This window comes from Streptomyces sp. BB1-1-1, from assembly GCF_031597775.1.
GTDB classification, from domain to species: Bacteria; Actinomycetota; Actinomycetes; order Streptomycetales; family Streptomycetaceae; genus Streptomyces; species Streptomyces thinghirensis.
The window spans coordinates 171,609-402,294 of sequence record NZ_CP134203.1 but is presented as its reverse complement, the minus strand read 5'-3'; the positions used below and the strand labels follow the sequence as shown (position 1 = coordinate 402,294).

Annotated in this window: 171 protein-coding genes and 29 pseudogenes (1 of these 200 running past the window's edge); 100 read left to right on the top strand and 100 right to left on the bottom strand. The window is 70.1% G+C overall.

Annotation, left to right across the window (positions count from 1 at the left end; all coding sequences use genetic code 11):
- Nucleotides 1–1,244: the 5' portion of a peptide MFS transporter gene (locus RI578_RS01755; RefSeq protein ID WP_310869343.1), read on the bottom strand. Its footprint begins 262 nt before the window's first position; the window shows 1,244 of its 1,506 coding nt (coding positions 1–1,244); the start codon lies at nt 1,242–1,244; its stop codon lies beyond the left edge, outside the window.
- A 473-nt stretch (nt 1,245–1,717) separates the two neighbouring features.
- Here RI578_RS01755 and RI578_RS01750 point away from each other — a divergent pair, with 473 nt between their 5' ends.
- The 10 genes from RI578_RS01750 to RI578_RS01705 all read left to right on the top strand — a co-directional run bounded on the left by RI578_RS01750 (nt 1,718) and on the right by RI578_RS01705 (nt 15,665).
- On the top strand, nt 1,718–3,721 hold the full coding sequence (locus RI578_RS01750) for a regulator (protein WP_310869342.1): 2,004 nt from the start codon (nt 1,718–1,720) through the stop codon (nt 3,719–3,721).
- A gap of 173 nt (nt 3,722–3,894) precedes the next feature.
- Complete coding sequence (locus tag RI578_RS01745; RefSeq protein ID WP_310869341.1) at nt 3,895–4,869, top strand: alpha/beta hydrolase; 975 nt, start codon at nt 3,895–3,897, stop codon at nt 4,867–4,869.
- A complete protein-coding gene (locus tag RI578_RS01740; protein WP_310869340.1) occupies nt 4,869–6,080 on the top strand; it encodes an acyltransferase in 1,212 nt (403 codons plus the stop codon). The genes RI578_RS01745 and RI578_RS01740 overlap by 1 nt, the downstream gene beginning before the upstream one ends.
- A gap of 149 nt (nt 6,081–6,229) precedes the next feature.
- Nucleotides 6,230–7,297, top strand: coding sequence for an acyl-CoA desaturase (locus RI578_RS01735; RefSeq protein ID WP_310869339.1), 1,068 nt, complete (start codon nt 6,230–6,232; stop codon nt 7,295–7,297).
- A 69-nt stretch (nt 7,298–7,366) separates the two neighbouring features.
- The gene (locus RI578_RS01730; RefSeq protein WP_310869338.1) at nt 7,367–8,605 is read left to right on the top strand and encodes a histidine kinase; all 1,239 of its coding nucleotides are present in this window, start codon (nt 7,367–7,369) and stop codon (nt 8,603–8,605) included.
- On the top strand, nt 8,602–9,276 hold the full coding sequence (locus RI578_RS01725; RefSeq protein WP_310869337.1) for a response regulator transcription factor: 675 nt from the start codon (nt 8,602–8,604) through the stop codon (nt 9,274–9,276). The genes RI578_RS01730 and RI578_RS01725 overlap by 4 nt, the downstream gene beginning before the upstream one ends.
- A 245-nt stretch (nt 9,277–9,521) precedes the next feature.
- Complete coding sequence (locus tag RI578_RS01720) at nt 9,522–10,340, top strand: ABC transporter ATP-binding protein (protein WP_310869336.1); 819 nt, start codon at nt 9,522–9,524, stop codon at nt 10,338–10,340.
- Nucleotides 10,337–12,853, top strand: a complete 2,517-nt coding sequence (locus RI578_RS01715) for an FtsX-like permease family protein (protein ID WP_310869335.1) — start codon at nt 10,337–10,339, stop codon at nt 12,851–12,853. Before RI578_RS01720 ends, RI578_RS01715 begins: the two co-directional genes overlap by 4 nt.
- A 64-nt stretch (nt 12,854–12,917) precedes the next feature.
- A complete protein-coding gene (locus RI578_RS01710) occupies nt 12,918–14,384 on the top strand; it encodes an MFS transporter (protein ID WP_310869334.1) in 1,467 nt (488 codons plus the stop codon).
- 54 nt (nt 14,385–14,438) lie between these two features.
- Nucleotides 14,439–15,665, top strand: coding sequence for an FAD-dependent monooxygenase (locus tag RI578_RS01705; RefSeq protein ID WP_399059262.1), 1,227 nt, complete (start codon nt 14,439–14,441; stop codon nt 15,663–15,665).
- Here the strand turns inward: RI578_RS01705 and RI578_RS01700 are convergent.
- Nucleotides 15,644–16,219: a dihydrofolate reductase family protein gene (locus RI578_RS01700; RefSeq protein ID WP_310869332.1), complete on the bottom strand. Its 576-nt coding sequence runs from the start codon at nt 16,217–16,219 to the stop codon at nt 15,644–15,646. The genes RI578_RS01705 and RI578_RS01700 overlap by 22 nt on opposite strands.
- A gap of 619 nt (nt 16,220–16,838) precedes the next feature.
- On the opposite strand from RI578_RS01700, the gene RI578_RS01695 reads away from it, so the two are divergent.
- Genes RI578_RS01695 through RI578_RS01685 form a run of 3 tightly spaced genes read left to right on the top strand, consistent with a single transcriptional unit; the run spans nt 16,839 to nt 20,220 of the window.
- A complete protein-coding gene (locus RI578_RS01695) occupies nt 16,839–18,098 on the top strand; it encodes a uracil-xanthine permease family protein (protein WP_399063000.1) in 1,260 nt (419 codons plus the stop codon).
- The gene (locus RI578_RS01690; RefSeq protein ID WP_310869330.1) at nt 18,095–19,513 is read left to right on the top strand and encodes an amidohydrolase family protein; all 1,419 of its coding nucleotides are present in this window, start codon (nt 18,095–18,097) and stop codon (nt 19,511–19,513) included. The genes RI578_RS01695 and RI578_RS01690 overlap by 4 nt, the downstream gene beginning before the upstream one ends.
- Nucleotides 19,510–20,220, top strand: coding sequence for a sulfite exporter TauE/SafE family protein (locus RI578_RS01685; protein ID WP_310869329.1), 711 nt, complete (start codon nt 19,510–19,512; stop codon nt 20,218–20,220). Before RI578_RS01690 ends, RI578_RS01685 begins: the two co-directional genes overlap by 4 nt.
- Nucleotides 20,221–20,237: 17 nt before the next feature.
- Here the strand turns inward: RI578_RS01685 and RI578_RS01680 are convergent, their stop codons facing one another.
- Nucleotides 20,238–21,278, bottom strand: a complete 1,041-nt coding sequence (locus RI578_RS01680) for a substrate-binding domain-containing protein (RefSeq protein WP_310869328.1) — start codon at nt 21,276–21,278, stop codon at nt 20,238–20,240.
- 494 nt (nt 21,279–21,772) lie between these two features.
- Here RI578_RS01680 and RI578_RS01675 point away from each other — a divergent pair, with 494 nt between their 5' ends.
- Complete coding sequence (locus RI578_RS01675; RefSeq protein ID WP_310869327.1) at nt 21,773–22,300, top strand: hypothetical protein; 528 nt, start codon at nt 21,773–21,775, stop codon at nt 22,298–22,300.
- Between the two features lie 163 nt (nt 22,301–22,463).
- Here RI578_RS01675 and RI578_RS01670 read toward each other — a convergent pair whose 3' ends face one another.
- Nucleotides 22,464–24,158, bottom strand: coding sequence for an RICIN domain-containing protein (locus tag RI578_RS01670; RefSeq protein WP_310869326.1), 1,695 nt, complete (start codon nt 24,156–24,158; stop codon nt 22,464–22,466).
- Nucleotides 24,159–24,485: 327 nt separating this feature from the next.
- Between RI578_RS01670 and RI578_RS01665 the strand changes: the two genes are divergently transcribed.
- Together RI578_RS01665 and RI578_RS01660 are read left to right on the top strand one after the other, a co-directional pair.
- Entirely contained in the window at nt 24,486–24,833 is a 348-nt protein-coding gene (locus tag RI578_RS01665; protein ID WP_310869325.1) for a VOC family protein, read from the top strand.
- 125 nt (nt 24,834–24,958) lie between these two features.
- A complete protein-coding gene (locus tag RI578_RS01660; protein WP_310869324.1) occupies nt 24,959–25,525 on the top strand; it encodes a pyridoxamine 5'-phosphate oxidase family protein in 567 nt (188 codons plus the stop codon).
- On the opposite strand, the gene RI578_RS42665 is transcribed toward RI578_RS01660, so the two are convergent.
- Nucleotides 25,500–25,631, bottom strand: a complete 132-nt coding sequence (locus RI578_RS42665; RefSeq protein WP_399059258.1) for a hypothetical protein — start codon at nt 25,629–25,631, stop codon at nt 25,500–25,502. The two genes, RI578_RS01660 and RI578_RS42665, sit on opposite strands and share 26 nt — an antisense overlap.
- A gap of 393 nt (nt 25,632–26,024) precedes the next feature.
- Here RI578_RS42665 and RI578_RS01650 point away from each other — a divergent pair, with 393 nt between their 5' ends.
- The 8 genes and pseudogenes from RI578_RS01650 to RI578_RS01615 all read left to right on the top strand — a co-directional run.
- Nucleotides 26,025–26,936 (top strand): XRE family transcriptional regulator, encoded by a 912-nt coding sequence (locus RI578_RS01650; protein WP_310869323.1) that lies wholly within the window; start codon nt 26,025–26,027, stop codon nt 26,934–26,936.
- Nucleotides 26,937–27,129: 193 nt separating this feature from the next.
- Nucleotides 27,130–28,008: a hypothetical protein gene (locus tag RI578_RS01645; RefSeq protein WP_310869322.1), complete on the top strand. Its 879-nt coding sequence runs from the start codon at nt 27,130–27,132 to the stop codon at nt 28,006–28,008.
- Nucleotides 28,009–28,258: 250 nt separating this feature from the next.
- Complete coding sequence (locus tag RI578_RS01640) at nt 28,259–29,062, top strand: alpha/beta hydrolase (protein WP_310869321.1); 804 nt, start codon at nt 28,259–28,261, stop codon at nt 29,060–29,062.
- A complete protein-coding gene (locus tag RI578_RS01635) occupies nt 29,062–30,381 on the top strand; it encodes a SpoIIE family protein phosphatase (RefSeq protein WP_310869320.1) in 1,320 nt (439 codons plus the stop codon). The genes RI578_RS01640 and RI578_RS01635 overlap by 1 nt, the downstream gene beginning before the upstream one ends.
- Entirely contained in the window at nt 30,378–30,719 is a 342-nt protein-coding gene (locus tag RI578_RS01630; protein ID WP_310869319.1) for an STAS domain-containing protein, read from the top strand. Before RI578_RS01635 ends, RI578_RS01630 begins: the two co-directional genes overlap by 4 nt.
- A gap of 60 nt (nt 30,720–30,779) precedes the next feature.
- Nucleotides 30,780–30,938 (top strand): annotated as a pseudogene (locus tag RI578_RS42660) (RNA polymerase sigma factor SigF); the annotation flags it as partial.
- Between the two features lie 255 nt (nt 30,939–31,193).
- Complete coding sequence (locus RI578_RS01620) at nt 31,194–31,568, top strand: ATP-binding protein (protein ID WP_310869318.1); 375 nt, start codon at nt 31,194–31,196, stop codon at nt 31,566–31,568.
- Between the two features lie 75 nt (nt 31,569–31,643).
- Nucleotides 31,644–31,736 (top strand): annotated as a pseudogene (locus RI578_RS01615) (hemerythrin domain-containing protein); the annotation flags it as partial.
- A gap of 175 nt (nt 31,737–31,911) precedes the next feature.
- Here RI578_RS01615 and RI578_RS01610 read toward each other — a convergent pair.
- A complete protein-coding gene (locus tag RI578_RS01610) occupies nt 31,912–32,316 on the bottom strand; it encodes an STAS domain-containing protein (protein ID WP_310869317.1) in 405 nt (134 codons plus the stop codon).
- 84 nt (nt 32,317–32,400) lie between these two features.
- Entirely contained in the window at nt 32,401–33,159 is a 759-nt protein-coding gene (locus tag RI578_RS01605) for an IclR family transcriptional regulator (RefSeq protein WP_310869316.1), read from the bottom strand.
- 694 nt (nt 33,160–33,853) lie between these two features.
- Between RI578_RS01605 and RI578_RS01600 the strand changes: the two genes are divergently transcribed.
- The 5 genes from RI578_RS01600 to tpg all read left to right on the top strand — a co-directional run bounded on the left by RI578_RS01600 (nt 33,854) and on the right by tpg (nt 38,852).
- Nucleotides 33,854–34,633 carry a GNAT family N-acetyltransferase gene (locus tag RI578_RS01600; RefSeq protein ID WP_310869315.1) on the top strand — a complete coding sequence of 260 codons (780 nt, stop codon included), beginning with the start codon at nt 33,854–33,856 and terminating at the stop codon, nt 34,631–34,633.
- Nucleotides 34,634–34,800: 167 nt separating this feature from the next.
- Nucleotides 34,801–35,334 (top strand): GNAT family N-acetyltransferase, encoded by a 534-nt coding sequence (locus RI578_RS01595; RefSeq protein ID WP_310869314.1) that lies wholly within the window; start codon nt 34,801–34,803, stop codon nt 35,332–35,334.
- A 146-nt stretch (nt 35,335–35,480) separates the two neighbouring features.
- Nucleotides 35,481–35,894 carry a DUF4190 domain-containing protein gene (locus RI578_RS01590; RefSeq protein WP_310869313.1) on the top strand — a complete coding sequence of 138 codons (414 nt, stop codon included), beginning with the start codon at nt 35,481–35,483 and terminating at the stop codon, nt 35,892–35,894.
- A 147-nt stretch (nt 35,895–36,041) separates the two neighbouring features.
- A complete protein-coding gene (gene tap / locus RI578_RS01585; RefSeq protein WP_310869312.1) occupies nt 36,042–38,282 on the top strand; it encodes a telomere-associated protein Tap in 2,241 nt (746 codons plus the stop codon).
- Between the two features lie 12 nt (nt 38,283–38,294).
- On the top strand, nt 38,295–38,852 hold the full coding sequence (gene tpg, locus RI578_RS01580; protein ID WP_310869311.1) for a telomere-protecting terminal protein Tpg: 558 nt from the start codon (nt 38,295–38,297) through the stop codon (nt 38,850–38,852).
- 166 nt (nt 38,853–39,018) lie between these two features.
- Here tpg and RI578_RS01575 read toward each other — a convergent pair whose 3' ends face one another.
- Both RI578_RS01575 and RI578_RS42655 read right to left on the bottom strand, forming a co-directional pair.
- Nucleotides 39,019–39,486, bottom strand: a complete 468-nt coding sequence (locus tag RI578_RS01575; protein WP_310869310.1) for a hypothetical protein — start codon at nt 39,484–39,486, stop codon at nt 39,019–39,021.
- Between the two features lie 485 nt (nt 39,487–39,971).
- Complete coding sequence (locus RI578_RS42655) at nt 39,972–40,154, bottom strand: hypothetical protein (RefSeq protein ID WP_399059251.1); 183 nt, start codon at nt 40,152–40,154, stop codon at nt 39,972–39,974.
- A 264-nt stretch (nt 40,155–40,418) separates the two neighbouring features.
- On the opposite strand from RI578_RS42655, the gene RI578_RS01565 reads away from it, so the two are divergent.
- Genes RI578_RS01565 through RI578_RS01555 form a run of 3 tightly spaced genes read left to right on the top strand, consistent with a single transcriptional unit; the run spans nt 40,419 to nt 42,432 of the window.
- Nucleotides 40,419–40,898: a hypothetical protein gene (locus RI578_RS01565; protein WP_310869309.1), complete on the top strand. Its 480-nt coding sequence runs from the start codon at nt 40,419–40,421 to the stop codon at nt 40,896–40,898.
- A gap of 59 nt (nt 40,899–40,957) precedes the next feature.
- On the top strand, nt 40,958–41,611 hold the full coding sequence (locus tag RI578_RS01560; protein WP_310869308.1) for a ScbR family autoregulator-binding transcription factor: 654 nt from the start codon (nt 40,958–40,960) through the stop codon (nt 41,609–41,611).
- Nucleotides 41,612–41,667: 56 nt separating this feature from the next.
- A complete protein-coding gene (locus RI578_RS01555; RefSeq protein ID WP_310869307.1) occupies nt 41,668–42,432 on the top strand; it encodes an SDR family oxidoreductase in 765 nt (254 codons plus the stop codon).
- A gap of 63 nt (nt 42,433–42,495) precedes the next feature.
- On the opposite strand, the gene RI578_RS01550 is transcribed toward RI578_RS01555, so the two are convergent.
- Nucleotides 42,496–43,170: a ScbR family autoregulator-binding transcription factor gene (locus RI578_RS01550; RefSeq protein WP_310869306.1), complete on the bottom strand. Its 675-nt coding sequence runs from the start codon at nt 43,168–43,170 to the stop codon at nt 42,496–42,498.
- A 217-nt stretch (nt 43,171–43,387) separates the two neighbouring features.
- Between RI578_RS01550 and RI578_RS01545 the strand changes: the two genes are divergently transcribed.
- Both RI578_RS01545 and RI578_RS01540 read left to right on the top strand, forming a co-directional pair.
- Entirely contained in the window at nt 43,388–44,350 is a 963-nt protein-coding gene (locus RI578_RS01545; protein ID WP_310869305.1) for a ScbA/BarX family gamma-butyrolactone biosynthesis protein, read from the top strand.
- A complete protein-coding gene (locus tag RI578_RS01540) occupies nt 44,347–45,321 on the top strand; it encodes an NAD-dependent epimerase/dehydratase family protein (RefSeq protein WP_310869304.1) in 975 nt (324 codons plus the stop codon). The genes RI578_RS01545 and RI578_RS01540 overlap by 4 nt, the downstream gene beginning before the upstream one ends.
- Nucleotides 45,322–45,362: 41 nt before the next feature.
- Here RI578_RS01540 and RI578_RS01535 read toward each other — a convergent pair whose 3' ends face one another.
- From RI578_RS01535 to metK, 8 genes are read right to left on the bottom strand one after another with little or no spacing between them, the layout of a single operon-like run.
- On the bottom strand, nt 45,363–45,488 hold the full coding sequence (locus RI578_RS01535; RefSeq protein WP_310869303.1) for a hypothetical protein: 126 nt from the start codon (nt 45,486–45,488) through the stop codon (nt 45,363–45,365).
- Nucleotides 45,489–45,505: 17 nt separating this feature from the next.
- Nucleotides 45,506–46,903: an adenosylhomocysteinase gene (gene ahcY / locus RI578_RS01530; protein ID WP_310869302.1), complete on the bottom strand. Its 1,398-nt coding sequence runs from the start codon at nt 46,901–46,903 to the stop codon at nt 45,506–45,508.
- Nucleotides 46,893–47,750 (bottom strand): methylenetetrahydrofolate reductase [NAD(P)H], encoded by an 858-nt coding sequence (gene metF / locus RI578_RS01525; protein WP_310869301.1) that lies wholly within the window; start codon nt 47,748–47,750, stop codon nt 46,893–46,895. Before metF ends, ahcY begins: the two co-directional genes overlap by 11 nt.
- Nucleotides 47,747–51,247 (bottom strand): methionine synthase, encoded by a 3,501-nt coding sequence (gene metH, locus RI578_RS01520; RefSeq protein WP_310869300.1) that lies wholly within the window; start codon nt 51,245–51,247, stop codon nt 47,747–47,749. Before metH ends, metF begins: the two co-directional genes overlap by 4 nt.
- A complete protein-coding gene (locus RI578_RS01515; protein WP_310869299.1) occupies nt 51,244–52,227 on the bottom strand; it encodes a carbohydrate kinase family protein in 984 nt (327 codons plus the stop codon). The genes metH and RI578_RS01515 overlap by 4 nt, the downstream gene beginning before the upstream one ends.
- Before the next feature lie 53 nt (nt 52,228–52,280).
- Nucleotides 52,281–52,496 carry an acyl-CoA carboxylase subunit epsilon gene (locus RI578_RS01510; protein ID WP_310869298.1) on the bottom strand — a complete coding sequence of 72 codons (216 nt, stop codon included), beginning with the start codon at nt 52,494–52,496 and terminating at the stop codon, nt 52,281–52,283.
- Complete coding sequence (locus RI578_RS01505; RefSeq protein ID WP_310869297.1) at nt 52,493–54,160, bottom strand: acyl-CoA carboxylase subunit beta; 1,668 nt, start codon at nt 54,158–54,160, stop codon at nt 52,493–52,495. Before RI578_RS01505 ends, RI578_RS01510 begins: the two co-directional genes overlap by 4 nt.
- A gap of 45 nt (nt 54,161–54,205) precedes the next feature.
- A complete protein-coding gene (gene metK, locus RI578_RS01500) occupies nt 54,206–55,429 on the bottom strand; it encodes a methionine adenosyltransferase (protein ID WP_310875636.1) in 1,224 nt (407 codons plus the stop codon).
- 286 nt (nt 55,430–55,715) lie between these two features.
- Here metK and RI578_RS01495 point away from each other — a divergent pair, with 286 nt between their 5' ends.
- The 4 genes from RI578_RS01495 to RI578_RS01480 all read left to right on the top strand — a co-directional run bounded on the left by RI578_RS01495 (nt 55,716) and on the right by RI578_RS01480 (nt 59,246).
- A complete protein-coding gene (locus RI578_RS01495; RefSeq protein ID WP_310869296.1) occupies nt 55,716–56,231 on the top strand; it encodes a hypothetical protein in 516 nt (171 codons plus the stop codon).
- Complete coding sequence (locus RI578_RS01490; RefSeq protein WP_310869295.1) at nt 56,197–57,111, top strand: ABC transporter ATP-binding protein; 915 nt, start codon at nt 56,197–56,199, stop codon at nt 57,109–57,111. The genes RI578_RS01495 and RI578_RS01490 overlap by 35 nt, the downstream gene beginning before the upstream one ends.
- A complete protein-coding gene (locus RI578_RS01485) occupies nt 57,101–57,877 on the top strand; it encodes an ABC transporter permease subunit (RefSeq protein WP_310869294.1) in 777 nt (258 codons plus the stop codon). Before RI578_RS01490 ends, RI578_RS01485 begins: the two co-directional genes overlap by 11 nt.
- A gap of 85 nt (nt 57,878–57,962) precedes the next feature.
- Entirely contained in the window at nt 57,963–59,246 is a 1,284-nt protein-coding gene (locus tag RI578_RS01480) for an acyltransferase (RefSeq protein ID WP_310869293.1), read from the top strand.
- Nucleotides 59,247–59,291: 45 nt separating this feature from the next.
- Here RI578_RS01480 and RI578_RS01475 read toward each other — a convergent pair whose 3' ends face one another.
- Together RI578_RS01475 and RI578_RS01470 are read right to left on the bottom strand one after the other, a co-directional pair.
- Nucleotides 59,292–59,948 (bottom strand): HAMP domain-containing sensor histidine kinase, encoded by a 657-nt coding sequence (locus RI578_RS01475; protein ID WP_310869292.1) that lies wholly within the window; start codon nt 59,946–59,948, stop codon nt 59,292–59,294.
- Between the two features lie 85 nt (nt 59,949–60,033).
- On the bottom strand, nt 60,034–60,915 hold the full coding sequence (locus RI578_RS01470; protein ID WP_310869291.1) for a winged helix-turn-helix domain-containing protein: 882 nt from the start codon (nt 60,913–60,915) through the stop codon (nt 60,034–60,036).
- A 303-nt stretch (nt 60,916–61,218) separates the two neighbouring features.
- On the opposite strand from RI578_RS01470, the gene RI578_RS01465 reads away from it, so the two are divergent.
- On the top strand, nt 61,219–62,304 hold the full coding sequence (locus RI578_RS01465; protein ID WP_310869290.1) for a sensor histidine kinase: 1,086 nt from the start codon (nt 61,219–61,221) through the stop codon (nt 62,302–62,304).
- Nucleotides 62,288–62,953, top strand: coding sequence for a response regulator transcription factor (locus RI578_RS01460; RefSeq protein ID WP_234956689.1), 666 nt, complete (start codon nt 62,288–62,290; stop codon nt 62,951–62,953). The genes RI578_RS01465 and RI578_RS01460 overlap by 17 nt, the downstream gene beginning before the upstream one ends.
- A 31-nt stretch (nt 62,954–62,984) precedes the next feature.
- On the opposite strand, the gene RI578_RS01455 is transcribed toward RI578_RS01460, so the two are convergent.
- The 10 genes from RI578_RS01455 to RI578_RS01410 form a co-directional block, all read right to left on the bottom strand.
- Nucleotides 62,985–63,755: a thioesterase domain-containing protein gene (locus tag RI578_RS01455; protein ID WP_310869289.1), complete on the bottom strand. Its 771-nt coding sequence runs from the start codon at nt 63,753–63,755 to the stop codon at nt 62,985–62,987.
- Between the two features lie 72 nt (nt 63,756–63,827).
- The gene (locus RI578_RS01450; RefSeq protein ID WP_310869288.1) at nt 63,828–64,922 is read right to left on the bottom strand and encodes a MupA/Atu3671 family FMN-dependent luciferase-like monooxygenase; all 1,095 of its coding nucleotides are present in this window, start codon (nt 64,920–64,922) and stop codon (nt 63,828–63,830) included.
- Nucleotides 64,919–79,441 carry an SDR family NAD(P)-dependent oxidoreductase gene (locus RI578_RS01445; RefSeq protein ID WP_310869287.1) on the bottom strand — a complete coding sequence of 4,841 codons (14,523 nt, stop codon included), beginning with the start codon at nt 79,439–79,441 and terminating at the stop codon, nt 64,919–64,921. The genes RI578_RS01450 and RI578_RS01445 overlap by 4 nt, the downstream gene beginning before the upstream one ends.
- Nucleotides 79,438–90,144 (bottom strand): SDR family NAD(P)-dependent oxidoreductase, encoded by a 10,707-nt coding sequence (locus RI578_RS01440; protein ID WP_310869286.1) that lies wholly within the window; start codon nt 90,142–90,144, stop codon nt 79,438–79,440. Before RI578_RS01440 ends, RI578_RS01445 begins: the two co-directional genes overlap by 4 nt.
- A 2-nt stretch (nt 90,145–90,146) precedes the next feature.
- Entirely contained in the window at nt 90,147–103,007 is a 12,861-nt protein-coding gene (locus RI578_RS01435) for an SDR family NAD(P)-dependent oxidoreductase (protein WP_310869285.1), read from the bottom strand.
- 31 nt (nt 103,008–103,038) lie between these two features.
- A complete protein-coding gene (gene fabD, locus RI578_RS01430) occupies nt 103,039–103,905 on the bottom strand; it encodes an ACP S-malonyltransferase (RefSeq protein ID WP_310869284.1) in 867 nt (288 codons plus the stop codon).
- Between the two features lie 27 nt (nt 103,906–103,932).
- On the bottom strand, nt 103,933–105,348 hold the full coding sequence (locus tag RI578_RS01425; protein WP_310869283.1) for a PfaD family polyunsaturated fatty acid/polyketide biosynthesis protein: 1,416 nt from the start codon (nt 105,346–105,348) through the stop codon (nt 103,933–103,935).
- An 85-nt stretch (nt 105,349–105,433) separates the two neighbouring features.
- A complete protein-coding gene (locus RI578_RS01420; protein ID WP_310869282.1) occupies nt 105,434–106,177 on the bottom strand; it encodes a 4'-phosphopantetheinyl transferase superfamily protein in 744 nt (247 codons plus the stop codon).
- Nucleotides 106,178–106,299: 122 nt separating this feature from the next.
- On the bottom strand, nt 106,300–106,812 hold the full coding sequence (locus tag RI578_RS01415) for a hypothetical protein (RefSeq protein ID WP_310869281.1): 513 nt from the start codon (nt 106,810–106,812) through the stop codon (nt 106,300–106,302).
- A gap of 678 nt (nt 106,813–107,490) precedes the next feature.
- Nucleotides 107,491–108,168 (bottom strand): hypothetical protein, encoded by a 678-nt coding sequence (locus RI578_RS01410; RefSeq protein ID WP_310869280.1) that lies wholly within the window; start codon nt 108,166–108,168, stop codon nt 107,491–107,493.
- Nucleotides 108,169–108,378: 210 nt separating this feature from the next.
- Here RI578_RS01410 and RI578_RS01405 point away from each other — a divergent pair, with 210 nt between their 5' ends.
- Nucleotides 108,379–108,888: a GbsR/MarR family transcriptional regulator gene (locus RI578_RS01405; protein WP_234956700.1), complete on the top strand. Its 510-nt coding sequence runs from the start codon at nt 108,379–108,381 to the stop codon at nt 108,886–108,888.
- Between the two features lie 84 nt (nt 108,889–108,972).
- Here the strand turns inward: RI578_RS01405 and RI578_RS01400 are convergent, their stop codons facing one another.
- Genes RI578_RS01400 through RI578_RS01390 form a run of 3 tightly spaced genes read right to left on the bottom strand, consistent with a single transcriptional unit; the run spans nt 108,973 to nt 112,793 of the window.
- Nucleotides 108,973–110,328 carry a TfuA-like protein gene (locus RI578_RS01400; protein WP_310869279.1) on the bottom strand — a complete coding sequence of 452 codons (1,356 nt, stop codon included), beginning with the start codon at nt 110,326–110,328 and terminating at the stop codon, nt 108,973–108,975.
- The gene (locus RI578_RS01395) at nt 110,325–111,470 is read right to left on the bottom strand and encodes a YcaO-like family protein (protein WP_310869278.1); all 1,146 of its coding nucleotides are present in this window, start codon (nt 111,468–111,470) and stop codon (nt 110,325–110,327) included. The genes RI578_RS01400 and RI578_RS01395 overlap by 4 nt, the downstream gene beginning before the upstream one ends.
- Nucleotides 111,471–111,500: 30 nt before the next feature.
- A complete protein-coding gene (locus tag RI578_RS01390) occupies nt 111,501–112,793 on the bottom strand; it encodes a hypothetical protein (RefSeq protein ID WP_310869277.1) in 1,293 nt (430 codons plus the stop codon).
- A 270-nt stretch (nt 112,794–113,063) separates the two neighbouring features.
- Between RI578_RS01390 and RI578_RS01385 the strand changes: the two are divergent.
- The 4 genes and pseudogenes from RI578_RS01385 to RI578_RS01370 all read left to right on the top strand — a co-directional run.
- Nucleotides 113,064–113,261 (top strand): annotated as a pseudogene (locus RI578_RS01385) (IS5/IS1182 family transposase); the annotation flags it as partial.
- A gap of 191 nt (nt 113,262–113,452) precedes the next feature.
- Complete coding sequence (locus RI578_RS01380) at nt 113,453–113,626, top strand: hypothetical protein (RefSeq protein ID WP_310869276.1); 174 nt, start codon at nt 113,453–113,455, stop codon at nt 113,624–113,626.
- 381 nt (nt 113,627–114,007) lie between these two features.
- Nucleotides 114,008–115,381: a potassium transporter TrkG gene (locus RI578_RS01375; RefSeq protein WP_310869275.1), complete on the top strand. Its 1,374-nt coding sequence runs from the start codon at nt 114,008–114,010 to the stop codon at nt 115,379–115,381.
- Nucleotides 115,374–116,093: a TrkA family potassium uptake protein gene (locus RI578_RS01370; RefSeq protein WP_310869274.1), complete on the top strand. Its 720-nt coding sequence runs from the start codon at nt 115,374–115,376 to the stop codon at nt 116,091–116,093. The genes RI578_RS01375 and RI578_RS01370 overlap by 8 nt, the downstream gene beginning before the upstream one ends.
- Before the next feature lie 329 nt (nt 116,094–116,422).
- On the opposite strand, the gene RI578_RS01365 is transcribed toward RI578_RS01370, so the two are convergent.
- Nucleotides 116,423–116,749, bottom strand: coding sequence for a DUF1048 domain-containing protein (locus tag RI578_RS01365; protein ID WP_310869273.1), 327 nt, complete (start codon nt 116,747–116,749; stop codon nt 116,423–116,425).
- 1 nt (nt 116,750) lies between these two features.
- Complete coding sequence (locus RI578_RS01360; protein WP_310869272.1) at nt 116,751–117,107, bottom strand: DUF1048 domain-containing protein; 357 nt, start codon at nt 117,105–117,107, stop codon at nt 116,751–116,753.
- Nucleotides 117,108–117,131: 24 nt separating this feature from the next.
- Here RI578_RS01360 and RI578_RS01355 point away from each other — a divergent pair, with 24 nt between their 5' ends.
- Together RI578_RS01355 and RI578_RS01350 are read left to right on the top strand one after the other, a co-directional pair.
- Complete coding sequence (locus RI578_RS01355) at nt 117,132–117,500, top strand: hypothetical protein (RefSeq protein ID WP_310869271.1); 369 nt, start codon at nt 117,132–117,134, stop codon at nt 117,498–117,500.
- 50 nt (nt 117,501–117,550) lie between these two features.
- Complete coding sequence (locus RI578_RS01350) at nt 117,551–118,060, top strand: SRPBCC family protein (protein WP_310869270.1); 510 nt, start codon at nt 117,551–117,553, stop codon at nt 118,058–118,060.
- A gap of 10 nt (nt 118,061–118,070) precedes the next feature.
- On the opposite strand, the pseudogene RI578_RS01345 reads toward RI578_RS01350, so the two are convergent.
- A pseudogene (locus tag RI578_RS01345) lies at nt 118,071–118,193 on the bottom strand (DUF6003 family protein); the annotation flags it as partial.
- A 243-nt stretch (nt 118,194–118,436) separates the two neighbouring features.
- Here RI578_RS01345 and RI578_RS01340 point away from each other — a divergent pair.
- The 3 genes from RI578_RS01340 (at nt 118,437) to RI578_RS01330 (ending at nt 120,905) form a co-directional block, all read left to right on the top strand.
- Nucleotides 118,437–118,679 carry a DUF6411 family protein gene (locus tag RI578_RS01340; protein ID WP_210958462.1) on the top strand — a complete coding sequence of 81 codons (243 nt, stop codon included), beginning with the start codon at nt 118,437–118,439 and terminating at the stop codon, nt 118,677–118,679.
- A 502-nt stretch (nt 118,680–119,181) separates the two neighbouring features.
- Nucleotides 119,182–119,754 (top strand): GNAT family protein, encoded by a 573-nt coding sequence (locus RI578_RS01335; protein ID WP_310875635.1) that lies wholly within the window; start codon nt 119,182–119,184, stop codon nt 119,752–119,754.
- 161 nt (nt 119,755–119,915) lie between these two features.
- On the top strand, nt 119,916–120,905 hold the full coding sequence (locus RI578_RS01330) for an LD-carboxypeptidase (protein WP_310869269.1): 990 nt from the start codon (nt 119,916–119,918) through the stop codon (nt 120,903–120,905).
- Between the two features lie 74 nt (nt 120,906–120,979).
- On the opposite strand, the gene RI578_RS01325 is transcribed toward RI578_RS01330, so the two are convergent.
- A complete protein-coding gene (locus tag RI578_RS01325; protein WP_310869268.1) occupies nt 120,980–122,206 on the bottom strand; it encodes an MFS transporter in 1,227 nt (408 codons plus the stop codon).
- A gap of 120 nt (nt 122,207–122,326) precedes the next feature.
- Here RI578_RS01325 and RI578_RS01320 point away from each other — a divergent pair, with 120 nt between their 5' ends.
- Nucleotides 122,327–122,884, top strand: a complete 558-nt coding sequence (locus RI578_RS01320; protein ID WP_310869267.1) for a TetR family transcriptional regulator — start codon at nt 122,327–122,329, stop codon at nt 122,882–122,884.
- Between the two features lie 93 nt (nt 122,885–122,977).
- Here RI578_RS01320 and RI578_RS01315 read toward each other — a convergent pair whose 3' ends face one another.
- Nucleotides 122,978–125,377, bottom strand: coding sequence for an RICIN domain-containing protein (locus RI578_RS01315; protein ID WP_310869266.1), 2,400 nt, complete (start codon nt 125,375–125,377; stop codon nt 122,978–122,980).
- Between the two features lie 637 nt (nt 125,378–126,014).
- Between RI578_RS01315 and RI578_RS01310 the strand changes: the two genes are divergently transcribed.
- The 6 genes from RI578_RS01310 (at nt 126,015) to RI578_RS01285 (ending at nt 133,975) form a co-directional block, all read left to right on the top strand.
- On the top strand, nt 126,015–127,046 hold the full coding sequence (locus RI578_RS01310) for a LacI family DNA-binding transcriptional regulator (RefSeq protein ID WP_310869265.1): 1,032 nt from the start codon (nt 126,015–126,017) through the stop codon (nt 127,044–127,046).
- Between the two features lie 632 nt (nt 127,047–127,678).
- On the top strand, nt 127,679–128,773 hold the full coding sequence (locus RI578_RS01305) for an ABC transporter substrate-binding protein (RefSeq protein ID WP_310869264.1): 1,095 nt from the start codon (nt 127,679–127,681) through the stop codon (nt 128,771–128,773).
- Nucleotides 128,774–128,839: 66 nt separating this feature from the next.
- Nucleotides 128,840–130,399, top strand: a complete 1,560-nt coding sequence (locus tag RI578_RS01300; protein WP_310869263.1) for a sugar ABC transporter ATP-binding protein — start codon at nt 128,840–128,842, stop codon at nt 130,397–130,399.
- Nucleotides 130,392–131,354, top strand: coding sequence for an ABC transporter permease (locus RI578_RS01295; protein ID WP_310869262.1), 963 nt, complete (start codon nt 130,392–130,394; stop codon nt 131,352–131,354). Before RI578_RS01300 ends, RI578_RS01295 begins: the two co-directional genes overlap by 8 nt.
- Entirely contained in the window at nt 131,351–132,385 is a 1,035-nt protein-coding gene (locus tag RI578_RS01290; protein WP_310869261.1) for an ABC transporter permease, read from the top strand. Before RI578_RS01295 ends, RI578_RS01290 begins: the two co-directional genes overlap by 4 nt.
- Nucleotides 132,386–132,472: 87 nt before the next feature.
- On the top strand, nt 132,473–133,975 hold the full coding sequence (locus RI578_RS01285; protein ID WP_310869260.1) for a glycoside hydrolase family 43 protein: 1,503 nt from the start codon (nt 132,473–132,475) through the stop codon (nt 133,973–133,975).
- Between the two features lie 55 nt (nt 133,976–134,030).
- Here the strand turns inward: RI578_RS01285 and RI578_RS01280 are convergent, their stop codons facing one another.
- Nucleotides 134,031–137,306 carry a LamG-like jellyroll fold domain-containing protein gene (locus RI578_RS01280; protein ID WP_310869259.1) on the bottom strand — a complete coding sequence of 1,092 codons (3,276 nt, stop codon included), beginning with the start codon at nt 137,304–137,306 and terminating at the stop codon, nt 134,031–134,033.
- Between the two features lie 269 nt (nt 137,307–137,575).
- Complete coding sequence (locus RI578_RS01275) at nt 137,576–137,980, bottom strand: helix-turn-helix domain-containing protein (RefSeq protein WP_310869258.1); 405 nt, start codon at nt 137,978–137,980, stop codon at nt 137,576–137,578.
- A gap of 227 nt (nt 137,981–138,207) precedes the next feature.
- Between RI578_RS01275 and RI578_RS01270 the strand changes: the two genes are divergently transcribed.
- Complete coding sequence (locus RI578_RS01270) at nt 138,208–139,113, top strand: NADP-dependent oxidoreductase (RefSeq protein WP_310869257.1); 906 nt, start codon at nt 138,208–138,210, stop codon at nt 139,111–139,113.
- 304 nt (nt 139,114–139,417) lie between these two features.
- Here RI578_RS01270 and RI578_RS01265 read toward each other — a convergent pair whose 3' ends face one another.
- The 4 genes from RI578_RS01265 to RI578_RS01250 form a co-directional block, all read right to left on the bottom strand.
- The gene (locus RI578_RS01265; protein ID WP_310869256.1) at nt 139,418–139,960 is read right to left on the bottom strand and encodes a hypothetical protein; all 543 of its coding nucleotides are present in this window, start codon (nt 139,958–139,960) and stop codon (nt 139,418–139,420) included.
- Between the two features lie 142 nt (nt 139,961–140,102).
- A complete protein-coding gene (locus tag RI578_RS01260) occupies nt 140,103–140,606 on the bottom strand; it encodes a hypothetical protein (RefSeq protein ID WP_310869255.1) in 504 nt (167 codons plus the stop codon).
- Between the two features lie 138 nt (nt 140,607–140,744).
- Nucleotides 140,745–141,497, bottom strand: a complete 753-nt coding sequence (locus tag RI578_RS01255) for a DUF899 family protein (RefSeq protein WP_399059226.1) — start codon at nt 141,495–141,497, stop codon at nt 140,745–140,747.
- A 265-nt stretch (nt 141,498–141,762) separates the two neighbouring features.
- Nucleotides 141,763–141,954 carry a hypothetical protein gene (locus RI578_RS01250; RefSeq protein WP_310875634.1) on the bottom strand — a complete coding sequence of 64 codons (192 nt, stop codon included), beginning with the start codon at nt 141,952–141,954 and terminating at the stop codon, nt 141,763–141,765.
- Between RI578_RS01250 and RI578_RS01245 the strand changes: the two genes are divergently transcribed.
- Together RI578_RS01245 and RI578_RS01240 are read left to right on the top strand one after the other, a co-directional pair.
- Nucleotides 141,901–142,038 (top strand): hypothetical protein, encoded by a 138-nt coding sequence (locus RI578_RS01245; protein WP_310875992.1) that lies wholly within the window; start codon nt 141,901–141,903, stop codon nt 142,036–142,038. The two genes, RI578_RS01250 and RI578_RS01245, sit on opposite strands and share 54 nt — an antisense overlap.
- A 162-nt stretch (nt 142,039–142,200) precedes the next feature.
- Complete coding sequence (locus RI578_RS01240; RefSeq protein WP_199809586.1) at nt 142,201–142,566, top strand: glyoxalase; 366 nt, start codon at nt 142,201–142,203, stop codon at nt 142,564–142,566.
- Between the two features lie 10 nt (nt 142,567–142,576).
- On the opposite strand, the gene RI578_RS01235 is transcribed toward RI578_RS01240, so the two are convergent.
- From RI578_RS01235 to RI578_RS01225, 3 genes and pseudogenes are all read right to left on the bottom strand, one after another.
- Nucleotides 142,577–143,428: an IS5 family transposase gene (locus tag RI578_RS01235; RefSeq protein WP_310869253.1), complete on the bottom strand. Its 852-nt coding sequence runs from the start codon at nt 143,426–143,428 to the stop codon at nt 142,577–142,579.
- Nucleotides 143,429–143,880: 452 nt separating this feature from the next.
- Entirely contained in the window at nt 143,881–144,891 is a 1,011-nt protein-coding gene (locus tag RI578_RS01230; RefSeq protein WP_310869252.1) for a DUF6192 family protein, read from the bottom strand.
- A 562-nt stretch (nt 144,892–145,453) separates the two neighbouring features.
- Nucleotides 145,454–145,864: pseudogene (locus RI578_RS01225) on the bottom strand (PP2C family protein-serine/threonine phosphatase); the annotation flags it as partial.
- A 92-nt stretch (nt 145,865–145,956) separates the two neighbouring features.
- Between RI578_RS01225 and RI578_RS01220 the strand changes: the two are divergent.
- On the top strand, nt 145,957–146,565 hold the full coding sequence (locus RI578_RS01220; RefSeq protein WP_310869250.1) for a hypothetical protein: 609 nt from the start codon (nt 145,957–145,959) through the stop codon (nt 146,563–146,565).
- Between the two features lie 203 nt (nt 146,566–146,768).
- Here the strand turns inward: RI578_RS01220 and RI578_RS01215 are convergent, their stop codons facing one another.
- Nucleotides 146,769–147,944, bottom strand: coding sequence for a glutamate--cysteine ligase (locus RI578_RS01215; protein ID WP_310869249.1), 1,176 nt, complete (start codon nt 147,942–147,944; stop codon nt 146,769–146,771).
- 74 nt (nt 147,945–148,018) lie between these two features.
- Here RI578_RS01215 and RI578_RS01210 point away from each other — a divergent pair, with 74 nt between their 5' ends.
- Entirely contained in the window at nt 148,019–149,437 is a 1,419-nt protein-coding gene (locus RI578_RS01210) for an FAD-dependent oxidoreductase (RefSeq protein ID WP_310869248.1), read from the top strand.
- Nucleotides 149,438–149,802: 365 nt separating this feature from the next.
- Here RI578_RS01210 and RI578_RS01205 read toward each other — a convergent pair whose 3' ends face one another.
- The 3 genes from RI578_RS01205 to RI578_RS01195 all read right to left on the bottom strand — a co-directional run bounded on the left by RI578_RS01205 (nt 149,803) and on the right by RI578_RS01195 (nt 151,606).
- Nucleotides 149,803–149,967, bottom strand: coding sequence for a hypothetical protein (locus RI578_RS01205; RefSeq protein ID WP_310869247.1), 165 nt, complete (start codon nt 149,965–149,967; stop codon nt 149,803–149,805).
- 185 nt (nt 149,968–150,152) lie between these two features.
- Nucleotides 150,153–150,989, bottom strand: a complete 837-nt coding sequence (locus RI578_RS01200) for a hypothetical protein (protein ID WP_310869246.1) — start codon at nt 150,987–150,989, stop codon at nt 150,153–150,155.
- The gene (locus tag RI578_RS01195; RefSeq protein WP_310869245.1) at nt 150,986–151,606 is read right to left on the bottom strand and encodes an ABC transporter ATP-binding protein; all 621 of its coding nucleotides are present in this window, start codon (nt 151,604–151,606) and stop codon (nt 150,986–150,988) included. The genes RI578_RS01200 and RI578_RS01195 overlap by 4 nt, the downstream gene beginning before the upstream one ends.
- A gap of 113 nt (nt 151,607–151,719) precedes the next feature.
- Between RI578_RS01195 and RI578_RS01190 the strand changes: the two genes are divergently transcribed.
- The 3 genes from RI578_RS01190 to RI578_RS01180 all read left to right on the top strand — a co-directional run bounded on the left by RI578_RS01190 (nt 151,720) and on the right by RI578_RS01180 (nt 154,010).
- Nucleotides 151,720–152,316 (top strand): phosphatase PAP2 family protein, encoded by a 597-nt coding sequence (locus RI578_RS01190; protein ID WP_310869244.1) that lies wholly within the window; start codon nt 151,720–151,722, stop codon nt 152,314–152,316.
- Between the two features lie 171 nt (nt 152,317–152,487).
- The gene (locus RI578_RS01185; protein ID WP_310869243.1) at nt 152,488–153,492 is read left to right on the top strand and encodes an SDR family NAD(P)-dependent oxidoreductase; all 1,005 of its coding nucleotides are present in this window, start codon (nt 152,488–152,490) and stop codon (nt 153,490–153,492) included.
- On the top strand, nt 153,489–154,010 hold the full coding sequence (locus RI578_RS01180; protein ID WP_310869242.1) for a nitroreductase/quinone reductase family protein: 522 nt from the start codon (nt 153,489–153,491) through the stop codon (nt 154,008–154,010). Before RI578_RS01185 ends, RI578_RS01180 begins: the two co-directional genes overlap by 4 nt.
- A gap of 97 nt (nt 154,011–154,107) precedes the next feature.
- On the opposite strand, the gene RI578_RS01175 is transcribed toward RI578_RS01180, so the two are convergent.
- Together RI578_RS01175 and RI578_RS01170 are read right to left on the bottom strand one after the other, a co-directional pair.
- Nucleotides 154,108–154,548, bottom strand: a complete 441-nt coding sequence (locus RI578_RS01175; RefSeq protein WP_310869241.1) for a VOC family protein — start codon at nt 154,546–154,548, stop codon at nt 154,108–154,110.
- A 398-nt stretch (nt 154,549–154,946) separates the two neighbouring features.
- Nucleotides 154,947–155,285 (bottom strand): multicopper oxidase domain-containing protein, encoded by a 339-nt coding sequence (locus RI578_RS01170; RefSeq protein ID WP_310869240.1) that lies wholly within the window; start codon nt 155,283–155,285, stop codon nt 154,947–154,949.
- A gap of 191 nt (nt 155,286–155,476) precedes the next feature.
- Between RI578_RS01170 and RI578_RS01165 the strand changes: the two genes are divergently transcribed.
- Together RI578_RS01165 and RI578_RS01160 are read left to right on the top strand one after the other, a co-directional pair.
- Nucleotides 155,477–155,899, top strand: a complete 423-nt coding sequence (locus RI578_RS01165) for a VOC family protein (protein ID WP_310869239.1) — start codon at nt 155,477–155,479, stop codon at nt 155,897–155,899.
- 184 nt (nt 155,900–156,083) lie between these two features.
- The gene (locus RI578_RS01160; protein WP_310869238.1) at nt 156,084–156,587 is read left to right on the top strand and encodes an N-acetyltransferase; all 504 of its coding nucleotides are present in this window, start codon (nt 156,084–156,086) and stop codon (nt 156,585–156,587) included.
- A gap of 86 nt (nt 156,588–156,673) precedes the next feature.
- On the opposite strand, the gene RI578_RS01155 is transcribed toward RI578_RS01160, so the two are convergent.
- Nucleotides 156,674–157,858 carry a hypothetical protein gene (locus RI578_RS01155; RefSeq protein ID WP_310869237.1) on the bottom strand — a complete coding sequence of 395 codons (1,185 nt, stop codon included), beginning with the start codon at nt 157,856–157,858 and terminating at the stop codon, nt 156,674–156,676.
- Nucleotides 157,859–157,977: 119 nt separating this feature from the next.
- On the opposite strand from RI578_RS01155, the pseudogene RI578_RS01150 reads away from it, so the two are divergent.
- The 7 genes and pseudogenes from RI578_RS01150 to RI578_RS01120 all read left to right on the top strand — a co-directional run.
- Nucleotides 157,978–158,538, top strand: a pseudogene (locus RI578_RS01150) (alpha/beta fold hydrolase); the annotation flags it as partial.
- A gap of 110 nt (nt 158,539–158,648) precedes the next feature.
- Entirely contained in the window at nt 158,649–159,419 is a 771-nt protein-coding gene (locus RI578_RS01145; RefSeq protein WP_399062994.1) for a helix-turn-helix domain-containing protein, read from the top strand.
- Between the two features lie 67 nt (nt 159,420–159,486).
- Nucleotides 159,487–159,747: pseudogene (locus tag RI578_RS01140) on the top strand (DUF4246 family protein); the annotation flags it as partial.
- Between the two features lie 310 nt (nt 159,748–160,057).
- Nucleotides 160,058–160,630, top strand: a complete 573-nt coding sequence (locus RI578_RS01135) for a dihydrofolate reductase family protein (protein WP_310869235.1) — start codon at nt 160,058–160,060, stop codon at nt 160,628–160,630.
- A gap of 252 nt (nt 160,631–160,882) precedes the next feature.
- Nucleotides 160,883–161,302, top strand: coding sequence for a DUF393 domain-containing protein (locus tag RI578_RS01130; protein ID WP_310869234.1), 420 nt, complete (start codon nt 160,883–160,885; stop codon nt 161,300–161,302).
- A 575-nt stretch (nt 161,303–161,877) separates the two neighbouring features.
- Nucleotides 161,878–162,618 carry an alpha/beta hydrolase gene (locus RI578_RS01125; RefSeq protein ID WP_310869233.1) on the top strand — a complete coding sequence of 247 codons (741 nt, stop codon included), beginning with the start codon at nt 161,878–161,880 and terminating at the stop codon, nt 162,616–162,618.
- Nucleotides 162,619–162,668: 50 nt separating this feature from the next.
- Nucleotides 162,669–162,746 (top strand): annotated as a pseudogene (locus tag RI578_RS01120) (polysaccharide deacetylase family protein); the annotation flags it as partial.
- A gap of 67 nt (nt 162,747–162,813) precedes the next feature.
- On the opposite strand, the gene RI578_RS01115 reads toward RI578_RS01120, so the two are convergent.
- The 4 genes from RI578_RS01115 to RI578_RS01100 all read right to left on the bottom strand — a co-directional run bounded on the left by RI578_RS01115 (nt 162,814) and on the right by RI578_RS01100 (nt 165,835).
- The gene (locus RI578_RS01115) at nt 162,814–164,415 is read right to left on the bottom strand and encodes a polyamine aminopropyltransferase (RefSeq protein WP_310869232.1); all 1,602 of its coding nucleotides are present in this window, start codon (nt 164,413–164,415) and stop codon (nt 162,814–162,816) included.
- Between the two features lie 10 nt (nt 164,416–164,425).
- Nucleotides 164,426–164,863 carry a DUF350 domain-containing protein gene (locus RI578_RS01110; protein ID WP_121745227.1) on the bottom strand — a complete coding sequence of 146 codons (438 nt, stop codon included), beginning with the start codon at nt 164,861–164,863 and terminating at the stop codon, nt 164,426–164,428.
- 64 nt (nt 164,864–164,927) lie between these two features.
- Entirely contained in the window at nt 164,928–165,332 is a 405-nt protein-coding gene (locus RI578_RS01105) for a DUF4247 domain-containing protein (protein ID WP_310869231.1), read from the bottom strand.
- Nucleotides 165,329–165,835, bottom strand: coding sequence for a DUF2617 family protein (locus RI578_RS01100; RefSeq protein ID WP_310875633.1), 507 nt, complete (start codon nt 165,833–165,835; stop codon nt 165,329–165,331). The genes RI578_RS01105 and RI578_RS01100 overlap by 4 nt, the downstream gene beginning before the upstream one ends.
- Before the next feature lie 67 nt (nt 165,836–165,902).
- On the opposite strand from RI578_RS01100, the gene RI578_RS01095 reads away from it, so the two are divergent.
- Nucleotides 165,903–166,481, top strand: a complete 579-nt coding sequence (locus RI578_RS01095) for an Imm49 family immunity protein (RefSeq protein WP_399059217.1) — start codon at nt 165,903–165,905, stop codon at nt 166,479–166,481.
- Here RI578_RS01095 and RI578_RS01090 read toward each other — a convergent pair.
- The 3 genes and pseudogenes from RI578_RS01090 to RI578_RS01080 form a co-directional block, all read right to left on the bottom strand.
- Nucleotides 166,474–167,019: pseudogene (locus tag RI578_RS01090) on the bottom strand (NAD(P)-dependent oxidoreductase); the annotation flags it as partial. The gene RI578_RS01095 and the pseudogene RI578_RS01090 sit on opposite strands and share 8 nt — an antisense overlap.
- 422 nt (nt 167,020–167,441) lie before the next feature.
- Nucleotides 167,442–168,284, bottom strand: a complete 843-nt coding sequence (locus RI578_RS01085) for a phosphotransferase (protein WP_310869230.1) — start codon at nt 168,282–168,284, stop codon at nt 167,442–167,444.
- Nucleotides 168,285–168,541: 257 nt separating this feature from the next.
- Nucleotides 168,542–168,757: pseudogene (locus RI578_RS01080) on the bottom strand (transposase); the annotation flags it as partial.
- A gap of 134 nt (nt 168,758–168,891) precedes the next feature.
- On the opposite strand from RI578_RS01080, the gene RI578_RS01075 reads away from it, so the two are divergent.
- Complete coding sequence (locus RI578_RS01075; protein WP_310869229.1) at nt 168,892–169,131, top strand: hypothetical protein; 240 nt, start codon at nt 168,892–168,894, stop codon at nt 169,129–169,131.
- Between the two features lie 397 nt (nt 169,132–169,528).
- Here the strand turns inward: RI578_RS01075 and RI578_RS01070 are convergent.
- Together RI578_RS01070 and RI578_RS01065 are read right to left on the bottom strand one after the other, a co-directional pair.
- Nucleotides 169,529–170,462: pseudogene (locus RI578_RS01070) on the bottom strand (IS5 family transposase).
- Between the two features lie 36 nt (nt 170,463–170,498).
- Nucleotides 170,499–171,203 (bottom strand): annotated as a pseudogene (locus RI578_RS01065) (NAD(P)-dependent oxidoreductase); the annotation flags it as partial.
- Between the two features lie 411 nt (nt 171,204–171,614).
- Here RI578_RS01065 and RI578_RS42650 point away from each other — a divergent pair.
- Genes RI578_RS42650 through RI578_RS01055 form a run of 3 tightly spaced genes read left to right on the top strand, consistent with a single transcriptional unit; the run spans nt 171,615 to nt 172,652 of the window.
- A complete protein-coding gene (locus RI578_RS42650) occupies nt 171,615–171,962 on the top strand; it encodes an alcohol dehydrogenase catalytic domain-containing protein (RefSeq protein ID WP_399062991.1) in 348 nt (115 codons plus the stop codon).
- Nucleotides 171,899–172,147: a TetR-like C-terminal domain-containing protein gene (locus RI578_RS01060; protein WP_310875632.1), complete on the top strand. Its 249-nt coding sequence runs from the start codon at nt 171,899–171,901 to the stop codon at nt 172,145–172,147. The genes RI578_RS42650 and RI578_RS01060 overlap by 64 nt, the downstream gene beginning before the upstream one ends.
- Before the next feature lie 25 nt (nt 172,148–172,172).
- Nucleotides 172,173–172,652 (top strand): hypothetical protein, encoded by a 480-nt coding sequence (locus tag RI578_RS01055; RefSeq protein ID WP_310869227.1) that lies wholly within the window; start codon nt 172,173–172,175, stop codon nt 172,650–172,652.
- Nucleotides 172,653–173,358: 706 nt separating this feature from the next.
- Here the strand turns inward: RI578_RS01055 and RI578_RS01050 are convergent.
- Nucleotides 173,359–173,970, bottom strand: a complete 612-nt coding sequence (locus tag RI578_RS01050; RefSeq protein ID WP_310869226.1) for a dihydrofolate reductase family protein — start codon at nt 173,968–173,970, stop codon at nt 173,359–173,361.
- Nucleotides 173,971–174,211: 241 nt separating this feature from the next.
- Here RI578_RS01050 and RI578_RS01045 point away from each other — a divergent pair.
- The 3 pseudogenes from RI578_RS01045 to RI578_RS01030 form a co-directional block, all read left to right on the top strand.
- A pseudogene (locus RI578_RS01045) lies at nt 174,212–174,352 on the top strand (NAD(P)/FAD-dependent oxidoreductase); the annotation flags it as partial.
- An 80-nt stretch (nt 174,353–174,432) separates the two neighbouring features.
- Nucleotides 174,433–175,271 (top strand): annotated as a pseudogene (locus RI578_RS01040) (Tn3 family transposase); the annotation flags it as partial.
- Nucleotides 175,171–175,557 (top strand): annotated as a pseudogene (locus RI578_RS01030) (Tn3 family transposase); the annotation flags it as partial. The pseudogenes RI578_RS01040 and RI578_RS01030, both read left to right, overlap by 101 nt.
- A gap of 353 nt (nt 175,558–175,910) precedes the next feature.
- On the opposite strand, the gene RI578_RS01025 reads toward RI578_RS01030, so the two are convergent.
- The 3 genes from RI578_RS01025 to RI578_RS01015 form a co-directional block, all read right to left on the bottom strand.
- Nucleotides 175,911–176,657 (bottom strand): SDR family oxidoreductase, encoded by a 747-nt coding sequence (locus RI578_RS01025; RefSeq protein WP_310869225.1) that lies wholly within the window; start codon nt 176,655–176,657, stop codon nt 175,911–175,913.
- Nucleotides 176,658–176,726: 69 nt separating this feature from the next.
- Nucleotides 176,727–177,797 (bottom strand): aldo/keto reductase, encoded by a 1,071-nt coding sequence (locus tag RI578_RS01020; RefSeq protein WP_310869224.1) that lies wholly within the window; start codon nt 177,795–177,797, stop codon nt 176,727–176,729.
- Nucleotides 177,798–177,866: 69 nt separating this feature from the next.
- Nucleotides 177,867–178,592 carry an SDR family oxidoreductase gene (locus RI578_RS01015; RefSeq protein ID WP_310869223.1) on the bottom strand — a complete coding sequence of 242 codons (726 nt, stop codon included), beginning with the start codon at nt 178,590–178,592 and terminating at the stop codon, nt 177,867–177,869.
- A gap of 137 nt (nt 178,593–178,729) precedes the next feature.
- On the opposite strand from RI578_RS01015, the gene RI578_RS01010 reads away from it, so the two are divergent.
- Complete coding sequence (locus tag RI578_RS01010; RefSeq protein WP_310869222.1) at nt 178,730–179,293, top strand: TetR/AcrR family transcriptional regulator; 564 nt, start codon at nt 178,730–178,732, stop codon at nt 179,291–179,293.
- 330 nt (nt 179,294–179,623) lie between these two features.
- Here the strand turns inward: RI578_RS01010 and RI578_RS01000 are convergent, their stop codons facing one another.
- Nucleotides 179,624–180,427, bottom strand: coding sequence for a site-specific recombinase (locus RI578_RS01000; RefSeq protein ID WP_310869221.1), 804 nt, complete (start codon nt 180,425–180,427; stop codon nt 179,624–179,626).
- 288 nt (nt 180,428–180,715) lie between these two features.
- Here RI578_RS01000 and RI578_RS00995 point away from each other — a divergent pair, with 288 nt between their 5' ends.
- From RI578_RS00995 to RI578_RS00985, 3 genes and pseudogenes are all read left to right on the top strand, one after another.
- Nucleotides 180,716–181,096 (top strand): hypothetical protein, encoded by a 381-nt coding sequence (locus RI578_RS00995; protein ID WP_310869220.1) that lies wholly within the window; start codon nt 180,716–180,718, stop codon nt 181,094–181,096.
- Between the two features lie 95 nt (nt 181,097–181,191).
- Nucleotides 181,192–181,530: a MarR family winged helix-turn-helix transcriptional regulator gene (locus RI578_RS00990; RefSeq protein ID WP_233221761.1), complete on the top strand. Its 339-nt coding sequence runs from the start codon at nt 181,192–181,194 to the stop codon at nt 181,528–181,530.
- A pseudogene (locus tag RI578_RS00985) lies at nt 181,527–182,364 on the top strand (integrase core domain-containing protein). Before RI578_RS00990 ends, RI578_RS00985 begins: the two are co-directional and overlap by 4 nt.
- 39 nt (nt 182,365–182,403) lie before the next feature.
- Here RI578_RS00985 and RI578_RS00980 read toward each other — a convergent pair.
- Both RI578_RS00980 and RI578_RS00975 read right to left on the bottom strand, forming a co-directional pair.
- Nucleotides 182,404–182,652, bottom strand: coding sequence for a hypothetical protein (locus RI578_RS00980; RefSeq protein WP_310869219.1), 249 nt, complete (start codon nt 182,650–182,652; stop codon nt 182,404–182,406).
- 43 nt (nt 182,653–182,695) lie between these two features.
- A pseudogene (locus RI578_RS00975) lies at nt 182,696–183,276 on the bottom strand (transposase); the annotation flags it as partial.
- A 63-nt stretch (nt 183,277–183,339) separates the two neighbouring features.
- Between RI578_RS00975 and RI578_RS00970 the strand changes: the two are divergent.
- Together RI578_RS00970 and RI578_RS00965 are read left to right on the top strand one after the other, a co-directional pair.
- Entirely contained in the window at nt 183,340–184,620 is a 1,281-nt protein-coding gene (locus RI578_RS00970; RefSeq protein ID WP_310869218.1) for a tyrosine-type recombinase/integrase, read from the top strand.
- Between the two features lie 461 nt (nt 184,621–185,081).
- Nucleotides 185,082–187,109, top strand: a complete 2,028-nt coding sequence (locus RI578_RS00965; protein ID WP_310869217.1) for a site-specific integrase — start codon at nt 185,082–185,084, stop codon at nt 187,107–187,109.
- A gap of 58 nt (nt 187,110–187,167) precedes the next feature.
- Here RI578_RS00965 and RI578_RS00960 read toward each other — a convergent pair whose 3' ends face one another.
- From RI578_RS00960 to RI578_RS00950, 3 genes are all read right to left on the bottom strand, one after another.
- A complete protein-coding gene (locus RI578_RS00960) occupies nt 187,168–187,797 on the bottom strand; it encodes a class I SAM-dependent methyltransferase (RefSeq protein ID WP_310869216.1) in 630 nt (209 codons plus the stop codon).
- 10 nt (nt 187,798–187,807) lie between these two features.
- Nucleotides 187,808–188,671: a transposase gene (locus RI578_RS00955; RefSeq protein ID WP_399059211.1), complete on the bottom strand. Its 864-nt coding sequence runs from the start codon at nt 188,669–188,671 to the stop codon at nt 187,808–187,810.
- Nucleotides 188,672–188,976: 305 nt separating this feature from the next.
- The gene (locus tag RI578_RS00950) at nt 188,977–189,534 is read right to left on the bottom strand and encodes a dihydrofolate reductase family protein (RefSeq protein WP_310869215.1); all 558 of its coding nucleotides are present in this window, start codon (nt 189,532–189,534) and stop codon (nt 188,977–188,979) included.
- 521 nt (nt 189,535–190,055) lie between these two features.
- On the opposite strand from RI578_RS00950, the gene RI578_RS00945 reads away from it, so the two are divergent.
- Nucleotides 190,056–190,556, top strand: a complete 501-nt coding sequence (locus tag RI578_RS00945) for a DUF6328 family protein (protein WP_310869214.1) — start codon at nt 190,056–190,058, stop codon at nt 190,554–190,556.
- A gap of 251 nt (nt 190,557–190,807) precedes the next feature.
- On the opposite strand, the gene RI578_RS00940 is transcribed toward RI578_RS00945, so the two are convergent.
- The 3 genes and pseudogenes from RI578_RS00940 to RI578_RS42645 all read right to left on the bottom strand — a co-directional run.
- Complete coding sequence (locus tag RI578_RS00940; protein WP_310869213.1) at nt 190,808–191,266, bottom strand: MarR family transcriptional regulator; 459 nt, start codon at nt 191,264–191,266, stop codon at nt 190,808–190,810.
- Nucleotides 191,263–191,757, bottom strand: coding sequence for a MarR family transcriptional regulator (locus tag RI578_RS00935; RefSeq protein WP_310869212.1), 495 nt, complete (start codon nt 191,755–191,757; stop codon nt 191,263–191,265). The genes RI578_RS00940 and RI578_RS00935 overlap by 4 nt, the downstream gene beginning before the upstream one ends.
- 179 nt (nt 191,758–191,936) lie before the next feature.
- Nucleotides 191,937–192,237, bottom strand: a pseudogene (locus RI578_RS42645) (acyl-CoA dehydrogenase family protein); the annotation flags it as partial.
- Nucleotides 192,238–192,921: 684 nt separating this feature from the next.
- Here RI578_RS42645 and RI578_RS00920 point away from each other — a divergent pair.
- Nucleotides 192,922–195,711: a SpoIIE family protein phosphatase gene (locus RI578_RS00920; protein ID WP_310869209.1), complete on the top strand. Its 2,790-nt coding sequence runs from the start codon at nt 192,922–192,924 to the stop codon at nt 195,709–195,711.
- Nucleotides 195,712–197,134: 1,423 nt separating this feature from the next.
- Here the strand turns inward: RI578_RS00920 and RI578_RS00915 are convergent.
- Nucleotides 197,135–198,013, bottom strand: a complete 879-nt coding sequence (locus RI578_RS00915; protein WP_310869208.1) for a DUF4394 domain-containing protein — start codon at nt 198,011–198,013, stop codon at nt 197,135–197,137.
- Between the two features lie 295 nt (nt 198,014–198,308).
- Here RI578_RS00915 and RI578_RS00910 point away from each other — a divergent pair.
- The 4 genes and pseudogenes from RI578_RS00910 to RI578_RS00895 form a co-directional block, all read left to right on the top strand.
- A pseudogene (locus RI578_RS00910) lies at nt 198,309–199,166 on the top strand (DUF4394 domain-containing protein); the annotation flags it as partial.
- Nucleotides 199,167–200,489: 1,323 nt separating this feature from the next.
- The gene (locus RI578_RS00905) at nt 200,490–202,004 is read left to right on the top strand and encodes a SpoIIE family protein phosphatase (RefSeq protein WP_310869207.1); all 1,515 of its coding nucleotides are present in this window, start codon (nt 200,490–200,492) and stop codon (nt 202,002–202,004) included.
- Nucleotides 202,005–202,938: 934 nt separating this feature from the next.
- Entirely contained in the window at nt 202,939–203,571 is a 633-nt protein-coding gene (locus RI578_RS00900; protein ID WP_310869206.1) for a hypothetical protein, read from the top strand.
- A 39-nt stretch (nt 203,572–203,610) separates the two neighbouring features.
- Nucleotides 203,611–204,285: pseudogene (locus RI578_RS00895) on the top strand (transposase family protein); the annotation flags it as partial.
- 186 nt (nt 204,286–204,471) lie between these two features.
- On the opposite strand, the gene RI578_RS00890 reads toward RI578_RS00895, so the two are convergent.
- The 3 genes and pseudogenes from RI578_RS00890 to RI578_RS00880 form a co-directional block, all read right to left on the bottom strand.
- Nucleotides 204,472–204,930, bottom strand: a complete 459-nt coding sequence (locus RI578_RS00890; protein WP_310869205.1) for an AMP-binding protein — start codon at nt 204,928–204,930, stop codon at nt 204,472–204,474.
- A 209-nt stretch (nt 204,931–205,139) separates the two neighbouring features.
- Nucleotides 205,140–205,547 carry an AMP-binding protein gene (locus RI578_RS00885; protein ID WP_310875629.1) on the bottom strand — a complete coding sequence of 136 codons (408 nt, stop codon included), beginning with the start codon at nt 205,545–205,547 and terminating at the stop codon, nt 205,140–205,142.
- Between the two features lie 123 nt (nt 205,548–205,670).
- Nucleotides 205,671–205,834, bottom strand: a pseudogene (locus RI578_RS00880) (transposase); the annotation flags it as partial.
- 93 nt (nt 205,835–205,927) lie between these two features.
- On the opposite strand from RI578_RS00880, the gene RI578_RS00875 reads away from it, so the two are divergent.
- On the top strand, nt 205,928–206,353 hold the full coding sequence (locus RI578_RS00875; RefSeq protein ID WP_310869204.1) for a DUF6003 family protein: 426 nt from the start codon (nt 205,928–205,930) through the stop codon (nt 206,351–206,353).
- Nucleotides 206,354–206,399: 46 nt separating this feature from the next.
- Here the strand turns inward: RI578_RS00875 and RI578_RS00870 are convergent.
- From RI578_RS00870 to RI578_RS00845, 6 genes and pseudogenes are all read right to left on the bottom strand, one after another.
- Nucleotides 206,400–206,709: pseudogene (locus RI578_RS00870) on the bottom strand (SpoIIE family protein phosphatase); the annotation flags it as partial.
- A gap of 129 nt (nt 206,710–206,838) precedes the next feature.
- A complete protein-coding gene (locus tag RI578_RS00865; protein WP_310869203.1) occupies nt 206,839–207,315 on the bottom strand; it encodes a hypothetical protein in 477 nt (158 codons plus the stop codon).
- Nucleotides 207,316–207,941: 626 nt separating this feature from the next.
- Nucleotides 207,942–208,379: a hypothetical protein gene (locus tag RI578_RS00860; protein ID WP_310869202.1), complete on the bottom strand. Its 438-nt coding sequence runs from the start codon at nt 208,377–208,379 to the stop codon at nt 207,942–207,944.
- A 162-nt stretch (nt 208,380–208,541) separates the two neighbouring features.
- On the bottom strand, nt 208,542–208,781 hold the full coding sequence (locus tag RI578_RS00855; protein WP_310869201.1) for a hypothetical protein: 240 nt from the start codon (nt 208,779–208,781) through the stop codon (nt 208,542–208,544).
- A gap of 95 nt (nt 208,782–208,876) precedes the next feature.
- Nucleotides 208,877–209,549, bottom strand: a pseudogene (locus RI578_RS00850) (enoyl-CoA hydratase-related protein).
- Nucleotides 209,550–209,596: 47 nt separating this feature from the next.
- On the bottom strand, nt 209,597–210,136 hold the full coding sequence (locus tag RI578_RS00845; RefSeq protein WP_310869200.1) for a TetR family transcriptional regulator C-terminal domain-containing protein: 540 nt from the start codon (nt 210,134–210,136) through the stop codon (nt 209,597–209,599).
- 59 nt (nt 210,137–210,195) lie between these two features.
- Between RI578_RS00845 and RI578_RS00840 the strand changes: the two genes are divergently transcribed.
- The 3 genes and pseudogenes from RI578_RS00840 (at nt 210,196) to RI578_RS00830 (ending at nt 213,253) form a co-directional block, all read left to right on the top strand.
- Nucleotides 210,196–211,038: a MerR family transcriptional regulator gene (locus RI578_RS00840; RefSeq protein ID WP_310869199.1), complete on the top strand. Its 843-nt coding sequence runs from the start codon at nt 210,196–210,198 to the stop codon at nt 211,036–211,038.
- A gap of 428 nt (nt 211,039–211,466) precedes the next feature.
- Nucleotides 211,467–211,853 carry a hypothetical protein gene (locus tag RI578_RS00835; protein ID WP_310869198.1) on the top strand — a complete coding sequence of 129 codons (387 nt, stop codon included), beginning with the start codon at nt 211,467–211,469 and terminating at the stop codon, nt 211,851–211,853.
- A 663-nt stretch (nt 211,854–212,516) separates the two neighbouring features.
- A pseudogene (locus RI578_RS00830) lies at nt 212,517–213,253 on the top strand (dienelactone hydrolase family protein).
- Between the two features lie 93 nt (nt 213,254–213,346).
- Here RI578_RS00830 and RI578_RS00825 read toward each other — a convergent pair.
- The 8 genes and pseudogenes from RI578_RS00825 to RI578_RS00790 form a co-directional block, all read right to left on the bottom strand.
- Nucleotides 213,347–214,088: pseudogene (locus tag RI578_RS00825) on the bottom strand (IS5 family transposase).
- A gap of 512 nt (nt 214,089–214,600) precedes the next feature.
- Nucleotides 214,601–215,130, bottom strand: a pseudogene (locus tag RI578_RS00820) (transposase family protein); the annotation flags it as partial.
- A gap of 384 nt (nt 215,131–215,514) precedes the next feature.
- Complete coding sequence (locus tag RI578_RS00815; RefSeq protein WP_310869196.1) at nt 215,515–218,130, bottom strand: FtsX-like permease family protein; 2,616 nt, start codon at nt 218,128–218,130, stop codon at nt 215,515–215,517.
- Nucleotides 218,127–218,957, bottom strand: a complete 831-nt coding sequence (locus tag RI578_RS00810; protein WP_399059202.1) for an ABC transporter ATP-binding protein — start codon at nt 218,955–218,957, stop codon at nt 218,127–218,129. Before RI578_RS00810 ends, RI578_RS00815 begins: the two co-directional genes overlap by 4 nt.
- 164 nt (nt 218,958–219,121) lie before the next feature.
- On the bottom strand, nt 219,122–219,799 hold the full coding sequence (locus tag RI578_RS00805; protein WP_310869194.1) for a response regulator transcription factor: 678 nt from the start codon (nt 219,797–219,799) through the stop codon (nt 219,122–219,124).
- Nucleotides 219,800–219,802: 3 nt separating this feature from the next.
- Complete coding sequence (locus tag RI578_RS00800; protein ID WP_310869193.1) at nt 219,803–221,116, bottom strand: sensor histidine kinase; 1,314 nt, start codon at nt 221,114–221,116, stop codon at nt 219,803–219,805.
- A 9-nt stretch (nt 221,117–221,125) separates the two neighbouring features.
- Nucleotides 221,126–221,617 (bottom strand): nitroreductase/quinone reductase family protein, encoded by a 492-nt coding sequence (locus RI578_RS00795; protein ID WP_310869192.1) that lies wholly within the window; start codon nt 221,615–221,617, stop codon nt 221,126–221,128.
- Nucleotides 221,568–223,077: pseudogene (locus tag RI578_RS00790) on the bottom strand (ISL3 family transposase). The gene RI578_RS00795 and the pseudogene RI578_RS00790 overlap by 50 nt, the downstream one beginning before the upstream one ends.
- 444 nt (nt 223,078–223,521) lie before the next feature.
- On the opposite strand from RI578_RS00790, the gene RI578_RS42640 reads away from it, so the two are divergent.
- Entirely contained in the window at nt 223,522–223,617 is a 96-nt protein-coding gene (locus RI578_RS42640; protein ID WP_399059199.1) for a transposase, read from the top strand.
- 94 nt (nt 223,618–223,711) lie between these two features.
- On the opposite strand, the gene RI578_RS00780 is transcribed toward RI578_RS42640, so the two are convergent.
- Nucleotides 223,712–224,281, bottom strand: coding sequence for a dienelactone hydrolase family protein (locus tag RI578_RS00780; protein ID WP_310869190.1), 570 nt, complete (start codon nt 224,279–224,281; stop codon nt 223,712–223,714).
- A 457-nt stretch (nt 224,282–224,738) separates the two neighbouring features.
- On the opposite strand from RI578_RS00780, the pseudogene RI578_RS00775 reads away from it, so the two are divergent.
- Nucleotides 224,739–225,503, top strand: a pseudogene (locus RI578_RS00775) (IS5 family transposase).
- Nucleotides 225,504–226,554: 1,051 nt separating this feature from the next.
- On the opposite strand, the gene RI578_RS00770 reads toward RI578_RS00775, so the two are convergent.
- The 5 genes and pseudogenes from RI578_RS00770 to RI578_RS00750 form a co-directional block, all read right to left on the bottom strand.
- On the bottom strand, nt 226,555–226,989 hold the full coding sequence (locus tag RI578_RS00770; protein ID WP_310869189.1) for a VOC family protein: 435 nt from the start codon (nt 226,987–226,989) through the stop codon (nt 226,555–226,557).
- Nucleotides 226,990–227,086: 97 nt separating this feature from the next.
- Nucleotides 227,087–228,220, bottom strand: a pseudogene (locus RI578_RS00765) (IS630 family transposase).
- 176 nt (nt 228,221–228,396) lie between these two features.
- On the bottom strand, nt 228,397–229,428 hold the full coding sequence (locus tag RI578_RS00760) for a protein kinase family protein (protein ID WP_310869188.1): 1,032 nt from the start codon (nt 229,426–229,428) through the stop codon (nt 228,397–228,399).
- A gap of 230 nt (nt 229,429–229,658) precedes the next feature.
- Entirely contained in the window at nt 229,659–230,045 is a 387-nt protein-coding gene (locus RI578_RS00755; RefSeq protein WP_310869187.1) for an FhaA domain-containing protein, read from the bottom strand.
- 102 nt (nt 230,046–230,147) lie between these two features.
- Nucleotides 230,148–230,564 (bottom strand): ATP-binding protein, encoded by a 417-nt coding sequence (locus tag RI578_RS00750; protein ID WP_310869186.1) that lies wholly within the window; start codon nt 230,562–230,564, stop codon nt 230,148–230,150.
- Between the last annotated feature and the right edge of the window lie 122 nt (nt 230,565–230,686).

The window sequence follows — 230,686 nt, the reverse complement described above, 5'->3', positions numbered from 1 at the left end:
CCGAGCAGCAGGTAGGAGCCGACGATCCACCAGGCGGCCATCCGGTAGTCGGTGCCGTCGTGCCCGGAGGTGGGCACCACCATGAGCAGGAACGACAGGCCGCCGAGGATGACTCCGAGCGCGATCTTGTTCGAGGCGTGCGGCTGGCGGCGGCCCATCCGTACCCAGACGGCCGCGACCACGGGGGCCAGCGCCACCTCGAAGGCGCCGAGCGCGGAGGCGTACCAGCTGGACGGGAAATCGAAGCCGAGGATCGTGGTGTCGGCGTTCGTCGACGCGAGCAGCATCATCGTCGAGTAGGCCTGGAAGAGGATGAAGTTGAAGACCACCGAGGCGAGGAAGAGGACGATGTAGGGACGCAGCCGCCCGCGTTCCTCCGCGGTGACCCGGGGACTGGTGAACATGATCCAGAAGTAGACGACCGGTGCGATCACCGAGATGACCGTGAGGACGTCGACGAACCGGTCCATGGTGAGCCAGCCGGCGCCCGCGAGCACGCCGCACAGCACGGCGAAGGCCAGGCCCCCGGCGACCATCAGCCACACGGCACGGCGCATGGCGGCCGGGGCCAGTGCGAACTCGGCGGCGTGCTTGCGGCCGGCGAGGTGGCGGCGCCCGGCGATGTACTGGATCAGCCCCAGTGTCATCCCGAACGCGGCGGCCGAGAAGCCCCAGTGCCAGCCCTGGTGTTCGCCGAGCCAGCCGGTGATCAGCGGACCGGCGAAGGCGCCGATGTTGATGCCCATGTAGTACAGGGCGAAGCCGGCGTCACGGCGGTCGTCGTCGGTGCGGTAGAGCTTGCCGACCATGGCGGCCACGTTCGGTTTGAGCAGGCCGGTACCGGCGCTGATCAGGCCCAGGCCGACCCAGGTCATGGCGGCGGTGGGCACGGCCATGGAGTAGTGGCCCAGGGCGATGAGGACGCCTCCCCACAGGACCGCCCGGTAGGAGCCGAGGATGCGGTCGGCGAGCCAGCCGCCTCCGACGGAGACCAGGTAGACGAGGGTGCCGTAGGCGGCCGACACGGACGCGGCGGTGCCGGCGTCCATGCCCAGGCCCTCGTTCGCCACCGAGTCGGCGAAGTACAGGACCAGGATCGCCTGCATGCCCAGGAACGAGAAGCGCTCCCAGACCTCCAGGGCGGACAGGGTGAGCAGGCCCTTCGGCTGCCCGAAGAAGGCGCGGTCGTCCTGCGCCGGAGGCTGCTCGTCGTCGGCTGCCTCGGTATGAGCACGGTCTGTCATGGGTCCTGTCGCCGGTCGGGGGGTGCTGGACTGCTGTACAGCAGAACTGGCGTATACGGAACATACCGGCACCTGTTCGCGACGCGCACAGCGACATGACAGTCAGTCCCACGTCGCCGCTCAGGAGATCAGGGATCACCCCCACTTCGCAAATGCGTACGTCCGTTCCCGCTGGAGGCGGGAGTGCCGGTGCTGGTGGATGACGCCTCGGTCCACCGATGACGTCGCCTTGGTCCGTACCTCTGTCGGGTGATGTCCCGCGGCCCGTCGTTGTCGGGCGTGCTCGACGGCCGGCGCCCCGCGGACGCGTGTATCCCACCGCTCCCTCGGCCGTATGCGCCGTACGCCCCGCGCGGAGGGGCCCGTGGCCGGACCGGACCCGCCGCGGGAGCGCGGGGGCGGGGGTCCCAGAGGGTGCGTCCCTACCGGACGAAGGACTCACACGGTAGGTGCCGACGCGTGAGACTGGGCGAGTGCTGAGCAACCTCCCCGAGACACCGACCGGCTTCGTCGGCCGCGCGAGCGAGCTGGCCCGCCTGGACGAGGCCCTGCGTGAGTGTCGCCTCGTGACCCTGACGGGAGTGGGCGGGGTCGGCAAGAGCAGGCTCGCCCTGCACGCCGCGGACCGGGTGGGCGGCGGCGGGCGAGCGGTCGCGTGGGCCGACCTCTGGCCCCTGCCCGACGACCGGCTCCTCACCGCCACGGTCGCCGACGCGCTCGACTTCTCCGACCACACGGCGATCGACCCGGTCGACGCGCTGGGGGCCTGGCTCACGGACCAGGCCCCGCTGCTCGTCCTGGACTCCTGCGAGCACGTCACGAGCAGCTGCCGCGACCTGGTCCGCCGCCTGCTCGACGCGAGCCCCGGGCTGACGGTGCTGGCGACCAGCCGGGAGCCGCTCGGTCTCGGCGGTGAACGGGTCGTCGAGGTCGAACCGTTGCCGGCCGACACGGACGCGGTGCGACTGCTGCGCCACCGAGCGGCCGCTCTCGACGTGCCCCTGGACGGCGCCGAGGACCTGGTCGCCGCCGCCCGCCTGTGCCGGTGGCTGCAAGGCATTCCGCTGGCGGTCGAGCTGGTGGCGGGCCAACTCGTCGACCGCGGCATCGGCGCGGTCGAGGAGGCGCTCCTCTCGCACCTGGACATCGCCGCGGACAGAAGCACCGGTCCGCCCCGTCACCGTGCGGTGCGGACCACCGTCGGCTGGAGCCACGAGCTGTGCACTCCGCCGGAGCGCCTTCTCTGGGCACGGCTGTCGGTCTTCCGAGGCCCCGTCGACGCGGACACCGTGCTCGCCGTCTGCGGCGGCGGCCCGCTCACCCCGCCGCTCCTGACGTCGGCCCTCCGTGGCCTGGAGCGCAAGTCCGTCCTGACCCGTCGGGGCGAGCGCTGCCGCATGCTCGACACCGTCCGCGAGTACGGCCGGATGTGGCTCGACGAGCTGAACGAGACGCACGTGGTCTCGGAGCGGCACGCCCGGTTCTTCCTGGACCGGGCGCGCGAGGCCGACGCCGGTTGGCTGGGGCCCGACCAGATGCGCTGGTACCGGTGGACGGAAGCCACCCATGCCGATCTGTGCGCCGCGCTCGACCACTTCCTGACCACCCGCTCCGGCGCCGCGGTCGAACTGAGCGGGCTCCTCGGCTTCCTCTGGAGTTGCTGCGGACACCTGCCGGAGGCCGCCGACTACCTGGAGGACGCCCTCTCCCTGCCCGGTGCGCCGAATCCGGCGCGGGTCAGGGCTCTGTGGGCACTCGGCGTCACCCATGTCCTGCGAGGTGACGTCCAAAGCGCGCGCCACCTGGCCGACGCGTGCGGCCGAGCGGCGGAGGACGCGGACGGCCGGCTTCGGTCGGCGTACCTGATGGGCCTGGCACACCTCCTCACCGGGCGCCCCATGGCCGCCGGCCACGCGGCCGACCTGGCACTGGCGCAGGCGGCGGGAGTCACGGCGCCGGGAACGGTGATGTGCCGCCTCGTCCGCGTCTTCGCACTCACCGGCCAGGGCTTCCTGGACCGGGCGCGAGAGGAGGCCGAGTCCCTGCGCGCGGAGTGCGCCGCGCTCGGGGAGTGGTGGACCCGCTCCTACACCGACTACCAGCTGGCCCTCATCGCACTGTTCGAGGACCGTGCCACGCACGCGGTCACGCACGCCCGGTCGATGCTGGAGGGCAAGCGCCATATCGGTGACGGCTTCGGCCTGGCGCTCGGCCTGGACGTGCTGGCGGCGGCACTCGCCGCCGAGGGCGCCGCCGAGCCCGCAGCGGCGGCCTACGCGATCGGCGAGACCCTGTGGAGTTCGGTCGGCCACCCCCAACGCGGAACACCGGAGCTGGGCCCTGTGCGCGTCCACTACGAGAGCACCGTCCGCTCGCTGCTCGGCGACGAGCGGTACGAGACCGTGCTGCTGCAGAGCGCGGGCCGCGGACCGGACGCGGTACTGGCCGAACTTCTGGGGCCCGCCGCCCAGGAGTGACCGTCCGAGCCCTCTGACGCCGACCCGACGGGAACGGATGGGGGGGGCGGCAGGTAGCCCACCCCCTACCGAGGTATCACTCCCCACTTGGCTCCCCAGCGTGACGCCCGGCCTCCAACCGCCTTCCTACCTTCCTCCCCGTCACCACGGACGAGACAGAGGGAGACGGACGGATGTGCCGCTTCAGGAAGACCCTGACCACTGCCGTACTGACCGCACTGCTGGTCGGCAGCACGGCGGGCTGGGCCTCGGCGGGCAGCGTGAGCGCGCCCAGCGGGCCGCTCCCCGGCACCGCCGCCTGGCTGGCGGACGACTCCCTGGGACAGGAGCTACCGGACCCCACCACGGCCACCCCCGCCGAGGTGGCGGCCTTCTTCGGCGACCTGACCGACGCTCAACAGCAGCGACTCGTCCAGGACCACCCCACCGTCGTGGGCAACCTCGACGGCGCCCCCGTGAACCTCCGCTACGAGGCCAACGCCCCCGCGGGCGACCAGGTCCTCGCGTACGACCCACGCGGCCGCGGCCTGATCGCGCAGGTCGTGGGCGACCTGGAGAACGCCACCCACGTCTCGGTGATCGTCCCCGGCTCGGACATCGACATCTCGACGTTCGACCGTACGGCACAGTGGGCCGCCGACCTCCGGGCGGAGGCGAGCGACGACACGGCCGTCATCGCCTGGGCCGGCTACACCACCCCCTCCGGCATCGGCCCCGACCTGGCGACGGGCCGGCTCGCCGAGACCGGCGCCGAGCGCCTCACCCGTTTCACCGACGGCCTGGACGCGGCCGGCCTCCCCGACCCCGCCCTCTTCTGCCACAGCTACGGCTCGGTGGTCTGCGGCCTCGCCGCCCCCTACACCGACGCGAGCGACATCGTCGTCATGGGCTCGCCCGGCATGCGCGCCGACGACGTCACCGCCCTCGACACCGACGCCCACGTCTGGGCCGCCAAGTCCCCGGACGACTGGATCGACCGCGTCCCCAACGTCGAGGTCCTGGGCCTGGGCCACGGCGCGGACCCCACCTCGCCCGGCTTCGGCGCGACCGTCCTGCCCGCCGACGACGTCCCCGCGCACGACGAGTACTTCACCACCGGCACCTCCACCCTGACCGCGTTCGCGGCGATCGCCGGGGGAGACCTGTGATGAAGACCCGCACGAGGCTCGCGAAGCTCACTGCCGGGATCGACGGCCGGACCCCCGCCCACCGCGACCGCGCCATCGACGGCCTGCGCGCACTGGCGCTGCTGGCCGTCCCGACCGGCCACTGGCTGCTCGGCGGCTTCACCCTCGACGCCGGCGGCGGCCTGCACAACGCCAGCCCGCTGACCACCTTCGGCGCGCTGGCCCCGGCCGGCTGGATCCTCCAGATGCTGGGCATCTTCTTCCTGGTCGGCGGCTACTCCTCGTACCTCTCCTACCGGCGCCGCAAGGGCTCGGCCCGCGAGTGGATCACCGGCCGGCTCATTCGGCTGGGGCGCCCGGTCCTCGGTGTCACCGCCGTATGGGCGCTGCTGCTCCCCACCCTCCATTACGGCCTCGGCGTTCCGACCGCCACCCTGCACACCGCGTCGACACTGGTCGTCCAGCCCCTGTGGTTCGTCGGCGTCTACGCCGTGATCACGGCCCTCACGCCGTACTGCCTCCGCGCCTCGCGGCGCCTCGGCTTCTGGTCCGCGGCCCCACTGCTCGGCTCGGTCGCGGTGGTCGACTTCCTGCGTTACGGGCCGTACGCGGACGCGATGCCGACCTGGCTGAGTCTGCTCAATCTCCTTCCGGGCTGGATGTTCGCCTACCAGTTGGGCGTGTCCTGGGCGGACAAGCGGCTGGGCCGCCGCGAGGCGTGGCTGCTGTTCGCGGGCGGCGCGGCCCTGTTCGCCACCCTGCTGCTCGCCTTCCACTACCCGGCGTCGATGGTGGGCGTGCCCGGCGCGTCCCGCACCAACTCCCACCCGCCGTCCCTGCTGGTCCTCGCGCTCGCCGCCGCCCAGTCCGGTGCGGCGATCCTGCTGCGCGACCGGCTGGCCCGGCTGCTCCGGCGCCCCGCCCTGTGGGCCCCGGTCGTGATCATCAACCTGTCCGCGATGACGATCCTGTGCTGGCACCAGACGGCCATGCTCGCCGCCGCGGTCCCCGCCGCGCACTTCGGCGAGATCCCCGGCCTGACCACCGCGCCGGACACGGCCGGATGGATCCTCGCGCGGGCGGCCTGGATGCCGCTCTTCGCGGGACTGCTCGTGGCGATCGCGAAGTTCGCCCGGCCCCTGGAGACCCCGTGGGACCGCACCGGCAGGCCCCGCCGCGCGGCCGCGGGCGTGCTCGCGGCGGGCTTCGCCTACTTCGCGCTCGCCGCGTGAGTGACGTACGGGCACCGCCGTACCACCGTGGCCGGTGACGGCTCCATGACCCGCCGACATGCCGGACCCGTACGTCCTTCCCGGCCGGGCCGACGAACCACCCGCCCCATTCGCACCACCCACCACCCACCGAACACCGGAGTACACCCATGTCCTTGGCCGGCGAAACCGCTCCGCCGCACCCCGAGAAGGCCACCGCGAGTCAGTCCCCGCCGGACCCGGGCAGCGAGTTCACACCCCTGCTGCGCGCTGTCAAGGGACAGCAGCTGCTCGAACGGCGCCCCGGCTGGTACGCACGCACCATAGTGACCAACGCGCTCGGCCTGGCCGCCGTCGTCACCGGCATGGCACTCATCGGCGCTTCGTGGTGGGTACTCGCTCTCGCTCCCGTCCTCGCCGTCCTGAGCGCCCGCACGGCGTTCATCGGCCACGACGCGGGCCATGCGCAGATCAGCGGCAACCGCACCACGAACCGCCGCATCGGACTCATCCACGGCAACCTGCTGCTCGGCATGAGCTACGCGTGGTGGAACGACAAGCACAACCGCCATCACGCCAACCCCAACCACATCGACAAGGACCCCGACGTCGCCGCCGACGTCCTCGTCTTCACCAGCGAGCAGGCCGCCGCGCGCACCGGCTTCCGCGGCCGGCTCACCCGCCACCAGGCATGGCTCTTCTTCCCCCTCACCCTCCTCGAAGGCCTGGCCCTCAAGGTCTACGGATTCCAGGACCTGCGCCGCCAGACCGGCCGCGAGCGCCTGGTCGAGGGCGCGCTCCTCGTCGCCCACATCGCCGGATACGTCACCCTGCTCCTGACGACCATGCCGCTCGCGCACGCCCTCGTCTTCGCCGCGCTCCACCAAGCCCTGTTCGGGCTGCACCTGGGCATGGCCTTCGCGCCCAACCACAAGGGGATGGACATGCCCGACCCCGACGGCGAAAAGTGGGGACACCTGCGACGCCAGGTCCTCACGTCCCGCAACATCAGGGGCACCGTCCTCACCGACTGGTTCCTCGGCGGCCTCAACCACCAGATCGAGCACCACCTGTTCCCCAGCATGCCCCGCCCCCACTTGAGGCTCGCCCAGTCCATGGTGAAGGCCCACTGCCGCGACCTCGGCATCCCCTACGCGGAGACCGGTCTCATCGACTCCTACCGTCAGGCCCTGCGGCACATGCACGAAGTGGGGGAACCGCTGCGTGCCGACATCTGAGGATCCGCCGAGCCCGCCCGACAGCTGTGTGTCTCCTGACGCCGTCCCGCCGCACCTAAGCTGGGGCCCATGACCTCAGTGGAGGAGGAACGCCCCCGCGCACTGCTCGCGGGGGCTTCGCGGCGGTGGGTGCGGCTGCTGCCGTGGGGCGTGGCGTTCGTGCTGTGCGTCGCCCTGCTGCCCACCACCATCCAAGTGCTCAGCGTCGACTACGGGTTGCACGGCGGCATCGCGAGCGGGCTGGCCATCGCGCAGTCGGCACCGCTGCTGCTCGCGGTCGTCCGCCCGCTGCAGGCCTGGTACGTGATCTTCGTCGCGGACGTGGCCGGGGCCCTCGCCCTGCTCACCGTCGACCTCGGAGAGCGGCAGGTGTGGCCGTTCCCGCCCATGGAGATCGTCGGGTACATCGGCCTCTGCCTCGCCCTCGGGCTGCGCGAGCGGCGCCGGACGCTGCTGCTGGTGTGGCTGGCGACGGCGGCCGCGAACGTCGGCCTGGGATTCGCCGCGCCCCACGACACGACGGCCGGGAGCGCACTGCTCACCATCCTCAGCGGCGTCGCACTCGTCCTCGCCGGCGCGCTCCGCGAGCGGTACGAGGTGCAGCGCAGGCTGGCCGAGCAGGAGACGATCAGCGAGGCCGAGCGCGGCCGGCGGACGCTGCTGGAGGAACGCGCCCGCATCGCGCGCGAGCTGCACGACGTGGTGGCCCACCACATGTCCGTCATCACGGTGCAGGCGGACACCGCGGCGTACCGCATCGACGGGCTGCCACCGGACGTACAGGAGGAGTTCACGTCCATCGCGGCGACCGCGCGCGAGTCGCTCGGCGAGATGCGACGGCTCCTCGGCGTACTGCGGAACGAGGAGGCGCACGGCGAGCTCGCTCCCCAGCCGGGCCTGACGCGGATCGGGCAGATGGTGGAGGCGACGGTGAGAGCGGGCGTACCGGTGGAGTTCACCCCTTGCGACGCCGACGTGCCCGAGGCGGTGGGCCTCTCCGCGTACCGCATCGTCCAGGAAGCCCTCGCCAACGTTGTCCGGCACGCGCCGGGCGCTCCGACGCGGGTGTCGGTGTCGGTGTCGGAGCCCGGTTCGCAGGACGGCGCGCGACTCACCGTCCTCGTCGTCAACGGGCCGCCGCCCGAACCGCCCGCCGCGCCGCTCGAAGAGGGCGGCACCGGGCACGGACTCGTCGGCATGCGCGAACGGGTGCGGATCGCCGGCGGCACCCTCGACGCGGGACCACTGCCGGACGGCGGCTTCCGGGTCGCCGCCCAACTACCCCTGATCGAAAAGGACATCACGTGACAACGCGCGTCATCGTCGTCGACGACCAGGCCATGGTGCGGGCCGGTTTCGCCGCGCTGCTGGCCGCCCAGAGCGACATCGACGTGGTGGGCGAGGCACCCGACGGTGCGCAGGGCGTCGAGCTGAGCCGGCGCACCCACCCCGACGTCGTGCTGATGGACGTCCGCATGCCCGAGATGGACGGCCTCGAGGCCGCGCGCCGCCTCCTCACGCCCCCGCCCGGCGTCACCCACCGGCCGCGCGTCCTGATGCTCACCACGTTCGACGTCGACGACTACGTCTACGAGGCGCTGCGGGCGGGCGCGAGCGGCTTCCTGCTGAAGGACGCGCCGCCGGCCGACCTCATCGCGGCGGTACGCGTCGTGGCCTCGGGCGACGCGCTGCTCGCCCCCTCCGTGACGCGCCGCCTCATCGCGGACTTCGCCCGGCAACGTCCCGCCGCCCGGGGCAAGCCCGCGCTGCGGCTCAAGGCCCTGACAGAACGCGAGACCGAGGTCCTCACGCTGGTGGCCCGCGGCCGGTCCAACACGGAGATCGCGCAGGATCTGGTGCTGGCCGAGCAGACCGTGAAGACGCACGTGAGCCGCGTCCTCACCAAGCTCGACCTGCGCGACCGCGCCCAGGCGGTGGTCTTCGCGTACGAATCGGGGCTGGTGGCCCCGGGCGAGTAGGACGGCCCCGCGGCCGAGGCCGCGCGCCGCCTCCTCACGCCCCCGCCCGGCGTGACCCACCGGCCAGGCGAAGCCCCGCGCACGCCGGACCGGCGGCAGCCCCCGGGCGGAAGGCAGGTCCCTGCCCTCCTCCACCCCCTACCGCGGTATCACCTCCGCTTTGGCTCCCGAGTATGACGCCCGGCGCACAGCCGTCCTCGCACACTTCCCGTCGTCGGAACGAGAAGATCGCGAGAGGGCGGAACATGAGGCTACGCAGCAACAGGCGGCAGCAGACGGACGACCGACCGGAGGCCCCGGCCGCGACACCCGGCCTCGCCGTCGAACTGCGCGGTGTGCGACGGCGGTACGGCCGCGGCGCGGGCGCCGTGCACGCCCTCGCGGGCGTCGACCTCGCCCTCCCGCGCGGCACGTTCACCGCGGTCATGGGCCCGTCCGGGTCCGGCAAGTCCACGTTCCTGCAGTGCGCCGCCGGCCTCGACCGGCCGTCGGAGGGATCCGTGCGCCTCGGCGGTACGGAGATCACCGGTATGAGCGAGGACAAGCTCACCGAGCTCCGCCGCAGCCGACTCGGCTTCGTCTTCCAGGCGTTCAACCTGCTGCCGTCACTGACCGTGGAGCAGAACGTGCTGCTGCCCATGCGTCTCGCCGGGCAGCGCCAGGACCGCCGCCGTGCGGCCGCGATGCTCGCGCGGGTCGGGCTCGCCGACAAGGCGCGGCGCCGGCCCGGCGAGCTGTCCGGCGGCCAGCAGCAGCGCGTGGCCGTCGCCCGCGCCCTGGTCACCAGCCCCGACGTGGTCTTCGCGGACGAGCCCACCGGCGCCCTCGACACCGGCACCGCCACCGAGGTCCTCGGCCTGCTCCGGCACGCGGTGGACACCCTCGGCGCCACCGTCGTCATGGTCACCCACGACCCGGCCGCGGCCGCCTGGGCCGACCGTGTGCTGTTCCTCGCCGACGGCACCTTCGCCGGCGGCCTGGAGCGCGGATCGGCGGAGCAGATCGCGGCGCGGATGACGATGCTGGCCGGCCGTACGGGCGCGATGGCAGGGGCCGCGGCATGAGGAGCTTCGCCCCGAACGGCCTCGCCCGCGCGGCCGTACGCTTCAAACCCGCCTCGTTCGCGGGCACGTTCGTCGCGCTGATGATGTCCGCGCTGATCGTCGCGGCCTGCGGCATCCTGCTGGAGTCAGGCATCCGCGCCTCGGTGCCGGCGGAGCGGTACGCGAAGGCGCCGGTCGTCGCGGCGGCCGACCAGTCCGCACGACTCGTCTCCGACACCATCGACGGTCCCGAGGAAACCGCGTATCCGCTGCCGGACACCGCCCGCGTGGACGCGGGGCTCGCGGCGAAGGCCGCCCGGGCGCCGGGCGTCGCGGCCGCGGTGCCGGACTTCACGTTCCCGGTGCGGCAGGGAGACGGAGCGCTCACCGGCCACGGCTGGGGCTCGCACGCCTTCACCGGCACCGCACTGTCCGCCGGTGCCGCGCCGCGTGCGGGCGAGGTCGTGCTCGACGCCGCCGCGGCCCGTGCGGCGAAGGCCGGCGTCGGCGACACCGTCACGCTCGAAACGGCCGCCGGCCGCACGGACTTCCGCGTGTCCGGACTGGCCAGGGCCGGGACCGGTGACATCCCGGCGGCGGACGCGGCGGCCGGCGGCAAGGCCACGGCATGGTTCTCCGACGCCGAGGCGGCCACACTGGCCGGGCACCCCGGCAAGGCCGACGCCATCGCCGTACTGGCCGCGGACGGCACCGACACCGACGCCCTCGCCGCCGCGGTCGAGAAGTCCCTCGCCGGCTCCGGCGCGCAGGTGCTCACCGGCGACGACCGCGGCGAAGTCGAGGAGCGGGGCCTGGCGTACGCCAAGGAGACACTCACCGCACTCGGCGGCTCCTTCGGCGGGATCGCCACCCTGGTCGCCGTCTTCACCGCGGCCGGCACGGTGGCCCTGTCCGTCGGCCAGCGCATGCGCGAGTTCGCGCTGCTGCGCGCCGTCGGCGCCACCCCGCGGCAGATCCGCCGCGCGGTCGCCGCGGAAGCGCTGCTCGTCGCGCCCGTCGCCGGGCTGATCGGCTGCCTGCCGGGGATCGCGCTGGCGAGCTGGTGGTTCGGGCAGTTGAAGGACCGCGGCGCCGTCCCGGAGGCGGTCGAGCTGCACGTCTCGTGGATCCCGCCGCTCATCGCCGTCGGGACCGGACTCCTCACGGCGCTCGGCGCCGGCTGGATGGCCGGCCGCAGGCCCGCGAAGATCAAGCCGGGGCAGGCGCTGGCCGAGGCCTCGGTGGAGCGGCTGCGGCCGGGCATCGTCCGTACCGTCCTCGGGGTGGGCGCCCTCGTCGGCGGCACGGTCCTCGCCGGCGTCGCCGCCTCCGCCGCCGGTGCCGACGCGGCCAACGCCTCCCTCGGCGTCGTCATGCTCTTCATGCTCGCCGTCGGCCTGCTCGGCCCGCTGGTGGCCCGGCTGTGCGCGGCGCTCTTCGGCCTGCTGCTGCGCGGCGGCGGCGCCTCGGCGTCGCTGGCCGCCGCCAATTCCCGGACCAACGCACGCCGGTTGGCCTCCGCGATCACCCCCATCGTGCTGGCGATGGCCTTCGCCTCGACGCTCGTCTTCATGCACACGAGCGAGAGCCATGTCGCCTCGCAACAGCTCCGCGACGGCATCACGGCGGACCACGTCGTGACCAACCCGGCGGGCCTGCCCTCCGGCGCCGCCGACCGGGCCGCCCGCGTTCCCGGCGTCGACGCGGCCGTGAGCCTGCTCGACACGCAGGTCCTGGTGCCCGTCGACTCCGGCGGCGAGACGTCGCTGCAGGGGTGGGCGGCCCAGGGCATCTCGGGCTCCGGCGCCCAGCTCGCCGAGGTGCAGGACCTGGACGTACGCGGCGGCAGCCTGGACCGCGTGGGTGAGGGGCGTATCGCCATCGACAAGACCCTCGCCACCGCTGCGAAGGTCAAGGTCGGTGACGAGCTGCCGCTCCGCCTCCCGGACGGCGTCGAGGCCCGCCCGGAGGTCGTCGCGGTCTACGGCCGCGGACTGGGCTTGGCGGCGGTGACCATGGACCGCGCCTCCCTGGCCGGCCACGTCACGTCGGGCTTCGACAGCACCCTGCTGGTACGCGGCGGCGACGCGAAGCCGCTCGCCGCACTCGGCGACGTCACCGACGCCTCGGGCTACGCCGTCGAGCGGAACGTGGACCGCGAACTCGGCGCCTGGGCCAACTACGTGATGGCCGCCGTCCTGGGCGGCTTCGCCGCCGTCGCCGCGGTCAACACCCTGGTGATGACGGTCCTGGACCGCCGCCGCGAACTGGCCACGCTCCGCCTCGTCGGCTCCACGCGCCGCCAGGTGCTGCGGATGCTCCGCTGGGAGAGCCTGCTGGTATCGGCGGCGGGCGTGGCCCTGGGCACAGCCATCGCCCTGATCACACTGACCCCGATGATGCGCGGCCTGACGGGCGAGCTCCCGCACGTACCCCCACTGCTGTACGCCGCGTTCGCCGCGACCGCGGTGGCCCTCGGTCTCGTCGCCGTGACCCTCCCGGCCCGCGCGGCGCTGCGCGACCGGGAGACCTGAGACCGCGTCAGACCCTGCCGGCACCGTCGCGCGCCCGTAGTACCCCGTAGTGAAGGAGACCTCAATGCAGCAGAGCAGGACCGGAAGCACAGACGCCGGACCGCACACGAGATGGAACGGGCGGCTCATCGGCCTGGTGGCCGTCCTGGCCTTGGTGAACTTCGTGGTCGACTCGGCCATCACCGCGCCGCTGCTCGTCCTCCCGGAGATGCTCGACCACTTCGGCACCGATCAGGCGGCGTGGCTCAACGCCACCGCGATGCTGGCGGGAGTGATGTGGGCACCCCTGCTCGGCAAGAGTGCCGACATCTACGGCAAGCGCAGGGTGCTCGTGGTGACGTTGCTACTCAGCTGCGCGGGCGCCCTGTTGTGTGCCGTGGCCCCCAGCATCTGGGTGTTCGTGCCAGGTCGCATGCTTCAGGGCGCGTCTCTGGCCGCCGTGTTCCTCTCCGTCGCGATCGTTCGAGGTGTCTGCGCACCCCGCATCGCGATGATCACCGTGGGCATCGTCACCTCCAGCTCCGCGGTGCTCAACATCGCGTCCCGCTTCCTCATCGAGAAACTGGCCGTGGAGTTCGGCTTCCAGATCCTGTTCGTCCTGTCGGCCTTCGTCGCGGCCGCGATGGCGATCTGCGTGCACAAGGTCATCCCCGAATCCCTGGTCAAGGCACCGGGCAGGATCGACGTCGGCGGCGCCCTCCTCCTCGGCGGAGGTCTCGCCGGAGTGCTCAGCTACGTCAGTCTGGGCGCGGACCTCGGCTGGCTCACCGCCGGCCCGCTGGCTCTCCTCGTCGGGGGCGTCGTGGCACTGGCCAGGTGGTTCCTGGTATCGAGTCGAAAGCCCGACCCGCTGATCGACGTCAGAAACCTCGACGGGCCCTTGGTACTCATGCTCCTCGTCGTCTTCCTCGGAGCCGGGTCGTACCAGAGCATGCTCCAGCTCATCCCTCTCATCGGTGACGTCTCGGCGGATCAGCAACTCGGGTACGGACTGGCAGACCAGGGGTCGGTGGCACTGCTGCTCGCGGCGCCGGGACTCGGAGTCATGCTCGGCGGTCCGGTGGCCGGATGGTTCGCCGCACGATTCGGACCGGCCTCGACGTTGGCCGGGGCGGTCATGCTCGGAACGGTGGTGACCATCGGGATGTTCCTGGGCGCTTCCCAGCTTCCCGCCGCCCTCTGCTTCGCCTTCCTGCTGGGTGTCACGGTAGGAGCGCTCGGGACGTCCGGCTTCAACATGGCGGGCGCCTTGGCGTCCGCCGAACGGCAGGGCATCGTGTCCAGCCTGGTCATGGTCATGGTCTCGATCGGTTCGGTGGTGCTGAACTTCGTGGGCGCGGCCGTGCTCAAGTCGACCGCCGTGGTCGTCGACGGCGAGACGACGAATTCGGCCACGGGCGTGTTCAGCTACATCGCCATTGCTTCCGGCGCGTTCGCGATAGCCGCCGTACTGGTCGTCATGCTCGTGCGAAGTACCCGCCCCAGCCGCACATCGCCGTCGCCCGACCTCGAGCGGGACCCGGTGCGATGAACCTCTGACGATTTCCGAATTCCGAACAAAAGAATGGGGAGTTGGCGAATGGGCATGAGAAGTGCATCGAAGGGCACGGTCCTGATTTCCGGCGCGAGCATCGCGGGTCCCGCCGTGGCGTTCTGGCTGCACCGGTACGGATTCGCGGTGACGGTGGTGGAGAAGTCCACCGGACTACGAGGCGGTGGGTACCCGATCGACGTGCGTGGCACCGCGGTGGAGGTGGCGCGCCGGATGGGAATCCTGCCGCAGCTCCAGCAAGCGCATATCGATTCGCGCCGGGTGACCTTCCTCAATGCCGATGGCAGTGAGGCGGCGGTGGTTCATCCGCAGGCGGTGGTCGGCGGCGTCGAGGGGCGGGACGTCGAGGTGCCGCGAGGTGATCTGGCGGAAGTCCTTTACGGAGCCGTCCGTGACGAGGTGGAGTTCGTGTTCGACGACTCCATGGACGCGCTCACGGAACACGAGCACGGAGTCGACGTCACCTTCCGCAGCGGTGGCCGGCGCACCTTCGACCTGGTCCTGGGTGCGGACGGGCTGCATTCGCGTACCCGGGAGCTCGTGTTCGGCCCCGAGCGGCAGTTCCACCGCTATCTGGGGTACTGCTTCTCCATCTTCACCATGCCCAACACCTTCGAACTCTCCCACGAAGTGCTCATCTGGAACACTCCCGGGCGGGCCGCGGCGCTCTACGCGGTCGGAGACAGCGACGAACTGCACGCGTTCCTCAACTTCGCTCACCCCGAACCACCGGGCGAGGTCCTCCGCGGCCCCGAGGCACAACGCGAACTCGTCGCCACCACCTTCGCGGACGACGGCTGGGAAATCCCGGCCATGGTCGCCGCCATGCGCCACGCGAACGATCCGTTCTTCGACACCGTGAGCCAAGTCCACCTGCCGCGCTGGTCCAGCGGCCGGGTCGCGCTCCTCGGCGACGCCGCCTACGCCCCGTCGTTCCTGACCGGGCAAGGGTCCAGCCTCGCCCTCGTCGGCGCCTACATGCTCGCCGGCTCGCTGGCCGCCCATCGCGACCACACCGCGGCCTTCGCCGCCTACGAGCGCGACACCCGCGGATTCGTCGAACTGAACCAGGCACAGGTCGGTGCAGGCGACGCGGCACTCTTCCCCACCACCGCCGAAGCCCTGGAGAAGCGCAACAGCAGACTTCGCGGTCTCACCGCCCTGCCACCGAAAACAGGCCGCCCGGCCCACACGGCTCTCACACTGCCCGAACACACCGGGGACCGACCCAGGAACGGTCAATGGAGGGTGGGTCGATAGACGAGCTCCTGAATGTGACCGTCGAGCGTCCGACTCTCGACCAGTTCCAGGTCGAAGTCGGCCGCACCCCGGAAGACCGGGTCCAGCCCGGTCCGGCCGGTGATGACCGGGAAGAGCGTCACCTGCAAACGGTCGACCAGGCCGGCGGCCATCAGCGCCCGGTTCAACGACAGGCTTCCGTGCGAGCGCAACGGCACCTCGGACTCCTCCTTGAGCCGGGCGACGACGTCGACGGCGTTTCCGCTCACGACGGTCGCGTTCGGCCAGTCGAGAGGGCCTTCCAGGGTCGTCGACACCACCGTCGCCGGCAGGCTCCTCATCCGAGTCACCCATGGGTCACGCACTTCGGACTCCTCGGTGCTCGAGGCCATCATCCGCGCGAACGCCCGGTACGTGTTGGCCCCGAACACCATCCGCTGCTCCGCGCCGTACAGGGCAAGGCGGTGGTCGAGCAACTCGGGGCCTTGCTTGCCCCAGTAGCCGGTCCAGTCGGCGCCGGCGGCTCCGTAGCCGTCGAGGCTGGAAAAGATGTCGAAGGTGTAGGTAGCGGTCATGTCGTGTTCCTCGAGTCCGGTTGATCGCTGTGCGGGTACAGACCGGCGGTCCTCTCCGGGTGCGCTTCGGCGACCGTCACATCCATAGACCCGGCACGCTTCCGAAACTCATCGTTGTGCCGACCACAGGCGGCCCCGACCACTCGAATGGCAGGTGATCAACGAGCGATGGCGCGAGGCGGAGCCCGCTGCCGCCCGCGCCTCGCCGGAGAGCTCCGCTCTTGACGCCCGCGCCGGTGGCCTCACATACTGACGGCCAAATCGATTTGGCCAAATCGATTTGGCTCTCCGTCCAGGGCCTGATCGCTGCTTCACCCCGAGCGTGCTGTATGCCCGAACGGAGTCCATCGTGTCCAGTGCCCACCAGAGCCGGCCGCCGCAGGCCGGCGGTACCGACCAACCCGCGTCGCCCGGTCACGCCGAGCCCGCGCGCCCGGCCCACGGGTCCGCCGACCCTCCCACCGTGCCCCACCCCGGCGAGCCTCACCACCCCGCGGAGACAAACACCGGCAGCACCGGCTCCACAGCCGGAGACGGCGAACGGCCGCGCGTCCACCCCGTGGACGAGACGCGTCCTCTCCTGCGGATCCTGCTCTTCGGTGTCCAGCACGTCCTCGTGATGGCCGCCACGCCGATATCCGCGATCTTCCTGATGAGCGCCACCCTCGGGCTCGACCCCGGCCTCACCGTCGACCTGCTGTCGGCGGCCTTCGTCCTCTCCGGCATCGGCTCGCTCATCCAGTCGCTCGGCCCCTGGAAGTTCGGGCCGCGACTGCCGTTCATGATGCTGCCGGGCGGGGCCCCGCTGATCCTCTTCCTCGCGATCGCCGAACAGCACGGCCTGCGCACGGCCGGCGGTGCCGTGATCCTGACGGCGGCGTTCTGCTTCGTCGTGCTACCGGTGTTCTCCCGGCTGCTCAGGTTCTTCCCCGCCCTCGTCATCGGCACGATGATCGTCATCGTGGGCGTCAACCTGGTGAAAGTCGGCGCGGTCCTCGTCACCGGGCCCCCCGGCTCGCCGGGCTTCGCGGATCCGGGCAACCTCGGTCTCGGCATGGCGACGATCGGATTCACCGTCGCCTTCTACCTGCTCTTCACCGGCGTTCTGCGCCAACTGGCCGTGATGCTCGGCCTGCTGGCCGGCACCGCGCTCGCCGCGGTGACCGGCGCGATCGACCCCGGCCGTCTCGCCGACGGACAGTTGGTGAACCTTCCGCAGCTGATGCCCTTCGGCACGCCGCAGTTCAACCTCGTCGCCGCGCTGCCCCTGATGCTCTACAGCCTGGCCTCGATGGCCGAAGCCACGGGCCAGACCGTCATCAACGCCGAGGCCGTCGGCAAGAAGATCGACAAGCGCACCGACGTGCCGAAGACCGTCCGGGGCGACGCTCTCACCTCGCTCATGGGCGGCTTCGTCGGCCTGCCGCTCATGGTCACCAGCGGCGAGAACATCGGCATCGTGCGCGTCACCGGCGTCCGCAGCCGATTCGTCACCGCGGTGGCCGGGATCGTACTCGTCGTCATCGGACTCCTGGCGCCCGTCACCCGTGCGATCAGTGTGATTCCCTCCGCGGTCGTCGGCGGCACCGCCATGGTCGTCTTCGCCGTCATCACCGTGCTCGGCATTCAGATGCTCGGCCGCTCGGACCTCGACCGGCACACCAGCACCTTCGTCGTCGCCGTAGCGCTCGCCCTTGGGCTGCTGCCCATCCTGGTGCCCGGCGTCTACGGCGGGTTCCCGCCCAACGTCCGCATCCTCCTCGAAAGCGGCGTCGCCGTCGGCGCCTGCGTCGCGGCCGTCCTCAACGTCCTCTTCCACCACGTCAGGCCGGGCATCGCCACGCGGCTGACCTCCACTCGTACAGAAAGCGACCGATGAACCGAATCGACCGCGCCGCACTCGCCGCCCCCGGGCCGCTCCTGCTCGCGCCCGACACCGTCCTGCTGCCCGAAGGCCCGGTCGGCGGGTGGGCCGTACTGGTGGACGGCGGACTCTTCGAGGCCCTCGGACCGGTGGACGAACTCGAGGCCCGATACCCGGAGTCGCGGACCGTGCGGCTGCCCGGTCATGTGCTGATGCCGGGATTCGTCGACGCCCACCACCACCTCACCCAGAGCTTCGGCGCCGCGCTCGCCTTCGGTGAACCCTCGGAGATCTTCCGCCGGGTCTGGGTGCCGCTGGAAGGGGCGCTGGACGAGGAATCGGCCTACACGGCGGCCAAACTGGCGGCGCTCGAAGCCCTGCGCGGAGGGTTCACCACCGTCACCGACGCCGGAACGCGCGCCGACGTCGACGTGGACGTGGTCGCGTCGGCCGCGCGGGACGCGGGAATCCGCTGCGTACTCGGTCTCGTCTGCAACGACGCCGACGGGGGAGACGAAGCGGATCACCGGACCGTACTCGAGAACGCCGAGAAACACCTCGCCCGCTACGACGGCGATCCGCTCGTCCACCCCTCCCTCGCCGTCTCCATCCCCGAGGCGGCCACCGAGCGAACCCTGCACGACACCGCCCGCCTGGCCGCCGAGGCCGGGGCGGTCGTGCAGATCCACGTCAACGAACACCTGGCCGGCGTGGAGCGTTCCCTGGTACGCCACGGGCTGCGGCCCCTCGAACACCTGCACCGCGTCGGCGCCCTCGGCCCTCAGCTGCTCGCCGCGCACGCCACGCTCCTCACCCCACGCGAGCTGTCCCTCCTCGCCGACACCGGGGCCGCCGTCAGCTACAACCCGGTCGCCAGCGCGTGGAAGGGCAACGCGGTCGCGCCCGCGACCGACATGACCGAGCGCGGCATCCGCGTCGGGCTCGGTACCGACGGCACCCGGGGCGACGGTTTCCGTCTCACGGAGGCCGCCGAGTTCGCCCAGCGGCTGGCGTACGGCCTGGTCACCGGCGACTCGTCGTGCGGCGCCGGCTGGACCTGGCTGGAACACGCCACAGGCGGGGGAGCGGACGCCGTCGGGCTCGGCACCCGCACCGGTACCGTCGCACCGGGCAGGGCCGCCGACTTCCTCCTCGTCGACGTCGACACGCCCGAGCTCGCGCTCTCCTGGGACCTGCCGTGGGAACTCGTCCGGCGCGGCAACCGCGACCAGATCACCGCCGTCTTCGTCGCCGGCCGCCTACGCATGTGGCACGGCCGGCCCACCGACTGGGACGGTGAGGCGCTGGTGCGGCGCGCGACGGAACTGGCCCGCACCGCCGTCGCCGAGGCGGGCATCGTCCGGGTGCATCCCACCTCCACAGCGACACGGGCGCTACGCCGGCCACACGAGCGGAACGTGATCCGGTGAGCTGGCAGCCATTGATCGTCCTGGCCCTGACGGTGGCCGTCGCCGCGTTCGTCCAGGGCAGCAGCGGGCTCGGTTTCGCACTGATCGTCGCGCCCGTGGCCGGCATCCTCGCCCCGGGCCTGGTCCCGGTCTTCGTCCTGGCGTCGATGATCCCGCTCAACCTGTACGTCGCCTGGCGCGAACGGACCTCGCTCGACCTGCGCGGTGCGGGCTGGATCATCGGAGCCCGGCTCGCCGCCACCCCGGCCGGGCTGGCACTGCTCTGGCTGATCCCGGAGCGCAGCCTCGGCGTGTTCGTGGGCGTCGCGACCGTGCTCGCGGCCGTCGTGAGCCTGGCCGCGCCCGTGTTCACACCGGGCCGGGCCGCCTACGTCGGCGCGGGCGCGGTGACCGGGCTGACGGAGACGGCGACCGGCGTCGGCGGGCCACCGCTCGCCCTGGTGTACCAGCACCGGACGCCCGCCGAACTGCGCTCCACCGTCGCCGCCTGCTTCCTCGTCGGCGAGGTCGCCTCCCTGGCGCTGCTGTTCGCGGCCGGGAAGGCAGAGGTCTCGGAGCTCGGCTGGGCGGTCGCACTGCTGCCGGCGGTCGCGGTGGGCGCGTGGCTCAGCCGTCTGGTGCACCACCGTCTGGACGCCCGCAGGATGCGCCTGTGCGTGCTGGTGTTCGCCCTGGTCTCCGGGATCGTCCTGATGCTCGGATTCTGAACGGCGCCGGGCAGGCGTCAGGCCCGCGGAGCTCGTACCGACGAGGCCCGGGCGACCACCCGCGGCTCCGGGGACACCGCCACCGACGGCGTGGCGGTGTCCCCGCGCAGCCGCCCCAGCAGCAACTCCACCGCGTCGGACGCCGCCCGCTCCAGATGCAGGTCGACCGCGGTCAGGGGCGGTTCGCAGGTGCGGGCGCGCAGGCCGTCGTAGCGGGTGACGACCATGACGTCGTCCGGTACGGAACGCCCGCTGTCGCGGATCGCCCGGACCGCGCCCACGGCGAAGGCGTCGACCAGCGCGCACACCGCGTCGATGCCCGGATGCCCGGCGAGCAGCGCGGCGCAGGCCTCGTAACCCGCCTGCTCACCACCCGACTCGGCGACCCGTGCCACGACCGGCGTCCAGCCGTGCTCCCGCGCCATGCGCTCATAGGCGGCGAGCGCGTCGACGGACGAGTGCCGCGAACCGGAGCCCACGATCAGCGCCGGTCGAGTCGCGCCCTGCTCGTGCAGGTGCCGCAGCAGCAGCTCCGCCACCCGCCCGCCGCGCAGGTCCACGTACGGGACGTCCTCGTCGGGCGACATCGGCCTGCCGAGCGCCACGTACGGCAGGCCGCGCTCGCGCAACTGCGCCGCCGCCGCGTCCGCCGCGTCCGGTTCGACCACGATGGCCCCGTCGATGTCCACGGAGTACAGCGCCGACCCCGACTGCACGGGCGGAACGAGCACGAGGGCGAAGCCGTGCGACAGGGCACTCTCCGCGGCCGCGGCCGCCACCTCCATGTAGAACCCGAGCCGGGACGGTCCGCCCGCCACGGCGAACGGCATCGAGGACGCGAGCGCGATCGCCTTCGCCTGTCCGCGGCGCAGTCGCTGCGCCCGGAGATTGGGCCGGTACCCGAGCTCTGTCGCGGCCTGCCTGACGCGTTCCCGGGTCCGGGGGTCGACCTTGCCGAGTCCGTTGAGGGCGTGGGACACGGTCGTTCGTGACACCCCGGCGACGCGAGCTACGTCGGCGATCGTCGGCTGTTTCGGACCGGGAGCGGAAGCGGCCATCCGCGCGGACTCTCCTCGCTGGCGGGAAAGAGTGGACTCGACCATCTTCCCCGACCGGACCCCACAGGCGCGCACCGGCCGGGGACAGGACTCCCGAGCCGCCCGACGCCGCAGTCCTCCGCCGCTGACCGGGCAGCCCGGACCGGGAGCGTGCGGAGCCTCCCAGACGGCTGCTTTCGAGGACGCGGACGGCCTGCCGGGGAGTCCTGATCGAGGTGGACTGCGGCCGACATGGCCAAGGCCCCTGTCATCCAGTCGCCCGCGAAGCGGCCGGCCGATGGCGCCACCCCGTACGCTTTCACCGCGCGCACTCGCGCACCCCGGCCTGCCACCGGAAGTCGTGACGCGGTTCGCGATTGACGAGGCCTCACGCCGAAAGAGCGGCGCCGGCGGGGCGGGTGGCTCATGTCGTCGGAGAGCTGCGGAAAGGGCAGACAATGTTCAGAATACGACCGGCAGTTCTCGCCCCCTTGATCATTGTCCCTGCCCTGACCATGGTCGTTCTGATCGTGGACGGTACGGCGTTCGAGCCCACCTCTCCCGTCCACCCCTCCAACCCATGCCCTGCGTCCGCCGCATCCAAGAAGGGCGTGTACCCCACGGTCTACACCGAGGACGCGAAGCCCTACGCCGGGACGGGTCCGCACACAGTGGAACTCCGCTTTCACCTGGACCACAAGAGCCTCCCCGCTCGCTGGTCCCCGCCCGACAACAAGCCGCACACCGCTCAGTTGATCCTTTGCGAGTACGTGGAAGAAACCGGTCTCACGGACACTCAATGCGACTACCGCGGCCATGACCAGGTATGGCTGATGCAAGCCCGCGCCACCTACCTGCTGCTCGAAGCGAAGACCTCCGAACTGATCACCAGCTTCAAGGTCGACGGGGCCACCACCTGCCCAGCCGTGCTCTCCTACGACCCCGACGGGCCCCGCCCGACCCACGTCCGCGCGGCCATGGACGAGGCCGAGATCATCCGGAATCTGCGCCCCTACGTCGAAGGAGAACGGAAGCGGGAGTGAAGGGCCGATCATGCTGTGGGCCCGAGCCAGGAGGGCATCGGGTCGGTGGCGGCACCGAGCGCCGCGGCGGCGGGGTACAGGAGCGCGGACAGGGAAGCGCCTCCCCGGCTCTGACCGGGGAGGCGCTCCTCGGGCTCGGCCACATGCGGCCGGACGGCTCGGGTCAGGCCCGTTGCAGTCTCCAGATCTGAGGCTGCAGACCATTGCACGTCCACTGCTGGACGTTGCCGCCAGGTTCCCGCGAGCCCTCCGCCACGTCCAGGCACTGGCCGCTGGAGCGGGCGATCAGCCGGTAGTAACCCCGGCCCACGTTCTCCAGCCTCCAGTCCTGCGCGGAGGAGCCGTTGCAGTACCACTGCCGGACGTTCGTACCCGGCACCGCTGAGCCGTTCTCCACGTCCAGGCAGTGACCGCTGTTGCGGCCGGTCAGCGTGAAGTGGCCGCCGTCACGGGCGCGCAGTCTCCAGTCCTGCGGGCTCATGCCGTTGCAGGTCCACTGCTGGACGTTCCCGCCGGCGGAGCGGGAGTCGCCGGCAACGTCGAGGCAGTGCCCGCTGTTGGCGTTCACCAGTCGGTAGAGCGCGCCGTCGACGATTCCGGCCGCGTCTTTGCTGCCGGTGAGGCCGCCGGTCCCGTAGTAGGCCCGGCACGTCGTGCCGTCGAAGTCGGTGGCGATCTGGAGGACCCGGCGGCCGTCGGCCGACGGAAGCAGCGGCGAGCTGTAGTTCTGGCAGTAGTTCACTTCCGGGTTCGGCACCGCCACCGGTGACTCGATCTCGTACCACGGGCCGCTGCCGTTCTCCGTGTTGACGAGGATCGTCCGGCCGCTGTCCGCCGCCGGAGTGCCGTCGCGGTTGAGTAGCCGTTGCCCGATCAGCAGCAGCCGTCCGTTCGGAGCGCCGTCCGGGGCCGGCGCCCAGGCGATGGTCGGTGCGGCGCGGAAGTACTTGCCGTCGACGGTCTCCGGGCGGAACCCGAGCGACGCGGGATCCCCCCAGTCCCAGCCGTCGGCGGAGGTCCGGAAGTGCACCACGCATTGGTACTGGCCGCCGGGGTTGCAGATCTCGTAGCTCATGAAGTACGTGCCGTTCGGCAGCTTCCGCACCACCGGCATACCGGGACGGTCGGCCGACCAGCCACTCGCCACGGTGTTGCGGTGTCCCTCCCAGTGCACTCCGTCGTAGCTGCGCGCCGCGACGAGTTTCTGGCTGTGTCCGGGGTCCGTCTCATCGGCGTAGTGGCAGACCAGCGCGCCGTCCTCGGCCACCGAGAACTCCGGTTCCCACAGGCCGCCCGTGCCGTTCGCGACGGCGCACGAGGACAGGTAGGACCAGGTGCGTCCCACGTCGTCGCTGCGCCAGACCCGCAGCGCCATCCGCCGGTCCTGTTCGTCCTGGCCGGCGGAGGAGGCCCAGAGCAGGGTGCCGGCCGGCATCGAACCCACTTGCCGCGGCAGCTCGAACAGCGTGGCGCAGCAGAGCCCTTGGCCCGCGGCGGACTCGGGATCGGACACCCTGCCCACCTCGCGGAAGGACGCCCCGGAATCGGTGCTCTCGTGAATGGCGCCGACGCCGTTGTCGCCGTCGAAGGTGACGACACTGGCAAGGACGCGTCCGTTCGCCGTACCGCTGTGTGCGAGCCGGATGGCACGCGGGTACAGCCCCGTACCGTCGCGCAACGGTGTGCCCGTGGCCGCGGGGGAGAGGTTGTCGGAGTTCGCGGCGGTGGCCGGTGGAGCGCTCGCAGCTGCCGGCACGGTGAGCCCCAGGGTCAACAGGCCGGTCAGGGCCAGAAGAAGTACGACTCGTGCGCGTGAGCCCCCTCGACGTCTGAGGGAGTGTGACAGGCGGAGGAACATCACGGTCTTCCTTCCTGCGGGAACGAATCCGCGCCAGGCTAGAGCGGCAGTACATCGATGTAAATGGGGTGGGAGTACATCGATGTAAACCGCTCGTCGAGCACGACACGATGACCGGCGGCGACTGGAGGGAGGCCGGGTCCCGCTGGAGCACCGGACGGTGGTCGAGCGCGCCTGGGGCGCAGCGGCTGTCGGGTCATGAGGAATGTGAGGACGTGTGCGATGAGTTTCGGTGTCTTCGGCTGTCTGTAAGGAGAAAGCCGAAAACAGAAAGCAGAAACTGAAAGCGTCTCGATCCATGACGGGAGTAGGAAGCGGGTGGATTCCATGGACGTCGCGCGCGTGCTGATGGTCGCGCCGGTCGGGGACGTCGACGAAGCGGTGGCTTGGTACGAACGGCTGCTGAGCCGTCCGGCGGACACTCGTCCCATGCCGTCGTTGGCCGATTGGCACCTCACCTCGGGCGGCTGGCTTCAGGTCTTCGAGGCCCCCGAGCGGGCCGGCTCGAGCCTGCTGAACCTGGAGGTGCCCGATCTGGACGCGGCTCTGGCCGGACTCGTGGAGCGCGGTCTGACAGCGGGGCCGGTACAGACCGGCGGGGAGCGAACCCGCTTCGCTGCGCTCGACGACCCCGACGGCAATCGGATCACCTTGTTGGAGAACCCGGTGGTCTGACCGGGCAGGCCCCCCCCGCCCTGTTCCACCGCCAGGCGCTGCCACCGCCGGCGCCTGTCCGCCCTGAGCGCCGCCGGGCCGGGCTACGTAGCCTTGAACACAGGAAGAGGAAAAGGAGCTCTGGCATGACGCCGAAGCAGCCCACGACCGAACTCGACGCCCGCTACAGCGCCGCGCTCAACCCGCGCCCCGGCGCGGAAAGCGTCACCGCCACCGACTGGGCCGAGGCCCAGCGCCGGCTGCGGGCCGCCGAGGTCTTCTGGATCACCACCGTCCGGCCGGACGGCCGACTGCACGTCACGCCACTGATCGCCGCCTGGCACGACGGGGCGCTGCACTTCAGCACCGGGCCGGGGGAGCAGAAGGCGAAGAACCTGGCAGGCAACGCCAACTGCGTCCTCACCACAGGGCACAATTCACTCACCGAAGGCCTCGACATCGTGGTCGAGGGCACGGCGGAGCGGGTGACGGACCCGGCACGGCAGGACGAGGTCATTGCCGCGTTCGAGGCGCAGTACGGGGATCACATCGTCTCGCCGGAGGGTACCTTCTACGGCTTCGGCGACAGCATCCGCAAGGGCAACGACCTGCTGTTCGCGGTGGCACCCGGCACGGCGTACGGCTTCGGGCACGACGGCCAGGTGTTCAGCCACACCCGCTACACCTTCACTGACCTCGACAGCAGTCGTTGATCATGCGTACCTCGATGGCGTAGACGGCGCCGCGGGCGGCGTGCAGTCGTTCCTGTCCGGCCGGGGTGAGGTGCACGGGCAGGACGCGGCCGTGTTCGGCGGACACGGCCGGGTAATCAGGTCGGCCTCCTTGAGGCCGCGCAGGACGACGTTGGCGGACTGCCGGGGCACGACGAGTCCGGTCGGAGGAGTGGGCGGCCGCCCCCCTCGTTGTCCCGGACACGGGCACGGTGGTGCTCTGACCTGCCCGGACAGCCCAGCGCTGTCCGGGACAACCCGTAGTTGTTGCTCGTGTTCTCCGATGACGCCAGCCTCGGTGACGGTCGCGGGGCGAAAGGACGTGGTGAGGGGGAGATCGCGCCCCGGAGCCCCGCGGCTCAAGGACTGTGGACGCTCGGCGCGTTCGCACGCCGCCCACGGGTACCGACGGCGTCGCGGCCCGCGCCTGGGTGAGCTGTCTCCGCACGCGGCACGGGATGCCGCCGGTTTCGTCGAGTCGATGAAGCAGCTCAAGCAGCTGTCGGGGCTGACGTACCGCGAACTGGAGGAGCAGGCAGCCCGCAACGGCGAGGTGCTCGCGCGCAGCACGCTGGCCGACGTTCTCAGGCGCCCCGGCCTGCCGCGGCCGGACGTCCTGGCCGTGTTCGTACGGGCCTGCGGGGACGGGCATCGGGTCGGCGACTGGCTGGACGCCAGGGAGCGAATCGCCGAAGCGAAGCCAGAGCCGCGCCCACCCGCCGCCACCTCCACCTCCGCATCCCCATCCGCGACCGCGCGGGCGGCTGCGGCGGACGGGGAATCCGCGCCCCCGCGACGGCGACAGGACCGCAGGCCCCTGATCGCGCTCGCGTCCGTGCTCGTGGCTGTCCTGCTCGCCGTGGGACTCTGGACCCTCCTGCCCGCCGGTTCCGGTGACTCCGGCGGGCGGGGCGAGCCGGCGGTGGCGGCCAACGACCTGCCTGCCCCCATCGACGGGTGGGTCACCATCCGCCCCGCCCACGAGACCGACCTGTGCCTCACGGACGGACGGGACCGCGACGGCGCCTACGACAGCGCGGTGGCTGTGCAAGTCCCCTGCGCCCTGGCTCCCGTACCGCGCACCTACCTCGAACCGGCCGGTGAGGGCCTGTACCGCATCCAGTGGCACCACCCCCAGGAGGGCAAGGGCTGCCTGACCGTCATGGGTGGTGGACCCGTCAAGGGCATGATCGAGCCGCGCGACGACTGCACCCGGGCGACCCTGTTCCGTCTGGAACCCGCCCCAGCCGGCTCCACCGGCTTCCGGTTCCGGCAACCGCAGAGCGGCCAGTGCGTCGGCACCGCCGACCGCACCACCGCAGAGGGAGCCGAGGCCCTTCAGGAACCCTGCGCGGACACTCCCGACCAGTACTTCGTCGTTCGGGCGGGCTGAGCGGTCGGTTGTGCAGCGAGCGGTAGGCGGCGACCGCCCGGAGCTCGACACCGCCCTCCCATGTTGTCTGCTTGGCTCAAGGTCTCAAATCCTCGCCGCAATAGGCGTGTTCGTGTCCAGTGAGGGCAGCCGAGTCTGCAGGCCGGCCTCACTGAATGACGGGCCGGTAGTCGTTGAGGAGATGGGGATCTGTATGCGCAGCAGGGGGATGAAGGTCGGCGCGATCGCGGTCGCCGCGGTCATGGGGAGCGTTGTTCTTGCGGGGTGCGGGGACGACAGTGAGCCGAAGACCCAAGGGGGCGGTGCGTCGGCGAGCGCGAGCAACAGCGGCGGCGGCAGCGGTCAGGAGCAGGGCACGTCGGCGGTGCGTGCGGCCTATGACAAGACGGCTGAAGCAGAGTCGGCACGGATGACGATCAAGATGAAGCTTGCCGCGGAGGGCAAGACGATCACTTCCGACGGCAAGGGTGTCATCGACCTGGCCGAGGGCGACAGCGTCATGACCATCACGGCGCAGGACAAGAGCATCGAGCAGCGGGTGGTCGACCAGGTCCTGTACCAGAAGGTTCCCGGCCAGAAGGCTCCGGGCGGCAAGCCCTGGATCAAGATCGACCTGAAGAAGGTCGCCGCGCAGCAGGGCATGAGCAACCAGCAGATCGGCGACCCGGCCCAGACCGCCGCCTACGCCAAGGCGATCACCGACAAGGACGTCACCAAGGTCGGCACCGAGAAGATCGACGGAGCCAGCACCACGCACTACAAGGTCTCCGTGGACGTCTCGAAGCTGCCGGGCGGCGAGCAGATGAGCAAGCAGCTCGGCCCGACGCTGCCGATGCAGGTCTGGCTCGACGACGAGGGCCGACTGCGCCGCCAGCAGATCGACATGACCGTCAAGGCCCCGGCCTCCGCCTCCGCCAAGCCGGACAACAGCGCGTCCCCCCGGCAGCTCAAGATGAGCACGGTGATGGACTTCTCGGACTTCGGCACCGAGGTCAACGCCGAGGCCCCGCCGGCCGACCAGGTTGCCGACATGACCGACGAGGCGCTTCAGGGCGGCCAGCAGCAGAGCTGACTGGCACTACTTGGCGAGTGGCGCAGGATCCTCTCGCCGCGATCCTGGTTGCTCGGGACGGGAGTCGCTTGAACGCTGGTCATGCCCGTCGCGGGGGGAGGGAGCAGACCGGGGCGATGCACGCGTGCAGCCGGCGTCGGCTCTGTAATGCCGACGCCGGCGTTTCTCTTCTGCGTGGCTGCGAGTTCTTGTGTGATGTGATCGTGACGAGGCTGTCGGTGCCGTTGGCGGTGGTGGCAGGATGGGCGGTATGGATGTACGCCACAGGAACAATGTCGTAGTGACCGGCCGTGCGGATGGCCCGGTGGTGGTGCTGGCGCACGGATTCGGATGCGACCAGAACATGTGGCGTCTGACCGTGCCGGCCCTGGCCGATCGCTACCGGGTCGTGCTGTTCGACTACGTCGGTTCGGGCAAGTCCGACCTGTCGGCGTGGAGCGAGGAGCGGTATTCGACTCTCGCGGGCTATGCCCAGGACGTGGTCGACATCTGCGAGGAGCTGGACCTGCGGCAGGTGACGTTCGTGGGGCATTCGGTCAGTGCGATGATCGGCATGCTGGCTGCGCGGGCGGCGCCGGAGCGGATCGGGTCGTTGGTGATGGTGGCGCCCTCTCCCTGCTACATCGATTCCGACGGCTACCGGGGCGGTTTCAGCGCGGAGGACATCGACGAGCTGTTGGCGTCGCTGGAGTCCAACTACCTGGGCTGGTCCGCGGCGATGGCTCCGGTGATCATGGGGAATCCGGAGCGGCCGGAACTGGGGGAGGAGCTGGCGAACAGTTTCTGCGCCACCGACCCCGACATCGCCCGCGTCTTCGCCCGCACCACGTTCCTCACGGACTCCCGAGACGATCTGGCGTCCGTGTCCGTTCGGACCCTGATCCTCGAGTGCTCCAACGACGCCATCGCGCCCCGCGAGGTCGGTGCCTACGTGCATGCCCGGATCGCGGGTTCCACGTTGGTGACGCTGCCGGCCACGGGGCACTGCCCGCAGCTGTCCGCGCCGCAGGCCACCAGTGCCGCGATCCTGCACTTTCTGGAGCCCTCGCAGTGATGTGCCGCACCGGCGAGGACCCGGAACCTGCCGAGGCGGGAGACGAGGCATCCACGGATGCGGCGTTTTCCGCGCTGCTGGAGGACAGCGCCGAGGAGCTCTACGAGTCGGCGCCCTGCGGGTACCTGTCGTCGCTGATGGACGGCACCATCGCCAAGATCAACGCCACGTTGCTGGGCTGGCTCGGTCTGGAACGCGAGGCCGTGGTGGGCCGCATGCGGTTCGCCGACCTGCTCACCGTCGGAGGCAAGCTCTACCACGAGACGCACTTCGCGCCGCTCTTGCAGATGAAGGGCGAGATCAGCGGCATCGCCCTGGAGATCAAGACCGCCGGTGGTGGCCGGTTGCCGGTCCTGGTGTCCTCGGTCGTCAAACACAGCAGTGAGAATGAGCCGCTGCTCATCCGCACCACCGTCTTCGACGCCTCCGACCGGCGCTCCTACGAGCAGGAACTGCTGCGCCGTAAGCAGGAAGCCGAAGAGGCCCGCCGCCAGGCCGAAGAGGCCCGCAAGCAGGCGGAAGCCGACCGCGCCCGGCTGCAGGAGGCCCTCGCGGTGCTCCAGCAGTCGCTGCTGCCCGCTTCACTGCCGACAGTGCCCGGTGTCGAGACGGCCGTGTACTACCACACCGCATCCCCGGACCAGCTCGGCGGCGACTTCTACGACCTGTTCCCCCTTGACGGCGAACGTTGGGCGTTCTTCCTCGGCGACGTGTGCGGCAAGGGCCCCCAAGCCGCCGCCGTCACCTCCCTGACCCGGTACACCCTGCGCACCGCCGCCCTGCACGACGCCGACCCCGCCACCGCGCTCGCCACCTTGAACACCGTGCTGTACGAGCGCTACTCCGGTGGCGATCCCCGCTACTGCACCGCCATCTTCGGTGTCCTCGAACCCGATCCCGGCAGAGGTCAGACCCGTGTGCGCCTGGCCTCCGGCGGCCACCCGTCCGCTCTCATCGCCCGCGCCGACGGCACAGCCGATTTCCTCCCCACCCCCGGCGGTTTCCTCGTCGGCGCTTTGTCTCACGCCCGTTTCACCCCGGCCACCACCGTCCTCGGCCGCGGGGACACCCTGCTGCTGTACACCGACGGACTCACCGAAGCCCGCACCGGACCCGACCGCACCAGCCTGTACGGGGAGGAGGCGCTGCGCGCCTTCGTCGCCCAGCATGCCGGCGCCCCGCCGAAGAAGATGATGGAAGCGCTGACAGGCTTGCTGGACAGTCTGAGCGAGGGCGTCGACGACGACACCGCGCTCCTTGCTCTCGGCGTCCCTTCCCACCCGTCCGTACTCCGCCCGGCAACGAATCACCTGAGATGAACCCGCTGCATATCACTACCCGAGACGCCACCACAGGACCCGTCCTCGAAGTCATCGGCGATCTCGAATACGCCACCGCACATCAACTGCGCGAACACGTCAGCGCCCTCATCCTGCGACCGGGCCAGCGCCTGGTCCTTGATCTGGGACGTCTGGATTTCTGCGACTCCAGCGGCATCACCGCCTTGATCGCCGCCCACAACCGCGCCACCGCCGCCGAGGCCGAGCTCGCCCTGGCCGCAGTCCCCGACAACACCTTGCGCATCCTGCGCATCGTCGGCCTCGACCAGGTCTTCCCCTTCTTCGCCGACACCGATACGGCAACCACCACCACCTGATCCACTGCCCTGGCGGTTCTGGCACCCGACGCAGGCCGACCCGCCCTGCGTCGGCGGTGGGCCGGGTTGGCGTCCAACGGCTACGACTCCTCTTCTCTGGACGCAGCGATCAACGGCAGCGAGGACGGCGAATCGGCCCTGGCCGACTTCATCGGGACCGAAGACGCAGCGCTCGCCCTGGTCGATGACTTCCACCGCCTCCTGACCCGCCTGCGGGAAGGCATGCTCGCCACGAACGGAACCCGGCCCCTGCCCCGCTGCCGTTCTGCGGAGATCGGCGGCACGCGCCCCGACACGGCGACGCGGAAGTTGTCTACGTCTACGGGGACTTGAACCATCAGTCTGAGCTGGGCCCGCCGCGTCAACAGCAACGCAGCGGGTACACGCGACAGCACATGGCCGGGTTTGCAGCGGGTAGGGGGCACAGTGGACGAATCGTCGATGCGGGCAGTGGGCTGGGCACGCTCGCTGCCCATGGGCGCCAGTCCGAAGTTGGCCCGCGACTGGGCACGCGCGCACCTGGAGACCCTCGGCTGGACTCAGAGCTACCCGCAGACGGTGGACGATGTGCTGCTGACCGTGTCAGAACTGGTCACCAACGCCCACGTCCACGCCCACTCCACCGCCAGGCTCGTGATGACCTGGGACGGCCGATGCCTGCACGTCACCGTGCACGACGACGACGCCGTCCCGCCCACACCACGCGCACCCAGCCGTGACCGTCTCGGCGGGCGGGGCATGCTCCTGATCGACGCACTGGCCGACGGCTGGGAAGCCCGCCCCTGCCCCTACGGCAAGTCGGTCACCGCCTGCTTTCGCCCACCGAGCACGACCGGAACCGCCGCCTGACACATGCGGCCCACTGGAGACGAAACGGCCACCACTTGATACCGAAACAGCACGTCTCTGACGGATCACCGCCGTATGGAAGGCCTGTTCCGTACGATGCGCGATATCGAAGCCGACCGCGCCGCCGCTCTCGACGAGTTCGCGAACCTCCTCATTGCGCATGCCCTTCGGTCGCCCTTCCGAAAAGCGCGGCCGATCGCCAGCGTGGCAGGATCGAACCTCCGCCTTTCCGCTTCCGCCACTGCGGCAACGGCGGAGTAGCAGTCACTCGCCCGGCAACTCGGCAAAGACCACATCGCTTGTCGCGCCCTCGCCGAGTACGCAGCCATGTCGCAGCGCTCCATCAGCGTCGCCTGTGGGGCCAGTCGGCAAGACCCTCCGAGCTGGGAGGTTGCGCGGTGGCCTGCTCGGCGGAGTCGTGGAACGAGTACACGGGGCGCAGGCCGCCGAGCGTGAAGACGCGCAGGAGCCGCTTGTCGGCGCAGGCGATCCGCAGCGACCCGTGACGGGCCTGGATGCGCTTGGTGACGGCGACGATCATGCCGAGCCCCGTGGAGTCCAGGAACGGGGCGCCGCACAGATCCAGAACGAAGTGCCGTTGGCCCTCGGCCAGGAGCCGGACCACTGCCTCTCGCACGAGGGGAGAGAAGGCGACGTCGATCTCGCCGTTCGCCTCGACGACCGTCCAGCCGTTCATCACGTGGCAACCGACCACCCCGTGCGGTCCCGCGACGCCCTGATCACACACGCTCTGCTCCCTTGCACGCTGACCGATTTAGACCGTTTCATCCATAGAACGGGCTGCGGCTGGAACGGCGCAAGGACCTGGTTTTCAGATGGTGAGCGAGAGTCTCCGGGATACCCGCTCCGCGGTCGTGACCAGCGTCGTCACCGCGCTTTCGAGACCGGCGGTGCGGTCGGCGCGCAAGGAGATACCGAGCGCACCGATGGTGTCCCCCTGGCGGACGGGCACGGCGATGCACGCGGTGCCAAGGGCGTACTCCTCGACATCGGTGACGGCGGGGCCGTGGAAGGCGGCGTCGAGGCGCCGCAGCAGTTCGGCACGGTGGGTGATGGTGCGAGGAGTGAGATCGTTCAACGTGTGGCGAGAGAGGTAGTCGGCGCGGGCCTCACCGTCCAGCTCGCGCAGAACGCACTTCCCGAGCGCCGTGGCATGCCCGGCGTCCTCGAAGCCGACCCACAGATCGACGCGGGGAGCCTTCGGACCGTCCACGATCTCCGCGACCCGGATTTCGCCCTCCTCGTAGAAGGTCAGGTAGGCCGCCGCCGACAGACCATCCCGCAGCTCCGTGAGCGTGGGACGGATCCTGCTGAGCGCCGCCTGATCGCGGCTTCCTCCGTGCAGCGCGCCCAGCTTCTCCCCGAGGACGAACGTGCCGTCGTCGAGTTTGCGCACGTAGCCGTCGTGCACCATCGTGCGCAGCAGGTGGTAGGTCGTGGCCAGGGCCAGCCCGGTCTCGCGCGCCAGCTGCTTGGCCGGCGCGCCGCTCTCGTGCGCGCCCACGGCCTCCATCAACCGGAATGCTCGCTGCACCGACGAGATGAGCGTGGGTCCGTCCTTGCCACCCATGCCTCTACCTTGCTTCGCGAGTACACGTCCGGGCAAGTCAGACAAGACGCCCGATGCAGCGGCCTTCGTTCGCAGCGCGAAGCCGGCGACAAAGATCCAGCGGAAAGGAGCTGCGTTCGGGGAGGCGGGCGGGCCGTGCGCCGTCGGCGGAGAGCATGAGGCGCCAGGAGGCGTCCTCGGTGGCGTGGTAGTCGACGGTGGCGGGCTCGTGCGGCCAGGCACTCGTCGTTGCACAGCAGGCACCGGTGGCCCGGCGACTGTGACGTGTCCCAGCGATTTTCGCAGCCGACGCGGCAAGCGCGCGGCCCGGGCCGCGCGCTCACGGGTGACGCGGTGTCCTCATGCCGAAGCGATCAGTCAGCAGGAGAGGCGGCGAGTTACCTCCAGTTCACGTGGAGGTGCCAGAGGTGTTCCGCCTCCTCCTCGCACATGAACTGGAGAGATGGAGCAGCGACCGAACAGCCCGACCGGAAGGAGTGAAACGCGGCCCTGATAGTGAAGGATGTCGAAACCATGGAACGCGAACAGGGGTCGCGTTCGCGTACCTCGTCGAGGAGCCCGGCGAGATGCTGCGCGGACTCGCGGTCGATGGCCGGTCGAGGCACTGCGCCACGCCAGCGACGACGTCATGCACACTGCCCTGAGCAAGGGCCCGGCCTGGGCGTTCGACGGCGTCTGACGAGGAAGGACCGACATGAACGAAGCAGGCAAAGCCGAGGTTCTGGCGGAACTCGACGCCCTGCGGCGCGCGAGCGGTGTCGCCGCCGGCTACGCCGACCTGGTGCGTGAGCACTCGGCGGATGGCTCGGAGTGCCGGATCGTCTTCGCCGACCTGGCGGACGGCGAGGTCGGCGAAATCGTCCGCGGAGAGCGGGAACTCGCTCGGACCAGCGGCTACACCCTGGAGTGGAAGGTCTACGGCCACGACAGGCAGCGGGGTTCGGCTGCCGCGCTCGAAGCAGCGGGCTTCCAGCCCGACGAGGAGGAGCAGGTGCTGGTGCTCCCGGTCGCCGAGGCGTCATCGGCCCTCTTCGACACCTCGGGCTACGACGTACGGCAGGTGACCGATGCCGCCGAGCTCGACGACTACGCCGAGATCTCCCGCCAGATCGGCCGGCGTAACGCGGACGAGGAGCGTCGGCAGCTGGCTCGGCTGCTCGAAGAGCAGCCTGACGTGATGAGCGTGCACATCGCCTATGCCCAGGGTGAGCCGGTCTCCTGCGGACGGGTCCACTTCCAGGCCGGCAGCCCGTTCGCCGAGCTGGCGGGCGCCCGGACCAAGACGACCCACCGGCGGCAGGGCTTCTTCACCGCAGTGGTCGGCTCCCGGCTGCGGCAGGCCAGGGAGCGCGGCTGCGCGCTGCTGGTCACCGATGCGCTGCCCACCTCCGAACCGATCCTGCGCAAGCGCGGCTTCGAGGTGGTCACCTTCACCCGGCCGTACCTCTTCGAGCCGGAGGTACCGCCTTCTTGAAACGATTGAATCCCGTGTCGGCCACATTACGCCGGTCAGTCAGCCGTGAGCCTCTGGCGACTGCCCCGCTCACTCCCGACGTCCACTCCTTCACCGAGGACGCGAACGCCGCCCAGGGTGCGGCTCCGCGGTTCGCCTTCCCGACCCCGCGGCGGGAAGATGGGATCATGACCGAGATCCGAACTCCTCGTCTTGTCCTGCGTCGCTGGCTGGACGATGACCTTGTCCCCCTGTCCGAGATTCACGCTGATCCGGCGGTGATGCAGAGCATCGGCGACGGTCGGCCGCGCTCCCTGGAGCAGACGGCCGAGGACATTGAGGCGTGGGAGGAGGAATGGGACGAGGAAGGGTTCGGGATGTTCGCGGTCGAGCTCCTGGGCTCTGGCGAGGTGGTGGGCGCCGTTGGCCTCTCCGTCGCCGACGCTCCGACCGAGGTCGCTGGTCAGGTGATGATCAGCTGGCGGCTCGGGCGGGTGTTCTGGGGCCAGGGATACGCCTCCGAAGCAGCGCAGGCAACACTGGAATTCGCCGTGCAGGATCGTCACCTCGACCGTGTGGTCGCCGTCTGCCGGACGGGCGACCGGGCTTCCATGAACGTACTCGACAAGCTCGGCATGCAGGCGGAAGGGACGGCACAGCACCCGGTCCACGGCTACGACGTTGGGATGTTCGGCATCGACCTGACGCAGTACCAGGAGTAGCACTCGGACCGAACTACTGACTTACGAGCGTCGGGATGCCGAACTCCTTGAGCATCCGGATGAGAAGAAGACATCCGTCGTCCGCTCCGGGGCACTTGGCAGTTACGGCAACTCCCCGGAACCAGACGAGAGATGAGCGTGACGACGTGTCCTTCCCGGAACATCCCGCAACACCGAACGGAACCTCACAGACGCATCACGACACCGGCATCAAGCGGAGTAACGGGCTGGCCATAGCCGCACTGGTTCTCGGCATTCTGGCTGTCCTTCTCTTCTGGACCGTCGTCGGCGGTGTGGTGCTCGGACTCCTGGCCCTGATACTCGGCATCGTCGGAGCTCGCAAGGCACGAGGCGGAAGAGCACCACACGGCAAGATGTCCGTCGTCGGCGCGGTGCTCGGTGTGCTGGGAGTGATCGCTTCCGCCGTGATCATCGCGATCGGTGCATCGATCCTCAACTCGGACGAGTTCAAGGACTTCGATGACTGCGTCCAGCACGCCGACACGCAGAGCGAACGAGACGCGTGTGCCGAAGACTTCAACCAGGACGTCAACAACTGAGCTGTCCGGCCGTGTACGACGCCCAGCTCACCGGGCAGCTCGCAGAGCTGCTGCCACTGAGCCCGTATCGACACGTACGCTGAAATTACGGTGTAGGTACGCCGTTCGTACGCTACGCCGGGTAGGGTGTCGGTCAGGAGGTGCTCCATGTCCGACTTGTTCGACGCGGTCGACGCGCTGGTCGCGTCCCGTGCTCCGCTGCCACCCGCGGAGGAGCGTAAGCGGCTGCGTACCGCGCACGGCCTGACGCTGGATCAAGTGGCCGCCGCGCTGAAAGTGCGCAGGGCGACCGTGTCGGGCTGGGAGTCGGTCAAGAAGCCGACCGAGCCGCGAGGCCCGGAGCGTGAGGCGTACGCGCGACTGCTCAAGCAGCTCGGAGAGCTCTACCCCGCGCCCGGCGCGAAGGAAGAACCGGCCGGCACGGTCCCCGCTCCTGCCGTGCCCACCGGCGATCCCGCCCCCGCGGACGCCCGAACTCCGTCCCCGGTGCCGGCGCCCGAGGGTGAGGCCTCGACGGCTGCCGGGAACCCCCGGGTCGGCCCTGGCCGCACTCCCCTCGGTGCCCCGGCGACCGCGCCGCGACCGACGCGTACCACCGGGCCGGCGTCGAAGTCGCGTCGTCCGGGTGCGAAGAAGGCGGCCCCGGAGGGTGGCACCGACCCGCGGTTCGAGAACGGGCCTTTGGCGGTCATCGACGTCGAGGACGGGCAGGTGTCGGCGTACTGCCCCGGCGGCCTCGTCCTGGACGTGCCCGCCAAGTCGCTCCCGGCCCTGGTGGACTGGACACTGCGCGAGGCGAAGCTGGGGCAGCCGAAGTTGTCGGGGCCGGGCAAGGACGCCGATCCACTGCTGGTACTCACCGAGGCCGCGCTGGAACGATACGGCCTCCCCACCACCCTCTCGGACGAGGAGCGGCTCCTCGGCCGGATCCCGGAGGGCCACAAGGTCATCGGGCAGCTGGCCCGCGCCGACTGGAAGCTGACGAAGCGCGGGTTCGGTCCGTGGGCGCGGATCTACCGACCCGCCACCGGCTCGGAGCGGGCCTGCGTGCAGTTGTGCGTCCCGTCGTGGAATGCCCTGGACGTCCGTCACTGGGGAAGCGCCGGGCAGCTGCCACCGGCGGAACTCGCCCGCGTGCTGGGGGTGTACGCGTCGCGGGTGATGACACCGCGCGGTTCCACGGCCGTGACCGGCCTGGAGCTGATGACCGCGCTGCACCCGCCGACCCGCGCCTCCGAGCCCGACGCCGACGGCAACCGGCACTCCGAGCACAATCCCGGCTCGTTGGGCAAGGAACCGGTGGACTGCGCGCCGTGCGAGGCCCCGGACGGGCACCCGCTCCTGGCGGATCTGCCACGGTTCCACGTGCGCGGCCCCGGCGAGAAGCTGTTCGAGGAGGCGTATGACTGGGCGCGGCCGCTCACCGACGACGAATGCATGCGCCGCAACCTCGTCGGCATCGACGTGAACATGGCCTTCGCCGCCGGCGCCAACGGCCTGGTCGTCGGCCTCTCGGCGCCCACGCACGTCAAGGCGCCGGTGTTCGACCCGAAGCTGCCCGGCTCCTGGCTGGTGGACCTTTCCCACGTCGACCTGTCCCGCGTGAAGACCGGCAAGGACAAGTGGGCGGACCTGGACGCCAGTCTGCTACCCAGCCCGTTCACCCCGAAGGGCGAGCAGCCCGAGGGCCCGGCCTGGTACGCGACGCCGACCGTCGCCTACGCGGTGGAGCTGGGCTACGCGGTGCGCCCCGTCGAGGCGTACGTCCGCTACGAGAACGGCCGCTATCTCGACACCTGGTACCAGCGGCTGCGTGACGCCTATCTCGCCACGATGGCCGACCTCGGCGTCGACGCCGACCTGCCACCGGAGGACTTCCTCACGGCGATGGACGACTACCGCACCCGTGATCCCGAGCTGGCGATCGTCGTGTCCGCGGTGAAGGCGACGGTGAAGGGCGGCCTGGGCAAACTGCGCGAGCGCCCGCGCGGGGAGGGCTGGCGGCCGGGCCAGCCGTGGCGGGCCCTGTCCCGTCCGACGTGGCGGCCGGACATCCGCGCGGCGGTCATCTCCCGCACGAGGACCAACCTGCACCGCAAGATCGTCAAGCACGCGGCCTTCACCGGCCAGTACCCGGTCGCGGTCCTCTCCGACTGCGTCGTGTACGCGGCCGACGGCGAGTCACCGCTGGACGTCCTTCCCTACCGGGACGGCAAGCCGCTGCCGGGTGGCTTCAAGCTCGGCGTCAACCCCGGGCTGGTCAAGCACGAGGGCACCCAGAGCGTCCTGTGGGGCGAGGAAGTACGCGACCGGTTCGATGCCCCGGAGCTCAACCTCGCCCGGTACATCAAGGACGGCACCGTCACCGACGTCGACAACGGAGAGTAGGAGCGGGCGACGATGACCCTGTTCGGGGACGGCCTGGAGGCCGCGGTACAGAAGGCCTTCACCCGTCCGGCACCCAAGACCGCGGGCGCGCAGATGCGGTACCTGGTCAAGCAGCTCAAGGGCACGAGGGCCGTCGCCCAGATGCTGCGCGTCTCCCAGCGCACCGTCGAGCGGTACGTGAAAGGCCAGATCAGGACACCGCGGCCCGACCTCGCCGCGCGCCTGGAGCGCGAGGTGAAGGCCCGGTGGCAGCCACAGATCCGGGCGAAGGCCAAGGAGAAGGCGGCGACGACCGACGGCATCGTCATCGACACCCGCGCCCGGATCGGTTACAAGGCGCCGATCGGATCGACCGACGAGGACCGGATCCGGCACCTGACCGTCGCGCTGCCGCCGCAGTACGCCGCCCGCCTCTTCGACGCACAACAGCAGGGCGCCGGCGACCGGCAACTGCAGCAGATCGCCGCCGAAGCACTCAAGGAGACCTACTTCCAGGACGGCGGCCGCCGCGCCGGCTCCCTGGAAGAGGTGCGCTTCACCGACATCGAGCACATCGAGTTCGACCTGTAGCGGACGCACCCCGAGCAGCCCGACCGCTGTCGTCCTGAGCCGAAGCAGGGCAGTTGTCACCAAGGCAGGCTAGTTGTCACCAAGATCTCCGACGTGTGGGTCAAAACTTCACGGCGCCAGGATCCGGTCTCGTCGCCGCGTGCGTCGATGGGGCGGGCCGTGCGCGTCAAGGTTGCGTTGGGCAGCGGATAACGAGGTCAGGCCACCACTTGGGGTGGACTGCGATCAACTCACGCAGGACGGGGCTGGATGCCAGCGTAGTTCGGCAGTAGTCGTCCCATGGGGCGGCGCTGGTGCTCTGAGGGTTGGTTTCGTGGGTGACGATTCCCTGGTTCATGACGTCCGCCAGCAGTTCGCCTACCGTAACCACCTCCGCACATAGTGGATCGTTCTCCGGGCACGATTTGCCGCCGTAGAAATAGGGCCGGAGCGCAGGCCGCTCGATCATCAGCAGGTGTATCTCGCGAAGTGCGCCCAGCACCGTTTCATTGGCCGCGACGGCGGCCTGTTGGTGGGCTGTCTTCGCCTGCTCCACCGCAGCTTTCGTCTGCTGGGCCAGATAGAAGATGGAGCCAGACGTGAGCACCAGCGTCACCAGAACACCGAACAGCGCGACTAACGCTTCATCCGACATACGCCCTCCTGATGTGATGGTGAGGAGAAGCTAGCGCAACGCCCTGCTGTCGGTCCTTCGTTCCCATCGGTGAGCGGTGGGAGCTAGGGGCAAGGTCAACAGACAACTGCGGTGCGACGGGCCACTGGCGCCGCCGGTGAGCATGGGCAAAGGGATCAGGCGAATCCGCGACCGGAGGATCCGGGCCCCGGGCGAGAAGGACCGTCGGGATCACGCATGATGAAGTCGACTCTTTGAGTAGCTCTTCCCGTGGCAGAGCGACCACACGGCGGACCGACCACACCCCGGTGCGCAGCCAGATCTCGGCCCACACCGGGTGATAGACGAGGTACGTCTCTCGGCCCACGAGCGGTGTCAGTTGTCGTGCCGGAACGCCGCAGACGTCCAGCTGGGGGTTCTCGTCGATCAGCGTGAGGTCCAGCCGGTGCCCGGTACAGCCGGGCCGGGCGTGCCAGCTGCTCAAGTCGCAGCATGCATGCTGCTCTTCAGGCAATAAGGCTCACCTGAGCGGCCGCCCGTGACGCGGTCAGTCCGAGCACTACGGTCGACTCCGGCTGCCCCGTCGTGATGCGGGCTGCGAGGCCTGCGGTGTCCGTGGAAGAGGGGGCGCCCTCCAGGACTTGGTTGATCGAGAGGATCGCCTCGTCGGGCTCCACTTCAGCAAGCATTCCCGGGTGACTGTCACGTTCCGGAGGGCACCTGCACCTTCCTCGACGTTCAGATCCACGAAGACCATCTTCCCGCGGGCACCTTGCGGTGAGTCCGGGGCAGGGCGAAGCATCTCCTTCTCGCCCCCTCCGACCGTCAAAACAAGCCGTTCGACCGACTTTGCTTGACATACCATTCGACCGGTTTTTAGAGTGAGGTGTCGGATGGGACGAGAGGGCAGGCGGCAGCCGTTCGCTCTGTGACTGCTGGAGGGGGAGACGGTGATGGAGCTCGAACACGGTCCTGGTGCGCGAACGGTCGTCGTCGGCGCGATCGGCGAGTTGGTGTCCCCGGCCGACAGCTTCCTGGTGTCCATGCGTCTGAACTGTCGGGGCGTCCGCGCGGCGAATCTCGGCACCGGCGTCACCCTGGACCAGGCGGCAGCGGAGCTGTCGTGCCGCCAGGATGCGGAAGCCCTGCTGCTGATCTGCGGCGACAGTGCCAGAGTCGTCGTACGTCAGTTGGCGGGCCTGCGGGAGCTGGTGGCCGCAGGCGCGGTCGCCAGACCGGTCTTCGTGGGTGGGGCGAGGGGAGGATCGTGGCGGGAGCTCCAAGGGGTCGCCGCGAGTCTGCGGCGAGGCGGGGTCACGCAGGTGCTCGCGGACCTGGCCGACGCCGCTTATCTGCTTCCTGTGCGGCGCCTGGCGGTCCGCGGCTTGTCGCTTCCTGCTTCTTCGGCCGGGATCGTCTCCAGAGTCGCCTGAGACTCATCCGGAACCTCTAAAAACCATCCGACCGTATTTCTTTAGCGAGGCTGACGACGATGGCGAGACAGGAGCGGTCGGAACGCACGATGGAGCGACTCGTGATGGCGGCCGCCGATCAGTTCGCTTCTCAGGGGTTCGTCAAGGCGTCACTGGCGGACGTGAGCCGATCGGCCGGCGTGACCAAGGGCGCCCTCTTCTTTCACTTCTCGACGAAGGACGAGCTCGCAGACGCCGTCCTGGCCCGAGCTCAGGACGTGCTCGAGACGATGGTGGAGGAGCTGTGCGAGGGGGAGCCGATCTTCCTTCAAGTCGTGGTGGACCTGACGCACGCCCTCAATCGGCTCCTTCGTGACGACGCGTTCGTCATGGCGAGCGTGCGCATCACCCGTGAGCGGGTGAACGGCCGCCCCGCACCCCTCGACTTCTATCCGCTCTGGCTCAGTCGGCTGTGGAAGCTGCTGGACCACGCACGCCGCAACGGAGAGCTCGGTAGGTCCGTGGCCGACGCGTCGGCGCGCACCATGGTGACGGCGGCCGTGTCCGGGGTGGAGACGCTGACCTGGACGCGGGTGTCGCGCACGGAGACCGAGAAGTGGTTGAGCAATCTGTGGGAACTGGTGCTCCCTGTACTTAGGGTTGAAGGCACGGGGCGGACGGTGAGAACCGCGGCTCCGCTCGCACATGCCCCATCGCTCGAGGAACGGTGCTGAGAATCGCATCGCTTGTTCAACGGCCGTAGCCGATCGCTGTAAGGGGGAGTTCGGACATGGGCACACTCGCAGGCAGGACGGCCTTGGTCACGGGGGCCAGCCGGGGTATCGGACGGCAGGTCGCACGAAAGCTTGCCGGGGAGGGCGCGTTGGTGGCCGTCCACTACGGCAGCAACGAGGAGGCTGCCAGAGAGACGCTCGACCTGGTGCGCCGCGACGGCGGGCGGGCCTTCCCGGTGCGGGCGGAGCTGGGAGTCCCGGGGGACGTCGAGACACTCTATGCCGGCTTCGAAGCGGGACTGGCACGAGAGGGATGTGGGCCGGAGTTCGACATACTGGTCAACAACGCGGGGGTCAGCGGGTCCGCGAGGATCGAGGAAGTGACGCCGGAACTCTTCGACCGGCTCGTCGCCGTCAACTCCAGAGCACTGGTGTTCCTCGTCCAGAAGGGACTCAAGTACCTTCGTGACGGCGGTCGCATCATCAACATCTCGTCCGCCGCCACGCGGATCGCCTATCCCGAGTCCATCGTGTACTCGATGACCAAGGGAGCCGTGGACACCTTCACCCTCGCCCTGGCCAAAGGGCTCGGTGACCGGGACATCACGGTGAACGCGGTGAACCCGGGCTTCGTTGAGACGGACATGAACGCGGGCAAGCGATCGTCCGCGGAGGCGTGTGCCGAGCTGGCCAGTTGGTCCGCGTTCGGGCGAATCGGTCGGCCCTCCGACGTTGCCGACATCGTCGCCTTTCTGGCGTCCGACGCTTCTCGGTGGGTCACCGGGCAGTGCATCGACGCCAGCGGCGGCTCGCGCCTCTGACGCAGCACACGGGCGGGCGGGCCGAGCACCCTGAGGTGATCGACCCGCCCATGCTGCCGGTGCTCAGCCCACCGCGACAGCGGCCTGTGCCGTGGGGGGCAGGTCGAGTGAGGCGCGCAGGTCCAGCGAACCCGCGGGCTCGAACCTCGCGACCCTGCGGGGCGGGACGATCCCCGGCAGGAGCAGCGACCACATATCGGCGACGCGCTCGTGCAGGTCCTCACGTCCACTGCGGACCTGGGACATGATCTGCACTCCGGCGAAGGCGCCGACGACGAAGACGGACACGTCGGTGATGTTGGCCTCCGGCCTGACGTCTCCCCGGCCCTGTGCCGGCGCCAGGCAGTCCCGGAGCGTATCGATCCAATTGTTGTAGACCGTCGGATTCGGATCGGTGAACGAGCCCAGCTCTATCACCAGCCGGATCCCCGCGCGCACGCGCACGCTGGACCGCAGTTCATAGGCCATCCGGTGCGTGATGTCGATGGCGGTCTGCACGCCCGGCCGCTCGGCGTTCTCCAGTACGGTCGCGACGTCGAACTGATCGGTCATCAGCTCGTGGGCCAGTGCTTCCTTGGACTGGAAGTGGAAGTACAGGGCGCCCTTGGTCACGCCGGCTTCCCGGGAGATGTCCGTCAGGCTTGTGTTGCCGAAGCCTGTCGCGTCGAAGGCCTTCGCCGCCCCGTCGAGGATCGCCTCCCGCGTGACTTCCGCCCGCTCTTGCCGTGCTCTCGCCACAACCGCCTCCTGACTGCCGCGGTGCGGATGGTGGTCTTCCATCCTTCCGGTGATCACCGCGACTTCCGCTGCGGTCAATCTTCTACCCTCTTGCCAAAAAATACCAGTCGCCTAGTATTCTTGTCGTCATCGATCAGGTGTCGAACGCCTGCATCACTGCTGTTTTTCCTGCTCAACCCCTTGTTGCTGCGCCAAAAGCACATCTCAGGAGGTCAGGATGACTGCGCTTCTTCAAGCCGACCGAACGGATTTTTCTCAGGACGTCGTGACGAGCGGGCCCGAACTCTTCGAGCGGACCGTCCCCCGCGCGCTCGTCCACCGGGCCGCGATCTCGGAAGTGCTGCTGACCGGGGTCAGCCGCTGCCGGGAGGATGTCTACCGCATCGGTGCCCAGTGGTCGCGCGGGCACAGCTATTACGGAGCCGTGGCCGGCTGCTGGCACGACCCCATGCTCTTCGCCGAAACGATCCGACAGGCGGGACTGCTCCTTGCTCACGAAGCCTTGAAGATTCCCCTGGGCTTCAGCTTCCTCACCGAGACGATGTCGTTCGAGATAACCGAGGAGGGTGCCCGACTGGGCCGACAGCCCGCCGACGTGGTCCTCGAGGTGACCCTCCGTGACGTGATTCGCCGCAGAAACGTCGTCTCGTCGTACGCGTACGACGTCGTTGCCCACCGAGGCGGCAGACGGATCGGATCCGGGCGGCTGACCGCGAACTGCGTCAGCCCGGCCGTGTACCGCAAGCTGCGGGGCGATCGTGCGGAGGCGACCGCGCCGCGTGAGGTACCGGGCGGAGTCAGCCCCGAACTGGTCGGCCGCACCTGTGAGTTCGACGTCGTGTTGGGAGCCGAGTGCATGAACGGAGCCCGTCCGCTGCGCGCAGAGGCCGACCACCCTGTGCTCTTCGACCATGCCGTCGACCACCAGCCCGGCATGGTGATCATGGAGGCGGCGCGGCAGGCGGCGCTCGCCGCGCTGCGGCTTCCCGACGGGCTCCTCATCGGGTGCGATGCCGTGTTCCGCAAGTATGTGGAGTTCGATTCGCCGTGCATCGTGTCGCCCTCGGCCGATGTCACGCTCTCGCCCCTTGGTGCCCGGGAACTTGTCGTCGACTTCCACCAGGGCGGCTCCGTCGCGGCGACCTGCCGGGTGGCTGTCCACGACGGCACAGGGTTGTGACCGCGCCGTTGGGTGGATCGGTCCTCGTCGTGGGCGGCACCGGATTCATCGGCAGGGCTGTGCTCGGTGCCATGACCAGGCAGGACGACGGACGTAACCGCGCACCACGGCTGCACGTCCTGTCCCGCCGCGTGCCCACGGGGGCAGGGAGCGCCGCGATACGTCATGTGAGGGGGGATCTGGCCGACCCGCGATCGTTGCGCGGCGTGTGCTCCGAAATCGACACCGTCGTCCATGCGGCCAGTTATGTGGGCCGCGACCCCCAGCAGTGCCATGACGTCAACCAGCAGGGAACACGGGCGCTGCTCGAAGAAGCGCGCCGTGCGGGAGTGCGACGCTTCATCTACCTCAGCACAGCCTCCGTCTACGGGGAGGGCCCACACCGGGGTCCGGCCGAAGGAGAGGTGGAGCCGGCCCCGGCCTCACCCGCAAGTTCCTCGCGGTTGCGCGCCGAGCAGGAGGTACGGGCCGCGGGGGGTACGGTTCTGCGGCCGCACCTGATCTACGGAGAAGGCGACCGCTGGTTCGTTCCCGCGGTGTCGCGGCTGCTCCGCCTGGTGCCGGCCTGGCCGGCCGGAGCGACCTCGTTGAGCTCGGTCATCGAGGTGGGAGACCTCGCACGGGTAGTCGCCGCACTGGTCGACGGAGCCGGGGTGCCCGGCGAAGGCGGGACGTACCACGTCGCCCACCCTCGGCCGCTGTCCATGGCGCGGCTGCTCGCCGAGCTACGGTCCGCCCTCCGGCTGCCGGCGCCGCGCCGAGTGCCCGCAGCCGACCATCGCGCTCTCGTGCGGCAGTCGCTACCGGGACTCACCGATCACCAGTACGCCCTGCTCACTCAGGACCACTGGTACGACACGTCATCGATATGGGGACAGATCGGACTCGACCCAGGACCTGGCTTCGAGGCACGGTTCGCTGCCTGCTCGGCTTGGTACCGGGAGCAGTCGGCCCACGTCCTCGGAGACTGAGCGGACGGGGCGGCGCCGGGCGTGGCGTTGCCCCGCCGCGGTCAGTCGATGCCCCGGACGATGTGGGACTCCGCGGGATCGTCGTCCACGCCGGCGAGCAGGAGGACGGGTGGCCGCGGAGGGCCGCCGTAGTGCCGCTCGTGCTCCCTTTCCTCTTCGTGGTGCACACGTCCTCCCGGTTGGTTCAGTAGCGGTAGTGGTCCGGCTTGTACGGGCCCTCGACCTTGACGCCGATGTAGTCGGCCTGCTCCTGGCGGAGCGTGGTCAGTTTGACGCCGAGGGAGTCGAGGTGGAGCCGGGCGACCTTCTCGTCCAGGTGCTTGGGCAGCACGTAGACGTCGGTCGGGTACTCGTCGGGCTTGGTGAACAGCTCGATCTGGGCCAGGGTCTGGTCCGCGAAGGAGTTGGACATCACGAACGACGGGTGTCCGGTGGCGTTGCCCAGGTTCAGCAGGCGGCCCTCGGACAGGACGATGAGGACCTTGCCGTCGGGGTAGGTCCAGGTGTGGACCTGCGGCTTGACCTCGTCCTTGACGATGCCGGGGGTCTTGGCGAGGCCGGCCATGTCGATCTCGTTGTCGAAGTGGCCGATGTTGCCGATGATGGCCTGGTGCTTCATCTTGGCCATGTCCGAGGCCATGATGATGTCCTTGTTGCCGGTCGTGGTGACGAAGATGTCGGCCTTGTCGACGACCTCGTCCAGCGTGGTGACCTGGTAGCCGTCCATCGCCGCCTGGAGGGCGCAGATCGGGTCGATCTCGGTGATGATCACTCGGGCGCCCTGGCCGCGCAGGGACTCCGCGCAGCCCTTGCCCACGTCGCCGTAGCCGCACACGACGGCGGTCTTGCCGCCGATCAGGACGTCGGTGGCGCGGTTGATGCCGTCGATCAGGGAGTGGCGGCAGCCGTACTTGTTGTCGAACTTCGACTTGGTGACCGCGTCGTTGACGTTGATCGCCGGGAACAGCAGGGTGCCGTCGCGGTGCATCTCGTACAGGCGGTGGACGCCGGTCGTCGTCTCCTCGGTCACGCCGCGGATCTCGGACGCCATCGAGGTCCAGTCGAGGGGGCTGCGCTCCAGCAGGGCGCGTACGACGGTGAGTTCCTCGTTGTCGGCGGCCGGGAGTTCGCCCGTCTTGCGGTACTCGACGCCCTTGTGGACGAGGAGGGTGGCGTCACCGCCGTCGTCCAGGATCATGTTGGGGCCGTCGGCACCGGGCCAGGTCAGGGCCTGCTCGGTGCACCACCAGTATTCCTCCAGGGTCTCGCCCTTCCAGGCGAAGACCGGTATGCCCGCGGCGGCGATGGCGGCGGCCGCGTGGTCCTGGGTGGAGTAGATGTTGCAGGAGACCCAGCGGACCTCGGCGCCCAGGGCTACCAGGGTCTCGATGAGTACGGCGGTCTGCACCGTCATGTGCAGGGAGCCGGTGATGCGGGCGCCGGCGAGGGGCTGGGCGTCGGCGTACTCCTTGCGGATCGCCATGAGCCCCGGCATCTCGTGCTCGGCGAGGATGATCTCCTTGCGGCCGAACTCGGCCAGGGAGAGGTCGGCGACCTTGAAGTCCGTGATATCAGCGGACACTGAGGCTCCTTGACGTCTGAAGTTTGCGATGGATGTCGAGTGCGGCGGTGGACCGGTTGAGTGTGATGTAGTGCAGCCCCGGGGCTCCCTCCGCGAGCAGCCGCTCGGCCATGGCGGTGGCGTGGTCGACACCGATGCGGTGTCCGGCGGTGGGATTGCCGCGCGCCTGCTCCAGACGATGCGCCAGGTCCTCGGGGAAGGCGGCACCGGAGAGTTCGGCGAAGCGGTGTATCTGGCGGGCATCCGTTGCGGGCATGATCTCCGGGATGATCGGGATGCCGCACCCCGCGGCCGCGACGCGGTCGCGCAGCCGTAGATAGTCCTCCACATGAAAGAACATCTGGGTGATGGCGTAATCGGCGCCGGCCCTGCACTTGTCTATGAAGTGCCGGATGTCGGACTCCCAGTCGGACGAGCGCGGATGCCGCTCCGGAAAGGCCGCCACACCGATGGTGAAGTCACCCAGCGAGCGGACCAGTTCCACCAGCTCGCGGGCGTACGTGAACCCCTTGGGATGCGCAGTCCACGGGCCGTCCGGGGCGCCGGGCGGGTCCCCGCGCAGTGCGAGCACGTCACGGATGCCGGCGTCCGCGTACTGGCCGATGATCTGGCGCAGTTCGGCGACCGAGTGGCCGACGGCGGTGAGGTGGGCGACGGGTCTGAGGGTGGTCTCCGCCGCGATGCGCCGGGTGACGGCGACCGTGCGGTCCCGGGATGAACCACCAGCTCCGTACGTGACGGAGACGAAGTCGGGGCGCAGCGCCTCCACCCGGCGGATCGCCTCCCAGAGCACGCGCTCGCCCTGCTCGGTCTTCGGGGGGAAGAACTCGAACGAGAAGGTGGTCATGCCCGCCCTCCCGCGTTGAAGTAGCCGGCCTCGGGGTGGTGCGTGATGACGGCGTCCGTCGACTGCTCGGGGTGGAGCTGGAACTCCTCGGAGAGCTGGACGCCGATGCGCTCCGGCCGTAGCAGATCGGCGATCTTGGCGCGGTCCTCCAGATCCGGACAGGCAGGGTAGCCGAGCGAGTAGCGGCAGCCTTGGTACTCGGTGCGGAGCATGCCGTTGAGCGACTCCGGGTCGCTCTGGTCGATGCCCAACTCGGCGCGGACTCGGGCGTGCCAGTACTCGGCGAGGGCCTCGGCGAGCTGTACGGACAGGCCGTGCAGTTCGAGGTAGTCGCGGTAGGCGTTGGCCTGGAACATCCGGGCCGTCTCCTCACCGATCCGGGAGCCGACGGTGACGACCTGGAAGCCGACCACGTCGATCTCGCCGGACTCCTCCGGGCGGAAGAAGTCGGCCAGGCACAGGCGCCGGCCGCGCCGCTGGCGCGGGAACGTGAACCTGGTGCGCTCGTTGCCGGCCTCGTCGAGGACGATCAGGTCGTCGTCCTTGGAGACGCACGGGAAGTAGCCGTAGACCACGGCCGCTTCCAGCAGGTTCTCCGTCTGGAGCCGGTCCAGCAGCCCGCGCAGTCGCGGCCGGCCCTCGGACTCGACCAGTTCCTCGTACGAGGGTCCCTCGCCGGTCCTGGCCTGCTTCAGGCCCCACTGGCCCTTGAACAGGGCGCCCTCGTCGAGCCAGGACGCGTACTCCTTGAGCTGGATGCCCTTGACGACGCGCGTGCCCCGGAAGGGCGGCTCGGGGACCGGGTTGTCGGTGGCGACGTCGGAGCGGACATGCCCCTCCTCGGGACGCTCCTCGACCTCCACCGTGGCGGCGCGGACCCGGCGCTGGCGCAGTTCGGGCAGTTTCGCGCCGGGCACGCCGCGCTTGATGCCGATCAGGGCGTCCATCAGCCGCAGGCCCTCGAACGCGTCACGGGCGTAACGGACCTCGCCGTCGTAGATCTCGTGGAGGTCCTGTTCGACGTAGGCGCGGGTCAGCGCGGCGCCGCCGAGGATGACGGGGTAGTCGGCGGCCAGCTTGCGCTGGTTGAGTTCCTCCAGGTTCTCCTTCATGATCACCGTGGACTTGACCAGGAGCCCGGACATCCCGATGACATCGGCACGGTGCTCACTGGCCGCCTCCAGGATCGCGGAGACCGGCTGCTTGATACCGAGGTTGACGACGTTGTAGCCGTTGTTGGACAGGATGATGTCGACGAGGTTCTTGCCGATGTCATGGACGTCGCCGCGGACGGTGGCCAGCACGATCGTGCCCTTGCCGTCGTCGTCGGTCTTCTCCATGTGCGGCTCCAGATGGGCCACCGCGGTCTTCATGACCTCCGCGGACTGGAGCACGAACGGCAGCTGCATCTGCCCGGAACCGAACAGCTCACCGACCACCTTCATGCCGTCCAGCAGCGTCTCGTTGACGATGTCCAACGCCGGACGCTGTGTCAGGGCTTCGTCCAGGTCGGCCTCCAGGCCGTTCTTCTCGCCGTCGATGATGCGGCGCTTGAGGCGCTCGTCCAGCGGCAGGGCGGCCAGCTCGTCGGCCTTGGAAGCCCGCAGCGACTTGGCCGTGGCACCCTCGAACAGCGCCATCAGCTTCTGCAGCGGGTCATAGCCCTCCCGGCGACGGTCGTAGATCAGGTCCAGGGCCGTGGTGACCTGCTCCTCGTCGAACCGCGCGATCGGCAGGATCTTCGAGGCGTGCACGATCGCCGAGTCCAGACCCGCCTTCACACACTCGTCCAGGAACACCGAGTTGAGCAGGATCCGGGCAGCCGGGTTCAGCCCGAACGAGATGTTCGACAGCCCCAGCGTGGTCTGCACGTCCGGGTGACGGCGCTTGAGCTCACGGATGCCCTCGATGGTGGCGACACCGTCACCCCGGGACTCCTCCTGACCGGTGCAGATCGTGAAGGTCAGACAGTCCACGAGGATGTCCGACTCGTGAATGCCCCAGTTCCCGGTCAGGTCGCCGATCAGCCGCTCGGCGATCTCGACCTTCTTCTGAGCGGTGCGGGCCTGGCCCACCTCGTCGATGGTCAGCGCGATCAGCGCCGCCCCGTGCTCCCGCGCCAGCCTGGTCACCTTCGCGAAACGGGACTCGGGGCCGTCGCCGTCCTCGTAGTTGACCGAGTTGATCACCGCCCGGCCGCCCAGCTTCTCCAGCCCGGCCCGGATGACGTCGACCTCGGTGGAGTCCAGGACGACCGGCAGCGTCGACGCGGTCGCGAACCGCCCGGCCAGCTCCTCCATGTCGGCGACCCCGTCGCGGCCGACGTAGTCCACACACAGGTCCAGCATGTGCGCGCCCTCACGGATCTGGTCCCGGGCCATCTCCACACAGTCGTCCCAGCGGCCCTCCAGCATCGCCTCACGGAACTTCTTCGACCCATTGGCGTTGGTCCGCTCACCGATCGCCAGGTAGGAGGTGTCCTGCCGGAACGGCACCGTCTGGTAGAGGGAAGCCGCACCCGGCTCCGGACGCGGGTCACGGACGGTCGGAACGGTGCCGCGGACCCGCTCCACCACCTGACGCAGGTGCTCGGGCGTGGTGCCGCAGCAGCCGCCGACCAGGGACAGGCCGTACTCGCGCACGAACGTCTCCTGCGCGTCCGCCAGCTCCGGCGCGGTCAGCGGATAGTGCGCACCGTCCTTGCCCAGGACCGGCAGACCCGCGTTGGGCATGCACGACAGCGGAACACGCGAGTGCCGGGCGAGGTAGCGCAGGTGCTCGCTCATCTCCGCCGGACCGGTCGCGCAGTTCAGACCGATCATGTCGATACCCAGCGGCTCCAGCGCCGTCAGCGCCGCACCGATCTCCGAGCCCAGCAGCATCGTCCCGGTCGTCTCCACCGTCACCGAGCAGATCACCGGCACGTCCAGCCCCAGGGCGTCCAGCGCGCGCCGCGCACCCAGCACCGACGCCTTCGTCTGCAGCAGGTCCTGCGTCGTCTCCACCAGCAGCGCGTCCGCGCCGCCGGCGACCAGACCCTCCGCGTTGCGCTGATAGGCATCGCGCAGAACGGTGTACGGGGCATGACCCAGGGTCGGCAGCTTCGTGCCCGGGCCCATGGAGCCCAGCACCCACCGCTGCCGGCCGTCCCGCGCGGCGAACTCGTCGGCCACCTCACGGGCCACCCGCGCACCCGCCTCCGACAACTCGTGCACACGCTCGGGAATGTCGTACTCCCCCAGCGCCGAGTGGTTCGCACCGAAGGTGTTCGTCTCCACACAGTCCACGCCGGCCGCGTAGTACTCCTCGTGCACCGAACGCACGATGTCGGGCCGGGTCAGATTCAGGATCTCGTTGCAGCCCTCCAACTGCTGGAAGTCGTCCAGCGTCGGGTTCTGCGCCTGCAACATGGTGCCCATCGCACCGTCGGCCACCACCACACGGGTGGCGAGTGCCTCGCGCAGGGCGTCGATCCGCTGCTTCTGCCCGCCGCTCATGATGCGCTCACCAACAGGGGCTCGAGATCGCCGACCGCCGCCCGGCCGTAGACGCGGTCGACGCGGGAGAGGAGGTCGGCCGGCACCAGTTTGTACTCCTGGGTGCCCACCGATTCCAGTACCGCGGTGGCGAACACGCAGCCGAGCTGGGCCGCCCGCCGGTACGGCAGTTCACCCGCGATGCCCGCGAGGAAGCCGGCCCGGAACGCGTCGCCCACCCCGGTCGGATCGGCGACCGCCTCCGACGGCACCGCCGGGACGTCCACCGGGGCGGCGTGGCCGGAGAGCAGAGAGGCCCCGTCCGCTCCTCGGGTGACGATCCAGGTGCCCACCCGCCGCAGTACCTCGGCCTCACTCCAGCCGGTGCGCTCCTGGAGCAGCGCGGCCTCGTACTCGTTGGTGAACAGCCAGCGTGCCCCGTCGACCAGGCGTCTGGTCTGCTCGGTGTCGAGGCGGGCGAGCTGCTGCGAGGGGTCGGCGGCCACGTCGAGGTCGAGGTCGTGTGCCGTGCTCGTGTGTCTGAGCATGGCCCGGGGGTCGTCGGCGCCGACCAGGACGAGGTCCAGGCCGCCGACCGAGCGGCCGACCGCGCCGAGGTCGATGCGGCGGGCCTCGGTCATGGCGCCCGCGTAGAAGGTGGCGATCTGGTTCTGGTCGGCGTCGGTCGTGCACACGAAGCGCGCCGTGTGCAGCGTCTCGCTGATCCGCACGGCCGATGTGTCCACGCCGGCCGCCCGCAGACTGGCGCCGTACTCGGCGAAATCGGCACCCGCCGCGCCGATCAGTACGGGGCGCAGCCCGAGCCGGCCGAGGCCGAAAGCGATGTTGGCCCCCACTCCGCCGCGCCGGATGTCGAGCCGGTCGGCGAGGAAGGACAGGGACACACGGTCGAGCTGTCCTGAGATCAGCTGGTCGGTGAAGCGGCCCGGGAAGACCATGAGATGGTCGGTCGCGATCGAGCCGGTCACGGCGATACGCACGGCGTTTCTCCCTGAGAGGTCGGATGCCCGAGGTCGGGCCGGCGTGGGGCGGATCAGTTCGGGGGCTGCCACGTCGGACGTGGCACAGAGAGCCAGGCGCCTGCGGCTCGGTGCGGCCCCTGGCGCAGCGCCCATCCGGCTCCCGGCCGCTGGAGCGCGGTGCGCAGCGCACCTTCGTCCCGGGCCGCCAGGGAGAGCAGGACCGCGGTCAGGGCGGCGAGTTCCTCCGGCCCGGGGTTGCCGCGCAGGACTCGGACGGCGGCGCTCATTGCGGCTGGTTTCCGTGCTTGCGGCTCGGGAGCGGAGCGTGCTTGGCTCTGAGGGCCGTGAGCGCGTCGACAAGCCGGGCGCGGGTGTCCGCGGGGTCGATGACGTCGTCGACCAGGCCGCGCTCCGCCGCGTAGTACGGGTGCATCAGCTCCCGCCGGTACTCGGCGATCCGTTCGGCGCGGGTCCGGGCCGGGTCGTCGGACGCGGCGATCTCACGGCGGAACACCACGCCCGCCGCGCCTTCGGCGCCCATGACGGCGATCTCGTTGGCCGGCCAGGCCAGGGCGAGGTCGGCGCCGATGGAGCGGGAGTCCATCACGATGTAGGCGCCACCGTACGCCTTGCGGAGGACGACGGAGACCCGGGGCACGGTGGCGTTGCAGTATGCGTACAGCAGTTTGGCCCCGTGTCGGATGACACCGTCGTGTTCCTGGTCGACGCCCGGCAGGAACCCCGGTACGTCCACGAGGGTCACCAGCGGAATGTTGAAGGCGTCGCACATCTGGACGAACCGTGCGGCCTTCTCGGACGAGTGGATGTCGAGCACCCCGGCCAGGCTCGACGGCTGGTTGGCGACGACACCGACCACGGCACCGCCGAGCCGGGCCAGGGCGCAGACCACGTTCGTGGCCCAGCGCTCGTGGACCTCGACGTACTCGCCGTCGTCGGCGATCTCCTCGACCACGCGGCGCATGTCGTACGACTGGTTCGGGTCGGCCGGTACGAGGTCGAGCAGTGCCTCGCACCGACGGTCCGCGGGGTCGTCCGTCGGTGCCGGCGGTGCGAGCTCCCGGTTGTTCGACGGCAGGAGGGACAGCAGGTAGCGCACCTCGGCGAGACAGCTCACCTCGTCGTCGTGGACGAACGAGGCCACACCGGAGGTGGCGGCGTGCACCTCGGCGCCTCCCAGCCCGTCGTGGGTGATCTGCTCGCCGGTCACGGCCTGCACCACGTCCGGTCCGGTGATGAACATCTGGGAGGTGCCCCGGACCATGAAGACGAAGTCGGTCAGGGCGGGCGAGTAGGCGGCGCCCCCCGCGCACGGCCCCAGAATGACGCTGATCTGGGGAATCACCCCGGAGTTGCGGACATTGCGCTGGAAGATGCCGCCGTACCCGGCGAGGGCGGTGACGCCTTCCTGGATCCGCGCGCCGGCCCCGTCGCACAGCCCTACCAGCGGTGCGCCCGCGGCCTCGGCCAGGTCCATGACCTTGTGGATCTTCTGAGCGTGTGCCTCGCCCAGTGCGCCGCCGAACACACGGAAGTCATGGGCATACGCGAAGACCCTGCGCCCGTCCACCAGGCCCCAGCCGGTGATCACGCCGTCGGTGTGCGGACGCCTCGCCTCCAGACCGAAGCCGCTCGCCCGATGCCGACGCCATGGCTCGATCTCTGTGAACGTCGCCTTGTCGAAGAGGAGTTGCAGACGCTCGGGCGCCGTGAGCTTGCCCTTGGCGTGCTGCGCAGCTGTCGCCTCGGGGCTCGGTCCGTGACGGATCCGCTCCCGCAGCCCGGCCAGTTCCGCGGTGCGCTCCCGCAGCGTGGGCACGCGGGCCGGCTGGGGGACGGGTGCGGAGCGCTGTCCCGGTACGGCCGAGGGGGCCGGTACGGCGGTGAAGGTGTGCAGGGGATGCGCCGAGTTCCTCTCCTCGACGATACTCATGGGCTGTCCTTTCGGCGGTGGGGTGGACGTGAGGGGCGGTACGTCCTACAGCCCGGCCGCGGCGCGCAACGCCCCCACGCGGTCGGTCGTCTCCCAGGTGAAGTCGGGGAGTTCTCGGCCGAAGTGGCCGTACGCGGCGGTCTGGGCGTAGATCGGGCGGAGCAGGTCGAGGTCGCGGACGATCGCGGCGGGACGCAGGTCGAAGACGTCGGTGATGGCGCGCTCGATCAGATGCTGGGCGACGGTGGCGGTGCCGAAGGTCTCGACGAACAGACCGACGGGCTCGGCCTTGCCGATGGCGTAGGCGACCTGCACCTCGCAGCGACGGGCGAGGCCGGCGGCGACGACGTTCTTTGCGACCCAGCGCATGGCGTATGCCGCGGAGCGGTCCACCTTGGAGGGGTCCTTGCCGGAGAAGGCGCCGCCGCCGTGCCGGGCCATGCCGCCGTAGGTGTCGATGATGATCTTCCGGCCGGTCAGACCCGCGTCTCCCATGGGTCCGCCGATCTCGAAGCGGCCGGTCGGATTGACCAGGAGCCGGTACCCGTCCGTCTCCAGGTTGACGCCGTTCTCGGCGAGTTCCTTGAGTGTGTACTCGACGACCTGCTCGTGGATGTCCGGTGTCAGCAGGGAGCCGAGGTCGATGTCGCTCGCGTGCTGCGAGGAGACGACGACCGTGTCGAGGCGGACGGGTCTGCTGCCCTGGTACTCGATGGTGACCTGCGTCTTGCCGTCGGGACGCAGATAGGGCACGTCGCCGCTTTTGCGTACCTCGGTCAGACGGCGGGACAGCCGGTGGGCGAGGCTGATGGGCAGGGGCATCAACTCGGGCGTCTCGTCGGTGGCGTAGCCGAACATCAGGCCCTGGTCGCCCGCGCCCTGCCGGCTCAGCTCGTCTTCGCGAGCCTGCGGGCCGGATCCCACGACGCGTGCCTCGTACGCCGTGTCGACGCCCTGCGCGATGTCGGGCGACTGGGCGCCGATCGAGATCGAGACGCCGCAGGAGGCGCCGTCGAAACCCTTGGCGGAGGAGTCGTAGCCGATGTCGAGCACCGCGTCCCGCACCAGGGTCGGGATGTCGGCGTACGCGCTCGTCGTGACCTCCCCGGCCACGTGCACCTGACCCGTGGTGATCAGGGTTTCCACCGCGACGCGCGCCGTGGGGTCCTGTGCCAGGAGTGCGTCGAGGACGGTGTCGCTGATCCGGTCGGCGATCTTGTCCGGATGGCCCTCGGTCACGGACTCCGAGGTGAAGAGCCGAGAAGACATGCGGTTCTCCCATTCGGGGCGGAGGTTGGTTCCCATCGCACCGATGGTCGAGAGGCTCACGGAAGCGGGGCAACGGACGGCGGGCCCGGTGTCCCGAAAGGAGTACGGCGCCCCCACCACCTTCGGCGTAGCCGCTGGTCAGAGCGGTCCAGACGGGGAATCGAGGACCTAACTTCGACAGCGCACACGGTCCTGTGGAAGGTTTCGTACACGCAGAATAAGCAGGACGACTAGTACGTGCTGTGTGTTCAGTGTATTCTGAACACGCCAAAGGAGGTGAAGGTCGATGTCGGTAACCGCGGTCACTTCGGAGGAGCTGGAGTTCGTCGAGGCGGTCGCTCTGCAACTGGAGCAGCAGGGGCTGATCCGCATGTCCGGCCGGGCCATCGGCTGGCTGCTGATCTGCGATCCGGCCGAGCAGACGCTCGGACAGATCGCCGCGGCACTCTCCGTCAGCGTCGGCTCGATCAGTACCGCGCTACGGCATCTGGTGCCCAGCGAGTTGGTCGAGCGCTTCCGCAGACCGGGCGAGCGGGGCGACCGGTATCGCATCAACCCTCACGCCTGGATCGAGCACGCCATGACCCAGGCCTCGCGATACGGCGAGTTCAAGCGGGTCACCGCGCGCGGGCTGAAACTGCTGGCGGACCAACCGCCGGTACGCAGTCGGCGCCTGCAGGAGATGTACGACTTCTACGAGTGGCTGGAACGCGAGATGCCCCTCGTCTGGAGTCGCTGGGAGCAAGAGAAGAAGGAGCGGATGCAGCATGACCCCTGTGGCGCTGGCCGAGGGACTCAGTAAGTCCTACGGGAAGCACAAAGCCCTGGACGGTCTGTCACTGAGCATCAACCAGGGGGAAGTGTTCGGTTATCTCGGCCCCAACGGTGCGGGCAAGACCACGACCATCCGGCTGCTGCTCGATCTCATCCGACCCACCTCGGGCCGGATCGAACTCTTCGGCAAGAACCCTCGAGAGGGCGGCGGCGAGCTGCGCCGGCGCGTCGGATACCTGCCGGGCGAACTCCCGCTCGCGGGACGCGGCAGCGGCCTGGAACTCCTGGGATTTCTGGCCAAGGTCCGCGGCGGAGTGAACAAGGCCACGATCCTGTCGCTCGCCGAGCGACTGAACGTGGACCTCAAGCGCCCGGTGCACAACCTGTCCAAGGGCAACAAGCAGAAGGTCGGCATCATCCAGGCCTTCATGCACAACCCCGAGCTGCTGATCCTCGACGAGCCGACGACCGGTCTGGATCCGTTGGTGCAGCAGGAGTTCCTGGCCATGGTCCGCGAGGCGAAGCAGAACGGGCAGACCGTCCTGATGTCCTCGCACATCCTGTCCGAGGTCCAGCACGTCGGGGACCGGGTGGCCATCATCCGCGGCGGAAGGCTCATCTCCGTCTCGGACGTCGACACCCTGCTCGAACAGGCCCAGCGCCGGGTGGAGATCCGCTTCGCCGACCCCGTGGACCCGCGTCGCTTCTCCGTCCTGCCCGGTGTGCGCGACGTCGACGTTCGGGCCAACACGCTCAGTTGCACGCTCGACGGCGCGGCCGACGCGCTCGTCAAGACGGCTGCTCAGCACACCGTGGTCAGCCTGGTGTGCGAGGAGCCCGATCTCGAAGAAATCTTCCTGCACGCCTACGCGCAGGAGCCCAAGGAGGAGATGCACGGTGTCCGCTGAACCACTCGCCGTCTTCGGAAAGGCACTGCGCGACCAGCGCCGCGGCCTGACCTTCTGGGCGGCCGGACTGGCTCTGGTCACCCTGATGTACACCTCGAGCTTCGACCCCGACAAGGTCACCGAGGACCCCAGCGGCTTCCAGAAGGCCTTGTCCTTCGACGACCTGGCGACCGGGCCCGGCTTCCTGCGAGCCACCATCCTCGGCATGATCGTGCCGCTGCTGCTCATGGTGTACGTCACGATCACCGGCTCGAAGTCGGTCGCCGGGGAAGAGGAGACGGGGCTGCTCGACCTCTACCTCGCCCAGCCGATCGAGCGCGGGCGGCTGCTGGTGCAGCGGTTCGCCGCGACCTGCGTCGCGGTCGCCGGTTTCTCGCTGATCGTCCTGCTCGAACTCGCGGTGCTCAACTCCGCGCTGGACATGCGGGTCGAGTTCGGCAACCTGCTCGTCACGGTCGTCGGACTGGCCTTCCTGGTGATCACGTTCGCGGCCGTGGCGTTCGCCACCGGCGCGATCACGGGCCGCCGTACCCTCACACTAGGTGTGACGGCGGGCTACGGCGCCTTCGCCTTCGTCGTGAACGCCCTGGCCGGCCAGTCGGAGGCGATCGAGCCGCTGAAGTACCTGTCCGCCTTCCACTACTACCTGGGCGGCAGCCCGCTCCGCGACGGCTTCGACCCGGGGATGCTGGTTCTCCTGGTGGCTCCCGCGGTGCTCTTCGGCGTCGGCCTCGCCCGGTTCAGGAGCCGCGACCTGAACGTCTGAGCCGCGCGTCCACATCGCTCGACGACCATACGACCCTCCGCCGCGCCCCTGCCGGGCGCGGCGGAGTCACAAGGAGGGACGATCCTTGACGTACGGCTCAGCGAAGAACGCACCGCAGGGCGGCGCCACGCCGAGGGCCTACCTGCCTGCCATGGACGGTCTGCGTGGCCTGGCCGCAGTGATGGTGGTCACCATCCACCTCGCCGGATGGACCGGGGTGGCCTTCGACCCGCAGGGCAAGGGGCTGCTCGCCACCGTGGTCAACCGCTTCGGGGTGTCCGTGTACATCTTCTTCGTCATCTCGGGCTACCTGCTCTTCCGGCCCTTCGCGGCCGCGGCGCTGGAGGGGCGCGAAGCCCCCGGCATGAAGGCCTACTACTGGCACCGGTTCCTGCGCATCTATCCGGCGTTCTGGGCGCTCATCCTGCTCTCGGCACTCTTCGTCCACCGGAGCCTGACCGAGGAGCCGGCGCGCCTGCTGCGTGTGCTCGCCCTCCAGCACACGTTCGTGGCGGGCGATTTCCCGCACACGCCTGAGTGGCCGTGGAGCACGTTCTCCCAGACCTGGAGCCTGTCCACGGAGATCAGCTTCTACCTGCTGCTGCCGCTGCTGGCCGCGTTGTTCCGCGGGCTGCTCGGGGGTGGCCGGGGCCTCGGCCCGGCGCTGGCCGGCTTCGCTCTGCTGGAAGCGGTGAACGTGGCGTGGTGGATCGGCATCTGGTCGAACGCGGACACCGCGGTCCATCCGACCCGGTGGTGGTGGCTGCCCGGATACATCGGCTTCTTCGCCGCGGGAATGGCTCTGGCCACGGTGTCCGTGTACGTGAAACGGCAGGCCGACGGGCCCCCGGCCCTCGTGCGGTTCGTCGTCCGCCGCCCCTGGCTGTGCTGGGCCGCGGCGCTCGCGGCGTACGTGGTGATCTCCACACCGCTGGCCGGCGGGCACATGGAGCCCCCGACCCCGCGCACCGCCCTGGTCGAGCACTTCGGCTACCTGGTGGTCTCCGTGGGCCTCGCGCTTCCTTTGGCGCTCGCCCCCGGGAGCGGCCCGGAGCGGCTGCTGTCGACCCGGGTCATGACCTGGCTGGGCCGGATCTCGTACGGAATCTTCCTGTGGCACATGTTCGTCATGGCGGCCGCGCTGCGCCTCAGCGGATGGGACTGGGGCGAACCGGGGATGAAGGGCTTCCTGCTCCTGCTCCCGGTCACGGCCGCGGGGACGGTGCTCCTCGGGTGGCTGAGTTACGTGCTCGTCGAACGGCCGTTGCGACGTCGATTCCGCGCCCGAGTCCGCCCCTCGGACCCCGCTGGGCACGTGACGGCCGCGCGGGCGAACGACGGTCGCGGCGCGCAGAAAGCCGGCATGTGATCACCGCTTCCCGCTGCCGCGGCGCGGGACGGACGGCCATCGACGTCACTCCGCTCGCGGCAGGACGGCGACAGCCCGCAGACCGCCCGTGGGCGCGCGGCCCAGTTCCAGGCGGCCGCCCGAGGCTCGGAGGAGTGCCCCGGCGATGGTCAGGCCCAGTCCGGTGCCCTGCCTGCCGCGTCCCGCACTGCCCCGCCAGAACGGTTCGCAGGCATGGGAGATCTCCTCCTCCGTCATGCCCGGACCCTGATCACAGACTTCGACCCGTACCTCGGCGGAAGACTCGTGGACGGTGACGGTGACACAGCCGCCGTCCGGCGTGACATGCAGGGCGTTGTCCAGGAATACGTCGAGGCACTGCTCCAGGGAGCCCCGGACCTGGCTGCCGGTGGCCGCGATGCCGTCCAGGCCCAGCCGCACACCGCGGACGGACGCGAGGACGTCCCAGGCGTCGACGCGCGCCGCGGCGACGCCGAGGGCATCCACCGTCTCCAAGGGAGCGTCGCTCTCCTGCTCCACGGTGCCCCATGCCAGGACCTGCTCCAGCACCTGCGAGAGGCGGCCCACCTCCCGCAGTACGCCGCGGACTTCGCGTCGGGCGTCCGCACCCGGTGCCGCGGCGAGCCGGTCCAGCAGCAGCTCCAGGCGCAGACGAACGGACGACAGAGGGCCGCGCACCTGGTGGGCGGCGACCGCGGCCACCGTGGAAGAACCCTCTCGGGGCAAGGGCGGTGCCGGAACCGGCGCCGGGGCGGGCAGGCTGATCGTCATCGTCGTGGGTCCCGTCTCAGACGTGGGCGGCCGTCGGTACCGCCAGTCGGTAGCCGACCCCCCGAACGGTCTCGATCCACTGTGTGTTGCCGAGCTTGGTGCGCAGCGATCCCACATGGACGTCGAGGGTACGGGTGGATCCGAACCAGTTCTCGTCCCACACCCGGGACATGATCTGCTGGCGTTCCACCACGGTTCCGGGCTCCTCCAGCAGCATCGCCAGGAGGTCGAACTCCTTGCGTGTGACGCGTATCTCCGCCCCATGCACGAACACCCTGCGGGTACGTGGATCCAGCTGGACGGGGCCGGCCTGCAGCGGTGCCTGTGCGGGCCGGGGCGGTTCGCCGCCCGGTTCCCCGGCACCCGTTTGCGACCGCATGGCGGCGACGGGTGCGAGGAGGGGCGTGGTCACCGGCCCAGGCGCCACCGGAGGGGCGGTGACCGTGGCCGGAGCCGTTGTCTGCGCGGGAATCAGGGAGGGAAGCACCGGCTGGTGCGGTGGCGCGCCCGCGGCGGCCGTGCGCCCCGCCCCGTGCAGAGCGCAGCCTCCCGCCCGGCGCAGGAGTGACCGGATCCGCGCCACCAGCTCGTGCCTGCCGAAGGGTTTGGGAACGAAGTCGTCCGCGCCCATGTGGAGGGCCATGACCCGGTCCAGCTCTTCGGTCCTGCCGCTCAACGCGATGACCGGAAGGCAGGACACCTCGCGGATCCGGCGGCAGACCTCGTGGCCGTCGAGGTCCGGAAGTCCCAGGTCGAGCAGGACGAGTCCGACGTGGGCGAGGTGGTCCAGGGTCTCGGCGCCGGTGGCGACACGACGGGTGCGGAAGCCGTGGGCGCCCAGGACCTCCTGGAGCGCCTCGGCCATTCCGTCGTCGTCCTCGACGATCAACACGTTCATGGATCTGTTGCCTCCCCGCAGGCAGAGCCCTGTCGCGATCTCGAAGAACGGTGGAACGGTCTTTGAATGCTGCGAGTTAATCAATACTGGTCGACCGGTATCAACAGCGCGCGACGGCTTGGCGCCCAGCGAGGTATCCCCCGATGTGTCTTTAGGGGCACACCGGTTGCGACCACCCGAAGGCCGGAGCGGATCTTGACGGGTTCTTGACGCACCTCGGTCAAGTGAGCGATGTAGTCTCGAATACCGGACGCAGGTGCAAAGCGGAGGGGACGTTCGCCTGCTCAGCGGGGGTGTTTCGACGTGGAAGCTCGACTGGGCATGCGCAGCACCGCCGCTGCCGTGCTGGAGCGCCGTATGGACGAGATCCTGGCGGCGTACGAGGCGGCGCTGCACAGCACCGACTCCTCCCTGCTCAGGGAAGAGCGGAACGCGGAGCCCTACGTCGCGGAGGCGCGGCGCGTCCTGGCCCATGTCATCTCCGAACTGCACCGCGGAACGTATCTGCCGCACGGTACGGACTACCTGGGCGACGCCCTGGGGCCCGGCGGTCCCCGCACCCATCCGGTCGAGTCCGGACGTGCCGCGACGGCACTGTTCGACGCGGTGGTCGTCGTGCTGACGGACGAGTCCGAGACGAGCCGGCCCGCCGCGGCCGAGACGGCCGTCCTCTTCTCCCTGCTGCACCGGCAGATCGTCGCCAGGCACACCGCCCGGTCCGTGGCGCACATCGGCTACCTGCTGGAGCGGATCCGCAGCGCGCACAACGACGAACGCCGACGCATCGCCAGGGAGCTGCACGACGAGGTGGCCGGCCAGTTGGGCACCGCCCTCAACTGGTTCGAGCTGCACGAGGTGTACGAGCCCGACCAGCCAGAACTCGCCCGGCAGAAGCTCGACGCCGCCCGAGCCACGGTGCGGGACTCCCTCGGCAGCCTGCGCGAAGTGATGACGGGCCTGCGCCATCGGATCGACACCGCCTCGCTGCACACTGCCCTCACCCAGGACCTCGACGGCATGGGCGAGGAAGGCGCCGAAGTGCGGGTCTCCGTGACGGGTGACGAATCGTGGCTGCCGCCCGGAGCGGCGGAGGAGCTTTTCCTGATCGTCCGGGAGGCACAGCGCAACGCCGTGCGCCACGCCCGCGCCACGCTGATCACGGTCGAGGTACACGTGGCACCCGGAGAAGTGCGCGCGGCCGTCGAGGACGACGGCATCGGGTTCGACCCGGTGGCCACGGCCCCGCGCGGTCACAGCGGCATGCTCTCCATGCGAGAACGGGCCGAACTGCTCGGCGGCAGTGTGACGGTGGAGTCGCAGCCCGGCTGCGGCGCACGCATCTTGATCTTCTTACCGCTGGAGGGGGACAACAGTGGCGAGCCCGCGTAGACCGATCAGGATCCTGATAGCCGACGACCACACGCTGTTCCGGGAAGGTGTCACGGAGATCCTCACCGCCGCCGGTGGCGTCGAGGTCGTCGGAGAGGCCCACAGCGGCAAGGACGCCTGCGAGAAGGCGGCCGCACTGCGCCCGGACGTCATCGTCCTCGACGTCGAGATGCCCGGCCAGGGAATCCGGGAGACGCTCCCGCAGCTGCGGCGGGTCTCGCCCCGGTCCCGTGTCGTCGTGCTGACCATGCACGACGACGTGGTGCTGGCCCGGGAACTGCTCGCCCTGGGCGCCAGCGCCTATCTCGTCAAAGGGTCGACACGGCACGAACTGATCTCGGCCATCCATAGCGTCGTCGTGGATCGCGGAGCGGGCCACGTGATCCTCTCCGTCTCTCAACAGGGCCTCGACCGGGTCGGGCAGGCACCGGGCGACCTCCTCTCGGAACGCGAGCGCGAAGTGCTCGCCCTCACCGCCGAGGCGCTCAGCAACTCCCAGATCGCCCGGCGGCTGAACATCGCCGAAGGGACCGTCAAGCGCCACCTGCGCAACGTCTTTCGCAAACTCGGCGCGGTGTCCCGGCTGGACGCGGTGAACAAGGCGGTGGCGGCCTCGCTCATTCCGGCGCCGCAGCCGAGGGAGGACTGAGTACTCACGTCGGGCCGGCTCCGGTGCCGGATCAGGGGATCATCGCGGCGTAGAGGTCCCCCGTGACGTCCGCGACGAGCTCGGCACGGCTCGGGTTCAGGAAGAAGTGGCCGCCCGGGAAGGTCCGCAGGCGGAACGCCGACGCGGTGTGCTGCTCCCATCCGTCCAGCTCGCCGGAGCCGAACTCCGGGTCGTCCCGGCCGCCGTAGGCCGTGACGGGGCAGGGCAGCGGCGGTGCGGGGGTGTGGACGTAGGTCTCCAGCAGGGTGACGTCCGCGCGGAGCACCGGCAGGTAGAGGGCGCGCATCTGAGGATCGTCGCGGATGGCCGGCGGGATGGCGTTGAAGCGCCGGTCCAGTGCCTCCAGGAGCAGGTCGTCGGGCAGTTGGTGGACCACGGCGTGCCGGAGCGGGAGGTGGGGAGCCGAGCGGGCGGAGACCGCCAGGTGGACGGGACCCCTGCCGTGGGAGCGGCGCAGTTCGCGGGCGAGTTCGAAGGCGATCAGCGCGCCGAGGCTGTGCCCGAAGAGGGCGTACGGGCCGTCCAGGGCCGGACCGAGGACGGCCGCCGCCTCCTTGACGAGGACGGAAACGTCGGTGTGCGGATCCTCGCGGAAGCGGGCCTCGCGGCCGGGCAGCCGGAGGAACCAGGGTTCGACGGTGTCCGGCAGCAGGTCGCTCCAGCCCTGGAAGGCGGCGGTGCCCCCGCCGGCGTACGGCACGCAGAGGAGCCGGAGAAGGGGGGCCGTGCGTGGAGCGGGGCGCAGGACCCAGCGGTCGAGGTCGGACAGGGCCGTGGTCATGGTGGCACTCCAGGGGAGGAGGACGGTGCCGGCGGCGGGTCGGCCCGCCGCCGGGCACCGGACTGCGGGGTGTCAGTTCCGGGCGTAGTACCAGGACAGGGCGTCGTCCGGGGCCGCGGCGGCGGAAGGCGCGGGGGACGCGAAGCGGGCCCGCAGCTCGTCGAGGCTGGGCAGCATGCCCAGGACCGTCTCGAACGGGACGCCGAAGTCGACCAGGCACGCGATCTCGCCGACGCCGATGTCGCTGAGCCGCCGCACCACCTTCGCGCACTTGTCGGGCGTACCGAGCAGCGAGCGGCGCTGGTAGAAGTCCTCCGCCGCGATGTCGACGAGCGCCTTGTGCTCGGCGTCGCTCATGGCCGACGACGCTCCGTCGACGGCGGCGTCGTTGCGCTTCTGAGCGACGAAGGAGGACAGGTAGTTCCGGACCGGATCGTGCACGATCCGCTTCACTTCCGCCTCGTCGTCGCCGACGAACGTGTGCAGACCCACGGTGACGATGCCGGACGCCGGGTCGAGCCCGGCCTCGGCCCGCGCCCCGCGGTAGGCGGAGATGTTCTCCTCCAGGCGCTCCCAGCTGTCCAGCAGCGTCAGGACGTTGAGCCCGGCGCGGCCCGCCTGGAGCCACGTCTGCGGGTTGGAGGTGTGCACCAGCCACAGAGGCAGCTCCGGCTGGTGCGGGCGCGGGTAGGTGCGCACGTTCAGGGGCTGCCCGTCCGGGCCCGGGAACGCCACCTGCTCCCCGCGCCACAGGGCGCGCAGCGTCTCGATGTGCCCGAAGGTGTACTCCCGCCGCGTGTCGTACAGGTCGGGGTGGAAGACGAAGTCGCCCTTGTGCCAGCCCGTGGCGAGGCAGATGCCGACGCGCCCGCCGGAGAGCTGGTCGACCAGGGCCCACTCCTCGGCGACCCGCACCGGGTGGTGGTGCGGCAGCACGACGCTGCCGGCCCGCAGGTGCAGGTTCTTCGTCGTGGCCGCCAGGGCCGCGCTGAGGACGGACGGGTTGGGGAAGCTGCCGCCGAACTCCTGGAAATGGCGCTCCGGGGTCCAGATGGCCTTGAAGCCCTTGTCGTCGATGGCGCGGGCGACGTCGAGGACGAACCGGTACCGGTCCCCGAAGCCGTTGCGGTCGTTGGAGGAGAAGAAGTAGACGCTGAAGTCGGTCATGAGCGCGGTCCGTTCGGAGCGAGAGCGGGCAGGGTGCGGGTCACGACCTCGGCGATGGCGCGCAGGTTGTCCTCCAGGACGATCGTGAAGTGGTCCGCGTCCAGGTCGTGGACGCTCACGTCGTCCCCGGCGAGCGAGCCGAGCCCGTTGGTGGTGTCGGAGTCGTCCCGCCCGATGGCGGGCATGCCGTACGGGTTCTCCGCGGCGGAGAAGCCCTTCGTGGCGTGGAAGACCGTCGTGCGCACCGGGCGGGCGAACGGCCGGGCCTCGTAGTCGAGCAGCAGCTTGCCGTTGAGGTCGAGCAGGGCGAAGCGGGTGCGGACCAGCCGGTGCACCTCGTCCGCCGAGAGCTGCGCCGGGGAGCCCTCCACGACATGCCGGGTGACGTGGTCGATGGCCTCGTCGCTGGACATGCCGATCAGTTCGTCGATGGTCAGCGTCGGATCGGCCTTCCACAGCTGGGAGGCGGAGTTGCCGATCAGCATCAGCGTCACCGCGTCCTGGTTCTCCTCGGTGATCACCGTGTTGTCGACGCCGTTCCAGGCACCGGTGCCCGGCAGCAGCGCGTCCACCAGGTACAGGCGCGACACCTCCTGACCCGCCTCGACGAGCTGACGCGCCATCTCGAAGGCGAGGATGCCGCCGAAAGAGGCGCCGCCGAGCACATACGGTCCCTCGGGGTGCTCCTCGCGGATCTCCGCCACATAGCGGGCCGCCATCGCCTCGATCGACGGGAACTCGGTGAACCGCAGGTCGGAGTCGAGCTGCTCCAAGCCGTACAGCGGGTGCTCCATGCCGAGATACCGGGACAGGTAGATGCAGTAGCTGACATCCCCGAACAGGTGGTGCACCCAGAACGACGGCGTCTTGCCGCCGCTGCGGTTGATCGGCACCAGGAAGTGGCGGTCCTCCGCAGGCACGGTGCGGACCTCGCGGTCGGTGATCCGCAGCGGTGTCCGCGCCGCGGGCGTCGGCTCAGCGGTGCGCGCGGCCAGCAGGGCCGCGCCCTCGCGGGACACCGCACCGCCGGGCACCGTCACCGGTTCCAGCAGCGCCGGCGGCGGCACGAGCGCTCGGTCCCAAGACCTGGCGTCGGGTGTGGCCAGGACGGCGGTCCGGCCGGCCAGGGCCAGCGGGCGGACCGCGGTGTCGCCGGCCGCCCGGCGCAGCACCCCGCGCCAGTCGGCGGCGAAGGCCAGGCGCTCGGCGAGTTCCGTGCCGCGCAGGGGAATGCCGGGCAGCAAGGAGAGGGACTCCGCGGCCCACCGCAGGGCGGACTCACGGTCCGGACCGGTGCCGGTCGTCGTCAGCGGACTGCCGGACCACACGGCGGCGAACTGCTCGGCCACGGCCCGGACGTCCGCCGCGGCGTCCTCCGCGAGCGTGGCGTCGGGTCCGGGTGCGTCCAGGAGGATCAGCTGCGCGACCTCGTGCCCGGCGTCGGTCAGGATCCGGGCCGTCTCCGCCGCCAGACGCGCGGCGATCGAATGCCCGGCCAGTCGGTACGGGCCTACGGGGCGGTCGGCCAGGATCGCGCCGGCGCACGTCTCGGCGAGCTCGGTCAGACCGTGGCCGTTGTTCGTGCCGTGCGGCGCCGGGGAGGTGAACTCCACGCCCCGGACCGTTCCTTCGGCGCCGAGCCAGGCGCGCAGGTGCAGCAGCCAGGTCAGTTCGCCGGTGGCTCCGGGCAGGCCGTACAGCGGTGTGCCGGGGCCGTCATCGCCGAAAGGGACGACGGCTGCCTCCGGGGCGGCGGCGACCGGCTCGGCGGGCGCCTCCGACGTGTGCGGGGCGGCTGCTTCGGTGTCCCCGGCCGCCGTGCCGTGCGGGGAGACACCGTACTCGTCGATCAGGTGCTGGACCAGGCTGTTCAGGGTCGTGCACTCGAAGATCGCTGCCATCGGGATGTGGTCGCCGAACGCCGCCTGGATGCGCTGCATGATCCGCAGGGCGGAGATCGAGTCGACGCCGTACGCCGCCAGGTCCCGGCCGGCGTCCACGGACTCGGGCGGCAGCCCGATGCCCTCCGCCAGGAGGACCCGAACCTGTGCGGCCAGTTCCTCGGAGGAACCGGAGGCCGGGCCCGCCGCGGACGCGCCGGTCGAGTCGGCCGCGGTCGCGGCGGTGGGCTGGACCGGGACGGACGGGGCTTTGGGCCCAGGGCCGGTGACGGCGGTCGTCGGGGCGGTGCCGTTCGCCGAAGGAGCGGCACCGCCCACGGGGGAAGCCACCGGGAGCGGTGGGGCGGTGGGGGAGACCGGGCCTGCCGCGGCGGGGGTGGGCGTGGCCGGGGCCGCCGGAACCGCCGCCGGAAGTGGGGCGGGCGGCGCCGTGGGACTGGGAGCGGGGTTCGCCGGCGCTGCGGCCGGGGCAGGAGCGGCCGGCGCGAGGGTCGGAACCGGAGGCAGCCAGTGGCGCTCGCGGGCGAACGGATACGTGGGCAGTCCGGCCACCCGGCGCCACGGGGCACCGGCGTGCAGCGCCGACCAGTCGATGTCCGTGCCGCGCACCCACAGCGCCGCCGCCTTGCCGAGGTCACCGGACCGGGCCAGCTCCAGCACACGTGCCCGGTCGTCGTCGTCGAGCAGGCCGGCGGCGGTCCGGTCGGGGGCGGCCGGGGTGGTCTCGACGGCGAGGTCGTTCTTCTCCCCGGTGGCGAACGCCCGCAGCGCGTCCGCCAGCCGGGCGGCCGAGTCGGTGACCACGGCCAGACGGCGCTCCAGCGTGGGCCGCCCGAGCTGGAGCGTGCGGGCCAGTGCCCGCAGGTCGACCGCGTCGCCGCCACGAGCCGCCGCCCGTGCCACGTGGTCGGCGAGCAGCGCCGCGTACTCCTTGAGCCGGTCGTCGGTGCGGGCGCTGAGGACGAACAGTTCGGGGGTGCCGTCGTGGACGTCGGCCGGACGCGGGTCGACGAACTCCTCGACGACCACATGGGCGTTGACCCCGCCGAAGCCGAAGGAGCTGACCCCGGCGAGCCGGGGCGCCTCGGCCCCCGAGGCGGTGCGCGGCCGGTCCCAGGGACGGGCCGAATCGACCAGGTGGAACGGGCTGCCCGCCAGGTCCAGCAGCGGATTGGGCCGCTCGACATGCAGGGTCGGCGGGAGCATGCGATGGCGCATCGCCAGCACGATCTTGATCAGACCGGCGATCCCCGCCGCGGTCTCCAGGTGGCCGACGTTGGTCTTGACGCTGCCGAGCCCGATGAACTGGCCCCGATCGGGGCCCACTCCCAACTCGCGGAACGCCTGGGTCAGGCCGTTCAGTTCGACCGGGTCGCCCAGGGCGGTCCCGGTGCCGTGCGCCTCGACGTAGCCGACGAGCAAGGCATCGGTGCCGCCGCGCCGGTGGGCCGCCGTGATCACGGCCGCCTGCGATCCGGAGTTCGGCGCGGTCAGCGAGGCGGCCCGGCCGCCGTGGTTCACCGCCGTACCGCGCACGAGCGCGTACACCGTGTCGCCGTCATGCAGGGCCGCCGACAGGGGCTTCAGCAGGACCGCGCCTACCCCCTCACCACGCACATAGCCGTCGGCGCGGTGGTCGAACGTCTTGCAGCGGCCGTCCGCGGCGAGCATCCCGGACTTGCCGAACGCCAGGTAACCCGTGGGGGTCAGGGTGAGATTGACGCCGCCGGCGATCGCCGCCGAGCACTCGCCGTCCTGGATGGCCCGCACCGCGCGGTGCACGGCGACCAGACTGGAGGAGCAGGCCGTGTCCACCGGCTCGCTCGGACCGCGCAGGTCCAGCAGGAAGGAGACCCGGTTGGCCAGGACGCTGTGCGCGTTGCCGGTGGCCAGTTGGCCGTCTATCTCGACGCCGGACTGGAGCAGCAGCGTCGCGTACTCGGTGGAACCACAGCCGACGAAGACGCCCGTATCGGTGCCGGCCAGGGACGCGGGGTCGTGCCCGGCGTCCTCGACGGTCCGCCACACCGTCTCCAGGAAGAGCCGGTGCTGCGGGTCCATCAGCTTGGCCTCGCGCGGCGAGATGCGGAAGAAGCCAGGGTCGAACAGGTCGGCGTCGGCGAGGAAGCCGCCCCAGCGGGAGGGCACCTTCTCCGGGTCGGTGCTCGGGTCGCCGTAGATGTCGTGCCAGTCGAAGCGCTCGGCGGGGATCTCCCCGACGAGGTCCCGTCCGGCCAGCAGATGGGCCCAGTACGCCGGGAGGTCGGGGGAGCCGGGGAAGGACCCGGCCATGCCGACGACGGCGACGGGCTCGTCCGCGTGTCCGCCCGGGACCTCCTCCCGTACGGCCGTCGGGGGTGCGGGCTCCTGCCGTGCGGCAGCGGGTTCGTCCCGTGCGGGGGCCGGTGCCGCCGCTCCGGCGGTCTGCCGGGCCAGCGCCTGGACCAGCGCCCCGACGTTGCGGAACCCGTACAGGTCGGCCGGGTTCAGGGCGGTGCCCAGCTCGGCGTTGACCCGGTCGGCCAGGTCGATGACCGTGACCGAGTCGAAGCCGAAGTCGCTGAGGTGCTCGTCCAGGCCGATGTCCTCCGGCCGTACCCCCAGCACCGCCGCCACCGCGTCCACCACGGTCGTACGTATGCGCTCGACGGCCTCCGACGCAAGGTGGCCGTTGGTCTCTGACACGTCGTTCTCCTCCAGGTCCGAGGGCTGCCGGGACTGTGATGCCCGGGATGTGAAAGCGGCGGGCGCCGGGGTGCGGTGAGGCGTTTCCGCGCGGTCCGCGTCGGGCGTCCGGGCGGCCGTGGCGGGAGCCGGCTCGGCGGGCAGGCGGTGCACCGTCCGCGCGAACGGGTAGCCCGGCAGCGACACGATCCGTCCGTCGGTGTGGCCGAGCGCCCCGTCCGCGCCGGTCAGCCGGGCGCCCGTGGCCCAGGCCGCGCCCGCCGCGACGAGCGTCGTGGTGCCGGCGCCGGCATCGACATCGGCGGGGACGGCATACTCGGTGTCCGCGTCGGCGGGGGCATGACCGGTGCTGACCCGCTCCGGCCGCTCGCCCGCGAGGTGGCCGCCCAGCAGGGTCAGCAGCTCGGGCACGTCACGCGCGACGACGGCCAGCCGCCGGCCGAGGGGTTCACGGCCCGCGGCGAGCGTCCGCGCGACGTCCGCGAGCGCGGGCGCAGCGGTGCCGAGCGCCGCCAGATGATCACGCAACCGCTCGACGTGAGTGCGCAGTTGCTCCTCCCGGCGCGCCGAGAGCAGCACCAGCCGCGGCCCGTCCTGCGGAGCCGGTGTCCGTGCCGGGGTGGGCGGTCCGGCCACCACCACATGGGCGTTGGCACCGCCCGCGCCGAAGGAACTGATCGCGGCCACGCGCTCGGCCGGGGGCACGCGACCCGGCCATGGCTCCCGCTCGCGCACCAGGCGCAGTGTCCGGCCGTCGAACTCCTCGACCGGCCGCGGGCAGTCCAGCGTGGCGGCCAGCTCGCCGTGCCGCATCTGCAGCAGCACCTTGACCAACTGGGCCATGCCGGAGGCCGCTTCCAGGTGTCCCAGCGACGGCTTGACGGAGCCGACCGCCGTGCCGCGCCCGCCGAACACCCGGGCCAGCGCCGCGGCCTCCACCGGGTCGGCCAGCGGGGAGCCCGTCGCCTGGGCCTCGATGTACTGCACCCCATCAGGGCGCACGCCGGCGCGGGCGAGGGCCCGACGGAGCAGTTCCTCCTGCGCGTCTGCGCTCGGGGTGACCATGCTGTCGGTCGCCCCGTTCGCGTTGACGGCGGTGCCGAGCACCAGCCCGTGGACGCGGTCGCCGTCGCGCAGCGCCGCCGACAGCGGCTTGAGGACGACGGCGCCGACGCCTTCTCCGGGCACCATGCCGTCGGCGTCCTGGTCGAAGGAGCGGCTGCGGCCGTCCGGCGAGAGCATCTTCATACCGGCCAGCGCGGTGTGGTGGGACGGGTCCAGGATCAGATTGACCCCGCCCACGACGGCCGCGCCGCAGTCGCCGCGCCGCACGGCCTCGCCCGCCAGGTGCAGTGCCGTCAGCGCGGACGAGCACGCCGTGTCCACGGCGAGGCTCGGCCCGGTGAAGCCGAAGACGTGCGAGGTGCGGTTGGCCACGGACCAGTGCGCGGAATGGGCGTGCGCGTCGGACCCCGCGCCGCGCAACTCGGCGGCCAGCACCTGATAGGGACTGTGCATCAGGCCGGCGAACACGCCGACACCGGTGCCGGCCGTGGCCCGCGCCGAGCGCTCCAGCCCGGCGCGCGTCGTCCCCGCGTCCTCCAGCGCCGTCCACACTGCCTCCAGGAACAGCCGCTCCTGCGGGTCGCTGCGCTCCGCGTCCCGCGGCGACATCCGGAACACCAGCGGGTCGAAGGCCTCCACGTCGTCGAGGAACGCGCCCCAGCGGCCGGTGCCGTCCGCGCCCGCCGGGTCCCAGCGGTCGCCGGGCACCTCCGTGACGGCCCGACGGCCCGCGCGCAGGTGATCCCAGAGGCCGTCGAGCGTGTCGCCGCCGGGGAAGCGGCCGGAGACTCCGACGATCGCGAGGGGGTCCTCCACGGCCGACGGCGGCTTGGCCTGGGCCTCTGCCAGGTCGGCGACGGGAGCGTGCGCGGTGGCCGAAGAGGTCACGGTGCGAGGCGCATGGGTGGCGGCCGGTGCCCGCGTGGTGACCGGAGCGGCCGTCGCAGCGGGTGCTCGCGCGGCGACCGGAGTGGCCACCGTGCCCGGTGCCGGGGCGGCTGCGGCAGCCTCCTCCGAGGCGTCGCTCCCGGCCGGCTCGGGCCGTGCTCCGGCCGGCACGGGCCGCCTGCGGCGCCGGGTGGGCACCGTCGGCGTGCTGGTGTCGACCAGGCGGACCAGCGGCTGCGCCGGATCGTCCAGCAACGCCTCGACCACACCGCTCAGGGAGGTCGACTCGTAGGGAATCGTGCGCGGGACGGGGCCGAGGTCGGCCTCGATCCGGTCGACGACCTCCATGCTGACGAGGGAGTCGGTGCCGTAGGAGGACAGCGGCGCGGCCGCGTCCAGCTCCGTCTCGTCGAGCCCCAGCACATCGGCGAAGATCCGCCGCAGATAGGCCGTGGCCACCTCGGCCAGTTCGGCGCCGGACGCCGGCGGCTCGGCGGCGGGCTCCGTCGCCCCCGCCCCGGTGAACCGGGCGAACGGCTCCGCGGCAGCCTCCAGCAGTGCCGCCGCGACCCCGTCGAGGGACGTCGACTCGAAGGGCACGTGCCGCGGCGCGGTCCCCAGATCGGCCTCGATCCGGTCGGCGACCTCCATGCCGACGAGGGAGTCGGTGCCGTACGAGGACAGGGGCGCCGCGGGGTCCAGCTCCGCCTCGTCCACCTTCAGTACGTCGGCGAAGACCCGCCGGAGATAGGCCGTGGCGGCCTGGGCCAGGTCGGGCACCGGCGCCTCGGGAACCGGAGGTGCGGCCACCCGCTGCGAAGGCGCCGGCTCATCGGTCGCCGTACCGGCCGGTTCCGGGGCCCGCTGCTCGGGCACCGGCCAGGCGTCGCGCTCGGCCAGCAGCACGTGCTGGCCCGCCGCTGTGTCGTCCGGCCCGGCCGCGCCCACGGTCCGCACCCCGCGCAGCCCGGAGTCCAGCAGCACCGACCGCCAGGCGCCCGGCGTGAGCAGCGGCGAGTGGGGCTGCCGCAGCTCTCCGTCGTCGTACGCCCACCAGCCCTCGGTCAGGCCGAAGATCATGGTCACGGCGTCCAGTACCCGCGTGCCCTCGTTGACCACCAGCAGCCCTCCCGGCCGCAGCAGCCGGGCCGCGGCACGCACGTTGTGCCGTACGTCGGGGGTGGCGTGCAGCACGTTCGCCGCCAGGACGACGTCGTACCCGCCCTCCTCGAAGCCCTGGGACGCCGGGTCCCGGGCGATGTCGAGGACCGAGAACCGGGCCTGCGGGTACGGCTCGGAGAACCGTTCGCGCGCCTTGCGGACCAGGCCGGGGGACAGGTCGGTGAACGCGTAGTCGAAGCGGTCACCGAAGGGCTGGAGCGCGTCGAGGACGGGACGGCTGGTGCCGCCGGTGCCCGCGCCGATCTCCAGCAGCCGCAGCCGTTCGTCACCTTCGCCGAACCGGTGCTCCGCATAGCCGGCGACGGCAGCCGCGCACACCGCGTTGAAGTGCTCCGAGCGCGGGTCGTCGTGGTAGAGCGGCGCCAGCTTGTGGTCGCTGCCGCCGGGGAAGAGCACCGACAGTCCGCTGCGCCGGCCGCACAGCACCTCCGGCAGCACCTCGGTGCACTCGCGCAGCAGGTCGGCCAGCGCGGTGGCGTGCGGATAGGCGGATACCAGACGGTCGCGCAGGGCCGCGGCGGCCGCCGGGTCCGGAACCTCCGGCTCGGTGGCCGGAACGGTGAGCGTGCCGTCCGGGTTGGCTGTGAGGTGTCCGCCCCGGGTCAGCGCGTACAGGGCGGCGTCCAGCAGCCGCTCCTGGACGGGCACGACGGCGAGACGGCGGACGAGCTCGTCGCGGGCCACGGTCGTGCCGGGCTCGGGCCACGCGCCGTGGCCGAGGAAGGCGTCGCGCAAGAGCACTCGCGCGTACGGCTCAAGGGATGCGAAGAAGTCCGCCCCGGTCAGTCGTGCGTCGTCGGCGGTCCGCCTGCGTGCCGCGGTCTCGGCCACGCGCACGGCTTCGGGCGAGGCGGGCGAGGCGGGCGAGGCGGACGAGACGGCCGGTGGACGCCCGGCCGGCTCGTCCCCGGACCCGGCGAGCCGTACCGGTGCCACCTGCACGGCGGGACCGGCGAGCACCCGCCGGAAGGCGTCGAGACCGGCCGAGTCGCTGATGGGCTCGACACCGAGCCGGGCGGTCACCCGGGCCCGGTAGTCGTCGGTGGCGACCGAACCGCTCTCGCCCCACAGCCCCCAGTTGAGGATGCGCACCGGCCGGTGCAGCCGGGCGGCCAGGAAACGGCCGTACGCGTCCTGGAGCGTGGACGCCGCCGCGTAGTTGGCCTGTCCCGCATTGCCGTTGTGCGAGATGGCGGACGAGAACACGGCGAAGAAGTCGAGCGGTTCGCCGGCCAGCACCCGCTGGAGCACGACCGTGCCGTACGCCTTCGGACCGAACGACGAGCGCAGCGTCTCCTCGTCCATCCGCGAGAGCGTGCGGTCGTTCAGTACGAACGCCGAGTGGACGACGCCGTCCACGCCGCCCCACGTCTCGCGCATCCACGTCACCGCCCGTCGCAGTGCGGCCTCGTCGGTGACGTCCGCGGCCGTGTACGCCACCTGGTCCGGCACGGCGGTCAGCAGAGCCCGGGCGCGCTCGGGCAGCTCCTCCTGCGGCCTGCGGCCCGTGAGCAGGACCCGGGCGCCGTACGCCGCGGCCAGGTGCTCGGCGACGACCGTGCCCAGACCGCCGGCGCCGCCGGCGACCAGATAGCGGCCGCCTTCCCGCAGGGGAAGTACGTCCTCGCCGCCGGACACGTCGACGCGCTCCAGCTCCTGGGAGTACCGCACCCCGCCGCACAGGGCGACCGGGTGCGCCGGACGGGCGGCGGGCTCGGCGGTCAACTGCCCGGTCAGGGCGGCCCAGTCGTTCAGCCGGGCGCATCGCAGCAGGTCCTCGCGAGCGACGTCGACACAGCTGAGGGAGAGGAAGCCGAGCTCGCGCGACGCCGCGGCGACGAGTCCGGGCAGCCCTCCGGAGAACGGGTTGCGGGCCGGCAGGGCCTCGTCGGTCGCCTGCACACCGGACGTCACCACGTGCACGCGTACGCCGGTCCGCGCGCGCTGCGCGTCCAGGGCCTTGAGCAGATGGAACAGGGCCACCGGGCCGCGGTCCAGCGCCTCCGTCAGCTGACCCAGGTCGTCGGCCGAGTACAGCCGTTCCTCGACGCCGCCCAGGAACCAGATGGTCCCCGGGTCACCGGCCTCGTCCAGCACCCGGCCGAAGGACTCCGCCGAGAGGGCGACGTCTTCCAGCAGCACGTGCCGGACCGGGTGCCCGGCCGCCCGGTGGCGAGCGGTCAACGCGCTGCCCAGGCCGTGATCGCGGGCGGTGCCCAGGACGAGGACCGGACCGCTGCCGCCGGCCGGTGCCGGCCGGCCCGCCGCCGACGGGCGCCACACCGGGCGGTACAGCGGAACGCTGTCCTCCGCAGTGGTTCCCTCCCGCGCGGGCGCCGCGGACCGGGCGGCGGGGCGGGCGATGCGCAGCCCCTCGAACCGGGCCAGCACGGTGCCGTCGGCGGTGGCCAGGGCGATGTCCGCCCGCGCGGTGCCGCGCTCGGCGTCCTGGGCCACCAGCGTGACGTGGGCGTAGCGCGCCTGAAGAGGTGATGCGCCGAAGGTGATCCGGGACGCCGAGGCGGGCAGCGCGGTGCGGCCGTCGTCCTCGGGCAACACCCCTTGTACGGCGTGCAGAGCGCTGTCCGTCATCGCGGCCTCGGTCGCCCACGCCGGGGCGTCCGACCCGGGCCGGGACAGCTCCGCCAGGGCCTCGCGGTCTCCTCGGTGCAGTGCGACCAGTCCCCGGAACAGCGGTCCGTACCGCAGTCCCGCGGCCTGCGCCCTGTCGTACACCTCGGTGGCGTCGACGCGCCGGGTGCACCGGGCGCGGACCGCGGCCACGTCGAGCCGGCCGAGGGCCGCTCCGTCGCCGGCGGCGAGCCGGCCGCTGGAGTGCACCGTTCCGGTCCCGGTGCCGCACATCTCGAAAGACGTGCCGTCCCCGGTGAAGCGGACGGCCACGTCCAGCGTGTCGTCCTCGACCTCCAGCGGCACCCGCCAGCGGACGTCCTGGAACACCACGGCGCCGTCGGTGAGTCCGGCCGCCTGCCGTGCCAGCCCCAGCTGGACGACCCCGGCGACCACGGGCCGGCCCAGCACCGTGTGGTCGGCGATGACCGCGTCGGTGCGGCGGATCACCGCGAGCCCGGTGTCCGGGGTGTCGGCCGCTTCCTCGACCAGATCCACCCAGTACCGCTTGCCGCCGAACGGATACGACGGCAGTGGCACAGGTGTCGGACGAGGACCGTCCGCGAACGCCGCCCGCCAGTCGACGAGAGCTCCGGCCACCCAGGCGTCGGCGAGCTCGCCCCAACGCCCTTCCATCGACGAGGGTCGTACGTCCGCGGGTGCTTCGCCACCATCGGCGCGACCGGTGCGCACGGCCGGCGACACCTCGCCGTCCAGGTGGCCACGCAGGCGGGCGAGCAGTTCGCCGACCGACGAGGCGACGACCGCCAGCCGGTGGTCCCACTCCTCCCGGCCGGTCAGCAGGGTGAAGGCGATGTCGCGCAGCGCGCGGTCCGGGTCACGGGCGAGGTCGTCGACGAGGTGCTCGACCCTCTGCCGCAGCTGCTCGGGAGTCCGCGCCGAAAGGCCCACGGCGTACGGGCGGCCGTCGTCCCCGGAGCCCTGCGGAGCGGGCCATTCCTCCAGGACCACATGGCCGTTGGCGCCGCCCGCGCCGAAGGAGCTCACCGCGGCGCGGCGGGGTGCGCCTTCCGGCGCGGGCCAGGGAGCGGTGGTCCGCTGCGGTCGGAACGGGGTGGTCTCCAGGTTGAGCCTGGGGTTGACCGGCTCGCTGTGCAGTGTCGGGACCAGGGTGCGGTGCGCGAACTGCAGCACGACCTTGGTGATGCCGCACACCCCGGCCGCCGCCTCAAGATGGCCGATGTTGGACTTCACGGAGCCGATCGCGCAGAACCCGGTGTCATCGGTGTACTCGGCGAACGCCCGCTTCAGTCCCTCGACCTCGACCGGGTCGCCCAGGGCCGTCCCCGTGCCGTGCGCCTCGACGTACCCGATGGTGCGCGCGTCGACGCGGGCGGCCCGCAGGGCGTCCGCGACGACCGCACCCTGGGCGCGCGGGGTCGGCACGGTGTAGCCGTTGCTGCGGCCCCCGTGGTTCACGGCGGTTCCGCGTACCACGGCGTGGACGCGGTCGCCGTCGGCGAGGGCGTCGGACAGCCGCTTGAGAATGAGCGCCCCGGCGCCCTCGCCCGGCACGAAACCGTCACCGCCCTCGCCGAACGCCCGGCAGCGGCCGTCGGAGGCCAGCAGCCGCATGTCGGTCAGCGTCGCGTACTTGATCGGGTGGATGTTGACGTTGACCCCGCCGGCGATGGCCATTCTCGTCTCGCCCGACAGCAGACTGCGGCAGGCCAGGTGCAGCGCGGTCAGCGAGCCCGAGCAGGCGGTGTCGAGGACCATGCTGGGGCCGTGCACGTCCAGGACGTAGCTGAGCCGGTTGGCGATCGAGTAGTCCATGGAGTGCGCGAACACCTTGTTGCCGCGGCCCCACTGCTCGGCGCCGACGAGGCCGTACTGGGAGCCCGTCACACCGACGAAGACGCCCACGGAGTGCGTGTCGCCGACGCGGGTGGTCTCGTGCAGCCTGCGCCGCGAGTATCCGGCGTGCTCCAGCCCGGCCCAGGCGACCTCCAGGAAGATCCGCTCGTTCGGGTCGAGCTTGGCGGCCTCGCCGGGCGAGATGGCGAAGAAGAGCGGATCGAAGCGGGCCACGTCGTCGAGGAAGCCGCCCCACTTGCCGGTGATCGCGCCGGGCGTGCCCCGCCGGGCGGCGAGGTGCCGGTCGTTGTCCCAGCGGTCCCGGGGGACCTCACGGATCAGATCGGTGCCGGCGGCCAGCGACTGCCAGAATTCCGTCAGGTCGGCACCGCCCGGATACCGCCCGCCGACGCCCACGATCGCGACCGCCTGGTCGTAGGGCAGACCGCCGCCGAGTTCGCCCGGCGCTGCCTGCGCCGGCTGCTTCCGGTCCACGGAGGCCGGTCCCGTGACGGCCGGCGACCCGGCCGGCCCGGCGGCCCGCGGGGTGTCCGGACCCAGGGCCGAGCGGAGGGCGTCCGGTCGCCGGTCGGCGAGGAAGCGCGCCAGCTCGGCCACGGTCCGGTACTCGAACAGCAGAGTGACCGGAAGGTCGCCGAAGCGGTCCTCCAGGGTGGCGGTGAGCTTCTTGATGAGGATCGAGTCGACACCGAAGGTGGAGAACTCCTGGTCGGCGCGGAGCCGTCCGGAGGGCAGTCTCGCCGTCTCGGTGACGAGGTCCAGCAGGTACGCTTCCGCGGCGGTGACCAGGTCCTCGCTGCTCACGGCGGTCGCGGCTGCGGCCTCTGGCCCCGCGTCGCCGGTGGCCTCCTCCGCGGACACCTTCGCCACCCAGGCGCCGATGCGGTCGGCCCGACCGTAGACCACCAGCGTCTCGGGCTCCCCGCCGACGACGGCGTCGGACAGGGCACGCAGCCCCACCTCGGTCGGCATGGGAAGCATGCCCTGCATCTCCTCCAGCACCCGCCGGTTGTCCGCCGAGATCGCCATGCCGCCCTCGGCCCACAACGGCCAGGCGACCGCCACCGACGCGCCGTGGCGCGAGCCCGCGGCGACCCGCCGGGCCCGGGCGGCGGCCAGCTCGCCCAGCGCCCGGTTGGCGGCGGCGTAGTCGGCCTGCCCCGGGGCGCCGAAGTAGGCCGACGTCGACGAGAACAGGACGAAGAAGTCGAGCGGCAGATTGGACGTCAGCCGGTCCAGGTGGTCCGCGCCGTCCAACTTCACGGACAGCACCCGGTGCGCCGACGCGGTGTCCTTGTTGACCAGGTAGGAGTCCTCGTTCAGCCCGGCGGAGTGCAGCACACCGTCCAGACCGCCGTACTCGCGCTGGGCGGCGTCGACGGCCGCCTGCGCGTCCCGGTGGCGGGTGACGTCCCCGCGGACGTGGACGACCTGGGCACCCGCCGCCTCCAGACGGCGGAACTCGGCCAGTTGGTCCGCGTCGGGTTCGGAACGGCCGGTGAGGACCAGCCGGGCGTGATGCTCCCGGGCGAGCAGCGCAGCCAGACGCAGCCCGATGCCCCTGGCACCGCCGGTGATCAGGTACCGGCCGCCGTCGCGGAACGCGGACGGCCGGTCGGGACGGGCCGGGAGGGGGCGGAGCACCCGGATCTCCCGGCCGTCCGCGCCGTACCGCACCTGGGCCAGGCCCGGCCGGGCCGCGGACAGTTCACCGAGAGCCACCTGGAAGGCGTCCTCGGCCCACGCCGGCACGTCGTCGACCTGGACGCAGACCGCCCGCAGTCTGCGGTCCTCGGCGCTCGCCACCTGCGCCAGCGCGCCCAGGGCGGCGCCCGCCTCCGGGCGGGACCGGCCGGTGAGGAACACGACGGGCATCGGGCCTTCCGCCCGGTCGGAGATCAGGGCGCGCAGCGCGGGAAGCACCAGCTCGACCGCACGCCCGCACCGAGTGGTGCCGGCCGGCAGGTCGAAGACCAGCCCGCGCGGCCGCCTGCCCCGTGCGGTCTCCTTGCGCAGGTACGCCGTCCACGACTCCGTGTCCCCGTCGAGGTCGATGCCGAGCCGGACGGCCCGGACACCGGCCGGCAGGTGTGTGTCGGCGCCGTCCACCACGAGCAGGACGTCACCGGCCGTGACAGCGGGGTACGCGGCCGGGCGTGGGGCCGCCGGCTCCCAGACGGGGGTGTACCCGACGAGTTCCATGCCGCCGGCCGGGTCGGCGCCGCCGCCCGCGCGGGCGAGCAGCCGGGCGGCCACCGCCGGGTCGAGCTGCCCGCCGCGGACTCGCTCGAGTACCAGGCGGCGGACGGTTTCGGTGTTCGGTGTCATCGTTCCATCCCGTCGTTCCGGACCAGGCTCAGGTCCACGTCGTCAACGGTCAGTTCGCCCCGGCTCAGGGCGTCGAGCATGGCGACCAGCTCCTCGGGGGCGTCGTCCTCGGCGGTCGCGGAGGTCCGGTTCCCGCGATGGTCCGCATCGGCGGTGTCGGGGTGTGTGCCGGCCTCGGCCGTCGCCCAGAACGTGCTGGGCGCGAAGGGGTAGCCGGGAAGGCTCACCCGGCGGACACCGGCCGGGGAGAGGGCGGCGAGAGCTTCCGCGCCGGCTTTCCCCTCGACCCACTGGCGGCCCAGCGCCCGCGGATCGTCCGTGGGCCCGGCGACCGGCCCGGCGCTGCCGGCCCGGCCGGTGAACAGGCGGTCGTCGCTGCGGCCCGTGGCGTGCGCGCGCAGCGCCGTGACCAGCTCCGGGAGCGTGCCGGCGACCACGGCCAGGCGGTGCTCCAGCGCGCTCCGGCCAGTGCGCAGCGTGTGTGCCACCTCGGCGGCGGAGACCGTACGGTCGCCGTCGAGGCGATCCGCCAGCGCACGGGCCGCGTCCCTCAGCCGACCCTCGTCGCGGGCCGAGAGCACGAACAGTTCGAGCCGGCCCGCCTCGACGGCGGCGGCGCCCGGAGCGTGGTCCGGGTACTCCTCCAGGATCACGTGGGCGTTGGAGCCGCCGAATCCCATCGAGCTCACGGCCGCCCTGCGGGGCAGCGTCCCGTCCCGGTCGTCGGTGGGCGCCGGCCAGTCCTCACGGCGGTCCGCGATACGGAACGGGCTGCCGTCCAGGTCGAGGAGCGGGTTGGCCTCGTGGAAGTGGATGCTCGGCGGGATCTCGCCGTACCGCAGGGCGAGGGCGGCCTTCACCACGCCGGCGAGACCGGCCGCGGCCTCCAGGTGTCCCATGTTGGACTTGATGGACCCCACCGCGCACCAGGCGTCCACGCGCTCGTCCTCCCCGAGGCCCGCACGCTCCGCGAAGGCCCGGCGCAGGCCTCGCAGTTCGATCGGGTCGCCGACCTCCGTGCCGGTGCCGTGCGCCTCGACGTAGCCGATGGTGCGAGGGTCGGTGTCCGAGTCGCGGAGCACCCGTGAGATCAGCGCCGCCTGGGCGGCCGGGTTGGGCACCGGCAGCGACTGGGCGCGGCCGCCGTGGTTGACCCCGCTGCCGCGCACCAGCGCGTACACGGTGTCGCCGTCGGCCAGCGCGCGGGAGAGCGGCTTGAGGTACAGCGCGATGACGCCCTCACCCCGGCTGAAGCCGTTCGCGGACCGGTCGAAGGCATGGCACCTGCCGTCCGGGGACAGCGCGCCCATCTGGCCCAGCGCGACGTACATGTCGGGAGCCAGCAGCAGGTGCACCCCGCCGACCAGGGCGTTGGAGCACTCGCCGTTCTCGATGGCGCGCGCCGCGCGGTGCAGTGCGGTCAGCGAGCTGGAGCAGGCGGTGTCCACGGCCTCGCTCGGCCCGTGCACTCCGAGCTCGAAGGAGACGCGGTTCGCCAGCACCGTCTTGGCGTTGCCGTTGACGGCGTACGGCTCCCGGTAACGGCCCACGCGGGCGAGGTGCGCCGTGTAGTCGTGGGAGGTGGCGCCGACGAACACACCGGTGTCGCTGCCGCGCAGCGACGACGGCGCGTGTCCGGCGTCCTCCACCGCGTGCCAGGCCGTCTGCAGCATCAGCCGCTGCTGCGGGTCCATCACCTCGGCCTCACGCCCGGATATCCCGAAGAACTCGGCGTCGAACTCGGTGACCCCGTCGACGAAGGCTCCCCACTTGCTGTTGGTCGTGCCCGGCTCGCGGTGCGGGTCGCCGAACAGCGGTCGCCAGTCCCAGCGTTCCGCGGGGATCTCGGTCACGTGGTCGGTGCCCGCCAGCAGATCGCGCCACAGGGCCCGTGTGGTCCGTGCGCCGGGCATACGGACGGCCATGCCGACGATGGCGACGGGGTCCCGCCGCACAGCGCCATCGGTCCCGGTCTCGTCCTCGGGCCTCGCCGCCACAGCGGGCGTCATGGATGTCCCGGTGGTCACAGCGGTGCCGGGCTCGCGGGCGAAGCGGGCGCAGCTCTCCGGTGCGCGGGCCAGTAGCTCCCGGGCGAGCGCGGCGACCGTTCCGGCCTCGTAGAGCAGGACCTTGGGCAGCTTGCCGAAGTCCTCCTCCAGCTCCCGCACGAGCTGGATGGTGCCGAGCGAGTCGACACCGAGCTCGGTGAAGGAGGTCTGCTCGTCCACGCTGTCCGCCGAGACGGACAGGAAAGAGGCGACGACCTCCCGCAGATGGGCCCGCACACCTTCCTCGGGGTCGGCCGGCCCGGAGGCGGCGGGCGTCGCGGCGGCGGGCACCGTCCTTCGGGTTTCGTCCCGCGTGGTGGCGGACGGCGGACCGCCCTCGGCGCGCGCCACGATCACACACTGGTCGTCCTCGTCCGGAACGCCGTTGTCGTGCGTCTGCACCCAGCTCTGCGCGAAGCCGGCCCGCCGCAGGATGTCCTGCCAGCGGTCCTGCGCCAGCAACGGGGCGCCCGGCATCCGCTCGGTGTCCCGGCAGGTCCACCAGCTGGGGATCATTCCGAACAGCAGGAACTGGTAGTCGATGTTGGAGGTGATCTCGTTCAGCAGCAGCAGGCCGCCGTCGGACAGCAACCGGCGCAAATGGGCCGCCGACTTGGTGATGTCCTCCGTCGCGTGCACCACGTTGGACGCGATCAGCAGGTCGTACGCACCCTCCTCGACGCCCTGGGCGGCCGGGTCGTGCTCCAGGTTGAACGTGGAGAACACCATCGGCAGGCCCGCGTCGGCGAACTTGCGGCGCGCCTGGCGGAAGTACGAGGCGGAGATGTCGGTGAAGGTGTACTCGACGCGGGCTCCGTAGCCCGCCAGGCGTTCCACGACCGGCCCGGTGGTGCCGCCGGTGCCGGCGCCGACCTCCAGGATCCGCACCGGGCGGCCGGGGTCCCGCGCCAGGCGCTCGCGGACGTAGCCGTCGGCGAAGTGGGCCACCACGGCGTTGTAGTGGTCGGCGATGGCGTTGCCGTGGTAGACGCGGCTCAGCAGGTCCGCGACCTCCCCACCGAAGTACAGTTCGATTGCCGAGGTGCCGCCCGTCACGACGCGCGGGATGTGTGGGATCACGGCCCGGGCCAGCGCGACCAGGTCGCCGACCTCGGGGTGGTCGATCGTCAGGTCGTCGAACTCCTTCTCGACGAGGTCTCGTTCGGCCGCCGGGTCGGGCAGCGGACGCGGAGCGGCGGTCACCACGTCGGCGAGTCGCGCGACGTAGCGCTCGTACGGTTCGACGGGCGGCAGGCCGGCGAGGACATCGGCGCCGGACAGCTCACCGGTGGCACCCAGGTGCTCGCGAACCGAGAGGGCGGCGAGCCGGGAGCCGACGACACCCAGCCGGTCCAGGCCGCGCCGAACGCCGATGGCGTCGTACCCGGACCCGTACATGAAGGACCTGGCGGTGGCGAGAGCCTGGGCGGCAGGCCCCTCGGCGTCCCGCGCGGCGTGCCGAGCCGCGGTGGCGGCAGTGGTCGTGGTGTCCGGGGCCGGAGCCGCGGCGGTGAGAACGGGCGAAGGGGACGGATCCGCCGCGGTGGCCGGCGCGACCGGGACGGGCGGGGCCGCCGGCGCGGGTGCGGTGTGCTGCTCGGTCTCGCGCAACCAGAAGCGCTCGCCCCGGAAGGGCCGGCCGGGCAGATTCAGGCGTGGCGCGTCGGAGCCACCTGAGACCGGTGTCCACGCCACCGTCTCCCCGCCGGCCCAGCGCCGCGCGGCCGCGACGGCCGACGCGTCCGATCCGGGCGCCGCACGGACCGTTCCCGCGTCGACCGGCCCCGCGAGCAACGCGTCCAGTTCCGCGCGCAGTTCACCGTCGGTGGCGGCGACCACGGCGATCCGGGCGGGCAGCGGATCACGGCCCTGCTGCAGAGTGGCGGCCACCGCCGCCAGGCCGGGCCGCCCGTCGAGGGCGGTACGGTGCCGGCGCAGCACCTCGGGCAGCGCCTGCGCGGACGAGGCGGAGAACGGCACGACCAGGCTGCGGCCCCCCGCCCACGCCGTACGGGCGCGGTGCGGCGCCTCCTCCAGGACGACGTGAGCGTTGGCGCCGCCGAACCCGAAGGAACTCACCCCGGCCCGGCGCGGCACACCCGGCCGCGCGGGCCAGTCGGAGGTTTCCGTGGCGATGGCCAACTCCGCGCTGTCCAGGGCGAGATAAGGGTTGGCCTTCCGGAAGTCCGGCATCGCCGGGATCCGGCCGTGCTCCAGGGACAGCACCGCCTTGACGACTCCCACGACGCCCGCGGCGCCCTCGGCGTGCCCCAGGTGGGCCTTCGCCGTGCCGACGACGACCGGCGGGGCGTCGCCCGGGCGTCCGGTCAGCGCGCCGCGCAGCCCCTCGATCTCGATGGGGTCGCCGAGCTTCGTTCCGGTTCCGTGCGCCTCCAGCAGACCCATCGTGTGCGCCGGCAGACCGGCGTCACGCCAGGCCCGTTCGATGAGTTCGCTCTGCCGCTGCGGATTGGGCGCGGTGACCGTGCCCGTGTGGCCACCGTGACCGACGGCGACCCCCTTGATGACGGCCCGGACCGGATCCCCGTCGGCGAGCGCTGCGCGCAGCGGCTTCAGCAGGACCGCGGCGACCGCCTCCGCAGGCACGTATCCGTCGGCACGCTCGTCGAAGGCGTGACAGCGGCCGCTCGGCGACAGGGCCCCCGTCCCCGACAGCGACAGGTAGTGGCGTGGCGTCAGCATCAGGTTGGCGCCCGCCGCGAAAGCCATGGAGCACTCGCCGCGGCGCAGCGACTCCACCGCCAACTGCAGCGCGTGCAGCGACGAGGAGCAGGCCGTGTCGACGGTCAGGCTCGGCCCCGACAGGTCGAAGTGGTGCGAGGGCCGGTTCGCGGCCATCGTGGTGGCGATGCCCGTGGCGTCGTACGGCCCCGGCCGGCGGCCGCGGGCGATCATCTCGCCCTCGTAGTCGCGGAAGCACTCGCCGACGAAGACGCCGGTGTCGCTGCCGCGCAGCCCGGGCAGGACGGCCGCATCCTCGGCCGCCTCGTACAGCACCTCCAGCAGCAGGCGCAGCTGCGGGTCCATCGCCTCGGCCTCGGCCCGGGGGATGCCGAAGAACATGGCGTCGAACCGGCTCACCTCGTCGAGGAAGCCCCCGGCCGGGCACTCGGTCGTCCCCGCCGCGCCGTCGGCGTCGAGGTACCGGCCGTGGTCCCAGCGGTCCGCCGGCACGTCGCCGACCAGGTCCCGCCCGGCGAGCAGGGCGTCCCACAGCTCGTGGACGTTCGAGGCGCCGGGGAAGCGGCCGGCGAGGCCGATCACGGCGATGTCGCGGTCCGTCGCGTCGGAGTCGGGGGCGGGTGGTTCCACGACGGAGACACGCGCTTTCGGGGCGGGCGCGACGGTGGCGCTGTCCCGGGTGGCCGGTGTACCCGGTTCGACCGCCGTCCCCTTGAACGAGCCGTACCAGGCGCGCACCGCCTCGCCGTGCTCCTCGGCCAGGTGAGCCGCCAGCTCGGGGACACGTGTGCGACGGAAGAACACCGTGGGCGGGATCTCGACGCCCAGCTGATGCCCCAGCCGGGCACCCAGCGTCACCACGTCCACCGAGGTCAGCCCCAGCTCCATGAAGGTCCAGGCCGTCAGCTCCGCGGACAGGGTCGCGGCCTGCGGCAGGACTCCCGTCACCGTCTCGGCGATCATGGCCTCCAGTTCGGCCGCGAGCTCCGCGTCCGCCGGGCCGGCCACCCCGTCGACGGGTTCGGTCCCGCCGTCCGGGGCAGCCCCGTCGCCGGGGGCGGCCCTGCCGTCCGGGTCGGCCGTCCGGACGCGTTCCGGCCAGATGACCGCGAGCAGGCGCTCGACCTTGGCGCGGTCGCCCTCGAAGACCGCGAGCTGCGGCCCGTCGTGGGCCAGACCGGCCTCCAGCGCGGCCAGGCCGTGCGCCGTCTTCAGCGGCACCAGCCCGGTGCTCTCCAGCACCTGGGCCTCCACGGCCGGGTTGATCCGCATGCCGCCGTCGTCCCACAGCGGCCAGTTCACGGCCACGCTGCGGCCCCGGCGCTCGCCCCGCTTCACGAGCCCGTCCCGCCAGGCGGCGAAGGAGTCCATGTAGGCGTTGGCGGCGGTGTAGTCGGTGGTGCCGATGGATCCGAGCACGGCAGAGGTGGAGGAGAACAGCACCAGGTAGTCCAGCGGCCGGTCGGCGGTGGCCAGGTCCAGGTTGCGGGCGCCGTCGAACTTCGGCCCCAGCACCCGCCGGACGGAGTCCCCCGTCTTGGTGATCAGCAGGCCGTCCTCCACCACGCCCGCGGTGTGAATCACTCCGGTGACCGTGCCGAACCGCTCCTCCGCGGTCGCCACCAGCCGCCGTACGTCCTCCAGCCGCGTGACGTCGGCCTGGACGTACGCGGCGCGCGAGCCGAGCCCGGCCAGCTCGGCCAGGAACTCACGCTGCGTTGCGCCCTCCGGGGAGCGGCCGAACAGCACGATGTCGGGCTGGGCCGCGCGGGCCATGCGCCGCGCCACGTGCCGGGCGATACCGCCCGTGCCGCCGCTGATCAGGCAGGTGCCGCCCGGCCGGGCCAGCGGGGTGCCGGCGGGCAGCGGACGGGTGGGCGCGAAGCCGCGCACCTCGCGGACACCGGCCGCGGTGTGCCGGACCTCCAGGTCTGCGGGCGCCGACGCCTCAGCGAGCAGCACATCGGTCGTCCGTGCCGCGTCGTCCGGGGGCGCGGCGAACCGGACCGTGCTCAGCGGCAGCTTGGGCTGCTCCAGGCGCAGTCCGCGGGCCAGGCCGCCCACGGAGGCGTCCGGCGGGCACTCCGTGGGGGAGTGGTAGGCGTGCACGACCGGTAGGGCCACGCGGCGGCCCACCGCCCATGCCTGGCACAGCGCGTACACCGACAGCAGTCCGGTCGGCCGCTCCGGCGGTCCGTCGGGGGCGGAGCCGTCGAGGTGCCACAGGTGCAGGATCGCGGCGGGCACACGGCCCTCCTGCTCGAGTGCCTTGCGCAGCTGCCTGTGGTCCTCGGGGGAGTCGGGCGAGATGGTGAAGTGGTCGGCGGACAGCCGGGCGAATGCGCTGCCCGGGGTGACGAGCACCGGGCGGACGCGAGAACGCAGGGTCGCGCAGCGCGCGTCGGACGTGTCCAGCACCAGCACGGTCTCGCAGTCGAGCGGGACGGTGACCGGCGGGGTCGGACGGGGCGCCCAGGCAGGCTCGTACAGCATCACCTGGCGCAGGTCGTCCAGTGGGACGCTGCCGGTGCCGGGGACCGCGGTCTGCGGCTCCGGCGCGCGCTCCGGTCGGACGCTCCTCGGCTCGCCGGCGGGGGTGATCCAGTGGCGTTCCCCGGCGAACGGATAGGAGGGCAGCGCGATCCGTCGTCCGCCCGGCACCGGGGCAAGAGTGTCGGCGGCGCCGTTCGCCCAGGATTCGGCGAGCTTCTCGAGTACCGCCGACGCCTGCGCGGGCCCAACGGCTCCGGTCGTGGCCCGCCGGGCCGTGGCACGGGTGTGGGGCACCGCGGGTGTACGGCCCGCCGCGAACGTGTCGAGCGCGTCGGCCAGTTCCGCGGTGGAGGCGACGACGAGTGCGAGCCGCTCGCCCAGGTGGCGTCGCCCGACGGCGAGCGTGTGCGCGACGTCGGCGAGCCGCGTCTCGGGGCGCGCCCGCAGGGCGTCCGCGAGGTCGGCCGCCCGCCGGGTCAGCTGCTCGCCGGTGCGGGCCGACAGCGCGACGACCTGCCGGGCCGATGCCGCCTGCGTGCCGGCGGGCGGGGACTCGGGTGACACGTATTCCTCCAGGACGACATGAGCGTTGGCCCCGCCGAAGCCGAACGCGCTGACCGCCGCCCGCAGTGGCGCGGGACGCCCGGTGGCCGGGTCGGTCACCGGCGTCCAGGGCTCCTCGGCGGCCGGCAGGCGGAACGGTGACGCGGCGAAGTCGATGGCGGGGTTCGGGCGTCCCGCGTGCGGTGTCGGTACCAGGGTGCGGTGCCGCAGGCACAGCAGGATCTTGGTGAGCGAGGCGAGGCCGGCGGCGGCCTCGGTGTGGCCGATGTTCGCCTTCACCGAGCCGATCGCGCAGAAACCGACCGCGTCGGTCTCCTTACGGAACGTCCGGGTCAGGGCGTCCACTTCGAGCTGGTCACCGAGTGCGGTCGCCGCTCCGTGCGCCTCCAGCAGCGTCACGGCCGACGCCGGGAGGCCGGCTCGAGCCAGGGCTTCCTCGACCACCCGGCCCTGCGCCTCCGGGCTCGTGATCGTGTAACCGGGGGTGCGGCCGGTGTGGTTCACGGCCGATCCGCGTACGACGGCCAGGATGCGGTCGCCGTCCGCCTCGGCGTCCGCCAGCGGGCGCACGATCAGCGCACCCACGCCGTCCGCCGGGACGTACCCGGACGCGTCCGCGCCGAAGGGGCGGCTCGTACCGTCCTTCGCCAGCAGTCCGTTGGCCGCCGAGCGGACGTACTTGTACGGGTGCAGGGACAGACTCACCCCTCCGACCAGGGCCGTGCGGCACTCTCCTCGGCGTATCGCCTCACAGGCCTGGTGCAGTGCTGTCAGCGAGGACGAGCAGGCGGTGTCCACCAGGACGCTGGGACCGCGGAAGTCGAAGGCGTGGCTGACCCGGTTCGGGATGCCGCCGAGCCAGCTGAGCGCGACGTCCGTGCCGCCGTCCCGCACGCTCTCCAGGCCGTGCAGGTGGTAGTCCGCCCACATCGAACCCGCGAACACGCCCACGGGGCCGCCGGCCGCCGCCGACAGTGATTCCGGGGTGTATCCGGCGTCCTCCAGAGCCGACCAGGCGACTTCCAGGAACTGCCGCTCGTGCGGGTCCATCAGCTTGGCCTGCTGCGGCGGGATGTTGAAGAACAGCGAGTCGAACCGGTCGACGCCCTCGATGAAGCCGCCCCGCTTGAGGTACGAGCGGCCCGGCGTGCCCGGCTCGGGCGCGAACCAGGCGTCCGCGTCCCAGCGTTCGGCGGGCACGTCGTCCAGGCAGTCGCGTCCGGTGCGCAGCACCTCCCAGAACTCGTCGAGATCACGGGCACCGGGGTAGCGGCCGGCCACGCCCACGATGGCCATCGGGGCGTCGGCGGACGGCGGCGCGGCCGGTGCGGGCGCGGCTGTGTCGGCCGGCGGGGTGGTGTCGGTGGGGGCTTGGATGCCTTCGTCGGTGAGGTGGGTGACGAGTTGGCCGATGGTGGGGTGTTCGAAGAGGAGGGTGGGGTAGAGCTCGGTGTTCAGTGCGGTTTCGAGTTTTCCGGCGATGTTGAGGAGGTCGACGGAGGTGAGGCCGAGTTCGTCGTAGAAGCCCTGGTCGGGGTGGAGGGCGGTGGCGGGTTTGCCGGTCTGTTCGGCGACCAGCGAGGTCACGAGGGCGGTCAGGTCGCCGCCGGTGGCGGGAGCGGCCGGCGGGGTGGTGTCGGTGGGGGCTTGGATGCCTTCGTCGGTGAGGTGGGTGACGAGTTGGCCGATGGTGGGGTGTTCGAAGAGGAGGGTGGGGTAGAGCTCGGTGTTCAGTGCGGTTTCGAGTTTTCCGGCGATGTTGAGGAGGTCGACGGAGGTGAGGCCGAGTTCGTCGTAGAAGCCCTGGTCCGGATTGATGCCGGTGGCGGGTTTGCCGGTCTGTGCCGCGACCAGAGAAGTCACGAGCGTGGTGAGATCCCCGCTGGGAGCAGGGGGGACGACCTGCTCGGCGGGCGCGGGTGTCCGTGGAGGCGCCGTGGCCCGCGCCGCCCTCGCCTCGGCCAGCCGCCTGCCCTCCTCCGCGTGCTTGCGGATGTCCTCGGTGGTGCGGACCCGCTTCGCGCGGTAGCCGGTCAGCCGGACCGCGACCTCCCCTTCCGGCGTGCAGAGGTCGATGTCCGCCACGACCGCCTGGGTGCTGTCGTCGACCTGCAGGCTCGGCAGGCGCGGTGAGTGCACCAGCGTGCGCGCCTGAAGGGAACGGCGGGCGCGGAAGGAGTCGACGTAGATCGGAATGAAGGGCTGGACGATGCCGCGCCGCACCGGCTCGGGGAACTGCAGGAACGGCACGAGCACCGAGAAGTCCATGAAGACGGGGTGCACGTGGAAGTGCCCGAGCGCCTCGACCGCGCTGGGGTCCAGGTGCACGTCGGCGACCGAGAAGCCGTCGCCCGCGCCGACCCGACCCTGCACCTTCATGAACGGTCCGTGCTCGATGTCGAGTTGACGGGCCAGGGCGTAGAGGTCGTCGGCATCCAGCGAACCGGGGCCGGAAGCGGCGTCGAACCGGCCTGCCGGTACCGGCTCCGGCTCCCACGGGCCAGCGACATGGATCTCCGCCTGGAAGTTCACCTGCCACTGCTCGTCGGCCACCTCCCCGCCCAGCAGCGGACGGCTGCGTACGGTGACCGGCACCCCGCCGCGCCGCCCGGGCTCGCCGACCGTGACCTCCAGCTGGCGGTCGAGGTCGTCCACGGCGATCAGCGGTCGGATGAAGACACAGCGCCGGAGTTCGACCAGGGACGGATCGACACCGAGGTGACGGACCAGCCGCAGCACCAGGTCGAGATGGAAGACGCCGGGGAGGACCGGCGTGCGGTGGACGAGGTGGTCCCGCACGGCCGCGTCCCGCGCGGTGACCCGGGTGGCGAACCGGCGGCCCGCGAGGGACCGGAGTGCGGCCCCGGCGTCGAAGGACCGATGGATGTCGGACATCGTCAGTTCAACTCCTCGAGCGACAGAATCGGGCCGGCGGCGGCGTGCGCGGCGGGCGCGGAAAGGGCGGGTACGGGGGCGGTGGGCACAGCCGCGGCGGTGGTGTCCGTCTCCCGGTCCACCCAGTGGCGGGCGCGCTTGAAGACGGCCGGCGGCAGGCTCGGGCGCTCGTCCGGACGCGCGGCGAGCTCCTCCGCCGTCGGCTCCCGAAGGACGGCGTGGCAGTTGACCCCACCGAAGCCGAAGGCGCTGACACCGGCTCGGCGCACACCGCCGATCGGCACGAACTCCCGCAGCTCCGTGTTCGGGTAGAAGGGCGACCGGTCGAAGGAGAAGCGGGGATTGGGCGTCTCGCAGTGCAGCGTCGGCGGAATCATCCGGTGCCGCAGGGCCAGAACCGCCTTCTGCAGTCCCGCCATGCCGGCGGCCATCAGCGCGTGTCCGATGTTGGACTTCACACTGCCCACGGCGCAGTACCCGGTGCGGTCGTCGGCGTCGCCGAACGCCCGGGTCAGGGCACGCAGTTCCATCGGGTCGCCGATCATCGTGCCGGTGCCGTGTGCCTCGATGAGACCGATCGCCGTGGGATCCACGCCCGCCGCGCGCTGCGCCCGGCGCACCACGTCCTCCTGGGCGTCCGGATTCGGAGTCGTCAGGCCCATCGTGCGGCCGTCGTTGTTCACCGCCACCGACTCCACGACCGCGTACACCCGGTCCCCGTCGGCGAGCGCCGCGTCCAGCGGCTTCAGCAGCAGGGCACCCGCGCCCTCCCCGAGGACCAGGCCGTTGGCCCGCGCGTCGAACACTCGGCACTCCGCGTCCGGGGACAGCGCGCCGGACGCGCTCAGCTTCAGGTACGGCATCTCGTCGAGCAGCAGGTCCGCCGCGGCGACCAGTGCCATGTCGCACTCGCCGAGCCGCAGGGACTGCTCGGCCAGGGCCAGCGCGGCCAGCGACGAGGAGCAGGCGGTGTCGATCACCAGGTGCGGGCCGCGCAGGTCGTAGACCTGGGCGAGCTGGGCGGCCACGAAGTTCTGGTTCAGGCCCGTGACGGTGTTGCGGTGCGGGACGCGGATCCGCGGCGCGTACGCCCCCGTCTGCGCCGCCGCGAACACCCCGGTGCGGGTGCCCGCCAGCTCGGGGCGCTGGTATCCGGCGTTCCGAACCGCCTGCTCGGCGCATTCCAGGACCAGTCGGATGAGCGGATCGACATGCGCGGCGTCCTCGGGCGCGATGCCGAACGGCTCCGGGTCGAAGTCCTCGATCCCGTCCAGGAACCCGCCCCAGCGGGAGAGGGAGTGACCCGGCCGCTTCTCCGGCGCGTACAGCTCTGCGGTGCTCCACCGGGACGCCGGCACCTCGCGGATCGCGCTGCGGCCCTCGGCCAGAAGCCTCCAGAAGGCATCGGTGTCGGGTGCCCCCGGGAAGCGGCTCGCCATGCCGATGACGGCCAGCGGCCGGGGCCCGGGGCCCTGGGCGGTGGCGCCCTGCGTGCGTGGCAGCGCGGCCGTCCCGGCGAGGCTTGGCCGCTCGTCGCCGGCGCCGCGCCGGGTCGCCCAGCGCTGGACGCCCTGCGGGTACGCACTCGTCAGGAAGGCGGCCAGGCGCGCGGCCGTGGGGTTCTCCAGGACCACCGACGGGTCCAGTGGAGCGTCGGTCAGCTCCTCCAGCCTGCCGACCATCCCGGCGATCAGGATGGAGTCCACCCCCAGATCGGCGAAGGAGGCGTCGAGGGCCACGGCTTCCTTCGGCAGCATCAGTTCCTGGGCCATGAGGTCGAGGAGGAACTCCTCGACCGCCGCCCTGACGGCAGCGCTCACGGCGCCGTCCGAGGTCGTCACCTGGTGCTCCTTCTTCTTCTCATCGTGTTCTGCTTCGGTGTTCGTGCTGTGCGGCCCCTGCGCCGGGCCGCCGCAGGGCGTGGCCGGAACCGGAGCCGGGACGATGGGGCCGGCGGCGGGCAGAAGGGGGCCGGGGCCGGGACGTGCGGCGGGCGGGAAGTCGCCAGGGCGCACCGCGGCCGCGACTGCGCCGTCGACGCCACCCGCGATCACCCGTTCCAGCAGTTCCAGGCCCGCTTCGCGGGTCAGTGCCCCGAAGCCCGCCGCGCGGTACGCGTCGGCCTTCACCTCGCCCATGCCGAGGCCGGTCCAGCTGCCCCAGGCGACGCTGAGGTAGCGGGTGCCGCCGGGGCCCTCGGCCGTGTTGCGCTCGGCCGCGTAGGCCGCCAGATGGGCGTTGGCGGCGGCGTAGTCGCCGAGACCGACGCCCAGGTGGGGCAGTACGGCGGAGACTGAGGAGAACAGGACGAAGAAGTCCGGCCGATCGGCACGCACCAACTCGTCCAGCACCCGCAGCCCGGCGGTCTTCGGCTCCCAGGTCGCGGCCACGGCCTCCGGCGAGCGGCGGACGAACGCCGGGTGCCTGCGGTCCACCGAGCCGGCGCAGTGCAGCACGCCCGCGACGGGCCCCAGTTCACCGCGCACCCGGTGCAGGAAGGCGGTCAGGGCACCGCGGTCGGTGAGCGGGCCGGTGTGGATCAGCACTCGTACCCCACGGGCCTCCAGGCCCGCGACGGTGCGCGCCAACTCCGCCGTGCGCGCGTCGACCTCGGCCCCGGCGACGTCCGCCGACGCGGCTGTCCGCTCCCACTCGGCGCGTGGCGGCAGTGGCCGTCGACCGAGCAGGGCCAGTTTGCGGGCGCCCCGTTCGGCCAGCCGCTCGGCCGCCGCCAGGCCCAGGCCGGCGGTGCCGCCGGTCACCAGATAGGTGCGGTCCGGGTCGAGTGCGGGGAGGCCGGGCCCGGCCGGCAGGACGCGCAGCGGGCCGGGCACATAGCGGTCCGTGCCACGCAGGCAGACCTCGGTCGGGGTCTGGGTGACCACCGACAGCTCGGCGCGCACGGTGCCCAGGACCGCCTCCGGACCGGTGACGGCCGGGTCGAGGTCCACGGAGGCCGAGCGGACCGCCCGGTACTCGGCGCCCACGGCCCGGACGAGCCCGGCCATGGCCCCGCCCCGCGCCTGCGGCCGGGCGTGCCGCAGCGCCTGGCGGCCGCGCGTGACATGCAGCACCGACAGTTCGTGCCCGGCCGCGGTGGCCCGGCGCACCAGCTCCTGGAGAAGCCCGATCCGGGCTGCCTCGCGCTCCAGCGGCGCGGTCTCCGCCCCGGCGCCGGACAGGTCCGTCAGGTCCACGACCGCGTCCAGCGGGCCGTACCGTTCGTACAGTTGCTCCGCCAGAGCGTGTCCGGCCGCGTGGTCGGCGAGGTCGAGGTCGTACTCGTCGGCACCGAGGTGGGGCAGCAGGCTCCGCTCGCGCACCACGATCCAGCCGCTCTTCTCCGCACCCGCCGCGTGTGCGGTGGTCTCGGCGAAGCCGAGCGTGTCCCGCGCGGCGACGAGCAGCACGCCCAGAGGCCGGCGGCCGGTGTCGGCGGGGGCGGGCAGTGGCGCGTCGACCCAGTCCCGGATCAGTAGCTCCGGCACCACGTCCTGGGTCTCGTCGGCCGGAGCCGGGCCGGTCGGCAGCGGCTCGGATACCGGACGCGCGCTGTCCAAGTCCCCCCGAGTCGGCATGCCCGACGGCCCGAACTCGGTGCTGTGGTCGAACGGATATCCGGGGAACGGCACCCGTCGGCGCGGCCCGTCGTGCAGCGCCGTCCAGTCGACCGGCTCACCAGCGGTCCAGCGGACGGCGGCGTCCGCCGGGTCCGTCGGCCTGGCGGCGGGGCCGTCGGCGGCGGTCCGGTGCGGTCCGCCCAGGTGCGTACCCGGGGTTCCGGCCTCACCCGTGTCGTCCAGGTAGGCGCCGAGCCGGTTCCGCAGCTCCGGCAGCGAGGAGGCGACGACCGCGAGCCGTTCGGCGAGCGGGGCGCGGCCGGTCTGCGAGGTCCACGCCAGGTCGTCCAGGCGGACGCCGCCGTCGGCGGCGAAGTCACGCAGCCGCACGGCGCAGGCGCGCAGCTGATCCCGGGTCCGGGCGGACAGCACGACCACCTGCGGGCCCGTCTGGTCCCCGGCCCGCTCGGCGGGAGCCGGCGGTTCCTCCACCACGACGTGTGCGTTGACGCCTCCGAAGCCGAACGAGCTCACTCCGGCGCGCAGCGGTGCGTCACCGGCCGACGTCCACGGCTCAGCCGCGCGCAGCACCCGGAAGGGCGAACCGTCCAGCTCCAGATACGGGTTGAGTTCGGCGAGCCCGGTCACCGGCGGCAGGGTGCGGTCGCGCAGGGCGTGCACCGCCGCGATCAGTCCGGCGACGCCGGCCGCGCTCTCCAGATGCCCGACCGACGCCTTGAGCGCGCCGAGCACCGTGGACCCCGCGGGTACGTCGGCCCCGTCCGCCGCCCGTTCGAACGCCTGCTTGAGGCCCTGGACCTCGATCGGGTCGCCGAGCCGGGTTCCCGTGCCGTGTGCCTCGATGTAGCCGACCGAAGCAGCGGGCACGCCCGCGTCGCGCAGGGCCGCCACGATGGTGTCGGCCTGGCCGCGCGGAGTGGGCGCGGTGAGGGAGTGCGCCCGGCCACCGTGTCCCACCGCGGAGCCGCGGATCACGGCGCGCACCGTGTCGCCGTCGGCGAGGGCCTTGGACAGCGGCTTCAGCAGAATCGCGCCGACGCCCTCCGCGCGTACGTAGCCGTCGGCCCGGCTGTCGAAGGTGTGGCAGCGGCCGCCCTGCGACAGCATGCCGCCCCGGCTGAGCGAGACGTACCAGGTCGGCGTCATCACCACGTTGACGCCGCCGACGAGAGCGGCGTCGCACTCGCCGGACCGCAGCGCCGCGAGCGCGCGGTGCAGGGCGACCAGAGAGCTGGAGCACGCGGTGTCCACCGTCTCGCTCGGACCGCGCAGGTCCAGCAGGTACGACACACGGTTGGCGACGATGGCGTGCACGTTGCCGGTGACCGTGTGCCCGGCCACGTCGGTGTCGTGCTCGCGCAGGACCTCCAGGTAGTCGTGGAGGGTCACACCCGCGAAAACGCCCGTGCGGGTCCCGGCGAACGACCCCGGATCGTATCCGGCGTTCTCCAGGGTGTGCCAGCACGTCTCCAGGAACAGCCGCTGCTGGGGGTCCATGAGGGAGGCCTCGCGCGGGGAAAGCGAGAAGTGCGCGGCGTCGAAGGCGGTCACCGATTCGAGGAAGCCGCCCGCCCGGCAGTCGGTGGTGCCCGGGTCCCGGCGCGGATCACCGTCGTACGCCTGCCAGTTCCAGCGCTCGGCCGGCACCTCGGTGACCATGTCCCGCCCGGCCAGCAGGTTCCGCCAGAAGGTCTCGGCGTCCGGGGCGCCGGGGAAGCGGCCGGCGAGACCGACCACGGCGACGGGGTCCGCCCCGGCCGCCGGATCGGCGGACCGCGCCGGCCGGGTCCGGGGCACCGGCGTCGGGACAGGCTCGAGCGCGGGTTCCGCGACCGCCGGTTCCGGGCGCGATCCCGGCACGGGCCCAGGCTCGCTCAACGCCTCGGGCAGCTGCGCCGCGTGCCGGTCGACCAGGTGCGCGGTGATCGCGTCGGACGTCGGGAACTCGTAGAACGTCACCGGCGTCAGGGTCGTGCCGAAGGTGTCGTTGAGCCGGTTGGCGAGGGTGGTCAGCAGGACGGAGTTGAAACCGTAGGCGCCCAGTTCGGTGGCGGCGTCGATGCGGTCGGGGGTGGTCCCGGCGACCTCGGCGACCCGGGCCACGACCAGGGTGAGGACGCGGTCCGGGAGCGGCTCGCTGGCCGCCCCTCCGACGGGCCGGGTGCCCTTCGAAGCGTCGGCCGGGTCGGCGAGCACGGGATTCCCGACGCCGGGCAGCGGGCCCAGCCCGGCCCGGCCGAGGACCGAACGGGTGCGCTCGGTGCCGGCGCAGGAGACGTACAGTCGCGGGGCCGCGGACCGTACCGCCTCCTCCAGCACCCGCAGCGCTTCCGATGTCCCGATGGGGACCAGTCCGATCGTGGTGACCGCCATCGAAGCGGTCTCGGCGTCCAGCCGCATGCCGCCCTCGGACCACAGCGGCCAGGCCACGGAGGCGGTACGGCCGCTGCGCCTGCCCTGCCCGACCTGCTCGGTGCGGTGTACGGCGAAGGCGTCCAGGTAGGCGTTGGCGGCCGCGTAGTCGCACTGGCCGGCGTTGCCGACCGTGCCGACGACGGACGAGAAGAGGACGAAGGCCTCCAGCCGGTCCTCGGCCGTCAGCTCGTCCAGCAGAGCCGTCCCCGTGGTCTTGGGCGCCAGCACCCGAGCCACCTGTTCGTCGCCCTTGTCCTGCAGCAGCGCGTCCTCGATCAGCCCCGCGGCGTGCAGCACGCCGGTGAGCGCGCCGAACCGCGACCGGGCCGTGCGCAGCGCGGTGTCCAGCGAGGAACGGTCCGTGACGTCCGTCCGGACGTAGAGTCCGTCGCCGCCCAGGGACCGCAACTGGGAGCAGAACCGCTCGTGCTCCGGACCCGGCGCCGACCGCCCGAGGAGCGTGACCTTCGCGCCGTACCGCTCGGCCAGGTGCACCGCGACGAGCCGTCCGATGCCCCCGGCGCCGCCGGTGACGACGTAGTGCCCGCCCCGCGTGAACCCGGGGCCTCCGTCACCCCCGGGCCGGCCGGTCTCGGTGAAGCGCAGCACCTGACGCCCGCTCGGGCCGATCCGCACCTCGGCGTCCGTGCTGTCCGCCTCGGCGACCAGCGCGGAAAGGGATGGGGAGAAGTCGTCGGCGAGGCCGACGCGGACGTGCCGGAAGCGGCTCGTCTCGCGGGCCAGCGAACGGCCGAAGGCCGCGACCGCGTGTTCCACCGGGTCCTCCCGGTCGGCCGATGTCACCTGGACGTAGGTCAGCGGGGGGAGCGCCCCGACCGACACCGCCCGGCCCAGATCGGTGGGCAGCCGCTGGGCCACCGCGGACGCCGCGTCCTCGCCCGTTCGCGAGGCGGGCGCCAGTCCGCGCCGGTCGACCAGCACCACGGGCCCCTCGGCGCCCGCACGCTCCAGCAGGGAACGCAGGTCGTCGGCGTTGCCCCGGCGCACCACGAGGCCCGGGGCCTCGTCGGGAACCTCGTCCGCGGGGTGCTCCACCGCCCGCAGCAGCAGCCACGGCCACTTCTGGCCCTCCTCGGCGACGGTCGCGGCGCCGGGGGCGTCGAGCACCAGGACCGTCGCCGGGGCCTGAGTGCCGGCGGTGGTCCGCGCGGGGGCGTCCTCCCAGCACGGTGTCCAGACGGCGGCGGAATGGTCGGCGCGCGTCGCCGGACCGGTCGTGGCCGAGGGAGCGCCGGCCGGGTCGAGCACCGCCGACGGCAGCCAGTACGGCACCCGTTCGAACGGGTAGGCGGGCAGCGGGGTCCGACGGGCGGCGGGCAGCAGGGCGGGCCAGTCCGGCTCGGCGCCCTGGACCCACAGCCGGGCCAGGGTGCTCAGCTCGCCCTGGGCGGCGAGCGACGCCAGGAAATCCTGCCCGCCGGCGAGATCCGTGAACAGCCCGGCGAGCGGACCGCCGCGGACCAGCCGTCCGGTGTGGACCGCGCCGGAGCCCTCCTCGGCGCCGTCCGCGATCCGGTCCAGCACCGTCAGCAGGCTGTCCCGGCCCCGCCCGGTGAACGCCGCACGCACGTCCAGGGCCTCGCGCCCCACACGCAGCGTGTGCGCCACGTCGGCGAGACGCACGGTCCGCCCGGCGGGCCCGCGCAGATGCGCCGCCAGCCGCCGCGCCGTGGTGCGCAGTTGCTGGTCCGTGCGGGCCGACAGGACGTACAGCTCGGTACCCACCGCGTCCTCCTCCACACCCGTGGCCGGTCGGTCGTACGCCTCGACGACGAGGTGCGCATTGACCCCGCCCGCGCCGAAGGAGCTGACGCCCGCACGCAGCGGCGGAATGCTGCCGTCGGCCTCCACACCCACCGGCTCCCACGGCGCGGCGGCGGTCTGGAGCCGGAAGGGGCTGCCGTCCAGCTCGATGAACGGGTTCGGGGTGTCGGCGTGCGGGGTCGGCGGCAGGACGCGGTGCTTGAGCTGGAGCAGCACCTTGGTCAGCCCCGCGATGCCGGCGGCCGGCTCGAGGTGGCCGATGTTGGCCTTCACGCTGCCCAGGGCGCAGCTGCCCGCCTGCTCGCGCGCGCCGAACGCCCGGGTCAGCGCCCGGACCTCGATCGGGTCGCCCAGGGAGGTGCCGCTGCCGTGGGCCTCCACGTAGCCGACGGTGGCCGGGTCCACGCCCGCCGAGCGCAGCGCCGACGACACGAGCGCCGCCTGCGCCTCCGGGCTGGGCACGGTGAACCCGCTGGTGCGGCCACCGGAGTTGACGGCCGTGCCGCGGATGAGGCCGTAGACGTGGTCACCGTCGGCGACCGCCTTCGACAGCGGCTTCAGCAGCACCGCACCGGCGCCCTCGCCCATGACGAAGCCGTCGGCCTCCTCGGCGAAGGGGCGGCAGACACCGGCCTTCGACAGCATGCCCATCTGCGCGTACTGGATGTGCCGCACCGGATGCAGGACCAGGTTCACACCACCCGCGATCGCGGCCGCCACCTCGCCCCGCCGGATCGCCTCGCAGGCCAGGTGCAGCGCGACGCCGGACGCCGAGCAGGCGGTGTCCACGACCATGCTCGGCCCGGTCAGGTCCAGGAAGTACGAGACGCGGTTGGCGATGGCGTAGTTGTCGGCGTAAGGATAGGGGGAATGGCCGGTGGCGGCGCCGTTGGCGCTGAACGTGCGGTAGTCGTCGGCCATGGCGCCCACATAGACGCCCGTCTTCCGGTCCATCGTGTGCCGGTCGTACCCGGCGTCCTGCACCGCCTCGATCGCCGTCTCCAGGAAGACGCGCTGCTGCGGGTCCATCTGCTCGGCGTCGCGCGGGGCGATCCCGAAGTACAGCGAGTCGAAGTCGGCGGCCCCGTCCAGGAAGTTGCCGATGCCGCTGTACGTGCGCCCCTGACCGCCCTCCGGGGTGTACACCGCGTCGTGGTCCCACCGGTCGGACGGCACCGGCCGGGCGGCGCTGCGGCCGTGCAGCACGTTCTGCCACAGCTCGTCGAGGCTGTCGGCACCGGGGTAGCGCCCGGCCAGGCCGACGACGGCGATCGGTTCGGTGACGGGTCCGGGAGCGGACGCGGCGTCCGGCGCCGCCGTCGCGGACACCGGGGCGGTGCGGTCCACGGCCGGGGAGGCGGCCGGGGCGGGAGGCGGCGGCCCCTCGCCGGCCGCGGGTGCCGGCTCCGAGCCGGACCCCGCCAGTGCCGCGGCGATGTCGCCGAGCGTCCGGTGCTCGAAGAACAGGGTCTTGGACAGTTGTCCGTACCGCTTCTCCAGCCGGATCATCGCGTCCACCACGGACAGCGACGTCATACGGATCGCTTCCAGCGGCGTGTGCGGCCCGATGTCCGCCCGCGGCAGACCCAGGACCTCGGCGACCACGGAGCACACGGCCTCCCGGGCCTCCGCGAGACCGCCCGTGGCGGGTGCCGCGGGAGGCGCCGGCTCCGGTGTGGCGGAGGCCGCGAGGCGGGCGGAGGGCCTGGTGGCACGCAGGACGGTCGACAGCGGTTCCGCGTCCTGAGCCAGGTCGACGAGGGCGCGGCGGCGCACGCCGTCCCGTACGGCCCCGTCGGACGGCTTCGCCTTCCGGGCGGGTTGTGCCTCGGCCGACGGATCCGGCTGCGCCTCATCTGGCTCGAAGGCCACCGCGGAGACGGCGGCGACGGGCACCCGGAACACGACGCGGCCGTTCTCGCCGGGCTCGGCGAAGGAGCCGAGCACCGAGTCGAAGAAGCGGCGTACCGGCGTGTTCCGCTCGCTGGGCACATACGGCGCGACCAGCTCGGACACGCCCGCCTCGGCCAGCTCCCCGGCGAGAGCGGCGACAAAGGCGTGCTCGACACCGCGTCCGAGCACCCGGCAGCTCATCAGGAACGTGTCGAGGACCGCGGACACCCCGTCGGCGTCCTCCCGGGTGATGGCGAGGCCCACCAGGCCGTAGTCGCCGAAACGGTCCCGCACGTGGGCGGTGCGGATCCGCACCGACGAGTCGGCGAGCAGCGCCCGGATCTCCGGCTCGCCGCGGCGCACGGTGGAGAGGTTGAACTGGTTGGTGCGGTACGTCAGCTGGGAGATCCGCGGGTACTGCTCGGGCGTCGGCGGCGCGACGTCCACCGACAGCTCCAGGCCGGCGATGAAATCGGCGAACGAGGCGGCGTCGCGCAGCATCGCGTCGCGCTCGCCCCGGGCCCGGTAGAAGTCGGACCGCTTGCGGTCCTCGTCGGTGACGGTGAGCCGGTCCAGCGACCACACGCGGTCCAGGAAGGCGGGCACCTCGTCGCCGTCCTCGGGCAGTTGCAGCGCCAGGACCTCGGGGTGGGCGGCGCGTACTCCGGCCACCTCCACCGGGTTGTCGTCGAGGAAGACGAAGCTGTCCAGCCCCAGGTCGAGCTCCGCGGCGAGGGAGGCGATGTTCAGGGCCTTCGGCTCCCAGTTCACCCGGCGGGCGGTGATGTGCTCGGCGCGCAGCGGCATGTCCTCGCGCACTGCCAGCACCTCATCGACGTCGGCAGCCTCGTTCTTGCTGGCCAGGCAGATCAGGACGCCCTCGCGCCGGCGGGCCACGGCCCACTCCTGCACCGCCCGGTGCGCCGGCTCCAGCTGTACGCCGTGCGGGCCGTCCTCGCCGACCACCCCGCCCCAGAGCGTGTTGTCGCAGTCCAGGACGATCACCTTCGAGGGCGGGGTCAGCGCGCTGTGCGCGGCCCTGGCGACGCCGGCCGCCAGGGCGGCGCAGCCCTCCTGGGTGAACGGGATGTGCGCAGCAGCGTCCCGCGCCTCGTCGTAGTGGGTCTCGCCGGCCGGGACGATCCCGCCCGCCCAGCGCTCCCGACCGAGCACGTGCACGCCCGAGACACCCGCGAGCTCCCGGACGATCAGCTGCTCGGCGGCGGTCAGTTCCGCGTCCCGGCCACAGCCGTCGGAGTGCGCGGGGGACGGCGGGCACAGCAGCACCAGCAGCGGCACCGGGCTGCGGGCCGCGTGGGCGCGCACCGCGTCGGCGAACTCGCTGGCGGTGCGGCCACTCTCGTCCCGCGGCCAGTCCTCCGTCCGGACCAGGACGGCCTTGGCACCCTGCTCGACGGTTGCGAAGACGCCGTCGGGGGAGAGGAGTTCCTGGAAGACCTGCGCGTAGTCGGCCGGTCTGACCCGCAGGCCGAGCCCCAGCCGGTCGCACCAGTGCTGAAGCGGCTCCACGAGCGGATCGAGGGTGAACGTGGCGACCACGCCGAGGTCGAGGGGGCGCGAGACGGCGGCGTCCTCCGGCTTCCCGGAGGGCGCGGTCTGCTCGCGGGTGCCGTCGTCGCCCGCCGTGCGGTGCTCCGGTCCGTCGGTGAGCGCGGTCCCGTCCTCGGCGAAGGGCAGTACCCGGACCTCGCCCGGCTCGGCGCGCCCGGCCAGAGCGCGGACCAGCGCCGCGGCGACCGGCTCAACGGCCGCGCCGCGTTCACCGAGCGGGGTGGCGGTCATGGCGGTACGCAACCGGGGCGGGCGCGCGATCAGCCAGGAGGCGCCGGGATGCTCCGCCGCCGCCGCACGCACGAGGCCCTCGACCGCGAACTTGGCCGTCACGTAAGCGGACCAGCCCGGCGGGGGAGTCTGCGTCCACGCACTGGAGACGGCCATGACCCGGCCGCCGCGCTCCGCGACCTCGGCCGCGAGCCCGGCCAGGGGTTCGCGGGTGAGGGCCAGCGCCCGGGTGACATGGTCGGTGGCGCGCTGTGAGGTGGCCGGTTCCAGCGGCAGTTCGGCCGGCGTGGGGCAGGCGTTGAGCACCAGCAGGTCCAGGCCGCCGCGCTCGGTACGGATACGGTCCAGGGCCGCGGCGACCCACTCGGGGTCGGCGGCGTTCCCGGGCAGCGGATGGATGCGTGCCCCCGCGTCACCGACCCGTTCCACGGCCCGCGCCACGTCCTCGGTGCTGCGGTGGAAACCGGCGTACACCTCGGCGCCCTGCAGTGCGAGTGCCTGGGTGACCGCCGCCCCGAGGCCACGGCTGGCGCCGACGACCAGGGCGGTACGGCCGCGCAGCGGTTCCGCCTGCGGCAGCGCGGCGGTGAGCGTCCCGACGTCGCCCGGTGGCACATCCGCGCGGTGGAAGGCGCGGACCGTGGCCGAGGCCCGCAGACCGGTCGCTTCGACGGTGCCGGTCAGCCGCAGCATCCGGAACCGCTCCGCCACGTCCGCCACTTCGGCACGGGCGGTGAACGGCCCGGCGTCGTCTGCCGCGCGGAACTCCACCTCGAAGTCGGACAGCAGGGCGGCCCGGCCGGGTGCCTCCATGCCGACCAGGTAGCTGATCCACGCCAGGACCCCGACCGGAACCGGCCCGAGCCCTCGCTGCGGCAGGCCGAGTTGGTCGGCCAGGCGGGCGACGCCGTCCCACCGGGGCGCGTAGCCCTCGCCCAGCGGCAGGCCGGGGGCGAACTCCGTGAGCTCGGCGTCGCGCGGTTCCGCTCGCCGTGTCGCCGCTCCGTCCGGGGTCTCCTCGCCGGCGGCCGGGCCCTCGCCGAACTCCGCCGTCACCTCCAGCAGCGTGCGACTGCCGTCGCGGAGCCGGACCGTCGCGCGCTCAGCGGTGTCCTCGGCGATCTCGCGGAGGTAGTCCTGGTCGGCGTACACCGGCGCGTGGAAGCGCGCGGAGATCCGGACCGGGCTGCGGCCGGGCCGCGGCGTCAGGCCGGACAGGGCGAGGAGCGTGCCGAGCACCCCGTAGACGACGGGCGCGCCGAAGGCGGTGCGCCGTGCGTAGTCGGCATCGACGTGCAGCGGATTGTCATCGGCACTGGCATGCCGGAACGTCTCGACCACAGCGGCGGAGGCCCGCACTCGGGTCGGCGTCGTCTGGTCTTCCATGATCGCCTCTCGACTCACTCGCTCGTGGGGTTCAGGCGGCGGCGGAGAGCGCCTGCCGCTGGGTCTTGATCTGGGCGATGAGCCCGGTCAGCACTTGGCCGGGGCCGACCTCCCGGAACTCCGGTTCGGGCCGGTCCAGCAGATGCTCGACACACTCGGTCCAGCGCACCGGCGACGCGATCTGCCGGGTCAGCAGATCGGCCGGGTCGTCCGTGCCGTACGGCCGGGCCGTCACGTTCGAGATCACCTCGATGCGCGGCGTCGCCAGGCGGTACTGCGCCAGGAACGTGCCGAACTCGGCAGCGGCGTCGGCCATGTGACGGGAGTGAAAGGCACCGCCCACCTTCAGCGGAACGACCGCCTGCGCCTCTTCGCCGAAGACGTCCCGCAGCTTCGCGATGTCGTCCCGGGGACCGGAGACGACGGTCTGGCCGGGGGCGTTGAGATTGGCGACGTCGAGCGCCGGGGCACGAGCGGTGAGGATCTCGCGGATCCGGTCCGTGTCCACGCCCATGACCGCGGCCATGCCGCCCGCGGGTGCCTGGGCCATCAGCTCGCCACGCCGTATCACTATCTCCAGTCCGGTGAGGAAGTCGAAGGTGCCGGCGGCGAACAGCGCCACGTACTCGCCGAGGCTGTGCCCGGCGACAGCGTCCGGCACCCGGCCGGTCTCACGGACGGCGTCCAGATACGACAGGGCGTTCACGACATACATCGCGGTCTGGGTGTTGCGGGTGTCGGTCAGCTCCTGGACGGAGGCGTTCAGGCACAGGTCCGTGATGGAGCGGCCGAGCACCGAATCGGCCTGCCGGACAAGGTGCGGGAACTTAGGGAACAGGTCCTGGCCGATGCCGGGGCGGTGCGAGCCCTGGCCGGGGAACACGTGGATGAGCGTCATGTCCGGGTCTCCCAAGGTCTGGTGTGGCTATGCCGCGGCGAACGGCCGGGACGGGGGAACGAGGTGGGCGGCGCGGGAGAGCAGTTCGGCGGCGCCGGTCATGATCAGTCGGGCGAGGTCGTCCGGGTGCCGGGCGCGCCAGTCCTCCCGGGAGGTTCCGCGCAACCGCTCGTTGAGCGCGCCGAGCGCCGGACCGCACGGGATCTGGAAGTCGACCCGGCTGTCGGCGTCACCCTCCAGTGCCACCCGGGTCGCCTTGGCGAAGTACCAGGTGAAGATCAGCGCCATACGGCGTTTGGGGTCCTCCTCGGCGCGCTCGATCACCGCCGGGCGGGTGCTCGCATAGCGGCCCTTGACCTCCTGCCACACTTCCTCGAAGGTGCGGCCGAGGATGCGGCGCTGCACGTGGTCGGCGGTGTCCGGATCGAGGTCGTCCAGCGATTCGTGCCGTAGCCACAGCTCGTACAGCTTGTTGGCGCGGGCTGGGAAGAACAGGCCGCGACGGAGCACCTGTGCCTTGGTGCCCACCTCGAACATGTCGCCGGCCGGGACCAGCGCGGTGTCCTGTACCTGGGCGCGTTGGAGCAGGTCCTTCGCGGTGTCGGAGGTGCCCGCCTCCACGGTGCACTGGTTGATGCTGCCGGTCAGGACGAAATCGGCGCCCATGACGAAGGCGGCGGCGGCGGCCTCGGGCGTGCCGATTCCGCCCGCCGCCCCGATCCGGACCCGCCCGGCCGCCGGGTGGCTGAGGGACACCCGGTCGCGGAGCGTGAGGACGGCCGGCAGCAGCGCCGTCAGAGGCCGCTGGTCGGTGTGCCCGCCCGAGTCGGCCTCCGCGCACAGGTCGTCGCACATGGCGACCGACGCGGCGAGCCGTGCCTCCTGAGGGGTGATGCGTCCTGCCGCGACCAGATCGCGGACGATCGTTGCGGGCGGCGCGGCCAGGAACGCCTCCGCGACCTCCTGGCGCGAGACCTTCGCCATGACGCGGTTCGGTGTCTGGACGGCCCCGTCGGACCGGCGGTGCGCACCCGTCAGGCGGTAGCGGACGAGGGCGGGGCTGATCTGGACGAACGACGCGGCTTCTATGCGCCGGACGCCGTGCCTGAGAAAGGTGTCGACCGTGCGCTCCTCGCGGTCCGGGCGAGCGGCGAGCAGATTGACGCCGAAGGGGCCATCGCCGAGTTCGGCGCGGATACGCCGCAGGGAGGCGTCCAGTTCGTCCTCGGTGAGGCCGCCGGCGCCGAGGTAACCCAGTAGGCCCGCCCGGCCCATCCGGACGACCAGCTCCACGGAGGCGATGGCCTTGTACATCGACCCCGAGGCGTACGCGTACGCGACACCGTGGTCGGCGCGGAAGTCGGCGCTGCCGAGATCCTCCGGCCGCAGACTGGACCGTGGGGCGGCGGCCCGTGTCCCTGACGTACCGTCGGGCGAGTGCACGGGAGTCCTCCAGGACGTGGGTGGGTGGCGGCGCTCCCGCCCGCGTCGACGGTGAGAGGCCGTGGTGAAGGTGAGGTGCGCGGGCCTAGAGCAGTTCGGGCTCGCGCATCACGAACCGCAGCTCCTCGCCGCGGCGGCGGCCGATGCACACGGCCGCGTGGAAGTCGGCCGGCACCCGGACGAAGTCGTAGAGCCAGTGGTCGGGCCGGTCGGCCAGCGAGGGCTTGAGCACCAGCTCCGGGGTGCGACCGTCGGGAAAGAGGAAGGAGATGTCCTGCAGCGGCAGCGAGATGCCCTGGCCGCGGGCCTTGGCGTAGGCCTCCTTGAACACCCACACGTCGAGGAAGCGGCTCTTCCAGGCGCGGGCGGGCAGGCGGCGCAGTTCCTCGATCTCGGGTTCGGACATGACTTGGTGGATCAGGTCGGGCAGCGAGATCCGCGCGTCGCGCTTCTCGACGTCCACTCCGATGGGGCGCTCCCGGGTGATGCCGAGCAGGCACATGCCGCGCGAGTGCGACAGGTTGAAGTCGAGATCGAGGCCCAGCCGGTGGTGCACGGCAGGCTTGCCGTACTCGTTGAACTCGAACTCCCACTCGGCCGGTTCGACGTCGGCGTACTCGGACAGACAGCGTCTGAGCAGCGATCGCGCCATCACGAACTGGGCGCGGTCCTCCGCGAAGTAGAACTGGTCGGCCCGGTTCCGTTCCTCGGGGGACAGGACGGACTCGTGCGCACGCAGGCTGTGGGGTTCGCCGTCCCGCCCCGCGGAGGACGCGATCCACAGGTGCACGTCTGTCCTGCTCAACGTGACGTGGGCTTCCCTGGTCATGGTCCCTCGGTGCTCTCCGGACTCGGCGCGAATGCGACCGTCGCCCTGAAGGTGGTGGCCGGCGGTGGACGGGGCGTCCCCGGGCAGCACCCGGGGACGCCGAGGCGGATGGACGGACGGGGTCAGACGGCCGCCGAGTTGCGGTGCTCCTCGAAGACGTCGAAGACGCCTTCGAGCTTGCGGGAGATGACGCCGTAGAGGTTCTCCATGCGCTTGAGGCGCTCCAGACGCTCCTCCGGCTGGTCCTTGAGCACCTCCAGGCCGTGCTGGACGGCCGCGTGGAACTCGGGGATGCGGCGGAAGGAGTGCTCCACGGCGTTCGGCCAGGCGCCGTCGTTCAGGGTGATGTAGTAGTCGTCGGCACCGGGGATCTCCTCACGGAAGTAGACGCCCGGCGGAGTGAGCAGATCGGCGATCCAGTCCACCGGCTCGCGGGGGATGTCCAGCGCCTTGGCGATCTCGTTGGCACTCTGCTTCGCCGGGTAGTTGATGATCAGCCAGCCGATGACGTAGCCGCGCTCCCACTCCATCCCGTCGGTGATGTGGTAGTGCTCGGCGATCTTGTGGACGAAGGATTTCTCGGCCTCGGTGAGGGTGGAGCGCTCGGAGATGGCGCCCTCGATCTTTTCGGTCATGCCCTCAAGTATTGAGGCGTTGAATTACTGGTCAAGGCTTCGAGGAATGTCTTGATGTTGATTCCGCAAGGCCTCTGAAGTGTTCTTTTGCCGAGGTCGATGGGTCGTTGAGCTGCCACTTTGAGCTGCCCTGAACTTCTGCTATCCCGGTCTTTACATTCCGTTTTACACTCCCGACATGCCGCTGTAGCGGAGTTCTGGCCGAGGGATCTCCGATATTTGTTGTTCGGACGGGGGAGCGGTGCTGTAACTCGCGCGCTGTCGCGCAGGTCGAATCTGTACGCCATCGGGCGGTCGGGACTCTGGCGTCCCGCTGCCGTCAACCGGCCCGGTGACGTTGTGGGCACGCCACTGCTCTTCATGGCTCGGCGCGGACAAGGCGGTCGGCCGGCGTGCCCCATCCGAGCCGTCTTCCAGCGTGAGATGGCGAGACGTGAACGACCCGCTCAGCCCGCACTCTGCGTGCGCGGGCTGAGCGGGTCTCGTTTTCGTGTCCTTCATGGCAGACGATCCGGCACGGGCGTCACCAAGACTCGGATCGTCGGCGCAGAAGGAGCACTCGGCGCCTGGCGCCCGCAGCTGCGATCGCGGGCGCTGGCCGACCGGCTCCCCCCTCGTCCCGGTGAAGTGACCGCTTCGGGTTGGCTCGACGCACGGCGCGCACCGGGTCCCCGTCCGTCAAGCGGATGCCTGGACTGCCTCCGGCCGTAGCGGCTGCTCCGCCAGCCCGTGGTTGGTCAGCCGCAGCACCCTCCGGTTGAGCGCCATGAACGGCTGGATCAGGCCGTCGACGAAGACGAGGAAGCACAGCGTCCCGATACCCACGGGACCGCCAAGCAGGAAGCCGAAGCCGAGCAGGACCGCTTCGATGCCGGCCTTGGCCACCCAGAACGGCCACTTCCAGCGGTGGGTCATGGTGATGACGATGAGGTCCATGGCGCGTATTCCGATGCCGCTCATGATGATCAGGGCCGAGCCGTAGGCGCACAGGAGCACGGCCGTCACGAGCGACGGGACGCTGCCCATCCACGACAGGTCGGCGAGCAGCATGAGGTCGATGAGGCTGCCGCACAGAAAAAAGGTGATGAACGGTGCCATCACCGGACGCCGCCGATTCCACGCGGCCCACACCGCGATGCACACCGCGGCGATCGCCCCCTGGGCGATGCCGATGGTGATCGGTATGTGCTCCTTGAGCCCCAGCGCGAGGACGTCCAGCGGGTCGGTACCGAGGTCGGAGTGGATGAAAAGGGTGGCTCCAGCGGCGAAGACGACGCAGCCGGCGAGATAGACGCTCAGCCGCTGGGCCAGGCCGCGCGCCGGCAGGGCAGCGAAAAGAGCAGGCAGTCGAGACATGGGGTTCCTTTGCGTCGGGGATGACGGTCTGCTGCACTCGCCATGACCTTACGAACCTGAATGCAAGCCGCATATCATCGGAATGGCAGATAAACAGCAACTAAATGCACGAACTTCGCAAGGCGTCCTCACGGGGCGGGGCGGGGGTGAGGGGTGCGGGTGCATGCATGCGGATCGGCAGGTTCTCTATGTTCGGTGTATCCTGAACGAATGGAACGCAGTGCACAGGGCAGGTCCACTGCCACCGAGGAAGAGCTTGCCTTCGTTGAGGAGGCCGCCATCAGCCTTGAGCGGCAGGGGCTGTTCCGCATGGCCGGGAGGGTGCTCGCTTGGCTTCTGATCTGTGACCCGGTGGAGCAGACGGCCGGTGATCTGGTCGAGGTGCTTCAGGCGAGCAAGGGGTCGGTCAGTGCCGCGACGCGCTTCCTGGTGCCGAGCGGCATGGTCGAGAAGATCTCGCGTCCCGGTGAGCGCCGGGACTACTACCGCATCAAGGAAGGCGTGTGGCCGGCCTTGGCCAAGAGCCAGGCCGAGCACTACCAGTCGTTCGTCGACATCACGGAGCAGGGACTGCGCATCCTTGAGGGAGCTCCGGCCCAGCGCAAGGAGCGGCTGCAGACCATGCACGACTTCTACGCCTGGCTGGCCAAGGAGATGCCGCTGCTCTGGAAGCGCTGGGAGGAGGAAGAGGGGGCCCGCAGCGCCGGCCGAGGAGCCTGACACGCCTTGCGGCCGAAAGCACTGATGCCCCGTCCACGACGGGGCATCGGCATGAGCGGGACGACCGGGTGTCGCCGTCCGGCGTCAGTAGCGGTCGCGGTGCAGCATGACGAACCTTCGCGCGGTCTCCTCGGCTTCGTCGAGGGACAGGAAGCCGCGATCGCGTGCGGTGGCCTCCAGCTCGGCCCGCTCCTCGACGTGCCAGACGTCCGCCAGGTGGCGCCGTGTGACGGAGTGCGGCAGGTGGCGGGGTGCGTGGCGGTCACCGGTCCGCGCCAGCTGCTCATTGAGGCGGTCCGCGGCGGACACGGCCTCGGCGCTCGACCTCCAGGCCGCGTCCGTGTCCCGCAGTTCCAGGGGCACGTCATGGAAGGGGGCCGCGCCCGGGGCAGTGCGGAAGGACCGGACCAGCAGCTTCAGCAGCCGGCGCTCGGCGCCGCCGTCCCGCAGCTCACCGGGCGTCAGCCAGTACGTCCAGGCGGCCCGCGGCACCTGCTGCGCGGTGATGCCGCGCTCGGCCGCCGCCGCCAGCGCGGCGTGGACGAGACCTCGGTCCTCGGAGGCCAGGAGCGGTCCGGCGATGCGGGTCAGGGCGAAGCGCCGGTAGCGACCCGGGAAACCGGGGGCGTACAGCTGCTGGAAACGCAGCACGTCCAGCTCGGAGACCGCACCTTGTCCGCCGCCGGGCAGCGCGGGCCGGAAGGCGCCGCGCCAACGCTCCAGATACATCGTGCTCGGCACCAACCAGGCCGGCGTGGTCCACGCCGCCGAAGGAGTGGAGACAGGACGGGGCGTGTCGCAGTGCGCCAGCGCCAGCAGGGCATCCCGGCGCTTGAGGTCGGAGAAGGCCGGATGGCGCTCCGCGAACCGCCGCAGTGCCAGGGCGGCTTCTCCCGTCGCGGGGGAGCGGTGCCCGGCCGTTTGTACGATGGCGCCCCACGACCGTTCCGTGTAGTGCAGCGACCGTGCCGCTTCCAGGATGTCCGCGCCGTGCGCCTCGTCAAGGACTGCTTGGGCGACCGCGTGGGAGATCGCCCACCGTACGTTGACCAGTGGGACGGTCAGCTGCCGGCGGTCGCCGGACGGTAGATGACCGACCGCCACCTCGTCGTCGGCTTCCAGGATGCCCTGGGCGTACATCCCGAAGACGAGCCCGACGCCCTCCATGCCGTACGGCCACAGTTCGGCAGCGCGCAGGGCGCCCATGCTGGAGGCGCCGATCACCCGCGCGCCCCGGACCAGCACATCGGTGATCTCCTTGTGCCGTACCGGTGCGATGTGGTGGAACACGCCGTCGATGACGACCACGGTGTCGTCCGCGCCCGCGCCGAGAGCGAGGAGTCCTCCGTGCCGTACGGGGCCGTGGATCACCGCCGCCGGGAGTGCGGCGAGGACTTCCTGGGCGGACAGTGTGGAGCCGGTGAACACGTAGGTGGTCATGGGATGTCCTGCGGGTTGCGGCCGTCGAACTCCAGGCCCGCCGCCACGACCTTCACCACGCTGAAGCCGCTCTCGGTGCCCAGGTCGACGACGACGGGCGGACGGCCGGTGTGCTGGTACACCTGCTGGGCGAGCCAGCGGGCCTCGTCAGTGTCCTCGGTGAACTCGTGCGAGGTCGCGGACACCTCCTTCCAGGAGACGACCTCTCCCTCGGTGACCGGGGGCGGGCCGGGTTGAGCGAGGGCGTCGGAGAAGAGGGTGGCGGCGGCCAGGTCGTCCCGGCTTCCCGCGATCGCCGTCAGACGGCTCTGCGCCGATTCCGTGACGGCCCGACTCAGCGCTACGGCCGGAGAGCCGTGGACACCGGAGCCGACCGCCGGCGCGGGGAAGTCCTCCGACCAGATGCACGTGACGAAGCACGACAGCCCCCAGCGGTTGGGGACGTCCACGATCCCGGCCCAGGCGCCGGCCTCGGCGATCCGGGACAGGACCTCCGCGCACACCGGGTCGTCCACGGTCGCCGGATCCACCTGCCGGCGCTGCGTGATGGGCACCGAGCCGGACCCCGCGGTGCAGTCCCGCTCGATCACCTCGTACAGGGCGTGGGTGACCGCCTCATCGTAACTGTTGCCGCTGGCCAGGCCGTTGGTGGAACCGTGCAGCAGTGGCGGCTGCCAAGCGTCGGACACCTGGTGGTCGACCGTGACGTAAGAACGGGGCACCAGCGTCCGGGCACCGCTCAGAGCGTCGGTGCCGACGATCCAGTCCAGCGGGGTGCGATCGGTCAGCAGACTCCCCTGGTGCTGCTGCAAGTCCGTCACGTCGTAGGGGAGATCGAGTCCGACCGCGGGCGTTTCCCGGACCTCCGGAGCGGGACATGCGTATTCGGCGTGCCACCGCTGCACGGACTCCATGACGGCCGAGACACGGGCGAGCAGGAGGGAAGTGCCCTTGCCCTGCGAGACGGTGAGGGTCTTCGCCGCCGGCCGCACCGCCATCACGACCGGCACCCCCAAGGTGTCCAGCCCGGTGACGTCCGCGACCCGCGTAATGCCGAACCGGCTCCGCAAGCCGTCGACGAGAGCCCAGGTGTCCTCCGGACGCCGGACGCGATGGGTGCCGGCGAAATGAACCTTCTTCATGCGCCCTCCTCCCTCTTGCATGCCTGCACGTCAGCATCGGCGATGCCACGGAAAGCTCGTGCCAGAGAGGCGGAAGTCCAGGCGCAACTGTGGGGAAAGTCTTCGCACGGCCAGGGTCGGACGCGTGCGAGAGCAAGGCCAGGGCCACATCAGGCGCCCCCGCCGACGTTCGCCCCCGCCGATGACGTTCCTCCGGACGCGCGACCGGCTCACCGAGGAGGGAAGCCGTCTCGCAGACGCCCGCACGCGGCGATCAGCACGCGCTCCGACCCGGCAATGGGGCCGTACGTCACCGGTCTGCACCGTGCCGTCCACGGCGCTCGCGCTTCCACATCCGCCTCGACGCCCCTCGGATGGCCTCGCTGAGCCCGGCTCGCCCGTGCCCTCTCCCGCTACGAGCTCGACCGCAGGGGTGAGGACGCGACGGTAGACCTTCGCCCACGCCGTGACGCTCAAGAACACGGGCGTCCTGCTGCAGACCTCGCGCTGCTGCTCGTGGTCCTGGTTGCGGCCCGGGTGTGCGCTGGGGAGGGGCGGATCGCTTCCCACGGGATCCTCCGTCGCACGTCGGTGCGGACGGACCGCCTCGTGGCCGCGGTGTGGACCAAGGGCGCTTCCTCGCGCGTGATCCTGCGCGACGACGCAGGCGGCAGGCCGTGTCTCGCCCGGCTCATCGGCACGGACTTCTCCCGGGGAGTCTCGCAGGTGTCCGACCTGGGACGACATGGCCGGCGACCTCTCGGCACCGGCACGTTGGCGCAGTGAGCGGGCCAGACAGGTGCTCAGAGTGACCGCCACGGCCGTCGACATCGCGAAGCCGATCCAGCGTGTCTCGAACCACATGCCGTTCACCACGCCGAGCCCCACCAGATAGCAGGCCCACACCAGTCCGCCGAAGGCCGACCAGCCGAGATAGCGCGCACGCTGCCCCGGCCGGGCGCCCAGCGTCAGACCGAGGACGGTCCGGCCGGCGGGCACGAAACGCCCCGCCACCGTAACGGACGGCAGTCGCCGTGCGAGATGGCAGCGCATCCGGCCGGCGAACGAAGCCAGCCCCGCGTGCCGGGCGAACAGCGCGTGCGTTCGAGCGGAGCCACCACGGGCGAGCGCGACCACGAAAAGATCACCGAGGAACGAGGCGGCCGCGACGGCAACCGCCAGCGCGACCGGCGCGCCGCCGTGGTCCAGGGAGAGCAGCGCGGCGGCGATCACCAGGCTGCCACTGGGCAGGAACGGCAGCAGCGCGTCGCCGGCCACGGCGACCAGCGCGAGGACGGTGACGAGCCACGGCTCGGACACGAACACGCCCAGTTGGATCTGCATGCATCGATCGTATCGAATGTTCAGAGAGTAGTGAACAGAGTAAGAAGTTGGAGGATCGCTGTTGACGGCTTCTTGACGCCCCCTGGATGCGGGCTGGTAGAACCTGTGACCGGCGCCCGGTCGGTCTGCGCCATCACCACGGCGAGAGTCCGCTGGGCACCCGGTGTGCCGGCAAGTAGGCGACCTGAACTGCAATCAACACTGGCGCCGTGTGCGCGACACCAACCATGAAGTTGCCAGAGGACGGCAAGTTCCGCGAGTCGTTGTTGCCGAAAGCTCAAGGTCGGAGCGTCGCCGCGTGACTACCGATTCTCGGTGAACGTACAGGTCATCGTGGACGCTGAGATTCGCCTGGTGGTGGCGACCGCCCGTCCGGTGCCCGGCAACACGGCGGACGCGAAAGCCTGGCGGAACTCCGGCCTGGCCGCGCACCGCGAGGGCCTGACCGCCCTCGGCGACGGCTGCTTTCCTGGGCTCCACGAGCAGTGGACAGCGCCCGTCGCTAAGGCTGCGTCATGAACTCAGCAGCCGTTGGCACAGTCCTCGTTCTCCAGGCACGATCGCCTCTACGGTTGATCCATGACGGTCCCCCGTTCCAATGTCAACGGCGCTCGATGCCCTGGCGTCTGCGCCTCGTTTCACTACCCGGTGGTGGCGCAGTGATCGTCCTGCCCCGCAGCGGCCGCGGAATGAAGCGGCTTCTCTGTGCTCTGCTGCTTGTTGCTGCTTCCTTGATCGCGGCCGGTGCCCTTACGGAGACGCTGTGGCTGCTCGGGATCGGCGCATGGGCGCTGATCGGCGCGGTGCTATTCGAGTTGGTCTACCGGCCATGAGGCTTGAGGGCGGCGCTCGAACTGACATCGGTGCCATGGGGGTGGGACACCACGGTCGGCCGGACTGTCAGAGACGATGCCCGTTGGCCGACGCTTTCATCAGCCGCTCCAGCTGATTGCCGACTTCGTCATAGCCGGCCTCGGCATCGCAGGGAATTGCGGCAGGAAAAGGCACCTGGCGTCACGGCGCTCACCGGTTGCCAGCCACTTGCCACCCTTCTGCTTCGGAGGTCAGGACGCCACACGCCGGAGGCCGAGGTGCTCATGGGACCGGCGGGATCGTTACCGGATAGGGTGACGGCGGTTCCGGGTTTGACGTAACCCGTACGGCATTCATATCAACCTCTGACGCAAGCCGCGTCGCATGTGGAAAGGCAGCCGGTGGCAGGACGTCTCGCGCAGGCGCGACATTCGCTGTTCGCCGCGCATCCGGCCCGCACGGTCGTGGTGGCCTTCGCCGCCGTGGTCCTGATCGGCACGGTACTTCTCGCGCTGCCGGTCGCCGCCGAGGACCGAACGGCCACCGAACTGGTCACAGCGCTGTTCACGTCGACGTCCGCCGTCTGCGTGACGGGTCTGGCGGTGGTGGACACGGGCACATACTGGAGCGGCTTCGGCGAGGGTGTGATCCTCGCACTGATCCAGGTCGGCGGCTTCGGCATCATGACGCTGGCCTCCCTCCTCGCCCTGCTGGTTTCCGGCAAGCTGCGCCTGCGACTGCAGTTGACCGCCCAGGCGGAGACCAAGAGCCTGGGCATCGGAGACGTACGCCGGGTACTCCTCGGCGTGGCCGGGACCACGTTCGCCGTGGAGGCCGCCGTCGGCGCCGTACTGTCCCTGCGCTTCCGCTACGGCTACGGCCACTCCATCGGCGACGCCGTCTACCTCGGCTACTTCCACGCGGTCTCCGCCTTCAACAACGCGGGCTTCGGACTGCACGCCGACAGCCTCACCCGCTACGCCGACGACCCGTGGGTCACCCTCCCGATCTCCGCCGCCGTGATCCTGGGCGGCCTCGGCTTCCCCGTACTGCTGGAGCTGCTCCGACACCGCCACCGGCGCCGCACGACCGGTCGGCGCAGCTGGTCCCTGCACACCAAGCTCACGCTGGTCACCACCGTGTCCCTGCTGGCCGCCGGAACCGTGCTGACCTGCCTGCTGGAGTGGACCAACGCCGCGACCCTCGGTCCCCACACGGTGGCGGAGAAGATCCTGAACGGGTTCTTCCACTCCGCGATGTCACGCACCGCCGGCTTCAACGCCGTAGACGTCGGCGCGCTGCAGCCGGCCACCCTGCTGACGACCTGCGTCCTGATGTTCATCGGCGGGGGCAGCGCCAGTACCGCTGGCGGCATCAAGGTCACCACCTTCGCCGTGCTGCTCGTCGCGATCATCGCCGAAGTGCGCGGCGAGCCGAACTCCTCCGTGCTCGGACGCCGTCTGGGCCCGCACGTGCTGCGTCAGGCACTGACGGTCGCCCTTATGGGCGTGGGACTGGTCATGGCGGCCACACTCGCGCTGCTGAGCATGACGTCGCTGCCGTTCGAGAAGGTGCTTTTCGAGGCCGTTTCCGCCTTCGCCACAGTGGGCCTGTCCACCGGCATCACCGCCGACTTCCCCGACGTCGGACAGCTCATCCTGGTCCTGCTGATGTTCATCGGCCGACTCGGCCCGATCACACTGGTCTCGGCACTCGCCCTGCGCGAACGCACCCGCCGCTACGAACTGCCCGAGGAGCGACCCGTCATTGGCTAAGTACCCGCGTTCCCTGCGCCGCGGCCGTAAACGCCCGACCAGCCGGCAGCCCCGGCCCACCGGTGACCAGCGCGTCGCGGTCATCGGCCTCGGCCGGTTCGGCAGCTCCCTCGCCAACGAGCTGATGCGTCGCGGCTGGGACGTCCTCGGCATCGACACCGACGCCCGCCTCGTCCAGAAGTACAGCGACGGGCTGACCCACTCGGCGGTCGCCGACTGCACCGACCCGGAGGTGCTGCACCAGCTCGGCGTCCACGACTTCACCAGCACCGTCGTCGGCATCGGCACCGACATCGAAGCCAGCATCCTGGTCAGCTCAAACCTGCTGGACGCCGAAGTCCCCAACATCTGGGCCAAGGCCATCAGCCGTCAACACGGCCAGATCCTCGAACGCCTCGGCATCCACCACGTCATCCTGCCGGAACACGAGATGGGCGAGCGCGTCGCCCATCTCGTCACCGGCCGCATGCTCGACTTCATCGAGTTCGACGACGACTACGCCCTGGTCAAGACGGTTGCCCCGGACGTCGCCACCGGGCTGCCCCTCGGGCGTAGCCAGGTCCGCAGCAGGTACGGCGTCACGGTCGTCGGTATCAAGCGCCCGGGGGAGGACTTCACCTACGCCACGGCCGACACCATCGTCGAAAAGGGCGATGTCATCGTGGTCACCGGCAAGACCCGCGCAGTGGAGTCATTCGCGGACCTGAGCTGACAGACACGCACGGGACTCGCCCCACCTGCCCTGCTCACGCCTGCACGCACCAAGCTGGCTCCTACCACACTCGCAGTCCTCTTACGGGGCCGCAAGCAGACCCCAGGCGAAGTGAGACGGCTTCAGTTCGTCCGCAACGTAGGCCGGCTCGGCCCTATCCCCGTCGCCCTGCGCAGCCGCGTCCGCTCACTCAGCTCCGTGTCCACCACGTCGTCACCGCTCTTGAGGTCCCAGAACCGGTGGGCATGACAGATGGAGCCATGAGGGTCTCCCCTTCGAAAGCTGGGTGATGGAGAAAGCCCGGGCCGGCCCCGGTGAGGCGGGCCCTGTTACTTCTCGGCCGTGCCGGGTTTTCCGCTGATGGACTCCTGATAGAGGTCCGCATAGGTGCGCGAGTCCTTGATCAGGCCGTCGCAGAAAGCGGCAACGTCGGTGCCGACGAGTTCCAGAACTCCCTTGCCCGAGGCGGCACCTTCCTCGAAGAAGTCGACGATCCCGGGGAGCAGGGGTCCGTCGGGCAGGTCGATCGGTCCGACCTTGAACAGGTACTTCTGCATCTCCTTGTAGACGATCCGGTAGTCGGGCGGGAGTGCCTTGACCCGGGCAACGTGCGTCCGCCACTGTTTCTTGCCTTCGATGATGTCTTGGATGCTCACGTCAGCCCTCCAGTCGGCTCGGTTTCCTTGCGACGTTCCTGTTCAACTGCTCGCGCCACCGGTCGCGATGAGTCCGGGCACCTGCTCTGCCGGCCAGCGCCGTGCAGAAGCCCTGGATGTCGTCGCCGAGCACCTCGTGGACGCTCTGCCCGTCCGCTGCCGACACTTCGAGCAGCCCCAGGGCGGAGTAGAGGATCGGTGTCAGGTTGCGGCCGGTGAAGTCCCCGTAAGGGAAGAGGTGGGCGACGACCTGGTCCCACGCCTCCCGGTAGTCGTCCGGCAGAGCCTCGACCCGGGCTCCGAACGCCTTCCAATCCCTGGTGGGATCGCTGCCTGTGACCTTCTCCCAGAAGTTCATCTCCCGCCCTCCTTGAGCCTGTCGATGCGTGATGAGACGTACTGCCATTTCGCCCAGAAGACTTCCGCGCCATCGGCGGCAGCTGCGGTGGGTGCACCGTCCGGGGCCGGCAAGGTGGACCAGCTGGCCTGTGTCGTGGAGATGCTCAAGGCGGACCCCAGCTCCCGGCGGGATCCGATCCAGCTCTACGACCTGGCCCAGGACGCCGCAGGGGACAAGGAAGTGCCCTGCTCCCTCGGCTCCCGCTGCCACCACCTGCGCGACGGCCGCCTGCGCATGGCGACCATGGCTGCGGTGGCCGTCACCGGTCGCGCCGACCAGGACTCGTCCGTGGCGATCGCCCTCACGCAGGGAGCCGAAGCCGACACCTCCTGCCGTCGCCTCAGCGCGTAGCATGCACTTACTCGACAGTAACCTTCTCTGTTCCGGCCGGAGGCAAGGCAGTGGCTCGTAAATTCACCGTGAGCGGCAGCATCGTCATCGACGTCCCGCCAGACGCCGCCTACCTGGCCGTGAGCCGTCCCGGAGACATGGGCCGCTGGAGCCCGGAGAATCTGGGCACGACGACCGGCTCGGCGGACGGGAGCGCCGCCTTGGGTGCGAGCTTCGTCGGGCGCAACAAGCGCGGCGCGTTCAAGTGGGTCACGCGGTGTACGGTCACCGCGGCAGAGCCGGGGCAGCGCTTTGCTTTCCGCGTCCACGCGATCGGGCTGAGCCGCCCGCGCCTGCCCGGCCCGATCGCCACCTGGGAGTACCGCTTCGAGCCGGTGGGTGACGGCACGCGCGTGACGGAGACGTGGACCGACGACCGGCGCGCGTGGCCCGCGTTCGCGGCGAACGCCTTCGACCGGCTCGTCACCTCGGGTAAGACGTTCGCCGAGTTCCAGGTCCGCAACATCGAGACGACCCTGCGCAACCTCAAGCGTGAGCTGGAGCAGGCCCATACCCCGTGACTGACCTCCTTCAGTGGGCGATCGCCTTGACGGTGGTCAACTCCTCGCCGGTCAGTTCCGCGACGCGGTGCGCCGGCACACCGGCCGCGAGGGCACGGGTCAGGAGCGCCTCACGGCCGTCCGCACGGGAACGGTTCAGCAGGACGAGATAGGCATCGTCGGTCATCCTCGGTTCCTCACGGGAGAAGTCGGTGTCCTGACGGCCTCCCTATACCCGTCACCGCCCGTCTCACCTCTCTGGCACGCCGCGCGAGCCGCTGCCGTGTGCCCGGGACGCGAGGACCGATCGGGAGAGGCGCCGCGCGTGCACCGTCCATCAGGGGGCACGAGGAAGGCACGGACAGCAGCCCCGAGGCCCGAAATCAGGAGACATCACATGGTCATCGCAGGCATCATCGTCCTCTGCGTCGTACTGGCGGTACTCGCCTTCCTGCTGCCCCGACTGTCGCGCCATCCGCAGAACGGTGCTCAGCGCACCATGGGCGTCGGTTCACGGGCCGGCTCGAAGGCCCCCGGCCCGCTGGGACGGTTGTTCAGCAAGCCCTTCCGCTCCAGCTCGCGCGCTCTGGGGCGCAGCGGTTCCGCAGGCCGTCGGGCCAGGGGACGCATGCCGTTCTGAGTCCGGCGCACGAGAAAGCAACCCGGGCCGGCGCCGGCGTCAGCAGCGCGTCGTCGGTCCCAACGAACCGGCGGCGCACCTGTGCGCCGCCGGTTCGGCGCGGACGGCGCGTTGCGCGGGGCGTGGGCACGCCGTGGCAACGATCCTTTCGTCACTCCGCGCGCCCTGCCGATGTCCGGCACCCACGGAAATGATGTGCGGACCGCACGTGAGCCAGGCGAATCCGCACATCTGCCCTCGGCAGGTGGACAGGCAGGGGAAGGACTGTCGTAGTCGTTCACGCGGGCCGGTTCCACAGACTGCGCGAAGTTCTCGGGTATGTCGGTTGCGCGCTTCATCGTCGCAGCTTAGGGCCGGGCAGGGCCTGGCCAGTAGACGCTGTCGCGCTCGTCGGCAGGACATGGACCTGGAGGCTCCGTTCGCGGAGATCCGTGTCGCCGCGCTTGGGCCGGGACCGGATATTCGATGCTCTGCCCGCCCCCGAGCATGCAAGATGGCGCCCATGACTTTGGCCACTCCCACACTGCACACCGCCCGCCTGCGACTGCGGCCCTTCACCGACGCCGACGCGGACCGCCTCTTCGCGCTGCACAGCAGCACCCACGTGATGCGCTACTGGGACTCCGCGCCGTGGAACGAACGGGCTCGCGCTGAACGCTTCGTCGCCATGTGCGGGAAGATGGCGGACGAAGGCACCGGGGCGAGAGTGGCCATCGACCGTGCGTCCGACGGTGCCTTCGTCGGCTGGTGCGGTCTGACCGAATGGGACCCGGGCTACCGCAGCGCGTCGTTGGGTTACTGCCTCGACGATGCGATGTGGGGCCACGGCTACGCGACGGAAGCCGCGCACGCCTTGCTGCAGTGGGCATTCGACACGCTGGACCTGAACCGGGTTCAGGCCGAGACCGACACGCGCAACGTGGCATCCGCCCGGGTTCTGGAGAAGATCGGATTCGTGCGTGAAGGGACGCTGCGGGAAGACTGCGTCGTGAACGGCGAGGTGTCCGACTCTTGGGTGTTCGGGTTGATCAGGCGAGAGTGGCGGCCGTCGACAGTGCCGGTCCCAGCTCACTGAGTGGTCAGCGTCGTAAGTCTTTCCGTCTGGGGCGCGGCGGGGCGGGGCGGCCCGTGGCCCGGCCCAGCCGGGGTTTCAGGGCGTCATCACGCCGGTGAGGCGGAATATCGGCGGCACGGGTGTTGTTGGTCGCCACTACTGATCAACAAGGAGGAGGCCGTATGCCTGCGACCCTTCGGCCCCGCGCGCTGCGTTCCGGCGATCTCGTGGTCGTTACCGCGCTCTCGGGCCAGCTCGCGCCGGGTGAGGAACCACTGCTCGCCCGCGGTGTGGCGATACTCGAGCGGATGGGTTTTCGCGTGCGGGTCAGCCCGCTGGTCGACCCGGCGCAGAATCGCTGGTGGGCGTCGGGCACTCCTGCGGAGCAGGCCGACGAACTCAATGCTCTGCTCCGGGACCCGGAGGTGCGGGCCATCATCGCGCACACCGGTGGACAGGCGACCATCGGCTATCTCGATCTGATCGACCTGGACGCGATCCGGGCCGACCCGAAACCGATCATCGGCTACAGCGATATATCGCTGCTGCACATGGCGTTGTACGCCCAGACCGGCCTCGTCGGCTTCCACGCCGACATCGCCACCCACGGTTTCGGCAGCGATTGGTACACGCTGGGCGACGAGGCCCGTCGCTTCGAGCTCGTCGACCTCTACACTCGGGTGCTCACCAAGGCCGAGGCACCGGGCGCGCTGCCGGCGAAGGAGGCCTGGGAGACCTGGCGGCCGGGCAGCGCGCAGGGACCACTGTTCGGGGGCTTGCTGAACCGCCTGGTCCTACTGCAGGCGACACCGTTCGCGCCGGCCCCCGAGCGGTTCGAGGGCGCCGTGCTGTTCTGGGAGGAGCTGCGGCGGCCGGTCTCGCGAATCTGGAACGACCTGCACACCTTGCGGCTGTCCGGTGTGCTGGACCGGATCGCCGGCATGGTGGTCGGCATCCCGACCGAGATCACGCCCCACGAGGGTGGCGGACAGCGCGCAGACCTACGCGACGTGGTACTCGATGTCCTGGGCCGACGTGACATCCCGGTTCTCGCGCAGGTCGACTTCGGTCACGCCTCACCGAACCTGCCGCTGCCCATCGGCGTCCGCGCACACCTGGACGCCGACGACCGGACACTGTCCCTGATCGAGCCAGCGGTCGTGGAAGGCTGAGTCCTGTTGGACATCGGCGCAGGCCCGGAGGGCTGAGACCCGTCGTATTCCGCTTCTCCCGATCGGCCTGTCTGTCATGCCCGTTGCGCCGGCTTGCCCGATCGTCCCGACCGCCGCCGAGCGCGCGCGACTGAGGAAGCGCCGGCGGCAGGGGCCACGAAGACGGCCATGGCGACGAACGCCAGCACCACCACCATCGCCGAACGCAATCCGTAGTGGTCGCCCAGGAAGCCGAGAGCTGGCGGCCCCACCAAGAAGGCGATGTAACCGATCGTTGCCACGAGGCTGACACGGGCGGTCTGGTCGGGCCCCGAATCGCCCGCGGCCGACAGGGCCACCGGGAAGCCCAGGGACGCGCCCAGCCCCCAGAAGAGGACGGCGGCTGCCGCCACGACGGCGTTGTCGGAGAAGATGACCAGGGACAGGCCGATGGCGCCGGAGATCGCGCTGGCCCGCACGACAGTCGCCCGGCCGTAACGGTTGAGGAAGAACGTGCCGCTGAAGCGCCCCAGCGTCATCGCCGCGGCGAAACCCACGTAGACGAGCGAGCCGGCCGCGGCGTCGAGCCCGTGGCCGTCGACCATGAGCAGCGGCAGCCAGTCGTTGGCCGCGCCCTCGGCGAGAGCCATGGCCAGCACGATGGCCCCGATCAGCAGGAGCCTACGGTCCCGCCACACCTGCGGCCTCGAACGCTGCGCGGTGTCCGAAGCAGGCGGTGCGGTGCGGATTCCGGTCCGGGCGGGGACGGCACCGATGGCGTACGTGAAGAGCGCGGTCGCCACCACGGCGACTGCCGCCAGGTGCCAGTGGGCGGGGAACGACGCGGCGGTGGCCGCCATACCGGCCAGGCCTCCGATGACGGTCCCCAGGCTGAAGCATCCGTGCAGCGTGGGGAGAACCGCCGTGCCGGTGATCCGTTCCACGTCGGCACCGTCCACGTTGATCGCCACCTCACCCGACCCGATCCCCGTGCCGAACACGCACAGTCCCGCGGTGACCAGCGGTGCGGAGGCGAGGGCGCTGCCGACCCCGACGATGACCACGCTCGCGATGACCAACAGGGTCGCGAGTGCCGTTACGGGCCTGGTGCCGAACTTCGACACGAAGCGGCCGGAACACAGGATGCCGGCCATGGAGCCGACCGACAGGCCGAAGAGCACCAGCCCCATCTGCCCGGTGGACACTCCCAGGTGATCACGGATGTCCGGCGTGCGCGTGACCCAGGAGGACATGGCGATGCCGTTGAGGAAGAAGAACAGGAACAACGCCCGACGGCGTCGGCGCACGGCGGGGTCTGTCAAGAAGGGGCTCCGCTGGCATTCGACAGAATGGACAGGCAGGCAACGAGTCCCCGCACCCACCGAGTATGCACAAATGTACACACTGGGTGGGTGTCCGAGAAGACAGGGCAGACAACGGCGATGACAGGCAGCACCCGCGGCCCCAACGACCCTCGGCGCCGCGAACGCATCCTCGACGCCGCGCTCGACGTCATCGCCGAGCAGGGCGCCATCAAAGTGACCTTCCGCAAGATCGCCGACGCGGCCGGGGTGCCGCTGGGCTCACTCACCTACTACTTCGACGACATGCAGCACCTGCTCACCGACGCCTTCACCCGGCACGCCGAGACCGTCTCCACGCGGTACGGAGCCCTCCTGGAGGCCGCCCGGTCGCCCCGGGAGGCGCAGGACGCGGTCGTCGAGATCATCTGCGGGAAAGTGTGGGGGACCGACCACAATCTCCTGCTCGGCTACGAGCTCTACGCCTTCGCCACCCGCCACCCCGAGGTGCGCGCCGTCATGCGGTCCTGGATGCAAGCCAGCCGGGACTCGCTGGCCAGACACTTCGACCCGCTCACCGCGCGGGCCCTCGACGCGCTGATCGAAGGACTCTCGATCCACAACTCCGTCGACCTCCGGCCCACTGACCGCGCGGAAGTGGCCGCGATCGTCGACGCCGTCGTCGATCGGGCCCGCTGAACGACGGCGCCCACCAGCGGCACCGACCCCGCGCCCTGTCGTACCGGCGCGGGGTCGGTGCCCGTGGCTGCTGCGGGCCTCGCCGTCAGTCGGTCACAGGAACCTCCACAGGTGGTCGGCCGTGCCGTTGTCGGTGAACTGGACGACCTGGGCGCTGTTCGCCGTCGACATGCCGTCGACGCCGAGGACCTTGCCGCTGTGCTTGTTGCGGACGCGGTACCAGCCGTCCCCGTCGTCCAGCAGGGTCCACAGGTGGTCGGCGGTGCCGTTGTCCTCGTACTGGACGACTCGGGCGCTGTCGGCGGTGGACATGCCGTCGACGCCGAGGACCTTGCCACTGTTGCCGTTGCGGATCAGGTACCAGCCCTCGCCTCGGTCCACGAGCTGCCAGGCATGGTCGCTGGTGCCGGAGTTGTCGAACTGCACGACGCGTGCGCTGTTGTCCAGGGACATGCCGTCGACGGCGAGGACCTTGCCGCTGTGCTTGTTCTGGATCCGCCGGAAGGGCGGTTCGGGGGACCAGGGCCGTCCGTCCGGGTCGGCCGTGGGGAAGGCGGTGATACGCAGCCGCGCCGCGCCCATCGGGACGAGGGTGACGGTCTCCACGGGGGCGTCGCTGCGGGCCGGGCCGGGTTGCAGAGGCGCCACCACCCGCTCGTCGTCCGCGATCCACTGTTCGATGCGGCGGGCTTCGGCGGTCATGCGGACCGGGACCGTTTCATGGGTGAACGGGTTGTCGGGGACCGGCCCGTCGTCGCGGGTGAGGGCCGGCCGGGGTGTCGGAGTGAGGCCGTAGTTCCACGACGAGGTCGCGTGCACCTCGTACGCGGGGAAGGTGTCGTCGCCCGCGTAGCGCTCGTACCGTTCACCGATCTTGAGGGAGTAGGTGAGGGGGCCGTGCTGGACGCTGACGGCGTCGTGCTGCTCGGGCCAGTGGCGCAGCGTCGTCCGCTGGGGGAGACGCAGGGTCACCTTGTCGCCGTCGCGCCAGGTTCGCTCGACGGTGGCCCAGGCGGGGCCGTCCGGCGCGGCCACGGACCGGCCGTTGACGCGTAGCTCCGGTCGGTCGCACCAGCCGGGCACGCGCAGCCGCAGCGGGAAACGGACCGGGCGCGGGGTGGACACGGTCAGGGTGACGGTCTCGGTGAAGGGGTAGCCGGTGTCCTCGGTGACGGTCACCGTCGTGTTCCCCGCGACCCGCGCGCGGACCCGGCTCGGTGCGTACATCGACGCGGCCAGTCCGCCGTCCGGGGTGGCCAGCCACAGTTCCTCGGTGAAGTAGGGCCAGCCCATTCCGTAGTTGTGTGGGCAGCAGCGGTACTGGTCGACGCCGGGCTGGAAGGCCTGCATGGCGAAGCCGTTCTGGAACTGCCCCTGGGACTTGGGCCTGTTGTCGAGGTCGACGCTGTTGGCGCTGGTGATGTAGTGGATGGCCCGGCCCTGGGGGTCGAGTGAGGCGGGCAGCATGTTGAACGCGAGATCCTCGCAGCGGTCCGCCCAGACGGGGTCGCCGGTGATCCTGGTGAGCAGTTCGTGGCTGGCCATGAACTCGACGATGCCGCAGGTCTCGAAGCCCTGCCGGGGGTCGGTGAAGCCGGGCCGGTAGTTCTCGTCGCCGGCCATGCCGCCGCCCGGGAACTGTCCGTAGACGTCCATGACCCTGTCGTAGGCTCGGTAGGTGGCCCGGGTCAGCTCCGCGTCGCCGGTCACCTGCGCGTACTGGGCGGGCTCCCGGAAGCCCTGGGCGATGTTGACGTTGTGCCGGGAGGGCGTGGGGCCCGTCCAGTCGGCGCCCAGGGTGTGCATCTTGGCGGCCAGGTCCAGCAGGAACGGCTCGCCGGTGCGGCGGTGGAGCCAGACGGTGACGTCGAGGCCGTCGCCCCAGCGATAGGAGACCCAGCTGGTGTCGAAGGCCCCGGGGCCCTGGGCGTTCATGAAGCGCAGGAACCGGACGAGGAAGGGCACGATCCGCTCGTCGCCCGTGTACTCCTCGTAGGTGCGCAGCGCCTGGAGCAGAGGCAGGAACGGCCAGAAGTCCGGCCCGCCGTTGAGGGACGTGCGCAGGGCGCGCGGCCCGAAGAAGCCGTCGCTCTGCGAGGTGGCCAGGATCGCGTCGATCCACGCTCTCGAGCGCGCCAGTGCGTGCCGGTCTCCGGTGGCGATGGCCAGGGGCACGTAGCCGCGCAACCAGTACGGCACCTCCTCCCACGCGCCGCGCTCCGGGTGCACCCAGCCGGTGGCCGAGAAGTCGAGGAAATGGGACAGGTTCTCGTACTGGCCGCACAGGCCGTCGAGTTGGAGTCGGAGCTGGCCGGCGAGCCACCCGCGTGCGGTGACGCTGCCGGCGGGCAGTTTCCGGAAGGCTTCGGGCACGAGTGGCCCGGTCGGCCGTGACGTGGCGGCCGACGCGGAGGGGGCGAGCGGTCCGCCCAGTGCTGCCGTTCCGAGGGCCAGGGCGCCGGTGCCGAGGAGTGCGCGTCTGCTGACGGACATACGGGGCTCCAGGTGTGGACTCGGGTGCTTGGGTGCCGCCGTCCGGCCCCCGGGCAGGGGGCGCAGGGGCGGCAGACGAACGACGCGCCTGATGGGGTGCGGAGGCGCACCGGTAGGGCGGCCGGGCCGTTCGCCGGGGCTGCCGTGCGGCTTGTGCAACGCGACATGTACAACGTTGGAAGGATGAGGCCAAGGAGGATGAGAGCACACCCCGGGGTGGCCGTCCAGGGGTGCGGCTCGCCCGAATCGACTGGGCGTGTGCTTCCGGCCAAAGCGGCACGGGCCGCCCCTGCGCCGCTCCCCGGCGCAGGGCAGGAATCCGTCCGGGGCAGGGCAGGGAAACCGTCTCTGCGACCCGAAAGCGTCGGATCACCCGCGAGGGTCGCTTCCGTAGACCGGCGACGGGCTCGTGCGCAACACTCTCCCCGTGGTCGTGAACGCCTCGGACCTGGCATTCCGTTCGGTCGGACGAACGTCGGCGCAGCTGGAACGGAGCGCTCGGTCACCGCCTTGTCAGCGTGACGACAACGGATGTATAACGTTGTAAAACCAGCGCACGGGCTCGGCGCACGGCTCACGGTGACGACACTGAACCCGCACCGACCACCCGAGTCGGGCGGTTCGGGAAAGGAATGACGTGCGGGTCAGCCTCAAGGACGTCGCCGCGCACGCGGGGGTGTCCATCAAGACCGTCTCCAACGTGGTGAACAATTTCCAGCACGTCACCCCCGCCATGCGCGAACGCGTCCAGCGCTCCATCGACGAGCTCGGCTACCGGCCCAATCTGACCGCCCGGCACCTGCGGGCTGGACGCACGGGCATCATCGCGCTCGCCCTGCCCGAACTCGGCAACCCCTACTTCGCGGAACTCGCCGCGGCCGTGATCGACACGGCGGCCGAGCACGACTACACCGTGCTGCTGGACCACACCGGCGGACGGCGCGAGCAGGAGCTCCTGGTCAGTCAGGGTTTCCGGGCGCGGGTCATCGACGGACTGATCCTCAGCCCCATCGAGCTGGAGACCGAGGACCTGCGCGACCGCGCGGAGAACGTACCGCTGGTCCTGCTCGGCGAGCGGGACTACGACCTGCCTTACGATCACATCGCCATCGACAACGTCGCCGCCGCCCGCGCGGCCGTCGCGCACCTGGTCGGCCTCGGACGCCGGGAGGTGGCGTTCATCGGCGCCCGGCGCGGACGCAACGAGCCCGCCCAACTGCGCGTACGCGGCTGGCGCGAGGAACTGACCGCCGCCGGGCTCCCCGTCGACGAGGGGCTCGTCGCCGCCACCGACGGTTGGGGGCACGCCGACGGCGCGGCGGCCATGACCCGCATCCTCGACGCCGGCAGGCGTCCCGACGCGGTCTTCGCCTACAACGACCCCATGGCCATCGGCGCGATGCGCGTGCTCCACGCACGGGGACTGCGGGTCCCCGAGGACATCGCCGTGGTCGGGTTCGACGACGTGGTCGAGGGGCGGTTCGGCGCGGTGACCCTCACGTCCGTCTCCCCGGACAAGGGGGCCATCGGCCGCCTCGCGGTGGAGTCGGTCCTCGCCCGGCTCGGCGGCGCGGCCCCCGAAGCCCGCCGCGTCTGGGCGGATTACCGCCTGGTCGAACGGGAGAGCACGCTGGGGCGCAGCGGTGCGAGCGAGGGCACGAACGGCTGAGACGACGAGCCCGTCATCCATGGTCCTGCCGTCACCGGCAGTGAAAGGTCGGGCGTGGCTACCGGCACGCGCCCGACTCCGCGACGCTCGGCACACGCCCGGCTCCGGATGCCCCGCGGGCATGGTCACCGGAGTCGGCACCCTCGGCCGTAGCGGCGAGTCGAGGTTCTCGGGTCTCTCGGCAGCCGCCGGAATCCCGGCCGGCGGTCAGGCGTGCCCCTCCCGGTGCACGCCAGAGCAGCAGATCCCCCGCGGTCGGCGACGTGGTCGTAGAGGACGCCTGGCCGCCTTCGCACGGGCGCGGACCTCGGCCGCAGATGTGGCCGACTCCTGTCCGGAACGCCTGGGGGCTCGCGCGACACGGCGCGTCCTGAGCGCGGGGCGGATGGGCGCGGGCGCCTCGCCTGCCGTGCGGCCGATGGAGTCGAGGCCGCCCGGTCCGCCGCATCGTGCTCCCGGTTCCCGGAGGCCGCCCGCATCTCCTGCGCAAGGGGTTTACAGCTCCCTTGCAACGATGTAAAACCTCCTTGCGGTGCACCGGACAAGTTCCGATGCCGGGGGGCCGGCCGGTTCCGTGCGTCATTCGGCTCCCCCATTCCCTTTCAGCGTTCGCCCGGATCGGGGTCACCACCATGCAGCGCACCACTCTTCGTCGTTCCTTCCCCGCCCGCCCTGTGGTCGTGGCCCTGGCCGCCGCGGTGGCTCTGACCGCGACCGCCTGCGCGAAGACGGAGGACGACAATTCGGACAACAAGCAGTCCGAGACGGCCGCCGGCGCCGAGCAGAAGGTCGTCACCCCGAAACCGGGCAGCAAGACCTGCACCATCGACGCCTACGGTGCCGAGAAGATCGACCTGAAGAACGCCACCGTCGGCTTCTCCCAGTCGGAGAAGGAGGCCAACCCGTTCCGCATCGCGGAGACTCAGTCCATCAAGGACGAGGCCGAGAAGCGCGGTGTGAAGCTGTTGACGGCCAACGCCCAGTCGCAGTTCTCCAAGCAGATCAGCGACGTGCAGAACCTACTGGCCAAGGGTGCCGACCTGCTGGTGATCGCCCCGCTCAACTCCGACGGCTGGGACCCGGTGTTGCAGGCGGCCGCGGCCAAGAAGGTGCCGATCATCACGATCGACCGCAAGATAAACGCGGAGCCCTGCAAGGACTACGTCTCCTTCATCGCCTCCGACTTCGTCGAGCAGGGCCGACGCGCCGCGGACCAGATGATCGAGGCGACGGGCGGCAAGGGCGAGGTCGCCATCCTGCTCGGCTCGGCCGGAAACAACGTCACCACCGAGCGCACCAAGGGCTTCAAGGAGCGGATCGCGGAGAAGGCCCCGGACCTGAAGGTCGTCTTCGAGCAGACCGGTGACTTCGCCCGCGAGAAGGGGCAGCAGGTCACCGAGCAGCTCATCCAGTCCAAGCCGGGCATCAAGGGGATCTACGCCGAGAACGACGAGATGGGCCTCGGCGCGGTGACCGCACTGAAGGGCGCGGGCAAGAAGGCCGGCGACGTCAAGATCGTCACGGTGGACGGCACCCGCAACGCCGTCCAGGGCGTCGTGGACGGCTGGATCAGCGGCGTCATCGAGTCCAACCCGCGTTTCGGACCACTGGCGTTCCAGACGCTGGACACCTTCACCAAGGGCGAGGAAGTCCCCCAGGACATCATCATCCAGGACGGCGCCTACAACGCCGACAACGCCAAGCAGGACATCGGCAAGGCGTACTGAACCCCCTCGGGGGCCCGGCCACCCGGGCCCCGGCCCTCCCTCACCCCTTCTTTCCTGGAGGCACAGGTGGCACCCCCCGCCGAAGTCCTCGCCGTCCGCGGACTCAGCAAGACCTTCCCCGGCGTCCGGGCCCTGGACGACGTGGACCTCACCCTGCACCCCGGCGAGGTGCACGCCCTGATCGGCGAGAACGGCGCAGGCAAGTCGACTCTCATCAAGCTCCTCACCGGCGTCTACCGGCCCGACGCGGGTGTCATCACCTTCCAGGGCCGCGAGGTCTCCTTCGCCACCCCCCTGGAGGCACAGAAGGCCGGTATCTCGACCATCTACCAAGAGGTCAACCTCATCCCGCTGCTGAGCGTGGCCCGCAACCTCTTCCTGGGCCGCGAGCCGCGCAACCGCTTCGGTGTGCTGGACGTGGCCCGCATGAACCGGGAGGCCGAGGAGGCACTCAGCACGTACGGCGTCCGCGTGGACGTGCGGCAGCCGCTGCGCACCCTCGGCGTCGGCGCCCAGCAGATGGTGGCCCTGGCCCGTGCCGTGGCGACGGACGCCCGGATCGTCATCATGGACGAGCCGACCTCCTCGCTCGAACCGCGCGAGGTGGAGACCCTGTTCTCCGTGATCCGGCGCCTGCGCGACGCGGGCATCGCCGTCGTCTACGTCAGTCACCGCCTGGACGAGCTGTACGCCATGTGCAGCACCGTCACCGTGCTGCGCGACGGACGCCGCGTGCACCACGGCCGGCTGGCCGACCTGGACCGCCTCGCCCTGGTCTCCACCATGCTCGGCCGGGACCTGGGCGACGTCCGCGAGGAGGGGGCGACGAAGTTCTCCGGCGACCACCAGGCCGCCGACGCCCGGCCGGTCCTGCACGCCGAGGGCCTCACGGTCCCGCACAAGCTGCACGACGTCTCCGTGAGCATCCGCCCGGGGGAGGTCGTCGGCCTCGGCGGTCTGCTCGGCTCGGGCCGCACCGAGACGGCGAAGGCCATCTCGGGTTCACTGGCCCGGAGTTCGGGCACGGTCACGGTGGCCGGCGCACCGCTGCGCGGCGGTTCCACCCCGGCGGCCATCCGCGCGGGGATCAGCCTGCTGCCCGAGGACCGCAAGAGCGAGGGCATCGTCCCGGGCCTGTCGGTCCGCGAGAACATCGCGCTTGCGGCACTGCCCCGGCTCTCCCGCTTCGGCCTGGTCTCCGAGGCGCGCGTGGACAGCATCGTCGACACCTTCGTCAAGCGGCTGCGCATCAAGGCGTCCTCGCCGCACCAGAAGGTCGGCGAACTGTCCGGCGGCAACCAGCAGAAGGTGCTCCTCGCCCGCTGGCTGGCCATGAACCCCAAGGTGCTGCTCCTGGACGAGCCGACCCGCGGCATCGACGTCGGAGCCAAGGCCGAGGTCCAGAAACTCGTGGACGAACTGGCCGGCGACGGTCTGGGCGTCCTGCTCATCTCCTCCGACCTGGAGGAACTGATCGAAGGGTCCGACCGCGTGGTCGTACTGAAGGACGGTGCGGTCGTCGGCGAGCTGACCGGCGACGACGTCACCGAGGACAAGCTGATGCGCACCATCGCGGGCGGCGACCCGGCGTACGACGCGGTGAAGGAGGCGGCCACCGATGGCTGAAGCCACTCTCCGCACCGCCCCGCTGGACAAGGCCCGTCTCCTGCAGTGGCTGCAGACCTACGGCGTCTACGCCGGCGTGGCCCTGCTCCTGGTCGTCAACATGGTCATCACCCCGCACTTCCTGTCCGCGGAGAACTTCCGCACCCAGGCCGTCCAGGTCGCACCCGTCATCATCGTCGCGCTGGGCATGGCCCTGGTCATCGGCACCGAGGGCGTGGACCTGTCGGTCGGTGCGGTGATGGCCCTGGCAGCCTCGGTGACGGCCCTCTACCTCGGCTACGGCCTGCTGCCCGCGCTCCTGGTGGTGGCGCTGTTCGCCGCCGGAGTGGGCCTGGCCAACGGAGCACTGGTCGCCTTCATCGGCGTCCAGCCCATCGTGGCGACCCTCGCCCTGATGGTCGGCGGCCGGGGCCTGGCCCTGGTCCTGCTCCCGCAGCTGGAGGACCTGCACAACCCGGCGCTGGCCTCCCTCGGCTCCGGTGACATCGCCGGCGTCCCGTACCTGATCCTGATCGCCGCCGCACTGGCGCTGCTGGTCGCGTTCGTGGTCCGCCGCACCACCTTCGGCCGCCAGCTGCTGGCCATCGGCGACAGCCGTCCCGCCGCCCAGCTCGCGGGGCTGCCGGTGCGCCGCGTGCTGATCATCGTGTACATCGCCTGCGCGCTGCTCGCGGCGGTCGCGGGGGTGCTGGCCACCGCCCGGCTCCAGGCCAGCGACCCGACCTCGCTGGGCAACCTGATGGAACTGTCCGCCATCACCGCCGTCGTGGTCGGCGGCACCCCGCTGACCGGAGGCCGGGTCAACATCGCCGGCACCGTGGCCGGAGCGGTGCTCATCCAGTTGCTCACCGCCACCCTGATCAAGCACGATCTGCCGCCCTCGTGGACCCAGATCGCCCAGGCCATAGTGATCGTGTGCGCGGTCTACGCGGCACGTGGACGGGGGAAGCGATGAGCGCCACCGGAACGGAAACGCCCGTGACCACCGCGAGCAACGAACCCACGGACGCCACCGGGCCGGTGGGCTCCGCGCGCTCCGAGCGGCTGAGCGCCCTGGTCCAGCAGCACGGCGCGCTGGCGGTGCTGGTGCTCGTCTCGGTCATCGCCTCCTTGAGCTTCGACTCGTTCGCCACCGGCGACAACGTCTCGAACATGGCGACCGGTTCGGCGTTCCTCGCGATCGTCGCCCTCGGCATGACCTTCGTCATCATCACCGGCGGCATCGACCTGTCCGTCGGCTCCCTCTTCGCCCTCGGCGGCGTCCTGGCGGCCTGGGGATCCCGGCACGGCACGCTGGTGGCGCTGCTGCTGCCGCTCGTGGTCTGCGGCCTGATCGGCGTCGTCAACGGTCTGCTGGTCGCCCGCTCCCGTCTGGCACCCTTCATCGTCACGCTGGCCGCCATGCTGGGGGCGCGCGGACTGATGCTGGCCATCACGGACGAGGGCGCGAACACGTACCTGATCGGCAAGGGCTCGTTCCTCGCCGAACTCGGGCAGGGCACCACTCTGGGGGTGGGCAACCCCGTGTGGATCATGCTGGCGCTGTTCGTGGCGGGTGCCGTCGTCCTGCGCCGCACCCGCTTCGGGCAGCACGTCTACGCGGTCGGCGGCAACGAGGACGCGGCCGCGCTGATGGGCGCGCCGGTGGCACGCACCAAGATCGTCGTCTACACCCTGTCCGGGGTGCTGGCCGGACTGGCCGGCGCCCTCAACGCCGCCTGGCTCGCCTCCGGCGTGACCATCCTCGGCAACGGCATGGAACTGGACGCCATCTCCGCCGTCGTCATCGGCGGCACCCTGCTCACCGGTGGCCTCGGCTACGTCAGCGGTTCACTGGTCGGTGTCCTGCTCCTGAAGGTCATCCAGAACATCATCAACCAGATCGGGTCCCTGGACTCCTCCTACCAACTCGTCGTCAGCGGCGCCTTCTTGGCCCTCGTCGTGGTCGCTCAGACCTGGCTGGGCCGCAGACGGCAACTGATGTGACCGAACCGCGGACGCGGCGGCCGTGCCTGTCTCACGTCCCGGCCGTCGCGTCCGTTTCCAGCGTCCACCCCCTCGGAGGCCCCTGCCATGACTGCCAGAACGACCGGGTTACTCGCCAAGTCCAGTGCCACGCTGCTCGTCGGCGGGCTCCTGGCCATGCTCTCGCCCTCGACGGCCGTCGCCGCCCCCGTGTACGGGACGTCGGAGGCGGGCAATCCCTTCGTCGACGGCTGGTACGCCGACCCCGACACCGAGATCTACGACGGGCGTTACTGGGTCTTCCCCACGACCTCCAAGAGCTACGACGAGCAGACGCGGCTGGACGCGTTCTCCTCGACCGACATGGTCAACTGGACCAAGCATCCCGATGTGCTGTCGACCGCGAACATCTCCTGGGCCGAGTACGCCCTGTGGGCCCCGGCACCGGTGGAGCGGAACGGCAAGTACTACCTGTACTTCGCCGCCAACGACATCCAGAACGACTCCCAGCTCGGCGGCATCGGCGTCGCCGTCGCGGACAGGCCGGAGGGTCCCTACAAGGACGCGATCGGCAGGCCGCTGATCTCGCAGTTCCACAACGGCGCCCAGCCCATCGACCAGGACGTCTTCATCGACGACGACGGTCAGGCGTACATGTACTACGGCGGCTGGCACCATGCCAACGTTGTCAAGCTCAACCCGGACATGACGAGCCTCGGCACCTTCGCCGACGGGTCGACCTACAAGGAGATCACCCCGGACAACTACACCGAGGGCTCCTTCATGTTCAAGCGGAACGGCAGGTACTACCTGATGTGGTCCGAAGGCGGCTGGACCGGCCCGGACTACTCGGTGTCCTACGCCATGTCCGACTCGCCCACCGGCCCCTTCAGGAAGATCGACAAGGTGCTCGCCCAGGACCCGGCCGTCGCCAGGGGGTCCGGCCACAACTCCGTCGTCAACGTGCCGGGCACCGACGTCTGGTACATCGTCTACCACCGCCGTCCCCTCAGCGAGACCGACGGCAACCACCGCCAACTCGCCTATGACCGGATGTACTTCAACGCCGACGGCACCATCCGCCGGGTGCAGATGCAGGTGAGGGACAACTTCGCCGACGGCAACGCGCTGGGCTGGAAGACGTACGGCGGCTCCTGGTCGGCCGGTGACGGGCGCTACCGGGTGAACCAGTCCCAGGGCGGCAAGGCGCTGCTCGACACGAACTTCGCCGACTTCACCCAGGAAGCCGACGTCACCGTCACCTCGGGCGGCGGCGACGCGGGCCTGGCCTTCCGCGTGACCCGGCCCTCGGTCGGCTGGGACAGCTACTCCGGCTACTACGCGGGCATCAGCCCCAGCGGCAAGGTGGTCCTGGGCCGGGCGAACGACAACTGGACCGAGCTGGGCACCGCCCGGATGCCGATCGCCCCCGGCTCGACCCACCGGCTGCGCGTCACCGCCGCCGGCTCGTCCATCAAGGTGTACGTCGACGACATGACGACGCCGAGGATCTCCGTCACCGACGGCACATACCGCAGCGGCGCGAACGGCGTCCGGGTCTTCGACGCCGCCGCCTCCTTCGACAACGTGGCGGTGAGCCCGGCGCAGTGAAGGTCCCGGCGAGTGAGCCGAGCGGCACTCGCCGGGACCTTCACAGGGGCCGGAGCTACGGCTTCTCCTGCGTGTGCAGCGTGCTCACCTCCTCGGCGGTGAGAGCCCTGTCGTAGGCGTGGACCTCGTCGACGGCGCCGTTCCAGAAGTCGGTGTCCTCGCCGTTCCACTGGGCCCGGCCGACCGCGAGGGGCCCGGAGGAGACGTAGTTCGGGCCGGCGGTCGCGGTCGACGCCAGCTCGCCGTCGACGTAGAGACTGATCTGGTTGCTCGCGCCGTCGCGCACCCCGACGAGGTGGTACCAGCGGTCCGTCTCGGGTGTGGTGACCAGCCGGGCACGGTTCTCGCCGGGCGTACTGAAGGCGAAGGCGCCCTGGCCGTACTGGAGGTAGAACGGGCTGGCCTGGTGCCGGCCGTCCTGGCTCACGGCGGTGGCGTAGTTGCCGGGCAGCTCGTCGAGGGTCACCCAGGCGGAGACCGAGTAGCTCCCGGTGGTGTCGAGCACCGGGCCGTCCGTCTCGGCGTGCTGCCCCTCGCCGTCGAACGTCAGCGCGCTGCCGCTGACACCGGGCGTCCAGGCGGTGCCCTCGGAGAGCTCCAGAGGCTTGTCGTTCGGACCCTCGTCCTTCGCAGTGGTGCCCGCGCCCTCGTCGAGGGACCAGTGCCCGCCGCCCTTCAGCTCCTCCCGGTCGCCCGCGGCGGCACCGGCCGCGATGACCTCGCGGTTGACCTCACGGACCCGGACGGGGTCGACCTTGATCTCACGGCGGTCGTACGTGTACAGGCCGTTGAGCTCGTTCTCCAGGTCGGAGATCTGCGTGTACACCGAGCCGGACAGCTCGGCGCCGGCCTGTTCGAGGTAGAACTCCTCGGTGTTCTCCACGTACTTGCGGGTCAGCGCCTCCTTGTCGGCGACGCCGCTGTAGATCACGGTCGGAGTGCCCGGCCACATGTGCCCCGGGGTGCGCAGGGTGAAGCCGCCGTGCTCGCCGTCCATGGCGGCCCGGTGGTCGGGGAACGGCGGGTCCTCGTTGTTGTAGTCGTGGTGGTCGATGATGTCGCCCTTGCCCGAGTCACCCTTGGAGTTGCAGCAGTTCACACCGCTGTGGGCGTTGACGATCCGGGAGGGGTCGGCGGCCTTGACGGCCTCGGCGATACGGCCGCTCTCCTCGCGGTCCCACTCGCCCCAGCCCTCGTTGAAGACGACGTTGCCGATGACGGAGGGTGCGTTGTGGTGCTGCCGCATCGCCTCCATGCCCTGGTCGACGAACGCCTTCTGGCCGGTCGTGTTGGTGATGTTCCCGGAGACGAAGTCCTGCCAGACCAGCAGACCGAGCCGGTCCGCGTGGTAGAACCACCGGGCCGGCTCCACCTTGATGTGCTTGCGGACGGAGTTGAAGCCCAGCTCCTTGTGGGCCTTCAGGTCGAAGGCCAGGGCCTCGTCGCTGGGGGCCGTGTACAGGCCGTCGGGCCAGAAGCCCTGGTCGAGTGTGGCGAGCGAGAAGACGGGCTTCCCGTTGAGCACCAGCTTCTGGTAGCCGCCGACCTTCTCGATGCCCACCTCGCGCATGCCGAAGTAGCTGTCGATCTCGTCCTTCGACCTGCCGTCGGTGAGCTTGACGTCGAGGTCGTAGAGGTAGGGGTCGTCCGGGCTCCACAGGTGCTGCTTCGCCACGGGCAGGCGCAGCTCCTCGTTGGCCGGTCCGCTGATTCGGCCGACGACCTTGCCGCGCCTGTCACGGGCGACGGCCTCTACGCGCGCCTTCGCGGAGGCGCCTTCGGACTCGACCTTCACCGCGAGGGTGCCGGCGTCGACGTCGGGGGTCGTGACTACGTTGTCAATGGAGGTGTCGGCGACCGGCTCCATCCACACCGTCTGCCAGATGCCCGACGACTGGGTGTAGAAGATGCCGCCCGGGTTGGCGGTCTGCTTGCCCATCGGCTGGTTGGCGCCGCCGGTGTCGGTGACGGCGACCACGACCTCCTGCGGTCCCTTGCCCTTGAGCGCGTCGGTGATGTCGGCGCTGAACGCGGTGTAGCCACCGGTGTGTTCGGCGACCTTCTCGCCGTTGACCCATACGCGGGTCTGGTAGTCCACGGCGCCGAAGTGGAGCTTCAGCCGGTCGCCCTTGTTGCCCTGGCCGACCTTCCAGCTCTTCGGCACGTCGACGAGCTTGCGGTAGAACATGTGGTCCTCGTGCCGCTCCAGACCGGAGAGCTGCGACTCGACCGGGAACGGCACGACGATCTTCTCGTCCAGGTCCTTGCCGAAGACCGGTTGCTCGCCCGCGTCGGCGGCGGCGAACTGCCAGGGCCCGTTGAGGTTCTTCCACTTGTCGCGCACCTGCTGCGGGCGGGGGTACTCCGGCAGCGGGTTCTTCGTGTCGAGCTTGTCGCCCCACTTGGTGGTGAGCCGGTGGGTGGAGTCGTTCTGCGCGTAGCGGAGGATCTTCGGCACGGTCTCGCCGCCGGAGGTCAGGCCGCCCTCGCCGTCGTACACCACCCGGACCTGCTGGTTCTTCTGGATCGGCTCCGCGAGGGTGATCAGCAGGGCGTCGCGGTCACCGGGGGCGACCGTGACCGAGTCGATCGGCATGGGGGTGGTGTCGGCCTCGATCTCCAGGTGGTCCGCCAGCGCCTTCACGTCACCGCCGACCCTGCCCTCGAACCGCGCCCGCACCTGTCGGCCGTTCTCGGAGACCGACGGTTCCACCGGGTAGACCTCGAACCCGGCCGGCGGGGTGAACGCCGACATGGGGACGACCTGCTTGGGCAGGTCCGGGGTGGACCAGCGCAGGAACATGTTGGCGCCGCCGGTGTCCTGGAACATCTCCAGGCGGAAGTCGTGCTTCTCCCCGGCGGCCAGCCGGATCGGCACGCTGGTCTGTTCGTTGTCCCAGTCCGGCTCCCAGTGGTCGATGACCGGCTCGCCGTCGATGTAGAGGCGGAAGCCGTTGTCGCCGCTGGCGTAGAAGGTGTAGTCACCGGTGGCCGGTGCCTCGATCTGCCCCGTCCAGCGGGCGGTCGTGTGCTCCGTCTGCCCGGTCAGTTCCTCGAAGGTGCTGGTCAGTCCGGAGAAGTTGACCTGCGGGTCGAGCAGGGTGCCACCGAGTTCGGCGAAGTCCCGCGCGCCCGGCGCCGACATGCTGAAGTACTCGCCCTTCAGACCGTGCACCGCGACGGCGGCCTGCTCGGACGAGGGGGCCGATGCGGCGACTGGTGTCTCGGCGGCCGACGCGGTGGACATCAGAGCGGTCGTGGGCAGTGCCAGGGCTGCGGCTGTGAGCAACGCCCACGCTCTGGCTCGTGGGCGGGTGTGTCGTTGTCTCATCGAACCCTTCCTCGCGCAGAGGCCCCGTACCAGGACCTTTCGGCAGGCGGCACCGGCTTGGGCAGGCACCGGGGCAGCGGCTCTTCCAACGTTGGAAATTCTTGACAGCGGAATGACAACACGTCATTCGATGGCTGTCCAGACCTCACACACCGCCTGCCCGGTCCCTCTGGGGGCCTGACGCCTCTCGGGATGCCGGGGTGCAGATCAGGGCGCCGCGAGGGCCCAACTGCTGTCGGCGGGAAGGGTCTACGGTCGGTCGGGAAGAGTCAGCCGATGGAGGAGATGCCGCCCTCGCGACCCTCGCCACCCTCGCCGCCCTCGCGGGCGTCGAGCAGCTCGTCCCAGTGCTCGGTCGCCCACCGGCACGCGGCGGCCAGCGGCTCCAGCACGCTGCGGCCCAGCGGTGTCAGCGCGTACTCCACCCGCAGTTTCGGGTCGGCGTGCACCGTGCGTGACACGAACCCGTTCCGCTCCAAGCCGCGGAGCGACTGGGTGAGCACCTTCGGGGTGACGCGGCCCAGAGGCACGCGAAGTTCGGAGTATCTGCGCGGGCCGTCGTCCAGGCAGCGGAGGACCATGGGTGCCCATTTGTCACCGAAGCGGAAGGGCACCAGCGAGGACGGGCACAGCTCGTCGAACAAGTCGGGTGGCAGCGGTGGCCGTTGCGTCATCGAGGGTCTCCAGTCTCCGGTCTTGGTATCCAGTCGGTGACCGACCTTCTGGATATCTTCCGGAGCATCGACGCAACGGGAGGTATTCCGACGCTGGGCAAGATCGTGGGTTCCGGGGCGGGTGGCCCCCCGTCTGCTCGACAACCTCACCGATCCGCACCGCATCAGCGTTGACAGACGTCGAATGAACACCATCATTCCGACCTATAAAGGTAAGGCAGGACATTATGCGTGCAACCCGCTTCCATGAATACGGCGGACCGGAGAGCCTGGTGATCGAGCAGGCCCCCGACCCGCACCCCGGGCCCGGTGAGATCCGTGTCCGTGCCACGGCGGCCAGCGTCAATCCCATCGACTGGAAGCTGCGCGCCGGCGCCCTGCACCAGCTGATTCCCGTGGACCTACCCGCCATTCCCGGGCGCGACGCCGTCGGCGTGGTCGACGAAATCGGTGACGGAGTGCAGGGGGTGAGCATCGGTGACCGCGTTTTCGGGCTGGGTGGTGTCACCGGCGCGACCGCAGAGCTGGTCATCCTCTCTGCCTGGGCTCACGCCCCCGACTCGTGGAACGATGAGCAGGCTGCGGGCGCCGGTCTCGCGTCCGTGACCGCGATGCGTGGCCTGAACGCGCTCGGCTCCCTCGCGGGGCGCACCCTTCTCGTCGAGGGCGCCGCCGGAGGCGTGGGCAGTGCGGCAGTCGAGATCGCGGTGGCACAAGGTGCCACCGTGATCGGGACAGCCAGCGAACGCAACCACGAGTTCCTCACCTCTCTCGGCGCCGTTCCCACCACGTACGGCCCCGGCCTCGCGCAGCGCCTCTCCGCTCTCGCTCCGCACGGCGTCGGCATCACGCTCGACACCGCGGCCTCCGGGTCCCTGGACGACCTCGTCGCGATCACGGGAGACCCGACGCGCGTCGCGACCGTCGCCGACCATGCGGGCGGGCAGCGCCTGGGCACGCATGTGGTCAACGCGGAGAACGACTCCACCCTCCTGTCCGCGGCCGCGGAACTGGGCCGGCAAGGCAGCTACACACCGCGGATCGAACAGACTTACCCCCTGAAGCGGATCGCCGACGCGCACGCGCACGCCGAGCGCGGACGCACACGCGGAAAGATCGTGATCTACATCTGAAGCGGGGGGCGGATGGCACGGAGCACGCCAGCTCGCCAAGCGATGATTCAGCATCCGAGGCCGGGCCCGACAGCACCCCGCAGATGCGGTGAGACCGGCATCTGAGCGGCCGCGAGCGCGAGGGCGTACGAGCGCGGGCGCCGACCCAGCAGACCAAGCTCGCCCAACGCCCGGCCCCAGCCGGCGCCACGCTCGTCGAGCGCACCAGCCACTACATGGCCATCGTCGCGCTGCCGGACGGCACCGCGCGGCCGAGCAGGTCACTCCGCACCTCACCAGGAGTCTTCTCAGCGTCCCGCCCCAGCTACGACGAACGCTCACCTGGGTGCTGCTCCGGGCCTTCACCACGGTCAGCGGCCGTGTCACCGCACTCGCCGCCTGGAGAGACGGCGTCCCTGTCGTTTTCCTGCCTCCGGGCACCCCAGGGCACGCGGGACCGGAGGTGAGACAGCCTGGGAGCGGCCCACAGCCCGGTGGAGCCGAGCAGGATCAGGCAGACGCCGAAGAACCGCCTCGGTGTCTCCACTTCGGAGCAGGCTTCTTCACCGTCGCCGGCCCGCCAGTCCTCGTTTTCACCAGCCGTGAAGGCGGTTCCGCAGTCGAGTCTGACCATGGACACGAGACCGTCCTGTCCGCCGGTGTCGTCATCTTCGAAGAGGCCACCCGGCAGGATCATGGCCTGGTCGCTCGTGTCCCAGGAGTACAGGACGCTCATGTCGTACGGGTGGCCTTCGTCGTCGACGAAATACGAGGCCGTTCGGGGGACCAGGAGCAGCCAGCCGGCCCCCAGGAGCGCGGCAACTGACGCGAGTCGCACCCATAACGTCGGCCTGCGGAGGAATTTCATGGCCGGAATCGTAGGAGACATCGCCTGGGACCGGTCCCGGCAGGTCACTGCCCTGCCGGAGAGGGCGGCCGAGCATGGGATGGCGACGGCTGCTGGTCAGCCTCTGTCCGGGCCGCCTGAGCGGTGCTTCTGCCGGCGGTGTTCATGCCTTGCCCTGGGAGGCAGCGCCGCAGTCGTAGTTGTTCACCGCGTCGAAGGCGGGACGGTTGCGCTCGCCGTACACGGGATCCACGACATCACGCGTCTTGGCACCCGACTTCAGATGGCTTGCCGAGGTATCGATCGCCTTGAGCACCGTACGGAAGTGTTTGGCGACGTCCGGTGGCGCGCTCGCCTGCATCCTCTCACCCATGCCGGCGATCAAGACGGCCTTCCTCCGCAGCTCCTTGAAGTCCAGCGGCTCCCCTTCGATCGCCGCACCGACTTCGGCGCTGTAGGCGATGACGCCGACCTGGAAGGTCGACAGATCAAGGCAGAAGGCCGAGGTCGCCGTGGCGCTTGGCCGCGTGGTCGGCGTACTGGACGACGCCGGGGCCGACGTCGGTGGTGCGGTTTCCGGGGGAGCGGCCTCTGGGGAGTTCGAGCAGCCTGCCATCGTCGTTGCGGCGGCGACGATCGCGAGGGTCCATCTGAGTGGAGCTGTCATGGGCGCAGAGTAGGCAATCGGCCCTGGGAGGGGTCCCAGAGTTGGAGCGCCGTACTTCGTGAGTGGCTGGCGACGAGTCGCGAACCGGGTCGGTAGCACGGCCTGGAGCCCCGGGCTCGACGCCCGAGACGCGCAGGACTAGGTCAGCTCGTCGGAGCGGCCGGCTTCGATGCGGGACCACTGGGCGATGGGGCGCCCGTTCGTACGCCACTCCTCGGGGTTCTCGGCGGAGTACCAGGGCTGGGGCCAGCCGCGGGGGGAGTCCTCCCACGCCTCCTGGCGTCCGTAGACGGTCATGTCCAGCAGCCCGTGGGTGGGCGCCATGACCTCGACGCCGCGACCGCCGGTGTAGTACGTCTCGAACACCCGCTTCCCGTCGCGGACGTAGCAGACGAGGTGGTGACGCTGCCAGTCACGACCCTCCAAGAGCTGCGGCGCCGTCTTCTCGACCGAGTACCACGGCATGTCCAAGCCCAGGAAGTCGCGGTAGCGGACGCTCTCTTGGTAGGGGCCCTTGCAGAGCGTGGCGTACGTGGCGTCGCGGGAGTGGATGTAGGACAGCTCGCGGACCTGACAGTTGAAGAACGTGCAGCCCTCGCACTGCCCGGCAGCAGGACGTCCGGGCCACCAGGCGTGGAAGTACGCGATGAGCTGCTTGCGGCCTTCGAAGACGTCGAGGATCGTGATCGGCCCGTCAGGGCCGATGACCTCGATGGCGGCATCGACTTCCACCATCGGCAGCCGCCGCCGCGCCGCCGCGATCGCGTCTCCTTCACGGGTGTGCACCTTCTCCCGTGCGAGCAGAGCTTCCCGCGCCTCCTGGTAGGTCTCTCTGTCCACCACAGGCGGGAGGGCCGGGCTCGGTGATTGATCGTTCACGAGCGTCTCCATTCGCTTCCGGGGAGGCTCCCGAGAGGTCACGTGGAACCACAATGCCCACCAGGTTGCACCGCACTCCCGGGCGCCACGCGATAGCCCATCGGCGGCTCGCTCATTCGGTCCAACAGCCGGACCCCGACGACGGGCATGCGATCAAGCCTCGCCACCGAGACCGCAGGCGTGACCCTGCGGCGAAACAGAGACGGAGCGGACATCGCCCAGGCCCGACTGGCCGCCGCCAACCACAGTTCAAGCGTCCTCCGCCTGGAGGCGCCGCTCAGGCCGTGGGTGGTGTGCTCGACGCGGTGTGTGTCCCAGGCTTCGGCCAGGCTGCCGTGCGGCGTAGGCGCAGGAGGGTGTTGAGGCCGGAGGAGTCACAGAAGGTGACCCCGGCCAGGTTCAAGATCACGGTGAGGTGAGAACCAAGGACATCTCCTACGTCTCGGAAGAAGAGGGTGGCGGCGGCCAGGCCCAGTTCTCCGGTCACTGCGAGGGCAGTGGTCTGTCCGCGGGTGTCGGTGACGTCGACGCGCAGCGCGGGCTTCATGGCTGACTGCTCCCGTTCTCAGTAGGTGTTTTTGAACGTCGTCTTCTCAACTTGCCGCGCCCTCTGCAGAGTCCGCGCCCTTGCCAGGACCGCTCAGCTCTCATTATCTTGACGTCAAGATTCATTGGTAGAGGAGAAGTTGTGGCTCTGGGAGCGCTCGGATACTCCTTGGACGGCCTGCATCACGTGCAGCTTGCGATCCCACCAGGCGCTGAGGACATCTGCCGCGAGTTCTGGGGAGACGTTCTCGGAATGACAGAGCTCGAGAAGCCGCCGGTGCTGGCGGCTCGTGGTGGGTGCTGGTTCCGAGGTGGTGGCCTGGAGGTCCACTTGGGGGTTGAAGAGGACTTCCGCCCGAACAGGAAGGCGCATCCGGGGATCCTTGTGACCTCGCTCCAGGCGCTCGCCAAGCGGTTGGAAGACAAAGGAGTGAGCGTCACCTGGGATGACAACTTTCCTGGCCACGATCGCTTCTATGCATTCGACAAGCTGGGCAATCGGCTCGAGTTCCTTGAACCTGTCCGCGATTGCTGACGTCGCATGATCAGGGCGTCTTCTTCGTCCAGTGGCTGGTGCGGGGGCTCTTGCGGGTCAGGCGCCGGGTCATCATGGTGATGAGTGCCCAGTTCAGGTGTGCTTCGGAGTGCTGCGGGAGGCGTTCGTAGTCGCGTGCGTTGCGGCGGGCGTTCATGCACCAGCCGATCGTGCGCTCGACTTTCCAGCGGCGGGGCAGGATGACGAAGCCCTTGGCGCCTTTGGGCCGGGAGACGATGCGCAGGGTGAGCCAGAGGCGGTCGCGGGCCCAGTCCACGAGTTCACCGGCGTAGCCTCGGTCGGCCCAGACCTGGGTGATCTGCGGCTGGGTGAGGCGCAGGCGCCAGAAGACGTCGCGGGCCGCGTCGCGGTCCTGGATGTCGGCGGGCGTCACCGTGATCATCACGGGCAGGCCGAGCGTGTCCACCGTGATATGTCGTTTGCGGCCGTTGATTTTCTTCGCGGCGTCGTAGCCGCGGCTGTTCCGGCCGACGGTGGAGGCGCCCTTGACCGACTGGGAGTCCACGATCAGCGTCACCGGGTGCGGGCAGCGGCCCTTGCCGGTACGGATCCGGCGGCGGAGCTGGTCACGGATGTAGGTGACGACCCCGGCCCGGTTCCACCTCCAGAAAAACCCGTAAACCGTCTCCCACGGGGGGAAATCCGCAGGCAGAGCCCGCCACTTCGCACCGTTGTCGACGATGTAGCGGATGCCGTCAACGATCTCCCGCCGCGGCCACTTCTCCGGGCGCCCGCCGGTCTTGGTCCGGCAGGCCGGGATGGGCAGCAGGGGTTCGAGCAGTGCCCATTCGGCGACGGAGGTGTCGGACGGGTAGCGGCGGCGACGAACAGCAGCGGGCATGGCGGGCTCGGCAGGGTGATCGGCTGCGAACGGGGGTTATTTGGAGAGCTGGGCGAGGGTGGCGCGCACTCCGGTGAGCTGAGCGGTGGCGAGCTGGGCCCATTCGTCGTCGGGGTAGCGGGCAGGTGCGGATCGAGCGTGCCCGTGATCACCCGGGTGAGTCGGCCGAAGATCTGCCGGAACTGCCGCTTGTCGTACTCGATCCAGTCCGCGGGGTCGTCGGAGAACATGAACCCGTCGCGGCGGGTCCAGGTGATCGGCGTCAGATTCTCCGCGGCGACGACGTCCCGGACGTGCCGGATGCCGCGGCCGATCTGCGAGCGGGTGAGGCGGGTGGCGGACATGAGCTGGTAGGTGTGCAGGCCCGCGGGGCGTGCTTCCATCAGGGCGACGCGGACCAGGTCGCCGTAGTGCTCGGCCAGCGGCCGCGCCTCCCGGCGTCGCGGCATGGCCTACTCGCCTTTGAGCAGCTGGACCAGCTGCTCGTCCAGGGTGAACTCGCCGTTGTCGAGGGCCCCTTCGAGCCAGTCCGCCGCCGCGCGGACCCGGCCGATCTGCCGGCGCACGGTCTCGCGTTCGTCCTCGGTGAACTCCTGCCCGCGCAGCTGCGGGACCAGCCGGCCCAGGGTGGCCACGAAGCCGTGGCAGGAGCCGACCAGGTCGAGGTATTCGATGGTGTGCTCGATCGCGCGGACGGCCGGCGTGCGTTCCCGGATCCGGTCACGCGTCTCGTTGGAGTTGTCGAACTGGGCGCGGTTGACGAGCATCCGGGTGGTGTCGTCCCGCATCGTCTTCCGGGCGACGGCCGGGCGGCGCAGCAGACCGGTAGTGACCTCCTGCGCGACGGTGTCGTCCCTGGTCAGCTCCGTGACGACCCGGACCTTTTCAGCCGGAGTGACGTGCTCGGTGACCGCCGGCCGCTTCAGCAGGTCGGTGGCGACCTGGGCGGCAACCTCGTCGTCCCGGGTCAGGTCGGCCACGGCCTGAACCTTCTCGTCCACCGTGACCGGCCGGTCGACCCGCTGGCCGACAACCCGCTTCGCGCCGTCCGGCGTCCACTGCCTCGCCCCGGTGCGCGGGTTGAACGGAGCGTCCTCGATCGCCGCCCACCGCTCGTCCTCGTCCACAACCGAGGCGAGGATGCGGTGAACGGTGAACGACACGCCCTCCTTGCGGCGCTTAGCCGGCCACCGGTTGGCGGTGTAACGCCAGTCCTCCACCGTCCGGCGTTCGACGCCGATGTCGTCCGCGAACAGCTGCAACGACTCCGTGACGGTGAACAGGTCGTCCGTGCCGTTCGGCATCGACCCGCCCACCACCCTCATCGGCTCGATCTCCAACGCTATGTCACCCAGGGCAAACTGCGAGCGGGCGATCTGCGCGATCAGTTCCTTGGCCTGGGTGACGAGCTGTTCGTAACGCTGCCGGGTGACGTTCCCGATCCGGTCGCTCACGTCGGTCATGATGACCACCGCCCTCGCCCGGGTCTGGCCCGGCCACCACGACGTGACCGGTCAAAGGGGCGCCGGCCCCGGTCACTGTCCACCGTGACGCGCGCGCGACACGCCGGGGAAGGGCGTGAACCGGGGTCGCTCGAAGCGCTCGGGAGTCGGTCCCAACTTGCTTGCAAAACAAGGGGTGTTCGAGGTGTTCGCGAGGCGTTCGGCTATGGCGTTTCCGTAACGCCGTTCCGCGACGCCCGCCGCTGACGGCAGGCCCGCACCCGGCAACGGTCCGAGCAGTACATCGCAGCCCTCGACCGCTCCACCCCCACCGTCCACGACCGCCCGCAGACCGGGCACTCCGCTTGTTCTCCGGGCTGCATCGCAGCCACCCGCTGCCGGGTCCGCTGAAGCCTCCGCCACCGCCGTGACCTGCACCGACCCGAGCAGAACACTGCCTCTGCCGCCATCGTCTGCGGCAGCGGATCACCACACTCCCGGCAGTACCGCCGAGCCGTCCCGCCAGCCCTCACACCTCAGATCATCCAGCCGTACCCACCTCACGGCCAGGGATCAAAAACACCTACTCAGTGGTGCTGGGTGCGGTGGGCGGCGGGTCACTGAGCGGCAGTCCCGTCAGAGCTGCCGCCGGTTCGGTGTTGTCCACGGCGGGCCCGAGCCATTCGCACATCAGCACGGTGGCGTCATCCTGGAGTTCCCCGTCGTGGTAGTCGAGGACGGCCTGGACGAGGCGGCGCAGCGTTTCAGGGACCGGCAGGCCGTCGGTGTGGTGGCGGACGAGGAAGTCGGTGAAGCGCTCCAGACCGAACTCCCTGTCGTCGGCGCCCCGCGCTTCGGTGATCCCGTCGGTGTAGAGCACGACGCGGTCCCCGGGCTCCAGCTGCTCGCGGCAGACGGTGCTCTCCAGACCCAGGCCGGTGCCCATGGGATGCGCCGGCGGGCACTGCAAGTGGCTGCTCCAGCGGTTTCCACGGCTTCGCCCTTGGCGGCCAGGTCGGCGCCCTGGCGGCGGGCGTTGCGGCACGCACCGAGTGCCAGGGCCCCGCACAAGCCCGCGCCGTTGTCATGCCCCATCGCGGCGAAAAGCGTCAGATGTACCAGAGGGCCGTCGAGGGCGTACTCGTACACGTCGCCGCTGATCTGGTAGGCGGGGTCCATCGAGGCGGCGATCACGACCCGCCCGTCGGCGAAGGTGCGCGGTGGCATCAGGTTCCACGCCATCTCGGCCCCGATGTTCAGCGGCTCGGTCCGCATGAGCCGGGCCAGCGTGTCGCTGGAGGTGCGTTTGCCGGTGATGAGCAGCGCCAGGAGACCGGCGAGACGGTCTGCGTCCTCGCGGGCACGGGCATCGTCGTAGGCGGAACGCAAGCGCAGCAATCCCAGACGCTCGGTCCCGTTCACCACCGGCACCCACCAGACGGTGTCCTGGGCTTTCTGCGGTGCGACCGGCGTGAGCCGGCCCAACTGGAAGGCCCGCCCGGGCGCAGTGCCGTCGATCCGAATATCCCTGTCGACGCCCGGTGGGACCCCGTTCGGCCCGGTCAGCAGATGCAGTTCCTCGCCCCGCAGATCCGCCACATAGATGAGGACGTCGGTGAAACCGGCGGCCTGGGCGTACTCGCCGGCCCTCTCCGGCAACGCGTCGAGAGGCATCAGATGACTGGCGTCCAGTGACCGGTGAGCATCGCCCGCCCACCCGCCTCACGGTCCACACCCACGGCCCTGCTCCCTCTGCTCGCCCGGCAGCGATCCGTACCGCGTACCCCGGGGTATCAACCGCAGCACAGGTGGATGGTCAGCACCAACGGAGCCGCCTCATGCGGTCATGGGAGCCGGGGGAGCGCCCGGTGCAGCTTGACCACGACTCGATACGCGCCCTAGTGGGGGCAGGTGGCGGAGACGATGTAGTCGACGACGCCGTGCGTGCTGGAGCGCTGCCGGTAGGCGGCGCGCTGGCGGTCGGCACCGGTTCCTTCGGCGCGCAGGCGCTGCCACTGCTCGCGTACGAAGTCGAGGTCCTCGTGCTGCCGCAGTGCCGGCGCGATGGTGTGCAGCATCTGTTCGACCAGTGCGGTCTGGGCTGCCAGGCGGCTGGTGAGCGGGTCGATGCCGTGGCCGGCCAGTCCGTCGCGTGCCGCGCGCCAGCAGGCCGCACGCAGAACTTCCGGTGCCGGGCGCGGGGCCCTGTCGCCGGCTTGGACGGCGGTGAGAGCGGTGGCGGTCAGGGCGCGTACGACGGCGGCGAGCAGAAGGGTGTCGTCGGGGGTCAGGGCGGCGTCGGCGACGCGGACTTCGATGGTGGGCAGGTGGTGGGAGGGGCGGATGTCCCAGTACAGGCCGCCGCGATCAATGAGAGCCTCAGCCTCGAGAAGAGTGTCGACGAGGTCGTCGAAGTGCGCGGGTGATTCGAAGTAAGGGGGCGGGCCGGCGACGGGCCAGCGCCCCCAGGTGGTGGTGCGCCAGCTCGCGTATCCGGTGTCCCGGCCGTCTTGGAACGGGGAGTTCGCACTCAGCGCGATCAGGGCCGGCAGCCAGGGCCGAAGGTGGTTGCTGACGTGCACGGCAGCACTGGGGTCGGGCAGGCCGACATGGATGTGGCAGGCGCACGCGGTCTGCTCGTCGTCCAGGGCGCGGAAGTGGGCGGCGCTTCGCGCGTAGCGGGCGCCGTCTGTGATCGGGACGGGGGCCGCCTGGCCGAGTACGGGGGTGCCGGTGGAGGCGATGCGCAGGCCGATACGGGCGGCGGCGCGGGCAGCCGCCGTTCTCGTGCAACGGATCTGGTCGTCCGCTTCCTTCAGGCGGATGTGCGGGTCGGTGCGCAGTTCCACCTGGTAGCGGGTCAGCTCGGTGCCCACCCGGTCACCGAGTACACCGGAGGCCTCGCCCACCAGCTGGGGGCCGCGGGGGCTGAGGGCTCGGCTGTCCGGGTCGATCAGGAGGAGCTCCTCCTCGATCCCGACGGTGAGCGGGGCCGAGGTGTGGCCTGATCCGAGGGTGCGGGCTGACGCGAGGGCGTCTGTCGGGGCCGACTCGCCGTGAGGTTCACTGCTCATAGTGATGACACTGTCTCAGACAGTCGCGGGTTCGGTATGCGGTGACGGCATTCTCGACGGTTGAGGAGCACAGCATGCGTGAGCAGACCGACGTCCTTGTGGTCGGAGGCGGCCCGGCGGGCGCGACCGCGGCAGCCCTTCTCGCCCGTCAGGGCCACCAGGTGCGCGTGCTGGAACGGGAACGCTTCCCGCGTTACCACATCGGGGAGTCGCTGCTGCCGTCCCTGCTGCCGGTACTGGACGTGCTCGGCGCCCGTGAGGTGGTGGAGGCGCACGGTTTCGTCCGCAAAACGGGGGCGTTCTACGGCTGGGGCGGCCAGGAGTGGTCACTGGACTTCGACGAACCCGGCAGACCGGCGGCTTACAGCTTCCAAGTCATCCGTTCCCAGTTCGACCACCTGCTGCTGGAACACGCCCGCACACAGGGAGCCGAGGTGCGCGAGGAGACCCGCGCGGGACGGATCACGTTCGGCAACGGCGGCAAGACGCGCCCAGCCCAGCGGGCCGTGGAAGCGGCCTGGACCGGCCACAACGGGACTGAGGGACGCATCCGATTCGGACACCTCGTCGACGCCTCCGGCCGCGCCGGGCTCCTCGCCGCCCGGCAGCTGCGCACCAGGCGCGTCCACGACATCTTCCGCAACGTCGCCACCTGGAGCTACTGGCACGGCGCAGCACCGCTCACCACCGCACCCAGCGGCGCGATCGGAGTGTTCTCCCTGCCGGACCACGGATGGCTGTGGGCCATTCCCCTGCACGACGGCACCCTCAGCGTCGGCCTGGTCACCGACAAACGCTCCTTCGCCCGCGCCAGGCAAGCAGCAGGCGGCTCACTGCAGTCGGTCTACGACGATGCCGTCGCCCGCTGCCCCCTCCTGGCCGGCATGCTCACCCATGCCCGGCAGGCCGCACCGCTGAAGACCGAGAGCGACTACTCCTACGTCAGCGACTCCTTCACCGGGCCAGGCTGGTTCCTCGCCGGGGACGCAGCCTGCTTCCTCGACCCCCTGCTGTCCACCGGAGTGCACCTGGCCATGTACAGCGGACTGCTCGCCGCCGCCTCCATCAACAGCGTGCTCCGCGGCGACGTCGACGAAGACGCTGCCCGCGCCTTCTACCAGACCGCCTACCGCCACGCCTATGAACGGCTCCTCATCCTGGTCAGCGCCTTCTACCGCATCCACGACGGCCGCGACCACTACTTCCGCACCGCCCAACAACTCAGCCGCCGCGACCAGGCACCCCTGCGGCTGCACGAAAGCTTCCTCAGCATCATCACCGGCACCGAAGATCTCCACGACACCCAGACCGACGACGCCGTCGGCACCTTTCTGCGCACCGTGCGCCAACCCGTCAACGGCGCGCCCCCGCAAGGACTCGCAGGCCACGGAACATCCGACCTTCTGCCCTTGCCCACCACCCCCGAACTGGCCGCCGCCGGTCTCTACCTCAACCTCCATCCGCACCCCCACCTCGCGACAGACGGCGCATGAGTGTGAGACGGGCCTTGTCTGAGGGACTGCGCACACGCGGGCGGCGCCCTACGCTGCCGCCCGGCGGCAAAGACCGACGTTCGGTGAAGCCCGACACCCTTTCGACGGCCCGCCTTCGCGGTGGCGGTGGGGGCGCCGGCTCTGCTCAGGTGACGACGACGCCGCCCGCGGGGGAGATGCTGGCGTTTCCCTGCCCCCCCGCCGAATGAGCTGACGACGGTGCCTTGGCCGCCGGCCGGTGGCTCAGTTGGTGGTGATGGGATACAGGGAAAGCCGCTCGCCGTACTCGTGGCGGAGCCAGATCCGGCGGTTCTCCTCGGCGGTGCGCAGGCGCAGGTCTCACGGCCGGCGATGCCGAGGTAGATCTAGCTGCTGGTTTCCGTGTCTCCGATGCCGGCGGTCTCGATGCGGGCGCGAATCTGGGCGATGTCGCTCAGTCGCAGCGCGTGATGGGGTGTGCGGTCGATGAGGTCGTACGACAGTGGTGCGTTCTCCGTGCAGTACGCCGGGCGCAGTTCAGCGTGCGGCAACAGGGCCGACGGCTGCGTCTCTCGCGCGCTTCCCCGTACGAGTGACGACACACCGAGGCCTACCGGTGAGACAGGCAACTCCAGCCTCAGAACGAGAAGGAGCGCACGTGCGGTCGGGGCACCACCCGGCCGGCCTCGACGCGAGTCCAGCCCGGAAGCCGTCCTTCACGAGACTTCGCTGTGTCTCACGAGACAGCGGGGCGGTCTCCTTCTCGGCACTCATTGTGCGTGGGGGTACTGGGCAGTTCGACGCAGGGCATGGGGCGGTGATGGCGCCGGGTGCGCAAATGGAAGACGAGCGCGGCCAGGGCGCTGGTGGCGGCGAACCAGGCGAGGGCACGGGCTGAGCAGGTCAGGGAATACGTGGGGGTGAACGCGGAGGCAAGAGCTGCCTGGGCGGGGCCGTACAGCGGCAGGGCGTTCAACCCGGTCTGGTCTCCCGCGGGGTTGGAGACGGGGCTCTGCATGCCGACGTCGATCAGTGTGGCCATGACCACGACGAAGAAGCCTTCCAGTTCGCCCCGCAGCAGGAAGCCGGCCACGAGGCCCAGCCCGCCGTACGCCAGGATCGCCGCTGCCAGGGCGGCGGCGACCGCCCACGGCTGGGCCAGAGGCCAGGACAGGAGCAGCAGACCGGTGGAGTAGCAGGTCAGTGCGGCGGTGATCAGGAGCAGGGCGACGAGCTTGGCGGCGAGCAGGTGGGCGCGGGGGTAGCCGGCGAGGACCAGGCGCTGGTCCATGTCCCGGGCGCTGAAGGTGGCCATGAACATCATGAAGCCGGCGATGACGGTGACGGCGTGCAGAGCGCTGGAGATCTGGATCGTGCGGTTCATCGAGGCGGTCACCTCGGTGCCGAGTGCGCTGGTGTGGAAGGTGATGCTCTTGTCCAGGGCGGTCGCGCGGACCACGTAGATCCAGGTGGGGATGAAGAACGCGGTCATGCCCATGGCCAGGCGGTTGCGCAGGTGGCCCGTCAGGGTGAAGCGGAGAGCGACGGTGAATGCGGTCCAGTGGTGCTTCATCGCGTCACGGCCTCCGCATGCAGCCGACCCTCGCGCAGGTGGTGGATGGTGTCGAAATGCTGGAGGTCGTGCAGGAGGTGCGAGACCACGACCACGGCCTGGCCCCGGCTGCGGAGCCGTCCGGCCAGGTGCCAGAAGCGCTGGTGGGTGTCCCAGTCGAAGCCCTGGTAGGGCTCGTCGAGTACCAGCAGCGGCGGATCATGCATGAGCGCCAGGGCCAGATTGAGTTTCTGGCGGGTCCCGCCGCTGAGTTCACCCGCTCGGGTGCGTCGTTCGGCGTGGAAGCCGAGCAGGTCCACCAGTTCCCAGGCGTAGTGAAGGTCCGGTAGCCGGTGGGCGACCTGGAACAGCCGCAGATGCTGGGCGACGGTCAGCGTGTCGTTGATGACCGACTTCTGCGGGCAGTAGCCGAGCGTGCCGGAGCGCCGGACCGTTCCGCGGTCGGGCGCCAGCATGCCGACGGCGATGCGGAGCAGGGTGCTCTTCCCGGACCCGTTCTCTCCCACCACTCCGGCGAGCATGCCTGCCGACACGGTGAAGTCGGTGCCGCGGAGCACGGAGCGCCGGCCGTACGCCTTGTGGACGGCGTCGATGTGCAGACGGGTGGCTGGTCCCATGCCGTTCTCCTCCCAGAAGGCCAACTTGTGTATGGCACAACGGCGGAAGACCGCGCGGGGGTATGCCCGGCTGTGCAACTTCGCTGCGAACCGCTCGTTCACCGGTCGTGCTGATGATCACTGTGGAATACGACCGGACGTGGTGGGCGCGGCTGCTGAGCACGTGCTTCACCCCGCCACTGCTGCCGGTGGTCGCCGCCGCCGCGGTCGGCTGGCACCTCATCCGGCCGAGTCACTACGGGCTGCTGTGGGGGCTGGGGGGAAGCGGAAGCTGGGCACTGCTCTGTGCCGCTCTCGCTGTCGCGGGCGCCCGCCTGGGTTGTTGGCCCAGTCCCGTGCCCTCCCAGCGCGGGCCACGGCTGGTGCTGCTGGGGGTGAGTGTCATCGCTGCGGCTGCCGTGTGGCTGGTCTGCGGACACCTGGGTGCACCCCCGACTCTGCTGGCACTCGGGCGTACCGCCCTGCTTCTGACCGCTCTGGTGCTGGCTTGCACCTGGGCCGGCAACATCTCCCTGCACACCAGCTCGGCCGCCGCCAGCATCACTCTCGTGACGCTCCTGGTGGACGTGCGGGGGTCTGTGCTGTATCTGCTCGTCGCAGCGATCGCCTGGTCCCGTCTGCATCTGCGCGTCCACACACCGGCACAGGTTCTCCTGGGAGCCGGTCTGGGGACCGCGGTATGCACGGCCACCGTGTATCTAGGTCTGTGACCCGGTCCGTTTCATGCACAGCCGGCTGCCGCACTCTCAGCCATCGCCCCCGCCTTCCACCCGACCGGAATCGCGGCACCACTCCCGGTGGCGACCGTCGTTGAGCCTGGCATGACTGAAGATCAGCGGGCCCTGCCCGGGGCTGATGCCTCGTCCGGATGCGGTCCTGCCGTGCTTCCTCCGCCGTGGCGACGCTGGGCCCGCCCACGGGGCGGGTGGTCGCTGTCCGAGGTCCCCGACCTGTCCGGGCGGACCGCGGTGGTCACCGGCGCCGACCGGGGTATCGGACTGGCGGCCGCTGAGTATCTGGCCCGGTACGGGGCGCACGTCCTCACGCTCTGCACCGCCGCAGGGAAGGAAGGGCACACGGCAGCGACGCTCTTGCGCCAGCGAGCGCGGGGCAACCGCATGGACAACGTCCCGTGCGACTTGGCCCAGTTGGCGCAGGTGCGCCGAGCTGCCAGGGACATCCTCGGCCTGGCCGGCGGGCGGGTGGACATCCTGGTCAACAACGCCGGCGTCGCCGCCCTGCCTCCCACCCGCAGCGCGGACGGCCACGAAGCCCACTTCGCCATCAACCACCTCGGCCACTTCGCCCTCACCGGTCATCTGCTGCCGGCGCTGCTGAACTCGCCCCAGCCACGGGTGGTGAACGTGACCTCGGTGCTCCACTGGCTCGGCCGCTTCCGCCCCGACCAGGCGGCGGCGCCACGCCGCTACCACCGATGGACGGCGTACTTCGACTCGAAGCTGGCGAACCTGCTGTTCACCCACGGCCTCCACGCCTTCGCCGACGCCCGTGGCCTGCCGCTGCGATCCATCGCCGCCCACCCCGGCCTGGTCAACACCACCCTGGGCTCCCGTGACCTGCGCGCAGACGCACGCCACCTGGAGGCGAGTGCGCTGGAGTGGGTGCAAGCGCGCCGGCAATCTCCCGAACAGGGAGCGCTGCCACTGCTGCGAGCCGCCACCGACCCGCACATCGGCGGCGGGGACCTTCTCGGCCCCGGTGGCCGATGGGAGTGCTCCGGGCCACCCGTTCCCGCCCGAGCAGCGCGACGCGCCACCGATCCACGCGCCGCCGAACGCCTGTGGCAACTGTCGCAACACCTGACCGGCCACCCCTTCCCCACCGACGGCCGCAAGCCGACCCGTGACCGTGGAGAGAACCTATGACCGAGCACCGCAGCACGGACGCCCGAGCCGCAGCGCGCCTTCACCGAAGCCTCCTGACGGCCGTGGGCAACAGCCGGCTCCTGCGGCGCTGGGGGCCGCGCCTGCTCCCACCGCTGGACCTGCTGACCCACCGCCTCACCAAGAACCGGTGGATGCCCAGCCGCATGCTGTCTCCCACCGCCGTCCTGCGGACGACCCGCCGCGACGGCACACCCCACCTCACCCCCCTGATCGCCGACCAGGACACCTCCGGCAGCTTCCTGGTCATGGCGACGAACTTCGGCCGGCGCCACCACCCGGCCTGGTCCTGCCACCTCCTGCGCGACCCCCGTGCCGTGATCGACTGGAAGGGCACGTCCATTCCCGTCCACGCCCACCTGCTCACACCTCGCCAGCAGGACGAGGTCCGATACCGCATCCTCGAAGTCATGCCCGTCTTCGACGACTACGTCAGACACAGTCGCCGCCACGTCCGCGTCTTCTCCCTTACACCCGCCGCCGACTCAGGTGACCAGTAAGAGACCAGGCCCACATCGCGGACAGCGGGACGGCAGCGGAGCACGGGCCAGGCTCCGGCCGGACGACTCATGGGTGTACCGGTCCCCTGGCCTGCCTTCAGCCGAGCTGCTCGGCCAGTCCGACGATGATGCCCTCGGGGCCGCGGACGTAGCAGAGCCGGTAGCTGTTCTCGTACCGCGCCAGCTCGCCGACAAGTTCGGCGCCGTGAGTGCGCAGGCGGGCGACTGTGTCCTCGATGTCGTCGACGGTGAACATGACGCGGTGCGTGCCCAGGATGTTGTGCGGCTGGTTGCGTGGCCCGGCACTGATCGCCGCGGGGCTGCGGTACTTCGCCAGCTCGAGCCGGCTGTGGCCGTCAGGGGTCCGGACCATCGCGATGTCACAACGAACGCCGTTGAGTCCGGTGCACTGGTCGGCGACGGGACCCTCGACCTCCGCCCGGCCCTCCAGCTCCATGCCGAGTTCCACGAAGAACGCGATGGCCGCGTCCATGTCCTCGACCACGATGCCGACGTTGTCCATCCGCTGAATCGCCATGCTGGCTTCTCCTTCTTCCTCTTCAGCCGGGTGCGGCTGCTGGCACCTCTGGGACGTAGCCGATAGCACGTTCTCGACATCCGCCGTCACGAATCTGAGCGAACGGCAAGCTCCGCTCGAACTCCGATGGCACACGCTCGAAGTCGGGTGGCACCGGACACCTCTTCTCGACGGCCGACAACGGCCGCCTCGAGCGAAGAATGTAACGCCAGCCGCACCGTCCCGGGCGGTCCTCGCCGCTGAGGGCGAGGACGGTGAGCCGTTCGCGTTGCAGACCGGCGGCGTCGATCAGTACATCTGCCGGCAGTTCCAGAAACCGGACGACGGCCCCGCACGGGAGCGGATGTCGTATCGGGTCCTTCCGGCCAGGCTGCCGATGACCGGCGCACCAGAACTCCTTACTCGGGTTTGTTGCCGACGGGGCCGCCGACCTCGTACGGCGTGGTGACGTTGTCGTACGCGAGGTGCATGACCATGCCGATCTTGCTGTGCCAGAAGTTGTGGCAGTGGTCCATCCAGATGCCGGGGTTGCCGGCCTTGAAGGCGACCTGGACCTCCTCACCGGGCCGGACGAGCACGGTGTCCTGCCACGTCGGGCTGCCGGAGGCCATCGAAGCAGTCGGCCAGGCCAACCCCAGCCCCGCACCGTGGACCGAGTCGCCCTCGCCCTGCTCGAGAACGAAGCCGCCGGAGCGGAAGCCGAAGGCACGCTGGTATGGGAGGCAGAGTGCCACCATCGCGAGCGACCAGCAGTACGCCTACCTCAACGAGTACGCCGAACCGACGGTCTTCATCCGAGTGGTCAGCGGCGCCTGACACCGTTCCTCTGCACGAACAGTGATCAGAGCTCCGGGGCCCCAGGAGGGCAGCCTTCTCGCCAGGGCCCGGGGCGCGGTCACGTAGCGGCCTTCAGGCCTACGATGGCGGCATGTCGCCTGATGCCCTCCCGTCATCCGTCTGGCCGGTCCTGCACTACGACGACACGCGGGCGGCGTTGCGCTTCCTGGTCGGCGTGCTGGGCTTCGAGCAGGCGGTCGCCGCGCCGGACGAGCACGGCGGGATCGGGCACGCCGAGCTGCGCTGGCCCGGCGGCGGCGCGTTGGTGTTCGGTTCGACCCGGCACACCGACAGCGTGCACGGGCGGATGCGGGCGGGCGCCAGTGCGGTCTACGTGGTGAGCGACGACGTGGACGCGGTACACCAGCGGGTGGTCGACGCCGGCGGCGAGGTTCTCGAAGCGCCGCATGAGACCCGGTTCGGGTCGGGCGCCGCGACCTACGTGTGCACGGTGCAGGACCCGGAGGGCAACCTGTGGACCTTCGGCACCTACCGCGGCCCTTCACCGGAGTAGAACTGCAGGACGAGACAGGGCCCCGGCTTGTCGGGCCGGGGCCCTCCTACGGGGCCCTCCTGTGTGTTCGTGCGCCGCGAGGCTCAATGGCTGCCGGCGATTTCGCCGGTGAGCTCGCTATGGAGGTCCGGTACGGGCGAAATTCAGGGGAGCGGACGGCCGCGCGCTGTTACCGTCGGGCGCCATGAGCTGGCTTCCCGATGACTTCGTGCACCCCGTCCTGGTACCGCTGCCGGGCGGTGGTCATCACCTGCGGCCGATCCGGGAGGCGGACACCCCGCTCGACTATCCGGCTGTGATGGGTTCGCGCGAGCGGCTGTGGAGCATCTTCGGCCCGGCCTGGGGCTGGCCCGCGGCCACCATGACCTACGAGGCCGATCAGGCCGACCTGTTGCGGCACGAGAAGGAGATCGCCGCACACCAGTCCTTCAACTACGCGCTGTTCGACGCGGCGGAGACAGCTCTGCTCGGCTGTGTCTACATCGACCCACCGGAGAGGGCCGGCGCGGACGGCGAGATCTCTTGGTGGGTGGTGGACGACCTGGTGGGCAGCAAGGTCGAGCAGGCCCTCGACGCGCTGGTGCCACAGTGGATCGCCGCAGACTGGCCGTTCGAGCGACCGCGCTTCCTCGGCCGCGAGGTCTCCTGGTCGGACTGGCTCGCCATGCCGGAGCATCCCGTCGCGTAAGTAGCTGCTCTCGTACTGCTCTTGGGACCTGGTGATCGAACGGCCGTCTCGATCAGGTGGTCGTCGGGTGCTCGGTGCATGCGAGATCAGGAGCCAACGCGAGTGGACGATGTTCGACCTGACGCCACCGCCACCCCGACCGCCTCATGCGGGCCGAGCTCTTCACCGCGGCGGAACGCGGTCTCGAAGGCCTCCCTCTCCAGTAGCTCCCACGCCTGTGCCGTCGCGCGGTCCACGTCGCCGCGTTCCGCCGGGGGCAGCGGGGCTCCGGTCGCGGCGCGGGTGGCAGCGGCGGCGCCCAGCAGCACGGCCGCCGGTTCCCCCGCGCCTGAGAGGGCAAGGGCTGCGGCCAGCCCCTCCACGGCGAGCGCGACCGCCCGGGGGTCGCCCGTCGAGCGGGCCGTGGCGTAGCCCTCCTGCTGCAGCCCCCATGCCGCGCTCGCGTCTCCCCGGGCTTCGGCGATGAACCCGAGCTCGGCGAGGATCAGCGCGTTGGCGCCGTCCAGACCGACGTCGCGGTGCCAGGCCAGCACCGTCCGCAGATGTATCTCCGACTCGTCGAACAGGCCCTCGCGCCGTGCGCCGAGCCCGAGGCCGAGCACGGCATTGATCTCGCCCGCGCGGAAACCGATGTCGACCGCGGAGCGCCGGGCGCGCTCGTGGTACGTCCGGGCCGCAGCGAAGTCACCGGTCAGCAGGGCGTTTCGCCCCAGCCCGGACAGCAGGTCGGCCTCATGGGTGGCAAGCCCGAACTCCTGTACCGTCTCCAGCGCATCGCGTTGCAGTGCGGACGATCGGGCATAGTCGCCGTGGATCGCGGCGACCGCCGACCGCGGGTACACCGACCACAGCTGCCCGTAGGTGTCGCCGGCCGCGCCGAACAGCTCCACGCTCCGCGCTGCGTCCTCCTCCGCGCCCGCCAGGTCACCGGCCAGCAGCCGCTGCGCCGCCCGGTCGGAGAGGGCTGCCGCCTCGCCCCATCGGTCACCGAGTTCGCGGAACCCTCCCAGGGCCTGCCCTGTGAGAGCCGCACCCTCGGAGACGTCGCCCGTGCCGCACAGGGTGTGTGCCAAGAACCACCGCGCCCATGTGACCTCAGCACTGTCGGCGACCTCCCCGTACGCCTTGAGCGCCGATTCGATGCGCGCGGCCCGGTCCTCGCCGTCGCCGACCAGAATGGTGAGGCCGACCTGCCACGCGCGCGCGTGCGTGCAGTTCGCCCGCGCCGCCGGCCAGTTCCAGCACGGACGACATCGAGCGGCGTGCCTCACCGAGTCGACCGCGTAGGACCCAGTACCAGGCGAGGGTGTTGACGAGCCGCAGCGCGTGCGCTGCGTCGGCACGCTCGAGTGCTCCCTCCAGCGCCCAGCGTAGGTTCGCGTTCGCGGCGCTCGGCCTCGGTTCGGTCACCGCGGCCGGGCACTCCAGCGGCGGATACATCGCCACGGCCCTCACCGAGCAGCGCCCGGACCTGGTGGGCTCCCTCGCACTGATCAGCAGTGGCCCGAGTCCCGACGCGCTCCTCCCGCAGCCCGCCCTCCTGCGGGCCCTGATCTCCCCGCCGCTCGGCCTGCTGCTTTGGCGAGTCCGTTCCGACGCGATGCTCCGCCGGGGGGTGACCGCGGTGTGCAACCGCCCGGTGGACGTCCCGGACGACCTGATCAGCGAGGTACGGGGCATCGACTACCGCACGTTCAGGACGGTGCTGCGCCAGAACGGCGCGTACATCACCGAGAGGAGCGTACCCGCGCGCCTCACCGCACTCGACGTCCCGGTTCTGGTGATCTTTGGTGCTGCCGACCGGCGCTGGGATCCGTCGTCGGCTCATCACTACGACACGGTGCCGAACGCGCGAGTCGAGCAGCTGCCCGACGTCGGGCACTTCCCCATGCTCGAAGCGCCGGAGGCAACCGGGTCGTTGCTGCTGGACTTCGCGGCGACGGGTCACTGACACCCACCGCCGCCTAGCCTGGTGTCGTGAAGCCCATCGAAGCACCACCTGACTGGACATCGGTGGAAGTGGCCGTGCCCCGGTGGTCGGCCCGGCTGCCGGGGGTCAGCATGGCTGGATTCCGCCAACGTGCTCCGGAGCGCGAGCGCGTGGGAATCACCATGGTCGCGCATCCCTCGGTCACTCTGTTCGTGGACCTGAGCGACGGAGGCAGCCTTGTCCACGACGCCCCCGGCCGGCGCGAAAGCGGCAGCACGGTCGTTGGCCTGGTACCGGGCGATCTTCGGCTCGGAGGACGGGCGGCCGGGGGGATCGAGTGCCTCCAGATCCGGTTGTCGCCGGTCCTGGCGGTTGCGGTGCTGGGCGCATCGACCGACCTCAGCGGGACGGTGGTCTCCCTGGAGGATGTGTGGGGCCGCGACGCCGGGCGAGCCGAGGACAGGCTGCGGGCCGCCGCGTCGTGGGACGAACGGTTCATGATCACAGTGGATGCCCTTGGCCGACGGCTGAACACCCGCCCGTCGCTTGATCCAGAGGTGGCCGCCGCCTGGCGGCTGATGCTCACCAGTCGGGGACGGGTGCGCGTCGACAGTCTGGCGAGCGAGCTGGGATGGAGCCGCAAGCGCCTGTGGTCCCGCTTCCGGTCCCAGATCGGCCTTACTCCCAAGCGCGCCGCCCGGCTGGTGCGGTTCGACCATGCCGCCCATCTCCTCGCGGCGGGCAACGCCGCCGCCCGGGTGGCGGCCGCAGGCGGCTACGCCGACCAGGCCCACCTCCACCGCGAGGTCGCAGCGTTCACCGGGATGACACCCACCGGCCCGGTCGCCGCGCCGTGGCTCGCCATCGATGACGTCGCGTGGCCGACCTTTTCGCGGATCTGACACGGTCTCTTCCATCAAGGGATGAGGGTGATACCGAGGGAGGACCGAGCCGGGGTGGTTCGACAAGATGAACGATGCCGACCTCGTCGCCTGGTGGACGCAAGAAGCAGTCGACCAGGTCCTCACCGAAGCGCAGGTTCACTATGTTCTTGCCGAGCTTCGGCATTACGCCGGGCTCCGGGACGAGAGCACGGGCGCCGAGGTGTCCGCCGTCGACGGGGTGTGGCAGTCGGACGCGCTGGTCGACGACAAGCTCAGGTCGCGGCTGTGCGAGGCGGTTCGGGTTCTGGAGCAGGTGCCGGAAGCACAGCAGGACTGGCACCCCGGTCCGACCGCCAGGTGGGAAGAGGCCCAGGACGAGTGGTGGGAGAACCGCCGTCCGGTCATTCCGGACGCCCCGGTCTGACCCGTCGACACGGATCGCCTCGACCTCCGGCGTGCCACCCCAGCAACCATGGTCCGACACGCCGAGGTGATCCAGATGGCCGAGGCTGTCGGAAAGGGCTGGCGACGACCGATGAGTTTCTCCATGATGCACAGTCATAGACCGTGATTGGTGCACCGCAGCCGCCAGGTGGGTCGAAACGTGCACCGACCGCACCCGCTGAGACCCAGACACGAGACATCGAGGAACCGAGATGCGCATCCTGATCAGCACCGCCTTCATATCGCTCGACGGCGTCGTGGAGGCCCCGGGAGGCGAGCCCGGTTACAGGAACTCCGGGTGGACCTTCAAGGACGTCGAGTTCCTCCCCGAGGCCTTCGAGATCAAGGGCCGGGAGCAGAAGGAAGCTGCCGCGATCCTGATGGGCCGGACCAGCTACGAGGCGTTCAGCCCGGTGTGGCCCGACATGGAGGACTTCGCCGACTACAAGCTGATGCCGAAGTACGTCGTCTCCACCACCCTCACCGAGGACGACCTGGTAACGAACTGGGGCGAGACGACGATCCTGCGCACCCTCGACGAGGTCGCCGCGCTGAAGGAGACCGAGGGCGGCCCCATCATCGTCCACGGCAGTGCCTCCCTGAACCGGGCCCTTTCGGACGCCGGCCTGATCGACCGTTACCACCTGATCGTCTTCCCGCTGCTGCTCGGGGCGGGCAAGCGGCTCTTCAGCGCCACCGACAAGGACACACAGAAGCTGAAGCTCGTTGAGCACGAGGCCTACGCCAACGGGCTGCAGAAGAACGTCTTCGACGTCGTCCGCTGACAAGGCTCCCGCGCTCGCCCCACCGTCGCGGCACTCGTCCTGACCGGAGCGCGGTGGCTCACCGTGCGGACCACGGGAAGACGGCCGCGACATCGAGCCCGGCCGATGGCATGGTCGTCCAGCTCACCGACCGGGGCCTTTTACGGGCCCCGGCGGCGTGTCGGTGATCCCGCACGACTGTGGACCGTCTTCTCGCGTCACCACCGTTCGGCGAGGAGACAATCGGCCGCCGGCCTCGGGCACGATGGACGCATGCGAACTCGTCCAGTGCTTGTCTTCGACGGAGACTGCGGCTTCTGCACCGCGGCGGTGCGTGTGATCGAGCGGTGGGTACGTCCTCGCTGTGAGACCACCCCCTGGCAGCGGGCCGACCTCGCGGTCCTGGGCGTGCGCCAGGAGCGCGCCCAGCGGGAGGTGCTGTGGGTGACACCCACGGCGGCCGTCCACGGCGGTGCGCAGGCTGTGGCGAAGCTCCTGATGAGTGCCGGGGGCGGATGGCGCATCGTCGGAGCGGTGCTCACCTTGCCGCCCGTGCGTTGGGCGGCAGCCGGCGTCTACCGGCTCGTCGCCGACAACCGTGAACGGCTGCCCGGCGGGACCCCCGCATGTGCGGTGCCCGAACCGGACGCCCACCCGGGCCGGCCGGGACAGGCCAGTCCGTACCAAACGTGAGGCGTGCGGACCGTGCGGTCGTCGAGCGGTGGTCGGTCAGCTCCTCGCGTCCGTCGCGCACCTCGCGTTCTTGACGTTCCATGTGGAGGACGCGGATTTCCGGGTCACCAGGGGAGTGGCCGGACTGCCGACCGCCCTCGTCGCCACCCACAGCTCGGGCAACCTGGTGATCGCGCCGTGTGCGCCGAGCGCGACACGCTGCCCGGCATCGGCCACGCCCGCCGGCACAACGGCAACGGGGCGGCGACCGTGGGCGCGGCCCTACGCCCCACGCCCTGGCAGCTGTCGCGGACAGCGTCGGCATCACCGTGAAGCTGGTGGGCACACCGGCCGAGGACCGATGCCCCGAGCAGCTTCGCGTGGTGTTCCGAGGCCCTCGTACCCGGGCACGGTGCCCAGGCAGAAAAATCGCATGGCGGATCATCGCGACCCGCGCTACGCTGCCGCAGGCCGTGCGAGAGAACGAGGAGGTGGTACCCGTGAACGAATTCACTCGGGTGCTCTCCTCATGGATCACGGTCGGGCGATAGGTCGTCCGGGAGCGCCGTACCACAGCTCTCCCGAAAGGCACGACCATGCACTTCACTTGCGAACAACGCCACGACGACGGCGTTCTCGAGCGCGCGTTCACCCTCGACGAGATCCCAGACATCCTGTGGACGCCCGCGTCCGCATCCGCCACCGCGGCGGTGCCGCTGATCCTGCTCGGCCACCCCCCGCTCGGACTTGCCCGGATGTACCCCCGACTGGCGGCCCGGGCCCGACACGCCGCTGCGGACGGTTTCGCCTCGGCCACCATCGAACTCCCCGGAAGCGGTGACCGGCCCCGTTGGGCCGCCGCCGAAAAGGCCCGCGCCGACCTGCGCCGCACGCTGGAGGCCGGCGAGCCGGTCGGCGACGAGATCGTCGACGCCCTCGTTCTGCCCCTGGTCGAAAGGTCGGTCCCGGAATGGCGGGCCGCCCTGGACGCCCTTCTGACGCTGCCGGAGATCGGCGGCCCGGTCGGCTACTCGGGAGGAATCATCTCCATCGGCGTCCGCCTCGCGCTGGTCGAGCCACGCATATCGGCCGCCGTTCTGTTCGCGGGCAGTTACGTGCCTCGCGCCATACTCCAGGAGGCCCGCCAGGTCACCGTTCCCCTGCACGTCCTCCTGCAATGGGACGACGAAGCGAACGACCGGCAGTCGGTCCTGGACCTGTTCGACGCTTTCGGCTCCAAGGAGAAGACGCTGCACGCCAACATGGGCGGGCACACCGGCGTCCCGCAGCACGCGGGGGACGCCGCGGCCCGGTTCCTCACCCGGCACCTGCAGTGAGGCCGTGGCGTCGGGCCACCGGCAGACGGTAGTCCGCGTCGGCCAGGACGCCTGGCGCGGACGCCATCGTGGCCACCGTCCAGCGCGAGCTCCACAATGGACCGACGATCCTCTTCACGACCGCCGGGAGGGGGGCGACCGCTGACCAGTCTTCGCGGCCCCCACCTCGCGGGCCCCTCACGGGTGGAGGGGGACTCAGTAGTTGCGCCACTCGTCCAGGACGTAATCGAGCACGGCGGGGTCCATCAGAGTGCTGGCCCGCACGTCGGTGCGGCGGCGGTCGACGGGGAACACGGTCGCCGCCCTGAGCACCGCGTCGTCCAGGTACCGCAACTTCGGGACGTCCGGGTCGAGGCGCAGGGGCGGGGGTTCGGTGCCCCGGCCGGCGAGGACGAATCCCCAGTTGCCGAAACTCGGCACGTCGACCTGGAACTTCGTCGTCGCGTAGCCCGCCGTCTCGATCGTCTTGGCGATCGACCAGTACGTCTTCGGGGCGAAGAACGGTGATCCGCTCTGCACCATCACCTTGCCCTCCGGCCCCAGGACCCGGCCGAGCAGATGGTAGAACTCCACCGAGTACAGCTTGGCCAACGACGCCGAATCCGGATCCGGGAAATCGATGATCACCGCGTCGTACTGCTGCCGCGCATCGCGCAGCCAGCTGAAGGCGTCCGCGTTCACCACCTCCACCCGGGGGTCGTCCAGCGCGCCCCCGTTGAGCGTGCGCAGTGGTGCGTAGGACCGCGCCAAGCGGGTCATGGCCGGATCCAGTTCGACCAGGGTGACGTGCCGGACGTCCTCGTACCGGAGCACCTCGCGCAGCGCGAGCCCGTCACCGCCTCCCATGATCAGCACGTTGGAGCGACGGCCCGACAGTGCGGGGTGGACGAGCGACTCGTGGTAGCGGTACTCGTCGACGGAGCTGAACTGGAGATCGCCGTTGAGGAACAGCCGAATGTCGGGGCTCCCGGTGAAGGCGGTGGACCGGGTGATCACGATGTCCTGGTACGGGGTGGTCTCGGCGTGCACGATGGGATCGGCGTACATGTGCTGACGCGCCGTGACCTCCAGGTCATCGGCCAGCACGTACGTCGTGCCGAGCACGGCGAGCACGGCGACGACACCGGCCAGCAGGCTGGCCCGTACCGTGCGCCGGAGCTCGCGGCGGAAGATGAAGACCACGACGATGACGCCGGCGACCGCGTTGACCACGCCGACCACCAGCGCGCCCTTCAACTGTCCGAAGGTCGGCAGCAGCAACAGCGGGAAGCACAGACCGCCGACCAGGGCACCGATGTAGTCGACGGCGAACATGTCGGCGACGGCGCTGCTGGCCTCCTGTCGGCGGATCCGCTGCAGGAGGGTCATCAGCAGCGGGATCTCGGCGCCGATCAGCAGGCCGACCACCAGGGACACCACGATCATCGCGGGCATGTACAGCTGCAGCCAGGCGAAGGCGGCGTACAGCACCAGGACGGACAGGCCGCCGACCAGTGCCAGTACCCCTTCCAGTACCGCGAACGCGACGACCGCGCGGCGGCGCAGCGGCTTCGCGGCCAGTGAGCCCACGCCCATGGCGAACACCATCACGGAGATGACCACGGAGGTCTGCAGTACCGAGTTGCCGATGAGGTAGCTGCCCAGCGCGGTCAGCGCCAGTTCGTAGACGAGGCCGCAGGCGGCACAGAGGAAGACGGAGAGCAGCAGAAGAAACCGCGCCCCCCGGGGAGGTGGGGTTTCCGGGGGGCGGGAGGGAGCGGCCGCGGTGTCGCGGTCGTCCAGAGTGGTGGAGCTCATGGGTGGTGTCCTAGGAGAGGGCCGCGCCGACCATGAAGGCGGTGCCCAGGTACATGCCGGCCTGGACCCAGGCGGCGGGGTGCGGGCGGTTGTCTTCGTCCTCCAGCGCGATCGCGCCCATCTGACCCGGTGTGAGCATGCCGATCACGATGCCGACCAGCGTCATCACCAGCACGCCGGCCAGGCCGTAGAGGAGCGTGCTCAACAGGCCCTGGCCCAGCCCCCGTTCCGACTCGCTCGCCCGGATGGCCTCCATGATGACCAGACCCACCGCGACGGACTGGCTGCCCAGCAGCACGGCCGCCCCGCGGTTGCGGTCCCGCCACACCACGTGGAAGAGCTTGCCGGGTGTGACGAGGTCGAGGGCGACGAAGCCGACGGCCATCACGGCGAGGCCCACGACTCCGTAGAGCAGTGCCTGGCCGGCCGACTCGAAGATCTCGGTCACTGGGGTGCCTTTCTGGAGAGCGTCTTCAGGGTGGGGAGGTGGTGCCAGACTTCGAGCGCCGGAGTCACTTGCCTTCGCCGGGGCCGCCACCGCGATAGCTCTGGCTGTTCGGGTTGGGCCAGTTCACGAGGTGCTGCTGGTGCCGCCGGTACCCGTTGCGGTAGTCCTCGATCTCGATCAGACTGCCGCCCTTGTACGGCGAGACGGTCACCATGTCGTCGCCGTAGCGCAGGAAGCGCATGCCGCCGCCGGAGGACCGGTCGAGGGCCTTGCGGTGGTCGTGGATGGCGTCGGCGACCCGGGCCGGGGAACTGTCCTTGTCGAGCCACCGGGACCCGCTGGAAGCGGTGTACTCGTCACGGATCCAGGAGCGCGGGACGCCGTCGTCCCCGTCGCTCGAGCAGGCCGAGAGCAGGACCGTGACCAGCGCGGCGGCCACCGCTCCGCGGACGAATCGGACACTGTTCATCGGGTCTCCAGCGTGGTGTGCGTCGATACGATCTGCCCGTCCTGCGGGTAGGTGTGCCAGGTCCGCCAGGACAGTCGGGTGCGGCACGCCTCGTCGGACGCCTCGACGACCACTGCCGTCACGGCCTCCGGCGAACCGGGAAAGACTCCGCACAGGCTGTGCTCCTCGTCGGCCGCCCGGCCGAGGATGTCCACCACCTGTGCGCTGAACTCGAGAGGGTCCAGGCGCGCCGTGGTGGCGCTGAAGTCGTAGTCCCAGGCGTCTTGTTGCCGAGTGAGCCTGGCCGGCAGGCCCCGGGCGGCACCCGGCAGGCACGCCACCGTCTCCCTCACGGGCCCGACGAAGACCTGGTGCGAGGCGCCGAGGAGCCTCATGCGTACGCTCACGCCCCCCACCAGCACCTCTCGTTCGGCGAGTGCCGGCCGTTCGGTCAGGTCCAGTGAGAAACAGAGCTGGTCCGCGGCCGTGTCCAGGTAGGGGGCCTGCAGAGAGAGCAGAGACAGAGCGTGCACGCGGCCCCCCGGTCCGATATTGCTACGAGCGGCGCTGAGTATCGCACATGCGCCCCGAGTGGCGCCTGATGGCTGGGGTGCTCGCGTGGAAGCGCGCCCGCCGACCGCATGTAGCGTTCTGCGCGAACCGGGCACGGGGCGCCCAGCGCCTGGGCCGTGCCCTGTTCGCTCGTTCACACCGCCCGTGGTGAGGATCGACGCACTGTGCCTGTCAGTCCTTCGGGACAAGGCCAAGTGGCACGGCGAGGCATTTCACTTCGCCCGGCTGAAGTTCGCCGAGCAGGCGCAGGGAACGCCCGTCGGCGAACTCGCCACGGCACTGACGGCCGTGGTCCTGGACGACACCGGCGACGACGACGAGTACCCGCCGAGCGCGCAGGCGAGGCTCGCCGCCGTCGACGAGTCCCTGGACCGGGTCCGGGCCCGCACCGAGGAGACCGGTGAGCCGCTACTGGACCGGCCGTACAGCGCGGCGCTGCGCACGCTGCGCGCTTTGGCCGCCGAGGATCAACATGCCTTCGACACCGCGCTGTCCGACCTCTTGGTCCAGGCCTGCGCCGAGGCGGTGGCCTTCCTGCGCAAGTCCGGCGTCGACCTGGCTCCGGCACTGGAGGTGCTGAGCGGCGGACTAGGTTGACGGCGACGATCATCTGGTTGGCGGCTTTCACGGTCTGCCCCGTGCCGTGCGGACCGCAGTGCACCATCGTGCTGCCCATGGCTTCCAGCACCGGCCGCGCGACGAGGAAGTCGTCCACGTCGCCGCCCACCATGAGGGACAGCACAGCCTCCATGGCTCCCGCCTCGCCACCGGACACGGGCGCGTCCAGCACGCGCACGCCGTACTCCTTCGCCTCCGCGGCGAGTGTGCGCGAGGTCTGCGGCGAGATAGAGGAGTGGTCGATGAGGAGGGTGCCGGGCCGGACGTTCGGCAGGATGCCGTCAGGACCGTAGGCGACTGCCTCGACCTGGGGCCCAGCGGGCAGCATCGTGAGGACGAACTCCGCGTCCCGGACAGCCTCGGCGATCGTGCCAGCCGCTCGCCCGCCGGCTTCCACGAGCGGGGCCGTCTTCTCCGGAGTGCGGTTCCAGCCGGTCACCTCGTGCCCGGCGCGCACCAGGTTGACGGCCATCGGGCTGCCCATGATGCCCAGGCCAATGAAACCGATCTTCGCTATGCGCGACGCTCCTTATTTCGCTATATGGAAGAATCCATTCGCTTTATGGAATACCCTAACTCGCCCGCCCTCTGCTCGCTCCACAGGCGCGGGAGCCTGTCCGACGGGTCGTGGCCCGGGCTGGTGAGTCGCGCGTGGTGCGGTACTGCGCGGAGGTGTGGCGTGGGTGCTTCTCGATGTGTAGGCAGGGTGGAGCGGTGGACTACCAATGATGTGCGGGATCGCCGGTTTGGCTAATCGGCTTCTCTGAACTAGGACTTGTCCGGCCGATCTTGTGACTAGCCCGTGCCCAGGTCCTTGACGTGGGCACGGGGCGAGAGGATGTGACGTCCTCTCAGCTGGCCGAGTTCGACCGCTGCACTGTGTCGGGACGTCGCACACGGCGCAGCGGATCGGGACCCAGCGGCACCTCTGTCTCAAGTTCAGCCCCATCCGCAGCGATCGCGTGCGGCACGAACCCGGTTGAGCCCCTCCAGTCTCCAGTGGTCCCGGTCAGGCATTTGGTCTTCTCGGCGCCAGCGCCAGGCCGAGAACATCGCCCAGTTCAGGGCGCGGCACCGGTGAATCAGCCCGTGATCAGCTCCCGCATAGAGCTCTCCCACTTCTTCGGGCGCATGGGCGAGGTCGAACTCGATCGGCCCACGGCAGCACGTGGCGAGGTCTACGAAAAGCGGCCCTCTCCTCGTGTTCAGGAGGTTGCCCGGATGCGGCTCGCCGTGCAACAGCTGCTCGCTGGCTTTGTCGATGCTGATCGCGGCGCTCAGTCCGCTGAGTGTGTCGCTGAGGAGCTCCCGGTCGGAGTCGGGCAGCTCGGGGGACTGCTCGCGGTCCTTCACCTCTCTCAGTGCCGTAGCGACTCGATCGCTGAAATGAGGTGCAGCCAGATCGATCTTGCGCAGGGCGGCATGATGCCGTAGGAACACGTCTGCGTAGTCGGCCGGGGCGATCTGTGCTCCCACCGGTTCGTAGTAGGTCCAGAGCGAGATAGCGAAGGCATCACGCACATAGACTCGGGGGTCGACCCGAGGCTCCAGCTCAGCCACCGGAGCATCAACGTCGGCGAGACGGCGAGCGACCTCTACTTCGAACTCGGAATCAGCCAGATGCCCGAAAGGTGCGACCCGAGCCAGAACATCGCAAGGGGCCAGGCGCAGCGCGACGCGGTCCGAGTTATGGACGACGATCGCATCGTCGACCTGGAGGCCCAGCTCCGAAGCAGTCGTCCGTCCTGCCTCAACTGCGCGGCGGAGTTCTAATGGCTCCATACTTCTCCCTTGTTGTTGTGCACACATACACGCGCCTGGGAGCAACCGGGACGCCCCCGCCGGCGACAAGCATCGCAAAACAGAACCTGCACAGGCCCAGAATTTATTCGGCCGACGTCAGTGGCACTTCGACGATTGGTTCTCTCGGTGTGACACGTTGCTGGTCCAACTGCTGTGGAGCTCTCACGCTCTCTGCTGCCCGCCCTGCCCCGGTCAACAGGAGTTTGTCCCGCCTTGGGCCCCCTGTAATGCCCCTGGTGCAGTCGGGGCCACACGCCAGCCTCGGTCCACCCGGCCAGGCGGCGCCAGCAGGTCAAGCCTGAGCCGAAGCTGAACTTCTGCGTCAGGTGTTCCCACGCGATCCCTGTGTGCAGTAGGAAAAGGGTGCCCTGGAACACCAACCGGTCCGGATGCCGCTTCGCCCACGAGTCCGACGCTCGACCCTCCGCAGCAGCGGTTCGATCAACGCCCACAGCTCGTCATCGACATCCCGTGGCTTCGGTCGAGCCACCCCGCACCCCCAGATCAATAGTCCCGGAGCGATACAACCACCCAGAGGATCATTTCGTTAGGAGTTCTTACGGGGCCTCTGGACGGACAGACGAGCATGAGCCGCCCGTCACGGGGGCAACGAGTCGGGCGGCGCCGTCATCCCGAGGGCCGCGAGCCGTGCGCCTCCCACACCCCGGGACCGCTACCCCGCCACTCGATCAACTCCGACGTCTCCACGTCCATGTCCTCCAGCCCGGCCTTCCGCAAGAACTCCTCGACGTCCCGCATCCCGTACGCCAGGACCAGGATCTCGCCGTTCGCGCGGCCCCGCCGACCGCCGCTCGACGACGGCTGACCGACGACGGGGCGGCGCGCTGTGTATGTTCCCGCCCCGAGGGGGCCGCGCCCGCTGGACTCCCCGCGGACCAGTACCCACGCTCCCGCAGGCGGACAAGCTTCCCCCGAATCGCGCTCACATCAGCACCGAACTCCTCGCTTCGGCGTGGCGTGTTCGTGGGCAGGCCAGCAAGGAACCGTCATGGCCTGTTACCGGCGTCGCAAGAGGAATATCCGCTCCGCCGCCGCTGGACGTGCGCCCGCCGCCAGGACCTCCCGCCCGCAGGTTTCGGCATCGCCGACCACGAGGAAGAGATCTGCATCTGCGGCACCTGCGGACAGCCGCCTACGACAGCACGACCGGCGCCGCCCACTTCACCTAGCAGGACGGCGACGTCTAGGTCCTGTCTCTCCGATCACGACCGGAGCCAGATGAGGAGTGTCGCGGCGGTGACGGTGCCCAGGTAAACGTATCCGCGCTTGTCATAGCGAGTGGCCACGGCTCTGAACAGCTTGAGCTTATTGATCGCCCTCTCGACCGTGTTGCGCTTCTTGTAGCGCTCCTTGTCGAAACCCGATGGCCGTCCGCCACGTGAACCACGCCGTAGACGGGCGACTTTATGGTCGTTCTTCTCCGGGATCACGTGCCGGATCCCGCGCTTCCGTAGGTAAGCGCGCGTCTTGCGGTTGCTGTACGCCTTGTCGGCGGCAACGCTGTTCGGTGTGCGGCGCGGATGCCCGAGCCCCAGCCGGGGGACACGGATGTTGCCCATGAGGCTCGAACTGCGTGCAGTCGGCCCGCTGCCCCGGCGTGATGAGCAAGGACCGCGGACGGCAGTGGCCTTCCGCGCTCAGATGAATCTTGCAGGTCAGTCCGCCACGGGACCGGCCGAGGGCTTCGCCCGCCGCACCGCCTCCTCCGGGAGGGGCCGCAGGCTCGCCCTCGCCGGCTCCGCGAACTGACCTTCGCGGAGCCCTCTTTACCGAAGAACCCGGCGGCGCGGACGGCGCTGCCCTGGCCCTAGCGGCATGCTGGTGGGCACGGACAGAGGTGGAGTCGACGTTGATTGCCCAATCGATGTCACCCTCGGCGTCGGCCTGGGCCTGGATGTGCTGGAGGAGCCTCTCCCAGGTGCCATCGACCGACCATAGTAAGTGCCGCTTGTGCACGGTCTTCCACGGGCCGAAGCGTTCGGGCAACTCTCTCCACTGCGCTCCGGTGCTGAGCCGGGGGAGGATCCCGTTGATCACCTGACGGTGGTCCCGTCACCGGCCGCACCGATTGTTGGTCACCGGCAGCAGTAGTTCCAGCACTGCCCACTCCGCGTCAGTCAAGTCACCCCTGCTGATCATGCTCAGACCAACGGGTATCTCGCAGACCTGCGACTACGCTTTGGCCGTCTTCATCAGCTCCACCAGGCTGGAGGCGCTGTCCGCCCCGTGTCCGGCGTCCATGCCGCGCCGGAACAGAGCGGCCACGGCGGCCGGCAGCGTGGTGTCGACGCCCGCGTCGGCGTTGGTGTGCAGAACGTGTTCGACGCTGGCCATGCCCATGGCCAGCTGCTCCGCGTCGCCGCCGTGCTCGCCGGCGTCGATGCGTTCGGCGTAGAAGGAGAGGAAGCCCGGCATCCCGGTCAGCAGCTCGGTGGCCTGCGGGAGGACGTCCGTCGCCGTGAGCCCGTTGGCGTCGGCGAGCGCGATGGCCTGCCAGTATCCGAGCACGGACGTCCAGAACATGCCCACGACGATCTGGTACAGGAGCGCGGCCAGGCCGGGATCGTCGCCCCGGTAGTCCGTGTCGGTCAGGGCTTCTAGGGTTGACCGGTGTGCCTCGAACACCTCGCGCGGCCCGCTGTAGAAGGTGGATGACCCGGGCTGCCCGATGCCGGAAGGCGAGGCGTTGACGCCACCGGTGAGGTGGGCCCCGCCGTGCTCGGACACCCACCGCGCCCCATCGCGGGCTTTCTCCGGGGTGTCGGAGCTGAGGTTGACGAGCACGCGGCCGGCCAGGGCGTGGGAAGCCGGCTCCAACGCGCTGACCCGTTCGCTGGCCGCCGAACTCTTCGCCGAGGACGGGTGCACCCGACCACCGTGCGGGTCGTGCTCGTGACAGCCGGATCGTTGCTGTGCGCGCCGCGGTCCCCGCGAGTACGCCGGGTTTCCTTGCGGCCGGGATCTTCCCGGCGCTGTTCGCCGCGACCTCGGCCAATGCCACGCAGGTCATCGAGGCCACTGCCTGGGTGCCCGAGCGGCACAAGCCCACGACTATCGGACTGTCACCCTGCTCTACCTCTTCGGCGGCGCGATCGGCCCCGCGCTGGTGCTGTCCTAACCGCGTCGCCGTGCTCACAACAACCTCGAAAGAACTCAGCATGAAGCCCCAGCAGTCATCGGCCGCACCGGGTCAGCGGACGAACTCACCCACGCGGACGTGGAAGTCCCGCAGACCGAGCCGCACGTCATCCGGGTGAAGATGACCTTTGCCGCGGTCAACCCGGTGACATCTGGACCCGGCGAGGCATCCCCGGCCTTGATCTCACCTTCCCTGCCGTACTCGGCTGGGACGTCGCAGGAACCGTCGACGCCGTCGGCTCAGAGGTCACCCGGTTCCGGGTGGGCGACAGGGTGACGAGCATGGTCAAGCAGGTGACCCGGCTCCACGGAACCTACGCGGAATTCGTCAGCGCGCCCCAAGAAATCTTCGCCCCGTTACCCATCGAACCCAGTATGGAGACAGCGGCGGCCGCGCCCCTGACTGCTCACCTCGGCGCAGCTCCTGAACAAACCTGCCCGACACCGACACCGACACCGACCCCGGCGGCAGGCTGCTGGCATGGGGCCAGGCCCTGAGGGAGTGGGCGCTGGCTCACCCGGAGAGCTTCCGGCTCTTCTACGGCCACCCCATCCCCGGTTACCAGCCCCTGAGGACGGGCCGGTGGCCATGGTCTTCCAGGACCCCGGTTCCGCACTCAACCCGCTGCTCACGCTTGACCTCGGGTACAGCTCCATCCAGGATGCGGGTAGGCATCGGGTGAAAGGGCAGTTCGGAGGAGTCACGGTGTGGCGCTGACAATTGAGCGTGAGCAGCGCACCACGCTTGGTCATCGCCAGAACTTCGTGGGCCGCTCGGTGTCGTACGGGACCGTTGCCTGGGACTACCGCGGCCGGACCTGGGTGGTTGAACGGCCCGAGGACGGCGAGCCAGCCCGTCGATACTCCGTCAAGTGCCTGGTCTGTGCGAAAACGCTGTCCTACACCGTGCACAGTCTTGCGGCGACGCGGCGCAGGCGTGCCCACCGCTGGATCGCGGCCTTTGCCTGCCTGGTCGCCGCGTTCCCCCTTTACGGTCTGATCGCGTTGGACCCAGGTAGTGTCCTCGTGCTGGCGGTCGGGTTTGGCGGCGGGGGCCTGGCCATTGCCGCCGGTGGGTGCCTCGCATTCGTTGCTGGGGGCGAAGCCGGTCTCGTGGGTCACGGGTCCGCCGTGCCCGGCTACCCGAAGCACAAGCTGTTCGTCTCGAAAGCCGAGGGTGGCCGCTGAACGAAGCGGGCGGATGCCGACCGGCGGGGAGTAGCGGGGCGACACGTTCTCGCAGTCATCAGTGCCTGTGTTCAAAGTCCCGGCAGAAGTTCTCCCAGCTCAGGATTCGAACATGGGGGAGGATGGCGGGACACGACCGGAGGGGAGCGTCGTCAGTCCTCGTGCTCACAGCCGCCGCACCGGCGGCGGCCCCACGCGTCAGCCATCTGGGATTCTCCGGAATGAAGCCGAGCGGGGCAGTGACGCGGATGCCCTCGACGGTGCTCCCAGCCCCGGTAAGCGGCCCGAGCCTGCAACGCGTTGCTCCTCAACCGTGACGAACACGGCTCATCAACAGGCCAGTTGCGAGCTGATCCCTCACCGGCTGAGTCATCCGGGCCGGAGTGCACCGGCCAGCACAGTGGCCCCGCCCCTCATGCGGGGCCACTGCCATGCAGCGTCGAGACTCTGACCGGGGTCACGGGCCATAACAACGGCTCTCCAAGAGCGGGCCGAGCCGACGCTCCCTTCGCAACTACCTTCATACTCCTAAAACCACAGCGAAGAGGATTTTCCTCCCGATCGTTGCCGAGCAGCCCTCATCGGCAGCAATCGATTCGAGCGCTTCGTCGTGCATGAGGCCGACCACCACCTCACCCGCGCCGTCAGGAGCGAACCATCGTCATCTCCAGCCACTTGACGAGCTGTAGGAGCTCCAGAGTCAAGCTCAGGGGCGGCGGTAGCACAGGGCGACGGCGCCTGTCGTGGGGATGGTGGTGGCGTGGGAAAGCCGCCATTTCGACGAGAGGCCGTCGGGCAGCAGGCGCACTCCTCCGCCGAGGGTCGTCGGGAGCACGGTCAGGCAGAGTTCGTCGATCAGGTCGGCCTTGAGCAGCGCCTTGATGATGCTGGCGCTGTTCAGGACGAGAATGTCGCGGCCCGGCGCGGCCTTGAGGGAGCGTACCTCGGCTTCGAGGTCGCGGGAGACTCGGGCGTTGGTCCATTCTGTCTTGTCCAGGTCGGTTTGCTGCAGGGTCGTGGAGATGACCACCTTGTCGACGGTGGCGAGCCAGTTGCCCAGATCGCGGGTCCGGGCCGAACTGCTCGGGTCGCTGGTCAGGCCGGGCCATACGGAGGTGAAGCCCTCCCAGTTGACGCGGCCGACGACCGCTGTGCTTACCCCGCGCCAGATCCCCTCGTACATGATCTCGCTCTGCTCGCTGGTGATGTGCTCCATGGCCCAGTTCATGTCGTCCTCGGGGCCTGTACTGGTGTATCCGTCCATCGAGACGACGGCGTCGGCAATGACCTTGCGCTGCTGTTCGGTGTTCGCAGGCATGATGGGTCCCTTCTGACTGTTGACGTTCGCCCCGTAGGACTCCTGGCACCGCGGGAACTCATCGGTCGATGAGCGTCACCGGGACCACTCTGCCCTCGCGCCTCCTGCGCTTATGGAGGCGTCTGCCAGCGCGTGTATCGGAGATGGGGTGCCGTTCGCTGGCAACCAACAATCCCTTCGTCACTCACCGTGGTTATGGGACAGCTTCTGATCAGCCAGGAAGGCGGAGGACCGGACGGACGAGGACGAGCTGTCCGGTCGGGGTGTGTCCTGGTGTGCGACCTGTGACGGGTTCTTCTTCCGTGGCCGCGACATCGTCGTGGTCGGCGGCGGGGACACCGCCATGGAAGAGGCCACCTTCCTCACCCGCTTCGCCCGCAATGGCGCTGGGGCACCATCGACCTGCTGAACATCCTGAAGTACGCCGAGTTCGACACGGACTTCATCGCTGAGTTCACCTCAGTGGCCACCAGGGAGAACCTGTCCAAGGACGTGCTGCGGCGCCGCCTGCTGCTAGTGCTGTTCGGTCTGGGCACCAACATGGGCATCAAGCGGGTCGCGGTGACCGGCAAGCACGGCGAGTCCGAGGCGACGCTGCGGCGGGTGCGGCACCTGTTCGTCAACCGGACCAACATGCGCGCGGCCCTGCGCAAGCTGGTGAACGCCACCTTCGCTGCCCGGGACGAGATGTGGTGGGGCACCGGTACGGCGTGCGCCTCCGACAGCCGCAGGTGCGGCGCCTGGTCCTCGAACCTGATGACCGAGTGGCACCAGCGCTACCGCGGCCCCGGGGTGATGATCTACCGGTACGTCGAGCGGAAGTCGGTCTGCATCTACTCCCAGCTCAAGAGCTGTTCGGCCTCCGAAGTCGCCTCGATGATCGAGGGCGTGCTGCGGCACTGCACCGACATGGACGTCGACCGGCAGTACACCGACACCCACGGCGCCTCCATCGTCGGCTTCGCCTTCGCTCACATGCTCGACTTCAAGCTGATGCCGAGGCTGAAGAACATCGGCTCCGCGAAGCTGTACCGGCCGGCCGCCGGGCAGGACGAGAAGTGGCCGCACCTCGCACCGGTGCTGTCCACACGATCAACTGGGACCTGATCGCCCAGCAGTACGACCAGATCGTGAAGTACACCACCGCCCTGCGCCTGGGCACCGCCGAAGCCGAGCAGATCCTGCGCCGCTTCGCCCGCGGTGGCCCCAAGCACCCCACCTACCAGGCCATCGAAGAACTCGGGCGGGCCGTGCGGACCGCGTTCGTCTGCGACTACCTCGCCGACGTCGACCTGCGCCGCGAGATCAACGACGGGCTCCAAGTCGTGGAGAACTGGAACTCCGCTCGTGGAGAACTGGAACTCCGCCAACCACGACCTGTTCTACGGCAAGGACGGCGACCTGGCCGGCGCGGACAAGGAGTCCCAGGAGGTCAGCATGCTCGCGCTGCACCTGCTCCAGTCCGCTCTGGTCCACGTCAACACGCTGCTGGTGCAGCAGGCCCTCGCCGATCCGAAGTGGGCCGACACCCTCACCGACGCGGACCGGCGGGCGCTCTCCCCGCTGTTCTGGACCCATGTGAATCCCTACGGCCGGTTCGAGCTGGACATGAACAGACGCCTCGACCTGGACCTGACCGCCCGGGACGCCGTGCCCAGGCCGCGCACCCCCGAGGGTAGACCGGCGGTCCTGGGTGAGGAGCTGGGGCTCCGATCGCCCACCAACAGCATCTGGTCACCAGCACCCTCGCCGCATAACGACACAAACAGGTGTCCACTTCACTCGATGGCCGCCCACGCAAAACGCTCGGCTGGGAAACCCCAGCCGAGCGCCTGCATAAACTGCTCGCGGCCTGATCGACACGATCACGTGTTGCAGCGCCCCCTGAAACCGCCGTGGCAGAGGGCCTTATTAGGCCCGTGGCGGGACGGCAGACGAGCTCAGAGCTGGGTTTCGCCGCCGTCCACGGCCAGCTCGATGCCGGTGGTGTACGTGGCATCGAAGGCGAGGAATGCGGCCGCCTTGGCGAACTCTTCGACGGTGCCGTAGCGCTTCATGGGGTTGCTCGCGGTCCGCTCCGCCCTGAACTGGTCGGCGGCCTCTTCGGACAAGTTCATCGTTTCCAGAATCCCCGAGTCGATGGGACCCGGGCTGATCGCATTGACACGGATTCCCCGCGGAAGCAGCTCGCGGGAGAAGGTGCGGGCCATCGAGCGCAGCGCCGCCTTGCCGGCCGCATAGACGCTGGTGTCCACCATGCCGATGACGTTCGCGATCGAGGTGGTGAGGACGATGCCGGCGTTCGCGCTCAGTAGCGGAGCGAGCTTCTGCACAGTGAAGAAGGCGCCCTTGACGTTGATCGCGAACAGCTCGTCGTACACGTCCTCGGCCGTCGACTCGAGAGGCGTGAGGGGGGAGATGCCGGCGTTGACGAACAAAGCCTCGATCGAGCCGAGCTCGCTCTTTACACGGCCGGCGAGCATATCCAGGTCGGACAGTGAGGCCACATCCGCCCGGACGGCCACGGCATCCTCGCCGAGCCGCTCGCGTGCCGCGTCGAGCTTGGCCTGGGAACGGCCGGTGATCACCACGCGGGCTCCGCCTTGCACCAGCAGCTCCGCCAGTGCGAGCCCCATGCCGCTGCTGCCACCCGTGATCACCACATTCTTGTCGCTGTACCTACCCATACCGAGGTTGCTCCGTTCCACCATCAAAAACATGTCGATATATCTGGATGTCGCCGTTCATGAAGCGAATCAGCCGAGGGTTTCGATCTTCAATTCGCCTGTGGTGACCGTGCGGATGTGATCGCTGGCGAGCAGGCCGTGCGGATTGCCGAGGTCGATGGCGCTGACCTCATCGAGGCGGGCCAGCTGGGAAGGAGTGAGGTCGACCTGCAGGGCACCCAGGTTGTCCTCCAACTGCGCGATGGTGCGGGCGCCGATGATGGGTGCCGTCACGCCCGGGGCGTTCAAGGTCCAGGCCAGTGCGACCTGGGCGGGTGTGCGGCCCAGCTCCGAGGCCACCTCCTTCACCGCATCGGCAATGGCGAGGTTGCGGTCGGTGACCCATCCCAGGGCGACGTTGAGGCTCTTGCGGTTGCTGGCGGTTTCGCCGACAACGGAGCCCGCCTGGTTCTGGTCCTCCCGGCTGTACTTGCCGGTGAGCACCCCGCCGCCCAACGGGGAGAAGGGGACCACGCCGAGTCCCATCTCGCGTGCCATCGGGATCAGGTCACGCTCCGCGGTGCGCTCGATCAGGCTGTACTCGGTCTCCAGTGCGACCAGTGGCGACCAGCCGCGCAGGTCGGCGATCGCCTGCATGCGCGACACCTGCCAGGCCGGGGCGCTGGAGATCGCCACGTACAGCACCTTGCCCTGCCTCACCAGGTCGTCCAGGCCCCGCAGGATCTCCTCCACCGGCGTCCTGAAGTCCCATACGTTCACGTAGAGCAGATCGATGTAGTCGGTGTTCAGCTGCCGCAGACTGGCTTCTACCGACGCCAGCATGCTCTTGCGGTGGGTGCCCCCGGAATTCGGGTCACCGGGCTGACGCAGCGTCGAGTACTTCGTCGCCAGCACCATCTTGTCGCGGTTGGTGTGGGCGAATTCGCCGAGCAGTCGCTCGGAGCTGCCGTTGGTGTAGGTACTGGCGGTGTCGAAGAAGTTGCCGCCGAGCTCGGTGTAGCGGTCGAAGAGCTTGCGCGCCTCGTCGCGCTCGGCGCCCCAGCCCCACTCGGTGCCGAAGGTCGCCGTGCCCAGCGCCAGGGGTGAGACCCGGAGTCCAGAACGGCCCAGCAGCCGATAAGTGTCGAGAGTGAGTGTCATCGTGTTCTCCTGTGAGGTGCGGTTCGTGGCGTTCGAGAGGTGCGGATTGGTGGTCGACTCGCCCGGGTTTCAGGCGCCGAGCCCGTAGCCGCCGGCCACGGTGATGTCCTGGCCGGTGATGTAGCCGGCGGCGTCCGAGGCGAGGAAGGCGACTGCTTCCGCGACCTCCTGGCTGGATCCGAAGCGCTCGAAGGGGATCTTCGAGCGCATGGCGTCCCGGCCGCTCTCGGGCACCCCCAGCTTGTTGAGCAGCGGGGTGTCGGTGGCCCCGGGGCTCACGGCGTTGACGCGAATCCTGCGCGGGGCCAGTTCGAGCGCGAGCGAGGGCAGCATGGCCAGCAGCGCGCCGCGTGTCGCCGCCCCCACCGTGGCGCCAGGGGTGCCGCGACGGGATCCGACGCCGACGGTCAGCACGATCGAGCCGCCGTCGTTCATGAGGGGAAGGGCCTTTTGGAGGGTGAAGTACTGGCCCTTGAAGTTGAGGTCGGCGTGCTCGTCGAACGATTCCTCCGTCACCTCGGCAACCGGTGCCGGACGGAAGATCCCGGCGTTGAGGAAGAGCAGGTCCAGGGATCCGAACCGCGCCGACACCGCCGACATCAGGGCGTCGGTGTCGGAGAGCACGCGCCCGTCGGATCGGACGACGAGCACGTCGCCGGGGAGTTCGGACTGCGCCCGCGCGAGGGACTCGGGATTCTGTCCGGTGACCGCGACCTGGTAGCCGCGGGCGTGCAGGAGCTCGGCCGTCGCTCTGCCGATCCCGGTCGTCCCTCCGGTGATGAGAGCTGTAGGCATGGCAAACCTTTCGTCGCTGAAGGGATGGGTGAGACCACCCGTAATCGGGGAACTCCCCGGTTGTCTCACCGTACACTGAACCGGGGACATCCCCGAATCGCCCCGAGCCTCATCCGACACTCACGATCGCGAAGGTCATGACACCTCCACGCAGCACCCTGCGCGCCGACGCGCAGCGCAACCGCGAGCAGCTGATCGCCACGGCCGCCGAAGCCTTCGCGTCCGGACGCGCGGTCTCGCTGGACGCGATCGCCAAACGCGCGGGAGTGGGGAACGCCACCCTGTACCGGCACTTCCCCACCCGAGAGGATCTGGTCGAAGAGGTCTACCGGGACCAGATCCGGCCCTTGCGCGAAGATGCGCGCACCCTGCTGGCTACCAAGCCGCCCGCGCAGGCCCTCCACGCGTGGATGCTCCGATTCGCCGACTGGGCCGGTGAACGACGCGGCATCTGCGAGGCCCTGGTCGCCATGAGCGCTTCCGGCCGCTTCGGCACCGGACCGGTCTGCGACGAGGTCCAGCAGGTCCTGGCGATGGTGCTCGAGGCCGGCGCCACAGCGGGAGAACTGCGCAGCGACATCGACCCGGTCGAGGTAGGCGGCATCCTCGCCGGTTTGCTCTCCGTGGCCGGCGCACCCGAGCAGCGCCCCCAGCTGAACCGAATGCTGGACGTCGTCGTCGACGGACTCAGGCCCCGCTAAGCGATACGCCAGCGGTGCGGCGAGGCGTCGGCCTGTGCCGGACGGCGTGGCTGCGGCCGCGGCGGTCGTGGCGCCCCAGACCTTGGTGAGGACCGTCGGGATGGTTGCCTACGTTCGGCTCGTTCCCCGCCTCGCGTCAGCGCTTCCGGCGGGCGGCGGGGTCGCGTTCGGAGACGTGTCGGGCGACTGCGTCGACGCCGGGGCGGGCGTAGCGTTCCAGGGAGCGGACGGATGCGTGGCGGGAGCGGGCCAGTAGCATCGGGGTGGAGGTGCCGCCCTCAGCGTCGTGTGTCAGGGCGCTGTGGCGTAGGCGATGGAGCGTCCAGCCGTTCAGGTCCTCGATGTCCTCGGTCGAGGCGAGAGGGTTGGCCAGAGTCGGGTGCCCTCCTCGAAGATTTCCTCGGCCCGGGGATAGGAGAGCCGGGCACGGCCGGTCTCGGGGCACACGTCCAGCGTCGGTGTTCCGGCCGGGGCCTTGCGGTCGGTGAGGAACAGCGGGCCGCGGGTGCGACGGGCGGTCAGTCGGGGCAGGAGCTGGGCGGTGCCGGACTGCCAGTGAATCCACTCGATCGCCCCGTTCTTGGCGGTGATCCTGCCGCGCTTGTCCTGCGGATATAGGTCCTCCACGTTCAGGCACAGCACCTCATCGGCGCGGGCCGCCGACTCGTAGAGCATTTGCCAGAACGTCTTCTCCCGCAGCGAGACGTCCAGCCGCCACAGGGCGGCGATCTGTTTCTCAGCAAGGGCCTTGGTGCGGTCGGGCGGTGCCGGCCGTCGCTCGATGCCGATCGTGGGGTCGGATTCGATCCATCCCTGGCGCTGCCACCAGCCGATTGCCTTCCGCGCGATGGACAACTCCCGGTTGACGGTGTCGGCGTCCATCTCGTCCGCCCGCGTCGCCAGTTCGGCCAGTTCCTCGGGCAGGGCTGGGTCGTCGATCGCGGTGAGGGGGAAGACGGGCGGCTTCGCACCTCGGCGGGCGGGTCCGGTCGGTGCCGGTTCGCCGGCGAGCATCCATCCCCATGTCGTCAGCGAGATCCGGTAGATCCGCGCGGAGGACTTCGCGATGCCCGCGCCGGTGAGGTACCGCTCGACCGCTGCGGTGTACGACGAGGGCGGGGCGGACAGAGGCATCACCCCGGGCGCGCGGCAGCCGGAGCGCACCCACGCTCCCGAGTTCGGTCACTGGTTCGATCGTCACGTCCGTCCCGCCCTTCCGGTGCTGCCGCAGTAAATGCGTACACCTCGCCCCAGTGGCCGGAATCGTCCGTCGCAGGTCGCGATGATCACGGTGGGTGCTCTGCCGCAGTAAATCCGGTATTTACTGCGGCACCATCCGGGCGAGTCAGGTGTTGCGGGGCAGGAGGTTGATGTCGCGCCCACCCGAGAGCAGGTGTATGCGGATCGCATATAGTTCTGGGTATGGAATCAAGCCTTGAAGAAGCGGTCAACGAGTGGCACGCGAGCGTCAACGCCGGCGACCTGCAGCGGTCTGCGACAGCGGTCGGTGATCCGGTCGTCGTGCTCGGCCCGAAGGGTGCGGGTCCGATCACGCCTACGCAGTTCGCTGACTGGGTGGAGCGCTCGGGGATCAAGCTGATCCCTCGGTCGTGGCACCCGGTCAGCGAGCGTCTGATGGTGGTCGAGGAAGACGCCACCTGGCCCGAGAGCACGGAGCCCACGCGGGTGGCGACGGTCTTCCGTGCCTCCGGCGGGAAGGTCACGGCTGCGCTGAGGCTGCCGGACCTCAAGGCTGCTCTCGAGCTGGCCTACATCTGCCGCGAGATGGCAGCAACCGAATGACAGACCGAGGTCCGGGACAGGTCCTGTTCCACTTCGTCAGGCACTGGTCACGCCGACCTGTCGCAGCAGACACGGGCGGCGAGCAGGGGCGACTCGTGCTGGTCTGCGAGGCAGTCCATGCGCTCAGCCTGCGCGGGACCCCGGCAACGGTGAATGCGATCGCGCACGAGATCGGGATCGACCAGAGCGGCGCTTCACGGTTGATCAAGAGCGGTGCGGCAGCCGGCTACCTGGTCATGGCGGCGTCCGCGGCCGACGGTCGACGACGCGAAGCATCACTCACTTCCGCGGGCAGGTCCATGCTGGACCAGGCACATCGCTGGCAGGAGGACATCTTCGTTCAGCTGACCACAGGCTGGAGCGACAAGAAACGCCGCGACTTCCAGCAGGCGATGACCGACCTGATGGAGCGCTCCTACGCGATGGACGCATGAGCCACGCCAATGCCCCGCTGAGCATCGAGGGACGCCGCCGCTTGGTCGAGCGCTGCAAGACACGCCCCATCGCGCCCGTGGCCGCAGGGATGGGCATCTCCCGTGCCTGTGCGTCGAAGTGGGTCAACCGGCGACGTCGTCACGGCGAGGCTGGACTGCGCGACCGCTCATCGAGCCCACGCCGGAGCCCGCACGCCACACCAGCCTGGGTCATCGACAAGATCGAGTCCTGGCGTCGCGAGCACAAGTGGTCGGCCCAGCGCATCACCGACGAGCTCGCCGACCTCGGGTCCATGATCAACCGCCGGACCGTCACCCGGCACCTGAGCAGACTCGGCCTGGGCAAGCGCAGGTTCATCGACCCTGGTGGAGACAACAACCGCAAGCCCGGGAAGATCACCGCCCGCTGGCCCGGCCACATGGTGCACCTGGACGTGAAGAAGGTCGGCAGGATCCCCGACGGCGGCGGCTGGCGCGTCCATGGCCGCGCCAGCGACCAGGCCAAGACCGTCGGTCGAGCGAAGTCAGCTGGCGCAAAACGCGGCTACACCTACCTGCACTCCGCAGTCGACGGCTTCTCCCGGCTCTCCTACACAGAAGACCAAGCCGTACACCCCACGCCACAACGGAAAGGTCGAGCGCTACGAGAGGATCCTCGCCGAGGAACTGCTCTACGCCCGCGAGTTCACCAGCGAAGACGCCCGCTCTTCCGCGATCGCGGTCCGGAACATCCACTACAACTATCACCGCCCGCACAGCGGCGCTGGTGGGTGGCCGCCAGCATGTCGACTCCGGGACGGTGGCGTCACCAACGTCCAGCCCTCATACAACTAGGCGCGCCGGAAGTCCGATAAAGCTTGTCGTTCAACTCCATCAGGGGGTGATGTAGTCGCCCCAGCCGAAAGTGGCGACATAGGCCCGTCGAACTGCTTCCCTGCCGCGTCCGCCCCTGATGTGGATGACGGTGAGCGCGAGGAAGAACCAAGCGGTGAAGCCTCCTGCGACGATCAAAGTCCAGCGAGCGCCGGAGAAGCTGGCGACAACGATCAAAGCAATGATCGTCACGGCCAGTCCGATGTAACCGCCGCCGATATCCGTGCTGGACCTTTTGGCGCCTGTCATGAGAGCCCCCGCCGAAGATCACGCCGTCCTGCGTCAGAGCAGATTACGGGGCTCTGCCGACGGTGTCAGTACCGCTCTCGCGATGGGGTTTGGTGCCTTGCTTGTGGTGAGCGGGACGACTGAACGCCTCGCCGGTCGGCGAGGACTCTACCCACGTCATGTCGGGTGGCCGGGCGGCGATTCTTCGAGCCCTGCGGCCTGTCAGGCCCCGGCCGGGAAGGTTTAGACCAGCCAGGTCCACCGGTCAGCCGCTTCCGAGCTTCGGAGCCGGGGCTTGGTCCAGCCGAGGGTCTGCTTGGACAGGCGGAATGTGTGCTCGATGTCGAAGCGGCGGAGGAAGGACTGCCAGCAGCGGTCGACGTCCGCCTCGGTGGCGCCGGTGCGCGACCACCACAGCCAGACCGGCTTGTTCACCCCGCCGCTGGGCAGCTTTTCCACGACCAGCCGGACGACGGTGCCCTCGATGATGGGCAGCGGGCCGTCGTGGTCGAGCCAGGCCGCCCGACGGGTCAACTGCGGGTGCAGTCGGTCCCACGCCTGCGCGGTCGCCTTCCCATGGAGCCGCGTGTCCGTGGCCGTCACGGCCTGCTCCGTGCCCCAAGTGCTGGGGTCGCCGAAGACGAACCGTTGACTGAACTAACTCCATCATTTTCGCAGGTCAGATGGCCTTTCTGCTAGCTTCCGTGGATGCTTGGACGTGATCCCGAGAGGGAGTTAGCGAGCTTCGTGCTGCCCGAGGCTGGACAGCTGGCGGAGACGGGAGATCCATGGAGGCCGTTTGTTCTCCTGGGCGCGGACGGGGTCGAGATCGATCCCGTGGCCGCCTTCTTCGCGGAGCTGCTGGCTTGTGACAAGTTAGCAGCCACGATCCGGTCGTACGGAATGGATTTGCTGCGTTGGTGGCGCTTCCTGCGGGGCTGGGGGATCGCCTGGGATCGTGCAGTCCGGTCGGACGCTCGGGACTTCGCCCGCTGGATGAAGATCGCGAACAAGCCCGCACCGCTGCACTGGCGCCACCGACGGGACATTAAGACGGGGACAGCACCAAATCCAGCACTGGAGAAGCTGCCGCCCGGAGCCCCCAATCCGATCACGGGAAAGTCGTCACCAGGGCTGAGATACGCGCCGACAACGCGAGCGCACTGCGAGACCGTCCTGCGGGCCTTCTACGACTTCCACCTCTCCGAGGGAACCGGGCCGATCCTCAACCCCTTTCCACTGGATCGCTCGCGGCGCCACGGCAGGGCACACGCGCACCACAACCCTGACGAGCAGTTTCACCACGAACGGCAGGGCCGCTACCGGCCGGCCATCCCCACGCGAGCGCCTCGGCGGATCCCTGATGCGATGTTCAACGCGCTGTTCGCCGCGCTGAAGCACGACCGTGATCGAGCTCTGCTGGCGTTCTGGGTTTCCAACGGGGCTCGCGCTGAGGAACTGCTCACCAGTCGGCAACGCGACGCGCTGCCCGGCCAACAGATCCTGGGGGTGGTCCGCAAGGGGAGCCGGGCCTATCAACAGCTCCCCTGCTCAGCGGACGCTTTCGTCTGGCTACGGCTCTATCAGGAGAGCGCCTGGCGGGCTGGGGTACCCCGCGGACAGAACGAGGGGTTGTGGTGGACGTTGCGCCGCCCGTGGCGTCCCCTGAACTATCCAGCGGCCCGTGCGATGTTCAACCGGGCCAACAGTTTGCTCGGTACGAACTGGACTCTCCACGATCTTCGACACACCGCCGCCTATCGGCTGGCGAGGGACCCGAAGATGCCGCTGACCGACGTGCAGTGGGTGCTCGGTCATGCACACCTGTCGACGACACAGCTCTATCTTCCGGCCGACCGGGACGAGGTGATCGAACATGTTCGGGCACACCATGCCCGACGGGCCAAGTCCGCCGAGCGGACTCCCGCGCCTCCGGCAGCCGGCTACAACCCTGAATCCCTCAACAACCTCTTCGGGACTGCCTGGTGACACCTACGGAGACCGTGTCCGTCGCGACGCATGTCGCACCTCCCGCGTCCCTGAGCCTGGCCGGGGAGGCATTGAAAGCCGTCGCCTTGCGCTTCCCGCCCAGACCTGCGGAGGATCACTGGGCGGCCACTGCAGGCACGCAGGCCGACATCCTGGCTCGTCTGGAGCAACCTCCTCTGCGGCCGGCGGACGTGAGGCAGCACCGAGCCCGGATCCGCGGAGCTCGCCAGACCTTGCAGTGGCTGGAGACCTTCCCGGGGGTCACCTGGCAGCAGCGCTGGAATACCAGTCCCGCGAGCACGCGTCCTGGCAACGACTGGGCCCGGTTGGCACCCGGTTGGATCGGAACGGCTGCAGGTCCCTCGCAACGGCAGGCACTGTCGGGAGGGCTGCTGAGTCTGATCTGCGCAGACGTTGTCAGGCCCGCCCTCCCCTGGCTGCTGTCACGGACCTCGGCCAACATGACGAGCCTGCGGATCGGGCTGATCCCTGCCCGTGACCCGGAAGGATTCGCCCAGCTTGAGGCGTTGATCGAATCTGCCACGTGGTCCTCCAACGTCGGGCGTCACGCCCTGCACTCCCTGGTCAAGATCGTGGCCGCCAAGGGCGGCACCTTGGCGGACATCACCGTCGGCGACGCCGTGGAGTATCTCGCCGCACTCAAAGCGGCGAACAAAGCCGCGAACGTCAAAGCACGCGGCAACACCCTCTTCTACGCCTGGCTGCGCGAGTTGGGCACCCTGCCTGCAGAAGCCCCCAGTTCCTTGCGCTACCTGGCCAACACCAGTGGGCAGGTGTCAATGGAGCAGCTCGTCGACCGGTTCGGTGTCCGCTGCCGCCCTGTCCGCGATCTCTTGGTGGACTATCTCAAAGAGCGGCAGCCGGGTCTCGACTACACGTCCCTGAACAATTTGTCCCGGCACCTGGCCAGCAACTTCTGGGGTGATCTGGAACAACATCATCCGGGGATCGACTCTCTCCACCTGGCGCCCGAGGTGAGCGCGGCCTGGAAGCAGAGATGCCAGACCCGCATCGAACGGCGCCGCCAGCCAGACGGCAACGTGCGTGAAGTAGTGACCGGACGCGCCAACGTCGCCAGCATCATGCTCTCCGTCCGGGCCTTCTATCTCGACATCGCCCAGTGGGCCATCGACGAGCCGGCACGCTGGGGGCCTTGGGCGGTGCCGAGTCCGATCAAGGACGCGGATGTCGCTGTCGTGAAAGACAACAAGCGGCGCAAAGCTCGGATGGACCACCGGACGCGGGAACGACTTCCGGCTCTGCCTGCTGTCGCCCGAGCGGCTTCATCATGCCTCAACGCGGCCAAAGCCCGACTACAGGCACTGATGGACACCCCGCCAGGCGGTCAGTTCGCTTTCGCGGGCGACACCTTCATGCGGGCAGCGAAGGACGGAACGACCTGGGCGGTGAACATCGCCACCGGCCGGCGCGTCGACCTGGCCCTCGCGGAGAGCCGCGCGTTCTGGGCCTGGGCGATGGTCGAGTTTCTTCAGCACACTGGTGTCCGCATCGAGGAGATGCTGGAGGCCAGCCATCACAGCCTGATCCAGTACAGACTGCCCACGACCGGCGAGATTGTCCCCCTCCTGCAGATCGCGCCCTCCAAAACCGATGAGGAACGAGTCATCCTGGTCAGCCCGGAGCTCGCCGATGTGCTCACTGCGATCATCGCCCGCATCCGCGATCCGCGCATCGGTGCCGTCCCCTACGTCTCCAGCTATGACATGGCCGAGAAAACCTGGAATCCGCAGATGCCACTGCTTTTCCAGTGGTGCCGCAGTGGCGAGAGCTCCCGGCTCTCCCCGAAGCTCCTGCGCCAAGCACTCCAAGAGGTTCTGGCCTCCACGAATCTGACCGACTCAGCCGGACAGCCCTTGGACTTCTCGCCGCATGACTTCCGGCGGATCTTCATCACCGACGCCATCCGCAGCGGCCTTCCCCCGCACATCGCGCAGGTCATCGCCGGGCACACCAGCATCAACACAACCATGGGATACAACGCCATCTACCCCGGCGAGGCTATCGAAGCCCATCGCGCGTTCATCGCCCGGCGCCGAGCACTCCGGCCCAGCGAGGAGTACCGAACGCCCACCAACGAGGAATGGGATGCCTTCCTCGGGCATTTCGAGCGACGCAAACTGTCCATCGGAATCTGCGCTCGCGCATTCGGAACTCCCTGCATCCACGAGCACGCGTGTATTCGATGCTCCATGCTCCGACCGGATCCGGCTCAGAGACACCGCCTCGTCGAGATCCGCGACAACCTGATCGCCCGAGTCACCGAAGCAGAACAGGAGGGATGGCTTGGTGAGATCGAAGGACTCCAAGTCAGCCTCGCCAGCGCAGAGGAGAAGCTCACCCAGCTCGATGCAGAGCAAGTCCGTCAACGCCAAGTGATCGATCTAGGCATGTCCCGCTTCAGCCAGATCGCGACACGAATCAGTACGGCAAGAGGACCTTCAAGTTAGACGAGCTTCATCCACGCGGATGATCTACACCACCCCGACCCAGGCCACGGGCCACGCTCTACGGGCGGCGAGCCAGCAAGTGGGTGTCGAGGAAGCCTCGCTCAGACGCTGGGTCGTGGAGCAGCCGGGCGAACGTGACAAGCCCGGCCCCGGCCAGCAGCTCGGCGAACCGGTCCACCGGCCAGCTATAGGCGGGCGTCACCTTATGGTCGAAGCGCACCGGCTCCGGTCCCTCGGTCCCGAAGAAGGACACCAGGAGCAGGCCCCCTGGTGCCAGGACACGCACCTGCTCGGCGAGCAGCGTGGGCAATTCCCCAGGTGGGGTATGGATCATCGAGTAGTGGGCCAGCACTCCGCCGAGCGCGCCGTCCTCGACCGGCAGGGCCTCCATTCGCGCTTCGTCGAACCGCAGCGCCGGATAGGCCCGCCGAGCGTGGTCAACCATGGCCGGGGAGAGGTCGAGCCCGAAGGCGTCCAGCCCCAAGTCGTGCAGCATGGCCGTCAGATGACCGGGCCCGCACCCGACGTCGGCTGCCCGCAGGTTCCCCGTGGCACGCACGAGCTCGGCGAAGGTACCGATCATGTTCCGCGCGAACGGCTGCGTCTCCAGCCGATTAGCGAACATCGACGCATACAGGTCGACGACCCCGTCATAGGCCGCCCTGGTCTCGTCCTGGTGTCTTAACACGGGAAGAAAACTAACACCCGTGCCGTTCGCAGCCGTTCTCCGGCCCCACTCCTGCTCTTCCCCTCAGGACTGATCGTCCCGTCACCTGATCACGGGACACCCTCGTTAGTTCAGAGAAGAACTCGCCACCGTGCTTGGGTGGTCGGCCGCCCTTGGGGTCGTAGACCCGCGGCGGTGCCGGCCGGCGCATCACGCGATCGGAGCGGAGTCGGCCGAGGATCTCAACGGGCAGTCCGGACAGGAGGTGGGCAATGCGCGGAGCGTCGTATCCGGCGTCCAGCACGACCAGGACCTCCGGATCGTCCGGCTTCCACTGGCCAGCGGTGACCAGTCGCTCGACGACCTCGCGGATCTGGACCATGGTGACCGCGGCAACGTCGGCGCCGGGCTCCAGGCGGACCGCGTCCAGCACCGCCGTCCAGGACGTGCGGCCGGTCTCCAGCGCGGCCACCACCGAGTACGGCCAGCCGGGCACCATCTGGTGCTTGCCCTCGCCCCGGCCGAACGTGTGGCAAAAGGCCCGGTCAGCGCAGGTGTTGGCGTCTGGCTTCAGCCACGGCGAGACGTCCACCGCCAGCACCAGCCGACCGTCCGCCGCCCTCGGCAGCGGCACCCCGGCCAGGGCCCGACGCAGCCGGGCGACATCGATCCGACCCTGGTTGAGCCCGCCGTACAGAGCTCCGTGCCCACGGCGGTGTTCAGGCGCGAGCGCGAGATCGACCAGCGTCCGCACCGGCCCGTCCGTGCATAACAGCGCGTCACATAACTCGAACAACGCGTCGCCCCGCGCGGTCAGACACGCGTACAGCTCTGATCGGAAGTGTGACACTTCCGCGAACGCATCCCCAAGGACGCCCTGACGCACCAGACTCACGACCACGGCCTTCGCGCTGTTCCTGTGCCTCTGTGACGGAGCACAGGATCAGACGGAGGCCGCCTACGTGTCCGCTGAACTGCGAAAACGCCGATCAAGTTCGAGCCGCGTTCGACGCCGGACCATAAACGGCAAGCTCAGGCACACCGGCCCAACCGCCGAGCTCCTGAGCCAAACCCAGCTTGAAACGATCAGTAAGGACCTTGTCACGCCAACGGCGTCCTCGGCGCTTCATTGTGTTAGCCGTTGTCACAGGACCCGCCCCGGCTCGGCCGCCGACAGACAGCGTTACGGGCCGGGGCGGCTCAGCGGGTCCGGTAGCGCGCGTAGATCAGTCCGCTGTCGAAGGCACGTTCCTCGACCAGCTCGAGGTCGAGGCGGACGCCGTCGGGGAAGAACCGCTTGCCGCCGCCGACCACGCTCGTGGTGATGAACAGGTGGTACTCGTCCACGAGGCCGGCCGCGATCGCCTGGGCCGCGAGGTTCGGGCCGTCGACGGTGAGGTCGCGATCAGACTCGGCCTTGAGCTTGCGCACCGCGTCCGGGTCGAAGGTCCGCTGGAGCCTGGTCTTCGCGCTGGACACCGACTCAAGCGTCGTGGAGTACACGACCTTCTCCGCGGCCTGCCAGTCGCGGGCGTACTGCAGGATGTGCGGCGGCTGGTCGGGCTCGGTGTGCGCCGTCTCCCAATAGAGCATCGTCTCGTACATCCGTCGGCCGTAGAGGTAGGTGCCGACGGGACGGAAGAGGTCGTTGATGAAGGTATGCACCTCCTGGTCGTCGGCCCCGGTGCCGAGGTCGCCCTCCGCCGCCTCGGCGTATCCGTCGAGCGAGGTGATCATCGAGTAGATGAGCTTTGCCATGCGTCTCCTTCGGGTACGACCGCGTCAGTCTGCCGACGGCCCTACAAGTGTGACCTCCGCACGACCCAGAACTCATCGGTCGGTCGGTCGGCCGGCCCGGTTCCGTCCACCGTCAGCGCAGGGACGAAGCGCACCGGATCGGCAGACCCAGCCGCGCGCCGCCCCTCATCGGCACGGCACCCCGCGCGGTCTCAAGGACCGGCCGGCTCAATTGGGTGCGGCTCTCGACGTCATCGCGTTGGTCACTCAGTTGGTCTTGCTCCCCGCTGCCGACATAGACGCCGAGGTCGACATCTGGCCCTTCGCGCCACCCTCAGCCGCACGCGGCAAGCGCGGCCCCGGGGCGGGGCACGCCCGGCTGCAAGCGCAGCCGCCCCGGGCGGCCGAGGGTGTCGGCATGCAAGCAAACCGAGCGGGCACATGAACGGTTCGCCACGGGAGGGGAAAAGATGAGTACGACTATGGAGCCGGTCGAGTCGTCGGAAGTCACGGCCGACAGGTGCTGTGGGTGCGGCGACCACATGGCGCCTGTCCCGGACGAGGCGGCGGAGACTCCTCGCGAGCGCGTCAATCGCAGATGGAACGAGATCATGCAGGAGACCCGGGTCGCCCAGACGGGAGTGCAGATCCTCTTCGGCTTCCTGCTGAGCGTCGCGTTCACGCCCCTCTTCCGCGACTTGGGCACGTTCGATCACGTCGTCTATGTCATCACCGTTGTCTCGGGCGCCACCGCCACGGCCTGTCTGATCGCCCCGGTCTCCATCCACCGCTTCCTGTCGGGGCAGCGAATGAAGGACGAGATGCTGGAGGTGGCACACCGGCTCATGATGTGCGGCATGCTCCTGATGGCCGTGACCATCGGCTGCACTCTGCTCCTGATCCTCCACGTCATCGTGCCCGGCGTCATGGCGAAAGTTCTCGTGGGTGGCGTGATGCTCTGGTTCGCGCTGTCCTGGTACGCCCTCCCTCTGTGGATGCGTCGCCGGTCCGCCCGGCGCACCGCCCGGCAGGATGCCTCCTGACGGACGTGCGCGCGGGAGCGGCGGCATCGTTGCCCGCCACGGTCGGGGTCGCGCTCGAAGAACGGGCAGGAGAACAAGCCGACCCCGTCAGGTGAGTGGGGCGCGCGGCCAGAAGGGCCCGGGCGGTGAGACGCCTCACCCGGGCCAACGGCATCGACGCGGAGGCGGCGCAGTGGCGGCGAGGACGTCGCAACCACCCCGGAACTCACTGGCGTCGGCCGTTGCCCGGTTCACCCACAGACGGTTCGCGATCAGGTGGTCAGCGCCGCAAGCTCCGCGTTGGCACGCTCGGTGACCAGGGCGAGGACACGGCCGGCGGCGGCCAGGTCCTCGGCGGGTATCCCGTACCAGATGCGGGCGGATATGGGGGCGACCTCCGCGCCGACGGCGGCGAGCAGCTCGCGCCCCGCGTCCGTGGGGCGAAGGTACGCGGCGTCCGTAACGAGCAACTGCCGGGCCAGCAGCTCGTCGAGAATGGCGCGGATATCGACCGGATCGGCCTTGAGGGAGCTCCGGACCTGGGTGACGACGTCATCCGGTGTCTGCGGCGCGTCGGTGGTGACGGCGGCGCGCAGGACGATCTGCTGCCGGAACGTGACACCGTGCCGGGCCAGGACGTGCTCCAGGACGCCGCGGGCGGCGTAGTGGGCCAGGCCGAGGACGCGGGAGTCGGCGGCGGGTGCCGCGGGGGTGGCCGCAGTGGTGGTCATGGTGTTCTCCCCTGAGTGGTGTCGTCGTTCGGTACGGACGGAGCGAGGGGTACGTCGAGCAGGGTCGTCAGCTCGTCGGTGAACGCACGCGTCCGCGGGGCGTCGAGGCCGCCGAGAGGCTCCAGCAACTGCTGAAGCAGTTCCTGGACCACCACGACGGCCTGCCGCGTGACGGCCTGGCCCTGCTCAGTGAGAGCGAGTTGTACGGCTCGCGGGTCACTGGGGTCGCGGGTGCGCTCGATCAGGCCGGCCGACTCCAGGGCGCGCGCCAGCTTCGAGACGTACAGCGCCTCCAGGCCGGTGTGGTCGGCGAGCCGGCGCTGGCTGGGCCGCTCGCCGGCGCGCTGCATGCCGTGCAACGACGCGACCAGTGAGTACTGCGCGTGAGTGAGGCCCAGTGGAGCCACCGCGCGATCGACCGCGACGCGCCACTTGTTGGCGAGCCGCCATACCAAGAAACCAGGCGTAGGACCCGGTGAACCCTTACCCATGGCGATAGAGTACATGGCGACTATGTCCATGGCTATTATCCTGCGGATCTCCTGGCGCACCCCACTCGACGGCGCGACGTTCCAGTGGAACGCCTCAGACGGGACCGCTGAACCGCCGCCCCTCGTGCTGGGACCGAAGGCGTTCTGCCGCGTACAGCGGCGCCCGGTCGTCCCGGCGCTTGGGACGTGACATGGGCCTTCGCCACCGACGAGTGCTCGTCCCCGAACACGCCGGTGTCCTGCAGCCGGGCGAGCTGGAGCAGCATGACCCAGCTGGAGGTGATGTTGCCGAGGCTCTTCACCAGGAGGTCCTGCACCAGCTGTAACCCCGCGAGCGGCCGGCCGAACTGCTGCCTCTCGGTGGCGTATCCCAGGGCGAGTTCGCAGGCGCCGATCATGACTCAGAGGGCCTGCCAGGCCACTCCGCTGCGCGTGGCGCGCGGGAATCTCCGCGACGTCGCGGAACGAGGAAACGTACCGTTCCTGCGGGACGGCCGTGAAGCGCTGCCGACTCGTACGCTCGCGGCTGGTGTACCGGCGTACCGCATCGCGGAGCTGACCGGCGAGGAGCTGACCGACGCCAAGACGATCGTTCACTGACGGCAGCCGGGCCGCCGAGGGGTGACCTTCCGCTACCCGGCCTTCGAGGGGCCTCGTCGAGGCAGCGTGCCGTGCGCGGTCTACCGGTCGCTGTCGCGGCACGGTCCGCCCGGCCACGGCTGGGCCGACACGCTGAGCCGTTGGGAGCACTCGCCGCCGCACCCAGGCCCGTCCGCCGCCCCGACGTTGCGGAAGCAGAGGCCGTCAGGGCCCACACCGCGCGCCCTCGTGCGTCACGTGACATGTGAAGAGCAGGCCGGATCGATGGGCGGGCGCCGATCGTCGGTCTGCTCCTGGCCCGGGTCTCCCGCGACCGCGCCCTGCGTCACTTCGTGACAGCTCCGCCATGTGGGATTTGGCGGTTGCACCACGAGGCGGCTGCCCGGTCGGCTCTGCCCGGCCACCGCCGCAATGACCCGGAGGCACACCATCCACCACCCGGCATGGGAACGGATTGGGAACGCCACCGACAAGCGGGGACTGCGGCAGGGCCACCGGTGTGGCTCGCCTGTACCACGACCACCCGAAACACGTTATTTAATCCAAAGATGCTAGAAAAGGGGTATGCAGGGGCGTACCGCTCGATCGAAGCGTGCCGGTCAGCTCTCGGTCGACCTGACCGGTGAGGGAAGGAGCCCGGGCCGTTGGTGGGAGCTGCGTGGGCGCAGCGTCGCCGGGCAGGTGCTGTTTCTCCAGATCGTGGTCGCGGTGTTCCTCATCGCGGCGGCCGTCGCGGGGCTCACCCTGCAAGCACGCAACGACGCCGAACAGGACGCGCAGGAGAGGTCACGGGCTGTCGCGGAGAGCTTCGCGCACTCGCCGGGGCTCGTCGCGGCACTGGAGTCGGACGATCCGACAGCGGCATTGCAACCGTACGTGGCCGCGGCACACGGCGGCACAGGGGTGGACTTCATCGTCGTCATGGCGAAGGACGGCACCCGCTACGCCGACACCGACCCGGATCTGATCGGCAAGCGGGCGGCGGGCGTCGAGCGGGCGGCGGAAGGCGAGCCGTTCACCGAGATCTACGAGGGCGATCCGACGGATGCGGCACGAGCGGTGGTCCCGGTCACCAACGGTGACGGCGCGGTCCTGGGACTCGTCGGGGCAGGGGTGAGCCTCCGAACAGTCGGACAGTCGCTGCAGGACCAGATCCCGGTGATCATGGCCTCGGCCGGTGTCGCGCTGCTTCTCGCCGTCGGCAGCGCCGCGCTGGTCAGCCGACGCCTGCGACGTCAGACACGGGGCATCGGGCCCAGTGAGATGACTCGGATGTACGAACACCACGACGCGGTGCTGCACGCCGTCCGCGAGGGGGTACTCATCACGAGTCGCGACGGTCGCCTGGTTCTGGCCAACGACGAGGCGCGGCGGCTGCTGCAGTTGCCGAAGGACTCCGACGGGCAGCACATCACGGAGCTGGGCCTCGATTCCGCCACGGTCGAACTGCTCTGCTCCGATCGCCCCGTCACGGACCAGGTACACCTTGCCGGGGGCCGGCTGGTGGCCGTCAACACCAGGCGCACCGCCCCGTCCGGCGGGCCCTCCGGCCACGTGGCGACCCTTCGGGACAGCACGGAGCTGCGAGCACTGGCCGGCACGGCGGAGGTGGCCCGTGAGCGGCTGAGCATCCTTCATGAGGCGGGGGTACGGGTCGGCACGACCCTGGAGGTTGTCCAGACGGCCCAAGAGCTGGCGGGTGTGGCGGTTCCGCGGTTCGCCGACTTCGTCACCGTGGACCTGCTGGACGCCGTGGTGCGGGGCGAGGAGCCGTCCGGCACGCCCACGCCCACGCGGATGCGGCGCACCGCCCTGCGCGGCATTCAGGAAGACCACCCGTTCCGGCCCGTCGGAGGCGTCGTTCCGCTCGACGTCACGGGCACGCCCGCTGCCTCGGCGTTGACCAGTGGACGGGCAGTGCTGGAAGCCGACCTGACAACCGTCCACACGTGGCCGGCCCAGGACCCGGAAGGGGCCGACGCCGTCCGCGCGTACGGCATCCACTCGCTCGTCACGGTGCCGTTGCAGGCGCGCGGCATCCCTCTGGGCGTTGCCCACTTCTGGCGTACGGAGGGCTCGGCACCCTTCGACCAGGAGGACCTGACGTTCGCCGAGGAGCTGACCGCCCGAGCCGCCGTCGCCATCGACAACGCTCGCCGTTTCACCCGCGAGCACACGATGGCGGAAACCCTTCAGCGGAGCCTCCTGCCGCACGTCCTGCCCAATCAGAGCGCCGTTGACATCGCCTACCGCTACCTGCCCGCCCAGGCTCGGGTCGGTGGCGACTGGTTCGACGTGATCCCCCTGCCCGGTGCCCGTGTCGCGCTCGTCGTCGGTGACGTCGTGGGGCACGGGCTGCACGCGGCGGCCACCATGGGACGGCTGCGTACCGCCGTACAGAACTTCTCGACGCTGGACCTGCCCCCGGACGAACTCCTGACCCATCTCGACGAACTGGTCAGCCGCCTCGACCAGGAGGATCCCGAAGGTTCGAGCGGGGAAGCGGTCACCGGCGCCACCTGCCTCTACGCGGTGCACGACCCGGCTTCCGGCCGGTGCAGCATCTCGCGCGCAGGGCACCTCGCCCCCATGCTGGTCCATCCCGACGGCACCGTGGAAATGGCCGAAGTGCCCATCGCGCCGCCACTGGGCCTGGGAGGCCTCCCGTTCGAGACCGCCGAGCTGCAACTGTCCGAGGGCAGCACGCTCGTCCTCTACACGGACGGGCTGGTCGAGCGGCGCGGCCGCGACATCGACGAGGGCCTGGAAGCGCTGCGCAGCACACTCGCCGGGGCACACGAGCGCACTCCGGAGGAGATCTGCGAGGCGGTGTTCGACGGCATGCTGCCCGAGCACCGTCACGACGACGTCGCACTCCTCATCGCCCGCACCAGACTGCTGGACCGTTCCCACGTCGCCGACTGGGACGTCCCCCGCGACCCCGCCGCCGTCGGCACCGTCCGCAACGCGAGCAGCCGTCAACTGACCGCATGGGGCCTGGACGACATGGCGTTCACCACGGAGCTCATGCTCAGCGAACTGCTCACGAACGCCATCCGTCACGGCTCCGAACCGATCCACGTGCGGTTGCTCTACGACCGGGCGCTGATCTGCGAGGTGTCCGACGGCAGCAGCACCTCTCCCCATCTGCGCAGGGCGGCCACGACCGACGAGGGCGGACGCGGGCTGTTTCTCGTGGCACAGCTCGCCGAGCGCTGGGGAACCCGGTACACCTCGACCGGCAAGGTCGTATGGACGGAACAGTCCCTGACACAACAGCCCTCGGCCGAGGCGCCGCTTCCCGATCCACGTCTCTTCCCGGGGCTCGACGACCTGTCCGAGTTGGAGCCGTGACCGACGGTGGCGTAGCGGCCGCGGTGGTCGCGGCGGACAAGGGCCAGGATGCCCGGGAGCGCGGCGAGGGGATCGCTCGTGGGTGCCGATGGCCGTGGTGACCCACTCGACCAAGGTGCGTCGGAGGTTGACTACGGCGGGCGTTCCGGACCCGCCGCGCCCGGGAGAGAGGGAGTGCCTGCGGTGGATGGGGTCCCTGGGGGGCTGAGGTAGGGCCCGGATGCGGCCGACGGTTCCCGGCCGGTCTGGCACGACGGTGAACCGGCTGGGTCGGGGCGTACGGCACCCGCCCAGCGTCCGACGGTCCCTACTGCGGCTGACCTTGAGGTGTCGGCTGCTGTTCTTTCTCCTGGCAGCGTCCGGCTCGGTCTTGTTGTCTTGGCTCGGCCTCGCCTGGGTCGAGGCGTGGATCGTCGAGCCGAGTGGCAGTCACAGCACGACGATGCCTCCGGACATGGCCAGGGCGAAGCTCCACAGTCCCATCGTCAGAGCGATGGCCAGGTGGAAGGCGATGCCCGCGCCCATGGCCCACCAACTGAACAGGCTCGTGAACGCCTGCTCCCGAGCTGGCCCGTTCGACCCACGGCGACTGAGCGTATCGCTTCACCTCTTCCTCGCAGCAGGACAGAGTCCGGGGCGGCCGCCCCGACGAACGACATGAGTGCCACCACCCGGAACGGGCGCCGGCGAATGCGGTGGCGTGCGGATCACCGTGTGCGACGCTGGGGCGAGCGGCCTCGATTCGCCAGGTGCGGGGGAGGACGACGGCATGGACCCGCTGGCCAGCCTGGCTCGAACACGACGGACCGCTGCCCATCATCAGGGCACCGTCATCCGGCTGACCGTCGAGGCCACCGGAGAGTCCTTCAGTCGCCCCGCTCACCACAAGAAAGGTACCAAGCCCAGGCGCATCCGCACCGCGCTGCCGGACGAGACACCTATGCCCGAGTAGCTACGACATCGATGCCAGATGCCCGCAACTTCCGGGCCGGCAGTTCCCTCTCAGGAAGGGTCTCTGAGTAGTCACCACTCAACACGTGGCGCGACACAGCCTTGGCGTTGACCAGGCCCATGCCGAGTTCAGCTCGCAGCACCCGCATCAGCACGACACAAGACAGCATCTGATCCCGTCGTTCGCTTGGCAGGTCCCCACCACACACGGCGACCGCGAATCCACAGGCCGGACACGTTGACTGGACATCCCCCACTGGGACGAGGTTAAACGACAAGCTGAGGGCCTGGACGAGGACCGAGCGCAGAACGCAGCGCGCGGCGCGGGTGTTGACGCCGGCCCTGCAGGCCGTGCCCATGTCGGGCACGTGCCCCCATCGGCTTCACCGACGGGGGCGCAGCGCGTTCAGGGCAGCCGGTGGTAGGCCAGGCAGCGGGCGGTCGGGGCCGCCCGCTGGCGGTGTCTCGGTGGTCAGTTCTGGTTCAGCGGGAGGGCGACGTCGACGACCTGGCGAGCGGCCGGGAAGGAACCGACGAGGTCGGCCTGCCCGTTGAGGATGTTCACCCGGTAAAAGCGCTGCTTGCCGCCGGCGGACAGGGCCGCGTAGCCCCGGTTCGATCCGTCGGAGGGGCGGTAGTAGATGTCGAACCCGGCGGACGGGCCGGCGTTCACGCCCAGGGCCCCGGTGGGGGCGAGGGTGCCGGCGTTGGCGGGGGACTGGATCGAGACCCGGTCGTTGACCGTGTCGATGTCGAACAGGGTGGTTGCGGTGGCCGCGTTGAGGTCGTTGTTGGTGTAGGCGGCGCCCGTGACGCCGAGGGCGGTCGAGGGCGGTGTGGTCGGGTTGGTGAGGGTGCCGTCGGTGGTCGTGGTCCGCGGTGCGGCCGGGTCGTCGATGTTGTGGCGCAGGTTCTGACCGGTGTCGCTGATGACGCGCAGCCGGTTCGCGGGCGGGTTGAAGTCGACACCGAAGTACTCGCCTTCGAGCGCGACGGTCAGCTGCGACACCTTGGTGGCCTTCGCGTTCTTGCTGACGGTGTAGATGCCGCCCTCGTCGCCGACACCGTAGAGCTTGCCGTTCTGGACGCGGAAGTCGATGCCCACGAGCTTCTTGTCGCCCTTCAGTCCGGTGACCTTGCCGAAGGACCAGGTGTCGGCCGGGTTCGCGACGCGGAAGCCGACCAGGCGCTGGTCGGACGTCAGCCCCACGCTGACCAGGCCGCCCGAGGCTGCACGCCCGTGGGGCGTGAAGGAGTCCTGCCCGGTCTGGCCGGCGGACGCGAGAGCGGGAACGGTGAGGGACAGCGCGGCAGCGCCGGCAACGGCGCTCGCGAGAAGACGGGTACGCACGGGGTGCTCTCCCAGGATGTCGATGGCCCGCGCCCCGAACGGGGCGGTCCACGTATGTTTCGGCCCAGTTCCCCCGCCAGTCCCAGTCGCCAGGCGCGCACCCCCTGGACAGCGGACAAAAGTGCTATCGGCGCGCCCTCGCCCGGAGCATCCGAGCCGGGCGTGCCGCCCTCTCTTGGACCCGCTGGGCAGTCGCCCGTTCGGCCGCCGCAGAGCGCGTCACCCACCGTCACATGCTGATGTTGCTGAGTGATGCCGGTATCCGGCCGGCCCTCGTCCCCGCAGGAGACCCCCCATGCGCATATCCGTCCTCGGCACCGCTGTCGTCGCAGCGGCCCTCAGCCCCCTGGCCGTCGTCACCCCGGCGGCGGCAGACGCGTCACACAGCGCCGGGCTGACGTCGATCGGCCTCACCCACGACCAGAAGCTCGTCACCTTCGGCACCGACGCCCCCGCCAAGGCGCACGCGCTGGGGCATGTGCACGGCCTGTCGAAGGACTCCAAGCTCGTGGGCATCGACTTCCGGGTGCAGAACGGCAAGCTCTACGGCGTCGGCGACAAGGGCGGCATCTACACGCTCGACACCGGTAACGCGAAGGCCGCCAAGGTCTCGCAGCTGACCGTCGCGCTCGAAGGCGAGTACTTCGGCGTCGACTTCAACCCGCCCGCGAACCGGCTGCGCGTCATCAGCGACACCGGTCAGAACCTGCGCCACAACATCGACGACCCGGCCGCACCGCGGACCACGACCACCGACGGCACACTCACCAACCCCGCGACCCCGCCGTCGACCGACGCGCCCACCGCGAAGGGAGTGACCGGCGCGGCCTACACCAACAACGACCTGGACAAGGACACGGCCACCACCCTGTTCGACATCGACACCACGAACGACCGCGTCTCGCTGCAGTCCCCCGCCAACGCGGGTAGCCTCGCCCCCACCGGATCCCTGGGCGTGAAGGCAGGCCCGCAGGCCGGGTTCGACATCCACCACGACCCCCACAGCGGCGCCAACCATGCCTTCGCCACCCTCCACGTCGACGGCCACGCCCGCCTCTACAACGTCGACCTCCTCACCGGCTCCGCCACCCACAAGGGAGCATTCCCCGCCGACCTGCAGGTCACCGACCTCGCCCTTCGGCTGGACGAACAGCGGCCGCAGGGCGCGATGCACACCGGCGGCGGCGCACTCGCCGCCACCCAGAGCACCCCCCTCGCCCCCACCACCGCAGTAGGCGGAGCACTGCTGCTCCTCGGCGGCCTCGGCGTCGGTGCCCGGTACATGGCCCGACGCAAGACTGGTGCCATCATCGACTGAGCCCGCCGTTCAACACCCGGCAGGGCACCCAATGCCGCATGCTGTCGGGCCAGCGAACGCCGGTACAGATGCCGGGCGGGGGACTGCGCGGCCGCTCCCCCCGCCCGGACGACAGCCTCGGCTCCCTCCCGGCCACCCGCGTCGGTGCGTGTCACGGCGGCGCCAGCTGCAAGCGGCCTCCCCCCCCCCGTTGGCGTCGCTGGGCAGTCACACTCGACGTGGCCTCGGGGCAAAATGCGGTGCCGGTTGTGGATAGACGCGTCTGGGCAGGCTGTGATGCCACATCCAGCCCAGAGCGCCCTCCCCCCCCGGGCGGTAGCCCGGCGCCTCTTTCCACAACCGGACGTAACCTTCGACTACCGCCTGCTCAGCCTCGCCCACCGACGCCACTCGAACGCACTGCCGAGCAAACAAAAGCGGTGCGGTGCGGCGCGGTCATAGATCTCGCTGAACGCCGCTCGGTCACCCTGAGCGACCCGGACCAGTCGTTCATCCAGAACCGAGCCGCTCACCCCGCACGCGCCCTCGTCACCACACTCGCATTTCTCCACCGCATGTCCTGCGTCCCCGACTTTTCCACCACACTCGACTCCCCGGCAAGCGCCTAGGCACTCATGCGCAGGCGGGCCAGGTACTGGCTGACGGCGGGCGCTGAGCGCGACACGCCTGGGACAACGTGACTGACGCTGCTCTCAGATCGCCCGATCCGCAGGAGAGGACTTCGGCTCGACCTGCGGCATACAAGCGCCGGGAAGTCTCCGACACGCGCGCCACGGCGGTGGCGACAGTATCGGTCGGCTCTCGGTGGCGGTGTCCAAGGACATCTGGTGGCCGCGTACCTCGGCCGTGCCGGTGACAGCGATCTTCCAGCCGTCACCGTCGGTACCGGGACGCCCGAGCGGAAACCGGTTGGCATGCCCTGCCTGCATCGGCCAATCTTTCCTGTCTGCTCCCAGCGAACGGCAGACCCGCCAGCGTGAACACTGCTGGCCATAGAACCGGCATCCTGCCCTCCGCGGGTGCCTCTGCTCTGCTCCGGCATTGGCGTGGCACCCGCGTGCGGCAAAGGGGGACGATGGAATAGCCGGGAGGCGCCAACGCTTGGTCCAGCCTGGCGACGCGGCCGCTGTGGTCGGCGGCCGGAAGGGAGCCTGGAGTATGGGTGCGACCGAACCCGTCCGGGATGATCCCGGCAAGGCCGGTGTAGTTGCGTCCAGGCCGGGGGGCCTGCTGGATGTGCTGAACGTGGCCGCCGTCCTTCTCGACGCCGAGGGCAGGATCGATCTGTGGAGCCCGCAGGCAGAGATCCTTTTCGGCTACAGCGCCGAGGAGGCCCTGGGCCAGTACGCGGGCCAGCTGCTGATCGACAAGGAGCACCGGGACACGGTGCTGGAGCTGTTCGCCCAGGTCATGCAGGATGGCGAGAGCTGGGCGGGTGTCTTCCCCATCCGACGCAAGGACGGTGGCACGCGGCTGGTGGAGTTCCGCAACATGCGGCTCCAGGACGACCAGCGCGACTACTGGGCACTGGGCCTGGCCACGGACCGGGAGACGCTGTGGCGGGTGGAGCGGAACCTGGCCCTGTCCGCCCAGCTGGTGTCCCAGTCACCGATAGGGCTGGGCATGCTGGACACCGATCTGAGATACGTATCCGTCAACCCCGCCGAAGAACGGATGAACGGCGTGTCGGCCGCCGAGCACATCGGCCGCCACGTCCACGAGGTGCTGCCCTTCCTGGACCAGTCCTTCGAAGGTGCCATGCGGAAGGTCCTGGCCTCCGGAGTCCCGATCCTGGACCAGTACACCGTCGGCCGCACGGCGGCCGACCCGGATAACGATCACGCCTGGTCGATCTCGTTCTACCGGCTCGAATCCCCCAACGGGAGCGTGCTGGGCGTGGCCACCTCCAGCGTCGACGTCACCGACCGGCACCGAGCCGTGGAGGAACAGCGCCGCACCGCCCTCACCCTCCAGCGCAGCCTCCTGCCCCACCCACCCCCACAGCGGCCGGGTCTCGACGTCGCCTACCGTTACCGCCCCGCCCAGGCCGCCATCGAGATCGGCGGCGACTGGTTCGACGTCATCCCCTTGGCCGGCGACAAGACCGCCCTCGTCGTCGGCGACGTCATGGGCAGCGGCGTCGCAGCCGCGGCCACCATGGGTCAGCTACGCACCGCCACCAGAACCCTCGCCGATCTCGATCTGGCTCCCGACCAGGTGCTGCACCACCTCGACCACATCACGGACGGCCTCGACACGATCGCGACCTGCGTCTACGCCGTCTTCGATCCCCGCACCGCACAATGCCACGTCTGCCTGGCCGGGCACCTGCCACCGGCCCTCCTCTGCCCGGACGGCACAAGCGAGCTACTCGACCTGCCCGTCGGCGCGCCCTTGGGCGGCTGCGGCATTTCCTTCGAGTCCGCATCCATCGGCTTCGGGCCGGGAGACCAGCTCGTCCTCTACACCGACGGCCTCGTCGAGACCCGAGACCAGCCGATCGACGCCCGCCTGGACGCTCTCCTCGACGTCCTCGACGACCCCAACCGACCCCTCGACGCCACCTGCGACCTGCTCCTCCAGACGCTGCGTCACAGCGGAGAGCACGACGACGTAGCCCTGCTCATCGCCCGAGCCACTCCCAACCCTGCGGGCGAGGCGATCAGCGAGTGATGAGGACGCAGGGCGTGCGAGAAACGGCATCACTGTCAGGCTGGAGCCCCTGCGGGTAGAAAATGGGTCCTGACCGACCATGACGACTGTCAGGACGAGCACTTGCATGGGTGGACGCCGGCGACCCGGCTCCGCCCTTGTCACCTGCGCAGACGCACCGGCAGTCAACGGTTCTCGCAAGCATCCTGCAGTCGGCCACCGCGCCAAGCGGGCCGCCGAGCGAGGCGCTGCGCGGGAGGCGCCGCGTTCGCCGGGCCCAGCCGCTGCCACACCTCGCGTGTCCGACAGTCGGAAGCGGAGCCGAGGCAGCAGGAGTCCAAGGGGGGAACTCGGTTCGCGAGGACAAGCGGGGTGATCTTGACGTCGAACCGGCCGCCGAGGGCGAGGCCGATGGCGGTATGGAAACGAGGGGAGGGGCAGTCCGATAGCCAGCCAGGCCCAGGGTGGTGACGGACTGTCCAGACTGGGCAGAGCCCAGCACGGAGCGCGGCTGTCAGAGGCTGAAGATCCGTCGCGCGTCCGAACAGGAAGCCCAAAGCCGGAGAGGAATCTCGCAGCGTCAGCGTCGCCCTGACTCACCGAGGAGCCGGAAGGGACGGCCGCACGTCCTGCATCGCACGTAGGTTCGCCGACATCGGGCCACGCAACGGCCCCTCGTCGACCCGGCTTTTCTCTCTCACCAACTCTGCCCGTTCATTCCGAATGGGAGCGCAGGGTCAGGGCGAGGTGGGACGGAGTTCTGGTGAAGCATTGTCGTGAACTCCCCCTGGTGTCTGGATTCGTGGAAGCATGGCCAGGCTTGTCAACCACGGGCTGGTGCTGTTCCGTCGCCCCGAAGGCGGAGCAGAGGTCGGGTGGGGGAGGGGCATGTCCGTGCCTGATCGCCGTCGCACTGGCGGGCGCTGTTGTCGTGGCTGTGGTCATACGTCAAGCCGTGAGGGAAGCGCGGCTGGGCCTCGTCGTCCGGCGGCTCCTCGTCGCCACGGTGGCGCTCGGTCTCGTGGCGTGGGGGCTGATGCTGCTGCCGCCCGTCAACGATGCTGTCCTCGGCGACAGGCCGCGTGACCTGGCGGACTTCGCGCGCATGTGTGAGGGCGAGGGTGACAGCAGCGGTGAGCCGTTCCCGCGTGCGGCCGCATACGAGCCGGGGGCGGGTCCGCACCCGTGGGTGGTCATCGAGGAGGAGGACGGGTGGCAGACATACTCTTCCACGGGCACCGAAACGAGTGAGCCGGAGCGGGACAAGGAACCAGATCCGGACGCGGTGCAGCTGGTGGCATGCAGCGTGGTGACCGGCGTAGTGGCGGGCACTGCGATCACTTGCCCGTACAACAACCCACTCGGTTCGGATGGGCAAACAATCGAGTTCGGCCAGGGTCTCCACACCGTTGCCGTCTACGAGGCACGCACCGGTGACCTGGTCGGCAACGGCCGGCTGGAGGGTGACGACGCGGTGGAATGCTGGGAGACTGCCTCCTCGGGCATGGAGTCCTATTACACCGCCCCTGAGCGGGACGTTTACGCGGACTTGCTCGCCGGGATGTACGCCGCCCCCTCAGCCCCCTAATGGCGTTGCAGAAGGCCGTGATCAGGGCATATCCGGTGCATGGCTGGGGTGTTGAGGGCCGAGCGGGTGTGGGTGGAGACGCTCACCGAGCTGCGGGCCGACCAGTTCGGCCGACTGCTGAGGGCTGTCCGGGAGTGTGGTGGCGAGGGCTGTGGGTGGGGTCGTGTGGTGGCGGCTGCCGCTGGCCGAGCGGGTGCTGCTGGTGGCGGTGTACTACCGCACGAACCTCACCATGCGGCAGCTCGCCCCGCTGTTCGGCGTCTCACCGGCGACCGTCTGCCGGGTGATCCAAAGGTTCGGCCTGCTGCTCGCGCTCGAGTCGGCCCGCACCTCCCAGGACGCAGTCGAAGGGCTGTGGACCGTGGACGGCACCCTCGTCCCGGCCCGCGACCGAAGGGGCGGCGCGTCCTCACGCAACTGCCGTTCCTCGGCGAACGTGCAGGTCATCGTGGGCGCGGAGACGCGTCTGGTGGTGGCGACCGCTCGTCCGGTGCCCGGCAACACGGCGGACGCGAAAGCCCGGCGGGACTCCGGCCTCGCCGCACACTGCGAAGGTGTGACGGTCCTCGGCGACGGCGCCCACATCAACACCGGCCTGATCGTCCCGCACCGCAGACGACTCGGACGGCCCTTGCCCAGGGCGAGGAAGAGGGTAACGCGCAGCATCGCAAGGACCGCGCACGCGTAGAACACACCTTCTCCCGCATGCACAACACCGGCGCTCCCTGGCGCGATCGACCTGAAGCACGACGAGGACATCCTCCGCATCATCGGCGCGCGTTCGAAGCGCTACCCCCGCCCTCCGGCCGCCGGAGTATGGGGCCGGAGCCCACGTCATGTCTGACCTTGCCTGTTCTTCCCTTCCTTGATCACCCAGGGTGCTGATGTGCTGACGTATTGTCAGCGCCTGCTGCTACATCGGCTGTTGTGCAGGGAGTTCTGCGCTACCCATGCGCCCCGGCGCGACACCACCATGGACTCGGTGGCCGACGACGGCGACGAGGAGCGGGCGTCCCCGCCGTCGCCGTCGGTCAGGCACGTTGTCGCCCGTGCCGAGGAGAGGATGCTCTCCACCCGGTCCGGTGGGGCGGCGGGGTCGATGGGCAGGGCCATCCCGCCGCTCTCCAACACCGCCAGTGTGGCCGCGGCGAACCGCGGCCCCAGCGGCAGGCAAACGCCCACCGGGGCCTCGGGGCGGCTGTCCAGCGCGGTCAGTCTCCGCGACAGGTCGTGCGCGCTGCGCATCAGGTCGCGGTAGGTGAACTGCTCCACCGGAGAGCGCACGGCCAGCCGTCCGGATCGCCGTTCCCCCTGCCGACCGACCAGTTCGTGCAGGGGACTGACCTCCAGGGCCGTCACGATGCCGTCCCATCCGTGCGCGCGGCCGGCAGCAGCGTCTCCAGCGCTCGGGCGACGCTCGCGGCGTGTGGGGGCCGCAGCATGCCGACGTGACCGCCGCCGACGGAGGTCCTGGAAACCGCCCGTCGCCTCGCCCGTACGGTCGCCGACGTGACGGCGCACGCACCACATCAGGAAGTTGACCAATCCCCGGTGCTCCACGACGGTGGCTAGGCGGGGCTCGGTGAGCACGACGGCGGCGCCGCTGTCCGCCACGAGGTGCCGCAGCCGCGCGAGGGGGGAAGGCGGGGTCGAGCGGCACGTACGCGCCGCCGCCTTGCCACGCCGAGCAGCGCGGCCACCAGATCGGCCGACCGGTGCAGGTGGACGGCGACCCAGGTCTCCGGCCCGACGCCGCGCGCGGTGAGCGCCCGCGCGATCCGGTCGGCCCGGGCATCGAGTTCGGCGTAGGTCAGCCCGGTGTCCGGGCCGCCGGGGCCGGCCTCGCGCGCCGCGATCGCGTCCGGTATGCGCCGGGCCTGCCGTTCGAAGAGTTCGTGCAGGCAGGTCTCGGGGAGTTCGCCCGGTCCGCCGGCGGCCAGGGCCGCCAACCAGGCCGGTTCGCCGGCGGTCAACACCGGCAGTTCGTGCAGCCGCAGGTCGGGGCCGCCGCGCGCCTCGTCGGTGACGGCGTCGAGGAGCGCCCCAGCCGTTCGCCCAGGCTCGCGGCCGTCGCCGTGTCGCACGCCGACGGGCGGTGCGAGCTTGCCCGCGTAGGCTCGATCGGCCCAGACGATGGTGCTTTCGGGGTGCGTCAGCTGGAGGCGGAAGAGGACTTCCTTCGCCACGGTGGACTCGTGCAGGTCTGTTGTGTTGACCATCAGGAACAAGGGCTGCCCTGGGCGTCAACCACGAGGTGCCGCTTGGCGTACCGCGACGGTCCCCTCAGCGCGTGTAGAAGGATTCCGCTAGCATCGCGGTGCTTCGCTCCGCACCTACACGAGAGCCAACCGTCACCATGGCTGAGACCGCCTACCTGTTTGTCCTGTCTGACCCCCGAACCCAACTGGGGGCGCCGGCCGCCGCAGTGGGACAACTGGAATGCATGGAAACCCCTGCTGTACTCGCGTGGCTTCACGCGCACGACATCGTCATGAGCAGTGACATGCTCCGAGTGCTTCCACAGGAGGCGGACGGCACTATTCCCGAAGACGCCGAACGCCTCCCCATCCCGCTCAGCGAGGACGAAGCCGCCCGTGTACGCGGAGCTTGCGCGCCCCGTTCCACCACAGAGGTCGAGGCGGAACTCCGTGCTTTCCGACACACGAACGACGACCGCGAACGCCTGATCAGCCAGGCAAAGGCGCGAGGCGTTCCCGCCCACCGTATCGCCCAGCTCACGGGCCTTGATCCGGCGGAGATCGCCGACATCACCGGCGCGTAGCGACCCCGTGCTTCAGACTCCTCTGTACCCGTGGGTGCGCCCGGAGTCAGTGACGCCCATTCCAGTCGAGGCAGACGACCAAGGCGTCATCGTCGAGCGGGGTCGCCACGGTAGGTAGCGAGTTCACGCAACACGGCTCCGGGAACCTGCGGCGGCGGGAGCAGCCGGGTAGCCGTCATCGATCGGGCCAGTGCCCGTTCTCCGTAGCTTTCCCCGGCGGAGGAAACGGTCGCGTACACATCGTCGCTGCCGATCAGGAGACGGTCCCCAGGAAGCACCTGGAAGTACTCCGATGTGTAGGGGGTGTCCTCGAATATGCCGGGAGGCCGCTGTGCGTCGAGGGCCATGGCGTCCACAGTCTGCTCCTACGGGCTACCCCGCCGCGCTGCCCCAGGGCGCGCCGCACAGCCCGTAGTCCCCGGCGGGCCCGGCCGGTGATCGCCGGGGTCCGAAGGCCCTGCCCGACCGAATTCAGTGACGGCGGATCAGCCACAACGGACGTCCCCGGTGCTGAGGCGGTAGGCCACCCCGCCCCGGACCAGGGAGCCGCTCAAGTGGATGCAGTGACCAGTGGCGTCGAACCAGGTGTAGAGCGGCCCGGCGTAGTAGTGGTAGTTCTCCGGGTGCTCCGGCGGCGGGTCGGCGGCGTAGTCGCCGCTCTCGTCGTGGAGGTACAGCTTGATGTTCGACGCCAGGCCGTCGTAGGGGCTGGACCAGAACTTCGCACAGTTGCGCTTGGTCGAGGAGTTCCAGTAGGTGCGTGCGTAACCGCCCCCGTTGTTCCCTGAAGGGCTCTTGGCCCAGTACGTTTTGCCGTCCCAGCTGCCGCTGCACTCGACGGCTCTGGGTGCAGCGGCAGCTGCCTCGGCTGGTGCTGCCTGCGCGGTGGGGGCGGCGACCAGACTGAGCATCAGCGCCATGACACCGAGGCCCAGCAACTGGCTTCTCCGTAAACGCTTCATCTGCAACTCCTGTGGTGAGATGTCTTTGATCCAGTACATGAAAGCGCTACTGGGAATGCTCTGCTTGTCGCGGGAGCGGCGCCCGGCTTTCACGAAATCTCCGCCGGATTAGGTCGGTGGACGGTCTCGACCCCGGCCTGGTAGACCACCCCCACGACCGCTGCCGTCGGCACGGACACGCGGATGAGAGGTGCTCCGCCCCTGCGGATACGCAAGCCGCCCCAAATCGGAGGCCGGGGCGGGCGCAATGTCGGTCAGTTCCACTTCCAGACCGCTCTGAGCTTCAGTGGGTTGTTCTTTTCAACCACGAGTCAGGGCGGTTATATTGCCGGTGGGGCAGCTGCCGTTCCGCGGCGGTGTTTCGGTGACGGCGATGTCGGACGGCAGTACATCGGTAAACGGGTATCCATGCAGGATCGACCCGTGATTAAGGGCCTTTCCCTGTTCGCCAGCCTGGTCGGACGTCGGTGCGTCCTCCGGGCCGTGCCTGACCGGTTCGCCCTGGACCGAACTGCCGGCCGGACAACGGCGCTGTATGTGGCCTGGGAGAACGACACTCGGCGGGCTCGGCCAGCCATTGGTGTGCAGCCCGTCCCGCACTCCAAGGCCCTTTCATGCGGGGTCGGTTACTCTGGGCCGCCAGTCAACCGGCCGCACCTCCGGGCGCGGCGATGCCGCCACCAACGGGCCACGACGCCGCTGGTAAGAAACAGCATCACCGCGCTGACCATCACGCCGGTGATCAGCAACTCACCCGAACCGCCCCGCTGCGCGTCGAGGACTCCTGCGTATACAAAGAGAGCCATGACACCGTCGAAGAACACGACGCAGCCCCATTCAACGGCTCTGGGCCGGCCAGTCGGATCGGACTGCGGCGGCGGACGCCCCAGACACTCCCGGACGTCCATGACCAGCAGTACTACGAGCGGGCCCAAGAACATTACGGCGAGCAGGATAGCCACCAAGCGCATAGCAGGATTATCGAAGCTCGCAGCCAGAATCACCGAACCCGCACCGGCCGCAGCCGTCCACAGCCGCACCCCGATCTCGCTGAGCAACATCATCGCCACCCACCTCGTCGCTGCCCTTGGGCCGTCACGGACTGAACCGTAACCTGCCGAAGCTCATGTCATGGATACCGTTTGGATCCGGGGACCCCTCCCGAAGAGGGAGTCGCTCAGTCCGTCAGCTTCGCGGCCGTGACATGAACTCCGCTGCGACAGCGATCAGGGCAGCCGGAACGTTGAGGGCATAGCAGATGACAGGATCGTGGTCGTCAGCCGGGTGCCGCCGTTTTGGTAGTGGTCCAGCCGCAGGGCCGTGTTGCAGGTGTAGCCGCCGGTGGCGACATGCCCCTTGTCGCCGCGTATCTTGGCGAAGCGGCGGCCGTCGGTCTGGATCTGGATGCCGCAGTTGTTCTCGCACAGGATGCACGCGCTCTTGTGCCAGGCGGTGTCGACTGTCATCGGCCTTGTCTCCTCATGCGGAGGGCAGCCGGGGCAGCCGCGCCCCAGGGGGGAAGCGCCCGGGGCACGGCTTGGTGCGGTGGGTGAGGTGCTGGTCAGCCGAGCGGGTTGGTCGCGTCGCGCAGGGTGGCCAGGGCCGGGGCGTACATGCGGGCCTTGATGGTGCCGAGGGTGTCGCCGGCCTTGCTCACCTGTGCCTGGGCGATCTCGATGGCGGCGGAGCGCACGGCGTCCTCGCCGACCGCCTGGTCGACGATGCCGGCAGCCGAGGCGTCGGTGCCGCCGTAGCGGCGTGCGGTGAGCATGGCCTCGTGCGCGGTCTGCGGGGCCAGCCGGGACTGGATGAGGGCGGCCATGCCGGGGGTGAAGGGGATGTTGATGTCCGCTTCGGGCAGGCACCAGTAGCCGCGGTCTGCACGCATGACACGGAAGTCGTGGGCGAGGGAGAACATCGCGCCGGCGGCGAAGGTGTGCCCTTGCAGCGCGGCCACTGTGATGACCGGCAGCGACAGCATCCGCGCGAGCAGCTCGTGGACGGAGACGACGTAGTCCTGGTGCTGGTCGGCGTGGGCGAACAGCCAGTCCAGATCGAGGCCGTTGGAGTAGAACTTGCCGGTGGCGGCGGTGACCAGGGCGCGAGGGCCTTCCGCCTTCTCCACCTCGTCGAGCGCGGCGCCGACGGCGGTGAGCCAGTCGGGGCGGAAGCGGTTCTCACCGTCTCCCAGGTCGAGGACGAAGACGTTGCCCTGACCGGTCGAGCGAGGGCATGGCGACTCCTTCGAGCTACGTGGACGAAGCGGCTGGGCGGCTGCGGGCTAGGGCCGGGGACCGGATTGGGCACCGGGGCGGTCGCGCAGGGCGTGGAGGAGCAGGTCGTGGATCTCGGCAGCGGCGGCCTCGATCGGGGCGGTGCTCTGCTCGGCCCGGCACATGATCACTGCGCCTTCGACAGCGACGATGATGAAGGCACCGAGCCTGCGGCTGCGTTCCTCGCTCAGGCCGTGTCTCAGGAGGAGGGCCGCGAGGGCCTCCTGCCAGCGGGCAAAGACCGCGGCGGCGGAACGGGCAAGCTGGGGCGCATCGTCATTGGTCTCCACGGCCACCGCCACGATCGGGCAGCCGGCCCGGAAGCCGCTCTCCACGAGCCGGTCACGCCACAGCAGGAAGAACGCGTCGACGGCCGCCACCGGGTCATCCGCCTGCATGGCCGCGTCGATCAGTCCCGCGATGAAGTCCCCAGCCAATGCCACCGCTTCGTCGGTGAGCTGCGTCCGCCCGCCGGGGAAGTGGTGATACACCGCCCATTTCGAAGGGCCGCCCGATGGCCCGTCAGGGCCCGGGTGCTGTAGTTGCACATGCCGTAGCGGCATGTGGTGTCGTCGAGGGCACCACAGCACGAAAGGCCCTGACTGCGATGTACCCCTCCGCCACGCCTCCCCGCGAGGTCAAGATCGGCGATGCCGCCGCCTTCGCCGGGACCACCCCGCGCGCCATTCGCCACTACCACCAGATCGGTCTGCTGCCGGAGCCCGAGCGAGGCGGAGACGGACGCCGCCGCTACGGCTACGACGACATGATCCGCCTGCTGTGGATCCGCAAGATGTCCGAGGCCGGCATCAGCCTGGACGACATGCGGGCCGCCTTCGACGAAGCCCGGGACATTCAGGACGTCCTGGGCCGGCTGGAGGAGACCCTCGCCGCCCAGGAGGCCGACATCAAGCGTCAGCGCGCGGCAGTCCAGCGCCTGCAGGTCGTGGGCAGCCCACTGGGCTTGCTCTCCCCGTTGGTCACGGACCGGCTCAGCCACCTGCCTTCTGGTGCACTACGCTCCTCCGACCTGGACGCACTGCTGGTCACGGAACGGATCTTCGGACCGCTGGGAGCCGCAATTCAGGCCAGCGTGTTCATCACCCTGGCGACCCATCCCGGCCTACGGGCCGAGGCAGACCGCCTCGACGCGGCCGACGCCGCCCTCGATGACACCGTCGATCCCCACGACCCGCAGGTCGAGGAACTCGCCGCGCAGCACTGCGCCCACCACAAGGCCCTGCTCCAGGCCATTGAGGCGGCCGGACTGGACGTGGCCGAGGAGAAGCTCTTCGAGATCTACGACGCCGAGGCGGGCGGAGAGGAGGACGCCCAGATGAGTGCCTTCGAAGCGGTAACCAAGATGCCCTATGGCTTCTCCGCGGCCCGGACGCGGTGCATGGAACTCACGGCACGGCTTCTTGACGGGGACCTCTCCACAGGCAGCTGATCGCTGGTGTGGCCGTGCGGGAGGACCCCGGGTTGGCAACCGACCCGAAGCCAGCGTCTCGACGTCTCGACACGGCCCGCACACTCCACGAGCGGGAAACCCAAGTCGGCGACCCGGGCCACGCTCTTTGCAACTCCCCACGTCGTTGAACACCAGAGCGAGTGATGCGAAGGGCATCCCTGGGCGTTTTCAAGAATCCCCATCACTCACGAGCGACCTCGCTCACAGGCGCAGCACCGTGCCCCCAGCTGCCGCCGGCCCGGCCGCAGTCGCGTGAGCAGATGTGCGTTTCTGTGCGCCCGCGCGGACGGCGTCGCCATCGTCGGACGTTGTGGGCCTCTGCCACCAGACCTGGGGGTGGAGCGACGACGTGGCTCAGCACGAACGGCTCCGGCGAGAGCGGGGCACCGGGCACGAGCACCCCGCGAGTGGAGAACGTCGCCGCGACGCTGCTGAACGGGGCGGCGGCGTGGGAGCGCGAGCAGGCGAAGGAGCCGGTGGCGCCGCGCGACGACCAGTTCATCTACTCGAAGCGGATCATCAAGGAGACGGAGCAGAAGACCGGCAAGGTCCAGACCTACACCGACGAGACGTGGGGCTCGGTGGACGTCTCCAAGCCCTCCTTGGTCATGGAACTGGGCCGCGAGATGTGGGAGGAGCCCGCGGGGAAGGGCGCCGGGGTGTGGCCACCCCGGAAGTGGAGCGAGCTGAAGGAGCTGCCCCAAGACCCTGAAAAGCTCTGCCCCAGGGACTGCGCCCCGCGGCGTACGAGGCACTGGCCCTTGTGCCCGGCGTCAAGACGATCCCGGGAGTGAAGGACTCCACCGGGCGGACCGGGGTGGGGATCGCCCATACCGGGCGCGGGTCCTGCGAAAGCAAGTACCTGATCTCCGACCCGGCATCATATGGATTTCCTGGGATTCCGCGACGAGCGGATCTCGGCTTCCGGGAAGAAGTACATCCAGCTGTCGCACGTAGTGGACTGGGGGATCGTCGACCGGGTGAAGCAGCGCCCTACGCCGCTATCCCGCGGCCAGGACCCGCAGGGCCGTCGGCACCGGCAAATGGTCGCCGGCGGCCATGGGGTTTGCCTCCGGGAGGTCAGTGGGATGCCGCAGCCGAGGATCTCGCCACCCGGCGTCGCGAACCCGGCGTCGATTCGGCGGTCCGGGATTGAAAACAGCACGTAGCTGACGATGTCAGGGACAAAGAGCCCCAACTCGGCACGGCAAAAGAAATTGGCACCCGGTGACCGTAGCCACGCCACGGTCCCGTTGAGCGGGCTTGCCCGCGGGTTCGTGGTCAATCCACTGGGCCGGATTCGGGGTGTGGCCGAGATACGCGCCAAAGGGGCAAGGGGATGATCCTGAAGCCTTGAGCGCCGGGCCCGTCCCGTATTTGAGAGGGATACCCGTGCTGTTCTGCCGGCGGCAGAACACCGGCCGGACCGGGCTCGACCATCACTACAGTCCAGCCTCATGACGAAGATTACGACCCGTACGGTCGAGTACCCGGCCGACGGTTTGACGATGATCGGGCACCTCGCGCTCCCGGCCGGTGTCGACCGTCGGCCCGCGGTGCTGCTCGGACCAGAGGGTATGGGGCTCAGCGACGTCGAGCGCAGCAGGGCCGATGCTCTCGCCGAGCTGGGATATGTGGCGCTGGCCTTCGACCTTCATGGCGGGCACTATTTGGGTGACCCCGAGGAGATGCTGGCCCGTTGCATGCCACTGCTCGCTGATCCCGACCGGATGCGGGGGCTCGGCCATGCGGCGCTCGACGTGCTGCGCACCGAGCCGCGGACCGACCCGGACCGGATCGCCGCCGTCGGTTACGGCACCGGGGGCGCCGTTGGGCTGGAACTCGGGCGCGGCGGCGTCAACCTGCGCGCGATCGGGACAGTCAACGCAACTACCACGGGCCGACCGGGCGAGGCGGCGCGCATCCGCTGCCCGGTGTGGGCCGGGGTCGGGTCGGAAGACCCGATCATGCCGCCCGCGCAACGGAACGCGTTCACCGCAGAGATGCAGGCAGCGGGCGTCGACTGGCGCCTCACGGTCTACGGCGGAGCCTTGCACGCCTTCCACCACCGCCGGTCGACCACCCCGTGGTCCCCGGCGTCGGCTACCACCGACAGCACGCGCAGCGAGCCTGGCGCGACGTCGTCGACCTGCTCGCGGAGTGCCTGCCCGTGACGGAGGACCTGGGGGCATGACCCAGGCAAACATGCTGGTGCCAGGCCTGGTCGGCGTCGCGCACTGACAGTCTCCTCCCGTCAAGCCCTCACAGCAGACCCGTATTACTGTCCTTAACAAAGCCGTTGAACGTGGCGGTGGGTGATCACGCAGACGGCCAGTCCGAGGAATGCTTCGTGGATGTCGTCGCGTCTCTCCCAGCGGATGCGTAGGCGGCGGAAGCCGTGGAGCCAGGCGATCGTGCGCTCGACGACGTAGCGGAAGATGCCCAGCCCAGTGCCGTGAGGTTCACCTCTCTTCGCGATCACGGGGCGGATGCCTCGCTGCCGGAGCAGGCGGCGGTACTTGTCGTGGTCGTAGCCGCGTGTCAGTGACACCGCGAGTGGGACGCGCTGCCCGTCGACGATGAGGTGGTGCTTGCTGCCCGGCCGTGCGCGGTCGACCGGGCTAGGCCCGCTTTTGGGCCCGTCGGGCGGCCCGCACGTGCGAGAAGTCGATCACCGCCCGCTCCCAGTCCAGCTGGTTCTTCGACCGCAGTTTCTCCAGCAGCAGCACGTGCAGGTGGTCCCAGACGCAGGCCTCGTTCCAGGCCGCGAGGCGCCGCCAGCAGGTCATGCCCGAGCTGAAGCCGAGTTCCTGGGGCAGGTACTCCGACTGGATGCCGGTGTGCAGGACGAAGAGGATCCCGCACAAGGCCTGGCGGTCCGGAACCCGCGGTCTGCCCTTGACCTTCTTCGGACCCGGCTTCGGCAGCAACGGCTCGATCAGCGACCACAGTTCATCCGACACGATCCACGGCCGCGACTGACGGTTTCCCCTGCCCAGTCCTACGAGCAGAGCGGCTGACAGTCTCATGATCAGCAGCTTTTGGTAGAGCCAGATAGGGCCAGTTGTGCGGTCCCGGAGACGTATTCCTAACTACCACAGTAATTACCGGATTTACTGCGACGGAGCCGTCCTGAACGGTGTGTCCCCTCATACAGGGCCCTGTGGGTGCCGCCGTTGAGGACTCCGTCGAGGAGACCGAGCGTGTGGGTGGCATGCCAGCGGACCCGCTGCTTGCTGGCGTCCTTGAGGCCGTCCAGCTCGTCGACTGCCACGATTGGGAAAGTAGGCGCACGAACTGCCGGCGCGGCGCACCGAGCATCTGTGCAGGTCGATATCGGCCTGCTTCACCTCGTTCTGGTGTAGAAGCTGGAGTCGGCCGGGACGAACACCTCCCGCTGGCTCCACCGGCCGATCCGCGTAAGCAGTGCGGCCATGGCTGCCTCGAGCGCCTCGTTCCGTTCGGCGAGCTCAAGTCGCCCTAAAGGGTGTTGCAGAAGGCCGCGATCACGCAGGTCGGAGTGGTATTCGGGCGTGTGTGATCACGCGGCGAGGGCGAGGTTGTGCATGCGGGCGACGGCCTGGACGGTGTGGTGAGGCCGTCGCCGTGTTGCCGGCAGTCGCGGAGGATCTTGTAGTTCTTCATGCGGGAGAAGGGGTGCTCGACGCGGGCGCGGACCTTGCGGTGCTGCGCATTGTCCTCTTCCTCGCCTTTCAACAACGGGCGTCCGGGGCGCTTGCGGTGCGGGACGATCAGTCCGGTGTTGATGTAGGCGCCGTCGCCGATGCCCGTCACGCCCGCGTAGTGCGCGGCCAGGCCGGAGTCCCGCCAGGCTTTCGCGTCCGCCGTGTTGCCAGGCACCGGCCGGGCCGCGGCCACCACCAGACGCGTCTCCGCGTCCACGATGACCTGCACGTTCGCCGAGAACCGGGTAGTTCTGGGACGACGTGCCGACCTTCGGTCGCGGACCGGGACGAGAGTGCCGTCGACGATCCACAGCCCCTCGACTGCGTCCTGGGAGGTGCGGGCCGACTCGAGCGCGAGCAGCAGGCCGAACCTTTGGCCGACCCGCGGCCCGGTGAACGTCTCCACCCACACCCGCTCGACCCACAACACCCCAGCCACACAACGGATATGCCCAGATCGCGGCGTTCTGCAACACTCTGTGAAAGGGCCATCTGACCTGAATATTCCCTTGCGAACGGGCAGGTGCACATCTTTCCGATGACGCATCGCGTGGAGTGCGTGGCGATTCTGGAGCCTGCCGAAAGGGGACGCTGAGCTGTATTTGACGCTCGTCCTGATGGCGTGTCAGGTGGGCGTTCTCGCAGGGCGACGGTGGCCCCGTACAGCGTGAGCTGTACGGGGCCACCGCTCTGCCGGCGAACGCGCCACCGCGGATCCGTCACCGTCCATCATGTGACCAGCAGGGGCCGCCGGTCGTCCGGCCGGGTCTCAGCCGCTGGAATCGGCGGCCGGACGCGCACGGAGAATCACTCCGGTGGACAGCAGCGTCGACGCGAGTACCAGAGCGAATGTCGCGGCGATCACCGTGACCAGGATCCACGGGGAGCCGCCCGGCAGCGCGGAGCCGAGGATGCTCAGGCTCAGCGGCACAAGTGTCGCGGCGGCAACGAGCAGGCCGAGGAGCAGGCCGGCCAGTGAGATCATCAGCGCCTCCACCGTCATCATCCGCAGGACCTGCCGGCGGGTGGCGCCGACCAGACGCTGGAGCATGAACTCCCTGCGCCGCTCCGTCGTCGCCTGGATCTGCGTGTTGAGCAGGGAGATGACCGAGTAGCCGACCACCACGCCGAGGACCAGATACGCCATCCACGCCTGGGTGTCGTCCGACTCTGCCTGTACGGCTCTGAGGGTCGCCCGGTCGGAGAGGTGCAGGCCGGGGTGACGATACGTCAGCTTCGTGAGCTCGGCGCTCAGTCGGCCGATGTCGGTGTCCGGGGCCGCGCTGACCAGGATCGTCGGGACCAGACCCGCGTTGGTGCGGCCGACCAGCAGCGATGCCGGAACCAGGGCCGTCTCGTAACCTCGTTCTCCGTCCACCGTGGCCACCAGCCGCAGCTGTACCCGGCTGCCGTCCCCGAGCCGCATCGCGACCGTGTCGCCGATTTTGTGGCCCTCCGCGGCGCGGGCCGGCAGGGCGACCGAGTCCCCGTGCAGCGCATCGAGGTCACCGCTGGAGGCGCGAAAGGCCGTCGTATGCGCGGCTCCCTGGGGGGTGATGCCCTGGAGGGAGAGTTCGGTGGGCTGCGGGCCCGCCGATTCCTGCTCGCCCTCCGACGCCCCTTCGTCCGGGGCGCTCGGGCCGGCCATGGGCTCGTCGGGCTCCAGGTAGCCGACGCTGGGAATCTGCGCGGTGGCCGCGGCAACGCCCGGCAGCTCCCTGATGGCGTCGATCGTCGACAGCGGCACCCCGCCGGAGTCCGAGGTGACCACCAGATCGGCCCGCAGGCTGTCGTCGAACGCCTGCTTCGCGCCGTCCGACTGAGTGGTCCGCAGGTAAGTGAGCCCGAGGGCCAGGCCGGAGGCGAGCATGACGGGCAGCGCCGCCGCCGTCAGTCGGGTGGTGCGCGCCTTGGCGTTGCGGGTGGCGAGGTGGCCCGCCAGCCCGAGCCAGCGTTCGGCCGGACGGCGCAGTGCGGCGATGACGGCCCGTACGAGCACCGGGCCGAGGAGCCCGAAGCCGGCTGCCCACACCATGGCCGCCGGGGTGGCCACTCCCGCCGCGTCGGGCCCGGCCGAGGCGGCCGTGCCCATCGCCAGCGCGATACCGCCGGCCACGCACAGCAGCCCCACGACCAGCCGGAAGCGGCTGAACCAGCGGCGCTGGAGACCGGCTTCGGCGAGCGCCTCGGTCGGCCGGGTACGCACCGCGCCCTGCGCAGTGATGAGGGCCGCGCCGATCGCGGTGAGCAGCGTGGTAGCGGCGCCGACGATCAGCGGGACGGATCCGGCGCGGTACACGATGGCGTCGGGCACCGCGCCCGCGTCGCTGAACGCGGTGAGCAGCCACCGGCCGAACGCGGGACCGGGCAGGCAGGCGAGTGCGGTGGCGAGTACGGAGAGGACCATAGTCTCGCCGAGGATCAGCCGGCGCAGTTGCCCCGGGGTGGCACCGATGGCGCGCAACAGGGCTATTTCGCGGCGCCGTTGCTGGACGGAGAGGCCGAGTGTGCCGGAGACGACGAAGATGGTGACCATGGCCGACAGCCCGCCGAAGGCCGCGGCCAGCGGGACCAGATCGCTGCCGTCGGCGAGGACCGCTGGATTCTCGGCCCGGCCGCGGTCGTCGCCGGTCAGGACGGTGATCTGCTGTCCGGCGGCCCACTGTCCCGCAGCCGGCTGCCGGACGACCTTGTCGCGTACCCGCTCCGCGATCTCCTGCCAGTCGGTCCCGGCGGCGGGGAAGACACCGATGCTGTCGGTCGTGCCGGGGTGACCGGAGGCGCGGGCGGCCTCCGCGTCGGAGAGGAAGACGTGCGCGCCGTCGTCGGGCCCGGTGGCCAGGCCGGAGATCTCGAAACTCCTGGCCTCGCCGCCCGTCGCCAGCTGGACGTGCTCGCCGGGCCGCAGCCCGACCCGCTCGGCGAGGTCGGCGCCCAGGACGATCCGGTCGGACCCGGTGGGCGCGGTGCCGGCAGAGAGGCTGTACGGTGCGAGCCTGGCGGACGACCAGCCGTGGCCGGTCACCTTCGTGCCGGGCGTGCGGGCGAGGTTCGTGCCGGGCGTGTGGGCGAGGCTGGCCGGGAACGACATGTCCTTCACAGCCGTGGCGACACCCGGCACCGACTGCAGCTCCTCGGCCAACTCGTTCTTCAGGCGGAGGCGTTCGGGGAAGACGAGTTCGCGCTCGGTGCCGATGTAGCGCTGGTCGCCGGTGACCACGATGGGCGCCGCGGCCAGCCGCGCGGGCGGGGCCGCGTTGTGCACCCCGGTCTCCAGCAGCCCGCCGCAGCCGATCACGATCGTGGCGCCGAGGAAGAGTGCGATGAACGATGCGATGAAGCCGTACTTGTGGAAGCGCAGGGTGCTCAGCGCGATCCTGATCATCGCCGGCCCCCGAGTCCACGCGCCGTGACCCGTACGGCGGAGCGGGGGACCTGCCGGGCGGCGGCCCGCTCGTCGTCCCAGGCACCGAGGTGCGTCATCTGAGCGGCCACCTGTTCGACGGTCGGCCGGTCCAGGGAGCCGGCCAGCCGTCCGTCAGCGAGGAACAGCACGCGGTCGGCGTATGCGGCGGCCACCGGATCGTGGGTCACCATGACGATGGTCTGCCCCGCGTCCTCCACGGCCTCGCGGAGCAGCGACAGCACCTCACCCGCGGTACGGGTGTCCAGCGCACCGGTCGGTTCGTCGCCGAAGATCACGGCTGGACGGGTGATCAGGGCCCGAGCGATGGCGACGCGCTGCTGCTGGCCGCCGGAGAGTTCACCGGGGCGGCTGTTGCGGCGGGCGCCGAGGCCGACCCGGCCCAGTACGTCGTCGACGGCGGCCCGTTTCGGACGGATCCCGGCCAGTCGCAGGGGCAGGGTGACGTTGTCGACAACGGTGAGCGCGGGCAGCAGATTGAACGACTGGAAGATGAAGCCGATCCGTTCACGGCGCAGCTTGGTCAGCCGGCGTTCCTTGAGGCTCCCGAGGTCGGTTCCGTCGAGCCGTACCGTCCCCGCCGTGGGGCTGTCGAGTCCGGCCGCGCAGTGCAGGAGGGTGGTCTTGCCCGAACCGGACGGGCCCATCACCGCGGTGAAGGTGCCCTGTTCGAGGCGGACGCTGACGCCGTCGAGGGCGGTGACCCGGTTCTTCGGCCCGCCGTAGAGCCTGCTCACCGAATCGAGGCTGACGACCGGCTCCCCGCGCTGCTTCCGTGTCTCGTTCATGGTGTTCATGCTGGCCGTCGGGGTACGGGCGCCAACAGGCTCGACAGGTTGAACTCCGTATCCACCGGTCGGTGGACACCGCATCGGTCACCGGGGGGACCGCGGCCGGCCGACGGCGGTACGCGGCAGGGTGGTAGGCGCTACGGCGTGACGCGCCGGGGCGGTTACGTGGTGGGGCGGGAGGCGCGCGAGTCCCGCCTCGGGCGTACCAGTAGGCCCTGTTCCAGCGCCACGACCACCGCATGGGTGCGGTCGCTGACGTCGAGTTTGGCGAAGACGCGCAGCAGATGGGTCTTCACCGTGGCCTCGGCGATGACCAGCCGCCGGCCGATGTCGACGTTGGAGAGCCCGTCCGCCACCGCGTGCAGGACGTCCGACTCCCGCGCGGTCAGGGTGACCTGGGCCGGGCGCCGCATCTGGGCGACGAGGCGCGCCGCGACCTGCGGCGCCAGTACGGTCTCGCCGCGGGCTGCCGAGTGGATGGCGTCGACGAGCTGGTCGCGGGTGGTGTCCTTGAGCAGATAGCCGATCGCCCCGGCCTCGATGGCGCGCTCGATCTCCACATCGGTGTCGTACGTGGTGAGGATCAGCACTCGGGTCGCGGACCGTGCGGCGACGATCTCGGTGGTCGCCTCGACGCCGTCGAGTACGGGCATCCGCAGATCGACGAGTGCGACGTCGGGGGCGAGGGAGGCGACGAGTGCGACGGCCTCCTTGCCGTTGCCCGCCTCACCGACGATAGCGATGCCGGGGGCGCCGGCCAGTAGCGCGGCGACTCCCGCGCGCATCACGGTGTGGTCGTCCGCCAGGACGACACGGATCGGACCCTCGTCCTCGGACATGCGTCACTCCTGACCGGTCGTGGATACGGGCGTGCTGGGTGCCTGGTACGTCGCGATGGTCGCAGCCGACCCAGGCATGCCCGCTGTCACCGGTGACCCCGCTGTCTCCAACGCCTCCGCTGTCTCCAGCGTGCCGGACGCCTCAGGAGCCGGGAGCGAGGCGAGGACGCGCGTCCCGTCACCGACAGAGCTGGTGACCGTGAGTTCGCCACCCATCTCCGCCAGCCGCTTGCGCATCCCGTTCAGGCCGAAGCCGAGCGACTCCTCGACCACGAAACCACACCCGTCGTCGGTGATCTCCAACTCGATGACCTCCTCGTGCCGCGCCAGGACGACGCCGACCGCTGAAGCGGCGGCGTGCTTACGTATGTTGGCCAGCGACTCCTGCGTGCAGCGCAGCAACGCTATCCGCGCCGTCCGGTCGCAGTCGATGTCCGGCAGTTCCGCGCTGACGGCAAGACCGGTGTCCTCGGCGAATCTGTCCAGGGTCCGGCCGAGCGTCTCGGCGAGCGAGCCCGCGGCGAGAGTTCCGCTCGGGGCGGAGCCGACCAGGACCCTGGCCTCGGTGAAGTTCTCGCGGGCGGTCCGCTCGATGGAGAGCAACTGCTGGGCACGCCTGGCGGGATCGGAGTCGGCCGAGGACCGAGCCGCCTCCGCCAGCACGATGATGGACGCGAACCCCTGGGCGAGGGTGTCATGGATGTCGCGGGCGAGCCGCTCGCGCTCCTCCACCGCGCCCTGGCGCCGATACGCCTCCACGAGCCGCCGCTGAGCGCTCTCCAGCTCCGCGGTGAGCTGGGCGGCACGCATGTCGCTCTGTCCGACGAACCGGTGCACCCACAGCCCGAGAGCGGCCCCCGCCGCGAAAGCCGCGACGGTGACGACGTTGTTCCCTGTGAGGAACTGCGGGCTCCACCCCTGCGGCAGCGTCCCGCCGAACACCGTGGCCAGCGCGGCGAGTCCGCTCAGCACGACAGAGGAGCGGGCGTCGCGCGCGTAGATCCAGAAGAGCGGCAGCGACACGACGTACAGCGCGGCCGCGCCTTCCAGTACATAGGACGTCCCGCCCAGTCCCAGGGCGAAGACGCTGAGCACCATCAGGGGGCGGAGCGCGGGACCGCTCCGCAGGGCGAACAGGGCCCCGCAACAGAGCGCCAGCGCGCCCAGCACCCCCAGCGACCAGTACTTCCGCGCATCGGGGGAGTCCAGTACCGCGAGGGCCGTGGGCAGCAGGCCCAACAGGACCCAGGAGACGGCGTTCCAGCGGGCGAAGGAGGTCGCGTAGGGCCGGTCGTTCGCCCGCGACTTGGCAATCATGCGGGCAGCTTACTTTTTCCGCCCGGCTGCTCGGCGGCCGTGCGTTGAGCGGGGCCCGTGCAGCCGGTCCCGCGCGGCGTTCCCTTTGCTCCAGCGGGGTTCGTCCAGCGAGGTGAGCAGGACCAGCGGGATCTCGAGGGTGGTCTTGTGCGCGTATTCGTCGTAGAGCGGGAAGATGTTCACCATCTGGACCCACAGGAACGCGCGCTCGGCCGGGGACACGACGCGGGTGCGTGCGGTGAACCGGCAGGAGCCCGCCTGCCCCCCGACGTTGGGTTGCGCCTTGAGGTTCATGAACCATTCCGGGTCCTCCTCGGCGACGCCCTTGGAGGCAACGACGACGTACTCGTCGCCCGAGGTGCCGTAGATCAGGCAGGTGCGGCGAGGCGTACCGGTACGGCCGTCCGGTCGTGGCGAGCACGAGGGCGCGCACGCCGTCCGTGACTGTGCGTCAGTTGAGCAGGATGATGTGATGCAGGAGGCGGTGGCCGGCACGGCCATGCATCAGGCGCTTGAGGAGCTTGATCTTGGTGTTGGCACCCTCGGTGCGGCCGATGTGGTGGGGCAGGATGAGGGAGGCGTTGACGGCGGCTCGGTCGCGCTCCAGACCGTTCGCGAAGGAGTGGAGAAAGGGCAGGTCAGCGCTGCGGCTCCGGGTGATCCAGGCCGTCAGCTTCTCCGCGTTGCCCTCGCGCAGGATGAGGGCGCCGGCAAAGGCATGGATCTGGCCGGCCAGTACGGCCATCTCGGGGCAGGCGTGGGCGAGCCGGTCGCGCAGAGTGTGCTGGTCCTCGTCGAGGCGGTCGGGGTGGCGGGTGAGCAGGCCGGTGACCTTGCGGGGTGAAAGGGCAGCGTGGTCGGCCTCGACGCGGCCCTGGTTGATGTACCGGACCAGGAGGTTGGCGCTGCCGGTACAGCCCTGCTCGCGGATCTCCGCCAGCAGGTGGGTGACGGGGACGACCGGGTCTTCGTCTCGTCGTTTGCGCAGGTGGTCGCGGTAGGGATCGACGAGGCAGGCCCGGTAGACGGGGGCGCGGACCATACGGTCCGGCTCGCTGTGGCGAGCGTAGTGCTTGACCGTGCTGAGGGAGACGCCCAGACGCCGGGCGCATGCGAGCAGGCCGACGCCCTGGTCAAGGAGGTCATGGACCTGCTGCCACCGTTCCCGGATGGCGGCGGCGCGGTTGCCCTCGCGCAGCGGCGGGCCGAGCTTGCTCCAGCACGAGGCGTGCGCGCCGATCTCTTTCAGGGCTGTTTCGGCCAGGCCGTGCCAGAGGTGCCAGCGGTCGCCGACCTGCACGATCGTCGGGTCGGCGTCGGTGGTGGCCCGGGCGAAGGCCCCCGAGCCGTCGCGGCACACCACGCGGACGCCGGGATGCCCGCGCAGCCAGGCGGTCACGGTGGCCGCCTTCCGGTCGGGCAGCACGTCGACGCGCTGCCCGCTGTCGGCATCGATGATGATCGTTGCGTAGCGGTGCCCCTTGAGCAGAGCGAATTCGTCGATCCCGGCCACCACGGGCGGCGGCCGGTCCGGCAGCGCGATGCGCATCAGACAGTTCAGCGCCGTCGCGCAGGACAGGGTCTGGTGCAGCACCGCCGGCAGCCGGGCCGCGGCCGAACCCGCCAGCGCCACCGCGACCGCCTCGACGAGCCGCCGCAGAGCCGGGTCCGGCGCTGATAACGCTCCGTCAGCCCGTCGACCTGCTCGACGAACGTCGCCCTGGGGCAGGCGGGGTTCTCGCAGTGCAGTCGCCGTACCGGCAGATCGATATCACCACCGGCCGTCCGCCGACCGCCTCGTCCGCGACATGCCGCACGTACCGTGAGTGCGTCCAGTCCGACACTTGCCCGCACCCCGGGCAGGGCTGGGACGCGTCATCCCTGGTGAACGCGGTGATTCTCAGCATCACCGGGCTGGCATCCATACGCTCGATCCGTAACCCCTCAAGCTGGGGCAGCAGTTCATCAACAGTGACATCACACGTGAGCAGCCTGGCAGCAGCAGCCCCCTCCTCGTGGCAGATCACTGGAACGATCAACGCCTATTTGGAAGAGCCGGACGTCCGGTGTAACTCCCGATCAAGGAAGCTGCATCGGTGACCAGTAGGAACGTGTCCGCGTCGAAGGCCGTGGAGCCCACGAACGCTACGTCGCCGAAAGGCCGTGGAGCCCACGAACGCTACGTCGCCGAAAGGCCGTGAACGACCAGTTGATCGACGACGAGCCGGTGGGCCGCGCCCAGGCGGAGGGCCTGCAACTGACCGGCGCGGGCGGGCTGCGGCAGCAGCTGACCAAGCGGCTGTTGGAGTCCACCCTGGTAGGCGAGATCACCAACCACCTCGGCTATGACACGACGCGGCTGGCAAGAACGGCGGCAACCCCCGCAACTGCAAACGCCCAAGACTGTGCTGACCGACATCGGCCCGGTGGAGATAACCGTGCCCCGCGACCGCGACGGCTCCTTCGAATCGGAGACCGCCAAGAAGCGGCAAAGCGCCTGACCGGCGTCGACGAGACGGACCAGGCTGCGGGCGCCCGCTTGCGGCGCGGTTCACACAGAAACGGCACGAGAGCGGCCACCGGTTCGCGGCGGGGTCAGATCGAGGTGAGGAACGTCCGCACGCGCTCCAGCAGCAGCTTGGAGGCCTCCGCGTCGAAGGCATCGAGGGAGGAGTCGGTGAACAGGTGTTGTTCGCCGGGGTAGATGAACAGCTCTGCAGCCGATGCTGACTTGGCCAGCTCGCGCGCCGCGGGCAGGTCTTCGGCGAAGAACTCGTCGCCCTCCTTGCCGTGGATCTGCACCGGCACACTGTCGGGCCAGGACTCCCCGTACTCGGTGACGGGGATGCAGGAGTGCATCAGCAGTGCTCCACGTGCGCCGGGCCGCGTCTGCGCGAGCTTCTGGGCGATCATCACGCCGAACGAGAAGCCGGCGTACACCAGTTCCGGACCGAGGTCCTCGGCCGCCGCCGCACCACGTTCTCTGAGGGCGTCGAACCCGAATTCCCGCGCAAACCCCATGCCCTCCTCAAGGCCGGCGAAGGTGCGGCCCTCGAACAGATCCGGAGTGTGTACGGTGTGGCCGGCCCGCCGCAGGTCGTCGGCGAACGCCCGGACGCCGTCAGTCAAGCCCTGGACGTGATGGTAGAGCACAACCTCAGCCATATTTCGCGGTGTCCTTCACTTCTTGATCGACTGTTCCGACAACGCACCAGGACGCTGGGACCTCACTCAGCACCCGACCATCTCACAGCTCATGAGTGCGCGGCAGGCAGTTCACCTCCGTGCCCCGCAGGACGAGCGGCGGGTGCGCACGGACGGGCCGGTGCGGGAAATGCTGGTGACCGTCTCCCAGCACCGCAACATCTAACTGCACACCATGGCCCGACAACTGGTCGCCACGACGGTCGAAGACCGCATGCCCCTGCCGGTACGCCGGGCTCTGGGTCAGACCCTGTGCGCCCGCCGCCACGGGTGAAAGCATGGCCCGGCTTCATACATCACCGAGCCTTTTCTGACGGAGTGGGTGGGTAGTTGGACGGAGGGGCGGTGTCTGGACGTGAAGAAGCTCCTGGTAGACGGGTTCACGACCAAGATCGCCTGTCCAACCAGGAGCTTCCGCGTGCTTGTCTACCCGTCCGGCATCGATGTGTCCACCTCGACCCTGCGTTACCTGTCCGCCCGCCTGCGGGCACGCCGTCAGGAACGCGGAACACGATGGCGCCGCGTGAGCGCGGGCCGCCAGGCCCTGCTCGTTCTCGCGCACCTGCGCTCCGACCATTACCTACGCCGAGCTCGCCGCTGGTTTCGGCGTCGGTACCGCCATCGCCTACCGGTACATCGCCGAGGCCATCGATGTGCTGGCCGCCCTCGCACCGATCCTCGCCGAAGCGATGAAGACCGCCTCCACCAAGGCGTTCGTGCTCCTGGACGGCACGCTGCTGCCGATCGACAGGATCGCCGCCGACCGGCCCTTCTACTCCGGGAAACACAAGAAGCACGGCATGAACGTGCAGGTGATCGCCGATCCAGCAGGCCGACTGCTGTGGGCCTCACCCGCAATGCCTGGCGCTGTCCACGACGTTCGCTCGGCCCGTGAGCACGGCATCATCGACGCCCTGGAGGAAGCAGGTGTGGCGTGCTGGGCCGATAAGGCTTACCGAGGCGCCGGCGGCACCGTACGCGTGCCCTACTGGGGTCGCTGGGAGACGCTGACTGCAGGTCAACAGGCCGTCGACCGAGCCAACGCGAAGATCCGTGCGCTCGTCGAGCAAGCCATGGCCACCCTCAAGACCTGGCGCCTCCTGCGCAAGCTCCGATGCTCCACCACCCGCTCACCAGCCTCGTTCAGGCTGTCCTCACCCTGCACCTGACCTGCTCAAACTGAGGTCGATAGACGCTTACTGTTGCGGCTCTCGGGTGCGGGGCTGAATCTCGGCTGTGTGGTTACCGTGAGAAATCAAAGCTGCCGTCACTTCTCCATTCGATGAGCACTCGGCCATCAGACAGGAGATAGACATCTCCCACGTGGCTGAACCCTACGAGTTGATCTTTGGTAGAAAACTTGGTGCGCTGCACAGCATTTGCGTACTTCTTGGGCAATGCGCGGGAGGCATCAGGAGTGAAGTGTAGAGGGGGAGGCCCCCTCACCCCCGAACCCACCAGCGACGAATGATCTTGCAAAATACTCCGTAAATGCTTCCCTCTCGATGATCTGGTAGTCGTCGTATCCGGTTATGTAGTGGCCGGATTCCACGGAACGTCGTGCGCGCGGAGCATGGTCCAGCCACTCGGGTATGCGCTCCAGTAAATCGCGTACGCCAATCCGGTCTCTGATGCGATTATCTCGGTACCGACACATGCGGCAGATGACGGTGACGCTGACCTGCTTATCAGGAGACGCATGCACAACGATCGCGGCTTGTTCTTCTCCGCCCTCTTTTGTCCCTGCGGGTCGTCATCTCCGCAGATCTCGCAGGCCGCTGACTGCTCTGCGCCAGGTGTTGTACCGGAAGGGCTCCGATGGTCGACGTCGCTGCGAATGACCAGTGCGTACGTGGTTAGGCCAACACATAGGAAAAAGGCGATCCAGCTCCCAACCTGCACCGTTGTCACGATGCGGTGTTCCCCAGGTGGTAAGGACAGCTCGATCGCGTGATCCGGGTCGCGGAGAGTACGTGTCATAGAAGCTCCATGACGTGATTGGGGTACCGACTTCAACCCCTGTCGCGAGACGATCGCTTCCTACTGTGCAGTCGGCACGCTCGGGGCCGCAAGACGGGCGCCGGGGCGACTCCGGCTGATGCGGGATCAGCCTGGTGGACAGGCTGGGGCGGGGGGGAAAGATGCTGCAAGCACCAACCGGATCACCGACATCTTGAAGGCCATCGTCGCCCTCCATCACGCCTCAACCTGAGGTTGGAAAAGGCTCACTGCGACTATGGCTTCGCTGAGGCAACGCAGAACTCATTGCCCTCCGGGTCGGACATCACGATGTGGTGTCCGTCGAACTCCTGCAGGACCTTCCCACCCGCCTCCACCATGCGCTCGGACTCTGCCTTGATCCGCGCCCACCGCTCCTCAGAGCTGCCGTGTCCAGGCACCCGGACGTCGATGTGGAGCCGGCTCTTTGCCGTCTTGGGCTCCGGGACTTTGAGGATGGACAGGCGCGGGCCGACGCCATCGGGGTCGCAGAGCCACGCACCGTCGTCCTCAGTGTCATCCTCCGGGAGGTCGAACTGCGCAAGCCACTCCTCGCGTGTCTTGAAGGGAGCGGGCGGGGTCTCGTCAACGTAACCCAGTGCCGTCTTCCAGAACGCAGCAAGGAGCTGTGCATCCGCGCAATCAAGTGTCAGATCGATTTGGGCTGCCATGGCAGGACCGTACAGCGCACCTCTGACAATGCTCCACGACCAACAGAGCGGCCATCTCCGGTCCGTCGTGATCGGCCGGACACGAGCTAGCGCCGCGTCAGGCAACGTTTGCCTTGTCGACGGCCACGCGTAGGCGGCGGTCGTCGGCGTGGCGGTTTCGCCAGATGATGTAGCGGCGGATCATGCTGCCCTGTTCCTTGTGGCTTGTGTGGTCGGTGCCATCGAGGGTGAAGTAGCGCAGGGCGGTGAACTGGGCCTCGATGTGGTTGAGCCAGGAACTGTGGGTCGGGGTGTAGGCGATCTCGACGTTGTCCTCCGCGGCCCAGGTGCCGACTCGTTGGCACCTCTTCGTGGTGAGGTGCGGGGAGAAGCTGTCGCAGACGATCGCGATACGGACCTGGGGTGGGTAGAGGGTGCGCAGGTAGCGGCAGAACTCCAGGAACTGGGTGCGCTTCTTGACGGGCTTGATGTGGCCGTAGAGCTTGTTCTTGGCCAGGTCGAGTGCGGCGAAGAGGTGCCGCACTCCGTCGTAGCGGTTATAGGTCGCCCGGCGCCTGCGACGGGGCTCTCGGTCGGGATTTTTGTGCCTGCCGCCTTGTTCGGCCCACTGCCGGCCCGAGTGGGGCACATCAGGTTGAGGGGCCCGAGTTCGTCCATGCGGAACACGACTTCGGCTCCTCGGGCTCGGGTATGACCTCGGCGTCGGCGATCGCGTAGAGGTGCTCGACGCGGGCCTTCTTCGCCGCGTAGTCGGGGTCGCGGGAGGTCTTCCAGGTCTTCAGGCGTTGAAAGGTGACGCCTTCCTCGCGGAGTAGATGAGCAGGCCCCCGTGGCTGATGTCGTCGACCACCTCCTCGGCAACCAGGAAGTCTGCCAGTTTGGCCAGGCTCCAGGTCGAGAACGGCAGGTCGTGCTCGGTGGGTTTGGACTTCGCGATCTTCTTGATCTCGCGGCGTTCGGGAAGCGTGAAGGTCCTCGGGCGTCCGACCTTGTACTTCGGGTAGAGCAAGGCGAAGCCGTCGGCGTTGAAGTTGTGGATCACGTCGCGGCCCCGGTCCGCGCTGGTGAACAACACCTCGGCGATTCTCGCCACCGGCATCCCTTGCGCGGACAGCAACACCATCTGAGCCCGTCGCCAGGTCACCATCGGCCCCGAGCCCTTGCGGATGATCCGCAGCAGTCTTGCGCCCTCGTCGTCATAAATCTCGCGGACGTGCACTCGTTCAGCCACCCGAACAGCATGCCGCGACCACGTCACCCCAGACGACACCGGGGGCGGCGCGTCACATCTAGGCGAACGTTCTCTGACGAGGCACTAGGCGCCCCGGTCACAGCACTAGCTCGGAGAGGTACGAGCAGCCGAATGTCGCAGAGTTGGAACACTGCGTCTTCACCAGTGAAACGTGCTTAGTGCGGGTATGGAGTCTGCCTACTCTGACCCTGAAACCGGCGGATGAAGTCCGACATCACTGCAGCGACGGGAGCGTTACGGGCGAGGATGGCCGCGGTCGCTTCTGGTACTCCCTCGGGGCGTTGGCCTTCGGCGTAGGCCCGTACCAGGGCGTAGCGGCCGTCCCGGTTTTGTTTCGAGTACCCGTGGAGGGCGGTGACCAGCCAGTTGACCAGGTATGTAGCGGTGTAGTGGCGGTCGTAGGTCTGGTGCTGGTCGAAGAAGGCGATCTCTTCCGGTGACAGGTCGAAGTCGGACGAGACGGCAAGGCCGTAGTCCGCGAAGTAGAGACGCCGGCCATCGGTCAGGATGTTCTCGAAGTGGGCGTCGAAGTGCAGGAGCCCGCGGCTGTTCATGAACGAGGTCCCGGCCTCCAGTGCCGACTCCACCATGGTGGCGGCCCGGTCAGTGCTCTCGTCTCCTGCTTCGATCTGCGCATCGAGCCACTGGTGCAGGTTCTGTGGGATGTACTCCAAGAACAGTGCGACGCTCGCCGAGGCTTCCTGGAGGGCGTGAATCCGCCTGCGCACCTGCGGCGCGTCGCCCCAGTAGGCGACGGCCCGTTCGATGTCGGCCAGTTCTTCGGGAAGTGGCGCTGAGTCCGGCAGTACCCGCCAGTGGTACATCAGGGGAAAGCCCTCATGCTCCGCCTCGAGCACCCAGTTCGTCGTCATGGTGTGCACCGCGAGCTCACGCCAGGCTCCGAAGCCCGGACCTCCGATGGCACCGACGCCGTAGTGACAGAAAACCGGCAGATCGAACAGGTTCGCCGTGGACTCGGCGTGCTCAAATTGCCTCTCCAAGTCGGTGAGGGGCACGCGCTTCACGAAGACCGGAGTGCCGGCGACTTCCACCAGGGCCGACTTCCCGCCGATGCCAGACCCGACCGGCAGTGCCGTCTTCAGGAACGCGTGCAGAGCGTGGTCACTGTGCGAGGCGAGGAACGCAGCGACCGCCCGATGAGCAGTCAGGCGCGCGCCGCGCGACATGTCTGGACACTTCACTGCGGCCTCCCCTGGGTGCCCACCTCAGTCTGCACCCGCACGAATAGTGCAGTACCAGATCACTGCCTCTTCACCAGTAAAGCGGGCTTAATTGCACCCCGGCCAGCGCGCTCCGGCCCGCGCAGCAGTCAGCGGCGGTAGCGGCGACGATGCGGGACAGGTGTTCCAGCGGCTCCAGATGCCGGGCCGTGCCCACAGGAGCGGTGCGCCCAGGGTTATGGGCGGCTCCGCGCCGGACTGATGCGGCTGTGAACGAGGAACCGGGCGGGTGTGTCACCCGGAGCGGGCCGGAGGTCGATCGTGGCGGGACCGGCGAAGGTGTATCCCTGTTCGGTGGCATGCCGGCACACCTGGTGGACGAGGACGGGCGCCCCTGGCAAGGGGCTCTCGGCAAGCTGCCGGTGGATTGCCGGGGGAAGTTCGACGACGAAGGCGTTGGGCGCCACGATGTGCTGTCGGCCGAGGAGCAGGGCTTTGTCGTCGCACTGCCTCTTGAGCCTGTCCACGACTTCGCCCCGTCCTGGCTTGGCGGGAAGCAGGCGGCCCCATGCATGCGTTGCCCAGCGTTCCATGGCGCGTTCGCTCGTGCGTAAGAGTCTCATCGGGGGCGCCTGCGCCGTGGTCTGTCGCGCAGGCTCACCCGCAGGAGTGGTGTCGGCTGGGCAACCGCACGGCAGACACAGAGCGTTGACGGCCGGCGGTGGTCACCGTGGGAGGGTTGCGTGAATGGTTTTGCCAAGCCCGGGTCCGTGGGTGATGGCGATGCTGCTGGTGAGGCGGCGGACCATGTGCCAGCCGAAGCCGCCGGTGCCGCCGTTGAGGTCAGGAGTCCGTTCTCGCGGGGGCGTGGGGTTGGGGTCGCTCATGGCGACGTGCAGCGTGTCCTGGTCGGCGTGCAGGCGCATTCGGTAGCGGCCGCCGCCGTGCCGGAGTGCGTTGGTGGCCAGTTCGGACACCACCAGGGCGAGAGTTTCCGCTGTCTCGGCCGCCGGGGCCGGTTCGAGGTTGTCGGCGAAGGTGCGGGCCACCTCGCGGGCGCGGGGGACACCGGCAGGGCTGTCGTCCTCCACCACCACGGGCCTCGCAGCGGACGCGGTATGGGTTGTTTCCGTCTCGCTCATGCGCAAAGCACCCCGTCTGGTCGGTTGCACTGCTGAGTCGGGCTTGTGCCCCCGCGATCGGTCTTCAACCAGGCAGGTACTCCTTCCGAGTGCAAAAGAGACAGAATCCCCGGGGCCACGGA

Bases quoted from the DNA above. Each gene is read 5' to 3' on its own strand.
- RI578_RS01745 (WP_310869341.1), top strand. From the start codon at position 3,895: ATGTGCCGCTTCAGGAAGACCCTGACCACTGCCGTACTGACCGCACTG.
- RI578_RS01740 (WP_310869340.1), top strand. From the start codon at position 4,869: ATGAAGACCCGCACGAGGCTCGCGAAGCTCACTGCCGGGATCGACGGC.
- RI578_RS01735 (WP_310869339.1), top strand. From the start codon at position 6,230: ATGTCCTTGGCCGGCGAAACCGCTCCGCCGCACCCCGAGAAGGCCACC.
- RI578_RS01730 (WP_310869338.1), top strand. From the start codon at position 7,367: ATGACCTCAGTGGAGGAGGAACGCCCCCGCGCACTGCTCGCGGGGGCT.
- RI578_RS01720 (WP_310869336.1), top strand. From the start codon at position 9,522: ATGAGGCTACGCAGCAACAGGCGGCAGCAGACGGACGACCGACCGGAG.
- RI578_RS01715 (WP_310869335.1), top strand. From the start codon at position 10,337: ATGAGGAGCTTCGCCCCGAACGGCCTCGCCCGCGCGGCCGTACGCTTC.
- RI578_RS01710 (WP_310869334.1), top strand. From the start codon at position 12,918: ATGCAGCAGAGCAGGACCGGAAGCACAGACGCCGGACCGCACACGAGA.
- RI578_RS01705 (WP_399059262.1), top strand. From the start codon at position 14,439: ATGAGAAGTGCATCGAAGGGCACGGTCCTGATTTCCGGCGCGAGCATC.
- RI578_RS01700 (WP_310869332.1), bottom strand. From the start codon at position 16,219: ATGACCGCTACCTACACCTTCGACATCTTTTCCAGCCTCGACGGCTAC.
- RI578_RS01695 (WP_399063000.1), top strand. From the start codon at position 16,839: ATGGCCGCCACGCCGATATCCGCGATCTTCCTGATGAGCGCCACCCTC.
- RI578_RS01690 (WP_310869330.1), top strand. From the start codon at position 18,095: ATGAACCGAATCGACCGCGCCGCACTCGCCGCCCCCGGGCCGCTCCTG.
- RI578_RS01680 (WP_310869328.1), bottom strand. From the start codon at position 21,278: ATGGCCGCTTCCGCTCCCGGTCCGAAACAGCCGACGATCGCCGACGTA.
- RI578_RS01675 (WP_310869327.1), top strand. From the start codon at position 21,773: ATGGTCGTTCTGATCGTGGACGGTACGGCGTTCGAGCCCACCTCTCCC.
- RI578_RS01670 (WP_310869326.1), bottom strand. From the start codon at position 24,158: ATGTTCCTCCGCCTGTCACACTCCCTCAGACGTCGAGGGGGCTCACGC.
- RI578_RS01665 (WP_310869325.1), top strand. From the start codon at position 24,486: ATGGACGTCGCGCGCGTGCTGATGGTCGCGCCGGTCGGGGACGTCGAC.
- RI578_RS01660 (WP_310869324.1), top strand. From the start codon at position 24,959: ATGACGCCGAAGCAGCCCACGACCGAACTCGACGCCCGCTACAGCGCC.
- RI578_RS01650 (WP_310869323.1), top strand. From the start codon at position 26,025: ATGAAGCAGCTCAAGCAGCTGTCGGGGCTGACGTACCGCGAACTGGAG.
- RI578_RS01645 (WP_310869322.1), top strand. From the start codon at position 27,130: ATGCGCAGCAGGGGGATGAAGGTCGGCGCGATCGCGGTCGCCGCGGTC.
- RI578_RS01640 (WP_310869321.1), top strand. From the start codon at position 28,259: ATGGATGTACGCCACAGGAACAATGTCGTAGTGACCGGCCGTGCGGAT.
- RI578_RS01635 (WP_310869320.1), top strand. From the start codon at position 29,062: ATGTGCCGCACCGGCGAGGACCCGGAACCTGCCGAGGCGGGAGACGAG.
- RI578_RS01630 (WP_310869319.1), top strand. From the start codon at position 30,378: ATGAACCCGCTGCATATCACTACCCGAGACGCCACCACAGGACCCGTC.
- RI578_RS01620 (WP_310869318.1), top strand. From the start codon at position 31,194: ATGGGCGCCAGTCCGAAGTTGGCCCGCGACTGGGCACGCGCGCACCTG.
- RI578_RS01605 (WP_310869316.1), bottom strand. From the start codon at position 33,159: ATGGGTGGCAAGGACGGACCCACGCTCATCTCGTCGGTGCAGCGAGCA.
- RI578_RS01600 (WP_310869315.1), top strand. From the start codon at position 33,854: ATGAACGAAGCAGGCAAAGCCGAGGTTCTGGCGGAACTCGACGCCCTG.
- RI578_RS01595 (WP_310869314.1), top strand. From the start codon at position 34,801: ATGACCGAGATCCGAACTCCTCGTCTTGTCCTGCGTCGCTGGCTGGAC.
- tap (WP_310869312.1), top strand. From the start codon at position 36,042: ATGTCCGACTTGTTCGACGCGGTCGACGCGCTGGTCGCGTCCCGTGCT.
- tpg (WP_310869311.1), top strand. From the start codon at position 38,295: ATGACCCTGTTCGGGGACGGCCTGGAGGCCGCGGTACAGAAGGCCTTC.
- RI578_RS01575 (WP_310869310.1), bottom strand. From the start codon at position 39,486: ATGTCGGATGAAGCGTTAGTCGCGCTGTTCGGTGTTCTGGTGACGCTG.
- RI578_RS42655 (WP_399059251.1), bottom strand. From the start codon at position 40,154: ATGCTTGCTGAAGTGGAGCCCGACGAGGCGATCCTCTCGATCAACCAA.
- RI578_RS01565 (WP_310869309.1), top strand. From the start codon at position 40,419: ATGGAGCTCGAACACGGTCCTGGTGCGCGAACGGTCGTCGTCGGCGCG.
- RI578_RS01560 (WP_310869308.1), top strand. From the start codon at position 40,958: ATGGCGAGACAGGAGCGGTCGGAACGCACGATGGAGCGACTCGTGATG.
- RI578_RS01555 (WP_310869307.1), top strand. From the start codon at position 41,668: ATGGGCACACTCGCAGGCAGGACGGCCTTGGTCACGGGGGCCAGCCGG.
- RI578_RS01545 (WP_310869305.1), top strand. From the start codon at position 43,388: ATGACTGCGCTTCTTCAAGCCGACCGAACGGATTTTTCTCAGGACGTC.
- metF (WP_310869301.1), bottom strand. From the start codon at position 47,750: ATGACCACCTTCTCGTTCGAGTTCTTCCCCCCGAAGACCGAGCAGGGC.
- metH (WP_310869300.1), bottom strand. From the start codon at position 51,247: ATGAGCGGCGGGCAGAAGCAGCGGATCGACGCCCTGCGCGAGGCACTC.
- RI578_RS01510 (WP_310869298.1), bottom strand. From the start codon at position 52,496: ATGAGCGCCGCCGTCCGAGTCCTGCGCGGCAACCCCGGGCCGGAGGAA.
- RI578_RS01505 (WP_310869297.1), bottom strand. From the start codon at position 54,160: ATGAGTATCGTCGAGGAGAGGAACTCGGCGCATCCCCTGCACACCTTC.
- metK (WP_310875636.1), bottom strand. From the start codon at position 55,429: ATGTCTTCTCGGCTCTTCACCTCGGAGTCCGTGACCGAGGGCCATCCG.
- RI578_RS01495 (WP_310869296.1), top strand. From the start codon at position 55,716: ATGTCGGTAACCGCGGTCACTTCGGAGGAGCTGGAGTTCGTCGAGGCG.
- RI578_RS01490 (WP_310869295.1), top strand. From the start codon at position 56,197: ATGACCCCTGTGGCGCTGGCCGAGGGACTCAGTAAGTCCTACGGGAAG.
- RI578_RS01470 (WP_310869291.1), bottom strand. From the start codon at position 60,915: ATGAACGTGTTGATCGTCGAGGACGACGACGGAATGGCCGAGGCGCTC.
- RI578_RS01455 (WP_310869289.1), bottom strand. From the start codon at position 63,755: ATGACCACGGCCCTGTCCGACCTCGACCGCTGGGTCCTGCGCCCCGCT.
- RI578_RS01450 (WP_310869288.1), bottom strand. From the start codon at position 64,922: ATGACCGACTTCAGCGTCTACTTCTTCTCCTCCAACGACCGCAACGGC.
- RI578_RS01445 (WP_310869287.1), bottom strand. From the start codon at position 79,441: ATGACACCGAACACCGAAACCGTCCGCCGCCTGGTACTCGAGCGAGTC.
- RI578_RS01440 (WP_310869286.1), bottom strand. From the start codon at position 90,144: ATGTCCGACATCCATCGGTCCTTCGACGCCGGGGCCGCACTCCGGTCC.
- RI578_RS01435 (WP_310869285.1), bottom strand. From the start codon at position 103,007: ATGGAAGACCAGACGACGCCGACCCGAGTGCGGGCCTCCGCCGCTGTG.
- fabD (WP_310869284.1), bottom strand. From the start codon at position 103,905: ATGACGCTCATCCACGTGTTCCCCGGCCAGGGCTCGCACCGCCCCGGC.
- RI578_RS01420 (WP_310869282.1), bottom strand. From the start codon at position 106,177: ATGACCAGGGAAGCCCACGTCACGTTGAGCAGGACAGACGTGCACCTG.
- RI578_RS01415 (WP_310869281.1), bottom strand. From the start codon at position 106,812: ATGACCGAAAAGATCGAGGGCGCCATCTCCGAGCGCTCCACCCTCACC.
- RI578_RS01410 (WP_310869280.1), bottom strand. From the start codon at position 108,168: ATGTCTCGACTGCCTGCTCTTTTCGCTGCCCTGCCGGCGCGCGGCCTG.
- RI578_RS01405 (WP_234956700.1), top strand. From the start codon at position 108,379: ATGGAACGCAGTGCACAGGGCAGGTCCACTGCCACCGAGGAAGAGCTT.
- RI578_RS01400 (WP_310869279.1), bottom strand. From the start codon at position 110,328: ATGACCACCTACGTGTTCACCGGCTCCACACTGTCCGCCCAGGAAGTC.
- RI578_RS01395 (WP_310869278.1), bottom strand. From the start codon at position 111,470: ATGAAGAAGGTTCATTTCGCCGGCACCCATCGCGTCCGGCGTCCGGAG.
- RI578_RS01390 (WP_310869277.1), bottom strand. From the start codon at position 112,793: ATGCAGATCCAACTGGGCGTGTTCGTGTCCGAGCCGTGGCTCGTCACC.
- RI578_RS01360 (WP_310869272.1), bottom strand. From the start codon at position 117,107: ATGAACTTCTGGGAGAAGGTCACAGGCAGCGATCCCACCAGGGATTGG.
- RI578_RS01355 (WP_310869271.1), top strand. From the start codon at position 117,132: ATGCGTGATGAGACGTACTGCCATTTCGCCCAGAAGACTTCCGCGCCA.
- RI578_RS01340 (WP_210958462.1), top strand. From the start codon at position 118,437: ATGGTCATCGCAGGCATCATCGTCCTCTGCGTCGTACTGGCGGTACTC.
- RI578_RS01335 (WP_310875635.1), top strand. From the start codon at position 119,182: ATGACTTTGGCCACTCCCACACTGCACACCGCCCGCCTGCGACTGCGG.
- RI578_RS01330 (WP_310869269.1), top strand. From the start codon at position 119,916: ATGCCTGCGACCCTTCGGCCCCGCGCGCTGCGTTCCGGCGATCTCGTG.
- RI578_RS01320 (WP_310869267.1), top strand. From the start codon at position 122,327: ATGACAGGCAGCACCCGCGGCCCCAACGACCCTCGGCGCCGCGAACGC.
- RI578_RS01315 (WP_310869266.1), bottom strand. From the start codon at position 125,377: ATGTCCGTCAGCAGACGCGCACTCCTCGGCACCGGCGCCCTGGCCCTC.
- RI578_RS01305 (WP_310869264.1), top strand. From the start codon at position 127,679: ATGCAGCGCACCACTCTTCGTCGTTCCTTCCCCGCCCGCCCTGTGGTC.
- RI578_RS01295 (WP_310869262.1), top strand. From the start codon at position 130,392: ATGGCTGAAGCCACTCTCCGCACCGCCCCGCTGGACAAGGCCCGTCTC.
- RI578_RS01290 (WP_310869261.1), top strand. From the start codon at position 131,351: ATGAGCGCCACCGGAACGGAAACGCCCGTGACCACCGCGAGCAACGAA.
- RI578_RS01285 (WP_310869260.1), top strand. From the start codon at position 132,473: ATGACTGCCAGAACGACCGGGTTACTCGCCAAGTCCAGTGCCACGCTG.
- RI578_RS01280 (WP_310869259.1), bottom strand. From the start codon at position 137,306: ATGAGACAACGACACACCCGCCCACGAGCCAGAGCGTGGGCGTTGCTC.
- RI578_RS01275 (WP_310869258.1), bottom strand. From the start codon at position 137,980: ATGACGCAACGGCCACCGCTGCCACCCGACTTGTTCGACGAGCTGTGC.
- RI578_RS01270 (WP_310869257.1), top strand. From the start codon at position 138,208: ATGCGTGCAACCCGCTTCCATGAATACGGCGGACCGGAGAGCCTGGTG.
- RI578_RS01265 (WP_310869256.1), bottom strand. From the start codon at position 139,960: ATGAAATTCCTCCGCAGGCCGACGTTATGGGTGCGACTCGCGTCAGTT.
- RI578_RS01260 (WP_310869255.1), bottom strand. From the start codon at position 140,606: ATGACAGCTCCACTCAGATGGACCCTCGCGATCGTCGCCGCCGCAACG.
- RI578_RS01255 (WP_399059226.1), bottom strand. From the start codon at position 141,497: ATGGAGACGCTCGTGAACGATCAATCACCGAGCCCGGCCCTCCCGCCT.
- RI578_RS01235 (WP_310869253.1), bottom strand. From the start codon at position 143,428: ATGCCCGCTGCTGTTCGTCGCCGCCGCTACCCGTCCGACACCTCCGTC.
- RI578_RS01230 (WP_310869252.1), bottom strand. From the start codon at position 144,891: ATGACCGACGTGAGCGACCGGATCGGGAACGTCACCCGGCAGCGTTAC.
- RI578_RS01220 (WP_310869250.1), top strand. From the start codon at position 145,957: ATGCCCCATCGCGGCGAAAAGCGTCAGATGTACCAGAGGGCCGTCGAG.
- RI578_RS01215 (WP_310869249.1), bottom strand. From the start codon at position 147,944: ATGAGCAGTGAACCTCACGGCGAGTCGGCCCCGACAGACGCCCTCGCG.
- RI578_RS01210 (WP_310869248.1), top strand. From the start codon at position 148,019: ATGCGTGAGCAGACCGACGTCCTTGTGGTCGGAGGCGGCCCGGCGGGC.
- RI578_RS01200 (WP_310869246.1), bottom strand. From the start codon at position 150,989: ATGAAGCACCACTGGACCGCATTCACCGTCGCTCTCCGCTTCACCCTG.
- RI578_RS01195 (WP_310869245.1), bottom strand. From the start codon at position 151,606: ATGGGACCAGCCACCCGTCTGCACATCGACGCCGTCCACAAGGCGTAC.
- RI578_RS01190 (WP_310869244.1), top strand. From the start codon at position 151,720: ATGATCACTGTGGAATACGACCGGACGTGGTGGGCGCGGCTGCTGAGC.
- RI578_RS01180 (WP_310869242.1), top strand. From the start codon at position 153,489: ATGACCGAGCACCGCAGCACGGACGCCCGAGCCGCAGCGCGCCTTCAC.
- RI578_RS01175 (WP_310869241.1), bottom strand. From the start codon at position 154,548: ATGGCGATTCAGCGGATGGACAACGTCGGCATCGTGGTCGAGGACATG.
- RI578_RS01170 (WP_310869240.1), bottom strand. From the start codon at position 155,285: ATGGTGGCACTCTGCCTCCCATACCAGCGTGCCTTCGGCTTCCGCTCC.
- RI578_RS01165 (WP_310869239.1), top strand. From the start codon at position 155,477: ATGTCGCCTGATGCCCTCCCGTCATCCGTCTGGCCGGTCCTGCACTAC.
- RI578_RS01160 (WP_310869238.1), top strand. From the start codon at position 156,084: ATGAGCTGGCTTCCCGATGACTTCGTGCACCCCGTCCTGGTACCGCTG.
- RI578_RS01145 (WP_399062994.1), top strand. From the start codon at position 158,649: ATGGCTGGATTCCGCCAACGTGCTCCGGAGCGCGAGCGCGTGGGAATC.
- RI578_RS01135 (WP_310869235.1), top strand. From the start codon at position 160,058: ATGCGCATCCTGATCAGCACCGCCTTCATATCGCTCGACGGCGTCGTG.
- RI578_RS01130 (WP_310869234.1), top strand. From the start codon at position 160,883: ATGCGAACTCGTCCAGTGCTTGTCTTCGACGGAGACTGCGGCTTCTGC.
- RI578_RS01125 (WP_310869233.1), top strand. From the start codon at position 161,878: ATGCACTTCACTTGCGAACAACGCCACGACGACGGCGTTCTCGAGCGC.
- RI578_RS01115 (WP_310869232.1), bottom strand. From the start codon at position 164,415: ATGAGCTCCACCACTCTGGACGACCGCGACACCGCGGCCGCTCCCTCC.
- RI578_RS01105 (WP_310869231.1), bottom strand. From the start codon at position 165,332: ATGAACAGTGTCCGATTCGTCCGCGGAGCGGTGGCCGCCGCGCTGGTC.
- RI578_RS01085 (WP_310869230.1), bottom strand. From the start codon at position 168,284: ATGGAGCCATTAGAACTCCGCCGCGCAGTTGAGGCAGGACGGACGACT.
- RI578_RS01075 (WP_310869229.1), top strand. From the start codon at position 168,892: ATGAGCCGCCCGTCACGGGGGCAACGAGTCGGGCGGCGCCGTCATCCC.
- RI578_RS01050 (WP_310869226.1), bottom strand. From the start codon at position 173,970: ATGCCTGCGAACACCGAACAGCAGCGCAAGGTCATTGCCGACGCCGTC.
- RI578_RS01025 (WP_310869225.1), bottom strand. From the start codon at position 176,657: ATGGGTAGGTACAGCGACAAGAATGTGGTGATCACGGGTGGCAGCAGC.
- RI578_RS01020 (WP_310869224.1), bottom strand. From the start codon at position 177,797: ATGACACTCACTCTCGACACTTATCGGCTGCTGGGCCGTTCTGGACTC.
- RI578_RS01015 (WP_310869223.1), bottom strand. From the start codon at position 178,592: ATGCCTACAGCTCTCATCACCGGAGGGACGACCGGGATCGGCAGAGCG.
- RI578_RS01010 (WP_310869222.1), top strand. From the start codon at position 178,730: ATGACACCTCCACGCAGCACCCTGCGCGCCGACGCGCAGCGCAACCGC.
- RI578_RS01000 (WP_310869221.1), bottom strand. From the start codon at position 180,427: ATGCCTCTGTCCGCCCCGCCCTCGTCGTACACCGCAGCGGTCGAGCGG.
- RI578_RS00995 (WP_310869220.1), top strand. From the start codon at position 180,716: ATGGAATCAAGCCTTGAAGAAGCGGTCAACGAGTGGCACGCGAGCGTC.
- RI578_RS00980 (WP_310869219.1), bottom strand. From the start codon at position 182,652: ATGACAGGCGCCAAAAGGTCCAGCACGGATATCGGCGGCGGTTACATC.
- RI578_RS00970 (WP_310869218.1), top strand. From the start codon at position 183,340: ATGCTTGGACGTGATCCCGAGAGGGAGTTAGCGAGCTTCGTGCTGCCC.
- RI578_RS00965 (WP_310869217.1), top strand. From the start codon at position 185,082: ATGACGAGCCTGCGGATCGGGCTGATCCCTGCCCGTGACCCGGAAGGA.
- RI578_RS00950 (WP_310869215.1), bottom strand. From the start codon at position 189,534: ATGGCAAAGCTCATCTACTCGATGATCACCTCGCTCGACGGATACGCC.
- RI578_RS00945 (WP_310869214.1), top strand. From the start codon at position 190,056: ATGGCGCCTGTCCCGGACGAGGCGGCGGAGACTCCTCGCGAGCGCGTC.
- RI578_RS00940 (WP_310869213.1), bottom strand. From the start codon at position 191,266: ATGACCACCACTGCGGCCACCCCCGCGGCACCCGCCGCCGACTCCCGC.
- RI578_RS00935 (WP_310869212.1), bottom strand. From the start codon at position 191,757: ATGGGTAAGGGTTCACCGGGTCCTACGCCTGGTTTCTTGGTATGGCGG.
- RI578_RS00920 (WP_310869209.1), top strand. From the start codon at position 192,922: ATGCAGGGGCGTACCGCTCGATCGAAGCGTGCCGGTCAGCTCTCGGTC.
- RI578_RS00905 (WP_310869207.1), top strand. From the start codon at position 200,490: ATGGGTGCGACCGAACCCGTCCGGGATGATCCCGGCAAGGCCGGTGTA.
- RI578_RS00875 (WP_310869204.1), top strand. From the start codon at position 205,928: ATGGCTGAGACCGCCTACCTGTTTGTCCTGTCTGACCCCCGAACCCAA.
- RI578_RS00865 (WP_310869203.1), bottom strand. From the start codon at position 207,315: ATGAAGCGTTTACGGAGAAGCCAGTTGCTGGGCCTCGGTGTCATGGCG.
- RI578_RS00860 (WP_310869202.1), bottom strand. From the start codon at position 208,379: ATGATGTTGCTCAGCGAGATCGGGGTGCGGCTGTGGACGGCTGCGGCC.
- RI578_RS00855 (WP_310869201.1), bottom strand. From the start codon at position 208,781: ATGACAGTCGACACCGCCTGGCACAAGAGCGCGTGCATCCTGTGCGAG.
- RI578_RS00840 (WP_310869199.1), top strand. From the start codon at position 210,196: ATGTACCCCTCCGCCACGCCTCCCCGCGAGGTCAAGATCGGCGATGCC.
- RI578_RS00815 (WP_310869196.1), bottom strand. From the start codon at position 218,130: ATGATCAGGATCGCGCTGAGCACCCTGCGCTTCCACAAGTACGGCTTC.
- RI578_RS00810 (WP_399059202.1), bottom strand. From the start codon at position 218,957: ATGAACGAGACACGGAAGCAGCGCGGGGAGCCGGTCGTCAGCCTCGAT.
- RI578_RS00805 (WP_310869194.1), bottom strand. From the start codon at position 219,799: ATGTCCGAGGACGAGGGTCCGATCCGTGTCGTCCTGGCGGACGACCAC.
- RI578_RS00800 (WP_310869193.1), bottom strand. From the start codon at position 221,116: ATGATTGCCAAGTCGCGGGCGAACGACCGGCCCTACGCGACCTCCTTC.
- RI578_RS00795 (WP_310869192.1), bottom strand. From the start codon at position 221,617: ATGGCCGTGCCGGCCACCGCCTCCTGCATCACATCATCCTGCTCAACT.
- RI578_RS00780 (WP_310869190.1), bottom strand. From the start codon at position 224,281: ATGGCTGAGGTTGTGCTCTACCATCACGTCCAGGGCTTGACTGACGGC.
- RI578_RS00770 (WP_310869189.1), bottom strand. From the start codon at position 226,989: ATGGCAGCCCAAATCGATCTGACACTTGATTGCGCGGATGCACAGCTC.
- RI578_RS00760 (WP_310869188.1), bottom strand. From the start codon at position 229,428: ATGTCGCGCGGCGCGCGCCTGACTGCTCATCGGGCGGTCGCTGCGTTC.
- RI578_RS00755 (WP_310869187.1), bottom strand. From the start codon at position 230,045: ATGAGACTCTTACGCACGAGCGAACGCGCCATGGAACGCTGGGCAACG.
- RI578_RS00750 (WP_310869186.1), bottom strand. From the start codon at position 230,564: ATGAGCGAGACGGAAACAACCCATACCGCGTCCGCTGCGAGGCCCGTG.